We start from the raw sequence: 227,627 nt of genomic DNA, 5'->3' as shown, positions 1-227,627 counted from the left end.
CCGCGCGCCGGAAGGGGAGCAGCTTTGGCTGCGCGCGCTCTACCCTTGGATTTTCGCCCCCGGTTTCTTCACCGATCCTGACAATACAGAGGCCGCCCTCGCCGCAGCACTGGCCTATCCCCATGCGCAGAGCGCGGATGCCATGGCCCATCAACTCGAAGCGCTGCGCGGTTTCCGCCCCACGGTACGGCCTTCTGATCTGACCTGCCCGACCCAAGTGCTCCACGGGGCCGAAGACCTGCTGATCCCCCGCGCCGCCGCCGAAGAGGCCTTCGCGCAAATCCCGAATGTGACGCAGACCACCCTGCCCGATGCGGGCCATTCGATCCATTGGGACGCCGCCCCTGCCGTTGCCCAACACCTGCGCCAATTCCACGCCACTGCCGGAGACCCGAGATGACACAAGACCTTTACGGATTGGAAACCTCTACTGACCGCCCGGAAACCTTGCAGGCGATCAATGACTTCATCCACGGCTTCCTGTCTTACCAACCCAAGGCCGCGGGCATCATCGCCGCCGCCGATGCCGACCTCGACGGCCCGCTGGTCAATGCCTATGCGGCGCTCTTGTGGATGTTCCTCGAACACCCCATCGCCCCTGAGAAGGCCCGCCCCTATCTGGACCGCGCCAAGGCAGCCCCCGGCGCCAATGCTCGCGAACAAGAAGTGATCCGCGCCGTTGGGCATTGGATCGACGGCGATGTGCCCGCCCTTGTCGCCGCCTGTGATGCCATCACCGATAAATGGCCGCGCGATCTGGCGATGCTGAAACTGGCGCAATACCACCTGTTCAACACCGGCGATGCCGCAGGCATGTTGCGCCTAGCGTTGAAATCCCTGCCCGAGGCCGAAAACATCGCCTATACCCACGGCATGATCGCCTTTGGTTATGAGCAATGCCATCTGCTCGACCGGGCCGAAGCTGCTGCCCGCCGGGCGATGGAATTGCGCCATGATGAGCCTTGGGCGCATCACGCGCTGGCCCATGTGATGCTAACGCAAGGCCGCGTCACCGAAGGGGCGCGTTTCATGGAAAGCGTGGCCGAGACGTGGAGCGATCTGAACTCCTTCATGCGGAGCCACAATTGGTGGCATCTGGCGCTGTTCTACCTCTCGCAGGGCCGTCACAACGATGTGCGCGCCGCCTATGACCAGCATATCTGGGGGCTGGAGAAGGACTATTCCCAAGACCAAGTCGGCGCCGTGTCCCTGCTGGCGCGGATGGAATTCGCGGGCGTCGATGTGGGCGACCGTTGGGGCGATGTGGCCGACCATGTGGCGGCGCGGGGGGCGGATACCGTGAGCCCCTTCCTGACGCTGCAATACCTCTATGCCCTTTGCCGCACCGGGCGGCCCGAGGCGGCAGAGATGCTCAGCGCGATCAACGCACGCGCAAGTGAGACTGCCGCCCATGACCACGCCGCATGGGCCGAGGTCGCGCTGCCCGCCGCCCGTGGCATCGCCGCCCATGCCAAGGGGGAGTGGGCCACGGCGATCCGCGAGCTTGGCATGGCCCTGCCCCGCATGGCCGAATGCGGCGGCAGCCATGCGCAACGTGACCTGTTCGAGCAAATCCACCTCGACGCGCTGGTGCGCGATGGCCGGGCCTCTGCCGCGCAGCAGGTGCTTGAGATGCGCCGGACCTACGACCCCGATGGCGTGCCGCTGAACCTGATGCTGGGCGAGGTCTATGAAAAGACCGGCCTGCCCGATCTGGCGGCCCAAGCCCGCGCGCGGGCAGAGCGCACGCTGGCCGGGGCCTAGACCGAACCGCGCGCTTTAGGCGCGGGGGCCGACGGTGACCTCGAATTCGGAGATGCCGTCGACCCCCCCGGTGATCACATCGCCGGGCTGCACCGCCGCGACACCGGCAGGCGTGCCGGTCATGATGATGTCACCCGGCGCCAAGGTCACGGCCTGCGACAGGGTGGCGGTATGCTCCCGCACCGACCAGATCATCTGCGACAGATCGGCCTCCTGCTTCATCTCGCCATTCACCGCGAGCCAAAGGCGGCCCTTCTCGACCGAGGGGACATCGGCCATGGGCAGGATCGGCGCGATGGGCGCGGAGTTGTCAAAGGCCTTGGACCAGTCCCACGGGCGGCCCATCTTCTTGGCCTGCGCCTGGAGATCGCGGCGGGTGAAATCAATGCCCACCGAGGCGCCCCAAATGTGATCCATCACATCCGCTTCCGCGATATTCGCGCCGCCCTTGCCGATGGCGATGACAAGCTCCGCCTCGAAATGGAAATCCTCCGTCAGCGGCGGATAGGGCACGGTGCAGGGTGTATCGAGCGTGGCATCGGCGGGTTTGGTGAAAAAGAACGGCGGGTCGCGCATGTCATTGCCCATCTCAAGCACATGCGCCTCATAGTTGCGGCCCACGCAAAAGACACGGCGCACCGGGAAACGGTCGCTGGTGCCTTGAACGGCAAGGCTGCTTTGCTTGGGGGGATCAATCACATACATCACGGGTGTTCCTTTTGGCATAATGCCGCCAAGGAACACCCGCGCTTTGTAACAGTCAATGACCCCTCGCGCTTATAAGCCTTTGAGCGGCCACTCTTTCACAGTTCGGCGCCTTTGCGGATGGCCTCTTGCACCTCGGCGATCTCCTCGGCGCTCAGCCCATAATCCGCCGCCGCCACCTCGGCGCTGATGTAGCCGCGCAGAAGGTCGCGTTTGACCTGCGCCTTGGGGCGTTCCTCGGCGGGGCCGTAGCCGGCGCCGCCCGGGAAGGCCATCATCACCTTCGCCCCATGTGGCACGAACTGTTTGCCCTTGCCGCGCATCGGCGTGCCGTCGTCGCGGGCGATGGTGGTGGGCGCGCCGGGCTTGCCGCCCTGCCGCCCGCGTGCGGGGTGATCGACGCGGTCAAACATGGCCTGCATGTCGAACTCATGCCCCTCGCGCGCGCTGACCTCCATAAATTGCCCCAGCCCACCGCGCTGGCGGCCCGCGCCGCCGCTGTCGGGGCGCAGCTCCTTGCGCCAGATCACCACGGGGCCGGCATGTTCCGTGGCCTCTACCGGCATGGTCATCACCCCCGAGGGGAAGGCCGTGGCATTGAGCCCGTCGTGTTCGGGTCGCGCGCCCGAGCCGCCGGAGTTGAAGGTCAGCACCTCAGCCCGGCGCGCGCCTGCGGGCGCTTGCGCATCGGTGCGGGGGCGCAGGCTGATCTGGAAGTTGCACAGACACCCCGCCCCTTCGGCTGGGACGAGGTTCGGCAGGATCTGATCCAGTGCCGCATAGACCGTATCGGGCACGAAGTGACCCACGATATGCCGCAGCGCCACCGGTGCGGGGTGTACGGCGTTGACGATGGTATCCTCGGGCGCGGTGATCCGGAACGGCTCAAGCGAGGCGGCGTTGTTCGGGATCTCCGGCGCGATGGCGCATTTCAAGGCGTAGCAGGCATAGGCCTTGGTATAGACCAGCGGGCAGTTGATGCCCTTCTTGTCGATCCCGCTGGTGCCCTTGAAATCCGACAGGATGTGATCCTCTTCGATGCTCACCGTTACCTTCAGCGTGATCAGCGTGTCGAAGCCGTCGATCGTCATCTCGCCAGTCGCCTGCTGCCGTGGCAGCGCCGCGATCCGCTCCAAGGTGGCACGGCGGGAATTGTCGAGGATGAAGGCGGCGATGCCGGTGAGATCGTCGAGGTCGAATTCCTCCATCATGTCGATGAGGCGGCGGTGGCCGATCTCGTTGCAGGTGGTCAACGCGTAGATATCGCCAATCAGCTGATCCGGCTCGCGCACGTTGCCACGGATGATCCGCACCAGCGTCTCGTCGACCTTGCCCGCATCGGCGAACTTCATGATCGGCAGGTAAAGACCTTCCTCGTAGACGCTCGCCGCATCCGCGCCGAACCCGCGCCCGCCGATGTCGACGATATGCGCGGTGCAAGCGAAGAACCCCACCAGCTTACCGTGATGGAACGACGGCGTGACCATGGTGATGTCATGCAGATGGCCCGTCCCCTCCCAAGGGTCGTTGGTGATATAGACATCGCCTTCGAGGATGTTCTCCCGCCCGATCCGGCGGATGAAATGCGCCACCGCGTCGGCCATGGCGTTGACGTGGCCCGGCGTGCCGGTGACCGCCTGCGCCAGCATCTGACCGTCGGTGTCATAGACGCCCGCGGAAAGGTCCCCCGCCTCGCGCACCGAGGTCGAGAAGGCAGTGCGCACCAGTGCCTGCGCCTGTTCCTCGACCACCGAGATGAGGCGGTTCCACATGACCTGATAGGCGACGTTGGAATGTGTCTGTGCCATGGGCTTACCCTTTCACGGTGATGTCGATGCAGCCGTCGGGCTGGCAGATCGCCCGCCGCGAGGCGGGCAGGATGATCGTTGTCTCATCCTCGGTGATGGCGGCGGGGCCTTGGGCGGTCCGGCCCGGGGCCATCTGACCGCGCAACACGACGTCGGCTTCGCAGTATTCAGAAAGCGCCGGGTCGAAAATGCGCCGTGTTAGAGCCACATTCGCCGCCGCACCCGGGCTCTGTTCCGCAGTGCGCGCGACCTCTTCGGGCGGAGTGGTGGCATTGACCGACCAGACCGTGATCTCGATGTCCAAGCCTTCGACGGTGCGACCGAATAGCTTGGCGTAATCGGCCTCGAACAAGGCCTCGAAACGCGCGGCATCGGGGTACAGCGCGTCCGCCTCGTCCAGCACGATTGGGATCTCCCAGCCCTGTCCGCTGTAGCGCATGTAGACCTTGTATTCCGACAGGATCTCGGCCCCGGCATCGCAATTGCGGACAAAGCCCGTGGCCTCATCCCTCAGTTCAGCCAACAGCGTCTTAATGCGGCCAGCGTCGAAATCCGACAGCTTCATGTAGACCGAGCGGTTGGCCTCGAAGCTGAAGGGCGCGCGCAGGAAACCGATGGCCGAGCCAACCCCGGCACCGGGCGGCACCAGCAGGCGCTCGACCCCGAGCTTCTCGCAGAGCCGCCCTGCGTGCAGCGGGGCCGCTCCGCCGAAGGCGATCATCGTGTAGTCGCTGAGGTCTTCGCCGTTCTCCACCGCATGGACGCGGGCGGCATTGGCCATGTTCTCGTCCACCACCTCGGCCAGACCGAAGGCGGCGGTGGCGGCGTCCATGTCCAACTCCTGCCCAATGACATTTTGCAGCGCCCCTTCGGAGCCTGCGGTGTCGAGTTGGATTGAGCCGCCCGCGAAATTCTCGGGATCGAGCTTGCCCAGCACCAAGTCGGCATCGGTCACGGCGGGTTTCGCGCCCCCCCGGCCATAACAGGCTGGCCCCGGCTCAGAGCCTGCGCTTTCCGGCCCCACCCGGATCTGCCGCATCGCATCCACATGGGCCAGCGAGCCACCGCCCGCACCAATCTCGACCATGTCGATCACCGGAATCGAGATCGGCATGCCGGAGCCTTTCTTGAAGCGATAGGTCCGCGCCACCTCGAAGACCCGGCTGGTCTTGGGCGTCTGGTTCTTGATCAGACAAATCTTGGCCGTGGTCCCGCCCATGTCGAAGCTCAGCACCTTGTCGAGCCCGTAGCGCGCGGCGATATTGGCGGCAAAGACCGCTCCGCCTGCCGGGCCGGATTCAACCAGCCGCACCGGGAATTCGGCGGCGCTTTCGATCGAGATGATGCCGCCGCCCGAATGCATCAGGAAGATGTTGCAGGAGACGCCCTCCTCCTGCAGGCGCCCTTCGAGCCGTCCGAGGTAACTCTTCATCAGCGGCTTGATATAGGCATTGGCCACCACGGTGTTGAAGCGCTCATATTCGCGCATCTGCGGCGAGACCTCGGAGGAGATCGAGACCATGACGCCCGGCAGCTTCTCTTCCAACACCTCGCGGACCATGCGCTCATGTGCGTCGTTCAGATAGCTATGGATCAGCCCGACCGCGACGCTTTCATAACCCGCCTCGGCAATGCGGTCCGCCAGCGCCTCGACCTCGGCCCGGTCGAGCGGGTGCAGAACCGCCCCGGTGGCATCGACACGCTCTGCCACCGTGTAGCGCATCTGGCGCGGCAGCAGCGGTTCGGGGAGGTTGAGGTTGAGATCATACTGCTCAAACCGGCTTTCGGTGCGCATTTCGATCACGTCACGGAAGCCCTGGGTGGTGATCAGCGCGGTCTTTGCCCCGCGCCGTTCGATCAGCGCGTTGGTCGCCAGCGTGGTGCCGTGGATGATCTGCGTGAGGTCGGCGGGCGTGATCCCGGCCTTGGTGCAGACCTGATGCATCCCGTCGATGATCGCGTTCTCGGGCGCGGCATAGGTGGTCAGCACCTTGGTCGAGAAACTCTCGCCGCCCTTTTCCAGCACCACGTCGGTGAAGGTGCCGCCGATGTCTACGCCCAGTCGGATGGTTGATGCCATGTCTCACTCCTGTTTGGACGCAGGATAGGGGTGGGCACAGCATCGGTGCAAATTATTATATTCTATGGGTGTGAAAGGTTTTTTCGATCCTCAACATCGAAGCTTCGGGCGCAGTCGCGGGCCAGTTCAGCGGCGCGGGCGACATAGGCGGGGGTGCGATCCGCGTGATAACGCGCGGCGACTTGCAGCGGGCGCGGGTGCCACGCGGCGGGCAGAATCCGCAGCGCCCCATCGGCCAGCGCGCCTGCCACCATCACACGCGGCATCACCGCCACGCCCATCCCGTCGAGCACCATGTTCATCGCCGCCGACAGGCTGCTGGAGGGCACCAAACGGGCCTTGGGGGCGGTCGTGCCGTCGAAATGGCCGATGAGATCGGAATGGGCCTGCGTATGCCGCGCATGGCCTAGCACCGGATGGCGCAGCATGGCGGAAAAATCGGGTGCGGGACCGATCTGGGCGGCCAATTCCGGCGCGGCGACCCAGATGTAGTCATAGGTCGCAAGGTCCAGCTGCCCGCTTGCCGGGGTCGAGAAGGGGGCGGTTTGCAGGGTCAGGTCGAGCGCATGAGCGGCAAGCTCCTGATCCAGATCGCGGGACAGATCGACGGTAAGCTCGACAGTCAGATTGGGATAGACCTCGGCCAGCGCGCGCAGAAAGGGGCGCAGCCATGTGCTGGCAACCACTTCGGTCACGCCAAGGCGGAGGCTGTCGTCGATCAGGTCGGGCCGCGCGGCGGTCTCGACCAGCGCTTCGGCCTCGCGCAACACGCGGCGGGCTTGGGCCAGCAGTGCGGTGCCTTTTTCGGTGAGCCGGATCGACCCGGCATCGCGCTGCATCAGGGTGACGCCCAAGGTTGCCTCTAGCCCGGAAATCCGGGCCGAGATATTGGGCTGTGTCGTGTTCAGATACGCAGCGGCGCGGCGGAAACTGCCAAGGTCTGCGACCCAGATCAGCGCTTCAAGCTGTTTCAGCGTGAAGAGATTGCCGATCATTCGCGCCAGTCAAAGAAACCCGGTCCGGCCTCGGCCAGAAGCTTGCGGGCCATCGCCTCGCCCGCCGCGGCGCCATCGGAAATGGCGCAGGTCACGTCATCGCCGATGGCATCAGACCCGTCGGGGCGCAGCACCTGACCGCGCAGGCGCATCTCGCTGCCGTTGAGTTCGGCCAGACCGGCGATGGGCGTCTCGCAAGAGCCATCGAGGGTGGCGAGGAACGCGCGTTCGGCAGCAAGCTGTTCGCCAGTCTTGCGGTCATGGATCGCCGAGAGCATCTCGGCGGCGCGGCTGTCGTCCTCGCGCCGCTCAACCCCGATGGCGCCCTGCGCGATGGCGGGCAGCATGTCGTCGGGGTGCACGGCGGCCTGCGGCACGTCGTCCATTTCCAAGCGGTTCAGCCCGGCCATGGCGAGGAAGGTCGCCTCCGCCACACCGTCATCCAGCTTCTTCAACCGGGTTTGAAGATTGCCGCGGAACTCGACCACTTCAAGATCGGGACGGCGCAGCTTCACCTGCGCGCGGCGGCGCAGGCTGGAGGTGCCGACGACCGCGCCTTCGGGCAACTCGGCGATGGATTTCAGATGCGGTGAGATGAAAGCGTCGCGGCAGTCCTCGCGCGGCAGATAGGTGTCGATCAACAGCCCCTCGGGTTGCAGCGTCGGCATGTCCTTCATCGAATGCACCGCGATGTCGATGGAGCCGTCGAGCAGCGCGGCCTCGATCTCGCGGGTGAACAGCCCCTTGCCGCCGATCTCTTTCAGCGGGCGGTCGATGATCTTGTCTCCCGTGGTCTTGATCACCACGATGGTGAACGCCTCAAACGGCAGGTCGAAGGCGGCGGCGAGCCGGTCGCGCACCTCATTCGCTTGCGCGAGCGCGAGAAGCGATCCGCGTGTGCCGATGTTGAGGGGCCGGGCCGGGGAGGGAAGCTGATACGTCATGACGCATCCCTACCCCCGTCGACATGAACTGACAACTGCTGTACCTGCGCTACCTACGGGTTTGCCACAAATAGGAACGCCATAATGACTGCGAACAAGACCATCCTGCGCGCCCTTGCGGGCGAAACCCTGCCGACGCCGCCGATCTGGATGATGCGGCAAGCCGGGCGCTACCTGCCCGAGTATCGCGCGACACGGGCCGAGGCGGGGGATTTCCTGTCGCTGTGCTACAACCCGGAGCTTGCCGCCGAGGTGACGTTGCAACCGATCCGCCGCTATGGTTTCGACGCTTCGATCCTTTTCGCCGACATCCTGCTGGTGCCGCAGGCGCTTGGCGCCGATCTGTGGTTCGTCACCGGAGAGGGGCCGCGACTGTCGACGATCACCACCAAGGCTGAGATGGAAGCGCTGAAACCGGCGGACGCCATTCACGACCACCTCGCCCCGATTTACGAGACCGTGCGCATCCTGTCGCGCGAACTGCCCGAAGAGACGACACTCATCGGTTTTGCGGGCGCGCCTTGGACGGTGGCGACCTATATGATCGCGGGCAAGGGCGCGCCGGATCAGGGGCCCGCCCATGCGCTGAAGGACGAGAACCCCGAGGTGTTCGATGCGCTGATGGAGCGGATCACGCTGGCGACGATCGAATACCTCGACATGCAGATCAAGGCGGGGGCCGAGGTGGTAAAGCTCTTCGACAGTTGGGCCGGATCGCTGGAAGGCACGGATTTCGACCGCTATTCGACAGAGCCGCTGCGCCAGATCATCAGCGCGCTAAAGGCGCGTCATCCGGGCGTGCCCGTGATCGCCTTCCCGCGTGGAGCCGGGGCGCGTTTCGCCAATTTGCATGCCGCCACCGGGGCCGATTGCATCGCCGTCGATGACGGCGTTAGTGCAGAGTGGGTGGCCGAACATGTGCAGCCGCATGGCTGTGTGCAGGGCAACCTGAAGTCCTCGCATATGGTGACGGGCGGGGATGCGCTGGTGCAGGAGACCCGGGCGATTTGCGATGCGTTGTCGAAGGGGCCGCATATCTTCAATCTGGGGCATGGGATCACGCCGGATGCGGATCCGGAGAATGTGCAGTTGATGATTGATACGGTGCGCGGGACGCGGGGGTAACAAGCCAACGCCCAAAGTTTAGATCGAGGGCCATCGCCTGCCCGCGGGTGGGCGATCTGACGGCTGTTATAGCCACTTTATCTATCAGCCTTGATGTGCGCCCTCGAGGTCACGCCAAGCCATACCAAATCGCCTACCCGGTGGGGCGGGCAGGCGATGGCCCGGCGCCTGCGGCTTGATTCCGGGCCGGGGTGGTTAGCTCAAACCCACTTCGCCATAGGCGGCAGGCTCATCAGCACTGCATCCGGATCATGCCCCGTCTCCAGACCAAACTTCGTCCCCCGGTCATAGACAAGGTTATACTCAGCATAGATCCCCCGGTGGCGCAGCTGCACGTCCTTGTCGTCCATGTCCCACGGCATCTCGCGCCGTTTGTCGACCACGGGCACATAGGCGGGCAGGAACGCGCGGCCCACATCCTGTGTCAGCGCAAAATCCGCCTCCCAGTCGCCGCTGTTGCGGTCATCGTAAAAGATGCCACCCACACCCCGCGCGCGTTTGCGATGGGGGATGTAGAAATACTCATCCGCCCAAGCCTTCAACTCATCATAGAGCGTGGCCCCATGCGGGTCGCAGGCGGCCTTCATCTCGGCATGGAAATGGTCGGTGTCCTCGTCATACTCGATACAAGGGTTCAGATCCGCGCCGCCGCCGAACCACCATGCATGGGGGGTCCAGAACATGCGGGTGTTCATATGCACCGCTGGCACATGTGGGTTTTGCATATGTGCCACCAGACTGATGCCCGAGGCCCAGAAACGCGGGTCTTCGGCCATGCCGGGCAGCCCCTTGCGCGCGGCCATGGCGGCCTGCGCCCGCTCGCCCAACTCGCCATAGACGGTGGAGATATTCACACCCACCTTCTCGAACACACGGCCCCCGCGCATGACGGACATCTCACCGCCACCGGCGTCCGATCCATCGGGGGCAGTGCGGGTGGTGTTGCTGACCACGAAACGCCCGGCCTCTTCCTCGCCCACATGACGCTCTTCAATGTCGTGGAACGCCTGAACGATGTCATCGCGAAGCTTGCGGAACCAATCCGCCGCGCGTGTCTTTTGGTCTTGCATGTCGTCGGTCATCTCTGGCCCGCCTTTTCTGTTATTCCATCGCCCCGCCGCCGAGGATCAGACCTTCGTGTTCGGCCATGTAGATCCGCAGCCAAGGCGTATAGTCTTCGGGGTTCTGCGCGAGGTTGGTGTGCAGATCGCCAAGGGTGATCCAGCGGGTCGCCATCACCTCCTCAGGGTTTTCCGTGATCGTCAGATCCGGCGCGGCATGGGCGAGATAGACCTCGACCACCTCATGTTCGATCAGCCCGCCGCCGACATCGGCGCGGTATTCGACCCGGCCCCGGTGCTGCAAGGCCAGCCCGGTGATCCCCAACTCTTCGTCCAAACGCCGCGCGGCGCAGTCCTCGGGCGGTTCATCCCAATGCGGATGCGTGCAGCAGGTGTTCGCCCATAGACCGGGGGTGTGATATTTGCCAAGCGCGCGCTGCTGCATCAGCAGCTTGCCGTCGGAGATGACAAAGACCGAAACCGCCATATGCCGCAAACCGCGTTCATGCGCAGCGAGCTTTTCGACCGGTTGCAGGATGCCGTCGACCCAGGCGGGGACCATGATCTCCATCAGATGCGGCTTACCGTTGTGTTCATCTCACCCTCGGCGCAGAAGAAATTCACCGGCAATTATCGAGGGATTTCCCCCTAGTCTCAACCGCTAACCGGCCCGCCCTGCGCCCGTGCTACCTTTTGGCGCAGTGAACATCCTTTACCCCTTCGCCCCAAACGCTAGTTTCAAGTCAGACTGACAAAGGAACTCACAATGAACATGCGTATCGCGTCGATCTTCGCCATCTGCCTTGGGGCCACGCCCCTTTGGGCGGAAAGCCATGCCTCCGGTGACGCCGAAGCCGGGGAAAAGGTCTTTCGTAAATGCAAAAGCTGCCACATGATCTCGGATGATGAGGGCAACGATATCCAAAAAGGGGGCCGTACGGGGCCGAACCTTTATGGGATCTACAACCGTGTGGCGGGTTCCGTCGAAGACTACCGCTATGGCGATTCCATCGTGGCTGCGGGCGAAGCCGGGCTGACATGGGACGAAGAGAGTTTCATAGGCTACGTCGCCGACCCCAAGGGGTTTTTGGCCGAGTATCTTGATACGAAACGGGCCAAGTCGAAAATGTCTTACCGTCTGAGAGACGAAGAAGACGCGAAAGACGTTTGGGCCTATCTGGTCTCCGTCGGGCCGGAAGTGACCGAGACTGAAGAAGCGGCAGAGGCGACCGAGTAATTCGCGCATTCAGCGCAATGCGAAAGGGGGGCCATTTGGTCCCCCTTTTTGTTTTGGATCAGAAGCAGTCGTGCAGCAGCTGCGTGACATTCTCTTTGGTCAGTTCAATCGGGTTGCCGCCACAGCTTGGGTCTTGCAAGGCCGAGGCGACCAGCGCGTCGATATCCGGTTCGGTCACGCCAAGGGCGGTCAGATTAGCGGGGATATTCAACTCCGCATTCAACTTGCCGACGAAATCATAGAAGCCATCAAAGCCACCGACGATATTGAGATAGGCCGCCGCTTTGGCCAGACGGTCCTCAATCGCAGGGCGGTTCATGCGCAGAACCGGCTGCATGACCACGGCGTTGGTGGTGCCGTGATGCGTGTGATGCACCGCGCCGATCGGGTGGCTGATGGCATGGATCGCGCCCAGACCCTTTTGGAACGCTGTGGCGCCCATGGCAGCGGCAGACATCATATGGCCGCGCGCCTCAAGATCACTGCCGTCGGCATAGGCGCGGGGCAGGTATTCCTTGACCAGACGCATCCCTTCCAGTGCCATGCCTTGGCTCATCGGGTGGTAATGCGGCGAGCAGAAGGCTTCCAGACAATGGGCGAACGCGTCCATCCCCGTGCCTGCAGTGATCATCGGCGGCATGCCGACGGTCAGTTCCGGGTCGCAGATCACGACGGCGGGGAGCATCTTGGGGTGGAAGATGATCTTTTTCTCATGGGTTTGGGAGTTGGTGATGACGCTGGCGCGCCCCACTTCCGAGCCTGTGCCGGCGGTCGTCGGCACGGCCACGATGGGCGCGATGCCATCCGCGTCGGCGCGGGTCCACCAATCGCCGATATCCTCGAAATCCCACAGGGGGCGGGTTTGGCCCGCCATGAAGGCGATGACCTTGCCCAGATCGAGACCGGAGCCACCGCCAAAGGCGATCACGCCGTCATGGCCGCCGTCGCGGTAGACCTTGATGCCCGCCTCGGCGTTCATCTCGGTCGGGTTCGGGTCAACGTCCGAGAACATCGCGCGGCCCAGACCTTCGGCCTCCATCAGGTCCAGCGTGGACTGGGTGATGGGCAGATAGGCCAGCCCCTTGTCGGTGACCAACAGCGGCTTCTTGATGCCCGCAGCGGCGCAGGCCTCAGCAATCTCTTTAATCCGGCCCGCGCCGAAGCGGATGGCGGTGGGGTAAGACCAATTGGCAGTCAGGGACATGTCTCAGGCTTTCTTGAGGTGGTAGGATTTGGGGCGTGTCAGCGCGTGATAGCCCAGTTCAGACAGGCCCGCGCCGCGCCCGGTTTGCTTGCAGCCGGTCCAGCACAGCGCCGGGTCCAGATAGTCGGCACGGTTCATGAAGACGGTGCCGGTTTCCAACCGCTGGCCGATGGCCTCGGCGGCATCGGCATCGGCGGTAAAGATCGCGGCGGTCAGACCGAATTGGCTGTCGTTCATCAGCGCAATGGCTTCTTCATCGTCCTTCACCGGCATGATGCCGACCACGGGGCCAAAGCTTTCGTCACGCATGACGCGCATCTCATGGGTCACATCGGTCAGCACCTGCGGCGTCAGATAGGCACCGCCATCGTCGGCGGGCATTCTATCGATGTGCGCCTTGGCACCTGCCGCCACGGCCTCATCAATCTGCGCGCGAACCTCATTGGCGAAACGTACATTGGCCATCGGCCCAAGCGTCGTGGCCTGATCCAGCGGATTGCCGAGGTTGAGGTTATTCACCCATGCCACGGCCTTCTCAACGAAGGCGTCATAGAGGCTTTCGTGCACATAGATCCGCTCGATCCCGCAGCAGCACTGGCCCGCGTTGAACATCGCCCCGTCCATCACGCCATCAACCGCCGCGTCGAGGTTGGCATCGGCCCGGACATAGGCGGGGTCTTTGCCGCCCAATTCGGTCGCCACGCCTGTAAAGGTGCCCGCCGCGGCGCGTTCCATCGCCTGACCGCCGCCGACAGAGCCGGTGAAGTTGACAAAATCAAAGGCGTTGTCGGCGATCAACGCCGAGGTGGTGTCATGGCTCAGCACGACGTTCTGGAACACATCCTCGGGCACGCCAGCGGCGCGGTAGGCATCGGCGAGGTGTTCACCGACCAGAATGGTCTGCGAGGCATGCTTCAGGATCACCGAATTGCCCGCGATCAGCGCAGGCGCGATGGTGTTGTTCGCGGTCATATAGGGGTAGTTCCACGGCGCGACGACGAAAACCACGCCATGCGGCTCACGCATGATCTTGCGCGAAAAGGCGGCGCTGTCTTCGATCACCGTAGGTGCCAGCGCATCGGGGGCGATCTTGGCCATGTGGCTGGTGCGCTCCTGCAAGCCACCAAACTCACCGCCATAGCGCACCGGGCGGCCCATCTGCTGGGCCAGCTCCTCGGTCATCCGGTCGGTGGAATTCTCGATCTCTTTCAGCGCGCCCATCACCAGATCGACACGCTCTTGCAAGGGGCGCGCAGCCCATGCCTTTTGCGCCTTGCGGGCGCGGGCAACAGCCTCAAGCGCCGCATCGTTGCTTAGGGTTTCGCGCTCCGCATAGACCGAACCGTCAATCGGAGAGATACATTTTACCGTCGTCATTCTCAGGCCCTTTCAAAGCCGCGGGCGATTTCCCAATCGGTCACCACCCGGTCATATTCTTCCTGCTCCCATTCCGCCGCGCGGGTGTAATGGGTCACTACATCGTCGCCCAGCACCTCGCGCAAGAACGTCGAGCCGCGCAGGGTCTCGGTTGCTGCCCGCAGGGTCTGGGGGATATCGACAGCGTCGGACTCGCCATAAGCATCGCCGCGTGTGGGCGGGGCAAGCTCCATCTTGTCTTCGATCCCTTTGATTCCGGCAGCCAGCATGACCGTCTGCGCCAGATAAGGGTTTAGGTCCGATCCGCCAATACGGCATTCGACCCGCACGCCCTTTGTCCCTGCCCCGCAGAGGCGGAACCCCGCGGTGCGGTTGTCGACGGACCAGACGGTCTTGGTCGGGGCGAAGGTGCCTTTGGCGAAGCGCTTGTAGCTGTTCACATAGGGGGCGAGGAAATAGGTATATTCCGGCGCATAGGCGATCAGACCGGCCATATAGTGGCGCATCAGATCGGACATGCCCAACTCGCCCTCGCTGTCAAAGAAAGCCGCTTCGCCGTCTTTCCACAGTGACTGGTGGACGTGGCTGGAAGAGCCGACGCGGTCCTTGTGCCACTTGGGCAGGAAGCTTGCCGCATGACCCTGCTGCCAAGCGATCTCCTTGACCGCATGCTTGGCAATCGTGTGATAATCGGCGCAGTCGAGGGCTTGGGAATAGCGGATGTTGAGCTCTTCCTGACCGGCTTCGGCCTCGCCCTTGGAGTTCTCAATCGGCAGACCAGCGGCGAAGAGATGGTTGCGCAGCGGGCGCATGACGTTCTCTTCCTTGGTGGTCTGGAGGATATTGTAATCCTCATTATAGCCGCTGATCGGCGTGAGGTCGCGGTAGCCGCCCTTGCGGATCGCGTCAAAGCTTTGCTCGAAAAGGAAGAACTCCAGCTCGGTCGCCATCATCGCGTCGAAACCCAGTTCCTTCAGCCGCGCGATCTGTTTCTTCAGCATGGCGCGCGGGGAATGCGGCACCGGCTGGTGCGTGTCGTGATCCAGCACGTCGCAGAGCACCATCACCGTTCCCTCCAGCCACGGCACCGGGCGGATCGTGTCGAGGTCGGGCTGCATCACATAGTCGCCGTAACCCGTCTCCCACGAGGTGGAGGCAAAGCCTTCGGGCGTGGCCATCTCAAGGTCGGTGGCCAGCAGGTAGTTGCAGCAATGGGTTTCTTTATAAGAGGTCTCGACGAAGTTGACGGCATGGAAACGCTTGCCCATCAACCGGCCTTGCATATCCACAAGGCACGCAAGAACCGTATCGACGGATCCTTCTTTGACCAGTTTTTTCAGCGCGTCGAATGTCAGTGTGCCGGGCATGTTCTGTCCACTTCAGGGGGTAAGGCGGGGGCGCAGGCAGCGCGCCCCCGGTTGTCGGTTTAGCCGTTGGTGTAGGGCGGACCGGCTTTGTTGATGACTTCGTTATAGTCACGGAAGATCTGCACGATCTTGGCGTGCACTTCGCCTTCTTCGGCGATCTCTGTCCAGAAGTCCTTGGCCGCGTTTTCAACCTCGGCCCATTCGTCGGCAGGCACGGTGCTGAGCTTAAGCTTGTCGCCCTGCGCCCGCAGACGCGCCTCGCCGCCCCAGTACCACTGGTTGCGGTAGGTGTGGCCTGCTTCGATCCCCGCCATGACCAACTGCTTGAGGTGATCCGGCAGATCGGCCCACTGCTGCTGGTTGACGAAGAACGACCCGATCCAAGCACCCGAGATGTTGTTGGTCAGGAAGTAGTCGGTCACATCGGCCCAGCCGACGGTGTAGTCTTCGGTGATGCCGGACCACGCCATGCCGTCGAGCTCGCCGGTCTGCACGGCGACCTCGGCGTCTTCGTAAGGAATGTTCACCGGCACCACACCGAACTTCGACAGGAAGCGGCCCGCGGTGGGGAAGGTGTAGAGCTTCAGACCGTCCAGATCGGCGACCGATTTGATCTCTTTGGTGGTGTTGAAGTTACAGGGGTCTTGGCCCGCCGCCGACAGCCATTCAACACCGACCTTGGCGTATTCCTCTTTCCAGATTTCGGCCAAACCGTACTGGTTGAACAGCACCGGCACGTCGAGAATGTGCTTGGTGGCGAAGGGGAAGTAGCCGCCGAATTGTTGCAGCGGCGTGGGCGAGGCCATGGAGTCGTCATCGGAATGCACCATGTCGATGGTGCCGCGCTGCATCGCTTGGAACAGCTCACCGGTGGGCACGATCTGGTCGGCGTAGAACAGTTCAATCTCCATCTCGCCATTGGCGGCGGCGTTGATGTAATCGACCGCCGGTTTGGTCACCTGCTCACCCAGAGCGGCGCCAGCATAAGTCTGCATACGCCATTTGATCGGCGCTTGGGCATGCACGATGGAGGGCGCGGCGAGGGCCGCAGGGGCGGCGACGGCGGCCCCGGATAGAAACTTTCTGCGAGTGGTCATACGTCTCTCCTTTGTTGAAATGTCAGGCCGTCTTTGCGCGGCTCTCATTGTTATTTGTCGTAGATGTAATCGGGCAGCCATGTCGCGATCTCCGGGAAGACCATGACGAGTATCAACGCCAAGACCATCACCAGCACGAAGGGCGTGATCGACGCATAGATGTCGCGCAGGGTAATCTCCGGCGGGGCCATGGCGCGCATCAGGAACAGGTTATAGCCGAAGGGCGGCGTCATATAGGCGATCTGCGTGGTGATCGTGTAAAGGATACCATACCAGATCAGATCAAAGCCCAGCGCACCGACCAAGGGCACATAGAGCGGCGCCACGATGACCAGCATCGCCGTATCATCAAGGAAGGTGCCCATGATGATGAAGCTAAGCTGCATCATGATCAGGATCATCCAGGGGCTGAGGTTCATCTTCTCGGTGAACAGGCTTTCAATCGCTTTCACCGCGCCGAGCCCATCAAAGACCGCGCCAAAGGCGAGGGCGGCGAGGATGATCCACATGAACATGCAGGTGATGCCCAGGGTGTTGCGCACGGAGTTCTCGAAAACCTCGCGGGTCATGCGGCCCTTGAGCACCGCTGCAAAAAATGCCGCCGCAGCCCCGATGGCCGAGCTTTCGACCAAGCTGGTCCAACCGTTGACGAAAGGCACCATCATCACCGCAAAGATCACCAGCGGCAGGATGCCCGCCCGCAGAAGGCGCAGTTTCTCGGCACGGGGAATGTCGCGATCCTCGGCTGAGAGTATGGGACCAAGTTCGGGATTCATCCGGCAGCGGATGACGATATAGGCGATGAACATCGCTGCCATCATCAACCCCGGGATGACCCCTGCAAGCCACAACTGCCCCACCGGCTGCCGCGCGATCATGGCGTAAAGCACCAGCACCACCGAAGGCGGCACGAGGATGCCAAGGCTGGACCCCGCCTGGATCACCCCCGTCACCATCCTTTTGTCATAGCCGCGTTTCAGCAGTTCCGGCAGCGCGATGGTCGACCCAATCGCCATACCCGCCACGCTGAGCCCATTCATCGCCGAGATCAGCACCATCAGGCCAATCGTGCCAATCGCCAGCCCGCCGCGCACCCCGCCCATCCAGACGTGGAACATGCGGTAGAGGTCATCGGCGATGCGGCTCTCGCTGAGGACATAGCCCATGAAGATGAACATCGGCAGCGTCAGCAGCGGATACCATTTCATCAGCTTCATCGCGGCGGCGAAACCGATGTCATAGCCGCCTTTGTCACCCCAGAGCAGCAGCGCCGAGACCACGGCGATAAAGCCGATGGCGCCAAACACCCGCTGGCCGGTCAGTAGCATCAGCATCATTGACGAGAACATCAATGTCGCAATCATTTCATAGGACATCAGATGGCCTCACCCTTGAGCCGCAGCACGTCTTTCGCGAGCTCGGACAGACATTGCAGCAGCATCAGAAAGATGCCGACGATCATCACGACCTTGATCGGCCAGAGATACGGACGCCATGCGGAACTGGATTGCTCCATATGGCCAACCTCTTCACTGCCGGTGATCAAGCCGCCGAAAAAGCTGAACGGCTCGGTCCCCCAGTAGCCCAGCGAATAGGCCGTAGAGCTTACCGCGCCATAGAGCAGCACGCAGAGATAGAAGATCAGGAAGAAGACGGTAAAGAGGTCAAACCACGCTTTGCGGCGCAGCGACCAATCGCCATAGAGCAGGTCCATCCGCACGTTCGACCCCAGTTGGATCGAATAGGGACCGCCCAAGATGTAATAGCCCACCATGACGAACTGCGCCATTTCCAACGTCCAAAGCGAGGGGACGAAGAAGGCTTTGCTGACGGTGGACCACAACAGCACCCCCATCAGGACAAAGATGCCATACATCATGATCCGCCCGATCCGCCGGTTCATCGCGTCGATGCCCCGGATATAGCCCCGGATGAACCTCATGGTTTGACCTCCTTCATCTCGGGCCGAGCCATGGCGGCGCGGAGCCATTTGCTGATCATCTCGGCCATCTGCCGCTGTTCGGCTTCGGTCTTAATGAGGTCATTACGGATCTCTAGCATGACATGGGGATGACCATGGGCCAGCCCATGCTCCTTCAGCGTATGGGTCACCCCGTCCTGCGGGCCGTAGGGCTCATTTCGTTCGACATTCAGATCCGTGAACTCGGACGCCACCGCGAGCATCGCATCGGCAAGGCGCGTATCGCTGTCGTGTAGGATCCCGATCTCTACGCTGCGCGGTTTGCCGTGGTAGATGGGCGTGAAACTATGCACCGTGACGATCGCAGGCGCCTCGACCCGCTTGATCGTCGCGGCCAAAGTCTTGCGGAAAGGCTCGTAATAGCGCGTCACCCGCTCGGCCCGGCCTGCGTCATCAAGCGTGGCATTGCCGGGGATCGCGAAAATCTCGCTCTGCGCTGGCATCGCGCCCGGGGCTTCGGGCGGGCGGTTGCAATCGTAGACCAGACGCGAGACGCGCCCCGCCACCAGCACCGCATCCAGATCCTGCGCCATGGCCCGGGCCACGCCCAAGGCACCGGGATCCCAAGCCACATGGCTTTCGCGGGCCGCGGCATCCAGCCCCAGACCGTCGTAGCAGGCCGGTATCTCACGCGCCGCATGTTCGCAGACCAACACCAGCGGGGCCTTGGCCCCGGCATTGATCACCTCGACGGCTTCATTCGAAAGATCTGACTGTTCTGACACCCTGTCCCCCTCAGTTAGTTCAAACCTCATTCGGGCGGGGGGCTTCTGTCAACAGAATAATGTCAAATTTATTACAACGCGGTTCAGTTTGTGTTATTACTCGTCAAAAGAGGGGCATCCATGGCTGAACCGACACTGACCATTTCCGACCGTATCCAGCAGGAGCTGGACCGGCTGACCCGTGCGGAACGGCAACTCGCCCATTCGATTCTGGAAAATTACCCCGCCTCCGGCCTCGGCCCGCTGACGGCGCTGGCGAAGGATGCCAATGTCTCGACCCCCACCGTGGCGCGGATGGTGCAAAAGCTCGGGTTCAAGGGCTACCCCGAGTTCCAGAACGAGCTGCGCGAAGAGTTGAAGGCCAAGGCCAAGAACCCCATCGCCAAACATGACAACTGGACCGAAGGCGCGCCCTCGGGCCATGTGTTGAACCGGTTCACCGATGCGGTGATCGACAACATCCGCCACACGTTGGGCCAGATCGAACCGGCCACCTTTGACCGTGCCTGCGCGATGATCGCCGACACCGCGCATCCGCTCTATATCGTGGGCGGGCGCATCACCCATGTGATGGCCGAGTATCTGTTCCTCCACGCCCAGATCATCCGCCCGCGGGTGACACATATCCAATCCACATCAAACGCTTGGCCGCATTACCTGCTGGACGTGGGCGAAGGCGATGTCTTTGTTATCTTTGACGTGCGCCGATATGAGAACAACACCCTGAAACTGGCCGAAATGGCCCATGCGCGGGGGGCCAAGATCATCCTCTTCACCGACCAATGGCGCTCTCCGGTGCATAGCCTTGCCGATATCTGTTTCTCCAGCCGGATCGTCGCGCCCTCGGCTTGGGACAGCGCGGCGGCCACGCTGCTGCTGGTGGAAAGCGTGATCTCGGCCATGCAGGACATCAACTGGGAGGATACAAAGGACCGCGCCGAACGGCTGGAAGACATGTTCGACCAGACCCGTTTGTTCCGCAAATTCACCTAACACCCCCGGGCGGCCAGCGCCTTGCCCTAAAGGGTATTGGCTTGCCCAAACCCCGCCAGTCGTCTATGGCCAGCACGCCGGGTGTGGTGTCCAGCGCGGTGCCGTGACACGCGCCAAGGCCGGAGGGGGACCGACCATGCGTGATGAAATCTTTTCGCCCAGCGAACTTGAGCGCCATTATGACCTCGCGCCATCGCCAGCGCTGGCGGCTGAAATGGCCGATATCTACGCCAAGATGGACCGTGTCGTCTCGCCCCCCGATTGGGCCATTCATGCGCCCTATGTCGCCGCGATCAACAAGCTCAAGAAAGAGCGCAACGCGGTCATCCTTGCGCATAATTACATGACGCCCGACATCTACCATGGCATCGCGGATTTCGTCGGCGACAGCCTGCAACTCGCCATCAAGGCGACCGAGGTTGAGGCCGATGTCATCGTGCAATGCGGCGTGCATTTCATGGCCGAAACCTCGAAAATCCTGAACCCGGCCAAGACCGTGCTGATCCCCGACATGGAAGCGGGTTGTTCACTGGCCGAAAGCATCACCGCCGAGGGCGTCGCACAGATGCGCGCGCAATATCCCGGCGCGCCGGTTGTCACTTACGTCAACACCACGGCAGAGGTGAAGGCGGCGTCGGACATCTGCTGCACCTCGTCGAACGCGGCGCAGATCGTGGCTGCGCTTGAGGCCGACACGATCATCATGACGCCGGACAAATATCTGGCGCAGAACATCGCCAAACAGGTGCCGCAAAAGCGCATCGTCTGGTGGGACGGCGCCTGCATCGTGCACGAACGCTACACCGCAAAAGATATCGCCGACTACCGCGAGTGGAACCCCGACACCCGCATCATCGCGCATCCCGAATGCCCGCCCGACGTGGTGGCGGAGGCGGATTTCTCCGGCTCGACCAGCGGAATCCTCGACTATGTGCACCGCGAAAAACCGGCCAAGGCGATGCTGGTCACCGAATGCTCCATGGCGTCGAACATCGCCGATGAATTGCCCGAGGTCGATTTCGTCGGCCCCTGCAACATGTGCCCCTACATGAAGAAGATCACGCTTGAGAAGGTTCTCTGGTCGCTTCACACGATGTCCGGCGCCGTCGAAGTGGAGGCCGAGGTTGCCAGCAAGGCGCGGGTGGCCGTGCAACGGATGATCAACCTCTCCCGCGAACTCGGCCTCTGAAGGGCGCGCGCGTGGAGCAGATCACAACCGGCAGGATCATCATCGTTGGGGCCGGTCTGGGCGCGCTCTATGCCGCGCTTTGTCTTGCGCCGCGCCCGGTTTTGCTAATCTCGCCCGATCCTTTGGGGTCTGGGGCCAGTTCCGCTTGGGCGCAGGGCGGCGTGGCCGCCGCGATGGCGCAGGCCGACAGCCCCGAGGCCCATGCGCTCGACACCATCAAAGCCGGGGCGGGTACGGTCGAGCCGCGCGTCGCCGCCACTGTAACGGATGAGGCCCGCGCCCATATCCTCGCCCTGACCGATTTCGGCACCGCCTTCGACCGCAGCGCCGATGGCGGCTATGTCATGTCGCGCGAGGCCGCGCATAGCTTTGCCCGCGTCGTGCGCGTGCAGGGCGATCAAGCGGGGGCCGAGATCATGCGCGCGCTGATCGAAAAGGTGCGCGAAACACCGTCGATCCAAGTGCTCGAAGGGGTGCTCGCCTGCGGTTTGGAAAGTGACGGTACCAAGGTCACCGGGGTCGAGGTTGAACTGGCACGGCCCGAAGGCTCCGCCCCCGTGATGCTGCGCGGCTCAGGGGTCTTGCTGGCGGGCGGCGGGTCTGGCGGGCTTTATGCGCTGACCACCAACCCGGCCCGCATTCGCGGGCAGGTGATCGGCATGGCCGCCCGGGCGGGCGCGCTCATTGCCGATGCGGAATTCGTGCAATTTCACCCCACCGCCATCGACTGCGGCGAAGACCCCGCGCCCTTGGCGACCGAAGCACTGCGCGGGGCCGGGGCGCATCTGATCAACCGCGAAGGCGCGCGCTTTATGGAGGCGGTCCACCCCCTTGCCGAGCTTGCCCCGCGCGATGTCGTGGCCCGCGCCATCTTTGCCCAGACCCAAGCGGGGCTGCGCCCCATGCTCGACACCCGCGCGGCCTTGGGTGCGGCGGTGCTGACCGGCTACCCCGCCGTCGCAGCCGCCTGCGCGCGCAATGGCATCGACCCGGTGGCCCAGCCCATCCCCGTGGCTGCCGCGGCGCATTACCATATGGGCGGTGTCGCGACGGATGCGCATGGCCGCTCAAGCCTCGCCGGGCTCTGGGTCTGCGGAGAGGCGTCTTCGACCGGGCTGCACGGCGCGAACCGTCTGGCATCAAACGGGCTGCTTGAAGCGCTGGTCTTTGCCCGCCGGGCGGCGCAGGACATGCTTGGGGAATGCGAGGCGGGCGGTGATGACGCCATACAGCTGCCGGAATTGTCTGCTGGCGAGACACCGAACGAGACCCTCGTCACCCGCCTGCGCCAAACCATGACCGCAGAGGTCGGCGTGCTGCGGGATGCGGCGGGCTTGCACCGCGCCTTGACGGCCATCGCCGAGATCGAAGCGGCGCAACCCGATTGTGCCCAGTTGCAAAACATGACCGCCACCGCCACGCTCATCGCCGCCGCCGCCCTCGCCCGCCGCGAAAGCCGGGGCGCGCATTGCCGCACGGACTATCCCAAAACGCTCCCCGAAGCCGCCCGCAGCTTCATGACATTGGCCGAGGCCACGGCCCGCCGCTCCAACCCCGAGGACGCCTGAAGATGACCACCGCCCTGCCCGACCTGATCCTTGAGCCGTTGGTCCGTGCCGCTTTGATGGAAGACCTCGGCACCTATGGCGATGTCACGACCCGCAGCGTGATCCCCGAGGGCACGACCTATACCGCCCGGCTGCGCGCCCGCGCCGAGGGGGTCGTCTCTGGTATGCAAATCGCGCGGCTGGCCTTCCACCTTGTCGACCCCACGCTTGAGGTGCGCACGCTGAAAGAAGACGGCAGCAGGATCGCCAAAGGTGACACGCTGATGGAGATCGAAGGCTCCGCCGCCGCGATCCTCTCGGCGGAACGCGTGGCGCTGAACTTTGCCGGGCGGCTCTCGGGCATCGCCACCCTGACAGCGTCCTGCGTGGCCGAAACGAAGGGCACCGAGACCCGGATCACCTGCACCCGCAAAACCACGCCGGGGCTGCGCATGGTCGAGAAACAGGCGGTGCTGCATGGCGGCGGGTTCAACCACCGCTTCTCCCTCTCTGACGCGATCCTGATCAAGGACAACCACATCGCTGCCGCCGGGGGCATCCGGCCTGTGTTGCAGGCGGTCAAGGCCAATGCCTCGCATATGATCCGGGTCGAAATCGAGGTCGACACGCTGGCGCAGCTTCAAGAGGTCTTGGACGAAGGCGGCGCGGATGTGGTGCTGTTGGATAATATGGACACGCCAACGCTCTCGCAAGCGGTCGAAATGGCGCAGGGGCGCATCGTTCTGGAGGCTTCGGGCAATATGACCCTGCCGCGTATTGCCGAGGTCGCGGCGACGGGGGTGAACTATATCTCCATGGGCGCGCTCACACATTCTGCGACAACGCTGGACCTTGGGCTGGATTTCTGAACCAACTGGGGCAAAGATCGCGCAGCCAGCGAAGGGAGCCCGCCATGTCCGACCTTACCATCCGAACCGTGAGAGACCATGACCGCGCCGATTGGGAGCGGCTTTATCAAGGCTATGCCGAATTCTATAAAGTCGAGCAGACGCCGGAGATGCGCGCGCGGGTTTGGTCTTGGCTGCATGATCCGCTGACCGAGGTCGAAGGGCTGGTCTGTGAAGATACCGAAGGACGGGTGATCGGACTGACCCATTTTCGGCATTTCGCCCGCCCGCTCGCTGCGGCGACGGGCTGTTTCCTCGACGATCTTTTCGTGGCCCCCGAAGCCCGCGGCAGCGGCGCTGCCGACGCGCTGATCGGCGAGGTCAAAAAGATCGCCCAGAAACGCGGCTGGAGCCTTGTGCGCTGGATCACGGCCGAGGATAACTACCGCGGCCGTGGTGTTTATGACAAGCTGGCCACCCGGACCAATTGGGTCACCTACGACATCAAGCTGTAGGGTCCGGGGCTTTCCTGGGCGTCTCGGGACGGGTCGGCTTTTCTGGCTCCGTCACCAGTTCCGCGTCTTCGATATCCTCCGTCCGCGTGCTCAGCGCCCCTTCCGTCGGGGTCGTTTCCGGCGCGCCGACGATCAGCGGCAGCATCTGAACACCGCTCGGCATGGCCACTTCCGACAGCGGCGGTGTCTTCCATTCCAGCGTGTCGAAGCTCTTGCAGTTTTCGCAGATCGGCACCCATTCGGCATGGATGTGATGGCAGTTCTCGCAAATCCACTGCGGCCCGCGTGAGACGTTCAGCGCGCGTGTCAGCCAGCCTTTGACCACGGTGTCCGGCGCGCCCTCGCCCCGCTCGATCGCCGCCATCAGGGTGACGGACCGGGCCGAGGGATCAGTCTCGACCAGATTGCCAAGCGCCCGGCGCGCTTCGGGGAAGTCTTCGTTGGCGATGTGCAATTCGGCTAGCAGCATCTTGGTCTCGGGATGGTCGGGCTGAGATTTGGTCAGGGCGCGGAACCGTTTGATCCGCTGGGGCGGTGTCTCATCCGGCTGAATCTCGGCAAAGGCGGCGGCAAGATCGGGGTGCGGCTGCACGCTCCACGCTTTTTGCAGCACTTTGGAAGCATTGCGGGGCTTGTCCTGCGCGATATAGCTGCGCGCGGCCATCACGGCGGCGGGCACCAGATCGGGCGACAGGCGGTTGGCTTCAATCGCGGCCTCGCGGGCTTCGACACTGTTGCCCTCGTCGATGACCTCGCGCGCCTCGGAGAGCGCCAGAACCGCGTCGCGGCGTTTGTGCACATCGCGCGGCAGATGGCCGTATTTATACTTGGCCTGCAGAGTGCCACGCGCACCGGTCCAATCATGTTTCTCGGCCTGCAACTTCAGGAGCGTGTCGCCGGTTTCCTCATGTTTGGGCTTCAGCGCGAAGGCTTTCTCGGCCAGTTTCAGCGCCGTTTCGGTATCTCCATCGGCCAGCTTCTGCTTCATGATGCCGCGCACACCGACGAAACGCGTCTTTTCGTCTTCGACCAGCTTGCGATAGGTCCGTTCGGCCTTGCGACGGTCCCCCGCCAGCTCCGCCGCCTGCGCGGTCAGCAGATTGGTCAGTGCCGGGCGTTTGAGATAGCGGTCGGCCTTGGCCGCCTTGGCCATCGCGACCTGTCCCTCGCCGCTGGCCAGCGCCATCAACCCGTCCGACAGCGCCTCATAGCCCTTACGCTCGCGGTTGCGGTCAAAGTAGCGCGACAGCGCCGTCTCATCGCCATTCAGGAAATGCCAGACTGCCGAGAGCAGCGACACGATCTTGAGCAACACCCAAACCGCAAGCATCAGCAGCAAAACGGCGATCACCGATTGCAGCGGCCCAAGGGTATATTCCGTGCCCGCCACGGTCAGCTGAATGCCACCTTCGCTTTCCAACAGGAAGCCTGCACCCCAAGCCAGAGCGGCGACCAGCACGACAAAAAGAACGATTTTAATAAGAGACCAGAGCATTTTTCGTTCCTCAGTTGGCCGTCAGGCGTTGGGAGAGTTCATTGGCGGCGGTTTCAGCCGCCTGACGCCCGCGGGCATCAGCCAGCCATTCCGCCATTGCTTCCTGCGCGGGGGCTGGCAGCGTGTCGATCTCAGCTAGTGCATCGGTCAAACGGCCATCGCGCACCGCTGCTTCGGCGCGAGACAGGACAGCATCGGCATCCGCCCCTTCGCGCGGCGCAACCGAGCGGGCACCGAGTTGGCGTTTCAGGAAGTTGCCAAAGCCGCCTTCGCCCTCTTCCGGCACGGCGGCACGGGCGGTGGCCAGCGCTTCACGCGCGGCATCGGGATAGCGCGCTTGGAGATTGGCGAGGGTGACGACACCGCCCGCGGCGCTTTCACGCAGGGTTTCGGGTATGTCCTCGACCCCGGCCTGCTGCAACTCGGCCAACGGCGCTTCGAAGGGGCGACCGGCGCTGATTGCAGCGTTCATCTGGGTCATCGCAGTCTGGGCACGGGCCGCTTCCGCCGCGGCGGCTGTTGCCTCTTCGGCGGTCTGGGCGTTTTCCAGCAGGCTCTCGATCTCGCTGCGCTGTTCGGCGACAGAGGCGCGCAGAGCTTCCATCTCACGCTCAAAAGCCGCGACCGCGACTTGGTTGTCACCGCCGGTGGCGGGTTGCTTTTCAACAGTGGTGAGGCGGCTATCGATCTCGGCCAATTGGCTTTGCAGCGCCGAGAGGGCCTCGCGGCTGCCGGTCAGTTCCTCGCGCAGCGCATCGACCTGCGGCAGGCTTTCCGGCAGGGTGGCAGGCTCTTCGACGCGGGCTTCCAGTTCCGCGATGCGGGCCTGCTGCGCTTCCATCGCGCTCTGCAATTCTGCCGCGCTTTGTGCCCGGGTGCCCAAGACGTCATACTCCGATGCGGCAAAGCCAAGGCCCGCAGCGATGGCACCGCCAAGCAGCATGGGGAAGAACACGCTGCGCTTGCGCTCTTTCGGGGCAGGCTCAGGCGCCGGGGTCGAGGCGGGTGGGGACATCGGTTTGGACGTGGCAGCGCTTGGCTTTTCAGCCTTTTCCGGCGCGGGTTTGGATGAGCCACCACTCGGCTTAGACGCAGCCGCCGAGGCGCGTGAAGGCGCGGGATCAGCGGCCGGTTTGTCTTTGGGCACCGGTTTGTCCTTGGGTGCAGCGCTGGTGGCGCTTGTCTTGGGATCGTCCTTGGGCGAAGCCGTCTGGGGCTTCGTCTCTTTAGCCGGTGTGGCACTCTCGGGCTTGTCTTTAGCCTGCGTAGTGCTTTCGGGCTTGGCCGGGGCTTTGTCGTCCGGCTTGGCCGCAGCGGTGGGCTTCGCTGTCGTTTTATCCGTTGTGGGCGTGGTGCTGGGTGTTTTTGATGGGTCGGCCTTGCCCGTTTCGGTTTTCGCCGCGTCGGCCTTGGCATCCTCGGTTTTCGGCGTGTCGGGTTTTGCCGTCTCCACCCCATTACCATCGGTCTGGCTGGGTTTCGCGGCCTCGGCCTTCTCTGCCGTGGTTGCCTTATCCGCCGCGGGAGGCGTCTGATCGGCTGTGGTCTTGTCCGCTTCGCTTTTGCTGACCGTCTTCTTGGGTTTTGCCACGCCTCACGCCTTTCGATTCTGAACCTGTCATTCACTCGCAATGGCGAGCTTACCCGGCATACCTATGCCCCTCAAGGCAAGGTGGTGCAGCGGAATAGTTTTTCAACGGCCTCTGCCATGGCCTCGCCGGTGGGTTCTGCGGCGACATCATGCGCATAGAGCGGCAGAGCTTCAAGCGCCTGAGCGACGACGCGGCTGATCGACAGGGCGATGACCCGTTCCGTCGAGCTTGCTTCGCGGGCGAAATGCTGCGCGCTGCGCGGAGAAAACAGCGGCACGATAACGGGGTCAGGGCCGCTTAGAAGGGTCTGCGCGGCGGTAGAGAGCGGCAGAAGGGTCTGGTCATAGACCGTGGCGGTTTCCACCCTTTGACCCGAAGCGCTTAAAATTCCGGCAATATCTGCCCGCCGGTGCCGCCCGGCAAGGTGCAAGAGCGGGCCGAGCTGGGGGCGTTCCGCAAAGGTCGCGATCAGCGCCTCGGCATCCAGCCCGACCATCTGCGCCTGCCAGCCCGCTTTGCCCGCCGCCGCCGTGGTCTGCGGGCCGACACAATAGGCAGGCCGCCCCTCCCCCAAAGGCGCATGGGCCACGGCATTGGCCGAGGTAAAGATCACCCCGGCATAAGGCGAAAGATCGACAGGCTCACCCGTCGCGGTAATCTCGATCAGCGGAGAGATCACGGCCCCGTCGCGCAGCGCAGGCGAAAGCCGATCCAGAAACTGCGCAGCACCGGGCTGGGGACGTGTCAGAAGCAATCTTGGCTGCGGCATCGCAAGGCTCCGGCATTGTTTGCGCGTGAGAGCGGTGTTACCTGCGGTACAGGTGCCTTGCAACGGAAAGCCCCCATGCCCTCTACCCAGTCTCAGACCCGCTTGATCCTTGGTTTGGAAAGCAGTTGCGACGATACCGCCGCCGCCGTGGTGCGCATGGAGGAGGACGGGCGCGGCAAGGTGCTGGCCTCGGTCGTGGCGGGCCAGACCGAGCTGCACGCCGACTTTGGCGGCGTTGTTCCTGAAATCGCCGCCCGCGCCCATGCCGAGAAATTGGACCACTGTGTCGAGGATGCCTTGGCCGAAGCCGGGATCGGCCTGCCGCAGATCGACGCCATCGCGGTGACCGCCGGGCCGGGGCTGATCGGCGGCGTGGTGTCGGGCGTGATGTGCGCCAAGGGGCTTTCGGCGGCGACGGGCAAACCGCTTTACGGGGTGAACCATTTGGCAGGTCACGCGCTGACCCCGCGGCTGACCGATGATGTGCCCTATCCCTATCTGATGTTGCTGGTCTCGGGCGGGCATTGTCAGTTTCTGCTGGTGCGCGGGCCGGAAAGGTTCGACCGTCTCGGCGGTACGATCGACGATGCCCCGGGGGAGGCCTTTGACAAGGTCGCGCGGCTGTTGGGCCTGCCCCAGCCAGGCGGACCGTCGATCGAAAAATGCGCCCAAGAGGGCGATGCGAAACGCTTTACTCTGCCGCGCCCCCTGCTGGATCGCGAGGGCTGCGACATGTCCTTCTCGGGCCTGAAAACCGCTGTGCTGCGCGCACGCGACAAATGCGTGGCAGAGCGTGGCGGGCTAACGCGACAGGATCAAGCGGACCTCGCCGCGGGGTTCCAAGCTGCCGTGGTCGATGTGCTGGCCCATAAAACGCGCCGCGCCTTTGCAGAGTACCCGGCACAGGGCGCGCGGAGCCTTTGCGTGGCGGGGGGCGTGGCGGCAAACAAGTCCATCCGTGCCGCGTTAGAGACAGTTGCGGCAGCGCAAGAGGCCGCCTTCGTGGCGCCGCCCTTGGCGCTTTGCACTGACAACGCCGCGATGATCGCCTTCGCGGCGGGAGAGCAGGCCGCCCTGCGGGATGCCGATGACCTGACCCTCGCCGCGCGGCCCCGCTGGCCGCTGGATACCGCGCGCCCGTCGATGTTGGGCAGCGGCAAGAAGGGGGCCAAGGCATGAGCGTTTCCGTCCTCGGCGCAGGGGCATTCGGCACGGCGCTGGCCATTTCGCTTGCGGGCAAAGGGCCGGTAACACTCTGGGCGCGTGACGCGGGGGATATGGCCGCGCGGCGCGAGAACGCCAAACGCCTGCCCGACTGCCCTTTCCCCGATAGGCTCAGCGTGACCGAAAGCCTTGTCCAAGCGGCTGAAGCCGAGACCCTTTTGCTGGCCGTGCCGATGCAAAAGCTGCGCAGCGTGTTGGAGGAACATCGCGCAGCGCTTCACGGGAAACATTTGGTCGCCTGCTGCAAAGGCATCGAACTCAGCAGCGGCGTGGGGCCGGTCAGCGTGATCGAAGAAACCATTCCCCAAGCCACCGCTGCGATCCTGACGGGGCCGAGCTTTGCTGCCGATATCGCACGGGGCCTGCCCACCGCGCTGACCTTGGCCTGTGCAGACCCTGCGGCGGGCGAACAGCTGCAAGCGGAACTCACCACGGCGAACCTGCGGCTTTACCGCACCACGGATACCACCGGCGCGGAATTGGGCGGGGCGCTGAAAAATGTCATCGCCATCGCCAGCGGGGCCGCGATAGGGGCCGGATTGGGCGAAAGCGCCCGCGCCGCGCTGATGACCCGCGGCTATGCGGAAATGCAACGCCTTGCCGCCCATCTGAAGGCTGAGCCGACAACGCTGGCCGGGCTTTCGGGCTTTGGTGATCTCACGCTGACCTGCACCTCCGAGCAATCGCGCAACTACCGTTTGGGGCAATCGCTGGGCCAAGGCACCCCCTTTGACCCATCGACCACGGTCGAAGGGGCCGCGACCGCCCGCGCCGTCGATGCGCTGGCGCGCGAAGCGGCGCTTGATATGCCGATCACCCGCGCGGTTGCCGGATTGCTCGACAACCAGTTAGATGTGGCTGATGCCATGAAATCTTTGCTGACCCGCCCCCTAAAGGAAGAATGATATGTTTGTTGCCCTGATCGCCCATGACAAAGCCGATGGCCTACCGATCCGTCAGGAAAACCGGCCCGACCACTTGGCCTATCTAAAGTCCAGCGATGCCGTGGCACAGGCTGGGCCACTTTTGGATGCCGAAGGCGGCATGATCGGTTCGCTCATCATTCTGGACGTGCCCGATATGGCCGCGGCCGAGGATTGGGCCGCGAATGACCCCTACGCCAAGGCCGGCTTGTTCCAAAGCGTGACCCTGACCCATTGGAACCGGGTGATCGGCTGATGGCCTGTTGGTTGTTCAAATCCGAACCCGCAACTTGGAGCTGGGCCGATCAGAAGGCCAAGGGCGACGCGGGCGAGGAATGGGACGGCGTGCGCAACTATCAGGCGCGCAATTTCATGCGTGAGATGAAGGTCGGCGACCTCGGGTTCTTTTACCACTCGCAGAAAGATCGTGAGATTGTCGGCATCGTCGAAGTCTGCGCCGAGGCTCATCCCGACAGCAGCACCGATGACCCACGTTGGGAATGTGTGGACATCAAAGCGGTGCGGTCGTTCGCCCAGCCAGTCAGTTTGGATACGATCAAAGCGGACCCAAGGCTGGAGGACATGGTTCTGGTGAAGAATTCGCGCCTATCCGTGCAGCCCGTGACCGAAGCGGAATGGCAGCTTATCTGCGCCTTGGGCAAGACCGCGCCCTAATACCGGCGCGGCCATCGGAAAAGCGAAAAAGGGTTCCGGCACCCCGCCAGAACCCTTCTCACCCCATGTGCTCCCATAACCACCACACATGTTCGTAACTCTTACCAGCCGCTCTGGCCGATATAAGAGAGATAGCAGAAACCGGTGATTTACTCAACTTTCGACTGTGTCAAAGCCCGCGCAAAAACGAAACGCGCGCTTAACCAAGCGCGCGTCTGAGGTAAGGTTTTGGTAGGGTTTCCCACCGCCCTTCAGGCGTAGACGGACTCTTTGCCGAAGTGTTTGACCAGCATGTAATAGACCACCGCGCGGTACTTGTTCCGCTCGGACCGGCCATAGGTCTCGACCACTTTTTGAATGCCGCCCATAAGATGCTCATCATCCGGCAGGCCGAGTTTCTTGATCAGGAAGTTGTCCTTTACGGTGTTCAACTCAGCCGTATCGCTGGAAGACACCGTTTGCGCGTCGGCGTTATAGATCGACGGACCACAGCCGATGGTCACCTTGGTCAAAAGGTCCATATCCGGCTCCATGCCGCATTTGTTCTTCAGGTCTTCGGCGTATTTGGCGATCCATTCGTCACGCTTGCCCATAAAATCTCTCCCAATAGTGTCTTCGGCCCGTCAGGGGTTCCTGAAACCGGAGCCTAAGGCCATATCCCTGTATTGCAAAAGATTTATTTCGGGCGCGGCGGGCTGACCCCGGAGCCGCCAGAAAAAGAGGCACCCGAATTGGGCGCCTCTCAGTCAGGATATCGGCTGTCGCTTAGGAGGCGTCGTCAAGGCGGACGTCGTCTTCCAGACCTTCGATGTTGTCTTCATCGACTTCCGGCTGGGCTTCCAGCTCGGCTTTGGTCCAGGAGCTCAGCTTCAGGTCGTTCTCGGCTGCCATGGAGATTTCCTCAAGCGGTACGGCGACGGTGTGTTCGCCAAGGCCGAGGAAGCCGCCCACGCCAACAACGGCGGCATAGCCATCGTCGGTCTTGATGACATAGTCGACGTCACCAATGCTGTCGCCATCGGCTTCGACGACGGTCAGGCCGACCAGATCACCCACGACCATGCCGGAGAATGCGTTGCTCATGCCGGTGTCGGTGCGTGTCACATCTGTTTCCATGTCCGCTTCGGTGTTGGAAGCGACATTCTCATCCAGATCGGTTTCGGCTTCGCCTTCGATCTCGGCTGTGGTTTCATTGTCGAAATCGGCATCTTCGTCGGCTGCCAGTTCGGTGTCAGTCTCGGTGGTGACGGTGCCGCTGGTGTCGGTGCTCAGGGTCGAATTCGATTCTGAATCGGCGTTTCCGGCCAGATCCGCTTCGGCATCGGTTGTCGGCGTCACGCCATCGGTCTCGGCGGTCAGTTCCGCTTCGTTGTCGACTTCGGTATCACCTTCGAACTCTGCGCCCTGTGTCGGAGCGGTCAGGATTTCATCGGTGGTGTTGGGGTCGTTGGTCCCCTCGTAGTCGTCGGAATTTTCGCGCGACATCTCAGCGGTTCGCTCGGCCTGCTGCTCAACAGTGGCGGTCAGATCGTTGGCCGTGTTGGTGACGCTCTCGCCCGAGATGGTGGTCTCGGCTTCCGCGGCGGCACCGGCATCGGTGTCGGCGGTCTGAGCGAATGCGGTGCCCGCGGTCAGAGCGAGGGCGGCGACGGTGGACTTCAGGAATGTACGTTTCATCTTCGATACTCCTTTTGAATGGTCTGGGGATGAAACACCGCCCGATTGACTATGTTCCACCTGCCCTCCGCCGCTGGCAGATATGTGCTTGAATCCGCCGATTGATATGATTTTAATATATATTTCAGTCACTTAAAATAAAGACGCCGCCCCGATGATCTTCGGGACGGCGTTGAAAATTGCTGAAAGAGGGAACTCTTCGCGGCTTAGTAGCGGTAATGCTCGGGCTTGAACGGCCCCTCGGGCGTCACGCCGATATAGGCAGCCTGCTCCGGGTTCAGCTTCGATAGCTTTACGCCGATCCGGTCGAGGTGCAGACGGGCCACTTTCTCATCCAGATGTTTGGGCAGGATGTAGACGTCATTCTTGTATTTGTCGGTGTTTTCCCACAGTTCGATCTGCGCCAGCACTTGGTTGGTAAACGATGCAGACATCACGAAAGACGGGTGCCCAGTGGCGTTGCCGAGGTTCAGCAGACGGCCTTCGGACAGCAGGATCAGACGATTGCCATTCGGCATCTCGATCATGTCCACCTGCTCTTTGATGTTGGTCCACTTGTGGTTCTTCAGCGCGGCGACTTGGATTTCATTGTCGAAGTGGCCGATGTTGCCGACGATCGCCATGTCCTTCATCTCGCGCATGTGCTCGATGCGGATCACGTCTTTGTTGCCGGTGGTCGTGATGAAGATATCGGCGGTGCCGACCACGTCTTCCAGCAGCACGACCTCGAAACCGTCCATCGCGGCTTGCAGCGCGCAGATCGGGTCGACTTCGGTGACCTTCACGCGGGCACCCGCACCCCGCAGAGACGCGGCGGAGCCTTTGCCCACGTCGCCATAGCCCATGACAACGGCGACCTTGCCCGCCATCATCGTATCGGTGGCGCGGCGGATTCCGTCGACGAGGCTCTCTTTACAGCCGTATTTATTGTCGAACTTCGACTTGGTGACAGAGTCGTTCACATTGATCGCGGGGAAGGGCAGCTGGCCCTGTTTCACGAGGTCATAGAGACGATGCACGCCGGTGGTGGTTTCTTCAGACACGCCCTTGATCTGGTCGCGCATCTTGGTGAACCAACCGGGGCTTTCGGCCATGCGCTTCTTGATCTGGGCGAAGATCGCCTCTTCTTCTTCGGACTTCGGCACGGCGATCAGCTCGTCTTCGCCATTTTCCACCCGCGCGCCGAGAAGGATGTAGAGCGTCGCATCGCCGCCATCGTCGAGGATCAGGTTCGGGCCTTCGGGGAACATGAAGGATTTGTCGAGGTAATCCCAATGCTCGACCAGCGACTGGCCTTTAATCGCGAAAACCGGGACGCCTGCTTCGGCAATGGCCGCCGCTGCGTGGTCTTGGGTCGAGAAGATGTTGCAAGACGCCCAACGCACATCGGCGCCAAGGGCAACCAGCGTTTCGATCAGAACGGCGGTCTGGATGGTCATATGCAAAGAGCCGACGATCCGGGCACCTTTCAGCGGCTTGCTGTCACCGTATTCATCGCGCAGGGCCATCAGGCCCGGCATTTCGGTCTCGGCAATGTCCAGCTCTTTACGCCCGTAGGCCGCCAGATTGATATCCTTAACAATATAGTCGTGGGCCATGCGGCGCTCCTGTTTGAAGTGTTGCAGGGCGGTTAGCACCTTCGCCGCGAATTCTCAACGTGAATGGGGAAAGGCCGCGCCGGATCAGTCCAGAAGAGCGGCCAGTTGCTTATCGCCCGAAAGACCCGCCATCCAATCATCGCCTTGGGCCAGCACGCAGGCATTGCCATCGGCCAAAGTCCTGACCAAGGTCCATGTCCCCGACTGATCCGATGCCCAGAGCTGGCTGTTGTCTTCACGCTGACCCGGCACCGGCTCTTCGCCGTACCAATCGATCAGGGCAGACTTCATTTCCTTGGCGGGCATGCAGACTTCTTCTGCCTGTGCAGCACCGGCGAGGGTGGCCAAGGTAACTGCAACTATCGTACCGGAAAAAACGGGTTTCATGATCATCTCCTTCGTGGGATGAACAGGTTTGACAGGGATTTGTTCCCAAGGCTCACGAGGTAAGGACCCCCGCGAATGGCGCAGAAACCACGCGCATGGCAAAGGATGCTGTCAGGTCGACGGCTTGATCTGCTCGACCCTACCCCGGTGGATGTCGAGATCGAAGACATCGCCCATGGTCTGGCCTTTGTCGCACGCTGGAACGGGCAGACACGGGGCGACTATGCCTATTCGGTGGCCGAGCATTCGCTGCTGGTGGAAACTATTTTCGCCCGCATCGCCCCCCGCGCGCCTGCGAAATGGCGCCTCGCCGCGTTGCTGCATGATGCGCCGGAATATGTGATCGGCGACATGATCTCACCCGTGAAGGCCGCCGTCGGGCCGGATTATCGCGCTTTGGATGAGCGTTTGACCACCGCGGTGCATGTCCGCTTCGGCCTTCCTGCCAGCTTACCAGTGCGGGTCAAGCAGCAGATCAAGAAAGCCGACCGCGTCAGCGCTTGGATGGAGGCCAGCCAGATCGCAGGCTTTTCCGAGGCCGAGGCGACCCGCTTCTTTGGCCGCCCCGATGCGGCGCTGATGGAGGGGCTGAGCATCCTGCTGCGCCCGCCGGTCGAGGTACGGGCCGAGTTCACCGAACGCCACGCGGCGCTGCTGCGCGAAATGGCGTGATCCACATCCGCCGCGCGGGGGCGCTCGATACCCGCGCCTTGGCCGAATTGCTGAACGCGATCATCGCCAAGGGCGGCACCACCGCCATGGTCAGCCCCGTCACCCCGCGCGAGTTGCAAGGTTGGATGGCCGCGCCCGACGGCGCGTGGCATCTGGCAGAAGATGAAAGCGGTGAAATCAAAGGCTTTCAGTACATCGAACCCCACCCCGACCTGCCCGAAGGCGGTGTGGATGTCGCAACTTTCGTACGGTTGGGAGAGACGGGGTTTGGCATCGGCTCGGCGCTGTTCGAACAGACCAAACAGGCCGCGCGTGACTTGGGCTATGCCCATATCCACGCCATCATCCGCGCCGACAATCAGGGCGGGCTGGCCTATTATCAAAGCCGCGGGTTCGAGGATTTCAGACGGCTGCCAAACTGCGCATTGGCCGATGGTACCCGCGTTGATAAAATCTGGAAACGGTTCGAGCTTTAGCGCGGCGAGCGTTTTGCCAAGATGCGCTGCAAGGTCCGCCGGTGCATGTTCAGCCGCCGCGCGGTTTCCGAGACGTTGCGATCACAGAGTTCATAGACCCGCTGGATATGCTCCCACCGCACCCGGTCCGCGCTCATCGGGTTCTCCGGCGGTTCGGGCAGGTCCCCTCCGGTGGCCAAAAGCGCGTTGACGATGTCATTGGCGTCAGCGGGTTTCGAAAGGTAATCCGTGGCCCCGGATTTCACCGCCGCCACTGCCGTGGCAATCGCACCATAGCCCGTCAGCACGACGACTCGCGCATCGGCGCGTTTGTCGCGCAGCACTTCGACCACGTCGAGCCCATTGCCATCCTGAAGCCGCAGATCGACCACGGCAAAGGCCGGGGGGCGCGCGGTGGCGATGGCTTTGCCCGCCGCGACGGACCCTGCGGTTTCCACCTCAAAGCCGCGTTTCTCCATCGCCTTGGCCAAGCGGCGCAGAAACGGCTCATCGTCATCGACCAAAAGCAAGCTGCGGTCCGCGCCTAAGTCAGAAATATCCTGCATCAACATCCCCTCTCAAAGGCTAATATGGGGCGGCCAAGGCGGCGGGTCAATTTCAGCGTTGATCTAGAAAACAACCGATGCTGTCGGCCATCTCTTCGGGGCGTACTTCGCGGCGGAAAAAGTCGACAACGCCTTCTTCGGGCATAACCAGATAGCTGAAGGTCGAGTGATCGACGAGGTATTCGCCATTCTCATCCGCCGGGTTCACTTTGTAATAGGTGCGGTAGGCTTGGCTAGCGGCTTTGATTTGCTCGGGCGAGCCGGTCAGCCCGACCATGCGCGGGTGCATCACCTCGGCAAAATCACCGACCACTTCTGGCGTGTCGCGCGCAGGGTCAACGGTGATGAAGACCGGCGTGATGCTCTGGCCGCGCTCATCGAGTATCTCGGTTGCCGCCGCATTGCGGTCCACGTCGAGCGGGCAGACATCGGGGCAGGAAGTATAGCCGAAATAAAGCAAGGCTGGCTCTTTGATGACATCGGCATCGGTCACGGTTTCGCCCGCGCTGTTGACCAGTTCGAACGGCCCGCCAATATCGCCGCCCGCCACTTGGCTCGACCGGCAGGTGGCATAGGGATCGTCCTCACCCCGCAGCACCATGAAAGCCGTCCCGGCCAGAAATACCGCCGCAACCCCAGCTGCGCCAAATGCAATCATTCGTTTCATGTCAGTCCTCCGCCGTGCTGGCCGGTCTTGATCGTGTTTCGCCGCAGACCTACGCTAGATGGCAGGTGATGCAAGACGCAATAAAGTGATGGGGCTAAGATGACGCAGGCAAATATCCGGCCCCTCGATGGGCGCACCCGTGCCAGTTGGATCCGCCTGCGCACGATGATCCTGCTGCGCTGGTTCGCCATCGCCGGACAGTTGACCGCCGTCACCGTGGCGCAATGGGCGCTTGGGCTGCAACTGGCCTTTGGCCTATGTTACCTGACGATCGGGGCCTCGGTGGTGGGCAACCTTGTCGCGGCCTTCGTCTTTCCGCAGAACAAACGCCTGTCGGAGCGTGAGAACCTCGCCATGGTGCTCTTCGATCTGCTGCAACTGACCGCGCTTTTGGCGCTGACCGGCGGGTTGCACAATCCCTTTGCACTTCTGCTGCTGGCCCCGGTGACGATCTCGGCCACCGCGCTCAGCTTGCGCTCGACACTGGTTCTGGGCGGCACCGCGATTATCGCGGCCTCGGTGCTGGCGCTGTGGCATCTGCCGTTGGTGACCCAATCGGGCGATGTGCTGCGCCAGCCCGGCATCTTCGTCTTTGGCCATTGGGCGGCGCTGCTGATCGCCATCGTCTTTACCAGTGCCTATTCCCGGCGCGTTACGACCGAGGTCCACTCCATGGCCGACGCGCTCTCGGCCACGCAGATGGTGCTGGCACGAGAGCAGAAACTCTCGGACCTCAGCGGCGTCGTTGCCGCCGCCGCACATGAATTGGGAACGCCGCTTGCCACGATCAAACTGGCCAGCACCGAACTGCTGGGCGATCTGGAAGACCGCCCTGATCTGGCCGAAGACGCCGCGCTGATCCGCGATCAGGCCGACCGCTGCCGGGATATCCTGCGCGACATGGGCCGCATCGGGAAAGACGATCTGCACATGCAGCGCGCGCAACTGACCGCCGTGGTGAAAGAGGCCGCCGAGCCGCATCTGGAGCGCGGCAAGACGGTGATGTTTTCCGACAACCCGATGGCCCGAGACCCGGCCCGCGCCCCGACGATCCCGCGCAAGCCCGAGATCATCCACGGGCTGCGCAATCTGGTGCAGAACGCCGTGGATTTTGCCGAAACCACGGTTTGGATCGAAACCGAATGGTCCGCCGAGGATATCTCGGTGCGGATCATCGACAACGGGCCGGGCTTCCCGCCGCAGCATCTGGGCCGCATCGGCGACCCGTTTTTGCGCCGCCGAGGAGGTGCATCGAACGAGACGGCGCGGCCTGAATATGAGGGCATGGGGCTGGGGCTGTTCATCGCCAAGACCTTCCTCGAACGCTCGGGCGCGCGGCTGCGCTTTGCCAATGGGTCCGACAGCGGTTGGCTGCGCGGGCTGCCCCCCGCTGGCAGCGGCGCTGTGGTCGAAGTCGTCTGGCCACGCCGCCTGCTGGACCTTGGCCCCGATGACAGCGTGATGGGCGAGAACCAGCGTCTGACGGCCTGACGGCGGGATTGGCATTTTTGTTAACCCAGCGTTAACCATTGGGGCTCAAAATAGGGCGTCGCATTTGCCGAAAGGGGTCTCCGTCATGGCATTGCCGGATGTCATCATCGTGCTTGCCGCCGCCTCCGTCACCGCGCTGGCCGCTCTTTGGTGGCTCGGCGCGGCTGCGGGGCGACCGGCGGCGGCACCCCCCGGCATCGATGATATGAGCCTGCTGTTCGAAGAGGGGCAGTTGGTCCATGGCTCCGACAATGCGCTGACCCGCTTTGCCCTCGCCCCCGGCTACCACCAGTGGGAGGATATTCGCGATGCGCTGCTGTCGCGATTTCCCGAATTCCCCCGCACGCCCCGGCATGGGGCCACCGGCAAGTTGACCCTCAGGGCAGAGGATGGCGACAGCCCGTCGGAGCTGCGCATCACATGGCGCGACGCGCTCTGTTGGTTGCACCTGCCCCAGACCCGCGCGACCGAAGAGATCACGGAAGAGACGTTTCAGAAACTCGCCGCCCTGCGCCGGGCCAGCGAAACCAGCCCGAACCCCGCGTGGCAGACCGATGCCGCAGGCCGCATCATCTGGCACAACCGGGCCTACGGGGCCCTGAAACGCAAGGCTCCGGCCGATCCTGAATGCGGCGGCGCCGCATTGTTCAGCACGCCCTCGCCCGAACATCCCAACCGCGTATGCCTGCGCTGCGGCGACGGGGACAAACCAGATTGGTACGCGCTGACCACCACGACGGAGGACAATGTGCAGGTCTACCACGCCACCTGCATCAACGCCGTGGTCGCCGCCGAAGAGGCGCAGCGCAACTTCGTTCAAACCCTTGCCAAGACCTTTGCCCATCTGTCCATCGGACTGGCGATTTTTGACCGCAACGGGCAGTTGGCCCTGTTCAACCCTGCCCTGGTTGACCTGACCGATCTGCCTGCCCCCTTTCTCAGCGCCCGGCCTACGATGGTCTCTTTCTTTGACCAATTGCGCGAAAGCCGCCGCATGCCGGAGCCGAAGAATTACAAGAATTGGCGTCACGAAATCGCCGAAGTTATCGCCGCCGCAACCGATGGCCGCTATCAAGAGACTTGGTCGCTGGAGAACGGCCAGACCTACAGCATCCGGGGCCGGCCCCACCCCGATGGCGCCACCGCTTTCCTGATCGAAGACATCACCGCCGAGGTGACCCTGACCCGCAATTTTCGGGCCGAACTTGAACAAAGCCAAAGCCTACTCGACACGCTCGAAGATGGTTTCGCCGTTTTCTCTGCCTCCGGCGTGCTGACCTTTTGCAACGCCGCCTATCGGGACCGGTGGAAACAAGACCCGGACAAAAGCTTTGCCGAGATCACCATCAACGATGCGATCCGGGTCTGGCAGGAAATGTCAGCGCCCAATCCGCTCTGGCCCGATGTTGTGGAATTCGTCATGGGCAGGGGCGACCGCGCGGGCTGGAACATGCCCATCTACCCGCATCAGGGCGCGCCGCTTTCTTGCGAGGTCTCGGCCATCGCATCGGGTGCCACGCTCATACGCTTTCGTCCGATCCCCGTCGGCGCGGACCGTTCGGAGCCTTCCAACGCTCCTTCGGCGGCCGACCGGCGGCAACCCTCCAACTAGGTCACTCCCAGCCGCTTTAATCTTGCGGCTGCGCGTCGGGACGCTAAGCATGGGGCATGTCCGACGATACCCTTTCCCTCCTGCTCAGCGGCCCCGATGACACCGCTGGGCGCGCCCGGCAACTGGCCCGCCGCCTGTCTCCCGGCGATGTCATCCTGCTTAGCGGCGATGTCGGCGCGGGCAAGACCCATTTCGCCCGCGCGCTGATCACCGAATTGCTCGACCACCCCGAGGATATCCCCTCGCCCACCTTCACCTTGGTGCAGACCTATGACACGGCAAGCAGCGCGATCTGGCACGCCGATCTCTACCGGCTGACCTCCACTCATGAGATTGAGGAGCTCGGGCTGATCGACGCCTTTCACGATGCGATCTGTCTGGTGGAATGGCCGGATCGGCTGGGCCCGCTCGCGCCCGCCGCTGCGTTACAGATCAGCCTCAGCCCCGGCACCGAAGAAGACAGCCGCAGGCTGACCGCAGAATGGTCCGGCGGCGGTTGGGCCGAGAAGCTGGCGGCGTGGCGCAAATGACCGAACGCGCCGCATTGATCGAAAGTTTTTTGCAAACCGCGGGCTGGGGCGAAGCCTCCCGCAAGCTGCTGGCGGGCGATGCCTCCAACCGGCGGTATGACCGGTTGCGCAAAGCGAATGGAGCGCAGGCCATTCTGATGGACGCCCCACCGGAACGCGGCGAAGACGTGCGACCCTTCCGTCATGTCGCGGCGCATCTGACAAGCTGTGGCCTCAGCGCGCCCGAGATTTACCATGCGGACAATGACAACGGTCTGCTGCTGATCGAAGACCTCGGCGATGACCTCTTTGCGCGGCTCATGGCCGCGGATCCGGCTCGGGAACTCCCCCTCTACCGCGCCGCCGCCGACGTGCTGGTGAAACTGCACGCCGCCCCCCTGCCGGAACTGCCGATTTGCGATGCCGATTGGCTGACCGATATGGCCTCCCCCGCCTTCGACTACTACGCACCCACGGGTGGACGAGAGGCAAACGCCGCTTTTGCTGAGGCTTTCCACCCCCTCGCCGCTGCGCTGGATGACAGCCCAAAGGTCGTGATCCTGCGCGATTACCATGCCGAGAACCTGCTCTGGCTGCCGCAGCGCGAAGGGGCGGCGCGGGTAGGTTTGCTGGATTTTCAAGACGCGCTGCTCGGCCACCCGGCCTATGATCTTGTCTCGATCCTGCAAGACGCCCGCCGCGATGTGCCCCGCGCAGTGGAGGCGCAGATCATCGACGATTACCTTGCCCAAACCGGACAGGCGGAAACCCCCTTCCGCCGCGCCTATGCACTGCTTGGCGCCCAGCGCAATCTGCGCATCTTGGGCATCTTTGCGCGCCTCTGTCTGCGCGACGGCAAACCGCATTACGTCGATCTGATCCCCCGCGTCTGGCAGCATCTGCAACATAACCTGCGCCATCCCGCGCTTGACGATGTGGCGGAGACAATCGCAGACGTGCTGCCCCCGCCGACCCCCGAATTTCTGGAGCAACTGAAAAGCCAATGCGCGACAATCCCGACGCCATCATGATGTTCGCGGCCGGGTTCGGCACGCGTATGAAACATCTCACCCAGAACCAACCCAAGCCCATGGTGCCGGTCGCGGGCCGCCCCTTGATTGACCATACGCTCGATCTTGCCCGCGGGATATCCCCTGCGCGGATCGTGGCGAACCTGCACTACCTCCCCGACCAGTTGGAGGCACATCTGAAAGCGCAGGATGTGCAAACGGTGATCGAAGCGCCCCAGATCCTCGACACCGGCGGCGGGCTGCGCAACGCGCTGCCGCTGCTGGGGTCGGGACCGGTTTTCACCATGAACAGTGACGCGATTTGGACCGGGGCGAACCCGCTCGAGATGCTCCGCGACGCATGGGATCCGGCACGGATGGACGCGCTTTTGATGACCGTGCCGTTGGAGAACACCCTTGGCCATGGCGGCACGGGCGACTTTACCCGCGCCGCGGATGGCCGCCTGCAACGGGGGCCTGGCGAGGTCTATGGCGGGGTGCAGATCATCAAGACCGATCTGCTGGCCGATATCGAAGCCAAGGCATTCTCGCTCAACCTGTTGTGGGACATGATGCTGGCACGCGGGACGCTGTTTGGCCTGCCCTATAGCGGGCGCTGGTGCGACGTGGGGCACCCCGGCGGCATTCCCCTTGCCGAAAGCCTCTTGGCAGGTGCCGATGTTTGAGCCGCAGGACAGCCCCCGGGTCTTTGGCCTTGCCCCCGGCGTAGATTTCCCGCGCGGATTGGTGCGCGGGCTGTGCGACCGGTTGGAGAATGGCCCGCCCGAGGCTATGGCCCGTGTCGAGTTGCTGGTCAACACCAACCGCATGGCGCGTCGGCTGCGCCATGATTTCGACGCGGGTCCGGCAGGATTTCTGCCGCGCATTCGGCTGATCACCGACCTTGATGCATTGGCCCCCGGCATCGCGCTGCCCGCCCCGACACCGCCGCTGCAACGGCGGCTGGAACTCATTCAACTGGTGTCGCGCCTGCTGGATGCCGCACCCGATCTCGCGCCGCGCGCCTCGCTTTATGCGCTGTCGGACAGTCTTGCGGGGCTGATCGACGAAATGCAGGGCGAAGGCGTCTCGCCCGAGACGGTGGCCGGGCTGGACGTCGGCAACCTCTCTGCCCATTGGGAGCGGGCACAGCGGTTCCTCGCCATCGCGCATGACTATCTGGGCCAAACCACCACCCGCCCGGATGCCGAAGCACGGCGGCGGCAGCTGGTCGCCCGGATCATCGCCCGCTGGCAGGACAGCCCGCCGCAGCATCCTGTGATCCTTGCTGGCTCCACCGGGTCGCGCGGGACCACGGCGCTGCTGATGGAGGCCGTGGCCCGCCTGCCGCAAGGCGCGATCATCCTGCCGGGGTTCGATTTCGAGATGCCGACCGCCGTTTGGAACGAGTTGGATCAGGCGCTGCTGGCCGAGGATCACCCGCAATACCGGTTCCGCAAGTTGATGAACATGCTCGGCGTTGCACGCGGCGCAGTTGAGCCTTGGTGCGAGATGCCTCCGGTCTCCACCGCGCGTAACAAGCTGGTCTCGCTATCCCTCCGGCCCGCGCCCGTCACCCATGCCTGGCTGAACGAAGGGCCGAAGCTGGAAGACCTGCAAGGTGCCACCGCCGACATTACCCTGATCGAAGCGCCCACCCCCCGGGTCGAGGCTTTGGCCATCGCGCTGCGCCTGCGCCAAGCTGCCGAGGATGGTGTGAAGGCCGCCTTGATCACCCCCGACCGGATGCTCACCCGGCAGGTCACCGCAGCGCTCGACCGGTGGGGCATTCTGCCCGATGACAGCGCCGGGATGCCGCTGCAACTCTCCCCGCCGGGGCGGTTCTTGCGCCATGTGGCGGCGCTGTTCGTCCGAAAATTGGATGCCGAAGCGCTGTTGACCCTGTTGAAACACCCGCTGACCCACAGCGGCGCGGGGCGGAATTTCCACCAGCTCTATACCCAGCGCTTGGAGGCTGAGATCCGCCGCCATGGGCTGCCCTACCCCGACGCCGAAGGCTTGGCCGAGATTGCAGAGCGCGCCGCGAAACGGATGGAAGACCCCAGCGGGTTCCGCGATTGGGTCGCTTGGCTGGGCGAAGTTTTCCCCGGCCATGCCACCCCCGGAGAGCGGCCCCTGCCCGAATGCGTCGCCGCGCATCTGGCGCTGGCCGAACGGATCGCCGCCGGGCAACCCGCCGATCCCGACCACCTGCTTTGGCAGCAGGGCGCGGGCATCGCGGCTGAGGCGGTGATGGCGAACCTCACGGAACATGCAGCCCACGGCGGGGCGATGAACGCCGCCGATTATGCCGATCTCTTGGGCGCGCTCTTGGCCCAAGAAGAGGTGCGCGAGGCCGATACCCCCCATCCCGACATCATGATCTGGGGCACGATGGAGGCGCGGGTGCAGGGGGCTGAGCTGGTCATCCTCGGCGGTTTGAACGAAGGCACATGGCCCGAAGCCCCGCCGCCCGATCCATGGCTCAACCGTCAGATGCGCGAGAAGGCCGGGCTGCTGCTGCCCGAACGGCGTATCGGCCTGTCGGCGCATGACTATCAACAGGCCATCGCCAGCCCCGAGGTTTGGATCACCCGCGCGATCCGCTCGGACGAGGCCGAGATGGTGCCGTCGCGCTGGCTGAACCGCTTGGGCAACCTGCTGGGCGGCCTGGACGACACCGGCGGGCCGGAGGCGTGGAAGGCCATGCAGCAGCGCGGCAACCGCTGGCTGGATCAGGTGCGTGCCTTGGAAGCGGTGGAGCGCACCGCCCCGGCCACGCGCCCCTCGCCCCGCCCGCCGCGCGCGGCGCGCCCCCGCAAGCTGTCAGTGACCGAGATCAAGACGCTGATCCGCGATCCCTATGCGATTTACGCCAAACACAGCCTGAAACTGCGCCCGATCAACCCGTTGGTGCAATCGCCGGATGCGCCGGTGCGCGGCATCGTCCTGCACCGCATCATGGAAGATTTCGTCAAACTGGTGGCCCGCGATCCTGCGCGGCTGACCCGCGACACGCTGATGCAAGTGGCCGCCGAGGTGCTGGAGGAAGAAGCCCCCTGGCCCGCCGCCCGCGCCATGTGGCTGGCCCGTATCGACCGGATTGCGGATTGGTTCATCGCCCGCGAAAGCCAACGCGCCGAATTCTCCAGCCCCGTCGCTTTTGAACAGGGCGCGCGGGGCAGCTACACCTTTGCCGACCTCGGCTTTACCCTCAGCGGCTTTGCCGACCGGATCGACCAGACCGATGACGGCGATGTGCTGATCTACGACTACAAAACCGGCACGCCGCCCGGCAAAAAAGAGCAGCGACTGTTCGACAAGCAACTCTTGATCGAAGCGGCGATGGTCGAACGGGGTGGTTTTCCCGAGGTGGGCGTGGCCCATGTGGCCCATGCCGCCTTTATCGGTCTTGGGTCGAAACCCGTCGAAGTCCCCGCCCCGCTTGAAGAGGAGAACCCACAAGAGGTGCTGGCCGGTCTGCACGCGCTGCTCTCGCGCTACCTCGATGAGGGGCAGGGCTTTACCGCGCGGCGGATGGTACAAAGCGATGCCTTTGCCGGAAACTTTGACCAACTGGCGCGGTTCGGGGAATGGGATGGCACCAGCCCCGCCCGACCGGAGGATCTGGAATGATGCGTGATTTCAACGATGCCACCCGCGCCCAGATCGAAGCGGCGCGGCCCGATGCCTCCACTTGGCTGACGGCCAACGCAGGCTCTGGCAAGACCCGCGTGCTGACCGACCGCGTGGCCCGGCTGCTGCTCGACGACGTGGAGCCGCAGCACATCCTCTGCTTGACCTATACCAAGGCGGCGGCCTCGGAGATGCAGAACCGCCTGTTCAAACGCTTGGGCGAATGGGCGATGCTGAAAGACGCGGCACTGCGCAGCGCCTTGGCCGATCTTGGCGTTCAGGGCGAATTGACGCCTGAGCAACTGCGCAATGCCCGCACCCTTTTTGCCCGCGCGATTGAAACGCCCGGCGGGCTGAAGATTCAGACCATCCACTCTTTCTGCGCGGCCCTTCTGCGCCGCTTCCCGTTGGAGGCGCAGGTCAGCCCGCAGTTCACCGAGATTGAAGACCGCGCCGCCGATCTGCTGCGGGCCGAGATCGTCGATGAGATGGCCGAAAGCGAAGACGCCCCGCTGGTCGCCGAGATCGCGCGGCACTACACGGGCGAAGATTTCGCCAGCCTCACCCGCAGCATTGTGGGCCAACGCGATGCCTTCAGCACGCCCCGCTCTTGGGCCGAGATCCTAGCGCTTTTCGCCCAGCCCGAAGACCTGACCGAAGACAAGATCGCGGCTTCGGTCTTCCTTGGCAGCGAAGCCGCGATGATGGCCGAGATCATCCCCCATCTGCTGGCGAAAGGCGGCAATGACGGCAAGGCGGGCGCGGCGCTGCAAGAGATTGACCGCTATGATCTGTCCGCCCTGCCCCAGCTTGAAAACATCCTTCTGACCGGCAGCGGCGCCAAATCGCCCTTCACCGCCAAAATCGGCAGTTTCCCGACCAAGCCCACGCAAAAGGTCATCGCCGAACAGATGCCGCAGCTTGAGCAGTTGATGCAACGCGTCGAAGACGCCCGCGAAGCGCGGCTGGCGCTGAAGGCGGCGCGCAAATCCTATGTGCTCCACCGTTTCGCGGCCCGCTTTCTGGAACGCTACGCGGATGAGAAACAAAAACGCGGCTGGCTCGACTTTGACGATCTGATCCTCAAAGCCCGCGCCTTGCTGACCGACAAGGCCGTGGCCGCTTGGGTGTTGTTCCGCATCGACGGCGGCATCGACCACATCCTTGTGGACGAGGCGCAGGACACCTCGCCCCGGCAATGGGACGTGATTGAACGTCTGACGGATGAATTTTATTCAGGCGCCGGGGCACGGAATGAGGTGGATCGCACGCTCTTCGTCGTGGGCGACAAAAAGCAATCAATCTACTCTTTCCAAGGCGCCGACCCCGAAGAGCTGGACCGCAAAGGCGCAACGTTCGAACAAAAGATCGGTGAGGCAGGGCAGTTTTTCCAGCGCCGCAGCCTCGCCTATTCCTTCCGCTCCTCCTCGGCGATTTTGCAGGCGGTCGATGGGGTGTTCGACCCCGCGATCCAGACCGGTTTCACCAATGACGGACATATGGCTTTCAAGGATCGCCTGCCCGGTCGCGTCGATCTTTGGCCCTTCATCGAAAAGGCTGGCCCTGACGAGGAGGGCGATTGGACCGATCCCGTCGACCGCCGCAGCGCGCGGCATCACACGGTGCAACTGGCCGAACGCATCGCGCGGCGCATCAAGGAGCTGACGACCGAGGAGCATTACCTCCCCGATGACAGCAAGGGCGGCTTAGCGCGGCGGCGTATCCAACCGGGGGATTTCCTGATCCTCGTGCAGCGCCGCTCGGCCCTGTTTTCCGAGATAATCCGCGCCTGCAAAGCAGCGGAATTGCCTATCGCGGGGGCGGACCGGCTCAAGGTTGGGGCCGAACTGGCGGTGCGCGATCTGGCAGCGATCCTGTCGTTCCTTGCCACGCCGGACGACGATCTATCGCTTGCCACCGCGCTGAAATCGCCGCTTTTCGGCTGGTCGGAACAAGAGCTTTTCACCCTCGCCCATTACCGCAAAGAGGATCACCTCTGGCAAGCCTTGCGCAACCAGACCGAGGCCCACGCCGCCACCCTCGCCGTGCTGCGCGACCTGCGCGGGCAGGTCGATTACCTGCGCCCCTACGATCTGATCGAACGTATTCTCACCCGCCACGATGGGCGCCGCAAGCTGCTCGCGCGGCTGGGGCCAGAGGCTGAGGATGGGATCAACGCGATGCTGAGCCAAGCGCTGTCTTACGAGCGCGGCACGGTGCCTAGCCTGACCGGGTTCCTGCAATGGATGCAGACCGATGATCTGGAAATCAAACGTCAGATCGACAGCGCGTCGAATCAGATCCGGGTGATGACGGTGCATGGGGCCAAGGGTCTGGAAGCGCCAATCGTGATCCTGCCCGACACCGGGCGGCGCGATGTGACGATCAAGGATGAGATCATCACCGTTGACGGCACCCCCGTCTGGAAAGCCCCGGCGGATGACATGCCCCAGCCCATGCGCGCCCGGCTAGACGAGATGAAAGAGGCCGCGCTGCAAGAGCGGCTTCGCCTGTTCTATGTCGCCATGACGCGGGCCGAGAAATGGCTGATCGTGGCCGCGGCGGGGGAATTGTCGAAAGATGAATCCTCTTGGTATCAGATCACCGCAGCCGCTCTGGCCCGGCTCCGGGCCGAGCCTTTGGGCGACGATGGCACGCTGCGCTATCAACAGGGCGATTGGGATGCGCTCGACATCATTGAGACACCTGAGAAAACCGTCACAACGCCTACGTTAGACCCTGTATTCGCCCGCTCCGCCCCCTCCCCCAAGGGAGAGGACAAGACCCTGTCGCCCTCGGATCTCGGCGGAGCCAAGGCGCTTGCTGGTGAGGCCGGGCTCGATATGGACGCTGCGTTGAGCTATGGCACGCTGGTTCATGAGTTGCTGGAACATCTGCCACTGATGGGCGCGGATGCCCGGGAAGTCTTTCTAGAGCGGTTGGCCCGCACACACCCCGCCGAGATGATCGCCCGCGCGGAAGATGAGGCGGAAGCGGTGCTGAACACCCCTGCCCTCGCCCCGCTGTTCGCTGAGACAACCCTCGCCGAAGTGCCCGTGACCGGCAGCCTTGGAGACCAGCGCCTGCATGGCACGATCGACCGTTTGGTGATCGCCGAGGATCGCATCCTTGCTGTCGATTTCAAGACGAACCGCGTGGTCCCCGGCACGGCTGACGCCTGCCCCGACGGGCTGCTGCGCCAGATGGGGGCCTATGCTCATATGCTGCGCCAAATCTACCCGGATCGGCAGATCGAGACGGCCATTCTATGGACCGCGACCCCCGCGCTTATGGTGTTACCCAACGATATCGTGACAAATGCCCTGCGCGCCCTGCCATATCTTGACGCCACTGCCGCGCATTCATAGGTTCAGGCCTCAACCCATTCCTGTCAGGAGAGCATCATGGCAACCGTCGCAGTCACCGACGACACTTTCGACGCCGAAGTCAAAAATTCGGACATTCCGGTTCTGGTCGATTTCTGGGCCGAATGGTGCGGCCCGTGCAAACAGATCGGCCCTTCGCTGGAAGAGCTGTCGGATGAAATGAACGGTCGCGTGAAGATCGTCAAAGTCAACGTCGACGAAAACCCGAACTCGCCCGCCCAAGTCGGCGTGCGCGGCATCCCGGCGCTGTTCATCTTCAAGGACGGGCAGGTCGTGTCCAACCTCGCCGGCGCGCGCCCCAAGGCGGCCCTGCAAAGCTGGATCGAAGAATCCATCTAAGGTTAACGCCTTAGGCATTGAGTTACGAAAACGGGCGTCCTTCGGGGCGCCCTTTTCATTGGGGCAAAGCCTCTGGCCACTGCACCGCAAGCGTGCCCCCGCATCACGAGCGGCAGCCCTGCCCCACGCGCAACCGGCGCTGCCCTTGTCCTGCCCTGCCACGGGGGCCATATAGAACGCCAAGCGACAGGAGGCCCCATGGCACAGAACGACGATTTCCCCGGTTGGCACGGGACCACGATCATTGGCGTCAAAAAAGGCGGCGAAGTGGTGATTGCCGGTGACGGACAGGTCAGCCTTGGCCAGACCGTGATCAAAGGCACCGCGCGCAAGGTGCGCAAGCTCAGCCCCGGCGGCTATGACGTGGTCGCGGGGTTTGCGGGCTCCACCGCGGATGCCTTTACCCTGCTGGAACGGCTGGAGGCCAAACTGGAAGCGACACCGGGTCAATTGGCCCGTGCCAGTGTCGAATTGGCCAAGGACTGGCGCACCGATAAATACCTGCAAAAGCTCGAAGCGATGCTGATTGTGACTGACGGGAAAGACCTGCTGGTCATCACCGGCGCGGGCGATGTGCTGGAGCCGGAGCATGAGGTCGCGGCCATCGGATCGGGCGGGAACTATGCCCTCGCCGCCGCGCGCGGCATGATGGACAGCGACCGGGACGCCGAAACCATTGCCCGTGATGCCATGGCGATCGCCGCCGACATCTGCGTCTACACCAACGGCAAACTCACCGTGGAGAAAATCACCGCATGACCGACCTGACCCCCCGCGAGATCGTATCCGAACTGGACCGCTATATCATCGGCCAGAACGACGCCAAACGCGCCGTGGCCGTGGCCCTGCGAAACCGCTGGCGCCGCAAACAGCTGAGCGATGACCTGCGCGATGAAGTCTACCCGAAGAACATCCTGATGATCGGCCCCACCGGCGTCGGCAAGACCGAGATCAGCCGCCGCTTGGCGAAGCTCGCCCGCGCGCCCTTCATTAAAATTGAGGCGACGAAGTTCACCGAAGTTGGCTATGTCGGCCGTGATGTGGAACAGATCATCCGCGATCTGGTGGACAGCTCTATCGCCATGACCCGCGAGTTCATGCGCGAAGACGTTAAAGCCAAGGCCGAACAGGCCGCCGAGGACCGTGTCATCGACGCCATCGCCGGCACCGATGCCCGCGACGGCACGCGCGAGATGTTCCGCAAGAAGCTCCGCGCAGGCGAACTCGATGACACGATGATCGAGCTTGAGGTCGCCGATACCTCCAGCCCCTTCCCGATGATGGACATTCCCGGCCAGCAAGGCATGGGGATGATGAACCTCGGCGATATTTTCGGCAAAGCCATGGGCGGCCGCACCACCAAGAAACGCATGGCCGTGGCCGATAGCTATGACGTGCTGGTGGGCGAAGAGGCCGACAAGCTGCTCGACGACGAAGCCGTGAACCGCGCCGCCATTGAAGCGGTGGAGCAAAACGGCATCGTTTTCCTTGATGAGATCGACAAAGTCTGCGCCCGTTCTGACGCGCGCGGTGGCGATGTTTCCCGCGAAGGGGTTCAGCGCGACCTGCTGCCGCTGATCGAAGGCACTGTGGTCTCAACGAAATACGGACCGGTAAAGACCGACCACATCCTCTTCATCGCCTCGGGCGCGTTCCATATCGCCAAGCCTTCGGACCTTTTGCCCGAGTTGCAGGGCCGTCTGCCGATCCGCGTCGAACTGCGGGCGCTGACCGAGGATGATTTCGTCCGCATCCTGACCGAGACCGACAATGCGCTGACGCGGCAGTACACCGCCCTGATGGGGACCGAGGAACTGACCGTGACCTTCACCGAAGAGGGCATCGCGGCGCTGGCCAAGATCGCGGCAGAGGTTAACACCTCGGTCGAGAACATCGGCGCACGGCGGCTTTATACGGTGATGGAACGGGTCTTCGAAGAAGTCTCCTTCGACGCGCCCGACCGCTCGGGGCAAGAGATCAACGTCGATGCCGATTTCGTTGAAAAGAACCTTGGCGAATTGACCCGCTCAACCGATCTCAGCCGCTACGTTCTTTAGGGCTTTCCTTTCCTCCATGCCCCGGCGATGAAAGGGGCATGGAATACCTCTCATTTCTGCGGCGCAACTGGCTGTTTCTACTGGCCGGTTTCCTGCTGACCTTCACCTCGTCCTATGGGCAAACCTATTTCATCTCGCTCTTTGCGGGGGCGGTGAAGGGCGACTTTGGCCTGAGTGACGGCCAATGGGGCGGCATCTATACCATCGGCACGACGTTGTCGGCCATCACCATGGTCTGGGCCGGGGTGCTGACGGACCACTTTCGCGTACGGGTGCTGGCCCTTGGCGTAATGCTGGCGCTGGCGGGGGCCTGTCTGGCGATGGCGGCGGTACCGAATTGGATTGCGCTGATCTTTGTCATCTACGCCTTGCGGCTGACCGGGCAGGGCATGATGTCTCAGCTTGGGCAGGTCGCCATGGTGCGCTGGTTTGAGGCCTCGCGCGGCAAGGCGCTTTCGCTATCCTCGATGGGTTTTGCTGCCGGTCAGGCATTTCTGCCGGTGATCTTCGTGGCGCTTTTCGCCAGCTTCCACTGGCGCAGCCTTTGGGTGCTGGCCGCGGTGCTGGTGGTGCTGACGATCCCGGTGATCCTGTTGCTGCTGCGGCAAGAGCGCACCCCGCAAAGCATGGCCGATCAGGCGCAGCGCGCGGGTATGAGAGGGCGGCATTGGACCCGGGCTGAGATGTTCCGCTCGGGCCTGTTCTGGATGATCATCCCGCTGGCCATCGGCCCCGCCGCATGGGGCACGGCCCTGTTCTTTCAGCAGGTGCATCTGACCCAAGTGAAGGGATGGGCCTTGGTTGAGTTCGTGGCTTTGATGCCGGTCTATACGATCTCGGCGGTGGCTTCGACCTTCCTCTCGGGCTGGGCAATCGACCGTTTCGGCGTCAGCCGCGTTGTGCCGGTGATGATGCTGCCCTTTGCCCTGTCATTCGCGGTGCTGGCCTATGCCGACACGCTCTGGATGGCCGGGATCGGCTTGCTGATTTTCGGCATGGGGCAGGGCATGCAATCCACCGCCCCGGCAGCCTTTTGGGCCGAGTATTTCGGCACCCGCCATGTCGGATCGATCAAGGCGGTGGCGGCGGCGCTGATGGTCTTTGGTTCGGCCATCGGGCCGGGGGTGACGGGGCTGTTCATCGACCTCGGCGTCGATTTCCCGCAGCAGATGCTGCCCATCGCGCTTTACTATCTGATTGCCGCAGGCTTGGCCGCATGGGCGATTGCGCGCTACAAACCGCTGCTGCGCGGTTAACGGTTGCGCCGCAGGTAGACGTAATAGGCCCCGCCGCCGCCGTGGCTGACATGGGCCTGCGCGACCTGTAGCACGAGACCGCTGAGCGGTGGCATCGACAGCCACTGGGGCACCTGATGGCGCAGCACCCCATCGCGCACGGGGATCGGGCCACCGTCGTCGCGCTGCTTGCCCTTGCCGGTGATCACCAGCACCAGCCGTTTGCCCCGGGCATGGGCATCCATGATGAAACCATTGAGCGCCGGATGCGCCCGGTCAAGGGTCATGCCATGCAGGTCGATCCGGCCCTCAGGCCGCAGCTTGCCGCGTTTGAGCTTGCCGTAAGCCTTGTGGTCCATCTGAACCGGCGCGGCTTTCATCTGCTCGGCCAATGTGGGGCGCAGGTCGTTGCTGCGCTTTTTCATGTTGGGCTGCGGCTTGTTGCCTTGCAGGGCGATCTTGGCGCGCCGAACCTGCGGCGGGGCAGGGGCGGGGGCGTCGATCTCAGGCGTGAAAAGCTTATTCAGCTCCAGCTTCTCGGTCCGTTCGGTCACCCGGCGCCAAAGTTCGAGATCATCTTCGTTCAAGCGGCGCCGTTTCATATCGCGCTCTCCGGCAGGAAAGCATAGGCGCGTTGAATGGGCATCAAGACCATCATCCGCCCCGGATCACGCAGACGGCCCGCTGCGCGGCCCGCTTTGTCACCGGTGCCAAAGAACACATCCGCCCGTTGCGCCCCTTTGATGGCCGAGCCTGTATCCTGCGCGACCATCAGACGGCGCAGAGGCTCCTTCCCGTCCTTCTCGATCCAGACCGGCGCGCCGAGCGGCACATGCGACGGGTCAACCGCGATGCTGCGCATGGCGGTGATGGACCGGTTCATCGCGCCCAGCGGCCCCTTATCGGCGGGCACGCGGCTGACTTCGCGGAAAAAGACGTAAGACGGATTGTGATAGAGCAATTCGCGGCCATCCTCGGGATTGCGGCGCACCCAGTTCTTGATGACATCGGCGCTGACCTGATGCGCCTCATAGACCCCCCGCCGCACCAGTTCGACCCCGACCGAGCGGTAATCATGGCCATTCGCGCCGCGGTAACCGACCCGCAGATAGCTGCTATCGGGCAGGCGAATGCGGCCAGAGCCCTGAATTTGCAGAAAGAACAGCTCAACCGGGTCATCGACCCAAGCGATCTCAAGCCCGCGGTCGCGCATCACGTCGCCATCTAGGATCTCGCGTCTGGTGAGCCAGGGGCGGATCTGCTCGGCCTCGGGGGGCATGGCGTAGATGGGATATTGAAACCGGGCAGAGGGGTAGAGATCGCCGTCCAATTCAGGCTCGAAATACCCGGTGAAAAGCGCGTCTTTGCCGTCTTCCATCAGAACGGGCCGAAAGAACAATTCGAAAAACTGTCGCGGGTCGGGGCCATCCTTTGCCAGCTTGCAGAGCGCGCGCCAATCGACGTCTTTCATGTCGCCGCAGGTGCTGGTGAAAACCTCGAAGGCGGCGGCGTGGTCATCTTCGGCCCAGCCGTCGAGCTGGTCGAAATCCATGACGGTATAATGCACCTCCGCTGCGGACGGCGTGTTCATCGACACACCGCCCAACAGCGCCAGTGCGCCAAGCGCACGCGCTACCCGTCTGTGGAAACCAACAGCCAATTCGGATCGTCCGAGCCCATGACACGGGCGAAGACCCATGTATCTTTTTGGCGTTTGATTTCGGTGCTGCTGCCCTCGACAATCTCGCCCTCGCGGTTGCGAACCTCCGAGGTCAGCTCGCCGACGAAGCGGATGGTGAGTTCGGCTTCTTTCGTGGTCTCGTCCATCTTGGCGTCGATCAGTTCCATCTCGCGCACGCCGATGAAAGTCGCCTCAATCGTCAAACCTTGGTCCTCCCGCGCGGCGACGCCGTCAACAAAGCTTTCATAGACGTCATCGGCCAGAAACGGCTGAATTTCGGCCAAATCGCCCCGCTCATAGCCCATGACGATCATCTCGTAAGCGCCGCGCGCGCCTTGCAGGAAATCGCTGACACCAAAGGACGGCTCGACCCGCTTCATCTCGGCCAAGGCCTTGCCCGAGGGGCTGTCTTCGGGAACGTGGTCGGTGATATCGAGATCCGGACCACCTTCGATCACTTCGAACGCGGGGCCGCTGCGGGCGGTTGGCGTTTGATCGGTGACCGGGGGCTTTTCAAAACCCTCACGCGTGCCAAGCACGTTTTTCAGCCGCAGGATCAGGAATACGGCGATACCGGCAAGCACCAGAAGCTGTATCAGGGGAGAATTCATCGAAACCTCATTCAGGGGTGGCATGGAAACATGCGAGTTAAGCTCTTATGTAGGTGTTCGACCGGGGCAAGTCCACTCTGCCCCCAGCGAAAGGACTCCGCCGCATGTGGCTATTGATCGCATTTATCGCCGTGCCTCTGATCGAGATCACGCTTTTCATCCAAGTCGGTGGCGCCATCGGCCTTGGCTGGACGCTGGCCGTGGTGGTTTTGACCGCCATTTTGGGCACATGGTTGGTGCGGTCTCAGGGCGCGCTGGCGCTTGGGCAGTTGCGCAGTTCCTTCAATGACTTGCGCGACCCGACCGAGCCTTTGGTGCATGGCGCAATGATCCTGTTTTCCGGCGCGCTGCTGCTGACGCCGGGGTTCTTCACCGATGCTGTTGGCTTTGCCTTTCTGGTGCCGCGCTTTCGCACCGCCGCCTATCGCGCGATCCGCGATCGGGTGAAGGTCCAAAGCTTTGGCACCCCCGGGGGCATGGGACCGCGGCCCGGTCCGCAACGCCGCGGCGATCCGCGCGGTGATGTGATCGACGGGGATTTTCACGAAATTCCCGAACAGCCGCGCCAGACCAAGGGCCCCTCGGGCTGGACTAAGGATTGAGCGGCCCGTGCCGACCTGTTAAGTCCGGGTAGATTTAAGAAATTCACCACAACAGGACACAGAAAATGGCAGAAAACGAAACCGCACAACCCAAGCAACCGCAGATGCGCGTGCTGGGCCAGTTCATCCGCGACATGTCGTTCGAAAACATCATGGCGCAGAAGGGTGCCCCGGCGGATGTGCAGCCCGACGTGCAGGTTCAGGTCAACCTCGACGCGAAGAAGCGTTCGGGCGAGAACCAGTATGAAACCGCGATCAAGCTGAACATCACCTCCAAAGCGAAAGACGGCGACGCGACGCTTTTCGTGCTGGAAATCGACTATGTCGGTATCTTCCAAGTCGAAAACGTGCCGGAAGAGCAGATGCACCCCTATCTGCTGATCGAATGCCCGCGCATGATCTTCCCCTTCCTGCGCCGCATTGTCAGCGACGTGACCCGTGACGGTGGCTTCCCGCCGCTGAACCTTGAGAACATCGACTTCCTATCGCTTTACCGCAACGAAGTGGCACGCCGTCAGGCCGAAAACCCGCCAAAAGCCGACGCCTAAGCGTCAGCCAAGCTGTTTCCACAGCGCGTCGTCGCCCAGTTTGCCGACAAATTCGGCATGGGCGGCGGCTTCGGCCTCTGTCAGACGCGAGGGCAGGGGCGTGGGCCGCGGTTTCGGGGTCCAGCGCGTCTCCGGCTCGCCCGTCTTGCGCTCCGGCGTCGAGGACAGCGCAAAGTCGGGCTGCCGCCCCCCGATCAGTTCCAAATAGACTTCGGCCAAGATCTCACTGTCGAGCAAGGCGCCGTGCAGCGTCCGCGAGGTGTTATCAATGCCAAAGCGGCGACAGAGCGCATCAAGCGAAGCGGGTGAGCCCGGAAAGCGTTTGCGCGCGATCTCGAGCGTGTCGAGCGCCTGTTCCCACGGGATCTGCGGCAGGCCCATCCAGCGCAGCTCAGCGTTCAGGAATTTGATGTCGAAGGCGGCGTTGTGGATGATCAGCTTTGAATCGCCGATAAAGTCGAGAAACTGCCGCCCGATCTGCGCGAACTTGGGCTTGTCGCGCAAAAAGTCATCGCCCAGCCCATGCACCTGAAAGGCTTCCTCGGGCATCGAGCGTTCGGGGTTGATATACTGGTGATAGGTCTCGCCCGTGGCCATGTGGTTCATCAGCTCGACCGCGCCGATCTCGACGATGCGGTCGCCGCTTTCGGGGTCAAAGCCGGTGGTTTCGGTATCGAGCACGATTTCACGCATGGCGCAGTCTTTCCCTGATGTCGCGGATCACCGCCCGCACCTGCGCGCGGGCATGGTCGAGCGTGTCGGTCACTATCACATAGTCCGAGCGGGCGCACTTCTCTTCGGCGGGCATTTGCTTAGCGCGGATGGCGTCGAATTGCGCCTCTGTCATCGTGCCGCGCGCCAGTACCCGGTCGCGCTGGACCTCTGCGGGGATCGACACGCAGGCCACCGCGTCCATCGCAGCCTCGCCGCCGGTCTCGAACAGCAGCGGAATGTCCAGAACGGCGATGTCGCTATCCGCCTGCGCCAGAAACGTCGCCCGGTCTTCGGCCACCAGTGGATGCACGATGGCCTCAATCCGGGGCAGGGCGGTCGGATCGGCGGCGATGATCTCTTTCAGCGCGGTGCGAGAGACGCCGCCGCCCTCAATGGCTTCCGGGAAAGCCGCCTGCATCAGCGCCACGGCAGCCCCGCCCGGGGCATAAAGCCGGTGCACCGCCGCGTCGGCGTCCCAAACGGCGCAGCCTTCCTCGGCAAACATCTTTGCCGTGGTCGATTTGCCCATGCCGATGGAGCCGGTGAGCCCGAGGTGAAACATCAGCGCAGCACCGCCGTTCGCGTGGCGCGGTCGACCTCGGGCCGCTGGCCGAACCAACGCTCGAACGCCGGGACCGCCTGATGCAACAACATGCCCAGCCCGTCGACCGTGACGCAGCCCATATCCTCAGCCTTCTCAAGCAGATGGGTCCGCAGCGGAGCGTAAACGAGATCCGTCACCACGGTGCCGTGGCGCAGCCCATCCAGCGGCACCCGCAAGGCGCCTTTGCCTATCATGCCAAGCGATGTGGTGTTCACCAACAAACTGGCGTGATCGATCATATTGCCCGCCTGCACCCAATCGACGACTTTGACGCGGCCGCCAAAATCGCGCTGCAACTGCTCCGCCCGGACGCGGGTGCGGTTTGACAGGCAGATCTCAGGCACGCCAGCATCCAAAAGCGAGGAGACAACCGCCCGCGCCGCGCCCCCCGCGCCCAAGACCGCCGCCGGTCCGGCCTTCGGATCCCAATCCGGCGCACCGGCCTTGAGATTCTCGATGAAGCCGTAGCCATCCGTATTATCCGCATGAATCTTGCCATCGGCGCGAAAGATCAACGTATTGGCCGCGCCGATCAGAGTGGCCCGGTCGGTGATAAGATCCGCGATCTCCATCACCGCTTCTTTATGGGGGATCGTCAGGTTCACCCCGACGAAGCCCATCTTGGGCAGCGTTCTCAGCACCTCTTCCAGATCATCGGGGGCGACATCAAGCGGCACATAATGCCCGGCGATGCCATAGGTCTCCAGCCAATGGCGATGCAACTGCGGGGATTTGGAATGCGCGATGGGCGATCCGATCACACCGGCGAGGGGGATTTTGGGCAGGCTCATGTCGTGAGGTCTCCGCGCAGCGTCAGGTAATTCAGCAGTTCAAGAAATGGCATACCGAGGACGTGAAAGTAATCCCCCTCAATCTGAAGGAAGAGCCGCACGCCTTCCTCTTCCAGCTTGTAGCAGCCCACGGCGTGGCGAATGCTTTCCCAGTTTCGAGCGACGTAGTCTTCTATATACGCGTCGCTGACCTCGCGCATGCGCAGCCGCACTTGGCCGATGTGCCGCCAAAGCGGTTCACCGTTTTCATAAAGCACTGCGGCGGAAAGCAACGAGTGCCGATCCCCGCGCAGCCGGTGAAGCTGAGCAATCGCCTCGTCCCGATCATGCGGCTTGTGCAGCATCTCTCCGCGATGCTCCAACACCTGATCGCAGCCCAGAACCAGCGCGCCGGGGTGCCGCTCGCTCACTTTGCGGGCTTTCATCTCGGCCAAGGTATCGGCGATGTCGCGCGGCTTGGCCTCTTCGGCCCGCAGCGCGGCGGTTATCATCTCTTCGTCGATCTTGGCCGGGGTCACCTCATGCGGGATCGCGGCCTGCGCCAAGAGCTGCGCCCGGATCTCCGAGCCGGAGGCGAGGATGATTTTCTGCGGCATGTGGATAACCCTGTGATGATCTGGCGCAAATCTTGAGGATTTGTTCTGCGAGATAAAAGTTGACGGCACAAGCCCGCAGATCTCGCCCCGAGTCGCGGTTTTTGTCGCCGATTCCCACCCCGATGAATAGGGATAAGCCGCTTGTGCGTATAACCACGGGACTTCACCGGTTATCCCCGCGTTGATACATTTTGTCCCCCGGAAAATACGCCAGCAAGACCCTGAGAAAATTCAACATTCGCGAATCGGGTCCGGCTTATCCACAGGGGGCCGCGAAGTTTATTCACCTGTTGATAAGCGGCGGTATAAATCATTAATCCACAGGATTCAGGCGCCCTACAATCAACTACATCTTTTCTCTTTTCTTATTTATTAAGAAAGAAGCACGCACACCGGAGCCTTCCCCATGTTCGATCTTCTCAGCCTCGCTTATCCATGGATCAAAGCGCTCCATATCGTGTCGGTCATCAGTTGGATGGCGGCGCTCTTCTACCTGCCGCGCCTCTTCGTGCATCATGTCGAACAGGCGGGCTCCGCCGGGCGGATGCACGAGACTTTCGCGATGATGGAATTCAAGCTCGCTCAGTTCATCATGCGGCCCGCGATGATGGCGACATGGCTATTCGGCCTCGCCCTCGTTCTGACGCCCGGAATCGTGGATTGGACGATGATCTGGCCATGGACCAAGGGGGCCAGTGTCATCGCCATGACGGTTTTCCATGTTTGGCTGAAAAAACAGGTCAAATCCGTCGAAAGCGGTGACAGTACCGTCACGGGCCGTCAGTTCCGGCTTTTGAACGAAGTGCCGACACTGCTGATGATCGTGATCGTCTTCTCCGTGGTCGTGAAATTCTGAGGCAATTGACTCAAGCGTTGCGGCCGCCTATATCTGCGCCACTGTCCCGTCCGGGGCGGTTTCTGCTTGCCACATTCAAATGATCGACCAGCCCGCATTCTGCTGCGGCTGAACAGGATGCTCCATGACAACCGAAACGCTGAACCTCGCTGATCTCAAGGCGCAGACGCCGAAAAACCTGCTCGCCATGGCCGAAGAGCTGGAGATCGAAAACGCCTCGACCATGCGTAAAGGCGAGATGATGTTCCAGATTCTCCGCGAGCGCGCGGATGACGGTTGGGAGATTTCGGGCGACGGGGTGTTGGAAGTGCTGCAGGACGGGTTCGGTTTCCTGCGCTCTCCCGAAGCGAACTACCTGCCGGGCCCCGATGACATCTACGTCTCGCCCGACATGATCCGCAAATGGTCGCTGCGCACCGGGGACACCATTGAGGGGCTGATCAAGGCGCCCGATGACACCGAACGCTATTTCGCGCTGACCGAGGTCACCAAGATCAACTTCGAGGCGCCCGAGAAGGCGCGCCACAAGGTTGCCTTCGAGAACCTCACGCCGCTTTACCCCGACGAGCGTCTGACGATGGAGGTCGACGACCCCACGATCAAGGACCGCTCCGCGCGGATCATTGATCTGGTCTCGCCCATCGGTAAGGGCCAGCGCTCGCTGATCGTGGCCCCGCCGCGCACTGGTAAGACCGTGCTGCTGCAGAACATCGCCAACAGCATCGAGAAGAACCACCCTGAGTGTTATCTCATCGTGCTTCTGATCGACGAACGCCCCGAGGAAGTCACCGACATGCAGCGTTCGGTGAAGGGGGAGGTCGTCTCTTCCACCTTCGACGAGCCGGCAACGCGTCACGTCGCCGTTTCCGAGATGGTCATCGAAAAGGCCAAGCGCCTTGTCGAGCACAAGCGCGACGTCGTCATCCTGCTCGATTCGATTACCCGTCTGGGCCGCGCCTTCAACACCGTGGTGCCGTCATCGGGCAAGGTTCTGACCGGCGGTGTCGACGCCAACGCCCTGCAGCGCCCCAAGCGTTTCTTCGGTGCCGCGCGGAACATCGAAGAGGGCGGCTCGCTCACCATTATCGCCACCGCGCTGATCGACACCGGCAGCCGCATGGACGAGGTGATCTTTGAAGAGTTCAAAGGCACCGGCAACTCCGAGATCGTGCTGGACCGCAAGATCGCCGACAAACGCGTCTTCCCGGCGATCGACATCCTCAAGTCCGGCACCCGGAAAGAGGACCTTCTGGTCGACAAAGTGGACCTGCAGAAAACCTTTGTGCTGCGCCGCATCCTCAACCCGATGGGCACCACTGACGCCATCGAGTTCCTGCTCGGCAAGCTAAAGCAAACCAAGTCGAATTCTGACTTCTTCGACTCCATGAACACCTGAGTTATTTCGTAATAACAATAGGTTAGTGAAATATGGACACGATATTCGCCCAAGCGTCAGCGCCGGGCCGTGCCGGGGTTGCGGTGATCCGCATTTCCGGCCCACAGTCCTTCGCGATCGCGCAGGAGATTTCCGGCAAACGTCCTGAAGGACGCGAAAGCGTGTTGCGAAACCTCCGCGGCACGGGCGGAGAGGTTATCGACCAAGCTCTGGTCCTGAGCTTCCCCGGGCCAAATTCCTTCACCGGCGAAGATGTGATCGAATTTCAACTGCATGGCTCCATCGCCGTGGTCCGGGCGATGCTTTCCCTGCTGTCGACCTTCCCCGAAACTCGGATGGCCGAAGCGGGGGAATTTACCCGCCGTGCGCTAGAGAATGAAAAGCTGGACCTGGCCCAGGTCGAAGGGCTGGCGGATCTCATCGAAGCTGAAACGGAAGCGCAGCGAAAGCAAGCGCTTCGCGTTTTGTCGGGCCACCTCGGCGCGCGCGTCGAAGATTGGCGAAAAGACTTGATCCGCGCCGCAGCGCTTCTGGAGGCCACGATTGATTTCGCGGACGAAGAGGTGCCCGTCGATGTCACCCCCGAGGTGGAGGCGCTGCTCTCGAAAGTCGGCAAGGAACTGCAGGCCGAAGCGGAAGGCACCTATGTCGCTGAACGAGTTCGAAACGGCTTCGAAGTCGCGATCATCGGTGCGCCAAATGCGGGTAAGTCCACGCTCTTGAATGCGCTAGCCGGACGTGACGCTGCGATCACCTCGGAAATCGCAGGCACTACCCGCGATGTAATTGAAGTTCGAATGGACCTCGGCGGGCTACCGGTCACCCTTTTGGATACGGCGGGTCTCCGCGAGAGCGAAGACAAGGTTGAAGCCATCGGGATCGAGCGCGCAATCGAACGCGCCGGGGCGGCGGATCTGCGGGTATTTCTCGCGGCGCCGGGTGAGGCCTTGGCCCTTACACCAGAGGAAGAGGATATTGTTCTCCACCCCAAGGCAGATCTCGTTGGTATTGAAGCGAACGGTATCTCAGGGAAGACGGGGCAGGGCGTGTCAGAACTTATCGACCGCATTCAATCTACACTCTCAGAGCGCAGTTCAAGCATCGGGCTTGCAACTCATGAGCGGCATCGCGTCGCTCTACAGCAAGCCGTCTCGTGTTTGGTTGAAGTAGATGTTATCCTGACTCGCGGACCTGATTTCTATGATTTGGCTGCTGCGGAACTTCGGTTCGCGATCCGCGCGCTGGAAACCCTAGTGGGCCGCATAGACGTCGAGAACCTGCTGGATGAGATTTTCACCAGCTTTTGCGTAGGTAAATGATGGAGTGTTTCACGTGAAACATTTTGATGTGATCGTGATCGGTGGGGGCCACGCGGGCGCGGAAGCAGCGCACGCTTCGGCACGGCTCGGCGCACACACAGCGCTCGTCACGATGAGCCGCGATGGGATCGGCGTCATGTCCTGCAATCCGGCCATCGGCGGACTGGGGAAGGGCCATCTGGTACGAGAGATTGACGCGATGGATGGCGTCATGGGCCGCGTTGCTGATAAGGCCGGCATTCAATTCCGTCTGCTAAACCGCCGGAAAGGCCCCGCGGTTCAGGGCCCCCGTGCGCAGGCTGATCGGAAAATCTACCGGACAGAGATGCTCCGCGAAATCGACGCGCAAGCGAACCTCGACATCATTGAAGGAGAGGTTACCGACTTCGTGATGGATGGCGAAGTCGTTGCCGGCGTAGTTTTGGCTGACGGAACGACCATCAAAGCAACGTCCGTGGTTCTTACGACGGGGACCTTCCTCCGGGGTCTCATTCATATCGGAGATGTATCGCACGAAGGCGGCCGCATGGGGGACAAAGCGTCGGTCAAACTGGCCGAACGGATTGATTCCTTTAATCTCACGATGGGCCGGCTAAAGACGGGTACACCGCCCCGACTGGATGGCCGTACGATCAACTGGGCTATTTTGGAAGCCCAACCCGGGGACGATGCCCCCGTTCTGTTTTCCTTTCTCTCCAACACGGTTACAGCCCCCCAGGTCGCATGCGGTATTACCCATACGAACGCTAAAACTCATCAGATCATCAGAGAGAATCTCGATAGGTCCGCAATGTATGGCGGGCATATCGATGGCGTAGGTCCGCGCTATTGCCCTTCGATCGAAGATAAGGTCGTCCGTTTTGCCGAGAAAGACTCGCATCAGGTCTTTCTAGAGCCCGAAGGTGCGGATGATCATACCGTCTATCCAAACGGCATTTCGACCTCCCTCCCGGCAGATGTTCAGGAAGCCTATGTCCGGAGCATGGTTGGTCTCGAAAACTCAACTATTCTGCAACCCGGTTATGCCATCGAGTACGACTACGTCGATCCGCGCGCTCTTTCATCAACGCTTGCGGTCCGTACCGTACCCGGCCTCTATCTCGCCGGACAGATCAATGGTACGACGGGCTATGAGGAAGCGGCAGCGCAGGGACTGGTAGCAGGCTTGAATGCCGCTCTGCGTGCCCAAGGCCGGGATGCGGTTACATTTACCCGTTCCGAAAGCTATATTGGGGTTATGGTCGATGATCTGACGACCCGGGGCGTTACGGAACCCTACCGGATGTTCACTTCTCGGGCCGAGTTCCGCCTGTCGCTACGAGCGGACAATGCGGATCAGCGGCTAACTCCTTTGGCTATTCAATTAGGATGTATTTCTGACGCGCGCCGAGATAGCTTCGAGAAGAAGGTTTCCTCCTTAGAGGAGACTAAAGCGATGCTAGAAGGTACGGAGTATACGCCGAAAGAGCTTGCGAGCGCCGGTATTAAGGTCAACCAAGATGGTGCTAAGCGTAGCGGCTATCAGGTTCTCGCGTTTCCCGATGTGGAGTTTGAAGACTTGCTGCCACTTGATCCCAGCCTGGAAGAAACTCCACTCGAAATACGTCGACAGATTGAGCGGGACGCGCTCTACGCAACCTACATCGCTCGACAACAGAAAGAGATCGATGTGCTGAAGAAAGACGAGAACGTTCGTATACCGTCTGATTTTTCCTTTGATGATCTTGCGGGCCTTTCTAACGAGCTGAAGTCGAAGGTATCTTCCGCGCGTCCGGAAACAATGGCACAGGCGGCCCGCATTGATGGAATGACACCAGCCGCGCTGACTTTGATACTTGCTCGTGTGAAGCGCGGGGCCGGAAAGAAGTCGGCATGAGCACTGAAAATGAACTCGATGTTTCACGTGAAACATTTGAAAAGCTAAAAGCCTTTGCCGAACTGGTGAGGAAATGGAATCCGAAGATTAATTTGGTTTCTAAAAGCAGCTTGGACGACCTTTGGTCCCGCCATATTCTGGATTCCGTCCAAATCTTTGAACCTGCTACGTCTAAGGGCAAATGGGTAGACTTCGGTAGCGGCGGAGGTTTCCCGGGCATTGTTGTTTCAATCCTCAATCAAGAAGAGCAAAGATTCGATGTGGTTATGGTTGAAAGTGATCAGAGGAAATCCGCGTTCCTGCGGACGGCTATTCGAGAACTTGATCTTGCGGCAAAGGTGAAAACCGAGAGAATCGAAGAACTCGAATGTCTCGAAGCAGACGTGCTATCTGCCCGCGCTTTAGCCGATCTGACGAAGCTGTTAGGGTTCGCCGAGTTGCATCTTAAACCCGGAGGCATTGCACTTTTCCCTAAAGGTCAAAGCTGGCAGCGTGAAGACCTAGAGGCGCGGCGGGATTGGACTTACGACCTAGAGACGGTAACCAGCAAGACCAATTCGAACGCTGCCATTCTAAAGATTAAGGATATCGCCCGTGTCTGACCTTTCTCGTTCAGCTGGACCGAAAATCATTGCCATTGCAAACCAGAAGGGCGGCGTTGGAAAAACGACGACGACGATCAATCTTGCCGCTGCGCTTGCGGAAGCTGGGAAGCGTATTCTAGTGGTTGATCTGGATCCGCAAGGCAATGCTTCTACGGGTCTTGGCATCGAAGTCGAAGATCGCGATTTTACGACATATGATCTCTTGCTGGACGATAGCCTGCCGCAGGATGTTATCCAGCACACCGAAACGAATGGGTTGCTCATCGTTCCGGCGACGGTTGACCTCAGCTCTGCGGACATTGAACTCTTTTCGAATGAGAAGAGAAGTTTTCTTTTGCACGACGCGCTGCGGCAGACGCAGATGGATCAGTTCAAGTTCGACTATATCTTGATCGATTGCCCGCCTTCACTCAACCTATTGACGGTGAATGCGATGATCGCGGCGCATTCGGTCCTGGTGCCTTTGCAGAGCGAATTTTTTGCGTTGGAAGGGCTTTCCCAGCTTATGCTGACGATAAGAGAGGTCCGGCAAAGCGGGAATAAGGACCTGCGGATTGAGGGCGTTCTACTGACCATGTATGATCGCCGCAATAATCTGTCGCAACAGGTTGAGAATGACGCGCGGGCGAACCTTGGTGAACTGGTGTTCCAAACCGTGATTCCGCGCAATGTTCGGGTGAGCGAGGCGCCGAGCTTTGCAATGCCCGTTTTGAGTTATGATCCCACATCGAAAGGGGCTCAAGCCTACCGCGATCTAGCGGCGGAGCTGACAAGAAACAATGGTTAATAAGGTGGCAGTATGGCAGACAAACAAGAGCGCAAGCGGGGCCTTGGCCGGGGGCTTTCGGCACTGATGGCGGATGTAGCGGAGACTGAGAGCGTGGCCGCCAAGGGGGCCGCGGCGGCGGAGCAGTTCGTTCCGATCGAGCGGATCAAACCGAACCCGGATCAGCCACGTAAGCGTTTTGAGCAAGAGCATCTTGATGATCTCGCGGCCTCAATCAAAGAAAAGGGGGTCATTCAGCCCCTGATCGTCCGCGCTTTGGCCGATGGCAATTTCGAGATCGTCGCGGGTGAACGGCGTTGGCGCGCCTCGCAGATCGCAAAGGTCCATAGCCTTCCGGTGATCGTCCGCGAGTTCACCGATGTCGAAGTGCTTGAAGTCGCGATCATCGAGAACATTCAGCGGGCGGATCTGAACTCGGTCGAAGAGGCGGCGGGCTATCGTCAGTTGATGGATAAGTTCGGCCACACGCAAGAGAAAATGGCGGAGGCGCTTGGTAAAAGCCGGAGCCACATCGCGAATCTTTTGCGACTGTTGAACCTGCCGGATCCGGTACAGGAAATGGTGCGCCAGAATGAATTGAGCGCGGGCCATGCACGGGCGCTGATTCCTGCGGAGGATCCGCTGAAACTGGCGCAGCAGGTCATCAAAGGTGGCCTTTCCGTCCGCGCGACCGAGGCTTTGGTCAAGAAAGATCAGGCCGGTGAGCGCGGTAATATGGTAAATAAAGAGCGTCTCTCGCAGCGCCCAGAGAAGGATGCCGATACACAGGCGCTTGAAGGCGATCTGTCAGCCAACCTCGGTATGAAGGTTAGTTTGGACCATAAACCGGGTCAGGAAGCGGGTAAGGTGACGTTGCACTATACCACGCTTGACCAGTTGGATGAGATCTGCCGCCTCTTGGGCGGCTCTTAAGGCAGAAGCGTTTCGATCACGGCGTTTAGGACGATAACGCCCTGATCTGAAACGATTAACCTGTCTTTCTTACGCGTGGCCATGCCGATGTCTTGCAGGTAATTGACGGCTTTGTCGTCGATCTCATGCCCGGCAATCTCGGCGTAACGGCTAAGGTCAACGCCTTCTTTCAGGCGCAGGCCCATCAGGAGAAACTCAGTCGCCTGTTCGCTTCGGCTCAGGGCGGTCCGGGGTTTCTCCGCTTCGCCCTTTGCGACACCGTCGAGCCACCGCTGTGGATTGCTATAAGCAACTGTCGCGAATTTCTCTCCGTCCAGCGTCAACCGCCCATGAGCGCCGGGGCCGATGCCGATATAGTCCCCATAGCGCCAATAGATCAGGTTGTGACGCGATTGGGCGCCATCCCGGGCGTGGTTTGACACCTCGTAAGCAGGCATGCCCATGTCATTGCAGATGTCTTGGGTCAGGGTGAACATATCCGCGCCGAGATCTTCGCCGGGCAGGCCGCGAAGTTTTCCGCGGGCGTAACGGTCGCCAAAGGCGGTGCCTTGTTCGATCGTGAGCTGATAGAGCGAAATATGGTCTATCGCGAGGGATAGAGCCTGTTTCAACTCGGCTTCCCATTCCGTGGCGGATTGGTCTTGCCGGCCATAGATTAGATCGAAGCTCACACGGTCAAAAGTATTGCGGGCGATGTCGAAGGCGGTCATCGCTTCTTTTGCCGTATGCAGACGGCCTAAACGTTTGAGATCCGGATCGTTCAGCGCCTGAATGCCCATGGAAACGCGCGACACCCCGGCCTGTCGATAGGCGGCGAAGCGGCCTGCTTCGACCGAGCCGGGATTGGCTTCGAGGGTGATTTCCAGATCGTTGGCCGTGGGCCAGTGGCCCCGAATGGCGCTGATGATGTCTGCGACGACATCGGGGTCCATCAAACTGGGCGTGCCGCCGCCGAAAAAGACCGCATTGAGCACGCGCCCCGGTGTCTCATCCGCAGCGCGCTGAAGCTCGGCGAGATAGGCATGCCGCCAAGCGGCTTGGTCGATCCGGCGGCTAACGTGGCTGTTAAAGTCGCAATAGGGACATTTCGCCTCGCAAAATGGCCAATGGATATAGAGGCCGAAGCCGCCCTGTTGCCAATCTTCAGCCAAAACAGCCCGCAATCAGTTTCGCAAAGGCATCCGCGCGGTGGCTGATGCTGTTTTTCTGCTCGGCGTCCATTTCGGCAAAGGTGACCTCATGGCCGTCAGGTTGGAACATCGGGTCATAGCCGTGACCCTCTTCGCCGCGCATCGGCCAAACCAGCGTGCCGTTTACCTTGCCCGCGAAAACCTCATCATGGCCGTCGGGCCATGCCAGCACAAGCGTCGCGCAGAAACGGGCGCGGCGGGGGTGAGGGGCGTTCTTCTCTTCCAGCAGATTGCGCGTCTTGGCCATGGCCATTACGAAGTCGCGGCCATTCTCCGTTTCGGCCCAATCCGCGGTATAGACGCCGGGTGCATTGTCGAGCGCTTCGACTTCGATGCCGGAATCGTCGGCCAATGCGGGCAAGCCGGTCGCTTTGGCGGCGGCATGCGCCTTGATCCGGGCGTTGCCGACGAAGGTCGTCTCGGTCTCTTCCGGCTCGGGCAGGTTCACCTCTGCCGCGCCGACCACCTCGACCCCGTGGGGGGCGAAGAGCTGGCGCATCTCTGCGAGTTTGCCGGCGTTATGGGTGGCGATCAGAATGCGATTTTCGGTGAACTTGCGGGTCATGCGGTAACCGATTTTTGGATGGTGGCCAGTTCGCCGACGCCCTTCTCGGCCAGGTCCATTAGCTGGTTCATCTGGTCGCGGGTATAGGTCGAGCCTTCGGCGCTCATCTGCACTTCGATCAGCTTGCCGGATCCGGTCATGATGAAGTTGCCATCGACGCCCGCCTCGGAATCCTCGGGGTAGTCGAGATCGAGCACCGGCTGGCCTGCGTAGATGCCGCAGCTTACCGCCGCGACCGGATCGACCAGCGGGTCAGAGACGACATCGCCCGCTTTCATCAGCTTGTTCACAGCCAGACGCAGCGCGATCCAACCGCCGGTGATCGACGCGCAGCGGGTGCCGCCATCGGCTTGCAGCACGTCACAATCGACGGTGATCTGACGCTCGCCCAAGGCGGAGCGGTCGACCCCGGCGCGCAGGGCGCGGCCGATCAGGCGCTGGATCTCGACCGTGCGACCCCCTTGTTTGCCGGAGGCGGCTTCGCGACGCATCCGTGTGTTGGTGGCGCGGGGCAACATGCCGTATTCGGCAGTGACCCAGCCCAGACCGGAGCCTTTGATGAAGGGCGGCACGCGATCTTCGATCGTTGCGGTGCAGAGCACATGGGTATCGCCCATCTTGATCAGGGCCGACCCTTCGGCATGTTTGGTGAAACCTGTCTCGATCGAGACGGCGCGCATTTCATCGAGTTTCCGGCCAGAGGGACGCATGACATATCCTTTTTGATGTTGCCCGGGGATACCGCCCCACAAGGCTTTGATGCAACCCCGATTGACGTTTGCCCGGCTTGTACCTTTATTAGACAAGAGAGCGAGCACCGATGAAAAACACGCCTGAATTGCTGAAAGACATGAACGACCGATCCCGCGAAGTATTTCGCCGGGTGGTTGAGGGCTATCTGGAAAGTGGCGATCCGGTGGGGTCCCGCACGCTGACGCGCGACTTCAGCGAAAAGGTCTCGGCGGCGACGATCCGCAATGTGATGCAGGATCTCGAGTATATGGGTCTGCTGGACAGCCCGCATGTCTCAGCCGGGCGCATTCCGACGCAATTGGGGCTGAGGATGTTCGTCGATGGGATGATCGAGATTGGCGATCCGACGGAGCTTGACCGGGAGAAGATCGACGCGACACTGGGGAATAATTCCTCTGATGTCGGCGGGCTGTTGGACCGGATCGGCTCGGCCCTGTCGGGCGTCACGCATGGTGCATCGCTTGTGTTGACGCCGAAGCATGAAGCGCCGATCAAACATATCGAATTCGTCTCTCTCTCACCTGATAGAGCCTTGGTTGTGCTTGTTTTCTCCGATGGCCATGTTGAGAACCGGCTGTTCACGCCGCCCCCGGGACAAACCCCCAGTTCGATGCGCGAGGCGGCAAATTTCCTGAATGCTTTCGTCGAAGGCAAAACCCTCAGCGAGTTGCAGCGCAGCATCAAGCAAGAGATCGCCAAACGCCGTCAGGAGATCGACGTGCTGGCGCAGCAGCTTGTCGAGAGCGGTGCGGTGCTGTGGGACGCGGAAGGGGAGCATTCCGAGCGTTTGATCGTACGCGGCCGGTCGAATCTGCTGGGCGGAGAGGCGGAGGCCGAAGACCTTGACCGTATCCGTAGCCTTTTCGATGATCTTGAGCGCAAGCGAGACATTGCCGAATTCCTCGAACTGGCCGAAGATGGGGACGGTGTGCGCATTTTTATCGGCTCGGAAAACAAACTTTTCTCACTTTCGGGTTCCTCTCTGGTCGTTTCCCCTTATATGAACGCTGATCGTAAGGTGATCGGCGCCGTGGGTGTCATTGGCCCGACACGCTTAAATTATGGACGTATCGTGCCGATTGTGAACTACACGGCACAACTGGTGGGAAAGCTGATTTCCGACCGGAACTAGAGGTGGAACATGGCAGAGCCGAAAGAAAACGACTTTTTGGACGAGATCGACAGCGCCGAAGCTGAAGAATACGCCGAAGACATGGCCGAGATCGACGAAGAAGCCCTTGCGGTTGAGGAACTGCGCGCCGAGCGTGACCAGTACCGCGACCGTTTCATGCGCGCGCTCGCCGATGCCGAGAATGCGCGCAAACGCTCCGACAAGGACCGTCGCGAGGCCGAGAACTATGGCGGCTCCAAGCTGGCCCGTGACATGCTGCCCGTTTATGACAACATGAAACGTGCGCTGGAAACCACCACCGATGAGCAGAAAGAGGCCTTTGGCCCGCTGCTGGAAGGTGTGGAACTGACGATGCGCGAGCTTCTGAACGTCTTCAAAAAGCACGGCATCGAAGTGATCGCGCCCGAGGTGGGTGACAAGTTCGACCCCAAGCATCACGAAGCGATGTTCGAGGCCCCGGTGCCCGGCACCGTAGCGGGCGAGATCATTCAGGTCGCCGCCGAAGGCTTCATGCTGCACGACCGTCTGCTTCGCCCGGCGCAGGTTGGGGTGTCTTCGACCCCCGCGAGCTAAGCGCGCAATCAGTCACTTTCGAAGGAGGCGGTCAGGATTTGGCCGCCTCTTTCAGTTTGTAGATCAGCTCAAGCGCTTCACGTGGGGAGAGTTCATCGGGGATGATCTCTGCCAACTTCTCTTCAACCGCCGAGGTTTTTGCAGGGGCCGGTTGAGGGGGCGGGCTGGCCGCGAAGAGCGGCAGATCGTCGATCAGCGTCTTTTGTGTCGCCCCGCCTTCGCGTTCGCCTTTCTCCAATGCCTCCAGCACCACGCGGGCGCGGGCGATCACCGGGGCGGGCAGGCCCGCCAGTTGCGCCACCTGCACGCCATAAGAGCGGTCCGCAGCGCCCTTGCGCACTTCGTGCAGGAAGACGACCTCACCCTCCCATTCTTTGACCGCCACCGTGGCATTGTCGACCCCCGGCAGTTTGCCGGCCAGTGCCGTCATCTCGTGGTAATGGGTGGCGAAAAGTGCCCGGGTCTGGTTCACGTCGTGCAGATGTTCCAGCGTGGCCCAAGCGATCGAGAGGCCGTCGTAGGTGGCAGTGCCGCGCCCGATCTCGTCGAGGATCACGAGCGCGCGGTCATCGGCTTGGTTCAAGATCGCGGCGGTTTCGACCATTTCGACCATGAAGGTCGAGCGGCCCCGCGCCAGATCGTCCGAGGCACCGACGCGGCTGAAGAGCTGGCTGACAACGCCAATATGCGCCGAACTCGCGGGTACGAAACTGCCCATCTGCGCCATCAGGGCGATCAACGCGTTCTGGCGCAGGAAGGTCGATTTACCCGCCATGTTCGGGCCGGTGAGGAGCCAGATGTTGGCGGCCTCGCCTTCGGCACTCAAGTCGCAGTCATTGGCAATGAAAGGCTCGCCCGATTGCTGGGTCAGAGCGCGTTCCACGACCGGATGCCGCCCGCCTTGGATGTCGAAGGCGCGGGACATATCCACGCGCGGGCGGGTCCAATTCTCACTCCGGGCGAGGTCGGCCAGACCCGTGGCTAGATCGACCTCGGCCAGACCGGCAGAGGCTTGTCCGATCTCTGCGGCATGTTCTAGAATAGCACTCCGAAGGCTTTCGTAGAGCCGCTTTTCGATCTCCTGTGCGTGGTTGCCTGCATTGAGGATTTTCGTCTCCAACTCGGACAGTTCGACAGTGGTGAAGCGCACTTGGTTCGCCGTGGTCTGCCGGTGGATAAAGGTCTCTGACAGCGGCGGGTTCAGCATCTTCTCGGCATGGGTCGCGGTGCATTCGACGAAGTATCCCAGCACGTTGTTGTGCTTGATTTTTAGCGACGAAATCCCCGTATCAGAGACGAATTGCTGCTGCATGCCCGCGATTACGCTGCGGCCTTCGTCGCGCAGCTCGCGCGCGGCGTCCAGGTCGGCGTCATGGCCGGGGGCGATGAAACCGCCGTCGCGCACCATCAGCGGGGGCTCGGCCACCAGCGCGTGATCCAACAGGTCGATAAGCTCCCCATGGCCCTGCAACCCTTCGGCAGCTTCGCGAAGCAGGTCGGGGAGGTCCTGTTGTGTCAGGCTCTGGTGCAAAGCCTCGGCTTCGATCAACCCATTGCGGATCGCGGCAAGGTCGCGCGGACCGCCCCGGTCGAGCGAGAGGCGTGACAGCGCCCGGTCGAGGTCCGGCACATTGCGCAGACGTTGGCGAATATCTTCGGCAACGCGGGTATTGTCATAGGCAAAGCTGACCGCATCGGCGCGGGAGGTCACCACGTCGACGACGCGCGAGGGGCTTGAAATCCGCCGCTCCAGCAAGCGCGCGCCCCCGGCGGTGACGGTATTGTCCATGATCGACAGCAGAGACCCGGCGCGGCCACCATTTAGGGAGTGGGTGAGTTCCAGATTGCGCCGGGTTGCCGCGTCGATCTGAACGGTGCGGGCCTCGGCCTCTTTCTGGGGCGGGCGGAGCAGGGGCAGCTTGCCGCGTTGGGTGATTGTGAGGTATTCTATTACCGCTCCCATGGCGGAGACTTCGGCGCGGGTGAAGCTGCCGAAAGCCTCTAGCGTGGCGATATCAAACAGGTCGCAGACCCGCTTCTCCGCACTGGTGCTGTCAAAGGCCGAACGGGCCAGACCCGTCAGTGCAATCCCGAAATCAGAGACGACCTCGTACAATTCCGTCTCTTTCGCCTCCGAGACGATCAGTTCCGAAGGCGATAGCCGCGCCAGTTCCGGCCCCAACCGGACTTGGGCCAGCGGCATCACGTGAAACGCACCGGTCGAGATATCGACCCAAGCCATCGCGCAGGCATCGCGCACCTCGGCAAAGGCAGCGAGGTAGTTGTGGCGCCGCGCTTCCAGCAGGCTTTCCTCGGTCAGCGTGCCGGGGGTGACCAGCCGCACCACGTCGCGTTTCACCACCGCTTTGTAGCCGCGTTTCTTGGCCTCCGCGGGGCTCTCCATCTGCTCGCAGACCGCCACGCGAAACCCCTTGCGGATCAGCGTCAGCAGGTAACCTTCGGCGGCATGCACCGGCACGCCGCACATGGCAATATCCTTGCCCTGATGCTTGCCGCGTTTGGTGAGCGCGATGTCCAACGCCTCTGCCGCCGCGATGGCATCGTCAAAGAACATCTCGTAAAAATCGCCCATGCGGTAGAACAGCAACGCGTCCTGATGGTCCGCTTTAAGCTCGAGATATTGCGCCATCATTGGCGTTACTTTTTCTGTCTGCACGGCTGCCCCCTGTTGCCGCGCGGACCCTACAAAACCCCCCGGCGCAGCGAAAGGGGGTGCGGGGCCTTGGGCGGTCTTTGTCATGCGATTTGCACTGACGTGGGGCTTGCGTTGTGCTGAACTCGGATCGTGGCTAAGAAGATCCCAAAGCAGAAGAAGGGTAATGTCGTGACGAGAAAGAACCGTATCACCTCTGAAGAGGCGCTTGCCTTTCACCTCGAACCGACCCCCGGCAAGTTCGAGATCTCGGCCACCGTGCCGATGACCACACAGCGCGACCTGAGCCTTGCCTATTCCCCCGGTGTGGCCGTCCCTTGCGAGGCCATCGCCGAGAGCCCCGAGACAGCCTATGACTACACCAACAAGGGCAATCTGGTCGCCGTGATCTCGAACGGGACGGCGGTGTTGGGGCTTGGCAATCTCGGCGCGCTGGCCTCCAAACCGGTGATGGAAGGTAAGGCGGTTCTGTTCAAGCGCTTCGCGGATGTGAACTCCATCGATATCGAGCTTGATACCGAGGACACCGAGGCTTTCATCAACGCCTGCAAGCTGATGGGGCCGACCTTCGGCGGCATCAACCTCGAAGACATCAAGGCGCCCGAGTGTTTCATCATCGAGCAGCGCTTGAAGGAAGAGATGGACATCCCCGTCTTCCACGACGACCAGCACGGCACGGCGGTGATCTGTGCCGCGGGGCTGATCAACGCGCTGCATCTTTCGGGCAAAAAGATTGAGGACGTGCGCATCGTGCTAAATGGCGCGGGGGCGGCGGGGATTGCTTGTCTGGAACTGCTCAAGGCAATGGGCGCGCGCCATGACAACTGCATCATGTGCGACACCAAGGGTGTAATCTACCAAGGCCGCACCGAGGGCATGAACCAGTGGAAATCGGCCCATGCCGCCAATACCGAGCTGCGCACGCTCGAAGAGGCGATGCAGGGCGCGGATGTCTTCCTTGGCGTGTCGGTCAATGGGGCGGTGACGCCTGCGATGGTGGCCTCCATGGCCGACAACCCGGTGATCTTCGCCATGGCCAACCCGGACCCGGAGATCACGCCCGAAGAGGCGCATGAGGTCCGCATGGACGCTATCGTCGCCACCGGGCGCAGCGATTACCCGAACCAAGTCAACAACGTGCTGGGCTTTCCCTATTTATTCCGCGGCGCGCTCGACATCCATGCGCGGGCCATCAACGACGAGATGAAGATCGCCTGCGCCCATGCGCTGGCGCAACTGGCGCGCGAGGATGTGCCAGACGAGGTGGCGCTGGCCTATGGCCGCACGCTGAGCTTTGGCCGCGACTACATCATTCCCACGCCTTTCGACCCACGCCTCATCCACCGCATTCCGCCCGCCGTGGCCAAGGCGGGCATGGACACCGGGGCCGCGCGGCGCCCGATCATCGACATGGACGCCTATGAGGTCGGGCTGAAGTCGCGGATGGACCCGACGGCGAGCATCCTGCGCGGCATCAACGCCCGCGCCCGGGCCAATCAGGCCCGGATGATCTTTGCCGAGGGCGACGATCCCAAGGTGCTGCGCGCGGCGGTCATGTACCAGCGCGCGGGCTTGGGCAAGGCGCTGGTCGTGGGCCGCGAGGACGACGTGCGCGCCAAGCTCGAAGAGGCGGGCATGGCCGACGCGGTGCGCGAGTTGGAGGTGGTGAACGCCGCCAACACCCAGCATCTGGCGACCTATAAAGACTTTCTTTACGGCCGGTTGCAGCGCAAGGGGTTCGACCGCAAGGACATCCACCGCCTCGCCTCGCGCGACCGCCATGTCTTTGCCGCACTGATGCTGGCGCATGGTCATGGCGACGGTCTGGTGACCGGGGCCACCCGCAAGTCGGCGCATGTCTTGGAGCGGCTCAACCACGTTTTTGATGCCAATGCCGAGGCCGGGGCCGCGGGCATCACGGCCCTGCTGCACAAGGGGCGCATCGTCTTTATCGCCGACACCTTGGTCCATGAATGGCCCGATGAGAACGATCTGGCGAATATCGCCGAAAGCGGCGCGCGCGTGGCGCGGCACCTGGGGCTTGAGCCTCGGGTCGCCTTCGTCAGCTTCTCGACCTTCGGCTATCCCGTCTCGGAACGGGCTGAGAAGATGCACCTCGCGCCAGAGGTGTTGGATCAGCGCGGGGTGGATTTCGAATATGAGGGCGAGATGACCGTCGACGTGGCGCTGAACGCGGCCAGTCAGGCGAATTACCCGTTCTCGCGGCTGACGGGGCCTGCGAACATCCTTGTGGTGCCAGCGCGGCATTCGGCCAGCATCTCGGTAAAGCTGATGCAGGAGATGGGGGGGGCGACGGTGATCGGGCCGATCCTTACGGGCCTCGATAAGTCGATTCAGATCTGCTCTTCCACCTCCACGGCGAATGACATCCTTAACATGGCCATTCTCGCGGCCTGTAAGGTAGGCTGATGATCTGGAACCTCGGCTCTATCAACGCGGATAACTTCTATCTGCTGGCCCATCTGCCGGGACCGGGAGAGACTATTTCAGCCCGGAATTTCCGGCAGGGGCTGGGCGGGAAGGGGGCCAATATGTCGGTCGCCGCCGCCCGGGCCGGGACGCGGGTGATGCATGTCGGCGCATTGGGCGCCGATGGCGGTTGGGCGCTGGAACGGCTTTTGGAATATGGGGTCGAAACGGCGCATATCACCTTGATGGAGGGCGTGACCGGTCACGCCAATATCGCCGTCGATCTGGAAGGGGAGAACAATATCGTCATCTTCCCCGGCACCAATCACGAGATCACCGATGAGATGATCGGTGCCGCGCTGAGCGAGGCTTCCTCGGGCGATTGGCTTTTGATGCAGAACGAAACCAACGGGCAGCGGTTCGCGGCGCGAACGGCGAAAACTCTAGGCCTGCGACTGGCCTATGCCGCAGCCCCTTTCGATGCGGATGCGGTGACGGCGATCCTCGAACAGATCGACCTATTGGTGCTGAACGAGGTCGAGGCGGCGCAGCTACGGGCCGCGACGGGGGGCGAGCTGCGGCAGCTGCCGATCGACGACATCGTGGTGACGCTGGGGGCGGGGGGCTGTGAATGGGTCTCTAACAAGGCACATCTGGTCGAAAGCTTCCCCGCCTATCAAGTCGATGCGGTGGATACGACCGGCGCGGGCGATACTTTCACCGGCTATCTGCTGGCCGGGTTGGACCGGGGGATGACCATGCCGCAGGCGATTGATCTGGCCATGCGCGCCGGGGCCTTGATGGTCACGCGTCATGGCACGGCGGATGTGATCCCCGATCTGAAAGAGATCCGGGATCACGATTTTCGCAGCTAATCTACCGGGGCGCGGTTACTTCACGAAGGGGGCCGCACTGCCCCAAAGCTGTTTCACGCGGGCGTCACGGCCACAGCCCTTGCGGTAGCGTTTGTAAGCGACCGATTTTTTCACGGCCACGCCGACACTGCTGAACGCGAGCCGATCGCTGCTTTTGTAGTAGTCCTGGTGGTAATCATCGGCCGGATAAAAGGGCGCATCGCCGAGGATCGGCGTCACGACCTTGGTCTCAAGGGCGGCCTGCGCTTCGGCCTTGGCAGCCTCTGCCGCGCTTTTCTGGGCGGGGCTGCCCGCGAAGATCGCCGTGCGGTAGCTTTCCCCCCGATCACAGAATTGCCCGCCTGCATCTGTTGGGTCAATCGAGCGGAAGAAGAGATCAAGCAGTGTCTTGCGGCTGACCACATCCGGGTCGAATTGGATCTGCACCGCTTCGTAATGGCCTGTGTTGCCGCCGGTGACTTCTTTGTAGGTCGGGTTCTTGGTGCGGCCCCCGGCAAAGCCCGAGATGGCCTCTTTCACGCCTTTGACGGATTCGAAATCGGCTTCGACGCACCAGAAGCAGCCGCCCGCTACGGTCAGCACCTCGGTCTCCCCCGCCGCCGCAGGTCGGTTCTGCGCGGCGAGGCCCAGAGTGATCGCAAGGGTCAGAATGGCGGGTTTGAACATTGATTTTTGGAACATATCGGTCCTCCTCAGGCCTAGGGTTGCCGCTGGGGCGGAGATAGCGCAAGGCCGGGGCGGGGAAAGTCACGCTCTGGTGAAGGCAATTTACCACTTGGCGCACGGGCGCGTTCTTTCTAGCGTTCCGGGTTCAACGGCAATGGAGAAGCCTTTCATGCGAATTGCGATGTGGTCAGGGCCGCGCAATCTCAGCACTGCGATGATGTATAGTTTCGGAGCGCGTGCGGATTTCACCGCGATGGATGAGCCATTTTACGCGGCCTACCTCAAGGCGACGGGGCTGGATCATCCGATGCGCGACGCGGTACTGGCGGCGCAGGAGCAAGACCCCGCGCGGGTGCCTCTTGGCTTTGTCCAACACGGCGGGCGGCATCTTTATATGAAACATATGGCGCAGCATATGATCGACGGGTTTCCGCTTGATTGGGCCGAGGACTGCGTGAACATCCACCTGATCCGCCATCCGGCCCGGGTGATCGCGAGCTATGCGGAAAAGCGCGAAGCACCCCGCCTGGCGGATATCGGGTTTGACCGGCAACTCATGCTGTTCGAGCGGTTGGGCGGACTTGTCATCGACAGCGGTGATATCCGCGCGGATCCGGAGGGGATGCTGCGCAGGCTTTGCGCCGCCATCGATCTGCCCTTTGATCCTGCGATGCTGCATTGGCCCGCCGGGCCGCGGGCCGAGGATGGGGTTTGGGCGCCGCATTGGTATGGGGCGATCCATCGCAGCACCGGTTTCGCGGGGCCGGAGGGGGAACTGCCCGAGCTTAAAGGAGCAGAGGCGGAAGTTCTGGAGGCCGCCATGCCCTACTATGAGCGGCTGTTTGCGGAACGTCTAAAAAATTCCTGAAGACCGCGAAACTATTTCGCGGGGCTGTCGTGACTACGGTGCTATTTCAAACGGAGGGAAAACCAGATGAAAAAATTTGCAAGCACCGCAATCGCCCTGTCCATGATCGCCGGTGGCGCATGGGCGGATGCCCATGCCATGGCCATGGTCGAAGCCTCGGGTCAGGATGTATCGAATGGCGTCGTCACTGCCGATAAGGTGATGGCGGGCGAGAATGGCTGGCTGGTCGTGCACCGGACCGACGCCGACATGAAGCCCGGCCCCGTAGTCGGCTACGCCCCGCTGCGCGCGGGCGAGAACATGGATGTGGTCGCGATCCTGCAAGAGGACGTGGCTTCGGGCGATATGCTGATGTTGATGGTTCATTCCGAAGATGGTGGCATGAAAACCGGCGTGTTCGAATATACGTTGGGCGCCAAGGAAGACGGGCCGATCAAACCGAATGGGGAGCTGGTGATGACGGTCGTCACCGCCGATTGACCCAGTAGGTGGCTCAGAGAAAGGCCCGGGCGGGAGCGTCCGGGCCTTTTGCGTTTTTATCTGGGGCTGGCCGCTGGGGGCGCTGCCCCCGGACCCCCGTGGTATTTAAGAAAGGATGAAGGGGGATTGGGGTCCCGTGCTTCAGCCTTTGCTGCGCTTGTCGCGGGCGGCGAGGAGTTTGAGGCGCAGAGCGTTTAGTTGGATGAAGCCTGCGGCGTCTTTCTGGTCGTAGGCGCCGGCATCGTCTTCGAAGGTCACATGGGCCTCGGAGTAGAGACTGTGATCGGACCAGCGGCCGACGGTGCGGACATGGCCTTTGTAGAGCTTGAGGCGCACGGTGCCGGTGACATGAGTTTGGCTCGCGTCGATGGCGGCTTGCAGCATGGTGCGTTCGGGGCTGTACCAGAAGCCGTTGTAGATGAGCTCGGCATATTTCGGCATCAGCTCGTCCTTGAGGTGCATGGCGCCGCGGTCGAGGGTGATGGATTCGATGCCGCGGTGCGCTTCCAAGAGCAAAGTGCCGCCCGGGGTCTCGTAGATGCCGCGGGACTTCATGCCGACGAAACGGCCTTCGACCAGATCGAGGCGGCCGCAGCCGTGTTTGCCGCCGAGCTCGTTCAGTTTGGTGAGGATCGTGGCGGGAGACATGGCTTCGCCGTTGATGCTGACCGCATCGCCGCGTTCGAAGCCGATTTCGACGTATTCGGGCGTGTCGGGGGCGTCTTCCGGGTTCACGGTGCGCTGGTAGACGTAGTCGGGCGCGTCGACCGCCGGATCTTCGAGCACTTTGCCTTCGGATGAGGTGTGCAGCAAGTTGGCGTCGACCGAGAAGGGCGCTTCGCCGCGCTTGTCTTTGGCGATTGGGATCTGGTTCTGCTCGGCGAAGGCCAGAAGTTTGGTGCGGCTCGACAGGTCCCATTCGCGCCAGGGGGCGATGACCTTGATGTCGGGGTTCAGGGCGTAGGCGGCGAGCTCAAACCGGACCTGATCGTTGCCCTTGCCGGTGGCGCCGTGGGCGACGGCATCGGCGCCGGTTTCTTCGGCGATCTCGACCAGACGCTTAGAGATCAGCGGGCGGGCGATAGAGGTGCCAAGGAGGTAGAGACCTTCATAGACCGCGTTGGCGCGGAACATTGGGAAGACGAAGTCGAGGACGAATTCCTCGCGCACGTCTTCGATGTAGATGTTCTCAGGCGCGATGCCCATCATCTCAGCCTTTTTGCGGGCCGGTTCCAGCTCTTCGCCTTGGCCGAGATCGGCGGTGAAGGTCACCACCTCGCAGCCATATTCGGTTTGCAGCCATTTGAGGATGATCGAGGTATCGAGGCCGCCGGAATAGGCAAGCACGACTTTCTTGGGCGCGGACATGACGGGTTTCCTTTCAAGTTCGCCCTGCGAGGTAGCGGTTTTCGCGGGCGCGGGCAAGATTGAAGCCCGCGTTGACCTATGCTGGCTGCGCGCCTATCGACGAATGGCAGCAAGGAGAGCACAGATGGCGGATGAATTTGCACGAAAAGCACAGGCGGCGGCAGAAGCGCTGCGGGCATTGTTCCCGGCGACACCGCTTTTGCGCAATGAGCATCTGTCGGAGCGGTTCGGCGCGGATATCTGGCTGAAACGCGAGGATCTGAGCCCGGTGCGCTCCTACAAGCTGCGCGGGGCCTTCAATGCGATGCGCAAGGTGATCCCGGGGCAGGGGGTTTTCGTCTGTGCCTCTGCTGGGAACCATGCGCAGGGGGTGGCTTTTGCCTGTAGCCATTTCGGGGTGCGCGGCGTGATTTTCATGCCGGTGACGACACCGCAGCAGAAAGTGCAGAAGACCCGGATGTTTGGCGGTGAGAATGTCGAGATCCGGCTGGTGGGGGATTATTTCGATGCCACACTGGCCGCAGCGCAGAGTTTCTGCCGGGACGAAGGGGCGCATTTTCTGTCGCCTTTCGATGATGATGACGTGATCGAGGGGCAGGCGTCGGTCGCTGTGGAGATTGCCGCGCAGTTGGGCCGGGTGCCGGATCGGGTGATCTTGCCCGTGGGCGGCGGCGGGCTGTCTTCGGGCGTGGTCAGCTATTTCGGGGATGCCTGCGACTATACATTCGTCGAACCTTCCGGGGCGCCAAGCTTTGCGCGGGCGTTGGAAGTTGGGGCGCCGGTGGATGTCTCGCCGATCGATAACTTCGTCGACGGTGCTGCGGTGGCCAAGATCGGTGCGCGGACCTTTGAACGTTTGCGCGGGGTGGACCCGGCGGATGTGGTGCACCTGCCCGAGGATCGGATCTGCGTGACGATCAACGAGATGCTGAATGTCGAGGGCATCGTGTTGGAACCGGCGGGCGCGCTGTCGATCGATGCGCTGGGTGAGGTGGCGGATCAGATTGCCGGTAAGACGGTGGTCTGTGTTGCCTCGGGTGGCAATTTTGATTTCGAGCGTTTGCCTGAGGTCAAAGAGCGGGCGCAACGCTATTCGGGCGTGAAGAAGTATTTCATCCTGCGCATGCCGCAGCGGCCCGGGGCCTTGAAGGAATTCCTGATGCTGCTGGGGCCGGAGGATGACATCTGCCGTTTCGAGTATTTGAAAAAATCGGCGCGGAACTTTGGTTCGGTTCTAATCGGGATCGAGACGCGGCGGCCGGAGAATTTCAAACCGTTTCTCGAGCAGTTGGGGCAATCGGGCTTTACCTATACGGATATCACCAACGACGAAACCTTGGCGCAGTTCGTTCTGTAAGGGCGGAAGACCGGAAGGATTCACCTTCTGGTAAGGCTTGGTGGGTTAACTCGATAGGGTCTGTCAGGATCGTGTCGCATGAAATTGGATATCCCCAGCCTTTCCGAAGCGGTGTCGACACCTGCTGTGGCGTCTTTGGTTTTGCTGGTCGAGGGGGATGAGACCCGGCGGGCCTGTCTTTCGGCCGCATTGAAGGGATGGGGATATGAGGTGGCTTCTGCCGCCTCGGAAGCCGAGGCGCTGGCCCTTTGCACGCAGCGGTGGCCTGATATCGTGCTTTGTAGTGGGGCGATATCGGGACTCGATTTTTGCAGGGCTTTTCGCGAGCTTTCACAAGGGCGCGGCAGTTATGTCATTCTGTTGGCCGACAGTCATGAGCGGGCTGTGGACTGCGCCCTTGATGCGGGGGCTGATGATGTTCTCATACGGCCCGCCGGTCTGCCGGAGCTACGCGCGCGTCTTATGGCGGGGGCGCGTTTTCTGGCCATGCAGCGGGAGTTGGCGCAGAAAAACCAGCTGATCACCGAGACTTTGGATATTCTGCGGCAGGTGCATGCGCGGATCGACAAGGATTTGGTCGAGGCCAAGAAATTTCAGCAATCGCTGCTTCGCGAGCGTTATCGCGCCATGGAGGGGGGCAATCTGTCGATGATGCTGCGCTCTGCCGGGCATGTTGGCGGGGATTTGGTGGGGTATTTCCCGGTGCGGCCGGGTGTCGTGGGGCTATTTGGCTTGGATGTGTCTGGGCATGGGATCAGTTCGGCCCTGATGACGGCGCGGCTGGCGGGGTATCTGTCGGCGGCCACGCCGGATCAGAACCTTGCGCTCACGCTTTTGCCCGGGGGGACCTACGCGGCGCGGCCTCCGGGTGAAGTGATCGCGGAACTGAATGACCTCGTTCTTCATGAGATGGAGACGGAGCATTATTTCACCCTGATGCTCGCGATTGCGGACCTTATGACCGGGGAGGTCACTGTCGCCCAGGCGGGGCATCCGCATCCTGCCTTGCTGCGCTCGGATGGGCGGGTCGAACAATCGGGCACCGGGGGTTTTCCTGTCGGGCTGCTCTCTGGGGTGGGGTTCGAGGACTATAAACTTCAGATGGCGCCGGGGGATCGTTTGTTGATCCTATCCGATGGGGTGACGGAATGCCCCGATCCGGGGGGGGAGATGTTGGGCGAAGAGGGTTTGGCCCGCATGTTGGGCGAATTGCGCCGGTTCAGCGGCCCGGCGCTGCTGAGTGCGCTGGTTTGGAAGTTGTCGGAATTCGCTGGTAGCCGCGATTTCCCCGATGATGTCTCGGGGATATTGCTTGAGTATCACGGCGAGGGTTAGCGCAGGTGGCGTTGCAGGAACAGACGATCGCCTTCATTGGCGAGGGTTGCCAGCGCCTCGCTGGCCGATAGCACCAGCGTGGCGTGATGCGGCTCTGTCGGGGCGGCGATTTGGCGCACGGGATGGGCGACATAGACGTGGCAGATCTTCTGCGCCCAGAGGTCGTAATCCTTCATATAGGTAAAGCGGCGGAAGGCGCCCAACCGGCGCGGGCGGGCGATGCGCCAGCCGGTTTCCTCCAGCACCTCGCGGTGCAGCGCTCGAAGCGGAGATTCCCCCGCCTCGATACCGCCGCCGGGGAGTTGCACCTCGGTCTCCTCCGCCATTTCCAGCGTCATCAGAAAGCGGCGTTGCAGCGGCAGAATAGCATAGACGCCGGGGCGTGGCGTGTAGCGTTGGCCGGGCTCTGGTGTCTCACCTGTACGTCGGATCATGTGCTGCCCCTTTTTCCATGGGTTGCTGCGCCTATATAGACGCGGTATGCCAAGCGGCCCCCGATAAGGAAACCCGATGACCCAAGGAACTAAAATCGCGTGGGACGATACCGTTCTGCCCTTTCAGCTTGATGATGTCGACATGCGCGGCCGCGTGGCGCGGCTTGATGGCGTGTTGGAAGGCATCCTGAAACAGCACGACTATCCGCCGCAGGTCGAAGCGCTGGTGGCCGAGATGGCGTTGCTGACCGCATTGATCGGCCAGACGATCAAACTGCGTTGGAAGCTGTCGCTGCAGGTGCAGTCCAAAGGTGCCGTTCGGATGATCGCGACGGATTACTACGGCCCCGAGAAGGAAGGCGAGCCTGCGCGCATCCGCGCCTATGCCAGCTATGATGCGGAGCGGCTGACCGACGATGCCCCGTTCGAGCAGGTCGGCGAAGGCTATTTCGCGATCATGATCGACCAAGGCCAAGGCATGACCCCCTATCAGGGCATCACGCCGCTGGCCGGTGGGTCTCTGGCCGCCTGTGCCGAAGCCTATTTCGCCCAGTCCGAACAGTTGCCGACCCGCTTTTCCCTGAGCTTTGGCAAATCGTCCGGCCCGGATGAGCCGGAGCATTGGCGCGCCGGTGGCATCATGTTGCAGCATATGCCCAAAGCCTCGCCGTTGGCGGCCTCGGGGGAGGGGAGCGGTGACATCCTCAAGGCCGATGACTTGGTCGAGGGCGATGAGGCCGAGGATTGGAACCGCGTGAACATCCTGCTCGGCACCGTTGAGGATTTGGAACTGATCGGCCCAAGCGTTCCGCCGACCGATCTGCTGCTGCGATTGTTTCACGAGGAACAACCGCGGGTCTATGACCCCCAGCCGGTGCGTTTCGGCTGCACCTGTTCCGAAGACCGCGTGCGGCAAAGCCTGTCGATCTACTCGGCCCGCGATATCGAAAAGATGACCACGGACGAAGGTCGGGTCACCGCCGATTGCCAGTTCTGCGGCGCGCATTACGACCTTGATCCGGCCACGGTCGGTTTCGACGCCAAGGCCTAAGGTGAGCGACCGGTTCCAGTCCTTTCGCGAGGCGCTTGCCCAAACCGGGGTGGAATCCTCTGATTTCGATCTGAACCCAGAGGTGACCCTCCCCGAGGGGCGCGCCCTGCGGCCTGCGGGTGTGCTCGCCCCGGTGGTGGATACCGGTGCGCGGCTGGAACTGATCCTGACCAAGCGGTCATCGGCGCTGAAACATCACCCCGGGCAGATTGCCTTTCCGGGGGGCAAGCAAGACGGCGGCGATGCGGATGTCATCGCCGCCGCCCTGCGTGAAGCGCGCGAAGAGATTGGCCTGCCGAGCGATATCGTGGATGTATTGGGCGTGCTCCCGGCTCATGAGACGGTCACCGGCTTTAGCGTGACGCCCGTGATCGGCCATGTGACGCGCGATTTTACCGTGGTGCCCGAGCCCGGTGAGGTCGAAGAGGTGTTTCGCGTGCCGCTGGACCATGTGCTCGACCCCAGCAACTACCTTGTGCATTCCCGGCGTTGGCGCGGCCAGCGGCGGTATTATTACGCCGTTCCCTACGGCCCCTATTACATCTGGGGCGCGACCGCGCGTATGTTGCGGGCATGGGCGACACGAATGAACCAATGATTCCGACCGGCACGCGCTGGCTACATGACGAAGACGCACAGCGGGTTTGCCGCGTGGTGCAGGATGGCGGGCATCCTATCTATTTCGTCGGCGGCTGCGTGCGCGATGCGCTGCTTGGCTTGCCGGATAGCGACGTCGATCTCTCCACCGAGGCGACGCCTGAAACGGTAATGGCGCTGGCAAAGGCCGCCGGGGTCAAGGCCGTGCCGACAGGGATCGACCATGGCACGGTGACACTGGTCTCGGGTGGCAAACCCTTTGAGATCACCACCTTTCGCCGCGATGTAGAGACCGATGGCCGCCGGGCTGTCGTCGCCTTTTCCACCGATATCGCTGATGACGCCCGCCGCCGGGATTTCACGATGAACGCGCTCTATGCCACGCCCGAGGGCCGTGTGATCGACCCCTTGGGCGGGCTGCCCGACCTGCGCGCGCGCCGGTTGCGTTTCATCGAGGACGCAGGTCAGCGTATCCGCGAAGATTACCTGCGCACCCTGCGCTATTTCCGCTTCATGGCGTGGTATGGTGACGCTGAAGTGGGGCCAGAGCCGGAGGCACTGGATGCCATCGCGTCGAATTTGGATGGGCTTGGGACGCTCTCGGCGGAACGTGTGGGGCAGGAGTTCAAAAAACTCCTCCGCGCGCCTGATCCTGCCCCCGCACTGGCTCTGATGCGGCAAACCGGTGCTTTGCCCGTGCTTTTGCCGGGGAGTGATGACCGGTGGATCTCCATGCTGGTCCATTTCGAACAGGGGCTTGGCCTTGGCCCCGATTGGCTGGTGCGTCTGGCCGCGCTGGGCGGGGAGGGTTTGACCGACCGTCTGCGGTTGAGCAAAGCAGAGGCCAAACATCTCACCCTGCTGCAAGAGCAGGGCTTCGCAGGGCCACCATTGCCTGAGCTTGCCTATCGTCATGGGGCGGATGTGGCCATTGGCGCGGCTTTGCTGCGGGGCTGTATGGCGGAACAGATGCCCGAAACCGCCATGTTAGAGACAATAAAAACCGCCGCGGCGGCTCGGTTTCCAGTAACGGCCAAAGACCTGATGCCCGCGTTCAAAGGCCCGGCCTTGGGCCAAGAGCTTGCCCGGCTCGAGCAGCTTTGGGTCAACTCCGGCTTCACCTTGACCCGGGCGGACCTACTGGCCCGGCGCAGCTAGGTCGACATCGTGGGGAAATTCGTCTATCCAAAGCGCATTACAAGGGAGATGGGCGAAATGTACCGCGGGATCTGGTTCAGCTAAGCTGGCATAACCATTGCCCCTTTGCGGCTCTGCTCTTGGGCGGTGCCGAACATTTTGCACGTCTATATTCAAGGTCTCCCCATGTTTCGCTTTTTCGAGAATCTCGTCGATCCCTATGTCTCCTATCGCGAGAAGGATGTGCCGCCCCAAGGGCTCTGGCCCTTTCTGCGGGACTATGCGCAGCCTTTCAAAAAGGTATTTGCCCTCGCCGGACTGATGGCGATCCTCGTCGCCGCGATCGAGGTTGGCCTGATCTACTACATGGGCCGCATCGTCGATCTGCTGGGCAGCGATCCCGCGCAGATGTGGGCGGAACATGGGACCGAGCTGATCCTCGTAGCGCTGGCCGTGCTGTTGCTGCGGCCCATGGTGCAGGCGGTCGATGTGATGCTTTTGAACAATGCGATCTTGCCGAACTTCGGCACGTTGATCCGTTGGCGGGCGCATCGCCATGTCTTGCGGCAATCCGTGGGCTGGTTCGAGAATGACTTTGCCGGGCGTATTGCCAACCGGATCATGCAAACGCCACCGGCAGCGGGGGAGGTCGTCTTTCAGGTCTTTGATGCGATCTCTTACTCGCTGGCCTATATGATCGGCGCGGCGATCCTGCTCTCTACCTCGGATATCCGTTTATTAGTGCCGCTTTTGGGGTGGTTCATCCTCTATGGCGGCTTGGTGGCTTGGACGATCAAACGGGTTGGCCCTGCGTCCAAAGCCGCGTCGGACGCGCGGTCGCAGGTGACCGGGCGCGTGGTGGATGCCTATACCAATATCCATTCGGTCAAGATGTTCGCGCATCATGATCTGGAGGTCGATTTCGCGGGCGAGGCCATCGAAGAGGCGCGGCGCACGTTTCAAGGTGAGATGCGTATCTTCACCATCATGGATGTGGTGCTCACCCTTCTCAACGGCATGTTGATCGTGGGCGTCGTCGGCTGGGCCTTGGTGTTGTGGATGGGCGCGGAGGCAAGCGTCGGTGTCGTCGCCGCTGCCGCCGCGCTGGCGCTGCGGCTTAACTCCATGACCGGCTGGATCATGTGGGCGCTGTCGAGCTTTTTTCGCGAATTGGGTGTCGTCGCCGAAGGGATGGAGACCATTGCCCAGCCCCTCGCCCTCACCGACCGCCGCGATGCGCCGCCGCTAAAGCTGACCGAAGGGCGGATTGAAATGGCGGGGCTGAGCCACCACTACGGGCGCGACAGCGGCGGAGTTCAGGACATCAATATCACCGTGCAGCCGGGCGAGAGGATTGGCCTTGTGGGCCGCTCGGGCGCGGGAAAATCGACCCTCGTGAAGCTGATACTGCGGTTCTACGACGCCGAAACCGGCGAAATCCGGATCGACGGGCAGGACATCGCACAGGTCCGGCAAGACAGTTTGCGGCGGCATATCGGTGTGGTGCAGCAGGATTCCTCGCTGCTGCATCGCTCGGTGCGCGAGAACATCCTCTATGGCCGTCCCGACGCTAGCGAGGCCGAGATGATCGCGGCGGCGAAACAGGCGCAGGCGCATGATTTCATCCTTAATCTGACCGATCCTGAGGGGCGCTCGGGCTATGACGCGCGTGTGGGTGAGCGGGGCGTGAAGCTGTCCGGCGGGCAACGGCAGCGCATCACGCTGGCGCGGGTGATCCTCAAGGACGCGCCGATCTTGTTGCTGGATGAGGCGACAAGCGCGCTCGACAGTGAGGTGGAGGCGGTCATTCAGGAAACACTCTATGGCATGATGGCGGGCAAGACCGTCATCGCCATCGCGCACAGGCTGTCGACGATTGCCGAGATGGACCGAATTCTGGTTCTGGATCAAGGTCGTATCGTCGAAGAGGGCAGCCATGACGCGCTTTTGCAAAAAGCTGGCCTATATGCAGCTTTCTGGCACCGTCAGTCGGGCGGTTTTCTCGCATTGGATGACAAGACGTGAGCATTTCGAACTGGATCAACCCGTTTCGCCCCGCCGAGGGGCCGCCACCGCAGACCCTCTGGGCCTTCATCCGCTGGTGCCTTGCAGGCGCTTGGCCGGTGCTCTGGCTCGCCGCCTTTCTATCTGCCGCCGCGGGCGCGATGGAGGCGGGCACGGCGTGGATTTTGGGCAAGGTGATCGATGCCACGGTCAGCGCGGGGCCGGAGCGGTTTTTTGAGGGCAGCAGTCTGGTTCTGGTCTTGGGCGCGATTGCGTTTTTCCTTGTGGCGCGTCCTGTGCTGTTTGGCCTCTCCTCGGCCTCTAACGCGATCATGGTGCAGCCCAATGTGAACCCGCTGGTGCTGTCGCGGCTGCACCGTTGGACATTGGGGCAGAACGTCAATTTTTTTGACGAAGACTTCGCCGGGCGCATTGCGCAAAAGCAGATGCAGGCCGCGCGGGCGGTGACGGATGTGGCTGCCGAGGTGATCAATGTGGTGGCCTTTGCGCTCGCCTCTCTCGTGGGGTCGGTGGCCTTGCTTTTGGCGATCGACTGGCGTGTGGCGGTTGGGTTTTCCGTCTGGCTGGTGATGTATCTGGCGCTGATCAACTGGTTCTTGCCGCGCGTGCGCAAACGGGCCGCGGGACGGGCCGGGGCGCGGGCGATGGTTTCAGGGCAGGTGGTTGATACGATCACCAACATCAAGACGGTGAAGCTTTTCGCCCATGCCGATCACGAAGACCGCGCGGCACTTTCCGCGATGCAGAGCTTCCGTGCCCGGGCCTTGGAGTTCGGCTATCTCGCCGCCGGGTTCCGTCTGGCGCTGATGAGCCTTGCGGGGCTTTTGCCGGTTCTGTTGCTGGGCGGGACGATCCTGCTGTGGCAGCGCGGATTGGCGAGCGAGGGCGATATCGTCGCCTCCGGCGCCATCGCGATCCGTATCGCGCAGATGACGGGCTGGGTCTCATTCACGCTGATGGCGATCTATTCGAATATTGGGGAGGTCGAAGACGGCATGCGCACCCTGACGCCGCGCGTGCGGCTGGATGATGAGCCTGATGCGCAGGAACTGGTCGTCGAGGCCGGAGAGATCGAGTTGCGCGATCTGGGCTTTGCCTATGGCCGTCAGACTGGCGGCATCGACCGCATCTCGCTGACCATCCAACCGGGTGAGAAGCTGGGCATCGTCGGTGCTTCGGGGGCGGGGAAATCGACCCTCGTGGCGCTGCTGTTGCGGCTCTATGAACCGGAGCAGGGCAAAATATTGATCGACGGGGTGGATACTACGACGGTGACCCAAGAGAGTCTGCGGCGCAATATCGGCATGGTCACGCAGGAGACGGCGATGTTCAACCGCTCCGCGCGGGACAACATCCTGTATGGCCGCCCCGACGCGACTGAGGCCGAGGTCATCGCCGCCGCCGAACGGGCCGAGGCGCATGAGTTTATTCAGCAACTCGAAGATCACAAAGGTCGCCGCGGCTATGACGCGCATCTGGGCGAGCGTGGGGTGAAGCTTTCGGGCGGCCAGCGCCAGCGCATCGCCTTGGCCCGCGCGATCCTGAAAGACGCGCCGATACTGGTGCTGGACGAGGCGACGAGCGCCCTTGATAGCGAGGTGGAGGCCGCCATTCAGCAAACCCTAGACCGTGTGATGGAGGGCAAAACCGTGCTGGCCATCGCCCACCGCCTGTCGACCCTGACCGAGATGGACCGCATCATGGTGCTGGACGCAGGTCGCATTGCAGAGATTGGCAGCCATGCCGATTTGCTTGCCCAAGACGGGCTTTATGCGCGCTATTGGCATCGGCAGTCGGGCGGGTTTCTGGATGTGAAGGCGGCGGAATAGGCTTTCCCAGTCGCCTTTGCCGCGCTATGGGCAGGCTATGACTGAACATGAAATCTTGCGTCTCGGCCACCACGGCGATGGCATCGCCGAAGGTCCGATCTTTGCCCCGATGACCCTGCCGGGGGAAACCGTCACCGGCGTTGTCGATGGGCAGCAGCTTCGCGATGTGCGGATTGTCACCCCCTCCGACCAGCGGGTCGCACCGCCCTGTCGCCATTTCAAATCCTGCGGCGGGTGCCAACTGCAACATGCCACGGATGATTTCGTGGCGGCTTGGAAGGTCGATGTGGTGCGCAATGCGCTTTCGGCTCATTGGTTAGAGACAGAATTTCGCCCCATCCAAACCTCCCCCGCGCAATCGCGCCGCAGGGCGACCTTTGCCGCGCGGCGGACGAAAAAGGGCGCTATGGCGGGTTTTCATGGCCGCGCCTCTGACGTGCTGATCGAGGTGCCAGGCTGTCAGTTGGTCGATCCCGCCTTGCTGCCGGGGCTGAAGGTCGCCGAAGAACTGGCGCTGATCGGCACCAGCCGAAAGGCCGAATTGGCCGTCACGGTCACCCTGTCGGAAGAGGGGCTGGACGTCTCTGTCGCCAATGGCAAACCGCTCGACGGGCCGCTGCGCCAGCAATTGGCACAGGCTTGTGAGGCTCAATCTCTGGCTCGGCTGACATGGGATGGCGAGGTAATTGCGATGCGCGCGCCGCCCGTACAGCGCTTTGGCGATGCGCCGGTCACGCCTCCGCCAGGCGCCTTCTTGCAGGCGACCCGTCATGGTGAAGCAGCTTTGCTGGAGGCGGTCAGGGACGCCGTGGGCGAGGCGGAGGTCGTGGCCGATCTTTTCGCGGGCTGCGGCACCTTTGCCTTGCCCTTGGCGCAGCAGGCGCGGGTGCACGCGGTGGAAGGCGATGCCGAGATGATCGCCGCGCTGGAAGGAGGCTGGCGTCGGGCCAAGGGGGCAAAACCGCTCACCGCCGAGACGCGCGATCTGTTTCGCCGACCGCTCCTTCCGGATGAACTGGACAGGATCGATGCCGTGGTGCTCGACCCGCCCCGCGCAGGGGCTGAGTCGCAGGTGGCCGAGATCATCCGCGCCGCGGTGCCGCGCGTGGCCTATGTCTCCTGCAATCCGGTGAGCTTCGCCCGCGATGTGCAGAACATGGTCGCGGCAGGCTATCGGCTGGACTGGGTGCAGGTGGTGGACCAGTTCCGCTGGTCGTCCCATGTGGAACTCGCCGCCTGTCTGACCCTGCCTGAAAGCTAATCCACGGCCCCATATGACGCCGCGGATCACCGCTTTTTGAGTGAAATTAATCCCTCTCTATGGTAACGCGGATAAAAAGGCCGGAATGGCCGGGGCGTTGAGGGCACAGTGATGAAACGCAGGACGATGATACTTGGCGGCACCGCTATGGTGGCGCTTGGCGCGTGCAGTAGCAGTAAGTTCAAACGCTACAACGGTCCTGAAGTGACCTATGTGGTTGTGAACAAAAGCCAACGCCGCATGATGCTGTTGCACCATAACCGCGTGCTCGAAGATTACCGGATCAAACTGGGCTTCGCTCCGGTGGGCCACAAAGCCTTTGAGGGGGATGGCCGCACGCCCGAAGGGCTGTACCGAATCGACCGTCGCAACCCGAACAGCCGTTTCCACCTTTCCGTCGGGATCGATTACCCGAATGCGCGCGATATCGAAAACGCCCGCGCCATGGGCAAAAGCCCGGGCGGCGATATCTTTATCCACGGGCAGAAAGACCCGCGGAAGAAGGAAAAGCACGATTGGACTTGGGGCTGTATCGCGGTCACCAACAAGGAAATCGAAGATGTCTACGCGATGGTGCGTGACGGCACGCCGATCCTGATTACGCCCTAAGGGCCGCTTGATACGACACCGGCCCCCGCAGGGGCCGGATCGGCTTTTTGATTAGGCAAAAATCAGTTGCCGACGACCAGCGTCCACCAGATCTTGCCACCGTTTTCCTGATGCCATGCGAAACCCATCTGGCGGCCATCGGGGGCCATCAAGATGCGGCGCGTGTCGGGTTGCTCCATCCATGCGGCGAGGGTCTCAAGCTCGGTCTCATAGGTTTCCGAGATTACCTCGCCGACCAGACCGCCGGTATAGCCCACGCGCTGAATGCGATCGATGGGCGAGGACCCGTCAGAGCCGAAATGCCAGGGGCGGTTTTGCACCGCCATATCGCGCGAATGGGTGGCGGCAGCGGCGTTCAGCTTGGCATCCAGCGCGAGCGGCGTCACCCCGGCAGAGCTGCGCAGCGCATTGACGGAGTCGAGCATGCGGAATTGGATCGTACCCGCGTCGGAGCGGCTGATGCGGTAGGTGCCGCCGGCTTTGCCGCCGGTCGTGCTGGACGGGGTACAGGCAGATAGCGCAACCGTCAGCGCCAGTAGAATGGACAGGATACGGATCATATGAGCGCTCCACGCAATGAAGTTTTTTCTGCCTTACATCGGGGCGCGTTGCAGTTCAAACGCACATAGGCATGACTCTGCCGTGCGGGCCCGGTTTCAATTGAAACTGCGTCTTTCGAGCCATATAACTGGCAATAATTAGCATAATTTCAGTTTCGGAGACGCTCCATGTCCGCTCACCGTTTTTCGATCAAGAGCCGCCGTGGCTTCCTTGCTGGCAGCGCCGCGATGCTTGCCACACCCGCTCTGGCGCAAAGCACCTCTTCCTTCAACTCCACCGCCACGACCGAGACAGAGCGTGACCTGACCGAAGCGGTCAAACGCAATGTCTCGAGTTTCCGGATGCTGGATTGGCGCCCCTATTTCAGCAACACGCGCAACGGCGCGGTGCTGGTCGATATCGACAGCCGGGCGGTGCACTACTGGTCCGAGGACCAGAGCGTTTACAAGCTCTACCCCTCATCGGTTCCGCTGACCGAAGACCTCACACGCCGTGGCCGGACCCGTGTCATCAAAAAGGTCGAGGGGCCAAGCTGGCGTCCCACGCCTTCGATGCTCAAGCGCAATCCCGAATGGCCGCCCTACGTCGGCCCCGGTCCGGACAACCCACTGGGCACCCATGCGCTGTACCTCAGCTGGACCTACTATCGTATCCACGGAACCCACGACACACGAAAAATTGGACGTAAGTCTTCCAATGGTTGCATCGGGCTCTATAACGAACATATCGCCGAACTTTTTGCCCTGACAAAGGTTGGCACGCAGGTGTTGCTTATTTGACGACATCCCCCTGATTCCTTGATGCAATAGCTGATTCCGGGTTTGCAAACTTTTGCCGATACTGTTTAGAACAGGATTACGAGGTAAGTCTTGGGTGCGTGTATGTATATGATACAGCACGCCTATTCTGGAGGTTATGTTATGAAGAAACTCGTTCTCGCCGCTGCTCTGTCCGCTGCTGCATCGACTGCTTTTGCTGGTTCGCTGGCCGAGCCGATCGTAGAAGCACCGGTCATCGTGGAAGAAACAACAGGTTCGTCCTCGGGCATCCTGGTTCCCCTGATCCTGCTGGCTCTGGTTGCCGCAGCTGTTGCTTCCGACTAATCGGAACTGACGATCAAACGGAAAAGGCGGTGCAATGCACCGCCTTTTTTGTTTTCTGCGCAAAGTTCTGAAAAAGGGGCCGCCGCAGCGACCCCAAGGCGGGGGCTTAGTCCAGCCAGCCGCCCAAGTTCTCGGTAATGATTGTGGTCAGCGTTTCGATATGCGCCGCATCGTCGTTCAGGCAGGGAATATAGGTGAAATCCTCGCCGCCTGCTTCTTCAAAGCTTTCCTTGATCTCTTCGTTGATCTCTTCCAGCGTTTCGATGCAATCGGCTGAGAATGCAGGCGCGCAGACGGCGATGCTTTTCTTGCCTGCCTTGGCCTGACGCGCGACCTCTTCAACCGTATAGGGCTGCAGCCATTCCTCGGGGCCGAACTGTGACTGGAAGGTCGTGATGATCTCGCTGTCCTGCCAGCCCAGACGTTCCTTCAGCAGGCGCGTCGTTTTCTGACATTGGCAGTGGTAGGGGTCGCCCTCCATCAGATAGCGCTGCGGCAGACCGTGGTAGGAGCAGACCAGCAGATCGGGCTTTTTGTCCTTCGCGGCATAGGCACGCTCAACCGATTGGGCCAGCGCTTCGATATAGTCGGGGCGGTCGAAATAGGGGGCCACGGTGCGCGAGGCAGGTTGCCATTTCTCTTTGGCCAGCGCGGCAAAGAAAGCGTCATTCGCGGTTGCGGTCGTGGCCCCGGCATATTGCGGATAAAGCGGGAAGAACAGTATCTTCTGGCATCCGGCGGCGACCATCGCCTCGACTTTGGAGCGGGTCGACGGGTTGCCATAGCGCATGGCGTAATCGACCATCACGTCGGCCCCGTATCGTGCTTTGAGCGCGGCTTTGATTTTGGCGGTTTGCGATTTGGTGATCGTCGCCAGTGGGCTCTCGTTCTCGGCCTCATTCCAGATGGATTTATAGGCCGCGCCGCTGGCAAAGGGGCGTTTGGTCAGGATCACCGTCTGCAACAGCGGTTGCCATTTCCACGGGCTGTAGTCGATCACCCGGCGGTCTGAGAGGAACTCGCTCAGGTAACGGCGCATCGACCAATAGTCATAGCCATCCGGCGTGCCAAGGTTGGCGAGCAGAACACCAACTTTGGGACGCGGGACTTTGGGGTGATCGCCGGGGCCGTGTTCGGGTTGGGTGGCGTCGGCTTGGGCGGATTGGGGCTGGGCTGCCTGCATGGGGGTTTCCTCGCATATCATCCGCGCAGAGATAGCCGCTTTGCCGATTGGGTCAATCGGGGAGGGGTTCCTCGCGACTATTCAACGCATCTGCGAGCCGTTGCTGCGCCGATCCGGGGCGGAGCGGCTTTTGCTGGCTTTCATCTGGTGCCCAACCGGCGAGAAAGATCATGTCGAAGGTCGCCGTGATCCGGCCCGAAGCGGCGGTGAAATGCGTGGCGTAAAGCTCGGTCGCGCGGGTCAGCACGGCGCGGCCCGTGGGGCGACGCAGGCGGGCTTGAAGGGCGTTGGTCTCTCCCATTTCGCGCAGGTCGCGCATCAGGGCCCATGCGTTTTGGTATTCAACGGTCAGCGGTTGGCTATCCGCCACTGGCAGGGCCAGTCCGGCGCGTTGCAAGAGCGCGCCGAGATCGCGCAGCTCTCCCATCGGGGCGATGCGGGGCGACAGGCCGCCGGTGATTTCGGATTCGGCCTGACCAAGGCAGGCGCGCAGCTCATGCAGGGTTTGCCCGCCAAGCGCCACGGCTTGTAACAGCCCGTCGGGGCGCAGCGCGCGGCGGCATTGGATCAACTGGCCGATGGGGTCATTCGCCCAATGCAGCCCCATGGCGTGGATCACTAGATCATGCGCCTGCGGTTCCAGCGCCAGCACCTCTGCTTCTGCCACGATCTCGGCCTTCGGAAAAGCCTCTGCCCAGACCTGCGGGAAGGCGGTCACGATGGCCGGATCGGTAAACGTTTTCTTAACCATGCTCAGACGATCCTGAACCTCTTCGGCGGCTGCCTGTTGCAGGAACATGCCCCGTGTCGTCGCGCGGGCGCGGTGCTGGGCGAGGGCCTTGGGGTCGGTCAGGTTGGGCTGTGCTGTCATGGGGAACACATAGAATGCCGCCACGGGGACTTCAAACAGCAGTGTCGCTTATCTACCCGCCGCGTTGTCTGGGCTGCGGGGGGCTTGTCGATGCGGATTTCGGCCTGTGCGGCGCCTGCTGGCGCGACACGGCTTTCATCGGGGGAACGGTCTGCGATGCCTGCGGGCTGCCCCTGCCGGGCGGCGGGGATGTGGGCTCACCCCATTGTGATGCCTGTCTCGCGATGCCGCGCCCATGGGCGCAGGGACGCACGGCACTGCTCTACCGCGATATGGGGCGCAGGCTGATTCTGGCGCTCAAGCATGGCGACCGGCAAGAGATCGCCCGCCCCGCGGCCCGCTGGATGGCGCAGGCGGCCCAAGGCATCCTGCCGCAAGAGGCGCTGATTGCGCCGGTGCCGCTGCATTGGCTGCGCTTGCTGAAACGGCGTTACAATCAATCGGCTCTACTGGCGAAGGCGCTGTCGGCGGAAACCGGGCACCGCTGGTGTCCCGATCTGTTGCAGCGGGTCCGGCATACGCCCTCGTTGGAGGGTTTGGGCCGTGCAGCCCGGTATCGGGTGTTGGAACAGGCGATCCGCGTGCATCCGCGACGGCGGCTCCGTATCATCATGCGACCGGTGATCTTGGTGGACGATGTCTTTACCTCCGGCGCCACATTGACCGCCTGCACGCAGGCCTGTCTGGCCGCCGGGTCCGGCCCCGTTTTCGTGCTGGCACTGGCGCGCGTGGCCAAAGAGACCTAGATCACTGTGCAACGTTAACTGTTCAAAGGGTGATCCTATGCAACCTGTCGAAATCTACACGTCGCCGCTCTGCGGTTTTTGCCATTCCGCCAAACGCCTGCTGACCCAAAAGGGCGCAGCCTTTGACGAAGTCGATGTGCTGTCGGAGCCAGAGCGCAAGAAAGAGATGATCCAGCGCGCCGGCGGTGCCCGCACCGTGCCGCAGATCTTTATCGGCGACGTGCATGTGGGCGGCTGTGATGAGCTTTATGCGCTGGACCGTGCCGGCAAACTCGACGCGCTGCTGCAAGACAGATGAAAATCGCGCTGCTGCAACTCAACGTCTCGGACGACCCCGCCGCCAATCTGATCGAGACCCGCGCCCTGCTGCGCGAGGCGGTGGCGGGCGGGGCCGAGTTTGTCCTGACCCCCGAGGTGACGAATTGCGTCAGCACCAGCCGCAGCCACCAGCAAGCGGTGCTTGCCTATGAGGAAGACGACACCACCCTTGCCGCCCTGCGCGAAGAGGCGGCGAAGGCGGGCATCTGGCTGCTGATCGGCTCGCTCGGTCTGAAAACGCGCGAGGGGGACGGGCGCTTTGCCAACCGGTCTTTCCTGATTTCTCCGCAGGGGGAGATCGTCGCGCGCTACGACAAAATCCATATGTTTGATGTGGATATCAACGAGACCGAAAGCTACCGCGAGTCCGCGGGCTATCGCCCCGGCGACAAAGCCGTGGTGGCCGAGACGCCTTTTGGCAAGATCGGCATGTCGATCTGCTATGACATGCGTTTTCCGGCGCTCTATCAGGCGTTGGCCGAGGCCGGTGCGCGTATCTTGACCATGCCAGCGGCCTTCTCTCCGGTCACCGGGGCCGCGCATTGGCACAGTCTGCTGCGGGCGCGGGCGATCGAGAATGGCTGTTATGTGCTGGCCCCGGCCCAGACGGGCACCCATGCCAGCGCCGCGCATAAGACCCGCGACACCTATGGGCATTCACTGGTCGTGGCCCCTTGGGGGGAGGTGGTGTTGGATGCCGGGACAGCCCCCGGCGTTTACTTTTGTGACATGGACATGGAAGAATGTGACAAGGCCCGCGCCAAAGTGCCCAGCCTTGCCAACCGCCGCCCCTTTGCCGCGCCCTGACCGGACCGAAAATGACCGACGATAAAAACACCCTTGCGATCATGTTGTTCGGAGAATTGCTGGCCGCCGACCAATCGGTGCGCAGTCGCCTGACACGGGTACTGCCGCGGGGGATGGAGATCTCGCATTTCTCGGTGCTGAACTCGCTTTCATGGCACGGCGGCGAACGCTCGCCCGCGCAACTGGCCGAGACCTTCAACGTCACGCGCGGGGCGATGACCAACACGCTGAGCAAGCTCGAATGGGCCGGTTACGTCCATATCCGCCCCGATTGGGACGACGCGCGGCGCAAGATGGTCGCGATCAGCCCCGCAGGGCGGCAGGCGCGGGATGCGGCGGTGAATGCGATCACGCCGATGATCTCCAACGTGGTGGGGGAGCTTGGCGAAGAACAGGTCCGCGCCACGCTCCCGATCCTGCGCGCGCTCAGACGTCAGTTGAGCCAGGGTTGAGGCCCGGATTAAGGCTGGCGGTGACGTAGTTCACGCTTAGATCCCGATCCGACAGCCGCCACGACCATGCGACGGGGTTAAAGACGAAACCCTTGCGATCCACCGGCTCCAGCCCGGCGCGGCTCAGCAGGTCGAAAAGCTCATCTGGGGTGATGAACTTGTTCCAGTCATGGGTGCCCTTGGGCAGCCAGCGCATCACATGCTCGGCCCCGACAATCGCCATCATAAAGGACTTTGGATTGCGGTTCAGAGTCGAACAGATGTGCAGCCCGCCGGGTTTCAGCAGGCGGCGGCAGGCGACCAGATAGTCGATGGGGGAGGCGACATGTTCGACCACCTCCATGTTCAGCACCACGTCGAATTTCTCACCGGCATCGGCCATGTCTTCGGCGGTGGTGTGGCGGTAGTCGATCTCTAGCCCCGATTGCTGCGCGTGGATCTGCGCCACGGGGATGTTGCCCGCCGCCGCATCCGCGCCCACCACTTCGGCCCCAAGCCGCGCCATCGGTTCGGACAGCAACCCGCCGCCGCAGCCGATGTCAAGGATCCGCAGCCCCGCGAAGGGGGCAGGGGCCGTCAGGTCGCGGTCGAACTCCCCCGCGATCTGGCTGGTGATATAGTCCAACCGGCAGGGGTTCAGCATGTGCAGCGGCTTGAACTTGCCGTTCAGATCCCACCATTCGGCGGCCATGGCTTCGAATTTGGCGATCTCGGCGGGGTCGATGGTTGATTGATCCGCTTGCATTCTGATCTCCCTGTGCTCTTTTGGGTTCAATGACTATATAGGGCGGCAATGGACAAGTATCCCGACCAAAAACGCGGCGCGCCGCATCTTTATCCGCCGGTTGAGCCTTTCGACCAGCGGATGCTGTCCGTAGGGCAAGGGCATCAGGTCTATGTCGAGCAATGTGGCAACCCCGATGGCATCCCCGTTGTCGTGCTGCATGGCGGCCCCGGCGGTGGTTGCAGCCCGGCGATGCGGCGGTATTTCGACCCCAAGGTCTACCGTGTGGTGCTGTTCGATCAGCGCGGATGCGGGCGCTCCACCCCGCATGCCTCGGTCACGGACAACACGACGTGGCATCTGGTTGCGGATATCGAGCTGATTCGCACCACGCTTGGCATCGACAAATGGATGGTTTTCGGCGGCTCTTGGGGCGCGACGCTTTCGCTGATCTATGCCCAAGCACACCCCGAAGCGGTGCGCCATCTGATCCTGCGCGGCGTCTTTCTGATGACGCAGGCCGAGCTTGATTGGTTTTACGGCGGCGGGGCCGGGCGGTTCTGGCCTGAGCTTTGGGCGCGTTTCGTGAACCTGATCCCCGAAGATGAGCGTGACGATCTGATTGCGGCCTATCACCGGCGGCTGTTCTCGGGCGATCTGCGGGTCGAGCAGGACTATGGCCGCGCATGGGCGGCTTGGGAGAACGCGCTGGCCTCGGTACATTCCGATGGGGTGTCGCATGGCGGGCCATCGGCCTATGCGCGGGCCTTTTCGCGGCTGGAGAACCATTATTTTACCAACAATGGTTTTTTGGAGTTCGACGGTCAGATCCTCGAACATATGGGGCGGATCGCGCATATCCCGGGGGTCATCGTGCAGGGGCGCTATGACATGATCTGCCCGCCTGCGGGCGCCTATGCGCTGGCCGAACGCTGGCCCAATGCCGACCTGCGGATGATCCGGGATGCGGGCCACGCCCTGTCGGAGCCGGGGATCAGTGCCGAATTGGTGCGCACGATGGATAGGATCGGACAGCGATGAGCGGGCGCAACTCTCTGCTGGATCGCCGGGCGCTTTTCACCACCGGTGCGGCGGCGGCCCTGTTGGCCGCGACAGGTGCCAGCGCGGGGGAGCCGCCCCGGCGCGGGGGCCGTCTGCGGCTGGCGCTTTCGGGTGCCACGCGTGACGACACTTGGGTCAAAGGCGACGGGCTGTTCATGCAGGTCGCGCGGCAGGGGATGATCTTTGACACGCTGACCGAAGTCACCGGCAATGGCATCCTCAAGGGTGAGTTGGCGACCGGTTGGCAGGCCAGCGATGGTGCCCGGCAGTGGCAGTTCGATCTGCGCCCCGATGTGCGTTTTCACGACGGCAGCCCCCTGACGGCCCGCGATGTGGTGGCCAGTCTGCGCGGTCTTCTGGCCGGGGCCGAGGTCGCCGTTCAGGACGATCTGCAAGTGCAGGTCACATTGGCGGCGGCGAATCCTGACCTGCCGCTCCTGCTGGCGCAATCGCGCTATGTGATCCGCCCCGCCCATGCGCCCGAGGCCGGGATTGGCACCGGGCTTTACCGTCTGCGGCGCTTTTCCGCCGCACGTCAGGTTTTGGCCGAACGGGTAGAGACGCATTACAAGGACGGCACCGCCGGGTGGTTCGATACGGTCGAACTGGTGTCGCTCCCCGCCCGTGAGGTGCGGGCGCAGGCGCTGAGCGAAGGGCTTGTTGATGCAGCGGATTTGCCCGCGCGGCCCCGTTACCGCGACCGGGGGGATGTGACCCTTCAGGCCGATAGTGCAGGCGGGGTCAGCGCATTGTCGGGCGATCTGCGCCAGCCGCCGAACCCCGGACGCCAAGCGCCGATGGACAACCTGCGCGCGCCCGAGCGGTGGTGGTTCGGCTGAGAGGGGTTGCAGTTTCGCCGCATTCGGCCTATATCCCCTTCAACAGCGGCGCTTTCGGGTCCACACCGAAGGCTCCACCGAATTCGTGAACGGGCCGCGCGCCCGTTTTTTTGTGCCCAGTGAAAATGGATGTCTCATGTCGAATGACCTGATCGCCAAAGCCGCCATCGACCGCCGCCTGGCCGAGATCATCACCCCGGTGATCGAGGATATGGGTTTTGAACTGGTGCGCGTGCGCCTGATGTCGGGCAAGTCCACCACCCTGCAAGTCATGGCCGACCGGCCCGAGGGCGGGATCGAAGTGGATGAATGCGCCAAGATCTCGCAGGCCATCGGCGCCGTGCTGGATGTCGAAGATCCGATCTTGGATGAGTATTCGCTCGAGGTCTCCAGCCCCGGCATCGACCGACCGCTGACGCGGCTCAAGGATTTCGACGCTTTCGAGGGCTATGAAGCCAAGATCGAAACAACCGAACTGATTGATGGCCGCCGCCGCTTTAAGGGTGAGCTGGCAGGCGTCGAGGCTGGCGAAGTGCTGATCAACGTCGAAGAAGGCACCATTGGGTTGCAATTCGACTGGCTCAGCGATGCCAAACTGGTTCTGACCGACGACCTGATCAAGGAAATGCTCCGCCAGCGCAAAGCGTCTGGTGCGATCGACGAAACCGATTTTGATGATATCGAGACTGAAGAGTCTGCTGAGGGAGACACCTAATGGCCATTACATCTGCAAACCAGCTTGAGCTGTTGCAAACCGCCGAGGCGGTGGCGCGCGAGAAGATGATCGACCCCGGTCTGGTCGTCGAAGCGATGGAGGAATCCCTCGCCCGTGCCGCCAAGTCCCGCTATGGCGCCGAGATGGACATCCGGGTCGACATCGACCGCAAGACCGGCAAGGCCACCTTCACCCGCGTCCGCACCGTGGTCGAGGATGATGAGCTTGAGAACTATCAGGCTGAGTTCACCGTAGAGCAGGCCAAGCAGTACATGGCCGACCCCAAGGTTGGCGACACTTTCGTTGAGGAAGTGCCTCCGGTTGAAATGGGCCGCATCGCGGCGCAGTCGGCCAAGCAGGTGATCTTGCAAAAGGTCCGCGAAGCTGAGCGTGACCGCCAGTACGAAGAATTCAAAGACCGCGCCGGGACCATCATCAACGGTCTGGTCAAGCGCGAGGAATATGGCAATGTCATCGTCGACGTGGGCGCGGGCGAAGCGATCCTGCGCCGGAACGAGAAGATTGGCCGCGAAAGCTATCGCCCGAACGACCGCATCCGCGTCTACATCAAAGACGTGCGCCGCGAACAGCGCGGCCCGCAGATTTTCCTGAGCCGCACCGCGCCTGAATTCATGGCCGAGTTGTTCAAGATGGAAGTGCCCGAAATCTACGACGGCATCATCGAGATCAAAGCGGTCGCCCGCGACCCCGGTTCGCGTGCCAAGATCGCCGTGATCTCGCATGACGGTTCCATCGACCCCGTCGGTGCTTGTGTTGGTATGCGTGGTTCGCGCGTGCAGGCCGTTGTGAACGAGCTTCAGGGCGAGAAGATCGACATTATTCCGTGGAACGAAGACCAGCCTACCTTCCTTGTGAACGCGCTGCAGCCTGCGGAAGTGTCGAAAGTGGTTCTGGACGAAGAAGCCGGTAAGATCGAAGTCGTCGTGCCCGAAGAGCAACTGTCGCTCGCCATTGGTCGCCGTGGTCAGAACGTGCGTCTTGCCAGCCAGTTGACCGGTCTCGACATCGACATCATGACCGAAGAGCAGGAAAGCCAGCGCCGTCAGGCCGAGTTCGAACTGCGCACCAAGCTGTTCATGGACAACCTTGATCTCGACGAATTCTTCGCCCAGCTTCTGGTTTCCGAAGGTTTCACCAACCTCGAAGAAGTGGCCTATGTCGAAGTCGACGAGCTGCTGGTCATCGACGGTGTGGACGAAGACACCGCAGGTGAGTTGCAGGCCCGGGCCCGCGATGTGCTCGAAGCGCAGAACAAAGCGGCGCTTGATAACGCCCGCGCGCTCGGTGTCGAAGACAGCCTGGTTGAATTTGAGGGTCTGACCCCCCAAATGATAGAGGCGCTGGCCAAGGACGACGTCAAAACGCTGGAAGATTTCGCCACCTGTGCCGATTGGGAACTGGCTGGCGGCTGGACCACGGTCAATGGCGAGCGTGTCAAAGACGACGGCGCGCTTGAGCCCTTCGATGTTAGCCTCGAAGATGCGCAAGCCATGATCATGACCGCCCGCGTCATGCTGGGCTGGGTCGACCCGGCCGAGCTTGAGGACGACGCGGAAGAAGACGACGTAGAAACAGACGGCGAAACCGCCGAGGAGGCCGAGGCCTAAGCGGGCCTCGGGGGTTGCACATGGGACGCGGTGGCGCCTCGAATGACCGCTTAGACGGTGCGGAACGCAAGTGCATCGCCACGGGCGAGGTGCAGCCGAAACACGGGTTGATCCGTTTCGTGGTCGGCCCGGACAATCAGGTTTACCCGGATATTCTGGGTAAACTGCCGGGCCGGGGCATCTATGTCGCGGCGGATCGTGCGGCGCTGGAATTGGCCATCAAGAAAAAGGCTTTTTCCCGCTCGGCGAAACAGCCGGTCACCCTGCCCGACGGGCTGGTCGACGAGGTCGAACAGCAGTTGGCGCGCCGGGTGGTCGAGCTGATCTCGCTCCAGCGCAAAGCGGGCAAGGCGGTCGCCGGTTACGAAAAGGTCAAGGGTTGGTTGCAAACCGAAGAGGCCGAAGTATTGATACAGGCCGTAGATGGGTCAGGGCGCGGCAAGTCCAAGCTGAGCACCCCACACTATGGTCATTACATCGGTTGGTTGACAGCCGATGAATTGGGTTTGGCATTCGGTCGCCAAACTGTGATACATGGGGCGCTCGCCTCTGGTGGACTCACGCAACGTGTTGTAGAGGAAGCCGGTAGACTTAAAGGCGTGCGCGTAAACGAGGGTGGCAACGGCCATCCGAAAGGATAGACGAGCTTCATGAGCGATAGTGACGGCAAGAAAACATTGGGTCTGCGCGGTGGCGCACGTCCGGGGAACGTAAAGCAAAGCTTTAGCCACGGGCGTACCAAAAACGTTGTGGTCGAAACCAAGCGCAAGCGTGTTGTGGTGCCCAAACCGGGTGGCCAGAAATCAACAGGTCCGGGCGCCGGGCCGATTGGCGATCCCAAGAAGCGCCCCGCAGGCATCACCGATGCCGAGATGGAGCGCCGTCTGAAGGCCGTTCAGGCCGCCAAGGCCCGTGAGGCCGAGGAAGCCGCGCAGCGTGAAGCCGAGGAAAAAGCCCGCGCCAAAGAGCGTGAGCGCCGCCGGGCCGAGATTGAGGCCAAGGAACGCGAAGAGCGTGAGCGCGAAGAAAGCCTTAAAGCCAAGGCCGAGGAAGACGCGCGCCGCAAGGCAGAGGCCGAAGCGGCCGCTGCTGCGCCCACGCCCGAACCCGCCGCTGCACGCGAGCCGGGCAACAAACCTGCGCCCGCCGCTACGCCGCGCAAAACCACCGACCGTGACCGCGACGACAGCAAGAAGCGCAGCAAAGGTGGCGACAGCCGCCGCGCGGGCAAGCTGACCGTCAATCAGGCGCTTGCCGGTGGCGAAGGTGGCCGTCAGCGTTCCATGGCGCAGATGAAACGCAAGCAGGAACGTGCCCGTCAAAAGGCAATGGGTGGTCAGGTCGAGCGTGAGAAGATCGTGCGCGACGTGCAGCTGCCGCCCGCCATCGTGGTCTCTGAACTCGCCAACCGTATGGCCGAGAAGACCGGCGCGGTGGTCAAGGCGCTGATGCAAAACGGCCTGATGGTGACCCAGAACGAAACCATCGATGCCGATACAGCCGAGCTGATCATTGAAGAATTCGGCCACAAAGTGGTCCGCGTTTCCGACGCCGACGTCGAAGATGTCATCAAAGAGGTCGAGGACGATCCGAAGGATCTGCAATCGCGTCCGCCGGTCATCACGATCATGGGCCACGTCGACCACGGCAAAACCTCGCTTCTGGACGCGATCCGCAACGCCAAGGTCGTGGCCGGCGAAGCCGGTGGCATCACCCAGCACATCGGCGCCTATCAGGTGAAAACCGACAACGGCACCGTGCTGTCCTTCCTCGACACGCCGGGCCACGCTGCCTTCACCTCCATGCGCTCGCGCGGGGCTCAGGTCACGGATATCGTGGTTCTGGTGGTTGCGGCGGATGATGCCGTGATGCCGCAGACGATCGAAGCGATTGCCCATGCGAAGGCGGCCAAGGTGCCGATGATCGTGGCGATCAACAAGATCGACAAACCCGCCGCCAATGCCGACAAGGTCCGTACCGATCTGCTTCAGCACGAAGTCATCGTCGAGAAGATGTCAGGCGATGTGCAAGACGTCGAAGTATCAGCAGCGACAGGCCAAGGTCTGGACGATCTGCTCGAAGCCATCGCGCTGCAGTCGGAAATCCTCGAACTCAAGGCGAACCCGAACCGGGCCGCCGTGGGTGCGGTGATCGAAGCGCAGCTTGACGTGGGTCGCGGCCCCGTCGCGACTGTGCTGGTTCAGAACGGCACGCTGCGTCAGGGCGATATCTTCGTCGTGGGTGAGCAGTACGGTAAGGTTCGCGCGCTGATTAACGACCAAGGCGAGCGCGTCAAAGAAGCCGGGCCTTCGGTGCCGGTTGAGGTGCTGGGCATCAACGGCACGCCCGAGGCCGGTGACGTGCTGAACGTGACCGAGACCGAAGCGCAGGCCCGTGAGATTGCCGAGTATCGTGCACAGGCCGCCAAGGACAAGCGCGCCGCTGCCGGTGCCGCCACAACGCTGGAACAGCTGATGGCCAACGCCAAGGCGGACGAGAACGTCAGCGAGCTGCCGATCTTGGTCAAAGCCGACGTGCAAGGTTCTGCCGAAGCGATCGTTCAGGCGATGGAGAAAATCGGCAACGACGAAGTCCGCGTTCGGGTTCTGCACTCCGGTGTGGGCGCGATTACCGAGACGGATGTCGGCCTTGCCGAAGCCTCCGGCGCGCCGATCATGGGCTTCAACGTGCGTGCCAATGCCTCGGCCCGGAACACGGCGAACCAGAAGGGTGTCGAAATCCGCTACTACTCGGTCATCTATGACCTTGTGGATGACGTGAAAGCGGCCGCAAGCGGTTTGCTGAGCGCCGAGATCAAAGAGAACTTCATTGGCTACGCCAATATCAAAGAAGTCTTCAAGGTCACCGGTGTGGGCAAAGTCGCAGGCTGTCTGGTCACCGAGGGCGTCGCCCGCCGCAGCGCCGGTGTGCGTCTGCTGCGCGACAACGTCGTGATCCACGAAGGCACGCTGAAAACGCTTAAGCGCTTCAAAGACGAAGTGCCCGAGGTTCAGTCCGGTCAGGAATGCGGCATGGCATTCGAGAACTACGAAGACATCCGCCCCGGCGATGTGATCGAGATTTTCGAGCGCGAAGAAGTGACCCGCACTTTGGCCTAAGCCAAGCGCTTACAAGATGAATTCCCCAGAGGCCCGGTCGAATTGCCGGGCCTCTGCTTTTGTGAAGGCCTTCTTACTGTCATCGAAACTGATCCGCGCCAGATTGACGTGCAAGGGCGAGATATCGATCAGGTTGAAATCATTCGGCTCCCCCCGCTGGCGCGAAGACAGGCTGGTGCCCGCGTGCAGTTGGATCGCCAGATGACCGTCATGCTCCGGCGCGGGATGAGCAAAGGTGCCCGCGTGCCAGATGTGCAGATGCCCCGAGAGGATCAGGTCGGCGCCGCAGTCCAAAAGCCGCCTCAGCGCGCGTTTCGCGCCCGGAATGGGCTTCTTGTGGGTCTCATTGGGGTGATCCAGCGGATGGTGGCAAACGGCGATACGCAAGGTCTTTTCCCCCCCGCACGACAAGGCGCGGCAGGCGCGGCCCAAACGGCGCAGGCCCAGTTTGCCGGTCTGCCATTTGAACCGATCGACAGTGTTGATCCCCACGGCGACAAAATCCGCTCCCTCATGCACCGGCGTAAGGTCGTGATCGATCCAACGCCGGTAATAGCGCCACGGGGCGAAAAACCGGGTAAAGGGGCGGTGCAGTGGAATATCGTGATTGCCCGGCACGCTCAGCACCGGTGCGTTGATCCGGTCGATAAAGGCCCGCGCGGCGCGATATTCCTTTTCCCGCGCCCGTTGAGTCAGGTCGCCCGAGATGATCACGAGATCGGGGTCATATCCATTCACCGCCTCTAGGAGGGGCACCAGAAGGTCGGGGCGGTCCTTGCCGAAGTGTAGGTCGGATAGGTGAATCAAACGGCTCATCGCACGGTCTTCCCAGTCGTGGAGGGCACAAAGATATGAATGGGCGAACTGGCACGGGTGAGCCGATACGGGCCGCGCATTACCGCAATCTCTCCGTCCCGCGCGACATAGCGTTTGCGCTGCTTCATGCGTATCTCAATCTCGGACCCGCAGAGCATTTCATAGTCCGTGTGGTGTTTCGCGCGACCTGTTGCCAACGCCACCGCATGGCGCAGCAGGCCGAAACGATAGGTGTCAGGGGCGACCAGCAGCACCATATCGCCGCGCGCGATGCAGTCCTGCCCATCAAGCCCCATTTGGTCCAGTTGAAAGGCGTTGTTCACCGCGAAAACGAGCGGGGTGCGCAACTGGCTCTCTTTCCCGTCGACCACGATAGTCAGTTTGAGCGAGGTGCGGAAATCCATCAAGGCTTTGATCACCGACCAATAGGCGGCGATCCGGCTGCGTCCCCAACGGCGGTAGATGCCTTCGCGCGTTTTGAGGATGGCGGGATAGGCCCCGATGCTGGCGTTGTTCAAGAAGGTCTCACCATTGATCGTCGCCACATGCACCGGGCGGCTGTCGCCAGCGGCGATGACGTCGACGGCTTCTTCAAGGTTCTCTGGAATGCCCATCGACCGCGCGAAATAGTTGAAGGTGCCTTGCGGGATGATGCCGAGCGGACGGTCGTGGTCTACCATGGCCGAGGACACGCCCGAGATCGTGCCATCCCCGCCCGCGACGGCAATGATCCCTTCGCCCCGAGACAGCGCCTCGCGCGCGGCGCTGGCAGGGTCGTTGCGTTTGTCGATATGAATGAATTCCGCCGTGATCCCATGCCGCGCAAAGGCGGAGCGGATCGTGTTTTCGGCTTGGTCACCGTCTTGACGGCCTGAACCGCGATTCAGAATGACGATAGCGCGCTTCGATGACATAAGTTCCCCTGCCAAATGCTCGGGGAAAACGCGGTGGAACGCCTATTTGTTCACCTCAATAGGCGTTCCGATGAGATTTTTCAGACAGGCTTGCCTTCGAAAATCTTCCCGTCGACTTGAACGGCCATGCGACCGCCCGCCAACATTTTTACAAAGATACCCTGAACGTAAATGGAACTTCCGATTGCGATGGTTCTCAACATGTCGGCACCCTTTCATACAGATGTTACAACTCTGCCTCAGGATGGTGCGCATTCGGTTAAAAAATCCGCAACATGCTGAGCGATTGGCGATCACTAGTGCAATTCTGCCACTCTACGCTAGAGCCAATCACGCAATATTGATATGAGCGGCACGTCTGCCTCGGGCATCGGATAGGCGCGCATTTCGTTCGGGCGCACCCATTTCAGGGTCTGCCCCTCGCGCGAAACTGGCGTGCCGCCCCATTTGCGACAGGCGAACAGCGGCATCAGAAGGTGGAAATCACTGTAGCTGTGGCTGGCAAAGGTCAGCGGGGCAAGACAGGATTCCCATGTCTCGATCCCCAGTTCCTCATGCAACTCGCGGATCAGCGCCGCTTCTGGCGTCTCTCCGGGTTCGATCTTGCCGCCCGGAAACTCCCAAAGGCCCGCCATCGGCTTGCCTTCGGGGCGTTGGGTCAAAAGCACGCGGCCATCAATGTCGATCAAGGCCGCGGCGGAAACCAGCATTGTCTTCATCTGGTCAGGACCGGTAATCGGCGTTGATGTCGATATAGCCGTGGGTCAGGTCACAGGTCCAAACGGTGCACTGCCCCTCGCCAAGGCCCAGATCGACGCCGATGGTGATGTTCTGACCCTTCATATGCGCGGCGGCATCCTCTTCAGAGTAGTCGGGGCTGCGCCATCCATCGCGCGCGACTTCGATATCGCCGAAACGGATCGACAGACGGTCACGGTCCGCTGCGGCCCCGGATTTCCCGATGGCCATGACGACGCGGCCCCAGTTGGGGTCTTCGCCCGCAATTGCGGTTTTGATCAGGGGGGAGTTGGCGATGGCCATGGCGTGGATTTTGGCTTCGTCATCGTTGGAGGCACCGGTTACGGCCACCTCGACGAATTTCTGCGCGCCTTCGCCGTCTTTGACGACCTGATGCGCGAGGTCCATCATCACGTCCCGCAGCGCCGCGTCGAAGGCTTCATTGCCCGATACATCGACACCGGAGGCGCCTGTTGCGGCCATGATCAGCGCGTCGGAGGTGGAGGTGTCACTGTCGACAGTGATGCAGTTGAACGTTGTTTCGGTATGGGTCGAAAGGCGCTGTTGCAGCTCGTCCGTCGCCAGCACCGCATCGGTAAAGATATAGACCAGCATGGTCGCCATATCGGGCGCGATCATGCCCGACCCTTTGGCGATCCCCGCGATAGAGACCGTTTTGCCGTCGATCTCGACCGTCGCGCTGCCGCCTTTAGGGAAGGTGTCCGTCGTCATGATGGCCCGGGCGGCGTCTTCGATGCCCGCGGGGTCAAGCTGGTCGTGCAGATCACCGAGCACAGCGGTAATGCGTTCATGCGGTAGGGGTTCGCCGATGACACCGGTGGAGGAGGTGAAGACCCGCGCCTGCGGCACGCCGCAGGCCTCGGCAGCGGCGGCGGTGATCGCTTCGACCGCGTCGGTGCCGCCCCGCCCGGTAAAGGCATTGGCGTTGCCCGAGTTCACGACAATGGCGGCGCCTTCGTCCGAGGCGCCGCCGATCTTGGCCTGGCAATCCAGCACCGGGGCCGCGCGGGTGGCGGAACGTGTGAACGCCCCCGCCACGGCGCTGCCCGGCGCCAGTTTCGCCAACATCACATCGGTGCGCCCTTGATAGCGCACGCCTGCGGCGATGGTGGCGAAAGTCACGCCGTCGATAACCGGCAGGTCGGGAAAACGGGCCGGGGCGAGCGGCGAGACAGCCAGGGATTTAGCCATGAGTTAGTTCAGCCATTCGATGTTGTTGAGAACGGAAGGGTCGATGCCTTCGGCCGCGCTGCGGTCAACCTCGGCGGAGTTGGTCAGGCTTTCGATCGCCTCTTGCACGTTGGTCTGGCGGATTTGGGTTTCCAGCTCTTCGCGCACGTCTTCCAGTGCGGGGGCTTCGGCGGTGCGTGTCTCGTTCAGTTTGATGACATGCCAGCCGAACTGGGTTTCCACCGGTTCCGACACGCTGCCGGCTTCCATGCCAGCGACGGCCTCTTCAAAGGCAGGCACCATCATGCCGGGGCCGAACCACCCCAAGGAGCCGCCACCGGGGCCGGAGGGGCCGGTCGATTTCTCTTTGGCAAGCTCGGCAAAGTCCGCGCCACCGTCGAGTTCTGCCTTGATCGCGTCGGCTTCTTCCTTGGTTTCGACAAGGATATGCGAGGCGTTGAACTCGGGCTCAGGCTCTGCGTCGCTGTATTGCGCGTCATAGGCCGCTTGCAGCTCTTCGTCGCTGACCGGCTCGGCCATGACGCCTTCGATCGCCTCACCGGCGGTGAGCGAGCGGGTCTCATTCTCGAGCGACAGGGTCACGCGCGGCGGCAATTCGCCGGTAAAACTGTCGGCGAGGGCCGTCTGTTGCACAAGCTGGTCCAGCAGGCCTTTGAACAGCACATCCTCGGGCAGTTGTTGATACTGCTGCGGCAGGCTTGCGCGGGCGACGATCATATGCCCGAGCGTGATTTCAGTGTCGTTGACGGTGGCAACAACCGTGTCGAGACCCGGTTCGTCCTGGGCGGCTACAGGCAGCGCCACAGCGGCGGCAAGCGCCAAAGACGACAGAAATGTGAGGGGTTTTTGCATGGTTGGGTCCAATCGCTTCCTTCGTAGCAGGGCTGCTACATTGACAGTGTATGGCACGCCCCTTACATCGCCTTATGGCGCTGAGAGGCGCGGGCTCATCCACTATCTATGGGCTGCCATGGCGCTCGGCAACCAGATCGGCGCAAGACATCATAACTTCGGCGGGAGATTACATGCTGGGTATCGGAACAATCGCCAAAAAGGTCTTTGGCACGCCAAACGACCGGAAGATCAAGGCGACCCGGCCGCTTGTGGCTCGGATCAACGCGCTGGAGCCTGAGTTCGAAAAGCTGAGCGACGAAGAGATCAAAGCGCGCACCGCGGAATTGGCCAAACGGGCCGACGGGGGCGAAAGCCTTGACGATCTGCTGCCCGAAGCCTTTGCCAACTGCCGCGAAGCCGCCCGCCGCACCCTCGGCCTGCGGGCCTTCGACACGCAGCTTCTGGGCGGCATCTTCCTGCATCAGGGCAATATCGCCGAGCAGAAGACCGGTGAGGGCAAGACCCTGACAGCCACCTTCGCGGCCTATCTGAACGGTCTCACGCATAAGGGCGTGCATGTGGTGACCGTGAACGAATATCTCGCCAAGCGCGACGCCGAATGGATGGGCAAGGTTTTCGGCGCGCTCGGTCTGACCACGGGTGTCGCCTATTCCGGCATGCCGGAGGATCAGAAACGCGCGGCCTACGCCTGCGACATCACCTATGCCACCAACAACGAGTTGGGCTTCGACTACCTGCGCGACAATATGAAGTCGAACCTGTCGGACATGCTGCAACGCGGGCATAACTTTGCCATCGTGGACGAAGTCGACAGCATTCTGATCGACGAAGCGCGGACACCCCTGATCATTTCCGGCCCGTCGCAGGACCGTTCTGAGATGTATCAGATCATCGACGCGCTGATCCCCTCGCTCACCGATGAGCATTACGAGCTGGACGAGAAAACCCGCAACGTCACCTTCACCGACGAGGGCAATGAGTTCCTCGAAGAGCAGCTGCGCGCGCGGGAATTGATCGAAGAGGGGATGACCCTTTACGATCCCGAAAGCACGACCATCGTGCACCACGTCAACCAAGGTCTGCGCGCGCATAAGCTGTTCCAGCGCGACAAGGACTACATCGTGCGTGATGGCGCGGTGACGTTGATCGACGAATTTACGGGCCGCATGATGCCGGGCCGCCGTCTCTCGGACGGTCTGCACCAGGCGATCGAAGCCAAAGAAGGCGTCGACATCCAGCCCGAGAACGTGACCCTCGCAAGCGTCACCTTCCAGAACTACTTCCGCCTATACGACAAACTCGGCGGCATGACCGGCACGGCTCTGACCGAAGCCGAAGAATTCGCCGAGATCTACGGCCTCGGCGTGGTCGAAGTGCCGACCAACGTGCCAATCGCCCGTGTGGACGAAGACGACGCCGTTTATCGCACCGCGCGTGAGAAGTATGAGGCGATGATCGAGCGGGTCAAAGAGGCCCACGCCAAGGGGCAGCCCTGCCTTGTCGGCACCACCTCGATCGAAAAGTCCGAACAGCTCAGCGCCATGCTGACCGCCGCCGGGATCGAGCACAATGTGCTCAACGCCCGCCAGCACGAGCAAGAGGCGCAGATCATCGCCGAAGCGGGCAAGCTGGGCGCGGTGACCATCGCCACCAACATGGCGGGCCGCGGCACCGATATTCAGTTGGGCGGCAACGTCGAGTTGAAAGTGCTCGACGCGCTAGATGCCGATCCTGAGGCCGACCCGGCCAACATCCGTGCGCAGATCGAAGCGCAGCACGCCGAAGAAAAGCAGAAGGTGCTGGAGGCCGGTGGTCTCTACGTTCTGGCTTCCGAGCGTCACGAGAGCCGCCGCATCGACAACCAGTTGCGCGGCCGTTCGGGCCGTCAGGGTGATCCGGGCCGCACCTCCTTCTTCCTGTCGCTCGAAGATGACTTGATGCGCATCTTCGGCTCAGAACGGCTTGAAAAAGTGCTGACGACACTGGGTCTGAAAGATGGAGAAGCCATCGTGCACCCATGGGTCAACAAATCGCTGGAGCGCGCGCAGGCCAAGGTCGAGGGCCGCAACTTCGACATTCGTAAGCAGCTGTTGAAGTTCGACGACGTGATGAACGAGCAGCGCAAGGTGATCTTTGGCCAACGCCGCGAGATCATGGAAGCCGACAACCTCAATGAGATCGTCATCGACATGCGCGAGCAGGTGATCGACGATCTGATCGACACCTATATGCCGCCCAAGACTTATGCCGATCAGTGGGACACCCAAGGTTTCTATGCCGCGGTGATCGAACAGTTGAACGTCGACGTGCCGATCATTGCATGGTGCGAAGAGGACGGCGTGGATGACGAGGTGATCCGCGAACGTCTAATGAAAGCCACGGATGAGCTAATGGCCAAGAAGGCCGAGGCCTTTGGCGAAGAGAACATGCGCAACATCGAGAAACAGTTGTTGTTGCAAGCCATCGACACCAAATGGCGCGATCACCTGCTGACGCTCGAACATCTGCGTTCGGTCGTGGGCTTCCGCAGCTACGCGCAGCGCGATCCGCTGAACGAGTATAAGAACGAAGCCTTCCAATTGTTCGAGACGATGCTCGACAGTCTGCGGCAGGACGTGACCCAAAAGCTGGGCCAGATCCAACCGATGAGCGAAGAGCAGCGCCGCGAGATGATGCAGGAAATGGCCGCCCGTCAGGCTGCCATGCAAGCTGCGGCGAGCGAGGCGGCGGATGAGGCCTCTGAACACGCCGAGGCCGCAGCCCCCGGCTTTGACGAGAACGATCCGTCCACATGGGGCAACCCGGGCCGGAACGATCCCTGCCCCTGTGGCTCCGGCAAGAAGTTCAAACACTGCCACGGCCAGATCACCTGAGCGGCGTCACCTTTTCGCCCATAACTTGGCGTTTCAGGGCCATACCCCGGCCCTGATCCGCGCCCATAAAGTCTCTAACGAATCCGTTGAAGGAGACTTGTCATGTGGCGCACGAAAGAAATTTTGACAGCTGTCGGCACTCTGGCCTGTGCGGTGGGCATTGGCTATGTCATGCAAAGCTCCGACACCGCGCAGCAGCGCTATGGCGCGGCTGAGGCGCAGCGCCCGGTGGCCGACAATGGCGCGTTGCTTGAGGTTGAAGGCATCACCCTGACCTCTGCCGCGCTCGACAGCCCCATCGCGCTGCCGACATTGGATGACCGCGTGATCAAGGCCGCAGCGCCCCAAAGCCTGCCGCCCGCCCCGGAAAGCCACGGCGCCGCGATCCCCGCGACCTGCGATATCATTGCCGAAGCGGATGCCGTTGCCGCCGCGATGGCGAAACTCACCCTCGATGCCGCCTGCCTGCCGAATGAGCGGCTGACCGTGCACCACAACGGGATGATCTTTACCGAAGTGACCGATGACCAAGGGCAGTTGTCCGTCACCGTCCCGGCCTTGGCGGAAGAGGCTGTTTTTATCCTCGCCTTCGGCAACGGTGATGGCGCGGTGGCGCAGACTTCGGTCCCTGAACTCTCTGATTTCAACCGCGTCGTGCTGCAATGGAAAGGCACGGCGGGGTTTGAGCTTCACGCCCGCGAGTTCGGCGCGGATTACGGCGAGGCGGGCCATGTCTGGTCTGGTGCGCCGCGCGATATGACTGCCGCCGTACTGGGCGAAGGGGGCTTCATGACCCGCAATGGCGACATTGAGGCTTCTGAGCCGCTGATGGCCGAAGTTTATAGCTTCCCGGTCGCCAAAGCGGCGCAGGAGGGCGATGTCGCGCTCAGCGTGGAGGCTGAGGTGAGCGAGGCGAACTGCGGGCTTGAGATTGAAGCACAGGCGCTGGAACTGCGCGGCGATGATCCGGTGAAAACCCAAAACCTGACCCTCGCCGTGCCGGACTGTGACGCGGTCGGCAACTTTCTGGTGTTGAATAATTTGCTCCAAGACCTGAAAGTCGCGCAGAACTGACGCAACCGGGTAGGTCTAGATGAACGGGTTGAAACGTGCGGCGATCAGCGCCGCACTTTTGCTTTTTACGACGGGCGCATCCGCAGCGCAGGACATCGCACTGACCTCGCGCGATGGCAGTGTCGAACTCAGCGGCACCCTGCTGGGGTTCGACGGCGAATTCTACCGCGTCGAGACGGACTATGGCGAGTTGACCGTCGACAGCAGCGGTGTGTCCTGCGCCGGGCCGGGTTGCCCCAACCTTGCGGATTTCGTGGCCGAGGTGCGCTTCTCGGGCTCCGCCACCATGGGGGCGGTGCTGATGCCCGCGCTGATCGAAGCCTTTGCCGCGCGGCAGGGCTATACCGTCAGCCGTGAAGAGGGGGACAGCGGGCGCTTCGCGCTGCTGCTCTCGCGTGAGGATGACGGCAAGCTTGCCGCGCGGTTCGATTTCCGGGCGAGCAATACCAACGAAGGCTTTGCCGATCTGCTGGCGGATGAGGCCGATGTCGTTATGGCCTTGCGCGAGGTGCGCCGCGAAGAGCGGATCAATGCCCGCGAGGCGGGCTTGGGTGATCTGACCGGTGCCAATCGCAGCCGGGTTCTGGCGCTTGATGCGGTGGTGCCGGTGGTCGCCCCGTCCAACCCGGTGAAACAAATCTCGCCGCTGACATTGGCGCGGGTGTTCTCAGGCGAGATCAAGAATTGGCAGCGCCTCGGCGGGCCGGACGCACCGATTGAGTTGCATCTGCCCACCGCCGACAGCGGGTTGAGCCAAGCCATCGTGGATCAGGTGCTCACCCCCGCCGGGCTGGAACTGAGCGCCGATGTCACCCGTCATGCCATGCCCGATGCGCTGGCCGAAGCGGTCGCGCGGGATGTTTTTGCCCTTGGCATCACTAGCTATGCCGAACAGGGGGAGACCGAGGTGCTGACCCTTGGCGGCAACTGCGGTTTTGCGCTGGATGCCGCACGGCGCACGATCAAAACCGAAGACTACCCGCTGACCGCGCCGATGTTCCTGTATTTCCCCGCCCGACGCTTGCCGCTGATCACGCGCGAGTTTCTGGCCTTCACCCGTGGCCCTTCGGCCCAGATCGTGATCCGCCGGGCCGGTTTCGTGGATCAAACGCCCGAGGAAATCCCGGTTGAGGAGCAGGGCAACCGCTTTGTCAATGCGATCATCACGGCGGGCGCGGAAACGCCGCTGGAAGAGTTGCAGCGTATGACAGCGACGCTGGTGCCGATGGCGCGGCTCACCACCTCTTTCCGCTTCGAGGCCGGGTCGATCCGGCTTGATGCGCAGTCGCGGTCCAACGTGCAGCAATTGGCGCGGGCCTTGGAGCAGGGGCAGTATGATGCGCGGCGGCTGATGTTCGTGGGCTTCAGCGATGGCGAGGGGGCCGCGCGGGCCAATCGCGAAATCGCCCTGCGCCGGGCCGAAGCGGTGCAGCGCGCGGTCAGCGCGGCTGCGGTCACGGCCAATCTGTTGCGCATCGATCTGCGGGTCGATGCCTTTGGGGAGGCGATGCCGATTGCCTGTGACGACAGCGAATGGGGCCGTCAAGCAAACCGGCGAGTGGAGGTTTGGGTGCGCTAGGCACACCCCGCTATAGATGCCCCTCACTGCGAAAGCTGAGCTCGCGCGATTTTCCGATGATCAGGTGGTCATGCAGGGTTAGTCCCAAGGCGTCACAGGCGGCGGCGACCTGCCGGGTCATGTCAATGTCTGCGCGTGACGGGCTGGGATCGCCCGAGGGGTGGTTATGCACGAGGATAATCGCGCTGGCGTTCAACTCAAGCGCGCGTTTGGCAACCTCACGCGGATAGACAGGGACATGGTCAACCGTACCCTTCGCCTGTTCTTCGTCCGCGATGAGGATGTTCTTCCGGTCGAGGTAAAGGACGCGAAACTGCTCCATCTCCAGATGGGCCATGGTGGTGTGGCAATAGTCCAGCAGCGCATCCCAAGAGGACACGACATGGCGCTGTAGGACCTTCGCCCGAGCCAGTCGCTGGGCCGCAGCTTCGACGATCTTAAGCTCGACAATCACCGCTTCGCCGACGCCTTTGACATCGCGCAGACGGGCGGCGGGGGCGGTGATGACGCGGTTGAAGTCGCCGAACCGGTCCAGCAGTTCGCGGGCCAGCGGTTTCACATCCCGGCGCGGGATGGCACGGAAGAGGACAAGCTCCAACATCTCGTAATCCGGCATGGCCGCCGCGCCGCCGTCGATGAAACGGCTGCGGAGGCGTTGGCGGTGATCCGCGATATAAGAAGGTTGCTTGCCCGTATTGGACGGCGGGCTGTGCGCTTCGTCCAGCAGATAGGGGAGGGGCTGATCAGCCAATGTTCTCGGGGCACGGGTCATGCCCGGAGTGTCGCGCCAAAGTGGTTATTATTCGGTTAACGGACGGTTAAAACTTCGTTCGCCACGCTGCCGAAAAAGGGGAGCCGCATCCACGGCTCCCCCCGATGGTTAACCCTTCATCGAATCCCAGAAGGATTTGACGGAGGAGAAGAAGTTGCTGCTTTCGGGGTTGTTGTTCTGGGCCTCGCCCTCGAACTCGCGCAGCAGTTCTTTCTGCCGGTTGGTCAGGTTCACCGGGGTCTCGACCGCCAGTTCGATGATCATGTCACCCACGCCACCGCCACGCAGCGGCGGCATGCCCTTGCCGCGCAGACGCATCTGACGGCCCGATTGGCTGCCCGCGGGGATCTGCACGCGGCCACGGCCCCCGTCGATGGTGGGCACTTCGATATTTCCACCCAAAGCGGCAGCGCTCATCGACACCGGAACACGACAGAAGAGGTTCGGCCCGTCGCGTTCGAACAACTCGTGATCGGCCACCTCAATAAAGATGTAGAGATCACCGGACGGCCCGCCACGCATGCCCGCTTCGCCTTCGCCAGCGAGACGGATGCGGGTGCCGGTTTCGACGCCCGCGGGGATGTTGACCGAGAGCGTGCGCTCTTTCTCAACCCGGCCCGCGCCGCGGCATTTCTTGCAAGGATTCTTAACGATCTGCCCCATGCCGGAACAGGTCGGGCAGGTCCGCTCGACGGTAAAGAAACCTTGCTGCGCGCGCACCTTGCCCATGCCCGAACAGGTGGGGCAGGTCGAAGGTTCCGCGCCGCCTTCGGCACCGCTGCCGTCACAGGCGTCACATTGGACGGAGGCCGGGACGGTGATCGACTTTTGCATGCCCGAAAAGGCATCTTCGAGCGAGATGCGCAGGTTGTAGCGCAAATCAGCCCCGCGTGCGGCACGTCGTCCTCCGCCACCGCCACGTTGGCCCATGAAGTCACCGAAAAGATCGTCGAAGACGTCGGAAAAGGCCGAAGAGAAATCGCCCTGACCGCCGCCCATGCCGCCGCCGGGACGCCCGCCGCCCATGCCACCTTCAAAGGCGGCGTGGCCATAGCGATCATAGGCGGCTTTCTTGTCACCGTCTTTGAGCACATCATAAGCCTCGCCCACTTCTTTGAACTGGGCTTCGGCTTGGGGGTTGTCTTTGTTGCGGTCGGGGTGGAGGTCCTTCACCTTGCGGCGATAGGCTTTCTTGATCTCGTCGGCAGAGGCCCCTTTGGCAACGCCAAGCACCTCGTAGTAGTCACGTTTTGCCATGGGTTATCATGCTCCTGCGCTGGAACGTGATAGGCCGGCCCGTCTGACGGACCGGCCCTTTCACAGGTTCCGTTTCACACGCTTACGCGCGCTTGTCGTCGTCCAGATCTTCGAACTCGGCATCAAGGATGTCGTCATCGCCACCTTGGGCTTGCTGAGCATTCGAAGGCTGCGCCGTGTCTTCGCTGCCGCCCTCTTCCTGAGCGGCCTTATAGATGGCTTCGCCCAGTTTCATGGCGGATTCGGTGACGTTCTGGATGCCGTTCTTGATCTTGTCGGCGTTGTCTGTTTCCAGCTCGTCTTTCAGCGCGGCAATGGCCAGTTCGATCGCTTCGACGGTGGTCGGGTCGACCTTGTCGGAATGCTCTTCCAGTGACTTCTCGGTCGAGTGGATCAGCGATTCCGCCTGGTTCTTCGCTTCGATCAGCTCGCGACGGGACTTGTCCGCCTCGGCATTCTCTTCCGCGTCTTTGACCATCTGTTCGATGTCCGCATCCGACAGACCGCCCGAAGCTTGGATCGTGATCTTCTGCTCCTTACCGGTGCCTTTGTCGAGCGCGCCGACCGACACGATGCCGTTGGCGTCAATGTCGAAAGTCACTTCGATCTGCGGCATGCCGCGCGGGGCAGGCGGGATGTTCTCAAGGTTGAAGGCACCGAGCATCTTGTTGTCGGCAGCCATCTCACGCTCACCTTGGAAGACCCGGATGGTCACGGCGTTCTGGTTGTCTTCGGCGGTCGAGAAGACCTGAGACTTCTTCGTCGGGATCGTGGTGTTACGGTCGATCAGACGGGTGAAGACACCACCGAGCGTCTCAATACCGAGGGACAGCGGAGTCACGTCGAGCAGGACCACGTCCTTCACGTCGCCTTGCAGAACACCGGCCTGAATGGCGGCACCAAGGGCCACGACTTCGTCCGGGTTCACACCCTTGTGCGGCTCCTTGCCGAAGAATTTGGAGACCTCTTCGGCCACCTTCGGCATACGGGTCATACCACCCACGAGCACGACTTCGTCGATGTCGGACGCGGACAGGCCGGCATCCTTCAGCGCGGCGGCGCAGGGCTTCATCGAGGCTTTGATCAGGTCACCAACGAGGCTTTCCAGCTTGGCACGGGTCAGCTTCATGACCATGTGCAGCGGCGAGCCATCCTTGCCCATCGAGATGAAGGGCTGGTTGATCTCGGTCTGGCTGGAGGAGGACAGTTCGATCTTGGCCTTCTCTGCCGCTTCCTTCAGACGCTGCAGCGCCATCTTGTCTTGCGTCAGGTCAACGCCGTTGGCCTTTTTGAACTCTTCCGCAAGGTAGTTCACGATGCGCATGTCAAAGTCTTCACCACCAAGGAAGGTGTCGCCGTTGGTGGATTTCACTTCGAACAGGCCGTCGTCGATCTCAAGAATGGTCACGTCGAATGTACCGCCGCCAAGGTCATAGACCGCGATGGTTTGCGTGTTCTCTTTGTCGAGGCCGTAGGCCAGCGCGGCAGCTGTCGGCTCGTTGATGATGCGCAGCACTTCGAGACCGGCGATCTTGCCGGCGTCTTTGGTGGCCTGACGCTGGGCGTCGTTAAAGTAGGCAGGCACGGTGATAACCGCCTGAGAGACTTCCTCACCCAGATAGCTTTCTGCGGTTTCTTTCATCTTGCCGAGGATAAAGGCCGAGATTTGGCTTGGGGAGTATTTCTCACCCTTGGCTTCGACCCATGCGTCGCCGTTGCCGCCGTCGATGACGTTGAACGGCATGTTCTTTTTATCTTTGGCCAGATCCGCATCGTCGTTGCGGCGGCCGATCAGGCGCTTGACGCCAAAGACTGTGTTTTCGGGGTTGGTGACCGCCTGGCGTTTCGCCGGCTGGCCGACAAGGCGTTCATCGTCGGTGAAGGCGACGATCGACGGCGTGGTGCGCGCGCCTTCGGCGTTTTCGATCACACGCGGCTGGCTGCCATCCATGATGGCGATACAGCTGTTGGTGGTGCCAAGGTCAATACCGATTACTTTGGACATGTTTCGATCCCTCTTTGAATCTAAGGCGATGACACGAGGCGCGGACCCGTTTTGGCATCCTGCCCCGATCTGTTGACATCGAAGACCACGTGCCTTCGACGGTTCGGAGCGTATATAGGGAGGGTATTTGCACCCTGCAACCATTGGCTGGTCTGGATGGTCGCGATTCCGTGATGTTTTTGCTAAACGAGTGAGGAAGAACGAAAAATGACTGCTTTGCGCCTCCGGGGCTTTGATATTCACAAGGAATTTCTGGGCAGAGCGGCCCAGCAAGAGGTGCTGGAGGCGGTGCGCGGCGTGGTGCGTCAGGCGCCGTTCTTTCGCCCCGAAGTGCCGCGCGGCGGGCGTATGTCGGTCCGGATGAGCGCGGCAGGGCGCTATGGCTGGTTTTCGGATCGGCGCGGGTATCGTTACGTCACCGAACATCCCGACGGCCAGCCTTGGCCCGAGATCCCGGCGCCGATTATGGCGATTTGGGATCAGTTGACCGGGTTGGAGCGCCGCCCGGAATGCTGCCTGATCAACTACTACGATGCCGATGCGCGTATGGGGCTGCATCAAGACCGGGACGAGGCGGATTTTCAGTGGCCTGTGGTCTCAGTCTCTCTGGAGGATGATGGGTTGTTTCGGATCGGCAACCTGACCCGAGGGGGCAAGACAGAATCGATTTGGCTGCAATCGGGTGATGTGGTGGTGATGGGCGGTGATGCGCGGCTGACCTATCACGGCGTGGACCGGATCAAACCCGGCACCTCGACATTGCTGCCCAAAGGCGGGCGGATCAACTTGACGCTGCGCGTGGTGGAGTGACGTTTTCTTTGTAAGAAAACGGAGACGGACTTTTTCAAAAAGTCCGTCGCTTCAGTGGCTAAGCGAACAACACCCTGTCTGATGTTGCCAGCCATCATTTCCCTGCAAAAGGAAGTCGACCGTCAGCCCATAGGCGCGATCCGACATGCCATCGCTACAGGCGCGCGCCGTGAGCGTAGCGATGGCCGCGCCCTGCGGCCCCTCGGCGATCATGTGAAAACTGTCGCGCCGCCCCTGCGCCGGGCCAGACTGCGTAATGCGGTAAGCGTGCGGGCTGTCCGCCATGGCGGCATAGCTCAACGTCTCGCCGGTCACCTCAAAAGACCAAAACGGCTCCGTCCCGCCGCAATGGGCCACGGGTGGCATCGCACCGGCCCATTGGCCCGCTTGCCGGGTGAGGAAACGCAGAGAGACCCAGCCGCTCCCTTCGCCCGTGTTGACCAAGCCCCAGCCGTGATGGTCATCGGGGTGGATCACTTCGATGTTCCGGGTGTCAGGCTCAAAGCTGCCGATGATCGGGGCATTGGCACTCGGGGCTTGGCGAATGTTCAACACGTCATCCGCCGCGACACCGCTGACGTCATGCAGGGCGGGCCATGCATCCTGCGTCGCCCAGACAGGCAATGCCCAAAGGCAGAGGAAGAGCGCCAGAAGTCTCATCGCCGGGCGTTCCAACTGATCGACGCATGGCGGCGGGTATAGAATTCGCCCATCAGCCCAATCATCAAAAGCACCAGACCCACCCAAAGCGGATATTCCCAACTGGTGTAGCGCGGGTTGTAATTGATGAAGGCAAAGCCGCGCGCTTGGTCGATGCTGTGAAACAGCGGGTTCCAGTCAAACATCGCCAGCATATAGCCGGGCAGGGAGTTGGCGAGGAACATCTTCCCCGAGGCGATCATATTGGCGCGTTGATAGACGGTTGAGAAAATCGTCACGAAGGACGGAAACCACGGTTTGATCGCCAGCATCACCAGCCCAAGCGCGCAGCCGGTAAACCACGCAGTCAGCATCATGCCAAAAGCGGCAAAAGGCTGATCTATGGTGATCGGGGTGACCGCCACATGATAGATGAACAAGATCACGAAGAGCGACAGAACTTGGATATAGAGCGATCCCACCGCCGCTGACGCGATGGCGATGATCGTGTTCATCGGGGCGTGCTGCATCATCGGGCTTGCCGGTCCCTCAGACCCCGCGACCGCGCCCAAAGCTTTCACATGGGTGAGGTAGAGGAAAATCCCGGACATCAGATAGATGAGGAAGTCACCCCGCACGGCGGAGCCGCGCATCCCGAGGATTGAAAACATCACATAGAAGGCCACTACGAACATCACCGTTTGCAGCATGTTCATCGCGATGGCGATAAAGGCATTGTTGTGCTGTTTGCGCACGTTGCGCACCACGGAATGGTAGACCAGTTCCGCGATGGCGAGGGCAGAACCGATGCCGGATTTCGGCTTTCTGGAAGACTGGAACATGCGCGCGTCCTTGACGAAGCCCTAGCGTGGCACGGAATTCTTGCTGTTCCGTTAGCTCCGCAGCATAAGGGAAACAGTGAATTGAAGCAACGACAGCCCGCAGGGCCGGAGGCAAAATGGATTACGAGAAACTGGTCGCGGAAATGCGGCGGCTGGCATTGGAAGCCGGGGACAAGATCATGGAGATCTACGGTCAGGACGATTTCGAGGTGAAATCGAAATCCGACGACAGCCCCGTCACCGCCGCCGACGAAGCCGCCGATGCGATCATTTCCGACGGGCTCCGCGCCGCTTTCCCCGATGTGATGTTGGTGACCGAAGAGCAGGCTGCGACCCATTCCGCCAAGGGCGATACCTTTCTCATCGTCGATCCGCTGGATGGCACCAAAGAGTTCGTCCACCGCCGCGGGGATTTCACGGTGAACATCGCGCTGGTCGAAGGCGGCGTGCCGACGCGCGGCGTGGTCTATGCCCCCGCCAAAGCCCGGATGTTCTTTACCCAAGCCGACGGCCAGTCGGTCGAAGAGTCCGGCGCATTCGACAAAGGGCAGGTGGGCGAAACCAAAGCGATTTCAGTCTCTAACCCCGACAATGCGGCCCTGATGGTCGTCGCCTCCAAATCCCACCGCGATCAGGCGACCGATGATTACATCGGTAAATACACTGTGCGGGACATGACTTCGGCGGGGTCGTCGTTGAAATTCTGTCTCGTCGCGACGGGAGAGGCCGATCTCTACCCGCGTTTGGGCCGCACGATGGAGTGGGACACCGCCGCGGGCCATGCGGTGCTGAACGGGGCAGGCGGCGCGGTGGTGCGCTTTGACGACCTCTCGCCCCTGACCTACGGCAAGGAAGACTTCGCCAACCCTTTCTTCATCGCCCATGCCCCGGGCCTTGAGTTGAAGGCGGGTTGATGTCTGTCCTGATCGTCATCCCCGCCCGCTATGCCTCCACCCGCTATCCCGGCAAGCCGCTGGTGGCGCTCACCGGGGCATCGGGCGAGAAACAGACCCTGATCGAACGCAGTTGGCGGGCCGCCAGCGCGGTGTCGGGCGTCGACCGCGTGGTGGTGGCCACCGACGATGACCGCATTCGGGAGGCCGCCGAAGGCTTCGGCGCCGAGGTCGTGATGACCTCGGAAAGCTGCGCCAACGGCACCGAACGCTGTGCCGAGGCCCATGCCGCATTGGGTGGGGGCTATGACATCGTGGTCAACCTGCAAGGTGACGCCCCGCTGACGCCGCATTGGTTTGTCGAAGGGCTGGTGCAGGGGTTGAAAGACAACCCCGAGGCTGAGATCGCCACCCCGGTTCTGCGCTGCGACGGGGCCACGTTGAACAGTCTTCTGGCTGACCGCAAAGCGGGCCGCGTGGGCGGCACCACGGCGGTTTTCGGCGCCGACAATCAAGCGCTCTACTTCTCGAAAGAGGTCGTTCCCTACACCGGAAAGCCCTATGCAGAGACGGATATGACCCCGGTCTTCCACCACGTCGGCGTCTATGCCTACCGCCCCGCCGCGCTGGCCCAATACCCAAGCTGGCCGGTCGGCCCCTTGGAGCAGTTGGAGGGGCTGGAGCAGTTGCGTTTCCTCGAAAACGGCCGCGCCGTGCTTTGTGCGGAGGTCGAGGCTAAGGGCCGCGAATTCTGGGAGTTGAACAACCCCGAAGACGTGCCAAAGCTCGAAGCCATGATGGCGAAAATGGGTCTGGAATGACCCCCACCCCCGTCAGTGCCACGCTGGAAAGCGGCGTGCCTGTCAGCATCGTGATCGTCAGCCGGAACCGGCCCGAAGCATTGCGGCGCTGCCTGACGGGGGTGGAACAGCTTCAATATGCCCCTTTCGAGGTCATCATCGTGGCTGATCCCGCCGGGATCGCCGTGGCCCGCGCCAAGCATTTCGCCGGGGCGTTGAAACTGGTCCCTTTCGACAGGCCGAACATCTCTGCCGCGCGCAACCTTGGGATCGCCGAGGCCGCGGGGGAGGTCGTGGCCTTTATCGACGATGACGCGGTGCCCGAGCCGCAATGGCTGCGCCACCTGCTGGCACCTGCCCAACAGCCCGAAGTCGCGGCAATGACCGGTTTCGTCCGAGGGCGCAACGGCATCTCGTTCCAATATCGCGCGCGCCGGCTAAACGGTTTCGGAGAGCCGGAAGACCTTGATGCCGATCCTCTATCCCCCAGCATTCTGCGCCCTCCGCCGGGTGGGGCGATCAAGACCGAAGGCACCAATATGGCTTTTCGGCGCGAGGTTTTGGTTGAGATCGACGGCTTCGACCCGGCCTTTCGCTATTATCTAGACGAGACCGACCTGAACATGCGGCTGGCGCGGGCGGGCCATGCCACTGCGATCGTGCCACTGGCGGAGGTTCATCACGGATACGCCGCTAACGCGATGCGCAGCGCCAACCGCGTGCCGCGCGATCTTTTCGATATCGGGGCCAGTTGGGCCGTATTCCACCGCAAACATTTGCCCGCGCAGGATCGTGCCGCCCATTGGGCGCATCTTCGCGCAGCAGAGCGCCGCCGTATGCTGCGCCATCTTGTAACCGGCGGGCTGGAACCGCGTGATGTCACAAAGCTGCTGCGCCGGTTGGACGAAGGCCATGCCGAAGGGGTGAAGCGCCCCATCGCCAGCGCCACCCTGCCGCGCGATCCCAACAGCGCTTTCCGCCCTTTCCCCGCCCGCGCACGGCGCAGCGTCGCCATGTTCACCCGGCCCATAAAACTGGCACAAGACCGGGCAAAGGCCGCAAAACGGGCGCTAGCTGGGGAGATCGTGACCCTGATCAACCTTTCGCCGACCGCGCTTTATCATCGCGTTGCCTTTGATCCGACCTACGCTATTTGGCTGCAAACAGGTGGAATATACGGAAAGTCCACACGGGATGACGCGGTTTTCCGCTTAGCTCGGCGCCTCGACAGGCTGCAAAGGGAAGTTAAGCGAGTTGCCAGACAGCGCGGTTTCGGCGATGATCATCGCCGGTAGGAAGACGCAGGTAAATTGACCGGGGCGTTCTGTATATTTCGAATAAGTTGTAAGGATTAAAATGCGCAAGAAGGTTACAAAAGCGATTTTCCCGGTTGCAGGCATGGGGACACGCTTTCTGCCCGCCACCAAATCGGTGCCGAAAGAGATTATGACTCTCGTTGACCGGCCTTTGGTTCAATATGCAATCGATGAGGCGCGCGCCGCTGGGATCAAAGAGTTCATCTTCGTAACCTCACGCGGCAAAGGCGCGCTGGAGGATTACTTCGATCACGCCCCGCAGCTTGAGCAGGAGTTGCGCAAAAAGGGCAAGACCGAGCTTCTGGAGACACTGCAAAGCACGAATATGGACAGTGGCGCAATCGCCTATATCCGCCAGCACAAGGCGCTGGGCTTGGGCCATGCGGTCTGGTGCGCGCGCCGTTTGATCGGCAATGAGCCCTTTGCAGTGATGCTGCCGGATGACGTGATCGCGGCGGAGAAACCTTGTCTTCAACAGATGGTCGAGGCCTATGAAGAAACCGGCGGCAGCATGGTCGCCGCGATGGAGGTGGAGCCTTCCCGCACGTCCTCTTACGGCATTCTCGATACCAGCGAAGAACGCGGTGATCGTGTGAAGGTCAATGGCATGGTTGAAAAGCCTGCCGTCGACGAAGCACCATCGAACCTCGCGGTGATCGGGCGCTATATTCTGGCGCCGACCGTTTTGAAGAACCTGAACAAGCTGAAATCCGGTTCGGGCGGTGAAATTCAATTGACCGATGCGATCGCGCAAGAGATTGAGCAAGACCGCGATGTCTATGGCTTCCGTTTCCGCGGGCAGCGGTTCGATTGCGGCTCTAAAGCGGGCTTTCTGCAAGCGACCGTGGCCTTCGGCCTCGCCCGTGAAGAATTGCGCGACGATCTTTCGGCCTATCTGCAAAGCATCTCGCAAGTCGACCGCGCGGCGCAGTAAGGGCGCAAAGCGGACCTTTGCAAAAGCCTCAGTCTCCCCCCGCGCGGCTGTTGGACCTGACGCGCAGTTTGCGTCGGGCCGGGCGGGGCGCGACGGGGGTGGATCGGGTCGAACTGGCCTATCTCTCACATCTTTTGACAGAGGACGCGCCGCTTTTTGGAGTGGCGCGTACCGCTTTGGGCTATGTCCTGCTGGACCGCGATGGGATGCGGAGCTTTCAGGATCGGCTTGCCGGCCGCGTTTCTTGGGGGCGGGCGGATCTGCTTTCGCGTCTGCCGCGGGGGCGTACTGTGGCGCTCAGCCGGGCGGAAAGCGACTTGCGGCGTTTGGCCGTCGCGCGCTGCGTTCCGGCCCGGTTGCCCGCGACGCTCTCCCGGCATTTGCCGCCGGGTTTTGCCTATCTGAATGTCGGGCACAGCAATCTGACGGACCGGGTTCTGGGCGCCGTGAAACAGGGGCGGGGGCGAAGTGCCGTTCTGATCCATGACGTGATCCCATTGGAATATCCCGCCTACCAACGCCCCGGCTCCGTTGCGCCGTTTCGGGCCAAGATCGACCGGGTGAGCGCGCAGGCCGATCTGGTGATTTATAACTCGCAAGACACGCGTCAGCGCAGCGAGGCGCAGATGCGCGGGCGGGTTCCGCCTGCCGTCGTCGCGCATCTTGGCGTCGATCTGCCCGCGCCCGATGCTGGCGAGCTGCCTGCAGGGCTTCCGCCAGAGCGTCCCTATTTCGTCGTTGTCGGTACGATCGAGCCGCGCAAGAACCACGGGTTTTTGCTGGACCTGTGGCAAAAGATGGGGCCCGATGCGCCGCTTTTGCTGATCTGCGGGGCGCGGGGGTGGAACAACAGCGCGGTTTTCGACCGGCTCGACCATCTGCCAGAAAACGGCCCTGTGCAGGAGCTGGCGAACCTTAGTGACACAGGATTGGCGGCCTTGGTGCAGGGGGCGGCGGGGATGCTCTTCCCCAGCCATGCAGAGGGGTTTGGCCTGCCCCCGGCAGAGGCGCTGAGCCTTGGAACGCGTGTTTTATGCAACGATTTGCCGGTCTTGCATGAGGTCTTGGGCGACAAAGCCGTTTACGCGCCCCTGAGCGAACCCTATTCATGGATCAGAACAATCGAAGAATGGGCCGCATCTGTGCCAGACCCGCGCCCTGCGACGACTTTTATCGCGCCAACATGGGCCGAACACTTCAAGACCGTGTTAAAGTCGACGTGATAGCGCGGTAGAGGGGCGGTCAGACGCGATAGGTAAGGGGCGGTTTGGGCTTAATTCAGTCATATCGGTTGCGGCTGCAACGCAAGCGCTGGCGCATCCGCGCCTTCCGCAAGCGGCGCGAGTTGACCTCTGTGGCGAACCGGACCGCGCAGATCACGGCTGACGATATTCTGCTGTTCTGCACGCAGCGTAACGAAGCGATCCGGCTGCCCTATTTCCTGAAATACTACCGCGAGATGGGCGTCGGGCATTTCTTCTTTGTCGATAATGACAGCGACGATGGTGCGCTCGACTATCTGGCCAAGCAACCTGATGTCTCGGTCTGGAGCGCCAAGGCCAGTTACAAACGCGCGCGCTTTGGGGTGGATTGGCTGAATTGGTTGCAGATGAAATACGCCCACGGCCATTGGGCGCTGACGGTCGATCCGGATGAGTTTTTGGTCTACCCCTTTTGTGACACGCGCCCCCTGCGGGCGCTGACCGATTGGCTCGATGCCTCTTCGATCAAGAGCTTTTCGGCGATGCTGCTGGATATGTATCCCAAGGGGCGGCTTGACGAGGAACCCTATCAGGCGGGGCAGAACCCGATTGAGATCGCCGCATGGTTCGACAGTGGCAATTACACCATTTCGCGCAATCGGCGGTTTGGGAATCTCTGGATACAGGGCGGACCACGGGCGCGGGTGTTCTTCCCTGACGCGCCTGCCAAGGCGCCCGCGCTGAACAAGGTGCCGCTGGTCAAATGGGATCGGCGCTATGCCTATGTCAGCTCGACCCATATGCTGCTGCCGCGCGGGCTTAATCAGGTCTATGACGAATGGGGCGGAGAGAAAGCCTCGGGCGTCCTCTTGCACGCCAAATTCCTCGACACCTTCGGGGCCAAAGCGGCGGAGGAGTTGCAGCGTAGCGAGCATTACGCGGCTTCTGTCGAATACAAAGCCTATGCCGAACAGCTGAAAGACGACCCGCAGCTTTGGTGCAAATGGTCGGAACGCTACATCAATTGGCGACAGCTTGAGATCCTGGGCCTCATGTCCAAGGGGAACTGGGCATGAGCGTCGGGATCGTCATGTTGGTGCACAACGCTTTTGACCGGGCCGAGCAGGTCGCGCGGCATTGGGCGGCGGCGGGCTGTCCGGTGGTGATCCATATCGACAAGGCGGTGCCCCGGCGGGCGCATGATGCCTTTGTAGCGGCGCTGTCGGATCTCAAGGATGTCTGCTTTAGCCCGCGCAAGCGCTGCGAATGGGGCACTTGGGGGATCGTTGCCGCCTCTCAGGGGGCGGCGGAGATGATGCTCTCGCGCTTTCCCAAGGTGCGCCATGTCTATCTGGCCTCCGGCTCTTGCCTGCCGCTGCGCCCGGTGCAGGAGTTGATCGACTATCTTGAGGACCGTCCCCAGACCGATTTTATCGAAAGCGCCACCACGGCGGATGTGCCTTGGACTGTGGGCGGGCTGGATGCAGAGCGGTTTACCTTGCGCTTCCCCTTTTCATGGCGGCGCAACCGCTATCTGTTCGACCGCGCGGTCGAGGTGCAGCGCCTGCTGCGGTTGAAACGTCGGATGCCGCGCGGGATCGTGCCGCATATGGGCTCGCAATGGTGGTGCCTGACCCGGCGCACCCTATCGGCGATCCTGCAAGACCCCGACCGGCCCACCTATGACAAGTTCTTTCGCCATGTTTGGATCCCGGACGAAAGCTATTTTCAGACCCTTGCACGGCTCTATTCCAGCAAGATCGAAAGCCGGTCGCTGACCCTGTCGAAGTTCGATTTTCAGGGCAAGCCGCATATCTTTTACGACGATCACCTCCAGCTTTTGCGCCGCTCGGATTGTTTCGTGGCACGCAAGATTTGGCCTCATGCGGACAGGCTCTATGATGCCTTTCTAACCGACCCTGCCGGTGCGATGAAAAAGACCGAGCCGAACCCCGGCAAGATCGACCGCATTTTTGCCAAGGCGGTGGAGCGGCGCACCCGGGGCCGTGCGGGGCTTTATATGCAAAGTCGTTTTCCAAACGAGGATTGGGAGAATGGCGTCACCGCCGCGCCCTATTCGATGTTTCAGGGCTTTACCGAGATTTTCGAGGATTTCGAACATTGGCTCAGCCGGGCCAGCGGGGCGCGCGTGCATGGGCATCTCTTTGCCCCCGACCGGGTGCATTTCGCGGGCGGAGAAACCGCGCTAAATGGTGCCTTGTCGGATAACCCGGTGCTGCGCGATCACAATGCCAGTGCGTTCTTGACCAATCTGATTTGGAACACCCGGGGCGAGCGTCAGTGCTTTCAGTTCGGCCCGATGGACAATCAAGACATCAACTGGCGTGTGGCCAAGGACCCGAACGCGCATATTTCGGTCATCACCGGCGCTTGGGCGGTGCCGCTGTTCCGCTCGAACCTTGATTTCGCCGATATCCGCCGTCTGGCTGCCAAGCTGCAAAAGACGGAAAGCACGCATTTGGATGTGCTGGATTCGCCCTATACCAAGGCGCGTGTGCGGGTCTGGACCATGGCCGATTTCATCGAAGCGCCGATGGAGCCTTTGCAAGATATCCTTGACGAAATTGGGCGCCCCCGTCTGCGCCGCCTGTCAGAGGCGCCGCGCATGGTTGATCTGAACGGCTTCGGCCAGTTCCTCCAGAACCTCAAGAACCAAGGCATGCACCCCTATCTGGTCGGCGATTTCTCGGTGGCCCAAGGGGGCAGCGCCGATGCCAAACCTTCCCCCAAACCCTATCTGGTGAAATAACCCATGCGCGACAAATTCGACAGTTTCGTGGTCTTCGCCGAGATGCGGACCGGGTCCAACTTCCTAGAGGCGAACTTGAACGCCTTTGCCGGGATCGCCTGTCATGGGGAGGCGTTTAATCCTTTCTTCATGGGCTATCCCAAAAGCGAGCCCATCCTTGGCATTGATCAGGCCACGCGGGACGAAAACCCCAAAAAGCTGCTGGCGGCGATCCGGGGGCAGCAGGATGCTTTGGGCGGTTTCCGCTATTTCCACGACCACGATCCGCGTGTCTTTGATGAGATCGTCGAGGATCAGCGCTGCGCCAAGATCGTGCTCACGCGCAACCCGGTCGAAAGCTATGTCAGTTGGAAGATCGCGCAGGCCACGGGGCAGTGGAAACTGACCGATATGAAGGCGCAGAAGGTGGCGCAGGCCGTCTTCGATGCAGATGAGTTCAGCGCCCATTTGGATGCCCTTCAGCAGTTCCAGATCACGCTGCTGAACCGTTTGCAGACCTCCGGCCAAACGGCATTTTACGTGGCTTACGAAGACCTGCAAAGCGTTGAGGTGATGAACGGGCTTGCGCGCTATCTTGGCGTGGATGAGCAGTTGGAGGGGCTGGACAAGAACCTCAAGAAACAGAACCCCAGCCCGATCTCGGCCAAGGTCAGCAACTATGACGAGATGCTGGAGGCGCTGGCGCGGCTCGATCGTTTCGATCTGACCCGCACCCCCAATTTTGAGCCACGGCGCGGGCCGAATGTGCCCTCCTATGTGGCGGCGGCGACCAGCGGCTTGATCTATCTGCCGATCAAATCCGGCCCGCAGGATCAGGTGCTGGACTGGCTCGCCGCCCTCGATGGCGTCCCGCGTGAGGCACTGCGCGATAAGATGTCGCAAAAAGAGCTGCGGCAGTGGAAACGCAAAACGCACGGGCATCGCGGCTTTACCGTACTGCGCCATCCCGCCCTGCGCGCGCATGATGCCTTTTGCCGCCATATCCTGACCACGGGGGAGGGCAGTTACCGCCAGCTGCGCAACACGCTGATGCGCCGCTACAAGGTGCCGCTGCCAAAGGATGGCCCCGACGCCGAATATGATCGAGACGCGCATCGCGCAGCCTTTGTTGCCTTCCTCAAGTTTCTCAAAGGCAATCTGGCCGGGCAAACTTCGATCCGGGTGGATGCTGCATGGTGTTCTCAGGCCCAAGCCATTGCGGGGTTCGGGGCGTTCTGCCTGCCCGACCGCATCCTCCGCGAAGAGGAATTGGCCAGCGAACTCCCCGCTCTGGCTGCGGGGCAGGGCCATGCCACCGTCCCCGCCGTGCCCCAGATGGTGGAACCCGGCCCCTTCACGCTCGGCGATATCTATGACGATGAGATCGAGGTCCTGACGGCGGAAGCCTATCAGAAGGATTATATGACCTTCGGCTTTTCGCGCTGGCGGTGAGGGGCGCAGGCTAGATTGACCTTGCCGGTTCTGACGTAAACTGGAACAACAGGGCATCTTGAGCATCCCGCCAAAGGTCGCGCCGTGAGTTTCCTGTCTGTCACCTCTGTTCCCCGGCTGCGGTGGAGTTCGCCTAAAGCCTTCACGCTCAGGCCGCCATTGGCCTCGATGGTGTTTCTGGTGCTGGGATTGGTGATGTTTGGCTTGGGCGAGGCGCTTTTGGTCACCGCGGGCGTCGGCGTCAGCCCTTGGACCGTCTTCGCCGAAGGGGTGACCCGCATCACGGGGTGGAGCCTTGGCTTTGCGACCTTCCTGATCAGCGCCGTGGTTCTTTTGCTCTGGATCCCGCTGATGCAGACGCCCGGTATCGGCACCATTCTGAACGCGGTGATCGTGGCGCTGGTGCTGGAATATGCGCTGCCGATCCTGCCCCACTTCGACAGCTATCTGGCGAATGCCATGCTGGCGCTGACCGGCGTCTTCGTGACTGGCTTTGGCGGTGCGATCTATCTTGTGGCAAACCTTGGCCCCGGGCCGCGGGACGGGTTGATGACGGGGCTGCAACGGGTCACCGGCAAACCCATCGCGCTGGTCCGCATGAGCATCGAATTGTCCGTCGTTGCCATCGGCTGGGCCTTGGGCGGCACCCTGGGCCTCGGCACGCTGCTTTTCGCGGTGGGGATCGGCCCGGCCATGGCGATTGGGATGCAGATTCTGCAACTGCGCAGCGTGGCCCGCTAGGCGGCAGCGCGCGGGCTGCGCTAGGTGGCCCGTGCAAAAGGCTGAAATCCGCTTTTTCCTGAAACGACCCCACCGCATACTGCGGTATACCGTCGACCTTCGCCGCCTCTTCCGCTATCAGGGCAGCAAATGCAGCAATTTGGAGCAATCATGTCCGATATCATCTACACCAAAGTTGACGAAGCGCCGGAGCTGGCCTCTGCCTCGCTGTTGCCGATCATCAAGAAGTTCGCCGAAGCCGCCGGTGTGAGCGTCGGCACGAAAGACATCAGCCTCGCGGGCCGTATCCTCGCGACTTTCCCTGAGCATCTGAGCGAAGAACAGCGCCAGTCGGACGATCTGGCGGAACTGGGCCGTCTGGTGAAGACGCCCGAGGCCAACGTCATCAAGCTGCCGAACATCTCTGCTTCCGTGCCGCAGCTGGTCGCCGCGATCAAAGAGCTTCAGGCCCAAGGCTACGCGCTGCCCGACTACCCCGAAGAGCCGAGCACAGACGAAGAAAAAGCCGTGCGCGCCAAATATGACGGCATCAAAGGCTCCGCCGTGAACCCGGTCCTGCGCGAAGGCAACTCCGACCGCCGCGCGGCCAAAGCTGTGAAGAGCTTTGCCCAGTCCAACCCGCACCGCATGGGGGACTGGACCGCCGACAGCAAGACGCATGTGTCGTCCATGTCGGGCAATGATTTCTTCTCTAACGAAGTTTCGGCCACGCTCGACGCCGCGACTGGCGCCAAGATCGTGTTGGAAACCGCGGACGGGGAAAAAGTGCTGAAAGAGGGGCTTGAGTATCCCGCCGGCACCGTGGTCGACGCGACCTTCATGAGCGCGGCCGCGCTGAAGGACTTCCTCAACACCCAGATCGAGAAGACCAAAGAAGACGGCATTCTCTTCTCGCTGCACCTCAAGGCCACGATGATGAAGGTCTCCGACCCGATCCTCTTTGGTCACGCGGTCAAAGCCTACCTTGCGCCGGTTTTCGAAAAGCATGGCACAAAGCTCAAAGATCTGGGCGTGAACCCCAACTCCGGTCTCGGCGATCTGCTGGAGCGCGTGAAGGGCGAGAGCGAGATCATGGCCGACATCGACGCCTGTATGGAAGAACGACCGCCGATGTATATGGTCGATTCCGACAAGGGGATCACCAACTTGCATGTCTCTTCCGATGTGATCATCGACGCCTCCATGCCCGCGCTCATCCGCGCTGGCGGCAAAGGCTGGGGCCCCGACGGCAAAGAGCATGACGCCAACTGCGTGATCCCCGACAGTTCCTATGCGCCGGTCTATGACGAGGCAATCAACTTCTTCAAAGAGAACGGCAAGCTCGACCCCGCGACCGCTGGCACGGTGCAGAACATCGGCCTGATGGCGCAGAAGGCCGAGGAATACGGCTCGCATCCGACCACCTTTGAACTGGCCGAGGCGGGCACCGTCAAAATGATCCTCGACGACGGCACCGTGCTGCACCAACATAAGGTTGAGGCCGGTGACATCTGGCGCTCCTCCTCTGCGCGAAAGGCGCCGATCGAGGATTGGGTCAACCTCGCCATCTCGCGTCAAAAGGCTGAAGGCTGCCGCGCGATCTTCTGGCTGGACGCAAACCGCGCCCATGACGCCGAGCTGATCTCTTACGTGAAGCCCATCCTCGAGGCCCAAGGCGTTGCCGACAAGTTCGAGATCATGGCCCCCCGCGAAGCCACCCGCGCCTCGCTGGAGACCATCACCAAGGGCGAGAACACCATCGCCATCACCGGCAACGTGCTGCGCGACTATCTGACTGACCTCTTCCCGATCTTGGAACTGGCGACCTCGGCCAAGATGCTGTCCATCGTGAAGCTGATGAACGGCGGCGGCTTGTTCGAGACTGGCGCGGGCGGCTCTGCCCCCAAGCACGTTCAGCAGTTGATGGAGCAGAACCACCTGCGGTGGGACAGCCTTGGCGAATTCTGCGCCCTTGGCGAAAGCCTGAAGTTCCTCGCCGATGCCCGCGGCAACGACAAGGCGCGCGTCCTGGGCGATGCCGTGGAAACCGCGACGCAGGGCATCCTCGACCACGGTCGTTCCCCTTCGCGCAAGGTGGGTGAGCCCGACAACCGCGACAGCCACTATTGGTTCGCGCGCTACTGGGCCGAAGCTGTCGCCGCGCAGAGCGATGACGCGGACCTCGCCGCAGAGTTCGCGCCCGTCGCCAAGGAACTGGCCGCCAAGGAAGCCGACATCCTGTCCGAGCTTGCCGCGGCCCAAGGCACGGCTGTCGATCTGGGCGGCTACTACCACACCGACGCGGAGAAAACTGCCCGCGTGATGCGCCCCTCCGAGACGCTGAACGGCATCATCGGGTAACAAGCCTGATACTAAAAAATCCGCCGCGTCGCTGGTTAAGCGGCGCGGCGGATTGTCGTTCTAAGACCTGGCAGCGGGGCAGAGGCTATACGCCCGCCTACACCCCCTCAAAAATCCAAATTCTCCACGCTCAGCGCGTTCTGCTGGATGAACTCGCGGCGCGGCTCGACCACGTCGCCCATCAGCTTGGTGAAGAGATCGTCGGCCTCGGCCATGTCCTCCACGCGGACCTGCAGCAGCGTGCGGGCGTCTGGGTCTAGGGTGGTTTCCCACAGCTGATCGGGGTTCATCTCGCCCAGACCCTTGTAGCGTTGCAGCGACAGGCCTTTCTCGCCCTCGGCAAGGATCGCGTTGAGCAGGTCCATGGGGCCATAGATCATCTGGCTGCGGTCCTTGCGGATCAGCTTGGCGGGTTGGTCGTAGACCTCCTGCAGGTGCTGCGTGAAGCTCCCGGATTTCTTCGCCTCGCCTGAGCGCAGCATGCGGCCGTCGAGGGTGCGCACCTCCTCCACGCCGCGCAAGATGCGGGCGAGGCGGATGCCGTGGTCTTGGGTGATGCGCCCCTGCCAGCCGCGCTCATATTCCAGCGCGATCAGGTTCAGACGGTCGGCGACCTTGTCGGCCACGCCTTGCAGGTCGCTGTCCACAGCGCCATCGACGAAAGCACCGGCAATGGCGGCCTGTTCGAGGATGTGGCGCGGGTAATGGGTGGGGAAGGCCTCCAGCACGCGGCGCAATTGGCGGGCCATGTCGACCACGCGGGTGAGGTCCTGACCGGTGATCTCTTCGCCATTGCCCTGACGCAGCATGGCGCCGTCAACGCCCTGTTGGATCAGGTATTCCTCCATCGCGGCCTCGTCCTTGAGGTAGACCTCGGATTTGCCGCGCGACACTTTGTAAAGCGGCGGCTGCGCGATGTAGAGATGGCCGTTCTCGATAAGCTCGGGCATCTGCCGGTAGAAGAAGGTCAGCAGGAGCGTGCGGATATGCGCGCCGTCAACGTCGGCGTCGGTCATGATGACGATCTTGTGGTAGCGCAGCTTGTCGATATTGAACTCGTCGCGCCCGATCCCGGTGCCGAGCGCCATGACGAGGTTGCCGATCTCCTGAGAGCCCAGCATCCGGTCGAAACGCGCGCGCTCCACGTTGAGGATCTTACCTTTCAGCGGCAGGATCGCCTGCGTCTGTCGGTCGCGCCCGGTCTGGGCCGAGCCGCCCGCGCTGTCCCCCTCGACGAGGAAGACTTCGGTCTTGGCCGGGTCTTTTTCCGAGCAATCCTTGAGCTTGCCGGCGAGGAAGTTGACGTCCATCGCCGTCTTGCGCCGGGTCAACTCGCGCGCCTTGCGGGCCGCCTCGCGGGCCTGTGCGGCCTCCACGATCTTGCCGACGATCTGCTTGGCCTCGTTCGGGTTCTCTTCGAACCATTCGGCGAGGCGTTCGTTCATCAGACCCTCGACAGCCGGGCGCACCTCGGAGGAAACCAGCTTGTCCTTGGTCTGTGACGAGAACTTCGGGTCGGGCACTTTGACCGACAGCACGCAGGTCAGACCCTCGCGGGCGTCGTCGCCGGTGAAGGAGATCTTCTCCTTCTTGGCGATGCCGCTGGTCTGGGCATAGGCGTTGATCGTGCGCGTCAGCGCGCCGCGGAACCCCGCCATATGGGTGCCGCCGTCGCGCTGCGGGATGTTGTTGGTGAAGGGCAGCACGTTCTCGTGATAGCTGTCGTTCCACCACATGGCGACCTCGATGCCGATGTCGTCCCGCTCCCCGGTGATGAAGATCGGCTCGTCCATGACCGCATGCTTGTGCCGGTCGAGGTATTTGACGAATTCCTTCACGCCGCCTTCGTAGTAGAGCTCGGTTTGCAGCGGCTCGACGGGGCGTTCGTCCTTCAGGATGATGCGCACGCCGGAGTTCAGGAAGGCCAGTTCGCGCAGGCGCTTTTCCAGCGTCTCAAAGCTGTAGTCGATGTTCGAGAAGGTCTCGGTCGAGGCCATGAAGCGCACTTCGGTGCCGGTGCGGTCGGTCTCGCCCACGACTTCGAGATGCTTGGTGGTGAAGCCGCCTTCGAAGCGCGCGACATGTTCCTTGCCCTCGCGCCAGATGCGCAGTTCCAGCCAGTCCGAGAGCGCGTTCACGACCGAGACGCCGACGCCGTGCAGACCGCCGGAGACCTTGTAGGAATTACTGTCGAACTTCCCGCCCGCGTGCAGCTGGGTCATGATGACCTCGGCCGCCGAGACGCCTTCTTCCTCGTGGATGCCCACGGGGATGCCGCGCCCGTTGTCGCTGACCGATACGCTGGAATCCGCGTGGATCGTGACCGTCACCGCGTCGGCGTGACCAGCCAGCGCCTCGTCGATGCCGTTGTCCACGACCTCATAGACCATATGGTGCAGGCCCGAGCCATCATCGGTGTCCCCGATATACATGCCGGGGCGTTTGCGAACGGCCTCCAACCCTTTGAGAACCTTGATGGAATCGGCACCGTATTCCTGTGGTGTCTGCGCGGTATCGGACATGCGGAAAAAACCCTTATCGTTTGCCCGATTTATAGTGTTTTCACCGGGGATTGTCACGCGAATGACACAAGATTTTGTGTCAGGCGAAGGGGATGATCAGGCCCACGAAAACCAGCATGGCGCCGGAGATTAGATTGATCCGTCGCAGGGTGCGTGGGGCGGTCAGAAAGCCGCGCAGATGGCCCACCAGCAGCGCGATCACGAGGTTGCCGACAAGCGGCACGATGACCGAGGCGGCGAGGATCAGCCCGATGTCGGGGGCGGTGACCGCGCGCAGGTCGAAGAAGCCGGGCAGCACGCCCATGTAGAAGAGCACCGCTTTGGGATTGCCGAGGATCGCCACCAGTCCCGCGATGAACCCGGGCCACATGCCGGGGCGGGTAAGGCGGCTGTCGGTGTCGATCTTCGCACCCGCCTGTCGGATCAGCCCGACCCCCATGGCGATGAAGACCAGTGCCGCGGTCCAGCGCAGCACTTCCATCAGCGTGTCGAAGGCCGAGACGATCCAAGTGATCCCCAAGATCGCCACCAACGGCCAGAGCATGTCGCCGATCGCGACGCCAAGCGCCAGGGGCCACGCCGCCTGAAAACCGCCCGAGAGCGCCCGGGCCATCATCGCCAACCAGACCGGGCCGGGGGTGAGGAAGAGGATCAGCAGAGCGCCGCAGTAAAGCAGCAGGTCGGTGGGCGAGAGGGTCATGGCTGCCGCACCACATTCGAGAGGCCCTCATCCTCGGTCACTTCCACATATTGCGCGCGGTCCCCAAGGCTGTCGAACAGTTCCGGCCCCGTGCCAGTCATCCAGGCCTGCGCACCAAGCGCCGTGATCTCGTCGTAAAGCGCCGCGCGGCGGCCCGCGTCGAGATGCGCGGCCACCTCGTCCAGCAGCAGGATCGGCGGCGCGCCGAAATCGGCGGCGATGGCGCGGGCATTGGCGAGGATGAGCGAGACCAGCAGCGCCTTCTGCTCCCCGGTGGAGCAATCTCGTGCGGCGGTGCCCTTGGCGGCATAGGTGCCTTCCAGATCGGCGCGGTGCGGGCCGATCAGCGTGCGGCCGGCGGCGACATCGCGCATCCGGTTGTCCGACAGCGCCCGGCGCAGTCCCTCGGCGCTGTCGGGCATGTCGTTTTGCAGCGCGAGCGTGGCGATGGGGAAGGCGGTCTGCGCCTCCTCCTGCGCGCTAGCGAGGGCCGTGAGGGCCTGTTGCCGATTGGCGTGAATCTGCGCCCCGGTCTCGGCCATGCGGTCTTCGAGGGCGGCGTACCACGCAGGCTCGCGCACCATGTCCTTTAGCAGGCGGTTGCGCTCGCGCATGGCCTTTTCAAAGCTCAGCGACAGTTCGGCGTGATCGGGCAGCATCGACAGCGTCACCCGGTCGAGAAACCGCCGTCGCCCCTCGGCGCCTTCGATCCAAAGCCGGTCCATCGCGGGGATGAGCCAGAGCACGCGGGCTATGCGGCCAAGCGCTGTCTGGGCCGCGGCCTTGCCGTCGATCTTGGTCTGCCGGGCGGCGCCGCCTTCGGACCAGATCTCGACCTCGTGGAGTACGCTTGGCCCGTGCAAGACCCCGGTGATTTTCCATCCCAGAGCCTCGGGACGGCGGGTCATGTCTTGCGCGCTGCTGCGCCGCAGCCCGCGTCCGGGCGACAGGAGCGAGATCGCCTCGATCACATTGGTCTTGCCCGCGCCGTTGGGGCCGTAGAGCGCCACGGGACGCGCGTCGACGTCGATCACCGCGCGTTTGTGCGAGCGGAAATGCGAGAGGCCGAGATCGGAGAGATACAGCTGCGCCATTCAGACCCCGTTTTCATCAACAGAAAACGGCGCGCAAATTTTGAAAATTTCCGCCAGCGTCACACGCGCATCGGCATGACGACATAGACCGCAGAGGTATCGGTGCCTTCGCGCATCAGGGTCGGATCGCCCGAGGAGTTGAACAGGAAGACGGCGTTTTCGCGGTCCACCTGGCTCGCGATCTCCAGCAGGTATTTCGCGTTGAATCCGATCTCGAGCCGCTCGTCGCCGTAGGCCACGGCCAGCTCTTCCTCCGCCGCACCGCTGTCCGGCGCGTTGACCGACAGCACCAGCCGGTCTTCGTCGAGTTGCAGTTTCACGGCGCGGGAGCGCTCGGAGGAGACGGTCGCCACGCGGTCCACCGCGCGGGCAAAATCGGCGGCGTCGACTTCCATCTTTCGGGTGTTCCCCTGCGGGATCACGCGGGTGTAGTCGGGGAAGGTGCCGTCGATGACCTTGGAGGTCAGCGTGATGGCGGGGGTCGCGAAACGGATCTTGGTCTCGGACACGGACACCGCGATTTCCATCTCATCATCGTCGAGCAGTTTGCGCAGCTCGCCCACGGTCTTGCGCGGCACGATCACGCCGGGCATCTCCGCCGCACCTTCGGGCATCTCGGCGTCGATCCGGGCCAGACGGTGACCATCGGTCGCCACGCAGCGCAGCGCCTTGCCGCCCTCGGCATCCGCCACGTGCAGGTAGACCCCGTTGAGGTAATAGCGCGTCTCCTCGGTGGAGATGGCGAATTTCGACTTGTCGAACAGGCGGCGCAGCACCGGAGCCGGGGCCGAGAAGTTCGAGGCGTACTCGGAGGACGCCATGACCGGAAAGTCCTCGCGCGGCAGCGTGGCAAGCGAGAAGTTTGAGCGGCCCGCTTCGACCGTCAGGCGGCCAGCGGCGGTGTCGGCGGTGAGGCTGATCAGCGCGCCGTCGGGCAGTTTGCGCACGATTTCATGCAGCAGCGTGGCCGAAACGGTGGTGGCGCCAGCGCGCTCAACCTGCGCGGCGACCTTGTCGACCACTTCGATATCCAGATCGGTGGCGCGGAAGGAAACATCGCTGCCCTCGGCCTCGATCAGCACGTTGGCGAGGATCGGAATGGTATTGCGGCGCTCGACCACGGATTGGGCTTGCGAAACGGCCTTGAGCAGTGCCGCGCGTTCGATGCTGAATTTCATATGCCTTCTCCCATACCGACTGCCGGGAGAGGCAAACTACCCGGTTCCCACGCTTACACAAGAACTTTTGTGGCTTTGTTGAAGTGAATGCAAGAGGGGCGCAAGCTGCGCCCCCGATCACTGTTTGACCGTGTCCTGAGGACAACCCTCAGGCCGCTATGCTTAGGATTCGAGCGCCCGGCGCAGCAGTTCCAGATCCTCGGCGATCTGACCGTCCGAGACCTTGAGTTCTTCGATCCGGCGCACCCCGTGCATGACGGTGGTGTGGTCGCGCCCGCCAAAGCGGCGGCCGATCTCGGGCAGAGAACGGCTGGTCATCTGTTTGCACAGATACATCGCCACCTGACGCGGGCGCGCGTAGCTGCGCAGGCGCTTGGGGCCGATCATGTCGCTCAGGCGGATGTTGTAGTGGTCGGAAACCTTGCGCTGGATTTCCTCGACCGAGATCTTGCGCTCCGAGGCGCGCAGCACGTCGGCCAGACAATCCTGCGTCAGCCCCATGTCGATCTCACGGCCCACCAGCGAGGCGAAGGCGAAGAGACGGGTCAGCGCACCTTCGAGCACGCGGACGTTCGAGGTGATCCGATGCGCGAGGAATTCCAACACGCCGTCGGCGACTTCAAGGTCGGGATAGGTCTTGCGCTGCACGTCGACCTTGCTTTGCAGAATGCCGAGGCGCAACTCGTAGTCCGTGGGGTGCAGATCGACGATCAACCCGCATTGCAGGCGCGATTTCACGCGGTCTTCGAGGTCTTTGATCTCACCCGGGGCGCGGTCGGCGGAGATGATGATCTGCTTATGCTGGTCCACAAGCGCGTTGAACGTGTGGAAGAACTCTTCTTGCGTTGAATCCTTGCCCGCGATGAACTGCACGTCATCAACCATCAGCACGTCGACGGAGCGGAAGATTTCCTTGAAATCCATCATCTTGCGGTCGCGCAGGGCCTGCACGAAACGGTACATGAACTGCTCAGCCGAGAGGTAGAGCACGTTCATCTCGGGCTTGCGCTCATGCAGCTCGCGGGCAATCGCGTGCATCAGGTGGGTCTTGCCAAGGCCGACGCCCCCATAAAGGAACAGCGGGTTGAAGGTCACGGGGCCGCCTTCGGCGACACGGCGGGCGGCGGCATGGGCCAGTTCGTTGGGCTTGCCGACGACGAAATTGTCAAAGCTGAAGCGCGGGTCGAGCGGGGCGGTGCTGAGCTGCGAATTGGCGGCAGGTTTCGCGGCGGCCGAGGTCTGACGCGCAGCCGGGGCGGGCTTTTCGGCGGCAGGGGTAGGCTGCTGATTCAGAGCAAAGTTCAGGCGCGTGGCATCGGTGCCGGTCGCGTTGATCTCATGCAGAATCAGGTCCGAGAAGTTCTGGCTGACGTAGTTGCCGAAGAAATTCGTCGGCACCTTGAGTGTCACGATTCCGTCTTCGACGGCGCCGGGCACAAGCGGTTCAATCCAGGTTGTGTAGTTGTTCTGCCCCACGGTCTTTAGAAGCCGCTCTTTGATCTCGCCCCAGTGATCTAATGTCATCGTGCCTTACGTCCCGCTTTGCTCTTCGCACAGAGGCCGAGTGGATCCCGGCCCTTAATATTGTTTCACCCGGCAACAGGTCATCCACCCGGTCCCACGCGGATGACCGACCTGTGTCCTTCGGACTTTTAAAGAATGGCCTGCCCATGAGCCTACTGTGCCGTAAACCGGCGCAAGAGGCGCTGAACGAACCGTTCGTGTTCTCATCGACAGGGTAAACGTGCTGGCAGCAGCATTCACGATGGTGCGCGGAACCGTCTGTGAACGGTCACTTGCACCCCCCTGAATTTGGCATTCTGCCAGTTGGCTGACGCCGTGTTCAGGGCCTGTCCCCCCAAGCGAAATGAATCGCTGGACCTTTGGTAGCAAGTGTTTCCGGTTCGCTTCAACATATCTTCCATCTTGACTCAGAGATTGCCGGAAAAGAATCTCTGGCGTGTTTTTTTCGCTGCACCCGCACGAAAAAAGGCGCCGCAATGCGGCGCCTCTTGTGTTTCTAAGGGCTTGGCTATGAAGCCAAATTAGCCCAGTGCTTTGACCCGCGCGGACAGGCGCGACATTTTGCGCGACGCGGTATTCTTGTGGAAAACGCCTTTGGTGACGCCGCGCATCAGCTCGGGCTGGGCGGCTTTCAGAGCGGCGGTTGCGGCTTCTTTATCACCGGAGGTGATCGCCTCTTCGACCTTGCGCAGGTAGGTGCGGATGCGCGAACGGCGTGCTTTGTTGATCGCAAAACGCTTTTCGTTTTGACGGGCGCGCTTTGCGGATTGACGGGTGTTTGCCATGAGTATCAGCCTTCGGGTTCATATGTTGCGTAGCAATGCGTGACGCCAACCCGACCGGAAATCCGGACCCCCTTGGGGTAGGTGATTCTAGCCAGAGCGGGCTGCACGCGCATGTATTGGTGCCGCCTATAAGGCAGCGGGCGCGGCAATGCAAGCCGCGCCGGAAGAGGCGCTTATTTGTCGCGGAATTGCGCTTCGCGCTTTTCGAGGAAGGCGGACATGCCTTCTTTCTGGTCTTCGGTGTTGAACAGCGAATGGAACATGCGGCGTTCGAACAGCAAGCCCTCGCTCAGCGGCACCTCATAGGCGCGGTTCACGCATTCCTTGACCACGGTGGCCGAGATCATGGATTTCTCGGCGATCTTGGCTGCGGCGCCCATCGCCTCTTCCATCAGCTTTTTCACCGGCACCACGCGGGATACGAGGCCCGAGCGTTCGGCTTCTTCGGCATCCATGAAGCGGCCCGTGAGGTTCATGTCCATCGCTTTGGACTTGCCTACCAGACGGGTCAGACGCTGGGTGCCGCCGATACCCGCCACGACGCCGAGGTTGATCTCGGGCTGGCCGAACTTGGCGCTTTCAGAGCAGATGATGAAGTCGCACATCATCGCCAACTCGCAGCCCCCGCCGAGGGCATAGCCCGACACAGCGGCGATGATCGGCTTGCGCACGCGCAGAATCTGATCGGTTTCGGGCGTGAAAAGATCCCCCATGAAGACGTCGACAAAGCTTTTCTCGCGCATCATCGCGATGTCGGCCCCGGCGGCGAATGCCTTTTCCGAGCCGGTGATGACGATGCAGCGGACCTTGTCGTTTTCCTGCGCGCTTTTCAGCGCCTTGGCGAGTTCACCCAGCAGCGCCTCGTTGAGCGCGTTCAGCGCATCCGGGCGGTTCAGGGTGATCAGGGCCACATGGTTGTCCACGTCCACGGTGATCGTTTCGTAAGCCATCAAGAATGCTCTTTGTTGTTGCGCTCAGGGGAATGTGCATACCACGGCACCCCCATGTTTCAAGTTATCTTTGGCAACGCGGACAATAGAAGGAAGAGCGTCCGCTTTGCACGATGCGCGCGATTGCCCCGTCGCAACCCGGTCTGCGGCAGGCTTGGCCCTCGCGGCCATAGACGTCGAAACTGTGCTGGAAATAGCCCAATTCGCCATCCGCCTGCCGAAAATCCTTGAGCGACGATCCCCCCGCCGTGATCGCATCGGCCAGCACTTGGCGGATGATCGGCACCAGCCCGGCGACCCGCGTGGCCGAGATGCGCCCGGCCTTGCGGGCCGGGTGAATCCCCGCGCGGTAAAGCGCTTCGCAGACATAGATATTGCCCAAGCCCGCCACGATCCGCTGATCCAGCAGCGCCGATTTGATCGGCGTGTTGCGGCCTTTCAGCGCGGCGACCAGATGCGCTTCGTGAAAGTCGTTGCCCAAGGGTTCCGGCCCGAGCGAGGCTAGAAGCTTATGCGTCTCGGCCCCGGCGGTGGGCATCAGATCCATCGCGCCGAAACGGCGCGGATCGTTAAAGGTGATCCGCGCACCGTTACCCATATGCAACACGACATGGTCATGTTTTTCGGGCGCGGGGTGGTTGTGCTGAAATTGCCCCAGGGGGTCGCCCGAAACCAGCATTCGCCCGGACATGCCCAGATGCACCAAGAGCGATTCCCCGCTCGCCAGATCGGCGAGGATGTATTTCGACCGCCGCCGCAGCAGGCCGACGCGCTGCCCGGTCAGCCGCTCCGCCATCCGCTCGGGGAAGGGCCAGCGCAGGTCGGGGCGGTTCACCTCGGCGCGGGCGATCACTTGCCCCTCCATCGCGGGGGCCAGCCCACGGCGGACGGTTTCGACCTCTGGCAGTTCCGGCATCTCGGTTTCCCCTCTGGCTTGCCTGTGACAAAAGGCACGCATTGTCCCTGCCCCCCGGCACCCTATAACAAGGGACAGAACCAGAGGATCGCAAGAGCAGATGACCCAGGACGCTGACAAAACAACCCATTTCGGTTTCGAGACTGTGCCCGAACATGAAAAGGCCGGGCGCGTGCAGGGTGTGTTCAACTCCGTCGCCAGCAAATACGACATCATGAACGATGTGATGAGTATGGGGATCCACCGCGTCTGGAAGGAAGCGATGATGGACTGGCTCGCCCCGCGCCCCGGTCAGAAACTGCTCGATGTGGCGGGGGGCACTGGCGATGTGTCTTTCAAATTCCTCAAACGTGCCGGTCACGGCCATGCCACGGTGCTCGACCTGACCGAGCCGATGCTGGTCGAAGGCCGCCAGCGGGCCGAGGCGGACAGGCTGACCGGCAGCCTCGATTGGGTCGTGGGCGACGCCATGGCGCTGCCGTTTCCCGACAACACCTTCGACGTTTACACGATCAGCTTCGGCATCCGAAACGTGACCCGCCCCCAAGAGGCGCTGAACGAGGCGTACCGCGTGCTGCGCCCCGGCGGGCGGCTGATGGTGCTGGAGTTCAGCCAACTGCCCAACCCGGCGATGCAAAAAGCCTATGACCTCTACAGCTTCAACGTGATCCCGCGCATGGGCCAAGCCATCGCGGGCGACCGCGACAGCTATCAATATCTGGTCGAATCGATCCGCAATTTCCCCGATCAAGAGACCTTCCTGTCGATGGTGCGCGCGGCGGGCTTTGGGCAGGCTAAGTATCGCAACCTGTCGATGGGGATCGCGGCGCTGCATTCGGGTTGGAAGCTCTGATGCGCGGTCCGCACAATATCTGGCGGTTGATCCGCACGGGCGCGACCTTGGAACGCGCCGGGGCAATGAATGTGGTGCTGGATGCTTTCGATGCCTCCCCGCCGCTGCGTTTCGTGGCCCGCGCGCTTGGCCTTCCGTTCAAATGGCTGGGCTACAAGGGCGACCCGACGATGCCGCCCGCCACCCGCGCGCTCACGGCGCTTGGCCCGGCCTACATCAAATTCGGTCAGGTGCTGTCGACCCGCCCCGACGTGGTGGGCGACGATCTGGCGGTGCAATTGCGCGTGCTGCAAGACAAGTTGCCGCCCTTTGACATGGCGCTGGCCCGCAGCGCAGTCGAGCAGGAGTTGGGCGAGCCGGTCAGCACGATCTTTTCGGAGTTCAGCGAACCCGTCGCCGCGGCCTCCATCGCGCAGGTGCATCACGCGCGGCTGGCCGAGACCGGCGAAGAGGTGGCTGTCAAAGTCCTGCGCCCCGGCATCGAAAAAGCCTTCCGCAAGGACATTGACGCCTTCTACCTCGCCGCCCGCATGGCCGAGATTTTCTCGCCCGGGTCGCGCCGCCTGCGCCCGATGGAGGTGATCGAACATTTCGATGGCGTCGTGCGGGGGGAGCTGGACCTGCGGCTCGAAAGTTCCGCCGCGTCGGAGTTCGCCGCCAACACCAAAGACGACGCCGGGTTTCAACTGCCCGAGATCAAATGGAATTATTCGGGCCGCCGCGTGATGACGCTGGGCTGGGCTGACGGGCTGCCGCTGGGCGACAATGCCGCGCTGGATGCGGCGGGGCACGACCGGGTGGCGCTGTCGGAACGGGTGTTGCAACTCTTCCTTCAGCACGCCCTGCGCGACGGTTATTTCCACGCCGACATGCACCAAGGTAACCTCAAGGTCGCGGCCAATGGCGATATCATAGCCTATGACTTCGGCATCATGGGCCATATCGACAGCTACACCCGCCGGGTCTATGCCGAGATTCTCTATGGCTTCATTCGCCGCGATTACCAGCGCGTCGCCAAGGTGCATTTCGAGGCCGGATATGTCCCCGCCGACAAGGACGTCGATGAATTCGCCCGCGCCCTGCGTGCGGTGGGCGAGCCGATTTTCGGCATGGACGCCACCCGCATTTCCATGGCGCGGCTGCTGACCTATCTGTTTGAGGTGACCGAGCGTTTCGGCATGGAAACCCGGACCGAGCTGATCTTGCTGCAACGCACCATGGTCGTGGTCGAGGGCGTGGCCCGCTCGCTCAACCCGCATATCAACATCTGGGAAGTCGCCAGCCCCATCGTGACCGACTATATCACCAAGTCGCTCGGTCCGCGGGCCATCGTCTCTGATCTGCGCGACACGGCGATGGTCATGGCCCGCTTTGGTCCGCGTCTGCCGGGACTGGTCGAACAGGCGTTGAACCGTCAGGCCGAAGAGCAGCCCGAGCGTCGCCCGCGTTTCTGGCGCTATATCGCGGCGACTGCGGTGATGTCCGGTGTGGCCGGGGCCACCACAATCGCCCTGATTGACGCACTGCTTTAGGGCAGGGGGCCGCGCGGCCCCCCGGCCTTCAGGCGATACGTTCGATGGCCATGGCGATGCCTTGCCCGCCGCCGATGCACATGGTGATCAACGCGCGTTTGCCGCCAATCCGCTCCAATTCGTAGAGCGCTTTCACCGTGATGATCGCCCCCGTCGCGCCGACCGGGTGGCCAAGCGCAATGGCCCCGCCGTTGGGGTTCACCTTTGCCGGGTCGAAGCCCAGTTCCTTGCTCACAGCCAGCGCTTGGCTCGCGAAAGCCTCGTTGCTTTCGATCACGTCGAAGTCATCGGCCTTCAGCCCGGTGCGTTCCAGCAGGCGGCGCACGGCAGGGACCGGGCCGATGCCCATGACCTCGGGGCGCACGCCGGCATGAGCGTAGCCGAGGATGCGGGCGCGGGGCGTCAGCCCTGCGGATTTCGCGGCCTCCGCGCGGGCCAGCACCAGCGCCGCCGCGCCGTCGTTGATGCCGCTGGCGTTGCCCGCCGTGACGCGGCCGTCTTTCTGAAACACGGGGCGCAGGCCAGCCAACGCCTCTGCCGTGGTCGCCTTGGGGTGTTCGTCGGTGTCGAAGGGCACCATGTCGCGCTTCACCTTCACCTCGACCGGCACGATCTGATCCTTGAAATGCCCTGCCGCGATGGCCGCCGCCGCGCGTTCTTGGCTTTGCAGGGCGAAAGCGTCCATCTCTTCGCGGGTGATCGTGTGTTCATCCGCCACGTTCTCTGCCGTCACGCCCATATGCCCGGTGCCGAAGGGGCAGTTCAGCGTGCCCAGCAGCATGTCGAGGCTGCGTGCATCGCCCATCTTCTGGCCCCAGCGGGCGTCGGGCAGCACATAGGGCGCGCGCGACATGCTCTCTGCGCCACCCGCGAGGGCGAAGTCCGCATCGCCCAGCATCAGGCTCTGGGTGGCCGAGACCAGTGCCTGAACGCCTGAGCCGCAGAGCCGGTTCACGTTCATCGCTGGCACCTCGTCGGGCACGCCCGCGTCGCGCGCGGCGACGCGGCTGAGGTACATGTCGCGCGGCTCGGTGTTGATGACGTTGCCAAAGACGACGTGGCCGATCTGTTCGGGGCTAACGCCCGCGCGCTCCATTGCTGCCGCCGCGACGGTGCTGCCGAGTTTGGTGGGCGGGGTGGCAGCAAGACTGCCGCCGAAGGTGCCGATGGCGGTGCGTGCGCCGCTCAGGATGACGATATCGTCTGACATGAAACTCTCCTCTAATCGTTGGCGGCACTATGGGGGGCGGGCGCGGCAAAGTCAGGAGAAACGTCCCGTCATGCGACAGCTTGACAGGGGCGGGGCGCCGCGCGACATATCCGCCATGACGGACAACACCGACAAGATCCTGACACAGCTGCCCGCCCGCCTGAAAGAGGCGCGGCAGGGGCAGGGGTTATCGCTCGACGCCGTGGCGAAGCTCTCAGGCGTGTCGCGCTCCATGGTCAGCCAGATCGAGCGCGGCGAATCGAGCCCCACCATCGCGACGCTGTGGAATCTCACCCGCGCGCTTCAGGTGGATTTTGCCGGTCTTCTCGACGCCGCCCCCGGCGAGCCGCAGATCGAGGTGCTGCGCAGTGCCGCCGTGCCGACGATCAGCAATCTGGGCGACGGTTGCCGCATTCGCATCCTGTCCCCGCCTGAGGAAGCCGGGCATCACGAAGTCTACGAGCTGCTCATCGCCGAGGGCGGCGTGCTCGACAGTGCGCCCCACACCCGCGGCGCGCGCGAGCATCTCACTGTCTTCGAGGGCGCGGTGGAGGTCACCAGCGGCACCGGGACCGAGCGGCTGCAGGCCGGCGACACCGCGCGCTATGCCGCCGACGTGCCCCATGCGATCCGCGCGACAGAGGGGCCGGTCCGCGCCTTTCTGGTGGTTCAAGACGCCTAGTTTCCGCGATACCGGAAAAAATCCGCCATTCCGGAAATCCTCTATTTCGGAATCGCCTCCGCTATGGTAGAAGTCTCCTGAAAAGGAGAGCCTCATGACCCAAGCATTTCTGTCCCATGTCACCGACACCCTGTCCGAGATCGACGCCGAGGGCATGATGAAGAGCGAGCGGCTCATCACTACCCCGCAGGGCGGCGAGATCGCGGTGGGCGACCGCGAAGTCATCAACCTTTGCGCCAACAACTACCTTGGCCTCGCTGATCACCCCGAGCTGATCGCAGCGGCCAAGGAAGCGATGGACGAGAAGGGCTTCGGCATGGCCTCCGTCCGCTTCATCTGCGGCACACAGGACATCCACCGCGAGTTGGAGCAGAAGCTGGCCAATTTCCTCGGTCACGACGATTCGATCCTCTTCGCCGCCTGTTTCGATGCTAACGGGGGGCTGTTCGAGCCGCTGCTGGAGCCGGAGGATGCGGTCATTTCGGACGCGCTGAACCATGCCTCGATCATCGACGGCATCCGTCTGTGCAAGGCCAAGCGCTACCGCTACGCCAACAGCGACATGGAAGATCTCGAGGCCAAGCTGAAACAGGCCCGCGAGGACGGTGCGCGCTTCATCATGATCGCCACCGACGGGGTCTTCTCGATGGACGGCTATCTGGCAAAACTGCCCGAGATCACCGCGCTGGCCGAAAAATACGAGGCGCTGGTGATGGTCGACGATTGCCATTCCACCGGCTTCATGGGGCCAAAGGGCGCGGGCACCCCGGCGCATCACGGGGTCAAGGTGGACATCGTGACCGGCACGCTGGGCAAGGCGCTCGGCGGCGCCATCGGCGGCTATATCGCCGGGCCGCAGCCGGTGATCGACCTGCTGCGCCAGCGCGCGCGGCCCTATCTGTTCTCGAACTCGCTGCCCTCGTCGATCGTGCGCGCCGGTATCCGCGCGCTGGAATTGGTGGAAGAGGGCGACGATCTGCGCGCGCGTCTTTTCGAGAACACCGAATACTGGCGCGCGGGGCTGGAGAAACTGGGTTTCGACCTGCTGCCCGGCGAACATCCGATCGTGCCGGTCATGCTGGGCGAGGCGCAACTGGCGCAGGACATGGCGGCGAAGCTTTTCGAGGAAGGCGTCTATGTCTCGGGCTTCTTCTTCCCGGTGGTGCCGCGCGGTCAGGCGCGCATCCGCACCCAGATGAACGCGGCGCTGACCCGCGACCAATTGGACCGCGCGCTGAAAGCCTTCGAGACGGCCGGCAAGGCCTGCGGGGTGATCTGATGGCGACCAACGAAATGAAAGCGCTGGCCAAGCTGCACCCCCGCGAGGGGCTGTGGATGACCCATGCGCCGGTGCCCGAGATCGGCCCCGAGGACGTGCTGATCAAGATCAACAAGACCGGCATCTGCGGCACCGACATCCATATCTGGAACTGGGACGACTGGGCCGCCGGGACGGTGCCGGTGGGGCTGATCACCGGCCATGAGTTCGCGGGGGAGATCGTCGAGCTTGGCCGCAATGTCGAGGGGCTGGAGATCGGCCAGCGCTGCTCGGGCGAGGGGCATCTGATCGGCAAGCAGTCGCGGCAGAGCCGGGCGGGCAAGTTCCACCTCGATCCCGCGACGCGGGGCATTGGGGTGAACGAGCAGGGGGCCTTTGCGCAATACCTCAAGCTGCCCGCCTTCAACGTGGTGCCGCTGCCGGACGAGATTTCCGACGACATCGGCGCGATCCTCGATCCTCTGGGCAATGCGGTGCACACGGCGCTGAGCTTTGATCTGGTGGGCGAGGACGTGCTGATCACCGGCGCGGGGCCGATCGGCATCATGGCCGCCGCGGTGGCGCGGCACGTCGGCGCGCGGCATGTGGTGATCACGGATGTGAACCCCGACCGTCTGGCGCTGGCGGAAAAGGTCGCCGACGTGGTGCCGGTGAACGTGGCCAAGGAGGACTTGGCCGATGTGATCCCGCGGCTGAAGATGAAGCAGGGTTTTGACGTCGGGCTCGAGATGTCGGGCAACCAGCAGGCGCTGGATCAGATGGTCGAGGCCATGACCATGGGCGGGCGCATCGCCATGCTGGGCATCCCGCCGGGCAAGTCGCCGGTGGATTGGAGCCGCATCGTCTTCAAGGCGATCACCATCAAGGGCGTCTATGGCCGCGAGATTTTCGAGACCTGGTACAAGATGATCGCCATGTTGGAGAACGGGCTGGATGTCTCCGCCATCATCACCCACCGCTTCGGGGTGGATGACTTCGAGCAGGGGTTCGCTGCGATGAAATCGGGGCGGTCGGGCAAGGTGGTGCTGGACTGGACCTGAACCGCTCAGGGGCGCAGGCGATTGCGCCCCTGTTGCGTGAGGACGCAAACGTCCTCCCCTTCGAACACCGCCGCGCAGAGCGGTTTGCCATAGCCCGCCCCGGTGTCGAGGTTCACCCGGTTGCCATAGTGCATGGCGCTGTCGACCGGCGTGTGGCCGTGGACGATCAGCTTGGGATGGGGCGCGGTGTATTGGTGAAACTCCTTGCGGATCCACAACAGATCATTCTCGCGCTGATCGTCCAGCGGCACCTCGGGGCGGATGCCCGCATGGGCAAAGAACAGGTCGGGCGTTTGATGTGATAGGGCGAGGGTCTTGAGGAAATCCACATGGCTCTGCGGCACCGCTGCGCGGGCTTTCTCATGCACCTCTGACATCCGGTCGCGCCCGCTGACCGATACGCCGTAGGACCCCAGTGTCGTGTCGCCGCCCAAACGCGGGTTCAGCCAGTTAAGCTCAACCAGCAGCAGCGGATCGTGGCGGGGGAAATCCTCCATGAACCAGCTGAACATGCGGTCGTGATTGCCCATTAGGAAGGTCCAGTTGCGGCCCTCGGCCTTGCCTTGGGCCAGCCGCTCGATCACCGCTTTACTGTCGGGGCCGCGGTCGGTGTAATCGCCCAGAAAGACAATCTGGGCCTCCGGCCCGCCGTCTTCTTCGATCAGGGTCAAAACGCGCTCAAGCTCGGCGGCGTAACCGTGGATGTCTCCGATGGCATAGATGGGGCTGGGCATGATCGTTCCTGTCCTTCTGCACCCCCTCGTGATGCCGCAAAGCGGCGGGGAAGGGAAGGCTTAGGCCCGACAATGCCCCCAAAAGAAAAAGCGCCCCGCGAGGGGGCGCTTCCAGATTGTGCAGGTCGTGCTGGCCTTAGGCCACGTCGAATTGCAGCGGCTTGATTTGCCGGAACATGCCGGTGTCGCGCAGCTTGCCGATCACCGTCTCGGGCACCTGATCGTCGACATAGAGCAGGGCAATCGCCTCGCCCTTGGCGGTGTGGCGGCCAAGAGTAAAGTTGGCGATGTTCACGCCGTTCTCGCCCATGGTCTGGCCCAATGTGCCGATGATGCCCGGCACGTCTTCGTTGGTGGTGTAGAGCATGTGCTCCCCGATCTCGGCGTCGATGGTGATGCCCTTGATCTGGATGAAGCGCGGCTTGCCGTCCGAGAAGACGGTGCCCGCGATGGAGCGCTCGCGCTTCTCGGTCACCACGGTCACCTTGACATAGCCGTCGAAAACGCCGGACTTGTCCTGGTTGGTGGTGCTGATCTGGATGCCTTTCTCACGCGCGACCACGGGGGCGGAGACCATGTTCACGTCCGGGTTGGCGCGCTTCATGATGCCCGCCACGACGCCGCAGTTCAGTGCCTTGAGGTTCATCTTGGCGACCGAGCCGTCGTAGAGGATGTTGATCGCCTTGATTGGCTCGTCCGTCATCTGGCCGATGAAGGCCCCGAGGTGGCCGGCGAGCTTGACCCATGGGCCCATGACCTTGGCTTCTTCGGCGGTGACCGAGGGCATGTTGAGCGCGTTGGTCACGGCGCCGGTCAGCAGGTAGTCGGACATCTGCTCGGCCACTTGCAGGGCCACGTTCTCCTGTGCTTCGGTGGTCGCGGCGCCGAGGTGCGGGGTACAGACCACGTTGGGCAGATTGAAGAGCGGGTTTTCCTTGGCCGGTTCCTCGGCGAAGACATCGAAGCCCGCGCCCGCCACATGGCCCGACTTCAGCAGGTCGGCCAGCGCTTCCTCGTCCACCAGACCGCCGCGGGCGCAGTTGATGATGCGCACGCCGGGCTTGGTTTTTTCAAGGTTCTCGCGGCTGAGGATATTGGCGGTCTGCTCGGTGAAGGGCACGTGCAGCGTGATGAAGTCAGCGCGGGAGAGCAGCTCGTCCAACTCGACCTTCTCGACGCCCATCTTCTCGGCCTTCTCCTCGCCCAAGAAGGGGTCATAGGCCACGACCTTCATCTTCAGCCCGCGCGCGCGGTCGCAGACGATGCCGCCGATGTTGCCCGCGCCGATCACGCCAAGGGTCTTGCCGGTCAGCTCGACGCCCATGAACTTGGACTTTTCCCACTTGCCCGCATGGGTGGAGGCGCTCGCCTCGGGGATCTGCCGCGCCACGGCGAACATCATCGCGATGGCATGTTCGGCGGTGGTGATCATGTTACCGAAGGGCGTGTTCATCACGATCACACCCTGTTTCGAGGCGGCTTCCTTGTCGATGTTGTCGGTGCCGATGCCCGCGCGGCCGATCACCTTAAGGTTCGGCGCGTTGGCGAGGATCTTTTCCGTCACCTTGGTGGCCGAGCGGATGGCGAGGCCGTCATAGTTGCCGATGATCTCGGCCAGTTTGTCTTTGTCCTTGCCCAGATCGGGCTGAAAATCCACGTCGATGCCGCGGTCGCGGAAGATCTGAACGGCAGCTTCGGAGAGTTTGTCGGAAATGAGTACTTTGGGGGCCATTTGTCTGGTCCTTCATAAACGGGGTCAGCGGTGCGCAGAGACGCGCAGCCGACGAGAGGGGGGAGTAGGGTGCGCGATCCTCGCGCACAATCGCGTCACGCGTTGATTTCGGCTTCAAAAGCCCATGCGAGCCAAGGCAACATCGCTTCGATGTCCGCCGCCTCGACCGTGCCACCGCACCAGATGCGCAGGCCCGGAGGGGCATCGCGGTAGGCGCCGATGTCGAGCGCTGCGCCCTCATCCGCCAGCCGCTTGGCCACGGCCTTGGCAAAGGCGGCGCCGTCCGCGATGCGGTCATCGGTGAACTTCAGGCAGACCGATGTGTTGGAGCGTGTCGCGGGATCGGTGGCGAGGAAGTCGATCCAGTCATGCGCCTCGACGAAATCGGCCACGGCCTTTGTGTTTGCGTCTGCACGCGCGATTAGGCCTTTCAGGCCGCCCACGGATTTGGCCCAGTCCAGCGCCAGCAGGTAATCCTCGACGCAGAGCATCGACGGCGTGTTGATCGTCTCGCCGCGGAAAATGCCCTCGTTCAATTTGCCGCCCTTGGTCAGGCGGAAGATCTTGGGCAGCGGCCATGCGGGGGTGTAGCTTTCCAGCCGCTCGACAGCACGCGGGCTGAGGATCAGCATGCCATGCGCCGCTTCGCCGCCCAGCACTTTCTGCCAAGAGAAGGTCGTCACATCGAGCTTGTCCCACGGCAGGTCCTGCGCGAAGGCGGCGGAGGTCGCGTCGCAGAGCGTGAGCCCCGCGCGGTCCGCCGGGATCACGTCGCCCGTGGGTACGCGCACGCCAGAGGTCGTGCCGTTCCAGGTAAAGCAGACGTCGTTGTCATAATTCAGCGCGGCCATGTCGACGATCTCGCCATACTCAGCGGTGTGGACCTGCGCTTCGATCTTCAACTGTTTCACCACATCGGTGACCCAGCCTGCGCCGAAGCTTTCCCATGCGACCATCTCAACGGGCCGTTCGCCCAGAAGCGACCACATTGCCATCTCGAAAGCGCCGGTGTCGGAGGCGGGCACGATGCCGATGCGGTAGTCGGCGGGCACGCCGAGCACTTCGCGGGTGGTTTCGATCGCCTCAGCAAGCTTGGCCTTGCCGGGCGCGGCACGGTGGCTGCGGCCCAGCGGAGCATCGCCAAGCTTGGTCAGATCGAATGTGGGGATTTTGGCGCAGGGGCCGGAGGAGAAACGCGGGTTTGCCGGTACGGCAACAGGTTTCGCTTCCGGGCGCGGTGCCGGTTGGTTCATAGCCATTGATGCTACCCTCTCAGATATTCGCCCTTCGTTGGGGAAGGGTGTCCCACTTGCCGGGATACGCGGGGAGGCCGGGCTGGCGCAAGTCGCAAAATGACGCTAGGACGCCGGTCATGTCGCTTTGCGCGGCGCGAATGATGCGGATCGGAAACTTATGTTCACGGCAATCTTGTTGACCTCCCCCACCAACCCCAGCCTCGACCCCGCGCTGGTGGAAAGCCTGCGCAACGCTTGGGGCGGGGGTGACGCGCTTTGGCTGGCCCCGGATGAGGCGGCGGAGTTTTCGTTGACCCAGATGCCGGAAAACCGTTGGGATGTCTGGGAAAGCTGCCAGTCCATGGGGGTCGATCTGGTGATCGTGCCGACAGAGGGCCGCCGCAAGAAGATGCTGCTGGCCGATATGGACAGCACGATGATCCAGCAAGAATGTATCGACGAATTGGCCGATGAAGCAGGCGTCGGGGAGCGCGTGAAAGAGATCACGGCGCGGGCGATGAATGGCGAATTGGATTTCGACGGCGCCCTGCGCGAACGGGTCGGCCTGCTAAAAGGTCTGGAAGCCAGCGTGATCGACAAGGTCTTGGCCGAGCGGATCACCCTGATGCCCGGCGGCGGGGCGCTGGTGGGCACAATGAAGGCCAACGGCGGCTATGCCGCTCTGGTCTCGGGCGGGTTCACCGCCTTCACAGCCAAAGTGGCCGAGATGTTGGGCTTTGATGAGAATCGCGCCAATACGCTGCTGGTTGAACAGGCCGCGCTGACGGGAGATGTGGGGCTGCCGATCCTCGGGCGTGAGGCCAAGGTCACCGCGCTGGAAGAGATCACGGCAAAGCTGGGCATCACCGAGGATCAGGTCATCGCCGTGGGTGATGGGGCCAATGATCTGGGGATGTTGGGGCGCGCGGGCATGGGCGTGGCGCTACATGCAAAGCCTTCTGTCGCGGCGGAATGTGACATCCGCATCAACTTTGGCGATCTGACCGCGCTGCTGTTCGTGCAGGGCTATGCGCGTAGCGAATTTGCGGGCTGAGCCTGCCCGCGTGGGACTGCCGCTTCGTTTCATCCAAGCGGCAGCGCGAGTGGCTTAAAGCAGCCCCGCCGCTGGTTTCAGCATCCCGGTTTCAAGCCCGCGCCAGTTCTTGATCGGCGCGTTCATCCGCTTGAGCGCGGCGGGGTGGTTGGCGTCCAGCGCCCCCAGTTTGACCATCAACGCGGTGATCGCACATTCGGCGGCGCGGGTGGTGCCGCAGGCGGCTTTCAGTGCGATGCCCAGTTTGCGCTCGGGCCAGATGGCGATGAAGAAACCTTCGGCCCCGGTCTTCAAGGCGACCTTGCCGTCCATCGCCCGCATCAGTTCCGTGCAGGCGCGACCTTCGCCCGCGACAAGTTCGGGGTGCAGGCGCATAGCTTCGTGCAGGCGCGCCTCGGCAGAGCCTTCGGGGGCGGCGGCGAAATGGGCCATGGCGCGGGCCATGCCATGCAGGGTGCAAGCGTAGTTCGGGGCCGAGCAGCCGTCGATCCCATAGCCGGGGGAGGTTTCTTGCGTGACCGTCTCGAAAGCCTCAAGGCAGGCTTTTTGCACCGCGTGCTCTGGCTTTTCGTAATCTGCGCCGCCGCCCAGATGTTGGTTCAGCGTCAGGAAGCCTGCGTGTTTGCCCGAGCAGTTGTTGTGGATCTGGCAGGGTTTCTCATGGGCGCGGATCAGCCCCTCCATCGCGTCGCGGTCGGCGGGCTCCTGCGGGCCGCAGCGAAAGGCGTCGTCGTCCAGACCCAGCGTTTCGAGCCAGACGCCCACCCGGTCGGTGTGGATGGCGGCCCCTTGGTGCGAGGCGCAGGCCAGCGCCAGTTGCTCGGTGCTTAGCCCCGCCTTGTCCGCCGCGCCGGAATTGATCAGCGGCAGCGCTTGGATCATCTTGGAAGACGAGCGCGGCAGAATGACCTTTTCCGGGTCGCCCCAAGCCTCGACGATCTGGCCGCTGGCGTCGCAGATCACGGCGTGACCGGAATGCACGCTTTCCAGAAAGGGTCCGCGCCAGATTTCCGCAAAGGGGGCTGCTTTGGTCATGAGGTTCATCCTGTTTCTGGGCGAAAACCTGCCAATCAGGGTTTCGTCGGTCGCGCGTTTGCCGTTATTGTGGTTGGTGTCGAACAGATAACAGACACCCGCAAGAGAGCAACCCGCCCGAGGTTGCCCGGTTGGGGTCTGTGGACGTGTTGAGGTCAAGGACGGCTGGAGGCTGGACAGATGGGAATGATGAAGACATGTGGTCTTGCACTTGGGGCGCTCGCCCTTGTGGCGAGCGGCGCAGTGGCGCAGGAGCAGAGCACCAACCGGGTGGCGGCCAAGACCGACTGGAGCGTCTTTGTAGAAGATAACCCGACGGAATGCTGGGGCGTCTCGACGCCCAAGGAAGTCGTGAACACACGCGATGGGCGTGTGGTGGCGGTGAACCGGGGCCAGACATTGCTGATGGTATTCTATCGTCCTTCGGCAGAGGCCAAGGGTCAGGTTGCTTTCACCGGCGGCTATCCTTTCGCCTCGGGCTCGACTGTGACGATGAGCATTTCGGGCAATACCTATGAGCTGTTCACCGAAGGCGAATGGGCATGGCCCGCGACAACGGCGGATGACGCCAAGATCATCGCCGCGATGAAACGCGGTGCGGATGCCACGCTGGTCGGCAAGTCTTCGCGCGGGACGCAGACCAAGGACACCTTCTCGCTTCTGGGCTTCACCGCTGCGGTTGAAGATGCGGAGAAGCGCTGCGGGGGGTGAGCCTCTGAGATTTGAGAGTTTGGGACGGCCTCGCGATTGCGGGGCCGTTTTTGTTTGGGGCGAACGTGCCACCCGGGCCCGAGACAAGCCGTAGGCGCCGGGCCATCGCCTGCCCGCCCGTCACGCCAGAGGCGTGCCAGACCATGCTGGGCGCACCTTCGGTGCGACCGGGTAGGCGATTTGGTGAGGCTGTGCGTGACTTCGCGGGCTCACATCATGGTTGAGGCATAAAGCGGTATCAAAGATATGTCGGTTCGCCGACACGCGGGCAGGCGATGGCCCTCGCACGAAAAAGCCGCGGCTTCCTTTCGGGAGCCGCGGCTAAGAATACGTCGTATATTCCGATGTCAGGCCGCGCGCGACAACGGCGCCGCCACTTCTTCCTCGATAAACGCACCATGCAGCGCCTTGATCACCGGTTGCAGGCTCTCCCGCTCGACGATGAACTGCACATCCACGTTGCGCGGCCCTTGGCTCGCGCCGATGGCTGTCTCGCCAGCCTCTGCGATGGCCACGAGGCCCCGTTGCAACACCGACAAGCCATTCAGATCGCGCCCGATGACCGAGGCCATGGACAGCGTGCGGGTGGTGATCTCGGCGGTGGGGTAAATCTCGGCCAGATCCTTTTCCACCCGGCGCATCGTTTTCAGCGAAGCGTCCAGATAATGCGTGATCGTATTGGCGTTCGACACCTTCGAAACGATCCGCACGTTGTGCCGCGTCAGCACATCGAGGATCGCGGTGTCATAGCCCTTTACGCCGACCATATCCTGCTCGAACAGCTCCAGCGTGACGATATCCAGACCGGTCACGATCTCCACCGCGGGCGCTTCGGCCTGACGGTCGTCGATCAGCGTGCCGGGGTCTTCGGGCTCGAAGGCGTTGGTCACGCGCAGCGGCACGTCGGCTTGGCGCAGGGTCTTGGCCGCCTTGGGGTGGATCGCCTCCATCCCCATGTTCGACAGCTGGTCCGCCACGTCGTAGTTGGTGCGGCCGATCTTTTTGACGGCATGTTCGCCCACCAGTTTCGGGTCGCAGGACGACAGGTGAAATTCCTTGTGAATGATCGCCTCCCGCGCGCCGGTGAGGGCGGCGAGCTTGGAGAAGGTCACCTCGGAATAGCCGCGGTCGAACTCGCGCATCAGGCCCTCGGCGCATTGCGCATAGCCTGTCACGATGGGCATTTCCGTATGAGGGTCGATGCCCTCCATCGCCTGCGCGATGCGCTCGTCGAGGGTCACGTTGCCCTCGTCACGCCACCCCGAGAGGTCGACGAAACGGGCGTTCACGCCAGCGCGTTGCAGCAGGATTGTGGTGACGAATGCGGAATGCGCCTCGCCCAGACCGGACAGTAGCTCGCGTATTTGCAGCATATGCTCCGACAGGCGGAAGTGGCCATAGGCGCAAAGGCGTTGCAGGTCGATCAGGCAGTTGCGGGCACCATGGGTGCGCTCGGACACAAAGGCGTCGGCCTGTTCGATGTCACCGGGATGCTCCAGCACCTCGCGGTGCACGCGCTGCATCTCGGCCGAGACGCGGGTCAGCGCCTCGTGCCAGCCGTGATCGTTGCTGGCATTGGCCAAATGGGCGTAAACGCCCGGCTCGCCGGATTTCTTATGCTCCAGCAACAGGTTCGTGATCCCGCCAAAGGCGGAGACCACGAAGACGCGCCCATAGATGTCTGCGCCCTTACGGTCACCGACAAAGAGCGTATCTTTGAGTTGGTTCACGCGGGACATGGACGTCCCGCCGATTTTTTCGACAGTGTGGGACGGTTGAGTCATAAAACTTAAGCGACCTCCTCGGCAGGCGCATAGGAACCATCTTCGCGGTGCACTTCCTTGCCGGTGACCGGCGGGTTAAAGCAGCACGCCATGTGAAGCTCTTCCTCTGCGCGCAGGGTGTGTTTGTCGTTCAGGTTCAGGGCGTACATTACGCCGGGGGTGATCTCATGCGTCTCCCCGGTGGCGAGATCGGTGATCGACCCCTTGCCCTTCATGCAATAGACGCTCTCGAAGTGGTGCTTGTAGTGGAACGTGTGTTCAGACCCGGCCTCAAGAACGGTGATGTGGAAGGAAAAACCCATCCCGTCGTCGGCCAGAAGCAAGCGTGTCGAGGTCCATTGCGCATCGCCAACGTGACGGTCTGTGACCTGAAGTTTGTTAAAATCGCGTACAATCATCGGTATTACTCCGCTGCCAGTTTCATATTGCCCGTCACATCGCGGGTCGCTTGAAGGAGGATATCAAACCCTTCGCGCATAACCTTCTCCGGCGTGGTGAGCGGGGCAAGATATTTAACAATTTCATCATGTGCGCCCGATGTTTCGATCACGAGGCCCAATTCATAGGCACGCGCGCAGATCGCACCGGCCAACTCGCCCGAGCCTACGTCGACACCCTGCATCAAGCCGCGGCCTTTCAGCGTGGCACCGTCGACCAGATCGGCCACATCCTTGAGCGCGGTGGTTAGCACCACGGCTTTCTCGGCCAGCGACTTTTCGAACGTGTCGTCGGACCAGAATTTCTCGATCGCAACGCGGGCGGTGACGAAGGCATGGGTGTTGCCGCGGAAGGTGCCGTTGTGCTCGGCGGGCTTCCAGATGTCATGCTCCGGCGCGATCAGCAGGGCCGCGAAGGGCAGGCCAAAGCCGGAAAGCGATTTCGCTTGGGTGATCATGTCAGGCTTGATGCCGGAAGCCTCAAAGGAGAAGAAGCTCCCCGAACGGCCACAGCCCGCCTGAATGTCGTCAACGATCAGCAGCGCGCCATGCTTGCGGGCGATCTTTTCAATGCCCCGCATCCATGCGTCGGAGGCCGCGTTCAACCCGCCTTCGCCTTGGATCGGCTCAAAGATAAAGGCCGCGGGCGCGTCGATGCCCGACGACGGGTTCGACAGCATCGCGTCGATCATCTCAAGCGTGTCCACGTTCTCGCCCAATGCGCCTTCGAAGGGCATGTGGGTGACATCGGCCAGCGAGCCGCCGCCCGCGCCGCCGCGTTTGCCTTTGTTGCCAGTGAGAGCAAGCGCGCCCATGGTCATGCCGTGGAAACCGTTGGTGAAAGAGATCACGTTCGTGCGGCCCGTCACCTTGCGCGCCAGCTTGATCGCGGCTTCGACGGCGTTGGTGCCGGTCGGGCCGGTCATCATGACCTTATAGTCCATGCCGCGCGGCTTGAGGATTTTCTCCTCATAGGCGTTCAGGAATGCCGCTTTGGTGTCGCTGTGGAAGTCGAGACCATGGGCGATGCCATCATTGGTGATGTGCTCCACCAGCGCGGCCTTCATGTCAGGGTCGTTGTGGCCGTAGTTCAGCGAGGAGCAACCGGCGAGGAAGTCGATGTAGCGATTCCCGTCCGCGTCGAACATCTCGGACCCGCTGGCGCGGGTGAAAACAGCGTTCATGCCGCGGCAATAGGAGCGCGCTTCGCTCTCGCGGCGGGTAAAGATCGTTGTGTTCTGTGCCATGTCTTTAGGCATAGGAATTCCTTTCTCTTCTAGAGAGTCTGTCGTGTGAATTGTCAGCTGCGGTTTACGCGGCGCGTTTCAGCGCGGCGGCCTCGGGCAGCGTGATCGTCACCATATGTTCGGTGTCATGCGCGCCCTCGAAATGGGCGTCTTTGGTAAAGTGGGGCGCATCGGAAAGATCGCCGCCGATGTGGTTCGCAAAGCTGCGGAACAGCCCCCAAGAGGCGTCGTTGTCGCGGGTGATCGTGGTTTTGAGGGTCTTGGCATCCTCGGTTTCATCCCGGTTCACCAGTTCCATCAGCATGGTCTTGCCCAGACCAAGGCCACGGGCTTTGGGGCTGACGGCGACCTGCCAGACAAAGAAAGCATCTTGGGCAGGGATCATATGGCCGGAGATCCAGCCCACGATATCCCCGTCCAACTCGGCCACCACGCAGGTGTCGCGGAAGTGGTCGGCTTGGATCAGGTTCGCATAAAGCGAGTTCTCGTCGAGCGGCTTACAGTCGCGAATCAACCGCCAGATGGCGGCTCCGTCCTCGGCATTGGGCTTGCGCAGCTTGGGTGTGCGGGCTTTTTTCATGTCGAGTTCATTCTGCATCCGTTCGGGGCTCCCTGATTGTTTCGATAGGCTAAGTAAGCCATGCGCGATGATACTTCAACAATCAAAGTAAATTACCTCAATATACGCTCATAGCGTTGTTTCAGCGCCATAGAACTGTGCATATTTGTTTCGTTTTCCGAACGAAATTAGGCAGCTTCGCTTAGCTATACTAAGCGATCGGGTAGGTTTTGAGCGATTGCTGAGAATGCCGCCAATGTGCAATGATGCACCATGACGCAGAAACATCCCGACCGGGTCGACGAAAGTCTGATCGCTTTGCGCCGCATTTTGCGGGCCACCGAACTCTATGCGCGCGATCTGGCGCAGGCCGCGGGGGTGACCCCTGCGCAGCTGCGCGTTTTGCAGATCGTGGGAGAGAAGAAAGACCCGACGGCCAAGACCCTCGCCAATCAGATGGGGGTGAGCCAAGCCACCGTGACCGCCTTGGTCGACAAGCTGGTGGCGCGCAGCTTGGTCTCGCGCCAGCCCTCGGCGCAGGACCGTCGGCAGACCAACATCACGCTGACCACACAGGGCGAGGATGTGTTGGAGGAAGCCCCCGATGCGCTGCAACAGCGCTACGTTCGCGCCTTTGCAGACCTCGCCGATTGGGAGCAGGCGCAGCTAGTGTCGTCGTTGGAGCGTGTGGCGGCGATGTTGAACGTGGACAGTCTGGATGCCGCGCCGGTTCTGGCGACCGGGGAATTGCGGACAAGCAAGAAGACCTATTGAGCGCGGGTTCAGGGCCTCGGCGGCCAAACCCTTTTGCAAATCGCGCCTTTTCTTATATAGAGACCCATCCCTAGCCAGTGAGTCTTTGAAATGTCCGCTTCCGCGCCCATCACCCAAGACGTGATGACCCTTCCCCGTAAGCTGCCCGACGGGCCGATCAACCTTGTCGGCTTGACCCGCGACGCCATGCGCGACGCGCTGATCGCCCATGGCACGCCCGAGAAACAAGCGAAGATGCGTGTGGGGCAGATTTGGCAGTGGATCTACCAGTGGGGCGTGCGGGATTTCGACGCGATGACCAACCTCGCCAAGGGCTACCGCGCTCAATTGGCTGAGAAATTCGTGATCGAAGTGCCCGAGGTGGTGACCCGTGCGGTCAGCGAGGATGGCACCCGCAAATACCTCGTGCGGATCGCGGGCGGTCATGAGGTCGAGGTGGTTTATATCCCCGAAGAGGGGCGCGGCACGCTTTGTGTCTCTAGCCAAGTGGGCTGCACGCTGACCTGTTCTTTCTGCCATACCGGCACGCAGAAGCTGGTCCGCAACCTCACGGCAGGCGAGATCATCGGTCAGGTCATGGTGGCGCGTGACGATCTGGGTGAATGGCCTGAAATCGGTGCGCCGAAGGATGAAACCCGGCTTTTGAGCAATATTGTGCTTATGGGCATGGGTGAGCCGCTGTATAATTTCGAGAACGTGCGCGACGCGATGAAGATCGCGATGGACCCCGAAGGCATCCAGCTGTCGCGCCGCCGCATCACGCTGTCGACTTCCGGCGTCGTCCCCGAGATTCACCGCACCGCCGCTGAGATCGGCTGCCAGTTGGCCGTGTCCTTCCACGCCACCACCGACGAGGTGCGCAACAAGCTGGTGCCGATCAACAAGCGTTGGAACATTGAGGCGCTACTGGAGGCGCTCAAAGCCTATCCCAAGGTCAGCAATTCCGAACGGATCACTTTTGAGTACGTGATGCTGAAGGACGTGAACGACAGCGACGAAGACGCGCATCGTCTGGTCAAGCTGATCGAGGGCATTCCGGCCAAGATCAACCTCATTCCCTTCAACGAATGGCCCGGCTCGCCCTATGAGCGGTCGTCGAATAACCGCATCCGGGCTTTCGCCAACATCATCTATCAGGCCGGCTATGCCTCACCGATCCGCACCCCGCGGGGCGAAGACATCATGGCCGCCTGCGGTCAGCTTAAGTCAGCGACCGAGCGCGCGCGCAAGTCGCGCAAACAGATCGAAGCGGACGCGGGTCTGAGCGGTTAAACCAGCCCCGCACGGTCCCGCGAAAGCGCTTCTTCAGTAACACCCTCGGCGGTGATGTCGCCGGGGATTTCCGCGCCTCGCACCATTGCCGCCGCGGCCCGCGCCAGCGCCGGGGCGGTCTGGATGCCATAGCCACCTTGACCGGCGAGCCAAAAGAAACCCTCTCCTTCGGGATCAAACCCCGCCACCGGATTGCCGTCGGGCAGGAAGCTGCGCAGCCCGGCCCAGCGGCTTTCGATGCGCGGACGTTCAAGGTCGAAAGCAGTTTCGATCCGGTCGATGCAGATCGCGATATCCAGTTCCTCGGGCTGCGCGTCGCAGGGGGGCGAGGGCGTGGCATCGGCGGGCGAAATCAGCAGCTTGCCCGCATCGGCCTTGAGGTAGAACTGCTCGTCGATATCCACCACCATCGGCCAACGGTCTGGCACCATGCCCTCGGGCGGGGCCACCGTCAGCGCCGTGCGGCGTTTTGGGGTGAGGCCCGCAGGTTTCAACCCGGCCAGCGTGGCGATCTCATCCGCCCAAGCCCCTGCGGCATTGACGATCACCGGCGCGTGGAAGGTGCCTTGGTTCGTGTCGACCTGCCAGTCACCCTCTTTGCGAAGCGCCTGCACCTCGGCCTTGGTTTGCAAAACGCCGCCCGCCGCGCGGTAGGTCTTGAGGTAATGTTGATGCAGCCCGTTCACGTCGATATCCGCCGCCGAAGTGTCCTGCAGCCCGCCGCTGGCATAGCCTTTGCGCAGCAGCGGCACGCGCGTCTCGACCTCGGTCCCGCTCAGCGGGGTGACATGGGGCCCCAACTCCTCAGCCGTGCGGGCGAGCGATGCTTGCTGGTCCTGCCGCGCGACGAAGACCGCCCCGCGGGGTTCCAGCAGCGGGTGATCCAGATGCGGGCTGACAGGGTCGTGAAAGAAGGCGGCAGAAGCGCGGGAGAGGGCGCGGATCACTTCAGGCCCATAGGTCACCGTAAACAGCGCGGCAGAGCGGCCCGTGGTGTGATAGCCCGGCTGGCTTTCGCGCTCCAGCAGCAGCACCCGACGGTCGCTGGACAGTTCAGCAGCGACAGAAGCGCCCGCAATGCCCGCACCGATCACGATGCAATCGAAACCTGTTGTTAAATTGTTCATACTCTGCCCTCTCTGCGCAGAGGCTAGCACCGCCTGCGGCGGGGCAAAAGGGCCGAAGCGCGGTCCGCCTCTGCCCCTGCGGGCAATCGGATAAATCCGCCATATTGTTGCAATTGCATGAAATTTTCGCCCGGCGCGGCAAAGCCGTTGACCGAACGCCCCCGCCCGGCGCAGTCTGTCACAAAGGGCGCATGCGGTGATGCCGAACGCGCCCCGACCCACAGGAGTGCTGCCCCATGTCCGAACTGACCCCTTTCAGAACCCTTCCCGCGCTGACGCTGGCCTTTGGCCTGATGGCCTCGGCTTCCGCCGCGGCCGAGCTTGTCATCGGCATGCAGCAGGAGCCCACGTCGCTCGATCCCACGGCGGATGCCACCGCCTCCATCGACAGCATGATGACGCAGAACGTCTTCGAATCGCTGACCATTGTGGCCGAGAACGGGGAAGTGCAACCCAATCTCGCGACGTCTTGGGAGGTGTCGGAAGACGGGCTGACCTATACCTTCACACTGGCCGAAGGCGTGACCTTCCACGACGGCAGCACGCTCGACGCCGACGATGTCGTCTATTCCTTCGACCGCGCCATGGGTGAAGACAGCGTGAACCCGTCGAAGGACATTTTCGAGCCGATCGAAAGCGTCAAGGCCGTGGATCCCCAAACGGTCGAGATCACGCTCACGAACAAGGATGCCTTCTTCCTGTTCAACATGGGGCAGGGCGACAGCGCCATCGTGGCCGCCGAGAGCGTGGAGACCAACAACGCCAATCCGGTGGGCTCCGGCCCCTTCAAGTTCGACAGTTGGACTCGCGGCGACCGGCTGACGCTGGTCAAGAACCCCGATCACCGCGATGCGGCCGAGGTGGCGCTCGACAAGGTGGTGTTCCGCTTCATCTCCGACCCGGCCGCCGCAACCGCGGCGATGATGGCCGAAGAGCTCGACGCTTTCCCCGGCTTCCCCGCGCCGGAACTGCTGCCGCAGTTCGAGGCCGACCCGCGCTTCCGCGTCAACGTCGGCTCGACTGAGGGCGAGGTGATCCTTGCCATGAACAACGCCAAGCCGCCTTTCGACAATGTGGAGGTGCGCCGCGCCGTGGCCACCGCCATCGACCGGGACGAGATCATCGAGGGCGCCATGTACGGCCAAGCCGTGCCGATCGGCAGCTTCTACCCGCCGCATGGCACCGCCTATGTCGACCTGACGGACGCCTATCCGCATGACAGCGCCAAGGCCGAAGAAATGTTCGAGGCGGCGGGGCTTGCGGGGGCCACCATGACCCTGCGCGTGCCGCCGTTCCCTTACGCCACACGCTCGGCCGAGATCATCCAGAACCAGCTGTCGGAGGCCGGGATCGACGCCAAGGTCGAGAATGTCGAATGGGGCTTCTGGATCGATGAGGTCTACAAGAAGAAGAACTACGACATGACCATCATCGCCCACACCAGCCCCAACGACATGGGCAATTTCGCCCGCGGCCCGGATTATTTCTACGGCTACGACAATGCCGAGATGACCGCGCTTTGGGAGAAGATCCAAACTGAGGTCGACGCCGAGGCGCGCAATGAACTGCTCAAGCAGGGCCAGCAGATGCTGTCCTACCAGTCGGTGCATGGCTTCCTGTTCCAGCTGCCTCTCTTGGGCGTCTTCCGCCAGGAGGTCGAAGGCTACTGGTCCTCCTCGCCCGTGCTCTACATGCCGCTGAAGAACGTGCGCATCGCCGACTGACCTGAAACGGCCGCGGCGCCCCCGGTGGCGCGGCTTTTGGACCTGACTTCGTGGCCTATTTCCTCTTCCGCCGCACGCTCGGTTTCGTGCTGACCCTGCTCGCCGTCTCGCTCGTCGTCTTTGCCGTGATGAACGTGCTGCCGGGCGATCCGGCGCTGACCATCCTTGGCATGGACGCCAGCGAGGATGCCATCGCGGCGCTGCGCGAACAGCTGGGGCTGAACGAGCCGCTGGTGACCCGCTATGTTTCGTGGGTCTGGAACGCGGTGCAGGGGGACTTCGGCCTCAGCCATTCGTTTCGCGTGCCTGTTTCGGAACTCATCGCCGAACGCCTGCCGATGACGATATCGCTCGCCGTGGCGGGGATGCTGGTGACGCTGGTGCTGGCGCTGGGCCTTGGCATCACGGCGGCGGCGCAGCATGGGCGTGCGGGGGATTGGGGGGTGATGTTTCTGAGCCAACTCGGCATCGCGGTGCCCGCCTTCTGGCTGTCGATCCTGCTCGTGATGCTTTTTGCCGTGAAGCTGCGCTGGTTGCCGCCGGGGGGCTTTGCGGGCTGGGACGATCCGGGGGCGGCGCTGCGGTCGCTTATCCTGCCCACGGTGGCGCTGGCGCTGGTGCAATCGGCGGTACTGGCGCGGGTCACGCGGTCCTCGGCGCTGGAGGTCATGCGGCAGGATTTCGTGCGCACCGCCCGCGCCAGCGGCCTCTCGCGGCGGCGGGTGCTCTGGCGGCATGTGCTGCCCAATGCGCTGGTGCCGATCGTGACCATCGTCGGCATGCAGTTCGCCGCGCTCGTGACCGGGACCATCGTGATCGAGAATGTCTTCTACCTGCCCGGTCTGGGACGTCTGATCTTCCAGTCCATCGCCAACCGTGACCTGCCCACGGTGCAGGCGCTGGTGATGCTGTTCGCCGCCATCGTGGTGACGGCGAATTTCGTGGTCGATCTGCTCTACGTCGTGATCGACCCCCGGCTGAAGGCGCGGGCATGAAGCGGCTTCCGGCGAATTTTCTGCTGGGGGCGGTGCTGGTCAGCCTCGTGGTCGGGGTGGCGGCGCTGTCGCTCGTCTGGACCCCGCATGACCCGCAGGCGATGTCGATCTCCACCAAGTTCGCGACTCCCTCTACGGAGCATTGGCTGGGCACCGATCAATTGGGCCGCGACGTGGTGGCGCAATTGATGGCGGCGGCGCGCAACTCGATGACCGTGGCGCTGGTGGCGGTGCTCTTGGGCGGCAGCATCGGCGTGGGGCTGGGGCTTCTGGCCTCGGCGCTTGGCGGCTGGGTCGAGGATGCGGTGATGCGGCTCGCCGACTTGGGCTTTGCCTTTCCAGCGCTGTTGTTCGCGATCATGCTGGCGGCGGTCTTCGGGCCGTCGCTGACCAACGCGGTGCTGGCGATCTCCTTCATCAACATACCCATCTTCGCCCGCGTCACCCGCGCCTCTGCCAACCAGATATGGACGCGCGACTACGTCGCCGCCGCGCGGGCCGCCGGGCGCGGGCGCTTCGCGATCAGCCGCGATCACATCCTGCCCAACATCGCCGCGGCGGTGATCGTGCAGGCGACCATCGAGTTCGCGGTGGCGATCCTCGCCGAAGCGGCGCTGAGCTATCTCGGCCTCGGCGCGCAGCCGCCCGCCTCGAGCTGGGGGCGGATGCTGTCGGAGGCGCAGACGCTGATGTATCTCGCCCCGCAACTGGCGATCTATCCGGGGCTGTGCATCGTCGTGGCCGTGCTGGGCTTTGGCCTGCTGGGCGACGGGCTGCGCGACATCACCGATCCCCGACTGGTGCGCGCGCGATGATTGAGCTTAGCAATCTTTCGATCCATTTCGGCACTGCCGTCGCCCTGCGCGACGCCAATCTGGTGATCGAGCGCGGCGACCGTTTGGGGGTCGTCGGCGAAAGCGGTTCGGGCAAGACGCTGCTGGCGCTTTGTCTGATGGGCATGGCCCCCGAAAGCGCGCGGTTGACCGGGCAGCTGCGGATTGACGGGCAGGACATGGCCGACGCATCTGAGCGTGATTGGCAGAGGCTGCGCAGCCGCCGCGTGGCGATGGTGTTTCAGGAACCGATGGCGGCGCTCAACCCGTTGCGTCGGGTGGGCGACACAGTGATGGAGCCGATGGTGCTGCATGACGGGCTGACACGCAGTGCCGCCCGTGCCCGCGCCCTGAGCCTGTTCGAAGAGGTTGGCATTCCCGATCCCGACCGTCGCCTGCGCCAGTTCCCGCATGAGATGTCGGGCGGCCAGCGCCAGCGGGTGTTGATTGCGCTGGCGCTGGCCTGCAACCCGATGCTGCTGATCGCCGATGAGCCGACAACCGCGCTCGACGCCAATGTGGCGCTGCGGATCACCGACCTGCTGCAACGGCTCGCGCGGGAGCGGCAGATGGCGCTGGTTTTCATCAGCCATGACCTCGCCGCTGTGGCGCGGGCGACCGAAGACATCGTGGTGATGTATGCGGGCGATATGGTCGAGCGGGGCCGCACGGCAGAGGTGCTGGGCAGGCCTGCGCATCCCTATACCAAAGGGCTCTTGGGCGCGCGGCCCGATCTAGGCGTGGCGGGGCGGGATGCCCAAGGAAAACGGCGCAGGTTGCCGACCATTCCGGGCGCGGTCCCGCCGCTGCAGGGGCTGCCGCAGGGCTGCCGCTTTGCGGGGCGCTGCCCGGTGGAGCTGCCTCATTGCGCCGCGCAGCGCCTGGCCTTCGTGCAGACCGACGCGGGGCGCGCTGCCGCCTGTCACTTGCTGACGGAGGGGCGCTATGACTGACGCGCCGCTTTTAGAGGTCCGCAACCTGACCCGCCGCTACAAACTGCCGCGCCAAAGTCTGCTGCGTGCCCCGCCAGTGCTGACGGCTTTGGAAAACGCCTCCTTTTCGCTGCACGCAGGCAAGACCTTGGGCGTGGTCGGGGAAAGTGGCTCGGGCAAATCCACTCTGGCGCGGCTGATCATGGCGTTTGAGCGTCCGGACGCGGGCGCGGTGCTGTTTAGGGGGCGCGATCTGCATGGGCTCGGGGGGCAAGAACTACGCAGCCTGCGGCGCGATTTTCAGATGGTGTTCCAAGACCCTTTCGGCTCGCTCAACCCGCGCCGCCGTGTCGGCTGGTCCATCGCCGAGCCGCTGCGCGCCAATGGTGAGACCGAGGATATCCCTCGCCGCATCGCCGAAGCCTTGGAGCAGGTCGGGCTGCATGCCGCCGATGCGGGCAAATATCCGCATGAGTTCTCGGGCGGGCAGCGCCAGCGCATCGCCATCGCGCGGGCCATCGTCACCCGCCCCGCGCTTCTGGTCGCGGATGAGGCGGTCTCGGCCCTTGATGTCTCGGTTCAGGCGCAAATTCTCAACCTTCTGATGGACCTGCAGGATGATCTGGGCCTCGGCATGGTCTTTATCAGCCACGACCTTGCGGTGGTCGGATCGATCTGCGACCGGGTGCTGGTGCTGCAGCATGGCAAGACCTTGGAAAGCGGTGCGGCGGCAGATGTGTTGCGCAGCCCAGAGCACCCTTATACGAAAACCCTGCTGACAGCCGCAGGAGTACGCCCATGACCCGTTTCGTCCACCTGACCGACCTGCATATCTCGCATCCCGATCTGAACGACCCGCATCTGCACAGCGACACGCCCGCCACCCTGCGCCGCGCGGTGGATGTGATCAACGCGATGGAACCTCAGCCCGATTTCGTGGTGGCCAGTGGCGATCTGACCAACCATGGCGACCAGCAAAGCTATGAGCTTGTGCGCGAGATCATGGAACCGCTGAAAGCGCCGCTGGTCATGGCCCTCGGCAACCATGACAAACGCGATGGGTTCAACGCGGTCTTTGCGCCGGGGCTGGCCGATGCGCCCTATTTCCACGACGCGCCGCAGGGCGATCTGCATGTCATCACGTTGGACAGCAGCGTGCCGGGCAAGGTGGCCGGGGCGCTGGACGACGCGCAGTTCGAGTTTCTGGAAGCCGCGCTTGAGCGTCATGGCGATCTGGCGAAACTCTTGGTGATCCACCACCCGCCGCGCATTGATCCCGCGGCCCTCGCATGGGGCAGTCTGGACGCAGCGAGCAGTGCGCGTTTGGCCGAGGTGTTGAAGGGGCAGCGCGTGGCGGGCATCCTCTCGGGCCATGTGCATGTGAACCGGGTGAGCCATTGGCACGGCATTCCGGTGGTGATTTCCAACGGGCTGCACTCCACTGTCGATCTGACCGAAACCCGCGATCTGCGTATCATGGAGGGAACCGGATTCGGCATTTGCGAATGGCATCCCAGCGGGCTGAGTGTTTCCTTTGCCCCGCTTGACCCGACGGCGTCTGAACTGGCGCGGATCGACCGCGCGCAGCTAAAATCCTTTGAGTAGAATGACATCCACCCCCGCTGGCCGCAGCCTCGCGCCCTGCGCCGCGGTGCAGTAAAAAAATTATTGTTGACCCTCAACCTTTTTAATTTCACACAGCGAGACATGAAAAGGCTATACCCGGCATGAGATCGGGCCGCTGTTCACGGGGAGGGTGAATTTGCTGACTGCCAATGGCGACAGTGTATCGACGCTTGGCGCGCGTATGCGCAAGCAACGTCATCGTTTGTCCCTGACTTTACAGCAGTTGGGCGAAGCCTCTGGCGTGTCGGTCGGGTATCTGAGCCAGGTGGAGCGGGGCCGGGCCACGCCTTCGCTGGGCACCCTGTCGCAGATCGCGGTGGCGCTTCAGGTCGATGTCAGTTTTTTCATCCATACGCCCAAGACCCAAGACAGCCTGACCCGCGCGGCTGAGCGTCCGCGCTTTGCCGTTTCGGGCTCATCCATCGAATATGAAAAGATCGGTGCGGATTTCCCGGGCCATGAGCTGTCCTCCTACATCATGAACGTGCCGCCGGGCTATGCCTCGGAAGAGGTCGTACATGAGGGCGAAGAGGTGATCTATATCCTTGAGGGAGAGATCGCGCAGGTCGTCGATGGGGGGGAGCATATTATGCGGCCCGGCGACAGCCTGCATTACCTCGGCAGCAGCCCGCATTCGTGGTCCAACAAGACCGACAAGCCCGCCCGCGTGCTTTGGGTCGGGCGGATGCAATATGAACAGGCTGCTGGCGCCAATAGAATACGTCCGAATGAAGGGGCAGTCGCCACCGCATTCGCGTCGTCTCGCCCGTAAGGGCGTATCACCTGCGGCGGATACCCCGTTGCCAAGAAACAAACCAACCAGGAGAGAGAATATTATGTCTTTTACAACGAAATTGGCCACCGGTGCCATGCTGGCGGCCCTTGGAGCCTCGGCGGTATCGGCCCAATCGCTGGTCTATTGCTCCGAAGGCTCGCCCGAGGGTTTTGACCCCGCGCTGTACACAGCCGGCACCACATTCGACGCCTCCAGCCACCCGATCTACAACCGTCTGGCTGAGTTCAAAGTCGGCACGACCGAAGTCGTGCCCGCGCTGGCCGAAAGCTGGGAAGTTAGCGAAGACGGCATGACCGTGACCTTCAAGCTGCGCAAAGGTGTGAAATTCCACTCCAACGACCAGTTCACGCCGACACGCGATTTCAACGCCGACGACGTGATCTTCAGCTTTGACCGTCAGGGCAACGAAGAAAACCCCTATCACACCGTCTCGGGCGGCACATGGGAATACTACGGCGGCATGTCCATGCCCGATCTGATCGAAAGCATCGAGAAGGTCGACGACTACACCGTGGCCTTCAACCTGACCCGTCCCGAAGCGCCCTTCATCGCGAATATGGCGATGGACTTCGCTTCGATCGTGTCCAAGGAATATGCTGACGCGATGATGGAAGCGGGCACACCTGAAATGGTGAACCAAGCGCCCATCGGCACTGGCCCGTTCAAATTCCAAGCTTATCAGAAAGACGCGGTCATCCGTTACCTGCGTAACGACGACTACTGGGGCGATGCGGCCAAGGTTGAAAGCCTGATCTTCGCGATCACGCCTGACGCCTCCGTGCGCTACCAGAAGGTGCAGGCGGGTGAGTGCCACGTGATGGCATATCCGAACCCGGCTGATGTTCAGGCGATGAAAGACGCCGAAGACATCGTCGTGATGGAGCAAGAAGGTCTGAACGTGGGCTATCTGGCCTATAACACGCAGGTCGCGCCCTTCGACAACGCCAAGGTCCGCAAGGCCCTGAACATGGCGATCGACAAGCAGGCGATCATCGACGTGGTGTTCCAAGGCTCCGGCGAAATCGCCAAGAACCCGCTGCCGCCGACCATGTGGTCCTACAACGACGCCATCGAAGACGACAACTATGACCCCGAGGCCGCCAAGGCGATGCTCGAGGAAGAGGGCGTCAGCGATCTGTCAATGAAGATCTGGGCGATGCCGGTTCAGCGTCCCTACAACCCCAATGCCCGCCGTATGGCCGAGTTGATGCAGGAAGACTTCTCCAAGGTTGGCGTCGATGTCGAAATCGTCTCCTACGAATGGGGTGAGTATCTTGAGCGCTCCAAGTCCAAGGACCGTGACGGTGCCGTGCTGCTGGGTTGGACCGGCGACAACGGCGACCCAGACAACTTCCTCGCGGTTCTGCTGGGCTGTGACGGTGTCGAGAAATCCAACCGCGCCCAGTGGTGCAACGAGGAATTCGACGCGCTGATCCAGAAAGCCAAGGTTCTGCCGACCCAAGAAGAGCGTGCGCCGCTTTACGAAGAAGCGCAGGAAATCTTCAAGGACCAAGCGCCTTGGGCCACCATCGCGCATTCGGTCGTCTACATGACCATGCGCCCCGAAGTTGAAAACTATGTTGTGCACCCACTGGGTGGTCACATCTTCAACCAAGTTGGCCTGAAGCAGTAACACTGCCGCTTTGACCAAAGGGGGCGGCATCCTGTGCCGTCCCCATTTTATTAACCTCGCCAGCCCGAAAGCCAGCCCATGTCCCCTTCGCTGAATGATCGCCTGTCGGCCTATGCCGATATCGCCGCCGACCTATCGGTAGATGCCGTGGCGCTGGTGCCCGGCCCGAATTTCACCCGCGCCGTCGACCATGCCTTCATGAGCCACGAACGCCCCTTCGTTCTGGTGATCCCCGCCCGCGGCCCCGCCGCCGCCTTGGTGCCGAACCTTGAACTGGGCAGTTGGGAGTTGGTCGGTTTCGACGGGGCCGTTTTCGATTGGCGCGACCAGACGGGCTATGACGATGCCTTCGCCGCGCTGATGCAACATTTGAACATCACCTCGCTTGCCGTTGAAGGCCAAGTGATGCGCGTCTTCGTGCATCACGCGCTGAAGAAAGCGCAGCCCGATCTGCGGATCATCGACGCCGAGCGCGAGATCTCCGCCCCCCGCATGATCAAGACCGAGGCCGAGGTCGCAGCCCTGCAAAAAGCCATCGACATTTCCGAACGCGCCCTGCGCGCCACGCTGAATAGCGTGAAGCTCGGCCAGACCGAGAAAGAGATCGAGCAGAAGCTGGTGCAGATGGTCTTTGCCGAAGGGGCCGACGATCTGTCCTTCGCCCCCATCGTCGCCGCCGGTGACGGCTCGGCCCGCCCGCATGCCAAGGCGCGTGAGGATTACCGCGTCAAAGCAGGCGATGCGCTGCTGATCGACTTCGGCGCGCGGAAGGACGGCTTTGCCGCCGACATCACCCGCACCGTTTTCCTTACCCATGTCAGCGACGAGGGGCGCGCCGTGTACGACACCGTGCTGCGCGCCAACCTTGCCGGGTTGGAGGCCACCCGCGCAGGCGTCACCGCGCATGAGATCGACGATGTGGTGACCGGCGTGCTCGAAGCCTCTCCTTTTGCCGACCGCATCCGCACCAAGACCGGCCACGGTCTGGGCCGCGATGTGCATGAAGCGCCCTATATCATGCGCGGCAACCACATGACTTTACCCGCCGGAACGGTGTACACCAACGAACCCGGTCTCTATGAGATCGGCAACTTTGGGGTGCGCATCGAAGATGACGTGCTGATTACCGAAGATGGCTACAAATCCCTGACCAACTTTCCGAAGGAACTGATGGTGCTCCCGTGCTGAAATATGTCTTGTCGCGCCTTGCGACCTTCATCCCCACCTTTATCGGCGTCACGCTGATATCATTCGCCTTCATCCGCTTGCTGCCCGGCGACCCGATCGTCGTCATGGCCGGTGAGCGCGGCATTTCCGAAGAACGCTATCTCGAACTGCAACAGCAGTTTGGCTTTGACCGGCCGATCTATGTGCAGTTCTGGGATTACTTCACCGGCGTGATACAGGGGGATTTGGGCACGTCCTTCGTGACCAAACGCCCGGTCTGGGATGAGTTCTTCTCGCTCTTCCCCGCCACGCTGGAGCTGTCGCTCTGCGCGATGATCTTTGCGGTGGCCTTGGGACTGCCCGCAGGCGTGATCGCGGCGGTGAACCGGGGCAAGTTCTTTGACCGGGCGCTGATGTCCACCGCGCTCGTGGGTTATTCGATGCCGATCTTCTGGTGGGCCTTGCTGCTGATCATCGTCTTTTCCGGCAACTTGGGCTGGACCCCGGTCTCGGGCCGGATCGACCTTCTTTACTATTTCCCCAATGCCACCGGCTTCATGTTGATCGACAGCATCGTCTCGGGGCAGGACGGGGCGTTCCTCTCGGCGCTGCGGCACCTTCTGCTGCCGACCATCGTGCTGGGGACGATCCCGCTGGCGGTGATCGCGCGGCAGACCCGTTCGGCGATGCTTGAGGTTTTGGGCGAGGATTACATCCGCACCGCCCGCGCCAAGGGCATGTCGACGGGCCGGATCAACGGCATCCACGCCCTGCGCAACGCGCTGATCCCCGTCATCACCGTGATCGGCCTGTCGGTCGGCACGCTGCTGGCGGGCGCTATCCTGACCGAGACCATCTTTAGCTGGCCGGGCATCGGCAAGTGGATGGTCGACAGCATCTTCCGCCGTGACTACCCGGTGGTTCAGGGTGGCCTTCTGCTCATCGCCGTCATGGTCATGGTCGTGAACCTCACCGTCGACATGCTCTACGGCATCATCAACCCGAAAATCAGGAAACGCTAATGGACGACGCACTCTCTGCCGAAGCCGAAATGGTGCACGACCGCCCCGGCCGCTTGCGCGAATTCTGGTTCTATTTCCGTGAGAACCGCGGGGCCGTGATCGGCCTGTGGATTTTTGCCATCTTCGCCGTGCTGGCGCTGTTCGGCCCATGGATCGCCCCGCATGACGCGACCGAGCAGTTCCGCTCGGCCACCCTGCAACCGCCCGCGTGGCAAGAGGGGGGGACGTGGAACCACATCCTCGGGACCGATCCTCTGGGCCGGGACATGCTCTCGCGGCTGATCGTCGGCGCGCGCTATTCCTTCTTCGTGGGCATCGTGGTGGTGACCATCGCCGCCTCGGGTGGGATCATCATCGGCCTCATCTCGGGCTTCGCGCCCAAGTGGGTCGATACGATCATCATGCGGATCATGGACATCATCCTCGCCTTCCCGTCGCTTTTGCTGGCGCTGGTGCTGGTGGCGATCCTCGGACCGTCCCTCACCAATGCGATGATCGCCATCGCCATCGTGCTACAGCCGCATTACGTGCGCCTGACCCGCGCCAGCGTGATCTCCGAGCGGCAGAAGGACTATGTCACCTCGGCCCGCGTCGTCGGCGCTAGCACGCTGCGGCTGATGGTCGTGACCGTGCTGCCCAACTGCCTCGCGCCGATCATCGTGCAGGCCGCGCTGTCCTTCTCGACCGCGATCCTCGACGCCGCCGCCTTGGGTTTCCTCGGCATGGGCGCACAGCCGCCCACCCCCGAATGGGGCACCATGCTGGCCGAAGCGCGCGAGTTCATCCTGCGCGCATGGTGGGTCGTGACTTTCCCGGGCCTTGCGATCCTCGTCACCGTGCTGGCGATCAACCTCATGGGCGACGGTCTGCGCGACGCCCTCGATCCGAAACTGAAGCGGAGCTGATTGATGTCTCTATTGCGTATCCGCAACCTCTCGGTCGATTTCGCCACCGCCTCGGGCAAGTTCCGCGCCGTGGACAGCGTCGACCAGGATGTCGACACCGGTGAGATCCTCGCCATCGTCGGTGAAAGCGGCTCGGGCAAGTCGGTCTCGATGCTGGCGCTGATGGGGCTTCTGCCCTGGACCGCCACGGTGACCGCCGATGAGCTGACCTTCGACGGCCACGACCTGCTGACCATGGACAAACGCGCCCGGCGCAAGATCGTCGGCAATGATCTGGCGATGATCTTTCAAGAGCCGATGTCCTCGCTCAATCCCTGTTTCCCGGTAGGCTGGCAGATCAAGGAATCCCTGCGCGTGCATCTGGGCCTGAACCGGGCCGAGCGGCACAAGCGAGCGATTGAACTCTTCGAGCAGGTCGGCATTCCGGACCCGGAAAAGCGCCTGTCGGTCTTCCCGCACCAGATGTCGGGCGGGATGAACCAGCGCGTGATGATCGCCATGGCAATCGCGTGCAAGCCGAAGCTCTTGATCGCGGATGAGCCGACCACCGCGCTCGACGTGACCATTCAGGCGCAGATCCTCGACCTGCTGACCTCGCTGCGCGACGAGACGGGCATGGGGCTGGTGCTGATCACCCATGACATGGGTGTGGTGGCCGAAACCGCCGAGCGCGTCAGCGTGCAATATGCCGGTCAAAAGATCGAGGAGCAGCAGGTGCTGCCGCTCTTCCGCGAACCGCACCATCCCTATACGGCGGCGCTGCTAGACGCGCTGCCCGAGCGCGCGACCGAAAAGCGCCTGCCGACGATCCCCGGCGTGGTGCCCGGCCAGTTCGACCGGCCCGCGGGGTGCCTCTTCTCGCCGCGCTGCAAGTTCGCCAACGACAAATGCCGCGCCGAGAACCCGCCGCCCCTGGGCGAAGACCTCGGCAAGGCGCGCTGTTTCTATCCTCTCAACACCGATGAAAGGGTCGCGTCATGACTTCCCCCGTAATGACCGCCGACGCGCTGCAGCGTCACTATCAGGTTGGTGGCGGCTTCCTGCGCAAGACCCAGACGCTCAAGGCCGTCGCCGGTCTTGATTTCCAACTGCATCCCGGCAAGACGCTGGCGGTGGTGGGTGAAAGCGGCTGTGGCAAATCCACGCTGGCGCGCATGGTCACGATGATCGAAGAGCCGACCGCCGGGTCGCTGACGCTCGACGGCAAGCCGGTGCGCCCCGAGGATTGGGCGGACCTGCGCCAGCATGTGCAGATCGTGTTCCAAGACCCCTATGGCTCGCTCAACCCGCGCCAGCAGATCGGCACGATCCTGCAGGAGCCGCTGGTCATCAACCGCAAGGACATGTCCAAGAAGGAGCGCGAAGAGAAGGCGCGCGAGATGCTGCGCCTCGTGGGCCTGCGACCCGAGCATTACGACCGCTACCCGCATATGTTCTCGGGCGGGCAACGCCAGCGCATCGCGGTGGCCCGGGCGCTGATGCTCGACCCCAAGGTGCTGGTGCTGGACGAGCCTGTCTCCGCGCTCGACCTGTCGATCCAATCGGCGATCCTGAACCTGCTGGTGGACCTGCAGGAGAAGATGGATCTGGCCTATCTCTTCATCAGCCACGACCTGTCGGTCGTGCGCCACGTGGCCGATGACGTGATCGTCATGTATCTCGGCCGCGCGGTGGAAAAGGGGCCGAAGGACGAGGTTTTCGACAATCCGCGCCATCCCTATACGGCGGCCCTTCTGTCGGCCACGCCGCGGGCCGACCCCGAGGGCGGTAAGGAGCGGATCAAGTTGCAGGGCGAGCTGCCCTCCCCACTGGCGATCCCCGAGGGCTGCCCCTTTGCGCCGCGCTGCTGGAAGGTGCAGGACGTCTGCCGGAAAGAGCGCCCCCCGTTGGAGGGCGCACCGCATCCGGCGGCTTGCTACTTCCCCGTCGACGAATGAGGCGGGCGCGGGTGGCTCAGACCACCTGCGCCACCACCCCGATGCAATCGCCCATCTTGACCAGCCCCGGCACATGCCGGGCGGTCAGGATGCCGCTAAGCTGCGCGTGGGCGAGGATCGCTGGCTGACCGCTTCGGTCACTGGGCCAGAGCCGGGCGATGGGCTGGCCCTCGGTCACCGCATCGCCCAGATCGACCAGCGGCTCCAACAGGGCCATGGTCTCACTAAAGGTGAAGCAGCGCCCATCAGGCATGTCGAGCATCACGCTTTCGGCCACCTCCGGCTCCCCTTTCAGAATGCCCGCATGGATCAGCAGGTTGCGCGCACCCTTGCGGGCGACGGCGATGCTCTTGGCCGTCGATGTGCCCGCGCCCCCCAATTCGGTGGTGACAAAAACCTTGCCCTGCTCCTCGACCTCGGTGTCGAACATGCCGCGGTTGTCGATCTCTAGCATTTTCATGGAGTAGGGCGCGTTGAACGCCTCCATCGCGGCCATGCAAGCGGCTTCCTGCCGCTTGTCGGGCAGGATATGGGCGGCGGCGAAGGGCAGGAAATCCAGCGTGCGCCCGCCAGAGTGGTAATCAAGCACGATATCGGCCAGCGGCACCAGTTCGGTGGCGATGTAATGCGCGATCTTCTGGGTCACCGTGCCGCCCGGGCTGCCCGGAAAGCTGCGGTTCATATTGCCGCCGTCGATGGGCGAGCAGCGGCGGCCTGCGGCGAAGGCGGGTTGGTTCATCATCGGCAGGATGATGACGCGACCGGTGACCTGCGCCGGGTCCAGTGTGGCGGCCAGTTCCTGCAAGGCAATCGGGCCTTCGTATTCATCGCCGTGGTTGCCGCCGGTGAGCAGCGCCGTGGGGCCGTCGCCGCCATTGATGACGGTGATGGGGATCATCACGGACCCCCAAGCGCTGTCGTCGCGGCTGTAGGGCAGGCGCAGGAAACCGTGATGCGCGCCGGGTGGGTCAAGTGGGATGGTCGGGGTGATGGGATTGCTGGTCATGCGGAAACAAACAACTTTCGCGGTGTGGTGCAGAAACATTCATGGCCGGTCTCGGTGATGCGGATCGGCTCGGTGATTTCAAGCCCGCCGTCGTCGAGCCAAAGCGCGGGCATGAAATGGAAGGTCATGCCGGGCTCTAGGATCGTCTTGTCGCCACGGCGGAAAGAGATGGTGCGCTCCCCCCAGTCGGGCGGGTAGCTGATGCCGATGGCATAGCCGCAGCGGCTGTCCTTCTCGAATCCTGCCTTGTTCAGCGTGGCGTTGAAGGCATTGGCGATATCCTCGGCCCGGTTGCCGGGCTTGGCCTGTTCGAGACCTGCGTCAATCGCATCCAGCACGGCGCTTTCTGCGTCGCGGTATTTCTGCGGCACATCGCCAAAGAACAGCGTGCGCGACTGGGGGCATTGGTAGCGCCGATGCGCGCCAGCGATCTCAAAGAAGGTCGCCTCATTGGGCTGCATGGGCCGGTCGTCCCATGTCAGATGCGGGGCAGTGGCGTCCATGCCCGAGGGGGCCATTGGCACGATGGCCGGGTAATCGCCCCAGAACCCCTGCGCGCCGCGAATGCCGGTGGCATAGATCTCGGCCACCAGATCGTTCTTGCGCATGCCGGGCACGGCGACTTCGAGGATGCGAACGTGCATTTCCTCGACGATCCGCGCAGCGCGTTCCATATATTCGATCTCGCGCTCGGATTTCACCGCGCGTTCCCAGTTCACCAACGCCGTGGCATCCATGAAGGTCGCCTTGGGCAGTTTGGTCTTGAGCGTGTCATGTGCGCGGGCGGAGTAATAGTAGTTATCCATCTCGACGCCGATGCGCGCCTGCTCCAACCCCATCTCGCTCAAGAGGGCTGAGAGGTCTTCCATCGGGTGTTTTTCGGGGTTCTGGACGTAGGTATCGTCATAGCCGCGAATGCAGTCGTCCTCCATGAAGACCGTTCGTCGCGCGCCAAGCGCATCCATGCCGCGGCCCCACCAGACTGGCTCCCCCTCATGGGTCAGGATCACTGCTTGGTAAACATAGAAGGACCACCCGTCATAGCCCGAGAGCCAAGACATGTTCGACGGATCGCTGACCACGATGGCATCGAGATTGCGCGCGGCCATGGTCTTGCGCGTTCGGTCGACCCGGCGCTGGTACTCGCTGTTTGTAAAATTCGCCTCATAAGTGGTCATAGGCCAGCCCCTTTCATGTCTGGTTACCCGAATAATGCGATCCGGCCAGAGGGGCCGGGATCACGGAATGATGCCTTGTGCATGGGCGCTTGGCATGTCGCAGTCGAACAGACGGCCATAGCCATCGGGGCGGCCCGAAAGCCCGCCCATCCGTTGCAACGCCCAGCACAGCGCTTGGTTAGAGGTCACGACGGGCTTGCCCAGCCGTGCTTCGATCCGGTCGATCACGTCGACGCCGCGCAGGGAGGTGCAGGAGAGGAAAAATGCCTCTACTTCCGCGCCATCCAGCGCAGCGGCGCCGTTTATGATGCTTTCGTCGTCGATCCGCGCCATGTCGCGGTCGTCTTCCAATGCGAAGGCCCCGTTGCGCATGACCTCTAGCCCCTGATCGTTGAAATAGGTGGCCAGCGGCGCGGCGGTTTCCGGCAGATAGGGGGTCAGCATCGCCACCCGCGTCACGCCAAGCGCGGCAAAGCCTGCGATGGCGGCAGAGGCGGGGGTGATGACGGGCACGCCGGGCAGCCCCTCGCCAATCGCCTCGCGCACTGCCGGGTTGCCGATGGCGACCGAGGCCGAGGTGCAGCAAAAGGCGATGGCCGACAGCTGGATGCCCGGCACCAAAAGCGCCGCCGTGCGCGCCATATCGGGGGTCATGGCGCGCAGCCGTTCGGGGGTGGTGGGGTTCTCAAAGGCGATCCGCGCCACATGCAGCGCCGCCTGCGCCGGGTCGATCAGCCGCGCGGCGTCGCGTTCAAAGGTCATGTCGGTCGACAGCAGCATCGCCCCCAACCGCACGAGATCATCTTCACGCAAACGGCAACCAAGCGTCTCGCTTTGCACAGGGGGTGTCACCTGAATATTCCTTTGACCTAGACGACAAGCACGGGGCATTTCGCGAGCCCCGTAACCTTGTGAGAAACCGAGCCCAAGAGATAGCTGTCGCCCGTGGCCCCAAGGCCGCGCGAGCCAATGACGATCAGGTCAACCTCATGTTTCTTGGCAAATTCCGTTACCGCCCGCGCGGGGCGGCCAGAGCGGACGAAGGCGCGGACATTCTCGACGCCCGCGTCTTTCATTAATTGCTTGCCGTGGGTGATGATCTCTGTCGCATGGGCCTGCATCGCGTCGTCGATATTGCCCGGATCGTTCACCCGCACCATCGACAGCGACGCCTCAAGCATCGAATGATGCCGGTAGATCGTCAAAAGCGTCACTTTCGCCCCGGTCAGCTTGGCCATCTCTGCCGCCTTCATTAGTGCGCGGTCGGCATTCACCGAGCCGTCATAGGGGGCGAGGATATGGGTGAACATGACGCTCTCCTCTTATTTCGCAAAGGCCAGATCGCGCAGGAACAGGGCGATCTGCGGGAAGAAGATCAGGGCAACCGAGACGCTCAGCAGCATGATGATGAAGGGCGGGGTGCCGCGGATGACCTCCATATAGGGCCGTTTGAAGACCGCGATGGCGGTGAAAATGTCACAGCCGAAGGGCGGCGTGGCCGAGCCGATGGCGACTTGCAACGTGATGACGGTGCCGACCAGCACCGGGTCGAGGCCGACCGAGTCCACGACCGGGGCGAAGATCGGCACGAAGACGAGGATCACGACGATGGGGTCCACGAACATACAGCCGATGAAGAAGGCCGCCGAGATCACGAAGAGCACGCCAATCGGCCCCATGCTGTCGATCCCGATGCCGGTCAGCACCGCTTGCGGAATTTGCGCGAAGGAGATCACCCAAGAGAATGCCGCACCCGCGGCGACGAGGATGAAGACCACAGCGGTAATCAGCCCGGTCGATTTCGCGGTCTCATAGATGCCGGCAAAGTCGATTTCCCGAAAGACGATCATCTCAAGGAAAATGGCATAGAGCACGCAGGCCGCTGCCGCTTCGGTTGGGGAGAAGACACCGCCGTAGATGCCGCCGATGATGATCGCCGGGAAGCCCAGGGGCCAGAGCGCTTGACGCACCGCGCGGAAACGCTCGCCCCATGTCGCTTTCTCTTCGGTGGGGACGTTGTGGCGGTAGGCGTAGATCACGGAATAGACCGAGAAGAGCGCGAGGATCAGCAGACCCGGCCCGATGCCTGCGATGAACAGCTCGGCAATCGAGGTGTTAGAGACGACGCCGTAGATGATCATCCCGATGGACGGCGGGATCAGGAAGGCGATGTCGGAGGAGTTCACGATCAGCGCCAGCACGAAACTGTCTTTGTAGCCCGCCTTGAGCATCCGGGGCCGCAGCGGGGAGCCAACGGCGACGACCGTTGCCTGTGTGGAGCCCGAGACCGCGCCGAACATGGTGCAGGCCGCAGCGGTGGCGACGGCAAGACCGCCCTTCATATGGCCGACGAAGGACATCACCATATCGATCAGCCGCCCGGCGGATTGGCCCCGTGTCATGATGTCGGCGGCAAAGATGAACATCGGCACGGCGATCAGCGAGGCGGGTCTGACCCCCGCCATCATCTGCTGCACCATCGTCTCAAGCTGGCCGAAACCGCCGAAGAGCGAATAGAAACCGACGAAAGCCCCCACGATCAGGGGGATCATCATGGGAAAGCCGAGCAGCAGCAGAACGACCATGACAGAGAAAATGGTGACGGCCATGGCTCAGACCTCCCGCTCGTTGTCGTCGTAGCCTTCGAGAACGCTGGTCGACAGGTAAATATCTGGTTCGATGATGTTTTTGATCGCGGTTAGCAGGTATTGCAGCCCGGTCATGAAAAAGCCGAAAGGCACCCAGACCAGCGTCCACCAGACCGGCACTTGCAGCGCGGGCAGCAGGCGGCCCCGCCCGGCTTGGGTCATGATGTATTGCAGGGCGTACCAGGCGAGGCCGAACATGAAGACGGCGGTGACGAAGGCGATGAAGATCATCAGCACTTTGCGCGGGCGCGGTGGCAGGGCGTCGAAAATCGCCGACATGCGGATATGCCGCCCATGCCGCGCGGCATAGGAGATGCCCGCAAAGGTGATGAGAATGATCAGGACGCTGTTCAGCTCTTCGGAAAAGAAGATCGAGCTTTGAAAGACGAAACGGCCCACCACATTGGCGATTGTATTCGCGGCCATCAGCAATACCCCAGCGGCGAGCATCACGGACTCAAGCCAGCTGATCGCGTTGTCGATCGTGCCCAGAGGGCCGGGGAGGGTGGATTTATAGGTGCCCACGGGGGCGTCATCGGTGCCGGTGGTATCTGTCTGAGATTGCAGTTGCGAACTGTGGTTGTCTTCCGTCACCGGCGTCATCCCGTAGATGGTTCAAATGGATCGCGTCAAAATAAGGTCACCCCCCGGCGATGCCGGAGGGTGAGAAAGGTATTTACTTGACGGCTTCAAGGTCTGCCTTGAATTGCTCAAGGATTTCCTTGCCGCTGTCGCCTGTCATTTCGATGAAGGCTTCTTCGACCGATGCGGCCTTGTCTTTGAAGGGCTGACGCTCTTCTTCGGACAGGATGTTGATCTGCATGTCGGGCTTCGCCTTGGCGATGTTGTCCAGCGATTTCTGCTGCAGGCCGGACTGGTATTCGAGGATATAATCGAATGCCGCGTCAGAGGCGTTCTGAACCACCTCTTTGTCCGCGTCGGACAGGCCGTCGTAGAAATCCTTGTTGGCCATCACAGCGGTGGTGAAGTTGTTGTGGCCGATGCAGGTGATGACCTCGGTCACCTCATACATCTTGGTGGATTCCAGATAGAAGCCGGGGTTTTCCTGACCTTGGATGATGCCGGTCTGCATCGCGCCATAGACTTCGCCCCATGGCAGCGGTGTCGGCGTGGCACCAAAGGCTTTGTAGCTTTCGACCAAGAGCGGGTTGGTCATGACGCGGAACTTGACCTCGTTAAGGTCTTCGGGCGTTTTGACCGGCTCTTGCGTGGTCATGCAAACGTCACCCTCGGGGAACATCTTGAGCAGTTCCAGACCCTGCTCTGCATAAAGCTCGGGGAACATTTCGTTGATGGCCTTGGAGGTGCGGAAGAACTCGAACAGTTCCTCGTCGTCCTGCGGCAGCAGGTAGGGCACGAAGAAGACCTGCGCCTCGGGGATCAGCGCGCCGGTGAAGCCGGGGGATTGGTCCACGAACTGAAGGATGCCGGCCTGCGCCTGTTCCATCGTGTCAACGGATTCACCCAATGTGCCATAGGGGAAAAGCTGCACTTCGTGGTCGGAGTTCGCTTCGACCTCTTCCTTGAATTTCTGGGCGTATTTGCCCTGCACCTCGTCCAGTGCCTCTTCAAATGCATAGCGCCACGTGTCGGCGGAGGCCGCGCCTGCGACGCTTGTCACGGCTGCGAGGATACCCCCGGTGATAACGGTCTTGAAATTAGCCATCTGTCTCCCTTTCATTTATTGCCCGCGCAGCACAAAGGCCGCAGCGAAACTAATGTCCTGACTGGTAGATCATTTAAACCGATCCCAATCATGTCAATGTGAATATTGATCCATGACAATTTGAGACGCTCTCACAGTCATTCCGCCCCACCCCTGTTGCGTAATCTTGCATCGATCATGCGAATCCCCCGGGCGAATTCGGGAAAGGATTGCCCCCCGATCGAGACGCGAAGCCCCGGGTGGCGGTCTGGTGGGCCGATGGCGAAACTGGCCCCATTGGCCACGGCGACCCCGCTTTCGCGGATGGATTTGACCAGTTCGGCCTCTTCGTAAATATTATGACAAGGCAGCCAGAGGTGCAGCCCGTTCGAACTGGTCCGCATGTCGAGGCCGCGAAACACATTGGCGGCGAAATCGGCGCGGTCGCGCAGGGCCAATTGCTGACGGTTGAGCAGGGTTTCGGCAGTGCCTTCTTCGATCCAGCGGCCGGCGATCTCGGTCATCATATTGGTGGCCATCCAACTGGTCACCATATGCCGGTTGGCCGCCGAGGCGCAGAGGTGATCCGGCACCACAAGATAGCCGACCCGTAGCCCCGGCAGCAGGCATTTGGTGAGGCTGGTGAAATAGAGCACCCGTTCCGGGGCCATTGCGGCCATTGGCGGCGGCGGCGCGTCTTGCAGCGGCCCCCATGATTGGTTCTCGATGATCAGCAGGTCATGGCGTCTTGCCACCTCGATCACCGCGGCGCGGCGGCTTTCGGTCATGGTAAAGGCCAGCGGATTGGCGCCATTGGGGATCAGGTAGACGGCCTTCACCGGCTCTTTCGCGCAGATCCGCTCCAGCGCTTCGGGGCAGATGCCGCCCGCGTCGACGGTCACCCCTTGCAGGCGGATGCCCAAAAAACGGGCGAGGGGGCGCAGGGTGTGATGGCCGATGTCTTCGCTGACGACCAGATCGCCCGGTTGCGCCGCTGTCATCATTGCCACGGTCATCGCGCTGGTGCTGCCGTTGGTGGGGATCACCGCCATCCCCTCCAGATCTAGCCCGCAGAGCGAGAGCCAGCGCCGCACTGCGCTGCTACTGTCCCCGGCGCGGAGGTCTTGGCGAAACCCGCCCATCATCGCGCGGGGCAGGGAGCGGGCCATGGCGCGGAGCGTCTTTTGCATCGCCTCTTCATGGGCGTGATCCAGCACAGGTTTCAGGATCGACATATCCAACAGCCGCCCGGCGGCCTTGCGGCTGACGAAGGGCATGGAGATCTCATCGCTCGCCGCGCGCACGAAAGTGCCGCGCCCGACCTCACCGACGATCTTGCCCGCCTCGACCAGCTTATCATAGGCGCGGCTGACGGTCTGCACGCTCAGCGACAGGTCAAAGGCCATCTGGCGCTGCGTCGGCAGGCGGTCTCCGGGTTTGAGCACGCCGTTCTGTATTGCCGTTTCAATCGCCTGAACGAGTGAACGATAGGCAGGGCGGGTCAGGGATCCGGGGTCTGGGCGCCATTTTGTCATGATCTGGATGATCACCACAATCATGACAATTGACAAGTCCGGCATGCGCTCGCATGAAGCGGATATGAGCTTTGTCAAACTCGATAAGCGCGATATCGCGGTGCTGTCGATCCTCTCTCGCGAGGGGCGCATCGCTAAATCCGCGCTTGCCGACAAGGTTAATCTTAGTCCCACCGCCTGCGGCGAACGGCTGGCGCGGTTGGAGTCTGCGGGCATCATCACCGGCTATCAGGCCCATGTCGCCCTGCGCCGCATCGCGCCGCATGTCACCGTCTTTGTGCAGGCCGAATTGGGCAATCACCGGGCCGAGGCATTCCAGCGGTTCGAGGCCGTGATCGCGCAGCATGATGAGATCGTGCAGTGCTGGGCCTTGGGCGGCGGCTTTGACTATCTGCTACAGGTCGTCACCCGCGATATCGACAGCTATCAACGTCTGATGGACGCGCTGTTGGATCAGCAGGCCGGGCTGAGCCGCTACTTTACCTATGTCGTCACCAAATCGGTTAAATCGGCACCGTTGCCGCTGTCGCTGCTGCTGCCCGAGGGCGAAAGCTGAGCCGCCGTAGTTTTTCCGGCGGGCCGGGGGCTGCGCCGCAAAACCTCCTGCCGATCGGCTGATATTCGGACAAACCCGCGCCGCATCCTGCCTTACCTTCGGGGCAATTCATCCCAAGGAGGTGCCCAATGACCAAGATGATCCCAACCCCCGCCGATGGTCTGCCCGCGTTGACGCGGGGCGCGCTGGCCCGCCACTTTGCCTATGTCGATGGCGCATGGGTCGCGGGGGCGCAGAGCGATGATTTCAACGTGACCGATCCGGCCAGCGGCGCAGTGCTGGGCGCGGTGGCCAAGCTTAGCGCCGAGGACAGCCGCGGCGCGGTGGATGCCGCCCATGCTGCCTTTCCCCATTGGTCGGGCCTTCTGCCGCAAGAGCGCGGCGCGATCCTGCGGCGCTGGCGCGACCTGATGCTGGAGAACCGCGAGGATCTGGCGCGGATCATGACCGCCGAACAGGGCAAACCCATCTCGGAATCGCGCGGCGAGATCGACTATGCGGCCTCCTTCTTTGAGTTCTATTCCGAAGAGGCCCGCCGCCCGAATATCGAAGGCGTCACCTCGCATCTGCCAGATGCCGAGGTGGAAATCTGGCGCGAGCCGGTGGGCGTGGCCGCGCTGATCACGCCGTGGAACTTCCCCTCTGCCATGCTGACCCGCAAGGCGGGGGCGGCGCTGGCGGCGGGCTGCACCGTGGTGGCGCATCCTTCGGCAGAAACGCCCTTCTCAGCGCTGGCGCTGGCCGAATTGGGCGAACAGGCAGGGCTGCCCAAAGGGGTGTTCAACGTCGTCACCGGCGAGGCGCCCGAGATCGTGAAACCGTGGATGGAGGACACCCGCGTGCGGGCCATCTCTTTCACCGGGTCCACAGAGATTGGCAAGCTACTGTACCGTCAGGCATCGGACAGCGTGAAACGTCTGGTGCTGGAGCTCGGCGGCCATGCACCTTTCATCATGTTCGATGATGCCGATATGGACCGCGCCGTCGAAGAGGCGATCAAGGCCAAGTTCGCCACCTCCGGTCAGGACTGCCTCGGCGCGAACCGCTTCTTCATTGCCCGCGACAGCTATGCCACCTTCTGCGCGCGGTTCACCGCCGCGACCGAAGCGCTCACCGTCGGCATCGGCGCGGATGACCCCGACATCGGCCCGTTGATGAACGAAAAGGCCGTGGCCAAACAAGAGGAACACGTCAAAGATGCGCTTGACCGTGGGGCGCGGCTGCTTTGTGGTGGCAAACGTCATGCGGCGGGGCCGCTGTTCTTTGAACCAACGGTGCTGGCGGATGTGCCTGCGGATGCACTGATCATGCGCGAAGAGACTTTTGGCCCTGTGGCCGCCATCGCGGCCTTCGACAGCGAGGATGAGGCGATCCAGCGGGCCAATGACACGGAGTATGGTTTGGTGGCCTATGTCCACAGCCAAGACCCGCGCCGCATCTACCGTGCCAGCCGGGCGCTCAGTTTCGGCATGGTGGCGGTGAACCGCACCAAGGTGACCGGCGCGCCGATCCCCTTTGGCGGCACGAAACAATCGGGGATCGGGCGCGAGGGATCGCGGCTGGGGCTCGAAGCCTTTACGGAAGTCAAATACGTCTGCCGTGACTGGGCCTAAGATTTAAAAGATACGGCGCAAAGCCGCGCCGGAAGAAAGGAAAGACCAATGCTGAAGAACGATATGCTCGAACAATGGGACCGTGAGAATTTCTTTCACCCCTCCACCCATCTGGCGCAGCACGCCCGCGGCGAAAGCCCGACCCGTGTGATCAAGACCGCCAAAGGCAGCCATATCACCGACCGTGACGGCAACGAATTGCTCGACGCTTTCGCGGGCCTCTACTGCGTGAACGTCGGCTATGGCCGCACCGAGATTGCCGAGGCGATTGCCGAGCAGGCGCATGAACTGGCCTATTATCACTCCTACGTCGGCCATGGCACTGAGGCGAGCATCACCCTGTCCAAGATGATTCTCGACCGCGCGCCCGAAGGCATGAGCAAGGTTTATTTCGGCCTTGGTGGCTCGGACGCGAATGAGACCAACGTCAAGCTGATCTGGTACTACAACAACATCCTTGGCCGCCCCGAGAAGAAAAAGATCATCTCGCGCTGGCGTGGCTATCACGGCTCGGGTCTGGTGACCGGCTCGCTGACCGGGTTGGAGCTGTTTCACAAGAAATTCGACCTGCCGCTGGCACAGGTGGTCCACACCGACGCGCCCTATTACTACCGCCGCCCTGACGCCAATATGAGCGAAGCGGAGTTCACCGCCCATCTGGTGGGCGAGTTGGAAGCGCTGATCGAACGCGAAGGGGCCGACACCATCGCCGCCTTCATCGGGGAGCCGGTTCTGGGTACCGGGGGCATCGTGCCCCCGCCCGAGGGCTATTGGGCCGCCGTGCAAGAGGTGCTGAACAAGCATGACATCCTGCTGGTCGCGGATGAGGTCGTCACCGGCTTTGGCCGTCTGGGGTCGATGTTCGGCTCGGATCACTACGGGATGAAGCCTGACCTGATCACCATCGCCAAGGGGCTGACCTCGGCCTATGCGCCGCTGTCGGGCTCCATCGTGGGCGACAAGATGTGGAAGGTGCTGGAGCAGGGCACCGATGAAAACGGCCCCATCGGGCACGGCTGGACATATTCGGCCCATCCCATCGGCGCGGCTGCGGGGATCGCGAACCTCAAGCTGATCGACGATCTGAAGCTGATCGAGAATGCCTCGGACGTGGGCGGCTATCTGAATGCCCAGATGAAGGCGGCATTGGGCGATCACCCCAAGGTGGGCGACATCCGGGGCGAAGGCATGCTCTGCGCCGTGGAGCTGGTCGAAGACCGCGATGGCCGCACGCCCTTTGATCCGGCGCGCAAAGTGGTGCCGACCATCGTCGGCGATATGGTCAAGGCCGGTGTCATCGCCCGCGCCATGCCCCAAGGCGACATCATCGGTTTCGCGCCGCCCTTCTGCCTGACCCGCGAAGAAGCGGACAAGGTCGTGGGGGTCACCGCCGACGCGATCAAGGCGACCTTAGGCTAAGGCTCAAATCTGCGAGACACTTGAGCGGCCCGGCGGAAACGTCGGGCCGTTTGCATTGGAGGGAATCACACTCCGCGAGAGGTGCTGCAGCTAGACCGATCAGAAATGAAAAAACGGTAAACAGGGCCGTTCATCGGGCCAAATTCCCCCGATATGGAAACAGTGCCCCGGTTTGTCGCCTATTTACTAAGAATTCGCCAAAATTAGGCCACAGTTCCCAGAGAAATTAGGAGAAAGCAGCGGTCCGTCCAGTTTGGGGCCCAAAGTTTTTTATCTGTGGAGAGATGTAATGAGAATTCTGGCGGTGGATGACGATCCGATTATCCTCGAATTGCTTGGGCAATTTGTAGAGATCATCGGCGCGCATGACCTGACGACCGCCCCATCGGCTCTGCATGCGGTTGATATGTTGGGCGATCCCAATCTCGGGCCGATTGATTGCTTCATGCTTGATATTCAGATGCCGGGCATGGATGGGATCGAACTGGCGCAGCACATCCGCAATTCGGCGCGCCATGCCGATACGCCGATCTTGATGCTCACCGCGATGTCCGACAAACGCTATATCGACGCCGCCTTTGCCGCCGGGGCGACCGACTATGTGACCAAGCCTTTCGAGATTGCCGAACTGAAAGCCCGCATCGGGCTGGTCGAAGGCATGGTGAAAGAGCGTCAGCAGCGGACCAAGAAGATTTTCGCCGCCAAGACCATCGCCGATCAGGCGACGCATATGGAGCTGTTCGAGCCGGTCCCGATCTATGACGTGGACAATGTGATCGACTATACCGCGATGGAGAACTACGTCGCCCAACTGTCGCGCAGCGCGCTTTTCGGCTCCACCGCCTTCGCCTTCACCATCCGCGAGGTCGATGCGTTCCACGCGACGATGACCTCTTTCGAGTTCTATAGCCTTGTCTCAGATGTGGCCGAAATCCTGTCCGATACGCTCGTCGATCATCAGGTGCTGATGTCCTACGCGGGCAATGGCACTTTCGTATGCGTTACGGAGAGCGGCTGGCGCCCGAATATGGGCGGTTTGATGGATGCGGTTAACTTTGAGTTGTCTCAAACCGAATTGTTCGACAATAATGGCGAGCGTGTTCACCCGCGTGTCAGCGCGGGAGAGGCCGTGCGGCTGATCTGGAAGAGCGGCAATTCCGTCATGGATGCGCTGGCGCAGGCCCATGCGAGTGCAGAAGCCGCCAGTGAGGCGCATACGAGATCGCTCAATGATTTTTGGCAGAATGATCAACAAGCATGACTAAAATGTTAGCGGAACTTCCCGGCATAGAGCGCATCAGACAGCGCTTTGTCGAAATGCTGGACGAGCGTCAGACGCTGATCGCAACCCATGGTCTGGCCGCCTGGGACGGGACCACCGTGGACGAGATCAAAGGCAATCTTGCCAGCGCGCAGGCCATTCTGCACCAGATCGCGGGCAGCGCCGGGTCGCTCGGCTTCGAAGAGTTGGGCCGTCTGGCACGCAAATGCGAAACGCAGATTGTCGAGCATCTGGCCGGGCCGCGCGCCAATCACGCGGATTGCCCGATCGAGATCATCTCGGAACTGGATGGGTTCGTCGCCCATTGCCGTCAGGAAATCGACGCCAACGCCTAAGGGCGCGGCGACCGGTATTGAGCCGGACCAAACTTACTGACAATTTATCGAAAACCCGCCCGCAAGGGCAGGCCAAAGGCAAGTCGGCTTAGCCTGCCTGCATTGCCGCCTTGACCTGATCCGCCAGCGAGATCGGATCGAAGGGTTTGCTGATCACGTCAGCCGCCCCCAGATCACGAAGCTCTTCGATCTCATTATGCTGGGCGCGGGCGGTCATGAAGATCGCGGGCACGTCGCGCAGGCTTTCCATCTCGCGCATCTTCTCAAGCGTCTGGCGACCGGTCATGCCGGGCATCATCATATCGAGCAGGATCACATCGGGCGTGTAGGACTGAACCTGATTCAGCGCCGCTTCCCCGGTCTCGCATTGGACGACGTCGAAATCGCCGCTTAGCTCAAGCGCCATCAGCGCGATTTCACGAATATCGGCGTCATCCTCGACGTGCAGCAGTTTGATCATTCCATACTCTCTCTAGGAGGCTTCGCGCAGCAACGCGGCCGGTTCCTCTGCCGCTACCTGAGAATTTTTCTTCGGCAGGGTAAAGTAAAATGTCGTACCAAATCCCTCACGGCTGTCAAAACCTATTTTACCGCCGAGATTCTCGACGATGGCTTTGCAAACGCTAAGGCCCAGCCCGGTGCCGCCTTTGTCGGCCCGGTTGGAATTGGACAGATCGGCAAACCGCTGGAACACCTTGTGCTGCTCGGAAGCCGGAATGCCGGGGCCACGGTCCGCCACGGAGATGCGCAATTCGTCGTCATTCTCTTCGGCGCGGATGGTCACACGCTCCCCAGGTTTGGAGAATTTGGCCGCGTTCGACAGGAAGTTCGTCAGCACTTGAATGACCCGGTTCGGATCCGTGGTCACTGTCTGCAGGTCGTCGGTGCCTTCGACCTGAATGCGCACGCCGTGGCGCTGCTCAAGCGAGGCGTTGGCGGCGCTGGTCTCATGAAGCAGCTCGGCGATGTCGACTTCCTCAAGATTGAATTCCAGCCGCCCGTTGGCGATTTTCTCAAGATCGAGGATGTCGTTGATGATCAGCACAAGCCGGTCGGCGTTCCGGTGAGAGATCTCCAGCAAGGCACGCGCCTTGCTGGGCAATTCGCCCGCCGCCCGCGACAAGAGCAGCCCCATGGAGCCTTTGATCGAAGTCAGGGGCGAACGTAGCTCGTGACTGACCATTGAGATGAACTCCGACTTCATCCGCTCTTCATTGATGATATCCGAAATGTCATGCAGCATGATCAGGAACCGCCCCGCCGCCCCGCCGGTGGGCAGTAGCTTGATCGTAACTTGGAAATGGTTGCCAAACAGTTGCGTGTCGAACTGCGTCATCGCTTTGCCCGACTTTTTCAGCGCGCGGCAGGCGTCCAGCAGGGCCGGGTTGTCGCTTTCCTCGGTCAGGGTTTCGAGCGTTTGCGTGCGGTAGCTGTCCTTGCTCCAGCCGGTGCGGCTCATGGCGACGCGGTTCATATAGCTGAACCGCTCTGTCTCGGCGTCGACGATCCAGATGTCATCGCGCAACTCATAGAGCGTTTCCGCCGTGTCGCGTTCGGCCAAAAGTTCGTTGGCATGGGTCACATCGGTACGGGCCGAGATCGACCCGGCCCAAGCGCCCTTTTTGTCGAAAAGTGGCATCACAGTGCACTGCGTCTGGATCACCCGGCCATCGGCGCAACGCAGCGGGGTTTCGCCCTGCCACGTCTTGCCAGCCATCAGGGTGGCACGGATCTCTTCGGCAAGTTCGCGAAACTCTTCTTGGTAAAGCATCGACACAGGCTGGCCGATCAATTGATCGCGGGTGTAGCCTGTCAGTTCGATGAAACGGTCGTTGACCTGTTCCAGCATCCCGCCCGTATCAACGATATTCACAATGGCATGGCTGTCGAACGCCTTAAGCCTTTGTTCCATATCTGAATTATCGGCAGGAGACTGCGGGTTTGCTTGCAATGCGGTCGCGGCAAAGGGCGTGAGACCCGCCAGAATGATCGCACCGACGACGGGGATAACCTCCCCCATTTGGCCCGCGAAAATTGCGGATGTTGCGGTGTACCAGCTGCCGGAAATGGCAGTGCCCAGAAAAAATGTGGCGGCGGTACGCTTGGTAAATGGCTTTGACGACACTTGGAATTCCTCGCCCCGAAGCGGACATGCTTAAAACTATAGCATGACTTGTGCATTGTAATTTAATCAAAATGCCAGAGCATATTGGCAATAATATGGCATGTCGCACTTTAGCGTCACTCCGCTGAAATGCCACGGTTTATAATGCGCCGGTTAAGAGGCGCGGGCGGTTGTCCCCGTAATTGAGTTGACCACCGAGCTGATCCCGCTCCGTGATTTGACAAGGTTGATCCCCACGCGGGGGTCGGGTTCGCGGTTGTTGTCCGCGGAAAGGCTGATGATCTTGGCCGCGGGATGCAGGCGGGTGATATCTTCCAACAAAGAGCGTGCATCGCCGTCGGGCAGGGACCAATCAAGGATCACGACGTCGAGTTCATCCTGGCCGATCAACTTCCGCGCTTGGGCAAGGTTGGTGACATTAGTCACCTCCGCCACGCTGTCCAACCCGGTGCGGATCACCTCGGCAAAGTCGATGTCGTCTTCGATATGCAGCACGCGCAGCTTGGTGTCCCGCTCCTCTGCTTCCACGTCGGGGCTGGCGGGCGTTTGCGCGGTCTGCGCCTCGGCGATGGGGCAGGTGAACCAAAAGACGGTGACGCCGTTGGGGATGCTTTCAAATCCGATGGTGCCGCCTTGGCGCTTGATGATCTGCCGCGTGATGTTGAGCCCCAGCCCGGTGCCGCCCTTGGCTCGGGTGTCGGAGCCATCAGCCTGCGAGAAAGCCTGAAAGATGCGCGGGCGGAAGTTTTCCGGTACGCCGGGGCCGGTGTTCTGGATAAAGACGATGGCCCGGTCCCCCAGCCGCTCGGCGCGGATTTGCACCTCGCTCTCGGCATCGGAGTATTTGCAGGCGTTCGAGATTAGATTGGCCAGCACCTGCCGGGTGCGGCTTTCATCCACCCGAACCGTCAGCGGCTTGTCGGGCAGTTGCAGGCCCAAGGTGTTGTTATGGGTGATCGCAAAGGGCGACATTTCGTTGACCGAGTCGGTGATCACCTTGTTCAGATCGACATCATGGAAGTCGAACTGCACTTCGCCCGATGAAATCTTCTCAAGGTCAAGAATGTCGTTCACGATATGCGACAGGCGGTCGGCATTGCTGCGGGCGATGTCGATCAGCCGGATATGCGCGGGGAGAAATCGGTTGTTGTCCGTGGTGTCGATCAGCCCCAAAGCGCCTTTGATCGAGGTCAGCGGCGTGCGCAGCTCATGGCTGACGGTCGAGACGAACTCGCTCTTGATCTGTTCCAGCTTCTTTTGGTCGGTGATGTCGTTGATTTGAACGATAAAGACATAGCCGCGGGCGTTCTTGTCATAGGTCCAAGAGACGTTGAACAGGCCCCAGCGTTCATAGCCCAGCTTGTGGGTGATGCGGTATTCGGCCTGATAGGTCTGCGAACTGCGGGAATCGACCAGCCCGCGCACCTCACCGTAGAGCTTTTGCAGATCGCCCTCGGGCATCAGATCGCCCAGTTTGGTGTTCGACAAAAGCTCTTCTTCGCTATAGCCGCAAAGGGTGCAAAGCGCGCTGTTGACGCTGTTGAACACGCCGCCTTCGCCCAAGATCGCCATGCCCACCGGGGCCGCGGCCAGCACTTGGCGAAACCGCCGCTCGCTGGTTTCAAGCGCGTTGCGGGCGTGGACGATGTCGGTCACATCGGTCTGGGTGCCGACCATCCGTAGGGCGGTGCCGTTCTCATCGCGTTCGGTCACCACCGCGTCAGAGCGCATCCAGCGCCACTCACCGGTGCCGATCTTCAGCCGGTACTCGGTAACGGAACGTTGTTGCTGCCCCGAGATACAGGCCTGATCGGTCTGGGTCAGCAGAGGCAGGTCATCGGGGTGAACGCGTTTGAGGAATTCCCCCTGCGGGTCGGGCAGCCGCTCGAAATCCGCCATCCCCAGAATGCGCCGCCATGTGTCGGACACCTCGGATTTGCCGGTGCGCAGGTCGATGTCGAAAACCCCGATCTGCGCGCCTTCGAGGGCGAGGTCATAGAGCGCCTTGTTCCGCGCCAGCTCATCCTGCACCGCCAGTTCCGAGGTCAGGTCACGCACGATTGCGGTCACCCGCCGTTCGCCGGTGTGGGTGGTCCAATTGTTGCGTTGCAGATTAAGCTTGAGGTCTTGGCCAAAGCAGGTCTTGCCCGCCGCGTTGACCTGTTCGTGGTCGTGATCCTCAACCAGATCGGTGACGAGTTCGCCAAACTCCATCCCCTTGAGCGCCTCATGCCCATAGCCAAAGCAGACCAGCGCCGCTTGGTTGGCAAAGAGCACCCGGTCATTGCTGTCGAGCAAGAAGATGGGCGTCACCGCGTTTTCGATAACGGCGCGGTTTTCCTCTTCATGGGCGTCGATCTGGCGTTCGCGCAGCACGGCAAGCTCGCTCAGTGCGGCGCTGCGCTGGCGCAGGCTGCGGAAGGCCACGAAGAACAGGATCGCCAGCAGGATGCCGGAAACCAGCAGGATTTCCGGCACGGCACTATGGGTGGCGCGGTCAAAGCTGGCGGTGCTGACATGGACAACGGTCCAGGGGCGGCCAAAGCGTTCGATGGTCTGGGTGATGCTGTGGTGGCCGGTGGCGATGCCTTCGGGCGTGCTGTCGAAAATCCGGTTTTCGGGGGCCGTGGTCAGCCCATCGTAGACTTGAATGTCATAGGACTCTCCCTGAGCTGGGGTCAGCCCGGACAGCAGGTTGGCCCCGACAAAGGGCGCATAGACCCAACCGATGAAACCGGCGGTCTCCTGCGCCGGGCTGTTGTCGGCGGCAAAGACCGGGCGCAGCAGCAGGAAGCCGGGCTGGCGCGTCTTGTCCTGCACCAGCAGGATGCGCGGGGTGAGCTTCGGCTCTCGCGTCTCGCGGGCGCGCAGGGCGGCGCGGCGGCGGTCTTCGTTAAAGCTGATATCAAGGCCCACGGCCTCTGCATTCGGCCCTTGGGGGTAGATATACTGGATCACCATCTTCTCGGCATTGCCGGTGTCGGGGTGAATCCGGAAATCCTCGATCCCGAGGGCGGTGACCTTTTCGATGAACGCCTCTTCGGTGCCTCTGGCGACGGGGGCAACAAAACCGATGCCGTTGATGCCGGGCAGGAAGCTGTCGATCTCCAGCGTATCGACATAATGCGCGAAATCGCTGGCCGTCACCTCGTCAGAGGCGTTCATGAAGGCGGCGATGCCATTGAGGCTTTGCAGATAGGTATGCATTCGCGCATCAAGGCTTTTCAGGCTTTCCTCGGCGATGCGATCAAAGGCCCGGTCGGCGGCGGCATCATTGCTGCGACTGCTGTAGAGGAACACCCCAAAGGTGATGGCAAGGCATCCGAGAAAGAGTATGAATTCGGGTCGCCGCACCAGTTCAAGCCTTTGTTTCTGGCCACCAAATGGCGGCAAAATTTTTCCCCGAAATGAACGTCGCGCATCGCGGGGGGGGGTATGTCCAATCCGGTCATATTCACCCATGGGTCGAAAAAATCAACAAACGGATTCGCCGCGCATGCAAAGCGCGGTGAATGTGGCTTTGCGGCAAAGGCCGCGGGAGGCCGCGCGATTTACGACAGGGATTGTGACCCGTCACCGCGCGCTCTACCAATGACGGGCCGGGGAGGCGGGACAGAATATCGGGAGAGAGCAGCATGAACGATGAGACGCAGCTAGAGGGCCGCTATGACTATATCATTGTCGGTGCGGGCACCGCGGGCTGTGTCTTGGCCAACCGTCTCAGCGCCGATCGGGCCAATCGGGTTCTGCTGCTCGAAGCCGGGGGGGATGACAACTATCACTGGGTAAAGGTTCCGGTGGGGTATCTTTACTGTATCGGCAATCCGCGCACGGATTGGATGATGAAAACCGCGCCTGAGGCGGGGTTGAACGGGCGCTCTTTGGCCTATCCGCGGGGCAAGGTGCTGGGCGGCTGCTCTTCGGTGAACGGCATGATTTACATGCGCGGGCAGGCGGCGGACTATGACCATTGGCGGCAACTGGGCAATGCCGGGTGGAGCTGGGACGACGTGCTGCCCTATTTCCTGAAATCCGAGGATCACCATGCGGGCGGCAGCGACATGCACCGCGCGGGGGGCGAGTGGAAGGTCAGCAAGCAGCGCCTGCGGTGGGATATTCTGGAGGCCGTGCAAGACGGCGCGCGGGAGTTCGGGATCGAGCCGCGGGCCGATTTCAACGATGGCAACAATGAAGGTTCGGGCTTTTTCGAGGTGAACCAGAAGGGCGGGGTGCGCTGGAACACGGCGCGCGGTTTCCTGCGCCCGGCGATGAAGCGCCCCAACCTGCGGGTGATCACCCATGCGCATACCGATGGGTTGGTCTTGGACGGCAAGCGTGTGACCGGCGTGCGTTTCACCCATAAGGGCCGCGCGATGCGCGCCGAGGTCGAGGGCGAAGTGTTGCTTTCAGCGGGGGCGATCAATTCGCCCAAGATCCTTGAGCTGTCGGGGATCGGGCAAGGTGTCCTTTTGAGCGGCATGGGGATCAACACGCTGCACGATCTGCCCGGCGTTGGGGAGAACCTTCAGGATCATTTGCAAATCCGCACTGTCTACAAGGTGCAGAACACCAAAACGCTCAACACGATGACCCATTCGATTTGGGGGAAGGGCCGGATGGGGCTGGAATACCTCCTGCGCCGCAGCGGTCCCTTGGCGATGGCGCCCAGCCAGTTCGGCATGTTCACCAAGTCCGACCCCGCGCTTGAGACGCCGGATCTGGAGTATCACGTGCAACCCCTGTCGACCGACAAGCTGGGGGATCCGCTGCACCCTTTCCCCGCGATCACCGTCTCGGTCTGTAACCTGCGGCCCGAAAGCATCGGCAGTTGCCATCTGACCAGCCGCGACAGCGCGGTGCAGCCCGATATCCGGCTGAACTATCTTTCTGCCGAGAATGACAAACGCGTGGCGGTCACGGCGATGAAACAGGCGCGTCACATCATGACGGCCAGGGCGCTGAACCCCTATGCGCCCGAGGAAATCCTGCCCGGCCCCGCCGTGCAGAGCGACGAAGACCTGCTCGACAAGGCGCGCGACATCGCCACGACGATTTTCCACCCCGTCGGCACCTGCAAGATGGGAAGCGATCCGATGGCGGTGGTCGATAGCGATCTGCGGGTGCATGGCTTAGGCGGTCTGCGCGTGGTGGACGCGTCGATCATGCCCAAGATCGTCTCGGGCAACACGGCGTCGCCGACGGTGATGATCGCCGAAAAGGCCGCTGATGCCATTCTGGCGGGGCGGTAGGCGATGCTGATCACGCGGCTGACCAAACGGCTGGGGATCGACCACCCGATTATCCAAGCGCCGATGGCCTTCGCCGCAGGCGGGCGGCTCGCGGCGGCGGTCTCAGGCGCGGGTGGTTTGGGGATGATCGGCGGGGCTTATGATGCCGGCGATTGGATCGCCGAGCAGATGGATGTGGCGGGTAACCAATCGGTCGGCTGCGGTTTCATCACTTGGAAACTGCGCGAGCATCCGCAGGCGCTGGAACAAGCGCTCGACCGTGATCCCTCGGCGATCTTTCTTTCCTTCGGCGACCCGGCAGAGTTCCTCCCCGCGATCCGCGCGGCAAAGGTGCCGTTGATCTGTCAGGTGCAAACCCTGCGCGATGCCGCCCATGCGATTGATCTGGGGGCCGAGATCATCGTCGCCCAAGGGGCCGAGGCTGGCGGCCACGGCGAGAAACGCGCGACCTTTACCCTCGTGCCCGAAGTCGCGGATCACATCGCCCGCCATGCGCCCGAGGTGCTGCTCTGCGCCGCAGGCGGCGTCGCGGATGGGCGCGGGTTGGCGGCGGCGCTGATGCTGGGGGCCGACGGTGTGGTCGTCGGCTCGCGCTTCTGGGCCTCGGAAGAGGCGCTGGTGCATCCCGCGATGCGAGAGGCCGCGCTCAAGGCCAGCGGCGACGACACGCTGCGGAGCACCGTGACGGACATCATGCGCGGCTATGATTGGCCCAAACGCTATACGGGCCGTGTCTTGCGCAACGATTTCACCGACCGCTGGCATGACGACCCCGACGGGTTGCGCGCCGCGCTGGCGGAAGAGTTGCCGCACTGGCAGGCGGCGGTGGCCGCGGGGGATGCTCGCACTGCCAACGCCTTTGTCGGAGAGGTGGCGGGGCTGATCGGTACGGTCAGTCCCGCCGCCGATATCCTGCGCGATATCGTCCAAGGGGCCGAAACGGCCTTGGGCCAGACCTTTACCCGGTGACGGGTCTGGGGGCGGGTCAAGGCGGCTTAGCCGTGATCTTCGACCTCTTCGCGGCCCGGCACATGTTCGCGGGCGGGGGCGGTCTCCCAATTCTCGATCACCTCCATCGCCTCATCCGCGCTTTCGACAAAGCGGAACAGGTCGAGGTCTTCGGCTGAGATCGTGCCCGCATCGGCCAGCGCGTCCCAGTTGATGATCTTTTCCCAGAACTCACGGCCAAACAGCAAGAAGGGCACCCGGTTCATGCGGCCCGTTTGGATCAGCGTCAGCGCCTCAAAGAGTTCGTCCATCGTGCCGAAACCGCCGGGGAAGACGCAGATCGCGCGGGCGCGCATCAGGAAGTGCATCTTGCGGATCGCGAAATAGTGGAAGTTAAAGCAAAGCTCCGGCGTGACATATTCGTTAGGCGCCTGCTCGAACGGCAGTACGATGTTGAGGCCGATGGAATGGCCGCCCGCGTCCAGTGCGCCGCGGTTGCCCGCCTCCATCACACCCGGCCCGCCGCCGGTGACGATGACATTCTCGGTGCCGCCGCTTTCCATCGACTTTTCGGTCATCAGCCGGGCAAAGGTGCGCGTCTCGTCATAAAAACGCGACAGGTCGGCCAGCGTTTTGGTCCGGGCGGTGTGTTTCTCGGCCGGTTCGGGAATGCGCGCCCCGCCAAAGAGCACGATGGTCGATTGGATGCCATGGGTGTCCAGCAGCAGTTCGGGTTTGAGAAGCTCCAGTTGCAGGCGCACCGGGCGCAGCTCATCGCGGCACATGAAGTCATCGTCGGTAAAGGCCAGACGATAGGCAGGCGCGCGGGTTTGCGGCGTGTCGGGGGCGTCTTGGGCTTTGGCGCGGTCCACATTGGCACGGCGCAGGGGGTGGCGGTGTTCGTCGGTCATCCTCGGGTCTTTCCTTGGTCTGGGGCTTGGCTCAGGTGGCGCGATGGCCGCTTAGGTCAAGATGCCCTGTTGTTCGGCGAATGACCACGCCCCTCATCGCCCGGCAATTGCACCCTAGGCAGTGCAAGGCTATAGCCCTCAAAAGGCCTTTTCATCATTCGGAGACTTGCCCCATGTCCAACGCCCAACTTGAAACCGCCATCGAAGCCGCTTGGGATACCCGCGATCAGATCACATCCGCCACCACTGGCGAAGTGCGCGACGCCATCGAAGAGACGCTGAACGCGCTCGACAGCGGCAAGCTGCGCGTGGCGGAAAAGCAGGACGACGGTCAGTGGCACGTCAATCAGTGGGCCAAGAAGGCCGTGCTGCTGGGCTTCCGCATCAAGGACATGGAACATCAAGAAGGCGGCCCACAGGGTGCCGGCTGGTGGGACAAGGTCGACAGCAAGTTCAAAGGCTGGGGCGATGCCGAGTGGAAAGAGGCCGGTTTCCGCGCCGTGCCGAACTGCGTCGTGCGCCGCTCGGCCTATATCGCGCCGGGCGTGGTGCTGATGCCGTCTTTCGTGAACATCGGCGCCTATGTCGACTCTGGCACCATGGTTGACACATGGGCCACCGTCGGTTCCTGCGCGCAGATCGGTAAGAACGTGCACCTTTCCGGCGGCGTCGGCATCGGCGGCGTGTTGGAGCCGATGCAGGCGGGCCCCACCATCATCGAAGACAATTGCTTCATCGGCGCACGGTCGGAAGTCGTCGAAGGCTGCATCGTGCGCGAAGGCTCGGTGCTGGGCATGGGCGTCTTCATCGGCCAGTCGACCAAGATCGTCGACCGCGAGACCGGCGAGATCATGTATGGCGAAGTGCCCGCAGGTTCGGTCGTCGTGGCGGGCACCATGCCGTCGAAGAACAACGTGAACCTCTACTGCGCCGTGATCGTGAAACGGGTGGACGCCAAGACCCGCTCCAAAACCTCGATCAACGAGCTGCTGCGCGACTGATCGGAACCAAATACCCCGTCACGGCGTTGAGACCTGAATTTGAAGGAGATTGACGACATGACGGGTATCGGTTGGTTTGCCGCAATCATCGTGGGTGGCCTTGCGGGCTGGATCGCGGAAAAGATCATGAAATCGGACATGGGTCTGATCATGAACATCATCCTCGGCATTCTGGGTGCCTTGGTCGCGAACTGGCTCTTGATGCTGATCGTCGGCAGCACGCTGGGCGGTTGGTTCGGTCAGTTGGTGGTGGGTGTCATCGGTGCCTGCCTGCTGATCTGGGTCACACGGATGGTCCGCGGCAAGACTTAAGGGCAGGGGCGCGGCCCCTTTTCAAATCCAAGTGAAAAGGTTAGGGCTGCCGAAAGCAATCGGCGGCCCTTATCATGTCTGAACCCAAGAAAACCAAGAAACCTTCGCGCCAGCAGGTCTTTACCCTTTTGGTTCAGATCGGCCGCAAGGACGGTGACGGTCTGCCCGACAAGGCCACCGGTGCTGCGCTGATGTGTTTCGCCTCCGGCATTGATGAGGCCGAAGCCGTGCGCGAGACGGTGGCGATCCTCAAACAGGCCGATACCAACCCGCTTGATGTGACGGGTTACGGCACGCTGGAAGAGCGCGAAGCCGAGGGTCAGGAGATCGACGCCGAGGAGCGCGCCCTGATGCAGCGCGCGCTCGAGGAAAACTCGGTCATCGTCGCGCAAATGACCCCGTTTTACGACTGACCCGCGCCCCACACGGGGAATTGCAATGCGCCCCCTTGGCATTGGCGCGATTTGCCCACACAAGTTACCGGACAAGCGATAACCCCTGAAAAGGAGCCGATATGTCCGGTCTCGACCCTGTTGATCTCACCGCGAAACTGGTGCGCTGCGCCTCTGTCACCCCCGCGAACGATGGGGCGCTGGAAGTGCTCGAAGAGGTGTTGGGCGCGGCGGGTTTCGACTGTACGCGCGTCGACCGGGGCGGCATCTGCAACCTCTTTGCCCGCTGGGGCAACAAGGGCAACACCAAGTCCTTTGGCTTCAACGGTCATACCGATGTCGTGCCCATCGGGGATGAGGCGGATTGGTCGATGCCCCCCTTCGGGGCCGAGATCAAGGACGGCATCATGTATGGCCGCGGTACCACGGATATGAAATCGGGCGTGGCGGCTTTCGTCGCAGCGGCGGTGGATTTCGTGAAGGACACGCCGCCCGACGGCTCCATCGTGCTGGCGATCACCGGGGATGAAGAGGGCGATGCCCTCGACGGGACCACGGCGCTCTTGGACTACATGACGGAGAACGGCGAGCGGATGGATGTCTGCCTTGTGGGGGAGCCGACTTGCCCCGAGACCATGGGCGATATGATCAAGATCGGGCGGCGCGGCTCGATGAACGCGCATTTCAAGGTGACGGGCAAACAGGGCCATGCGGCCTATCCGCACCGCGCGAACAACCCGCTGCCCGCGATGGTGCGGCTGATGGATCGTCTGGCCAGCCATGAGTTGGATCAGGGCAGCGATCACTTCGACCCTTCGACGCTGGCCGTGGTCACCGTGGATACTGGCAACAAGGCAACCAATGTGATCCCGGCGCAATGCCGCGGCGCGGTCAACATCCGGTTTAATGACCACCATTCGGGCGCGAGCCTCAGCGACTGGCTGCGGGGCGAGGCGGATAAGATCGCCGAGGAATTCGGCCTGCAAGTGGATGTAGAGATCAAGATCTCCGGCGAGAGTTTCATCACCCCGCCGGGCGCCCTGTCCGATCTGGTCGCGGGCGCGGTTGAGGCTGAGACGGGCGTGCAGCCCGAGCTTTCCACCACCGGCGGCACTTCGGACGCGCGTTTCGTCAAGGCGCATTGCCCGGTGGTGGAGTTCGGTCTGGTGGGCCAGTCCATGCACCAAGTTGATGAGCATGTCCGGGTCGAACATATCGAACAGCTCAAATCCATCTACGGGCGCGTGCTGCGGAATTATTTCACGTGAAACCAACGCTTATCGTCATGGTGAAAGAGCCGCGTCCCGGTCGGGTGAAAACCCGTCTGGGCCGCGACATGGGCATGGTCGGCGCGGCTTGGTGGTTTCGCCATCAGACCCGCCGCCTGTTGCGTCGGATCGAAGACCCGCGCTGGCAGGTGGTGCTGGCCGTGGCCCCGGACGTGGAAGGGCTGCAAAGCCGTATCTGGCCCGCGCATCTGCCGCGCTGGCCGCAGGGCAGGGGCAATCTGGGCGACCGGATGGCGCGGATGTTGCGCAGCGCGCCGGGGCCTGCTTGTGTGATCGGGGCGGACATTCCGGGCATCAACCGCAAGGAACTGGCGCGGGCATTCGATGCGCTTGGCAACCATGACGCGGTGTTTGGCCCGGCGCCAGATGGCGGCTATTGGCTCGTGGGGCTAAAACATCCCCGCCGCGCGCCGCCCAGCCTGTTTGACGGGGTGCGCTGGTCCGGCCCGCATGCGCTGGCTGACAGCCGCGCGACCCTGCCGGGCTACCGCATCGCCGAAGTCTCTACCCTGCGCGACGTGGACGAAATTCACGATTTGCCATGACGACAGGGGGGCTGCGTGCTACCTGCTGAGGTATGAGCAAGATACCCAGCAAATCCGAGATCCTCGACTGGATCGAACAGAACCCCACGCTGACCGCCAAGCGCGACATCGCCAAAGCCTTTGGCATCAAAGGCGCGGCGCGGATCGACCTGAAGCGCGTGCTGAAAGAGCTGGAGGCCGAGGGCCATCTGGAAAAGCGCAAGCGCAGCTATCAGGATCCCGACCGCCTGCCGCCGGTCTCGGTCTTGCTGGTCACGGGGCCGGACAGCGATGGCGATTTGTTTGCCAAGCCGATGGAGTGGCATGGCGAGGGGAAAGAACCCATCGTGCTGCTGATCCCGCGCGAGAGTGACCCGGCGCTTGGCGAAGGTGACCGCATTCTGGCGCGGCTGACGCTGGTGAAAGGCGAAGATCACCACTATGAGGCCCGGCTCATTCGTCGCATCGGCTCCAACCCGCGCAAGGTGCTGGGCATCTTCCGCAAAGCGGCCGAAGGCGGGCGGATCGTCCCGATCGACAAGGGCACGGACCGCGAATGGCGCGTCGGTGCCGACCATACCCATGGCGCGAAAGACGGGGAGCTGGTTGAGGCCGAACAGGCCGGGCCGAAGGCGCGCATGGGCTCCCCCCGCGCACGCATCGTCGAACGGTTGGGCGACCCGTCCGAGCCGCGCGCCGTCTCGCTCATCGCGATCCACCAGCATGGCATCCCCGACGACTTCCCCGACGATGTGATCGCACAGGCCGATGCCGCCAAGCCGCAGGGGCTGAAGGGCCGCGAAGACCTGCGCGACCTGCCGCTGGTCACCATCGATCCGTCCGATGCGCGCGACCATGACGACGCCTGCTATGCCCATGCCGACGATGACCCGAAGAACGAGGGTGGCCATGTGCTCTGGGTCGCCATCGCCGACGTCGCCGCCTATGTGACCCCCGGTTCCGCGCTGGACCGCGAGGCGCGCAAGCGCGGCAACTCGACCTATTTCCCTGACCGCGTGGTGCCGATGCTGCCGGATCGGCTCTCGGGTGATCTGTGCTCATTGCACGAGGGCGTGCCGCGCGCCTGTATCGCCGTGCGCATGGTGCTGGACGCCAAGGGCAACAAGATCGGCCATACGTTCCACCGTGGCCTCATGCGCTCGCCCGCGTCGTTGCATTACGAAGAGGTGCAGGACGCCATCGACGGCAATCCGAACGACCGCACCGGCCCGCTGTTGGAGCCGGTGTTGAAGCCGCTTTACGCCGCCTATGACGCGCTGAAGACCGCCCGCGCCGAGCGGCAGCCGCTGGAGTTGGACCTGCCCGAGCGCCGCATCGAATTGGGCGAGGATGGCAAGGTAAAGTCGGTAAACTTCCGCGAAAGGCTCGACGCGCATAAGCTGATCGAAGAGTTCATGGTCTTGGCCAATGTCGCCGCGGCCGAGACGCTGATCAAAAAGAAAACCCCGCTGCTGTTCCGCATCCACGAGGAACCCTCGCCGGAGAAGCTCGAGTCCCTGCGTGAAACCGCACAGGCGGCGGGTTTCACGCTGGCCAAGGGGCAGGTGCTGCAGACCGCGCACCTCAACCGCCTGCTGGATCAGGCGGCGGGGACCAATGACGCGGAGCTGATCAATCTCAGCACCCTACGCTCGATGACGCAGGCCTATTATGGCCCGGCGCATATCGGGCACTTCGGCCTCGCGCTGCGCTCCTACGCGCATTTCACCTCGCCCATTCGCCGCTATGCCGACCTTATCGTGCACCGCGCGCTGATCACGGCGCATGGCTGGGGCAAGGATGGGCTAACGCCCGAAGAGATCGAGGGGCTGGAGCAGACCGGCGCGCATATCTCCGACACCGAGCGCCGCTCGATGGTGGCCGAGCGTGACACGACCGACCGCTACCTCGCGGCTTTCCTGTCGGAGCGTGTCGGCAATGAGTTCACCGGGCGCATCAGCGGCATTGCGCGTTTTGGTGCTTTCGTGAAGCTGGACGAGACCGGCGCGGATGGACTGGTGCCGATGCGCTCGCTCGGGCGGGAGTATTTCCATCACGACGCCGAGGCGCAGACGCTGATGGGCTCGGACACCGGCATTACAATCGGCCTTGGCCAGCGTGTCACTGTGCGGCTGGCAGAGGCGGTCCCCGTGACCGGGGGCATTGCGCTGGAATTGCTTGAGATCGAAGACCAAAAGGTCAAACAGGGCGGGGGTGGTGGCCGCCGCAGCCCGGCGGGCCGTAGCAAGCCGCGCGGCAAGGCCGTGAAGGCCAAGCGCAAGAAGGACAAAATCAAACGCAAAGTGACCCGCACCCGCCGCTGAGGCGGCAAACCGGCGGAGCTTCGCGGATGGCCGCCCCCCTCCCTTTCCACCGGGGCGGGGCGGGCATAGGATTTGCCGTAACTCTATGAGGTGAGGCGATTATGATCCGGCACTACGCGATGATTTCAGGCATTCTAGCGACCGCTGGCATGGGGGCTCCGGCCTTTGCGTCGGGTCCGGCTGAATCCTTGCGCCCCGCGCCGCGCGCGCCGCAGGCCGTGCTGGCTGCCGTGGGGCCAGTAGCGCAGGAACCCGCGGCAGAGGCCAGCGGCGACGATGCCGGGCTGCGCGCTTGGGTGAAAGAATTCCGCCCGCGCGCCCTGCAACAGGGCATCGACCCGGATGTCTTTGACCGGGCATTGGATACGGTCAGCTATGATCCGGAGGTGATCCGCCGCGACCGCAACCAATCAGAATTCACCAAAACGATCTGGGATTACCTCGACACCGCCACCTCGGATCTGCGGGTGCAGAACGGGCAGAAGGCGCTCGCCCAATGGCAGCGCACGCTGGAAGAGATCGAAGCGAAGTACGGCGTCGAGAAAGAGATCGTCACCGCGATCTGGGGGCTTGAGAGCGCCTATGGCAGCTTCCGGGGCGGGGATCGGGTGTTGGATTCACTGGCCACCCTTGCCTATGACGCGCGGCGGGCGGAATTTTTCGAAGGCGAATTGATTGACGCCCTGCGCATCCTTCAGGCGGGCGATACCGATGCCGATCAATTGCGCGGCTCTTGGGCGGGCGCGATGGGGCATACGCAGTTCATGCCTTCGTCCTTCCACGCCCATGCGGTCGATTGGGATGGCGACGGGCGGCGCGACATCTGGGGCGATGACCCCAGCGATGCGCTGGCCTCTACCGCCGCCTATCTCAAGCATTTTGGCTGGACCGAAGGGCAGCCCTGGGGGGTCGAAGTGGCTCTGCCGGAGGGGTTCGACTATCTGCTGGCCGACCGTGCGGTGACCAAGACCCCGGCGGAATGGGCCGATCTTGGCGTCACCGCGCTCGATGGCGGGGCGGTGGCGGATCATGGGCCCGCGTCGATCTTGCTGCCTGCGGGCGCCGAGGGTGCCGCCTTCATGATCTTCCCCAATTTCGCGGTGATCGAGCGCTATAACACGGCGGATGCCTATGTCATCGGTGTGGGCCATCTGGCCGACCGCATCGGCGGCGCGGGCGAGATACAGCAGGACTGGCCCCGCGAAGACCGCGCGCTGAGCTTTGATGAGCGGATCGAATTGCAGACCCTGCTGACCGAAGCGGGCTTTGACACGCAAAAGATCGACGCCAAGATCGGGCCGCTGACCGTCAATGCCGTGCGCAGCTATCAAAAGGCCGAGGGAATCGCGCCCGATGGCTATGCCTCCCCCCGGCTGCTGGCCCGACTGCGCGCAGAGTGAGGGGCCGCCCCCAATTGGGGGCAGCCCGATGTTTTAGGACGCGGCTTTGAGCATGTCCTTGTCTTTCAGATCGGCATAGGTCGCATCCAGTGCCTTGGTCGCCCGTTCGGCGAAGATCTTGATCTCTTCCGGGGTAATGATCAGCGGCGGAGAGATGATCATCCGGTCGCCGACATGGCGCATCACCAGATTGTTGGCAAAGCAATGTTCGCGGCAAATGTACCCGGCGGTGCCGCTATCGGCGAATTTCGCGCGGCTTTCCTTATGCGGCGTCAACGGGAGGGAGGCCATCAGGCCCGATACGTTCACCCCGCCCACCAGCGGATGCTCTCCCAGCTTGTCCAACGCCTCTTTCAGCGCGGGGGCGGCGACGTTTTGCACATGGGCGACGATGTTCTCTTCCTGCATGATCCGCAGGTTTTCTAGCGCCACGGCAGCGCAAACCGGATGGCCGGAGTAGGTGTAGCCGTGGTTGAACTCACAGGCGTTGATGACCTCGGCGACCTCGTCACAAACGATTGACCCGCCGATGGGCGCGTAGCCCGAGCTCAGCCCCTTGGCGATGGTCATGATATGCGGCTTGATGCCCATGGTTTGCGAGCCGAACCAATTGCCCGTCCGACCAAAGCCGCAGATCACCTCGTCGGCGATCAGCAGAATGTCATGCTTTTCGCAGATGCGCTGAATCTCGGGCCAATAGGTGCTGGGCGGCACGACGACCCCGCCCGCGCCCTGAACGGGTTCGGCGATGAAGGCCGCGACCTTGTCCGCGCCCAGCTCGACAATCTTCGCTTCCAACTCCTGCGCGCGTTTCAGACCGAAGTCTTCGGGCGACATATCCCCGCCTTCGGCATACCAATCGGGCTGGCCGATGTGGTGGATGCCGGGGATCGGCAGCCCGCCTTGCTCATGCATATAGGTCATGCCGCCAAGACTGGCGGAGCCCACGGAAGAGCCGTGATAGGCGTTCTTGCGGCTGATGATATGGCTTTTCTCGGGTTTGCCCTTTTGCGCCCAATAGGTGCGGACCATGCGCAGATTGGTGTCATTCGCCTCTGACCCCGACCCGGCGAAGAAGACGTGGTTCAGATCACCGGGGGCCAGATCGGCCAGCTCCTTGGCCAGCGCGATGGCGGGCACATGGGTCGTTTGGAAGAAGGTGTTGTAATAGGGCAGTTCGTTCATCTGCCGCGCGGCGACCTTGCCCATCTCTTCGCGGCCATAGCCAAGGTTCACGCACCAAAGCCCGGCCATCGCGTCGAGAATCTCATTCCCCTCGCTATCGGTTAGATAGATGCCCTTGGCCCTTGTGATGATGCGCGCGCCCTTGTCGCCCAGCTCATCATTGGTGGTGAAAGGATGCATGTGATGCGCCGCATCCAGCGCCTGAAGGTCCGCGGTTGGGAGGTGATTCGTGATGGGCGGCATGGGGATGCACCTTCTATTTGCATGAAAAATAAGCTTAGCCGCAGAATATGATCAAATTATAGCATGTCAATCGAATCAACGCGGAACGGGCAGACCATCGAGGGCTGCGCGGATTTGGGTCATTCCTTGGGCAACATCGCCCGCCATGACCTCTCCCGCCAAAGCGGCGTTGCCCTCGGCAAAGGCTGCCAAAAGCTCGGCATGTTTATCGGGCAGATTGCTGGTGCCATAGCGCCCGCAAACCACCCGAAGCGAGGGGCCGAAACGCAGCCAAAGACGGTCCACCGTCGCGGCCATGATCGGCGCTTCGGCAAGGTCGTAAATCATCCGGTGAAAGCTGTAGTTCTGCATCAAATAGCCGCCGACATCGCCCCGGTCGATGGCATGGTTCAGCGCGTTGTCACAGGCTTTCAAAGCGTTCAAACGCTCATCCGTCATGCGGTTTGCGGCGCGTTTGGTCAGTTCCGGCTCTAGCGTTTCCCGCATGAATCCCAGCTCTTCCAGCCCCGCATGGGTCAGTTCCGGCACGGTGACCCGGCGGTTGCCCAAATGGGTCAGCGCCCCTTCCGAGATCAGGCGGCGGATGGCCTCGCGCACCGGCGTCATGCCCGCATCCAAAGCGGCGGTCAGACCTTGGATCGTGACCCCCTGTCCGGGAGCCAAATCGCCGAAGAGAATCATCTTGCGCAGGCGTTCGTAAACGTGCTGATGGATCGGTGTCTTGACCGCCGCATCGGCGGCGGGAAGCAATCTCGGATCGGTTTTTTCTGAACCCATAGGAGCGGTCTTTCCGTCTTGTTTCGCCGTGTCTTGCAGCATTTCATTCTGCATGAAAGCATAAACCATCTTGCCCGAAGAGGCAAAACTTGATCAAATTGACGAAAGGTGGGGATCAACCCGACCTGTCTAACGGGAGTATGAAATGAAACATGTGCTACTAAGCAGCGTCGCCGTCGCCACCTTGATGGCAGGTGCCGCCACTGCCGAAACGGTCCGGGTCTACAACTGGTCCGACTATATCGACGAATCCCTGCTGGATAAATTCGAAGAAGAAACCGGCATCGAATTGGTCTATGACGTGTTCGACAGCAACGAAGTGCTGGAGACCAAAATGCTCGCCGGTGGGTCGGGCTATGACGTGGTCGTCCCCTCGGGCACCTTCTTGCAGCGCCAGATCACGGCAGGGGCATTCCAGCCGCTGGACACCTCAAAGCTGCCCAACCTCGAGAACATGTGGGACGTGGTCTCTTCGCGGACCGAACAATATGATCCCGATAACGCCCATTCGATCAACTATATGTGGGGCACCACCGGCATCGGCGTGAATGTCGGCAAGGTGAAAGAGATCCTAGGCGACGATGCTCCGATCGACTCCTGGGACCTGGTTTTCGACCCGGCCAATATGGAAAAACTGGCCGACTGCGGCGTGCATTTCCTCGACGCCCCGGCAGAGATGATCCCCGCCGCGCTGAACTACATCGGCGAAGACCCCAACAGCCATGACCCCGATGTGATCGCCAAGGCCGAAGAGGTCTTCATGCCGGTCCGCCCCTACATCCAGAAGTTCCACTCTTCGGAATATATCAATGCCTTGGCCAACGGTGACGTCTGCGTCGCGGTGGGCTGGTCGGGCGATATCCTGCAGGCGCGTGACCGCGCGGATGAAGCCGACAACGGTGTCGAAATCGCCTATAACGCCCCCTCCGAAGGCGCGCAGATGTGGTTTGACCAGATGGCTATTCCGGTCGACGCGCCGAACCCTGATGGCGCGCATAAGTTTCTGAACTTCATCATGGATGCCGAGAATATGGCCGCCGCGTCGAACTATGTGTACTATGCGAACGGCAACGAAGCCTCGCAGGAGCATCTGATCGAGGATGTGATCGGCGATCCGGCGATCTACCCCTCTGAGGCGGCGCTGAACAACCTGTTCACCACCACACCTTACCCGCCGAAAGTACAGCGCGTGGTGACCCGGCTCTGGACCAAGATCAAGTCCGGTACCTGATCTGTGACAGGGGGTGCGGCCAGTCTGGTCACGCCCCTTTTTCTTGCCCCGCGACCCCGATCAAAGCCTGAGCAAAGCCCGATCAAAGGATCTCTCAACCGTGAGCCCAACCGTCTTCGCCCCCTGGAACGACCCTGACGAAAAGCCGCTCATTCGCTTTAAGAATGTGACCAAGAAATTCGGCGAATTCATCGCCATCGACGATCTGTCTTTGGATATCTACGCGCAGGAATTCTTTGCCCTGCTTGGGCCTTCGGGCTGTGGCAAGACGACGATGATGCGCATGTTGGCGGGGTTCGAAAGCCCGACCACCGGGCGCATTGAATTGGCGGGGCAGGACATCGCCCCGGTGCCCCCGAACAAACGCGCGGTGAACATGATGTTCCAATCCTACGCGCTGTTTCCGCATCTCAGCATCTGGGACAACATCGCCTTCGGCCTGCGCCGCGACAAGATGGAGAAGGACGCCATCGCCGCCCGCGTGGCCGAGATGCTGAAGCTTACCCGGCTAGAGAAATTCGCCCGCCGCAAACCGCATCAGATTTCCGGCGGTCAACGGCAGCGCGTGGCGCTGGCACGGTCTCTGGCAAAAGCGCCGAAGCTTTTGCTGCTCGATGAACCCTTGGGCGCGCTAGATAAGAAGCTGCGGCAAGACACCCAGTTCGAGCTGATGGACATTCAAGAATCCACCGGCACCACCTTTGTCATCGTGACCCACGACCAAGAAGAGGCGATGACCGTCGCCTCCCGCGTGGCGGTGATGGACGAGGGGCGCGTGATTCAAGTGGCCACCCCGGCCGAGATCTATGAAGCGCCGAATTCCGTCTATGTCGCTGACTTCATCGGTGACGTGAACATCATCGAAGCCAGCACCAAGGCCATTGGCCAAGATCAATACAATTTGAACTGGATCGACGGGCAGCCGCCGCTGACCGCCACCTCTGCCGCGCCGTTCAGCGAAGGGCAGCAAGCCCATCTTGCGATCCGGCCTGAGAAAATCCGCATTTCGACCGAGAGGCCCGAGGATGCGCCCAATGCGCTACAGGGCAAAGTGCTCGACATCGCGTATCTGGGGAACCTCTCTACCTATCACGTCGAACTGCCCGGCGGGCAGGTGATCAAGGCGCAGACGGCCAACACTCGCCGCATCGCACGGCGTGACATCACATGGGAAGACCCGGTCTGGATTTCATGGAGCGCCACCGCAGGCGTTTTGTTGGCGCAATGAACATGCGTCGTTTCGCCCTGATCGCGGTCCCGTACCTCTGGCTGTTGGCGCTGTTTCTGGTGCCTTTCCTGATCGTTTTCAAAATCTCCCTCTCCGATACGGCGCTGGCGATCCCGCCCTATACGCCGACGATAAAAGACGGCATCAGCGCCCTGATCGCCCAGTTGGATTTCGAGAATTTTACCTTCCTCGCCTCTGACGATCTTTATTGGAAAGCCTACCTTAGCTCCCTGCGCATCGCCGTTGTATCGACCGCGCTGACGCTCTTGGTCGGCTATCCCATCGCCTACGGCATGGCCCGCGCCCCCGAAGAGTGGCGCGCCACTTTGATGATGTTGGTGATCCTGCCGTTCTGGACCTCCTTCCTGATCCGCGTCTATGCGTGGATGGGCATTCTCAGCAACGAAGGGCTGCTGAACCAACTTTTGATGGGGTTGGGTCTAACGGCAGAGCCTTTACAGATCCTTAATACCAACACGGCAGTCTACATCGGCATCGTCTATACCTACCTGCCGTTCATGATCCTGCCCATCTACGCCGCGCTGGACCGCTTGGATGAATCCCTGAACGAGGCGGCGGAGGATCTCGGCTGCTCGCGTTTGCAAGCCTTCTGGCTGGTGACGATCCCGCTGTCGCGCAACGGCATTGTGGCGGGCAGCTTCCTTGTCTTCATCCCCGCTTTGGGCGAATTCGTGATCCCCTCGCTCTTGGGCGGGTCGGGCACGCTGATGATCGGCAAGGTGCTTTGGGAGGAGTTCTTCAACAACCGCGACTGGCCGGTGGCGAGCGCGGTGGCGGTGATCCTGCTGCTGATCCTGATCATTCCGATCATCCTCTTCCAACGCAACCAGCAGAAACAGGCGGAGGCCGAACAATGAAGCGGATGACATGGTTCAACGTGACCTCGCTGACGCTGGGGTTCGCCTTTCTCTACCTGCCGATGATCATTCTGGTGATCTACAGTTTCAACGCCTCGAAACTGGTGACGGTCTGGGCCGGATTCTCGACCCGCTGGTATGGCGAGCTGTTGCAGAACGAAGCCTTCCTGAATGCGGCTTGGGTCACGCTGAAGGTCGCCGTGATCTCATCCTCCATCGCCACGGTGCTGGGCACGATGGCGGCCTATGTGCTGGTGCGCGGCGGGCGGTTCATGGGGCGGACATTGTTCTCCGGCATGATCTACGCGCCGCTGGTGATGCCCGAGGTGATCACCGGCCTGTCGCTCCTGTTGCTTTTCATCGGCATCGGTCTCGACCGGGGCGTGCTGACCATCGTGCTGGCGCATACGACCTTTTCGATGTGCTATGTCTCGGTCGTCGTCTCCTCCCGGCTGGTGTCCTTCGACCGTTCGTTGGAGGAGGCCGCGCTCGACCTCGGTTCTTCCCCATGGGAGGCCTTCCGCCTCGTGACCCTGCCGATCATCGCGCCCGCGGTGATCTCGGGCTGGCTTCTGGCCTTCACGCTCAGCCTTGATGATCTGGTCATCGCCTCCTTCACCGCGGGGCCATCGGCGACGACGCTGCCGATCAAGATCTTCAGCGCCGTGCGTTTGGGCGTCTCGCCCGAGATCAACGCGCTTTCGACAATCATGATCGCCATCGTGACCGTGGGTGTCATCACCGCATCGCTGGTCAGCAAACGTTCAAGCCTACGCGCGCAGGAGGATGTCCGCGCGGCGGAACGGCCCGCCGCATGAAGCGCATCTACGCAGATTTCGCTTATTCAGAAGCGCCGCGTGCGGGCTGCTGGTGGGATCAGACCCATGGCGCGGCGGAGCGTCCGGCGCTGCAAGGCGACGCGCAGGCCGATGTGGTGATCATCGGCGGCGGTTTTACCGGCCTTAACGCCGCGCTGCATCTGGCGCGGGCCGGGGTCGGGGCTACGGTGCTGGAGGCCGAGCGGGTGGGCTTTGGCGCTTCGGGCCGCAACGGGGGCTTTTGCTGCTTGGGCGGCGGGATGCTGGATGACGCGGCGCTCGACCGGAAATTCGGGCGGGCAGAGCGGCTTGGCTGGCGGCAGGCCGAGGTGGCAGCGATCCGACAGGTGGAGGATTTCATCGCCGCCCGCGGCATCAATGTCGACCGGCATTCCCAAGGGGAGACCCAGCTGGCCCACCGCCCGCGTGATTTCGAAGAGATGCGCGGCAGGCTCGATTACTACGCAGAGAATTACGGCGTCACGGCCCGGCTGACCGAAAAGGCCGATCTGGCCGCCGAGGGGCTGAACGCAGGCTTCGAGGGCGCGATCACCGTGCCGATTGGCTTTGGAATAAACCCCCGCAAATATGTGACCGCCCTCGCGCAGGCCGCGGAAGAGGCGGGGGCCGCGATCTATCACAACAGCCCGGCCACCGGGGTGACAGGGCACGAGGGCGCGTTCGAGGTTACGACCCCGCAGGGCCGCATCCGGGCCGAGCGGGTGATCATAGCCACCAATGGCTATTCCTCCGAAGACCTGCCGCCATGGCTGGCCGCGCGTTACATGCCGACGCAATCCAGCGTGATCGTGACCCGCCCGATGACCGAGGCAGAGCTTTCCGCCCAAGGTTGGACCAGCCAACAGGCCTGCTATGACAGCCGCCATCTGCTGCATTACTTCCGGCTGATGCCCGACAATCGCATGTTGTTCGGCGTGCGCGGCGGGCTGATGTCCAACCCCAATTCCGAGCGGCGCGCGCTGGCCCGGGCCCGGGCGGATTTCGAGGCGATGTTCCCCGCGTGGCGCCATGTCGAAACGCCGCATGGCTGGTCGGGCATGGTCTGTATCGCGCGCAATCGCATGCCTTTCGTGGGGCAGGTGCCGGATCAGCCGGGGATCTTCGCAGGGCTGTGCTACCACGGCAATGGGGTGGCGATGGGCAGCTATTCCGGTGCGCTCTTGGCCGATCTGGTCCGCGGCATTACGCCCGAGCGGCCCTATCCCGCCCCCATGCGCGCCCCGCTTGCGCGGTTCGAACTGGGCCGTTTTCGCCGGGCGGTCATGCCCTTTGCCTATGCGGGCTTCGCGCTGTCGGATCGCTGAGGCGGGCGGTCAGCCCTCTTCCCGCGCCGCGCGTTCCTTGGCCAGCGTGATCTGGCGCTGGCGTTCGCGGAACCGTTCCTTATCCTCTGCCGAGGTCTCATCCACACATTGATGACAGGACACCCCGGCCTCATAGGCAGGGTGCTGAGTGTCCTCGGGCAGGATCGGGCGGCGGCAGCCGTGGCAAAGCATATGCGGCCCCTCGCGCAGCCCATGGCCGACGCTGACGCGGTTGTCGAAGACGAAACAGTCGCCTTCCCATGTGCTTTCCTGTTCGGGCACCTCTTCGAGGTATTTCAGGATGCCGCCTTTGAGGTGGAAGACATCCTCGACCCCCTGACCGATCAGGTAGTTGGTCGATTTCTCGCAACGGATGCCGCCGGTGCAGAACATCGCGATCTTCTTGTTGTGGAAGCGGTCTTTGTTCGCCTCCCACCACGCGGGGAATTCACCGAAGCTCTCGGTCTCGGGGTCGACCGCGCCTTCGAAGGTGCCAATCGCCACTTCGTAGCTGTTGCGCGTGTCGATCACCGCCACATCGGGGGAGCGGATCAATTCGTTCCAGTCTTTGGGGTCGACGTAATGGCCCACCTTGGCGCGGGGATCGACATCGGGCTGGCCCATCGTCACGATCTCGCGCTTGATGCGCACCTTCATCTTGCCGAAGGGCGGCTTGTCGCTGGTGGCCTCTTTCCACTCCAGATCCGCGCAGCCGGGCAGGGCGCGCAGATGGGCGATCACCGCGTCGATCCCGGCGCGCGGCCCGGCGATGGTGCCGTTCACCCCTTCGGGGGCCAGCAGCAGCGTGCCCATGACAGATTGCGCCTCGCAAAGCGCCAAAAGCGCGGGTTTGAGCGCGGCGGGATCGTCGAAGCGGGTGAAGTGATATAGGGCGGCGATGGTATACATGAGCGTCAAATAAGCGCTTCGGCGGCAAAGCTCAATCCGGCGCGTGCCATTGACCTACCCCATCCGCAGCCCTACCCCTTTTGGTAAGGAGAATGCCCATGACCCATGCCCTGATCGTGATCGACGTTCAAAATGATTTCTGCCCCGGCGGCGCGCTGGAAGTGCCACAGGGCGATGAGATTCTGCGCGGCATCAACGCGCTGATGCCCGAGTTTGACGCCGTGGTCCTGACGCAGGACTGGCACCCGGCGGGGCATTCGTCTTTTGCCTCATCGCATAAGAACAACGGGCCTTACGAGGTCATCACCATGCCCTACGGCCCGCAGGTGCTTTGGCCCGATCACTGCATCCAGGGCAGCATTGGCGCGCAGTTCCACCCCGAGTTGCAAACCGACCGCGCCGATCTGATCATTCGCAAGGGCTACAACCCCGACATCGACAGCTATTCAGCGTTTTTCGAGAATGACCACCGCACGCCCACGGGGCTCGAAGGCTACCTGCGCACGCGCGGGATCGAGCGGCTGACCATGGTGGGGCTGGCGCTAGATTTCTGCGTGAACTTCTCGGCTGTGGACGCGGCGAAGCTGGGGTTCAAGGTCGATGTGCGCGAAGATCTCTGCCGCGCGATTGATCTGGACGGATCGCTTGCCAAAGCCCGCGAAGGCATGCGCGCGGCGGGGGTGACGCTGGCCTGATCCGCCGCTTTCCCCTTGCCCATCTGTCCGCCCCCTTGGCATGAAGGGGCACGCAATAAGGAACCTCCCATGGTCGACATCGCCACCCGCGTCTATAACCACAAGTGGAAGATCGACCCCATCGTGCGGTCGCTGATCGACACGGATTTCTACAAGCTCTTGATGTGCCAATCGGTGTTTCGCAACAAGCCGGACACGCAGGTCACCTTTAGCCTGATCAACCGCTCCACCCATATCCCGCTGGCCAAGCTGATCGATGAGGGGGAGTTGCGCGAGCAACTCGATCACATCCGCTCGCTCAGCCTCAGCCGGGGGGAGAGCACATGGCTGCGCGGCAATACCTTCTACGGCAAACGCCAGATGTTCCGCCCCGATTTCATGGAGTGGTTCGAAGGCATGCGCCTGCCGCCCTATCATCTGGAGCGGAAGGGCGATCAATATGAGCTGACCTTCGAGGGCAAGTGGCATGAGGTCATGCTTTGGGAGATTCCCGCGCTGGCGGTGCTGATGGAGCTGCGCAGCCGCGCCGCGCTCGACCCGATGGGCAAGTTCGAGCTTCAGGTGCTTTACGCCCGTGCCATGACCCGCGTCTGGGAAAAGATCGAAGCGCTGCGCGAGGTCGACAACCTTTCAATCGCGGATTTTGGCACCCGGCGGCGGCATTCCTACCTCTGGCAGGATTGGTGCGTGCAGGCGATGCATGAGGGGCTGGGCGATGCCTTTACCGGCACCTCCAACTGTCGCATCGCCATGATGCGCGAGCTTGAGGCGATTGGCACCAATGCCCATGAGTTGCCCATGGTCTATGCCGCTTTGGCCGAGGATGACGCCGCCCTTGCCCGCGCGCCCTATGACGTGCTGTCGGATTGGCATGATGAGCATGAGGGCAATCTGCGGATCATCCTGCCCGATACCTACGGCACCAAGGGGTTTCTCGATCACGCGCCGGATTGGTTGGCAGGCTGGACCGGCATCCGCGTCGACAGCGGCGATCCGGCCACGGCGGCGCAGACGGCCATTGACTGGTGGCGCGCCCGCGGCGAGGACCCGACGACCAAGCGGGTGATCTTCAGCGATGGGCTGGATGTGGACAAGATCAAGGAGTTGCACGCGCAGTTTGCGGGCAAGGCCAAGGTCTCTTTCGGTTGGGGGACGTTGCTGACCAATGACTTCCGCGGGCTGGTGCCGAATGATGCGCTGGCGCCCTTTAGTTTGGTCTGCAAAGCGGTCAGCGCCAATGGGCGGCCCACGGTCAAACTCTCAGATAACCCCAACAAGGCGATGGGTCCGGTGGATGAGATCGCGCGTTACAAGCGTGTTTTCGGGGTCGGAGAGCAGGCCGCGCAGCAGGTGATCGTCTGACGGTCAGCCTTCGCCAAGGGCGGCCACGGGGAACTCCGCCGTGGCAATCAACCCTTCGGGCTGCCAATCGTAGTGCAGGGTGCCACCGACCGCGCGGGTCAAGGACTGGATGATCCGCGAGCCGCTGTTGCGCGGAGACTTGATGACCTCCGGCCCGCCTGTTTCGCGCCAGACAAACCGCAGGCGGGCAGGCTCCTGAAGGATGGTGATATCGAGCGATACCCGCCCGGTATCGGAACTGAGCGAGCCGTGTTTCACCGCATTCGTCGCCAGCTCGTGCAAGGCCAGCGTCAGGGGGGAAACGAGGCGGTGCGAGATCAGCGGATTCGCCCCGGTGAGGTTGATCTGATCCTCGGTGGCCGAGGTGTAGGCCCGCATGATCGGCCCCATCAGCGTCTCGAAATCCACCTCATGCTGGTCGCTGCGGCCAATCGTGTCGAAATGCGCCGCGCCCAAGGCGGCCAGCCGCTCGATCACCTTGTCGGCAAAGGCCGCCGGGGTCGGCTCCTCACGGGCGGTCAGGCGGACCATCGCAGTCATAACGTTGACGATATTGCGCAGCCGGTGCAGCAATTCGTCATCGGCCAGTTGCCGGTGCTCCCGCTCCACCCGGCGGCGTTCGGAAACGTCGAGTTGCGAGCCGAAGAAGTAGATCAGATTGCCGTCTTCGTCATTGATCGGCCCCAGTTGCAGGGCGTTCAGGAAGCGGCTGCCATCCTTGCGGTAGTTCACGATCTCCACCGTATCGACCCGGCGCGCCAGTAGGGTTTCGCGCACCGCATCGACGCTTTCGCGCGTGGTTTCCGGACCTTGCAGGAAACGGCAGTTCTGGCCCACGATCTCATCCAAACCATAGCCGGTGAGATCGGTGAAAGCGTCATTCACATAGACGATGGGATTGTCCGGCAGGGTCGGGTCGGTGATGCACAGCGGCAGGCGGGCATAGCGCACGACCTTGCCTAGAACGTCTTCGGCCAGGGTCTGCCGAGCGGCGGAGACCGTGTTGTCGTTCATGAATTCCCGCCCCTTGATCGAAACTGGCCGTCAATGTGCCCTGCACGTGGCTTTTGGGTCAACCCGCATACCGGGGGTTGAGCCATATTTATCTACTAAATGCTGTATGCGCCATACGGTTCCGCGAGGTTCGATAAATGCGGCTTGTCAGGAAGGGCCGAAAATGCGTAATTGAAGGTGCTTGGTGTCCCGAAAAGCGCCTTTGGGTGTGGGACCGAAAAGGGAATTCAGTAAGGGGTCGCCAGACCCTGAAGCCGAAGCCGCCCCCGCGACTGTAAGCGGTAAGCCAATGCCCCTCGTGCCACTTGTCCTTTCGGACGGGGAAGGCGGGCAAAGGCCACGACCCGCGAGCCAGGAGACCTGCCAGGCAAATGAAACGCTAGATGCCGTCGGGTGTGACGGTAAGGAGATTGTAGATGACGACGATGATTAAGACCGCCGGTGCCACGCGCAGCAAACTCGTACCGGCGCTGTTTGCCGCCGTATTGGGTGTGGCTCTGATGGCGCTGACCGGCCATGTGCAGGCCGCAGCACTGCATGATGCCGCCCATGACGTGCGCCACGCGACGGGCTTTCCCTGCCACTAAGCGCCGCGTTCGGTATCACTGGGGTCCGGGCTGCCATGCCGCAGTCCGGCTGTCTGTGATTCTGGCTTTCTTTCCATGCCCGCCTCTTGCCGTTTTGCCTGCCTCCGCCCTTGACCGTGTGGGCAGGGCTTTGGCGCATCTTGAGGCTGGCTGATGGCTTGGCCCGCGTTTCGCGCGGCGCTGAGTATCATTTCGCATCTAAGGATCATTGCGATGTTTTCACGTTTTCTGACTTCCGCCCTGTTTGCCGGGGCCTCTGCAGGCCTGTTGACCGGCCTGCTGCAACTCTATTTCGTGCAGCCCGTGCTGCTTCACGCCGAGCTTTATGAGACCGGCGCGCTGGTGCATTTCGGGGCCGACCCCGTCAGCGCGCATCCCGATTTGCCCGGTTTCGATGCCGTCCGCGATGGGTTGAGCCTGATCTTCACCATGCTGACCTATACTGCCTATGCGCTGATCCTTCTGGCCGCGATGAGCCTTGGCGAAGAGCGCGGTGCGGTGATTGATGGCCGCTGGGGCATCCTTTGGGGTGTCGCCGGTTTCGTGGCCTTCCACCTCGCGCCGGGGTTCAGCCTTGCGCCCGAAGTGCCCGGCGTCGCCGCCGCAGACATCACTGCGCGGCAGATCTGGTGGTTCGCCACCGCCGGGGCGGCGCTGGTGGCGCTTTGGCTGCTGGCCTTTGGCAAGGGTTGGGGCGCGTGGATCGGGGCGGCGGTTCTGCTGATGGCCCCGCATGTCATCGGCGCTCCCGAGCCCGAGAGCTTCAGCGGCCCGGTGCCGACCGAGATCGGCGCGCTTTTCGCCGCGCGTGCGCTTGGCATCGGCTTGGCCGCATGGGTGTTGCTGGGCAGTTTCGCCGGGTTCTTTTGGCAACGTGAAGGCGCGCAGAGCGCCTGAGGGAGGTCGAAATGGACAGATCACTGGCGCTTTTCGCCATTGGATTGGTCTTTGGCGGTGGCATCGGTTTTGCCATCGCCGCAAGCAACGGTGTGACCTTCGACGGCCATGACCACGGCGACCCTGCCGCCCATGGCGGCGGCGGGCATACGGCCATGGATCACGGTGGCGCGGATCACGCGCGGATGCACGGCCAGCCCATCGCGCTGGCCGCCGAAGAGGCCCCCAGCCTTGCAATCCGCGTGACCCCCGACCCGATGTCAGGCCACAACCTTTTTGTTGAGACCGAAGGCTTCGCCTTTGCCCCGCAGAATGCCAGCGGCGAAAATCAACCGGGCGAGGGCCATGCCCATGTCTATGTCAACGGTGCCAAGATCGGGCGGCTTTACGGCCCATGGCTGCATCTGGCCGATCTGCCCAAGGGCGAGGTCACGGTAGAGGTCACGCTTAATGCCAATGACCACCGCCCCTTGGCGGTGAACGGTGCGCCGATTACGGCCCGCGAGGTGCTGACGGTTGAATAATCGCACCGCCTCCCCTTTTCATGGCGGGCCGGAGCGCATACCCGGCACGCATAACCCGATGGGACAAGATCAATGAGCGCAACCCTACATGTCTGCATGACCTGCCGCGCCGGTGAGGTGCTGGAGGAAGACGCCCCGCGCCCCGGCGCGCAGCTTCATGCCGCCCTCGACGCCGCAGGCGCGCCAGAGGGCGTGACCATCGTGCCAGTGCAATGTCTTTCCGCCTGTTCGCAAGGGGCCGCCGTGGCGCTGTCTGCGCCGGGCAAATGGTCCTATGTCTATGGCCGCTTGACCAAGGAAGACGCCGCCGACATCCTTGCCGGAGCCGCCGCCTATGCCGCCACCCAAGACGGGCTGGTGCCATGGCGCGAACGCCCGGTCATCTTTCGCAAGCAAAGCCTTGCGCGTATCCCCCCTTTGACCCTGCCGCAGGAGCCTACCGCATGAGCGATCTCGCCAAAATTCCCGTTACCGTCATCACCGGCTTTCTCGGCGCGGGCAAGACCACGTTGATCCGCCACCTGATGACCAATGCAGGCGGGCGTCGCCTTGCCGTTCTGGTCAATGAATTCGGCACCGTGGGGGTGGATGGGGACATCCTGAAATCCTGCGCCATCGACGACTGCCCGGCGGAGAATATCGTCGAGCTGGCCAATGGCTGCATCTGTTGCACCGTGGCGGATGACTTCATTCCCACCATCGAAGCGTTGATGGCCCTGCCCACGCGCCCCGATCACATCCTGATTGAAACCTCTGGGCTGGCCCTGCCAAAACCGCTCTTGAAAGCCTTCGACTGGCCCGCGATCCGGTCCAAGATCACCGTCGACGGCGTCATCGCGCTGGCCGATGCCGAGGCCGTGGCGGCGGGCACTTTCGCCGCCGATGTCGCCGCCGTGGACGCGCAGCGTCTGGCCGACGACAGCCTCGACCACGAAACGCCGCTCTCCGAAGTGTTCGAAGATCAGATTTCCTGCGCCGATATCGTGCTGATGTCCAAAGCCGATCTCGCCGGTCCCGATGGCCTCGCCAAAGCCCGCAAGGTGATCGAAGAGGAAAGCCCGCGTGAAATTCCGATCCTTGAGATGACCGAAGGGGTGATCGACCCCAAGGTGGTGCTCGGCCTCAACGCCGCCGCCGAAGACGACCTCGCCGCGCGCCCCTCGCATCATGACGGTCATGACGATCACGAGCATGACGATTTCGAAACCGTGGTGATCCCGATGCCGGAAGTATCGGATGTCGATGCGCTGGTGGCCTCGATCGAACGGCTCGCGCGTGAGCAGAACATCCTGCGCGTGAAGGGCTATGTCGCGGTCGAGGGCAAGCCGATGCGCCTGTTGGTGCAGGCCGTGGGCGCGCGGGTGCGTCAGCAGTTCGACCGTCCTTGGGGCAGCGACACGCGCGCCGGGCATCTGGTGGTGATCGCCGAGCATGACGACATCGACCTCGCCAAAATCCGCGAGACTTTGGGAGCCTGATCGCCCATGCATGTCGTCTTTCGCGAAAGCCACGGGTTGGAGGATACCGACACCCCCTATGATCCGGGGCAAACCCCCGCCGATCTGGTGGTGCTGTCGTTTTCGGACAGTGACCTCGGCGCTTTCGCGGCAGGCTGGCATCGCGGCGGCGGCAAGGAGGGCAAGCTGCCCTCGCTGCGGCTGTGCAACCTGGTGGCGCTGCGGCACCCTGCGTCGGTCGACAACTACATCGAACAGACGCTGACCGGGGCCAAGGGCATTCTGATCCGCCTCATTGGGGGGGAGAATTACTGGCCCTACGGCATCTTGCAGGTCCAAGACTTCGCCCGCCGCCATGACATCGCGCTGGCCATCTTGCCCGCCGATGGGCGCGAGGATCCGGGGCTCGACGCGCATTCGACTTTGCCGGTTTCCACGCTGCGCCGTCTTGCGCATCTTTGTGATGCGGGCGGGCCGGTGGCGGCGCAGGCCGCGCTGGCGCAGATGGCGCTGGCGGCGGGCTTTTACGCCGGGCCGGTCATGGGCACGAAAACGGTGCCCGATTGCGGCTATTACGACCCCGATCAAGGGGTGCTCCCCCTCGCCGACGCGGCGGGGGAGACTGTCGCGGTTACCTTTTACCGCAGCTATCTTCTGGCCGCCGATACCGCGCCTGTCGATGCGCTGATCCGGGCGTTGCGGGCGGCGGGGCTGAACGCGATCGGGCTTTTCGTGCCCTCGCTCAAATCCGATCCCGCGCGGGGCTTTCTGGACGATGCCTTGGCGGCGATGAAACCCGTGGCCATCGTCAACGCCACCGCCTTTTCGGGGCGCGGGGATGATGGCAGCTCCCCGCTCGACGCGCCGGGCTGCCCGGTGTTTCAGGTGGCCCTCTCCACCGCGCGGCGGCGCGATTGGGACGAGAGCGAGCGCGGCCTTTCCCCCGCCGATCTGGCGATGCATGTGGTCTTGCCCGAGGTCGATGGCCGCATCTTCGGTGGCGTCGTCAGTTTCAAGAGCCCCGGAAAGCGCGACCCCGATCTGCAATACTCCCGCTTTGCCCACCGCGCCGAAGAGGCGCGGATCGAGGCTGTCGTCGCCCGTGTGCTGGGCTGGCATCGGCTGGCGCAGACCCCGGCGGCCACACGCAAGCTGGCACTGGTGCTCTCGACCTATCCGGGGCGGGACGATCAGCTGGCCCATGCGGTCGGCCTTGATGCGCTGGCCAGCGTCGAAGACATGTTGATGCGGCTGGCGGGCGAGGGCTATAGCGTCACGCCGCAGATCGGCTTTGGCCGCAGCCTGACCGAGCAGCGCATCACTTGGCCGTTGGCTGACTACCGTGCCGCTCTGGCCAGCCTGTCGCAGGCGCTGCGCGATGACCTCGCGCAGGCATGGGGGCAGGCTGAGGATGACCCGCTGGCTCAGGACGGCGCCTTTCACTTCGCGGCCCAAACCTGCGGCAACGCGCTGGTCGCGCTGCAACCCGAACGCGGCGATCTGACGGACCGCGAAGAGAGCTATCACGACCTCGCCCGCACCCCGCGGCATTCCTATGTGGCGTTTTACCTCTGGCTGCGCGCTCAGGGGCATCACGCGCTGGTGCACATCGGCGCGCATGGCACGCTGGAATGGCTGCCGGGCAAGGCCGTGGCTCTGTCGGACGACTGTTGGCCCGAGGCGCTGACCGGTGATCTACCGGTGATCTATCCGTTTATCGTCAACGATCCCGGCGAAGCGGCACAGGCCAAGCGGCGCATCGGAGCGGTGACGCTCGGCCATCTGCCGCCCCCGCTGAAAGACAGTGAAACACCCGATGGGCTGTTGCGGCTGGAACGGCTGCTGGACGAATATTCCACCGCCGACGGGCTCGACCCCGCGCGCCGCGACCGGCTGGTCGACACGATCCGCGCCGAGGCGCAGGCGGCGGGGGTGGAAGATGATCTTGGCCTCGACGCCGCCAGTTCCTCGGCCGAGGCGCTGACCCGGATCGACGCCTTTGTTTGCGACATCAAGGAAAGCCAATACGGCGATGGTCTGCACGTCTTTGGCGCGGGGGCGGGCGAATGGGACGGGCTGCTGACCGCGCTGGCGGGACGGCGCGTCACCTCCGGGCCTTCCGGCTCGCCCTATCGCGGGCGGTCTGATGTGCTGCCGACGGGGCGCAACCTCTATGCCGTCGATCCGCGCGGGGTGCCCAGCCGGGCCGCCCATGCGCAGGGGGTGAAACTGGCCGAGGAACTGCTCAGGCGGCATCTGCAAGACAATGGCGACTGGCCGCGCGGGCTGGTGATCGACCTTTGGGGCTCGGCCACCATGCGCACGGCGGGCGAAGAGGTCGCCATGGCGATGCATCTCGCCGGGATCGCGCCGAAATGGGATGAGGGCAGTGAGCGGGTTTCGGGCTTTGAGGTGATCCCGCTGACCCTGCTGGACCGTCCGCGCATCGACGTGACCCTGCGCATCTCGGGCCTGTTCCGCGATGTCTTTCCCGGCCTCGCGCAGCTTTTCGAAGCGGGGGCGGCGGCATTGGCCGAACGCGAAGAAGCGCCGGATATGAACCCCTATCTCACCCGCACCCCCCGTGTCTTTGGCCCCAAGCCGGGCCTTTACGGCGTGAATATGGAAGCGGCCTTGCAAGACTATTCCGACGCCGGTCGCGCCGCGGCGGGCGAGGCGTGGCTCGCGGGGTCGGAATGGGCGATCAACGCCCAAGGCGAGGCGCATCAGGACCGCGCCGCGCTGGAGGCGCAGTTGCAGCGCGCCGATGGGTTTGCTCATGTGCAGGACTTGGCCGAAAGCGATATCCTGCTCGCCTCGGACTATGCCAGCCACGAAGGCGGCTTTGCCGCCGCGATGGCGCATCTGGGTGCGCAGAAACCGGCGATGTACCACCTCGACCACACCCGCGCAGGCAGCCCGCGCGCGCGCTCTATGCCCGAAGAAATCGCCCGCGTCGTCCGCGCCCGTGCGGCCAATCCCGGCTGGGCCAGCGGCATGATGCGCCATGGTTTCCGCGGCGCGGCAGAGGTGGCAGCGACACTCGACAACCTTGCTGCCTTTGCGCATCTGACGCGCGAGGTGCCTGCGCATCTCTTCGACCTTTATTTCGATGCCACGCTCGGGCGCGATGATCTCGTTGCCTTTATGGAGGCCGAGAACCCCGCGGCCTTGCAAGCCATGCGCGACCGTTTTGCGGCGCTGCGCGAGTCCGGCCTCTGGCTGACCCGCCGCAACTCGATCTCGGCCACGTTGGACGGGGTGACGTGAGCGCGGCCCCGGCGATCAAGGGCTGGTGCCCCGGTGCGTTGCGCCCGATGCTCTCGGGCGATGGGCTGGTGGTGCGTCTGCGGGTGCCGCAGGGGCGCTTGACCCCGGCCCAAGCCCGCGGCGTGGCAGGGCTGGCCGCGCGCTATGGCAATGGCATGCTCGACCTGTCGAACCGGGGCAATCTGCAACTGCGCGGCGTCGATCCCGCGCGGCACGAAGGTCTGATCGACGCGCTGCGCGCGCTGGCGCTGATCGACGTGGATGAGCGGACGGAGCGGCGGCGCAACATCATGGTCAGCCCCTTTTGGCAGGCGGGCGATGATACGGATTTCCTTTGCCAAGCCCTCTCTGCCGCCGCGCAGGCCCATGCGCTGCCGGATGTCTCCGCCAAATTCGGTTATGCGGTGGACGCGGGGCCGCAGCCGGTGTTGCAGGCCGATCCCGCCGACATCCGGTTCGAGCGGTCGGCGGAGGGGCAACTGCTACTCTGCATCGAAGGGGCGCCGCGGGGCAAACCCGTAACCCGCGCGACTGCGGTGGCCGAGGCCATCGCGCTGGCCGAATGGGTGCGCGCGCAGGGGGTGACCCGTGCCGCGCGCGCCATGGCCACGGGGGCACCGCTTCCCGCAGGTTTTGATTGCCCACGGCAGATAGGGCAGGGCGCACCTGCCCCCGGCCTCTACCCAGCCGGGGCGCTTGTCGCCTGTGCTTTCGGGCAGATGGAGGCCGAGACGCTTGCGGCGCTCGCCGAGCTTGGCCCGCTCCGCCTGACCCCGTGGCGGCGGCTGCTGATCGAAGGTGCCCCGCGGTTGCCTGATCTGTCCGGTCTCATCACCGCCGCCGATGACCCGCTGTTGCGCGTCGTTGCCTGTATCGGCGCGCCGGGCTGTGCACAGGGCCGGGGTGAGACGCGCGGGCTGGCCCGGCGCCTTGCCGCCGTGGTGCCGAAGGGGCAACGCCTGCATGTCTCCGGCTGCGCCAAGGGCTGCGCCGCGCCGCGCGCTACCGACCTCACCCTGACCGCCACCGCGCCAGAGCGCTATGACCTCATCCACGATGGCCGCGCCGATGCCATCCCTGATCTGCGCGGGCTGACCCCCGCCGACATCGCCTCTCACCTTAGAAAGTCCGCCGATGCCCCATAGCTATATCACCGACGGTGCCGAGATTTACCGCCAGTCCTTTGCCACCATCCGCGCCGAAGCGGCGCTGGCGCGGTTCACCCCCGAGGAAGAGATCGTCGCCGTGCGCATGATCCACGCCGCGGGCATGGTGGGACTGGAGGAACACATCCGCTTTTCCGAAGGCATGGCCGTGGCCGCGCGGGCGGCGCTGGAAGACGGTGCGCCGATCCTCTGCGACGCCTATATGGTCAGCGAAGGCATCACCCGCA

General features: G+C 62.5%; 213 protein-coding genes and 1 riboswitch (2 of these 214 cut by a window edge). Of the genes, 128 read left to right on the top strand and 85 right to left on the bottom strand.

Features of this window, described 5'->3' with window-relative positions:
* Positions 1-400, top strand: the end of a protein-coding gene (locus ACGYLI_RS08885) for an alpha/beta fold hydrolase (protein ID WP_394418886.1). It extends 410 nt beyond the left edge of the window; the window shows 400 of its 810 coding nt (coding positions 411-810); its start codon lies off the left edge, out of view; its stop codon occupies positions 398-400.
* Positions 397-1,764: a tetratricopeptide repeat protein gene (locus ACGYLI_RS08880; protein WP_394418884.1), complete on the top strand. Its 1,368-nt coding sequence runs from the start codon at positions 397-399 to the stop codon at positions 1,762-1,764. The genes ACGYLI_RS08885 and ACGYLI_RS08880 overlap by 4 nt, the downstream gene beginning before the upstream one ends.
* A gap of 15 nt (positions 1,765-1,779) precedes the next feature.
* On the opposite strand, the gene ACGYLI_RS08875 is transcribed toward ACGYLI_RS08880, so the two are convergent.
* From ACGYLI_RS08875 to hemC, 5 genes are all read right to left on the bottom strand, one after another.
* Complete coding sequence (locus tag ACGYLI_RS08875; RefSeq protein WP_067262780.1) at positions 1,780-2,469, bottom strand: fumarylacetoacetate hydrolase family protein; 690 nt, start codon at positions 2,467-2,469, stop codon at positions 1,780-1,782.
* Positions 2,470-2,567: 98 nt separating this feature from the next.
* On the bottom strand, positions 2,568-4,277 hold the full coding sequence (locus tag ACGYLI_RS08870; protein WP_394418882.1) for a hydantoinase B/oxoprolinase family protein: 1,710 nt from the start codon (positions 4,275-4,277) through the stop codon (positions 2,568-2,570).
* Between the two features lie 4 nt (positions 4,278-4,281).
* Complete coding sequence (locus tag ACGYLI_RS08865) at positions 4,282-6,357, bottom strand: hydantoinase/oxoprolinase family protein (protein ID WP_394418880.1); 2,076 nt, start codon at positions 6,355-6,357, stop codon at positions 4,282-4,284.
* Positions 6,358-6,419: 62 nt separating this feature from the next.
* Positions 6,420-7,352: a LysR family transcriptional regulator gene (locus ACGYLI_RS08860; protein WP_394418878.1), complete on the bottom strand. Its 933-nt coding sequence runs from the start codon at positions 7,350-7,352 to the stop codon at positions 6,420-6,422.
* On the bottom strand, positions 7,349-8,296 hold the full coding sequence (hemC, locus tag ACGYLI_RS08855; RefSeq protein ID WP_394418876.1) for a hydroxymethylbilane synthase: 948 nt from the start codon (positions 8,294-8,296) through the stop codon (positions 7,349-7,351). Before hemC ends, ACGYLI_RS08860 begins: the two co-directional genes overlap by 4 nt.
* Positions 8,297-8,380: 84 nt before the next feature.
* Here hemC and hemE point away from each other — a divergent pair, with 84 nt between their 5' ends.
* On the top strand, positions 8,381-9,421 hold the full coding sequence (gene hemE, locus ACGYLI_RS08850; protein ID WP_394418874.1) for a uroporphyrinogen decarboxylase: 1,041 nt from the start codon (positions 8,381-8,383) through the stop codon (positions 9,419-9,421).
* 200 nt (positions 9,422-9,621) lie between these two features.
* Here the strand turns inward: hemE and hemF are convergent, their stop codons facing one another.
* Both hemF and idi read right to left on the bottom strand, forming a co-directional pair.
* Complete coding sequence (hemF, locus tag ACGYLI_RS08845) at positions 9,622-10,503, bottom strand: oxygen-dependent coproporphyrinogen oxidase (RefSeq protein ID WP_394418872.1); 882 nt, start codon at positions 10,501-10,503, stop codon at positions 9,622-9,624.
* A gap of 19 nt (positions 10,504-10,522) precedes the next feature.
* A complete protein-coding gene (gene idi / locus ACGYLI_RS08840) occupies positions 10,523-11,053 on the bottom strand; it encodes an isopentenyl-diphosphate Delta-isomerase (RefSeq protein ID WP_394418870.1) in 531 nt (176 codons plus the stop codon).
* A gap of 195 nt (positions 11,054-11,248) precedes the next feature.
* Here idi and ACGYLI_RS08835 point away from each other — a divergent pair, with 195 nt between their 5' ends.
* The gene (locus ACGYLI_RS08835) at positions 11,249-11,719 is read left to right on the top strand and encodes a c-type cytochrome (protein ID WP_394418868.1); all 471 of its coding nucleotides are present in this window, start codon (positions 11,249-11,251) and stop codon (positions 11,717-11,719) included.
* Between the two features lie 58 nt (positions 11,720-11,777).
* Here ACGYLI_RS08835 and ACGYLI_RS08830 read toward each other — a convergent pair whose 3' ends face one another.
* The 7 genes from ACGYLI_RS08830 to ACGYLI_RS08800 are packed head-to-tail and all read right to left on the bottom strand — an operon-like array spanning position 11,778 to position 19,470.
* Positions 11,778-12,923 carry an iron-containing alcohol dehydrogenase gene (locus tag ACGYLI_RS08830; protein WP_394418866.1) on the bottom strand — a complete coding sequence of 382 codons (1,146 nt, stop codon included), beginning with the start codon at positions 12,921-12,923 and terminating at the stop codon, positions 11,778-11,780.
* Between the two features lie 3 nt (positions 12,924-12,926).
* The gene (locus ACGYLI_RS08825; protein ID WP_394418864.1) at positions 12,927-14,300 is read right to left on the bottom strand and encodes an aldehyde dehydrogenase family protein; all 1,374 of its coding nucleotides are present in this window, start codon (positions 14,298-14,300) and stop codon (positions 12,927-12,929) included.
* A gap of 2 nt (positions 14,301-14,302) precedes the next feature.
* On the bottom strand, positions 14,303-15,667 hold the full coding sequence (locus ACGYLI_RS08820; RefSeq protein WP_394418862.1) for a glutamine synthetase family protein: 1,365 nt from the start codon (positions 15,665-15,667) through the stop codon (positions 14,303-14,305).
* A 59-nt stretch (positions 15,668-15,726) separates the two neighbouring features.
* Entirely contained in the window at positions 15,727-16,764 is a 1,038-nt protein-coding gene (locus ACGYLI_RS08815; RefSeq protein ID WP_136720278.1) for a TRAP transporter substrate-binding protein, read from the bottom strand.
* Between the two features lie 50 nt (positions 16,765-16,814).
* Complete coding sequence (locus ACGYLI_RS08810) at positions 16,815-18,140, bottom strand: TRAP transporter large permease subunit (protein ID WP_067268276.1); 1,326 nt, start codon at positions 18,138-18,140, stop codon at positions 16,815-16,817.
* Entirely contained in the window at positions 18,140-18,706 is a 567-nt protein-coding gene (locus ACGYLI_RS08805; protein ID WP_067268278.1) for a TRAP transporter small permease subunit, read from the bottom strand. The genes ACGYLI_RS08810 and ACGYLI_RS08805 overlap by 1 nt, the downstream gene beginning before the upstream one ends.
* Positions 18,703-19,470 (bottom strand): N-formylglutamate amidohydrolase, encoded by a 768-nt coding sequence (locus ACGYLI_RS08800; RefSeq protein ID WP_394418859.1) that lies wholly within the window; start codon positions 19,468-19,470, stop codon positions 18,703-18,705. The genes ACGYLI_RS08805 and ACGYLI_RS08800 overlap by 4 nt, the downstream gene beginning before the upstream one ends.
* A 120-nt stretch (positions 19,471-19,590) precedes the next feature.
* On the opposite strand from ACGYLI_RS08800, the gene ACGYLI_RS08795 reads away from it, so the two are divergent.
* From ACGYLI_RS08795 to ACGYLI_RS08775, 5 genes are all read left to right on the top strand, one after another.
* Entirely contained in the window at positions 19,591-20,463 is an 873-nt protein-coding gene (locus ACGYLI_RS08795; RefSeq protein WP_271692706.1) for a MurR/RpiR family transcriptional regulator, read from the top strand.
* 136 nt (positions 20,464-20,599) lie between these two features.
* Positions 20,600-21,652, top strand: coding sequence for a quinolinate synthase NadA (gene nadA / locus ACGYLI_RS08790; protein WP_394409265.1), 1,053 nt, complete (start codon positions 20,600-20,602; stop codon positions 21,650-21,652).
* Positions 21,653-21,663: 11 nt separating this feature from the next.
* Positions 21,664-23,220, top strand: coding sequence for an L-aspartate oxidase (locus ACGYLI_RS08785; RefSeq protein ID WP_394418857.1), 1,557 nt, complete (start codon positions 21,664-21,666; stop codon positions 23,218-23,220).
* 2 nt (positions 23,221-23,222) lie between these two features.
* Positions 23,223-24,068 (top strand): carboxylating nicotinate-nucleotide diphosphorylase, encoded by an 846-nt coding sequence (nadC, locus tag ACGYLI_RS08780; RefSeq protein ID WP_394418855.1) that lies wholly within the window; start codon positions 23,223-23,225, stop codon positions 24,066-24,068.
* A 44-nt stretch (positions 24,069-24,112) separates the two neighbouring features.
* Positions 24,113-24,562 (top strand): GNAT family N-acetyltransferase, encoded by a 450-nt coding sequence (locus tag ACGYLI_RS08775; protein ID WP_394418853.1) that lies wholly within the window; start codon positions 24,113-24,115, stop codon positions 24,560-24,562.
* Here ACGYLI_RS08775 and ACGYLI_RS08770 read toward each other — a convergent pair.
* The 3 genes from ACGYLI_RS08770 to ACGYLI_RS08760 form a co-directional block, all read right to left on the bottom strand.
* Positions 24,552-26,057 carry a heme biosynthesis protein HemY gene (locus ACGYLI_RS08770; protein WP_394418851.1) on the bottom strand — a complete coding sequence of 502 codons (1,506 nt, stop codon included), beginning with the start codon at positions 26,055-26,057 and terminating at the stop codon, positions 24,552-24,554. The two genes, ACGYLI_RS08775 and ACGYLI_RS08770, sit on opposite strands and share 11 nt — an antisense overlap.
* A 10-nt stretch (positions 26,058-26,067) precedes the next feature.
* Positions 26,068-27,648: a hypothetical protein gene (locus tag ACGYLI_RS08765; protein WP_394418849.1), complete on the bottom strand. Its 1,581-nt coding sequence runs from the start codon at positions 27,646-27,648 to the stop codon at positions 26,068-26,070.
* Positions 27,649-27,719: 71 nt separating this feature from the next.
* Positions 27,720-28,418: a uroporphyrinogen-III synthase gene (locus ACGYLI_RS08760; protein ID WP_394418848.1), complete on the bottom strand. Its 699-nt coding sequence runs from the start codon at positions 28,416-28,418 to the stop codon at positions 27,720-27,722.
* A 75-nt stretch (positions 28,419-28,493) separates the two neighbouring features.
* On the opposite strand from ACGYLI_RS08760, the gene tsaD reads away from it, so the two are divergent.
* From tsaD to ACGYLI_RS08740, 4 genes are read left to right on the top strand one after another with little or no spacing between them, the layout of a single operon-like run.
* Positions 28,494-29,597 (top strand): tRNA (adenosine(37)-N6)-threonylcarbamoyltransferase complex transferase subunit TsaD, encoded by a 1,104-nt coding sequence (gene tsaD / locus ACGYLI_RS08755; RefSeq protein WP_394418846.1) that lies wholly within the window; start codon positions 28,494-28,496, stop codon positions 29,595-29,597.
* Positions 29,594-30,547 carry an NAD(P)H-dependent glycerol-3-phosphate dehydrogenase gene (locus ACGYLI_RS08750; protein WP_394418844.1) on the top strand — a complete coding sequence of 318 codons (954 nt, stop codon included), beginning with the start codon at positions 29,594-29,596 and terminating at the stop codon, positions 30,545-30,547. Before tsaD ends, ACGYLI_RS08750 begins: the two co-directional genes overlap by 4 nt.
* Before the next feature lies 1 nt (position 30,548).
* Complete coding sequence (locus ACGYLI_RS08745; protein ID WP_067268301.1) at positions 30,549-30,821, top strand: YciI family protein; 273 nt, start codon at positions 30,549-30,551, stop codon at positions 30,819-30,821.
* Positions 30,821-31,240 (top strand): EVE domain-containing protein, encoded by a 420-nt coding sequence (locus ACGYLI_RS08740; protein WP_394418842.1) that lies wholly within the window; start codon positions 30,821-30,823, stop codon positions 31,238-31,240. Before ACGYLI_RS08745 ends, ACGYLI_RS08740 begins: the two co-directional genes overlap by 1 nt.
* A gap of 251 nt (positions 31,241-31,491) precedes the next feature.
* Here the strand turns inward: ACGYLI_RS08740 and ACGYLI_RS08735 are convergent, their stop codons facing one another.
* The 4 genes from ACGYLI_RS08735 to ACGYLI_RS08720 all read right to left on the bottom strand — a co-directional run bounded on the left by ACGYLI_RS08735 (position 31,492) and on the right by ACGYLI_RS08720 (position 34,902).
* Positions 31,492-31,833, bottom strand: a complete 342-nt coding sequence (locus ACGYLI_RS08735) for a DUF2853 family protein (RefSeq protein WP_271692695.1) — start codon at positions 31,831-31,833, stop codon at positions 31,492-31,494.
* Between the two features lie 172 nt (positions 31,834-32,005).
* Positions 32,006-32,917: a PRC-barrel domain-containing protein gene (locus ACGYLI_RS08730; protein ID WP_394418840.1), complete on the bottom strand. Its 912-nt coding sequence runs from the start codon at positions 32,915-32,917 to the stop codon at positions 32,006-32,008.
* A gap of 206 nt (positions 32,918-33,123) precedes the next feature.
* Positions 33,124-34,515: an adenosylhomocysteinase gene (gene ahcY, locus ACGYLI_RS08725; protein WP_394418838.1), complete on the bottom strand. Its 1,392-nt coding sequence runs from the start codon at positions 34,513-34,515 to the stop codon at positions 33,124-33,126.
* 84 nt (positions 34,516-34,599) lie between these two features.
* The gene (locus ACGYLI_RS08720) at positions 34,600-34,902 is read right to left on the bottom strand and encodes an S-adenosyl-L-homocysteine hydrolase (RefSeq protein ID WP_394418836.1); all 303 of its coding nucleotides are present in this window, start codon (positions 34,900-34,902) and stop codon (positions 34,600-34,602) included.
* Positions 34,903-34,977: 75 nt separating this feature from the next.
* Here ACGYLI_RS08720 and ACGYLI_RS08715 point away from each other — a divergent pair, with 75 nt between their 5' ends.
* Positions 34,978-35,574, top strand: coding sequence for an HD family hydrolase (locus ACGYLI_RS08715; RefSeq protein WP_067268313.1), 597 nt, complete (start codon positions 34,978-34,980; stop codon positions 35,572-35,574).
* Positions 35,571-36,050 carry a GNAT family N-acetyltransferase gene (locus ACGYLI_RS08710; RefSeq protein WP_394418834.1) on the top strand — a complete coding sequence of 160 codons (480 nt, stop codon included), beginning with the start codon at positions 35,571-35,573 and terminating at the stop codon, positions 36,048-36,050. The genes ACGYLI_RS08715 and ACGYLI_RS08710 overlap by 4 nt, the downstream gene beginning before the upstream one ends.
* Here the strand turns inward: ACGYLI_RS08710 and ACGYLI_RS08705 are convergent.
* A complete protein-coding gene (locus ACGYLI_RS08705; RefSeq protein ID WP_067268317.1) occupies positions 36,047-36,601 on the bottom strand; it encodes an ActR/PrrA/RegA family redox response regulator transcription factor in 555 nt (184 codons plus the stop codon). The genes ACGYLI_RS08710 and ACGYLI_RS08705 overlap by 4 nt on opposite strands.
* Before the next feature lie 46 nt (positions 36,602-36,647).
* Complete coding sequence (locus ACGYLI_RS08700; RefSeq protein WP_394418831.1) at positions 36,648-37,262, bottom strand: SCO family protein; 615 nt, start codon at positions 37,260-37,262, stop codon at positions 36,648-36,650.
* Between the two features lie 99 nt (positions 37,263-37,361).
* Here ACGYLI_RS08700 and regB point away from each other — a divergent pair, with 99 nt between their 5' ends.
* The 11 genes from regB (at position 37,362) to ACGYLI_RS08645 (ending at position 52,558) form a co-directional block, all read left to right on the top strand.
* Positions 37,362-38,753, top strand: coding sequence for a sensor histidine kinase RegB (gene regB, locus ACGYLI_RS08695; protein WP_209216922.1), 1,392 nt, complete (start codon positions 37,362-37,364; stop codon positions 38,751-38,753).
* An 85-nt stretch (positions 38,754-38,838) separates the two neighbouring features.
* Positions 38,839-40,365, top strand: coding sequence for a PAS-domain containing protein (locus ACGYLI_RS08690; RefSeq protein ID WP_394418829.1), 1,527 nt, complete (start codon positions 38,839-38,841; stop codon positions 40,363-40,365).
* A gap of 56 nt (positions 40,366-40,421) precedes the next feature.
* A complete protein-coding gene (gene tsaE, locus ACGYLI_RS08685) occupies positions 40,422-40,895 on the top strand; it encodes a tRNA (adenosine(37)-N6)-threonylcarbamoyltransferase complex ATPase subunit type 1 TsaE (protein ID WP_394418827.1) in 474 nt (157 codons plus the stop codon).
* Positions 40,892-41,905 carry an aminoglycoside phosphotransferase family protein gene (locus ACGYLI_RS08680; RefSeq protein ID WP_394418825.1) on the top strand — a complete coding sequence of 338 codons (1,014 nt, stop codon included), beginning with the start codon at positions 40,892-40,894 and terminating at the stop codon, positions 41,903-41,905. Before tsaE ends, ACGYLI_RS08680 begins: the two co-directional genes overlap by 4 nt.
* A complete protein-coding gene (locus ACGYLI_RS08675; RefSeq protein ID WP_394418823.1) occupies positions 41,878-42,570 on the top strand; it encodes a nucleotidyltransferase family protein in 693 nt (230 codons plus the stop codon). The genes ACGYLI_RS08680 and ACGYLI_RS08675 overlap by 28 nt, the downstream gene beginning before the upstream one ends.
* Positions 42,563-45,520, top strand: a complete 2,958-nt coding sequence (addB, locus tag ACGYLI_RS08670) for a double-strand break repair protein AddB (RefSeq protein WP_394418910.1) — start codon at positions 42,563-42,565, stop codon at positions 45,518-45,520. The genes ACGYLI_RS08675 and addB overlap by 8 nt, the downstream gene beginning before the upstream one ends.
* Positions 45,517-48,888 carry a double-strand break repair helicase AddA gene (gene addA, locus ACGYLI_RS08665; RefSeq protein ID WP_394418821.1) on the top strand — a complete coding sequence of 1,124 codons (3,372 nt, stop codon included), beginning with the start codon at positions 45,517-45,519 and terminating at the stop codon, positions 48,886-48,888. The genes addB and addA overlap by 4 nt, the downstream gene beginning before the upstream one ends.
* Positions 48,889-48,924: 36 nt before the next feature.
* Positions 48,925-49,245, top strand: a complete 321-nt coding sequence (gene trxA / locus ACGYLI_RS08660) for a thioredoxin (RefSeq protein WP_007118424.1) — start codon at positions 48,925-48,927, stop codon at positions 49,243-49,245.
* A 198-nt stretch (positions 49,246-49,443) separates the two neighbouring features.
* Entirely contained in the window at positions 49,444-50,004 is a 561-nt protein-coding gene (hslV, locus tag ACGYLI_RS08655) for an ATP-dependent protease subunit HslV (RefSeq protein WP_067623712.1), read from the top strand.
* Positions 50,001-51,302, top strand: coding sequence for an ATP-dependent protease ATPase subunit HslU (hslU, locus tag ACGYLI_RS08650; protein ID WP_394418819.1), 1,302 nt, complete (start codon positions 50,001-50,003; stop codon positions 51,300-51,302). The genes hslV and hslU overlap by 4 nt, the downstream gene beginning before the upstream one ends.
* 38 nt (positions 51,303-51,340) lie before the next feature.
* The gene (locus tag ACGYLI_RS08645) at positions 51,341-52,558 is read left to right on the top strand and encodes an MFS transporter (protein WP_394418817.1); all 1,218 of its coding nucleotides are present in this window, start codon (positions 51,341-51,343) and stop codon (positions 52,556-52,558) included.
* On the opposite strand, the gene ACGYLI_RS08640 is transcribed toward ACGYLI_RS08645, so the two are convergent.
* The 3 genes from ACGYLI_RS08640 to ACGYLI_RS08630 are packed head-to-tail and all read right to left on the bottom strand — an operon-like array spanning position 52,555 to position 54,829.
* Positions 52,555-53,139, bottom strand: a complete 585-nt coding sequence (locus ACGYLI_RS08640) for a Smr/MutS family protein (RefSeq protein WP_394418815.1) — start codon at positions 53,137-53,139, stop codon at positions 52,555-52,557. The two genes, ACGYLI_RS08645 and ACGYLI_RS08640, sit on opposite strands and share 4 nt — an antisense overlap.
* A complete protein-coding gene (locus ACGYLI_RS08635) occupies positions 53,136-54,128 on the bottom strand; it encodes a murein transglycosylase A (protein ID WP_394418813.1) in 993 nt (330 codons plus the stop codon). Before ACGYLI_RS08635 ends, ACGYLI_RS08640 begins: the two co-directional genes overlap by 4 nt.
* Positions 54,129-54,169: 41 nt before the next feature.
* Positions 54,170-54,829, bottom strand: a complete 660-nt coding sequence (locus ACGYLI_RS08630) for a Tim44/TimA family putative adaptor protein (protein ID WP_209216912.1) — start codon at positions 54,827-54,829, stop codon at positions 54,170-54,172.
* A 104-nt stretch (positions 54,830-54,933) separates the two neighbouring features.
* On the opposite strand from ACGYLI_RS08630, the gene ACGYLI_RS08625 reads away from it, so the two are divergent.
* Together ACGYLI_RS08625 and secB are read left to right on the top strand one after the other, a co-directional pair.
* A complete protein-coding gene (locus ACGYLI_RS08625) occupies positions 54,934-55,431 on the top strand; it encodes an FxsA family protein (RefSeq protein ID WP_394418811.1) in 498 nt (165 codons plus the stop codon).
* Between the two features lie 65 nt (positions 55,432-55,496).
* Positions 55,497-55,979, top strand: a complete 483-nt coding sequence (gene secB / locus ACGYLI_RS08620) for a protein-export chaperone SecB (RefSeq protein WP_067267736.1) — start codon at positions 55,497-55,499, stop codon at positions 55,977-55,979.
* 3 nt (positions 55,980-55,982) lie between these two features.
* Here secB and dnaQ read toward each other — a convergent pair whose 3' ends face one another.
* The 4 genes from dnaQ to ACGYLI_RS08600 are packed head-to-tail and all read right to left on the bottom strand — an operon-like array spanning position 55,983 to position 58,684.
* Positions 55,983-56,672, bottom strand: a complete 690-nt coding sequence (gene dnaQ, locus ACGYLI_RS08615; RefSeq protein WP_394418809.1) for a DNA polymerase III subunit epsilon — start codon at positions 56,670-56,672, stop codon at positions 55,983-55,985.
* The gene (gene coaE / locus ACGYLI_RS08610) at positions 56,665-57,255 is read right to left on the bottom strand and encodes a dephospho-CoA kinase (RefSeq protein ID WP_394418807.1); all 591 of its coding nucleotides are present in this window, start codon (positions 57,253-57,255) and stop codon (positions 56,665-56,667) included. The genes dnaQ and coaE overlap by 8 nt, the downstream gene beginning before the upstream one ends.
* Positions 57,255-58,088 (bottom strand): shikimate dehydrogenase, encoded by an 834-nt coding sequence (locus ACGYLI_RS08605; protein ID WP_394418805.1) that lies wholly within the window; start codon positions 58,086-58,088, stop codon positions 57,255-57,257. The genes coaE and ACGYLI_RS08605 overlap by 1 nt, the downstream gene beginning before the upstream one ends.
* Positions 58,085-58,684, bottom strand: coding sequence for a Maf family protein (locus ACGYLI_RS08600; RefSeq protein WP_394418804.1), 600 nt, complete (start codon positions 58,682-58,684; stop codon positions 58,085-58,087). The genes ACGYLI_RS08605 and ACGYLI_RS08600 overlap by 4 nt, the downstream gene beginning before the upstream one ends.
* A 406-nt stretch (positions 58,685-59,090) precedes the next feature.
* Between ACGYLI_RS08600 and ACGYLI_RS08595 the strand changes: the two genes are divergently transcribed.
* From ACGYLI_RS08595 to ACGYLI_RS08565, 7 genes are all read left to right on the top strand, one after another.
* Positions 59,091-59,540, top strand: a complete 450-nt coding sequence (locus ACGYLI_RS08595) for a CopD family protein (RefSeq protein ID WP_394418803.1) — start codon at positions 59,091-59,093, stop codon at positions 59,538-59,540.
* A 124-nt stretch (positions 59,541-59,664) separates the two neighbouring features.
* Positions 59,665-60,936 carry a transcription termination factor Rho gene (rho, locus tag ACGYLI_RS08590; protein ID WP_067267859.1) on the top strand — a complete coding sequence of 424 codons (1,272 nt, stop codon included), beginning with the start codon at positions 59,665-59,667 and terminating at the stop codon, positions 60,934-60,936.
* A gap of 32 nt (positions 60,937-60,968) precedes the next feature.
* On the top strand, positions 60,969-62,255 hold the full coding sequence (gene mnmE / locus ACGYLI_RS08585; protein ID WP_394418801.1) for a tRNA uridine-5-carboxymethylaminomethyl(34) synthesis GTPase MnmE: 1,287 nt from the start codon (positions 60,969-60,971) through the stop codon (positions 62,253-62,255).
* Between the two features lie 13 nt (positions 62,256-62,268).
* Positions 62,269-64,131, top strand: a complete 1,863-nt coding sequence (gene mnmG / locus ACGYLI_RS08580) for a tRNA uridine-5-carboxymethylaminomethyl(34) synthesis enzyme MnmG (RefSeq protein WP_394418800.1) — start codon at positions 62,269-62,271, stop codon at positions 64,129-64,131.
* Positions 64,128-64,733 carry a 16S rRNA (guanine(527)-N(7))-methyltransferase RsmG gene (gene rsmG / locus ACGYLI_RS08575; protein WP_394418798.1) on the top strand — a complete coding sequence of 202 codons (606 nt, stop codon included), beginning with the start codon at positions 64,128-64,130 and terminating at the stop codon, positions 64,731-64,733. Before mnmG ends, rsmG begins: the two co-directional genes overlap by 4 nt.
* A complete protein-coding gene (locus ACGYLI_RS08570; protein ID WP_394418796.1) occupies positions 64,726-65,523 on the top strand; it encodes a ParA family protein in 798 nt (265 codons plus the stop codon). The genes rsmG and ACGYLI_RS08570 overlap by 8 nt, the downstream gene beginning before the upstream one ends.
* A gap of 12 nt (positions 65,524-65,535) precedes the next feature.
* Complete coding sequence (locus ACGYLI_RS08565; RefSeq protein WP_394418795.1) at positions 65,536-66,435, top strand: ParB/RepB/Spo0J family partition protein; 900 nt, start codon at positions 65,536-65,538, stop codon at positions 66,433-66,435.
* Here ACGYLI_RS08565 and hemW read toward each other — a convergent pair.
* The 3 genes from hemW to rph are packed head-to-tail and all read right to left on the bottom strand — an operon-like array spanning position 66,432 to position 68,900.
* On the bottom strand, positions 66,432-67,586 hold the full coding sequence (gene hemW, locus ACGYLI_RS08560; protein ID WP_394418794.1) for a radical SAM family heme chaperone HemW: 1,155 nt from the start codon (positions 67,584-67,586) through the stop codon (positions 66,432-66,434). The two genes, ACGYLI_RS08565 and hemW, sit on opposite strands and share 4 nt — an antisense overlap.
* Positions 67,579-68,190: an RdgB/HAM1 family non-canonical purine NTP pyrophosphatase gene (rdgB, locus tag ACGYLI_RS08555; protein ID WP_394418792.1), complete on the bottom strand. Its 612-nt coding sequence runs from the start codon at positions 68,188-68,190 to the stop codon at positions 67,579-67,581. Before rdgB ends, hemW begins: the two co-directional genes overlap by 8 nt.
* The gene (rph, locus tag ACGYLI_RS08550) at positions 68,187-68,900 is read right to left on the bottom strand and encodes a ribonuclease PH (RefSeq protein ID WP_271688630.1); all 714 of its coding nucleotides are present in this window, start codon (positions 68,898-68,900) and stop codon (positions 68,187-68,189) included. The genes rdgB and rph overlap by 4 nt, the downstream gene beginning before the upstream one ends.
* Positions 68,901-69,010: 110 nt before the next feature.
* On the opposite strand from rph, the gene hrcA reads away from it, so the two are divergent.
* Positions 69,011-70,075 (top strand): heat-inducible transcriptional repressor HrcA, encoded by a 1,065-nt coding sequence (gene hrcA / locus ACGYLI_RS08545; protein WP_271688629.1) that lies wholly within the window; start codon positions 69,011-69,013, stop codon positions 70,073-70,075.
* A gap of 9 nt (positions 70,076-70,084) precedes the next feature.
* Positions 70,085-70,648 (top strand): nucleotide exchange factor GrpE, encoded by a 564-nt coding sequence (locus ACGYLI_RS08540; protein ID WP_067267873.1) that lies wholly within the window; start codon positions 70,085-70,087, stop codon positions 70,646-70,648.
* 31 nt (positions 70,649-70,679) lie between these two features.
* Here ACGYLI_RS08540 and mutS read toward each other — a convergent pair whose 3' ends face one another.
* Positions 70,680-73,301, bottom strand: coding sequence for a DNA mismatch repair protein MutS (gene mutS, locus ACGYLI_RS08535; protein ID WP_394418909.1), 2,622 nt, complete (start codon positions 73,299-73,301; stop codon positions 70,680-70,682).
* A gap of 192 nt (positions 73,302-73,493) precedes the next feature.
* Between mutS and ACGYLI_RS08530 the strand changes: the two genes are divergently transcribed.
* A complete protein-coding gene (locus ACGYLI_RS08530; protein WP_394418790.1) occupies positions 73,494-75,752 on the top strand; it encodes an NADP-dependent malic enzyme in 2,259 nt (752 codons plus the stop codon).
* Positions 75,752-76,627 carry a ribokinase gene (locus ACGYLI_RS08525; RefSeq protein WP_394409140.1) on the top strand — a complete coding sequence of 292 codons (876 nt, stop codon included), beginning with the start codon at positions 75,752-75,754 and terminating at the stop codon, positions 76,625-76,627. Before ACGYLI_RS08530 ends, ACGYLI_RS08525 begins: the two co-directional genes overlap by 1 nt.
* 15 nt (positions 76,628-76,642) lie before the next feature.
* Here the strand turns inward: ACGYLI_RS08525 and msrA are convergent, their stop codons facing one another.
* Positions 76,643-77,308, bottom strand: a complete 666-nt coding sequence (gene msrA, locus ACGYLI_RS08520; protein ID WP_394418788.1) for a peptide-methionine (S)-S-oxide reductase MsrA — start codon at positions 77,306-77,308, stop codon at positions 76,643-76,645.
* Positions 77,309-77,462: 154 nt separating this feature from the next.
* Here msrA and ACGYLI_RS08515 point away from each other — a divergent pair, with 154 nt between their 5' ends.
* On the top strand, positions 77,463-78,161 hold the full coding sequence (locus ACGYLI_RS08515; RefSeq protein ID WP_271692664.1) for an HAD family hydrolase: 699 nt from the start codon (positions 77,463-77,465) through the stop codon (positions 78,159-78,161).
* A gap of 66 nt (positions 78,162-78,227) precedes the next feature.
* The gene (locus ACGYLI_RS08510; protein ID WP_067267884.1) at positions 78,228-78,641 is read left to right on the top strand and encodes a hypothetical protein; all 414 of its coding nucleotides are present in this window, start codon (positions 78,228-78,230) and stop codon (positions 78,639-78,641) included.
* A gap of 141 nt (positions 78,642-78,782) precedes the next feature.
* Here the strand turns inward: ACGYLI_RS08510 and ACGYLI_RS08505 are convergent, their stop codons facing one another.
* A complete protein-coding gene (locus ACGYLI_RS08505) occupies positions 78,783-80,009 on the bottom strand; it encodes an argininosuccinate synthase (protein ID WP_394418786.1) in 1,227 nt (408 codons plus the stop codon).
* 124 nt (positions 80,010-80,133) lie between these two features.
* On the opposite strand from ACGYLI_RS08505, the gene ilvA reads away from it, so the two are divergent.
* Both ilvA and ACGYLI_RS08495 read left to right on the top strand, forming a co-directional pair.
* Positions 80,134-81,366, top strand: a complete 1,233-nt coding sequence (gene ilvA / locus ACGYLI_RS08500) for a threonine ammonia-lyase IlvA (protein ID WP_394418784.1) — start codon at positions 80,134-80,136, stop codon at positions 81,364-81,366.
* Between the two features lie 78 nt (positions 81,367-81,444).
* Positions 81,445-82,701 (top strand): SpoIIE family protein phosphatase, encoded by a 1,257-nt coding sequence (locus ACGYLI_RS08495; protein ID WP_394418782.1) that lies wholly within the window; start codon positions 81,445-81,447, stop codon positions 82,699-82,701.
* Here ACGYLI_RS08495 and ACGYLI_RS08490 read toward each other — a convergent pair.
* Positions 82,698-83,135 (bottom strand): NUDIX domain-containing protein, encoded by a 438-nt coding sequence (locus ACGYLI_RS08490; protein ID WP_394418780.1) that lies wholly within the window; start codon positions 83,133-83,135, stop codon positions 82,698-82,700. The genes ACGYLI_RS08495 and ACGYLI_RS08490 overlap by 4 nt on opposite strands.
* Before the next feature lie 76 nt (positions 83,136-83,211).
* Here ACGYLI_RS08490 and ACGYLI_RS08485 point away from each other — a divergent pair, with 76 nt between their 5' ends.
* From ACGYLI_RS08485 to ACGYLI_RS08455, 7 genes are all read left to right on the top strand, one after another.
* Positions 83,212-84,186 (top strand): Hsp33 family molecular chaperone HslO, encoded by a 975-nt coding sequence (locus ACGYLI_RS08485; RefSeq protein WP_394418778.1) that lies wholly within the window; start codon positions 83,212-83,214, stop codon positions 84,184-84,186.
* A 1-nt stretch (position 84,187) separates the two neighbouring features.
* Complete coding sequence (locus ACGYLI_RS08480) at positions 84,188-84,784, top strand: CoA pyrophosphatase (RefSeq protein ID WP_394418776.1); 597 nt, start codon at positions 84,188-84,190, stop codon at positions 84,782-84,784.
* Positions 84,781-85,941, top strand: coding sequence for a CCA tRNA nucleotidyltransferase (locus ACGYLI_RS08475; RefSeq protein ID WP_394418907.1), 1,161 nt, complete (start codon positions 84,781-84,783; stop codon positions 85,939-85,941). The genes ACGYLI_RS08480 and ACGYLI_RS08475 overlap by 4 nt, the downstream gene beginning before the upstream one ends.
* A gap of 165 nt (positions 85,942-86,106) precedes the next feature.
* Positions 86,107-87,945, top strand: a complete 1,839-nt coding sequence (locus tag ACGYLI_RS08470) for an ABC transporter ATP-binding protein (RefSeq protein WP_394418774.1) — start codon at positions 86,107-86,109, stop codon at positions 87,943-87,945.
* Entirely contained in the window at positions 87,942-89,774 is a 1,833-nt protein-coding gene (locus tag ACGYLI_RS08465) for an ABC transporter ATP-binding protein (protein ID WP_394418772.1), read from the top strand. The genes ACGYLI_RS08470 and ACGYLI_RS08465 overlap by 4 nt, the downstream gene beginning before the upstream one ends.
* Positions 89,775-89,811: 37 nt before the next feature.
* Complete coding sequence (locus ACGYLI_RS08460) at positions 89,812-91,035, top strand: class I SAM-dependent RNA methyltransferase (protein ID WP_394418771.1); 1,224 nt, start codon at positions 89,812-89,814, stop codon at positions 91,033-91,035.
* A 111-nt stretch (positions 91,036-91,146) separates the two neighbouring features.
* The gene (locus tag ACGYLI_RS08455) at positions 91,147-91,644 is read left to right on the top strand and encodes a murein L,D-transpeptidase family protein (RefSeq protein WP_067261130.1); all 498 of its coding nucleotides are present in this window, start codon (positions 91,147-91,149) and stop codon (positions 91,642-91,644) included.
* Between the two features lie 62 nt (positions 91,645-91,706).
* On the opposite strand, the gene ACGYLI_RS08450 is transcribed toward ACGYLI_RS08455, so the two are convergent.
* A complete protein-coding gene (locus ACGYLI_RS08450; protein ID WP_168612925.1) occupies positions 91,707-92,204 on the bottom strand; it encodes a CAP domain-containing protein in 498 nt (165 codons plus the stop codon).
* Between the two features lie 168 nt (positions 92,205-92,372).
* On the opposite strand from ACGYLI_RS08450, the gene ACGYLI_RS08445 reads away from it, so the two are divergent.
* Both ACGYLI_RS08445 and ACGYLI_RS08440 read left to right on the top strand, forming a co-directional pair.
* A complete protein-coding gene (locus ACGYLI_RS08445) occupies positions 92,373-92,984 on the top strand; it encodes a L,D-transpeptidase (RefSeq protein WP_271692654.1) in 612 nt (203 codons plus the stop codon).
* 141 nt (positions 92,985-93,125) lie between these two features.
* Positions 93,126-93,308, top strand: a complete 183-nt coding sequence (locus ACGYLI_RS08440) for a hypothetical protein (RefSeq protein WP_067261136.1) — start codon at positions 93,126-93,128, stop codon at positions 93,306-93,308.
* A gap of 106 nt (positions 93,309-93,414) precedes the next feature.
* Here ACGYLI_RS08440 and hemH read toward each other — a convergent pair whose 3' ends face one another.
* Positions 93,415-94,491, bottom strand: a complete 1,077-nt coding sequence (hemH, locus tag ACGYLI_RS08435; RefSeq protein ID WP_394418768.1) for a ferrochelatase — start codon at positions 94,489-94,491, stop codon at positions 93,415-93,417.
* Positions 94,492-94,543: 52 nt separating this feature from the next.
* Positions 94,544-95,362 (bottom strand): methyltransferase domain-containing protein, encoded by an 819-nt coding sequence (locus tag ACGYLI_RS08430; RefSeq protein ID WP_394418766.1) that lies wholly within the window; start codon positions 95,360-95,362, stop codon positions 94,544-94,546.
* Between the two features lie 14 nt (positions 95,363-95,376).
* Between ACGYLI_RS08430 and ACGYLI_RS08425 the strand changes: the two genes are divergently transcribed.
* From ACGYLI_RS08425 to ACGYLI_RS08410, 4 genes are read left to right on the top strand one after another with little or no spacing between them, the layout of a single operon-like run.
* Entirely contained in the window at positions 95,377-96,108 is a 732-nt protein-coding gene (locus tag ACGYLI_RS08425) for a ComF family protein (RefSeq protein WP_394418764.1), read from the top strand.
* 37 nt (positions 96,109-96,145) lie between these two features.
* Complete coding sequence (gene grxC / locus ACGYLI_RS08420) at positions 96,146-96,406, top strand: glutaredoxin 3 (RefSeq protein ID WP_067941907.1); 261 nt, start codon at positions 96,146-96,148, stop codon at positions 96,404-96,406.
* Entirely contained in the window at positions 96,403-97,233 is an 831-nt protein-coding gene (locus ACGYLI_RS08415) for a carbon-nitrogen hydrolase family protein (protein WP_394418762.1), read from the top strand. Before grxC ends, ACGYLI_RS08415 begins: the two co-directional genes overlap by 4 nt.
* Positions 97,234-97,244: 11 nt before the next feature.
* On the top strand, positions 97,245-97,685 hold the full coding sequence (locus ACGYLI_RS08410; RefSeq protein WP_067265366.1) for a MarR family winged helix-turn-helix transcriptional regulator: 441 nt from the start codon (positions 97,245-97,247) through the stop codon (positions 97,683-97,685).
* On the opposite strand, the gene ubiG is transcribed toward ACGYLI_RS08410, so the two are convergent.
* A complete protein-coding gene (gene ubiG / locus ACGYLI_RS08405; protein WP_394418760.1) occupies positions 97,660-98,430 on the bottom strand; it encodes a bifunctional 2-polyprenyl-6-hydroxyphenol methylase/3-demethylubiquinol 3-O-methyltransferase UbiG in 771 nt (256 codons plus the stop codon). The genes ACGYLI_RS08410 and ubiG overlap by 26 nt on opposite strands.
* Before the next feature lie 48 nt (positions 98,431-98,478).
* On the opposite strand from ubiG, the gene pip reads away from it, so the two are divergent.
* The 6 genes from pip (at position 98,479) to infB (ending at position 105,772) form a co-directional block, all read left to right on the top strand.
* Positions 98,479-99,450 (top strand): prolyl aminopeptidase, encoded by a 972-nt coding sequence (pip, locus tag ACGYLI_RS08400; RefSeq protein WP_271688608.1) that lies wholly within the window; start codon positions 98,479-98,481, stop codon positions 99,448-99,450.
* Positions 99,447-100,310, top strand: coding sequence for an ABC transporter substrate-binding protein (locus ACGYLI_RS08395; protein ID WP_394418758.1), 864 nt, complete (start codon positions 99,447-99,449; stop codon positions 100,308-100,310). Before pip ends, ACGYLI_RS08395 begins: the two co-directional genes overlap by 4 nt.
* A gap of 136 nt (positions 100,311-100,446) precedes the next feature.
* Positions 100,447-101,025 (top strand): ribosome maturation factor RimP, encoded by a 579-nt coding sequence (gene rimP, locus ACGYLI_RS08390; protein ID WP_271688606.1) that lies wholly within the window; start codon positions 100,447-100,449, stop codon positions 101,023-101,025.
* The gene (gene nusA, locus ACGYLI_RS08385) at positions 101,025-102,653 is read left to right on the top strand and encodes a transcription termination factor NusA (protein WP_394418756.1); all 1,629 of its coding nucleotides are present in this window, start codon (positions 101,025-101,027) and stop codon (positions 102,651-102,653) included. The genes rimP and nusA overlap by 1 nt, the downstream gene beginning before the upstream one ends.
* A 20-nt stretch (positions 102,654-102,673) precedes the next feature.
* Positions 102,674-103,294 (top strand): RNA-binding protein, encoded by a 621-nt coding sequence (locus tag ACGYLI_RS08380; RefSeq protein ID WP_394418754.1) that lies wholly within the window; start codon positions 102,674-102,676, stop codon positions 103,292-103,294.
* A gap of 9 nt (positions 103,295-103,303) precedes the next feature.
* Positions 103,304-105,772 (top strand): translation initiation factor IF-2, encoded by a 2,469-nt coding sequence (infB, locus tag ACGYLI_RS08375; protein ID WP_394418752.1) that lies wholly within the window; start codon positions 103,304-103,306, stop codon positions 105,770-105,772.
* 9 nt (positions 105,773-105,781) lie between these two features.
* On the opposite strand, the gene ACGYLI_RS08370 is transcribed toward infB, so the two are convergent.
* From ACGYLI_RS08370 to ACGYLI_RS08350, 5 genes are all read right to left on the bottom strand, one after another.
* Positions 105,782-106,588 (bottom strand): metallophosphoesterase family protein, encoded by an 807-nt coding sequence (locus tag ACGYLI_RS08370; protein ID WP_394418749.1) that lies wholly within the window; start codon positions 106,586-106,588, stop codon positions 105,782-105,784.
* Entirely contained in the window at positions 106,585-107,502 is a 918-nt protein-coding gene (locus ACGYLI_RS08365; RefSeq protein ID WP_394418747.1) for a diacylglycerol/lipid kinase family protein, read from the bottom strand. Before ACGYLI_RS08365 ends, ACGYLI_RS08370 begins: the two co-directional genes overlap by 4 nt.
* A 320-nt stretch (positions 107,503-107,822) precedes the next feature.
* A complete protein-coding gene (mutT, locus tag ACGYLI_RS08360; RefSeq protein ID WP_394418745.1) occupies positions 107,823-108,221 on the bottom strand; it encodes an 8-oxo-dGTP diphosphatase MutT in 399 nt (132 codons plus the stop codon).
* A 4-nt stretch (positions 108,222-108,225) separates the two neighbouring features.
* Positions 108,226-109,452 carry a bifunctional glutamate N-acetyltransferase/amino-acid acetyltransferase ArgJ gene (argJ, locus tag ACGYLI_RS08355; RefSeq protein WP_394418743.1) on the bottom strand — a complete coding sequence of 409 codons (1,227 nt, stop codon included), beginning with the start codon at positions 109,450-109,452 and terminating at the stop codon, positions 108,226-108,228.
* 3 nt (positions 109,453-109,455) lie between these two features.
* Positions 109,456-110,304 (bottom strand): peptidylprolyl isomerase, encoded by an 849-nt coding sequence (locus tag ACGYLI_RS08350; protein WP_394418741.1) that lies wholly within the window; start codon positions 110,302-110,304, stop codon positions 109,456-109,458.
* A gap of 173 nt (positions 110,305-110,477) precedes the next feature.
* Between ACGYLI_RS08350 and secA the strand changes: the two genes are divergently transcribed.
* The 3 genes from secA to ACGYLI_RS08335 all read left to right on the top strand — a co-directional run bounded on the left by secA (position 110,478) and on the right by ACGYLI_RS08335 (position 115,833).
* Positions 110,478-113,180: a preprotein translocase subunit SecA gene (gene secA / locus ACGYLI_RS08345; RefSeq protein WP_394418739.1), complete on the top strand. Its 2,703-nt coding sequence runs from the start codon at positions 110,478-110,480 to the stop codon at positions 113,178-113,180.
* A gap of 102 nt (positions 113,181-113,282) precedes the next feature.
* Positions 113,283-114,254 carry a hypothetical protein gene (locus ACGYLI_RS08340; RefSeq protein WP_394418737.1) on the top strand — a complete coding sequence of 324 codons (972 nt, stop codon included), beginning with the start codon at positions 113,283-113,285 and terminating at the stop codon, positions 114,252-114,254.
* A gap of 19 nt (positions 114,255-114,273) precedes the next feature.
* Positions 114,274-115,833, top strand: a complete 1,560-nt coding sequence (locus ACGYLI_RS08335; RefSeq protein ID WP_394418735.1) for a phosphate ABC transporter substrate-binding/OmpA family protein — start codon at positions 114,274-114,276, stop codon at positions 115,831-115,833.
* Between the two features lie 10 nt (positions 115,834-115,843).
* Here ACGYLI_RS08335 and radC read toward each other — a convergent pair whose 3' ends face one another.
* The 3 genes from radC to dnaK all read right to left on the bottom strand — a co-directional run bounded on the left by radC (position 115,844) and on the right by dnaK (position 119,867).
* Positions 115,844-116,605: a DNA repair protein RadC gene (radC, locus tag ACGYLI_RS08330; RefSeq protein WP_394418733.1), complete on the bottom strand. Its 762-nt coding sequence runs from the start codon at positions 116,603-116,605 to the stop codon at positions 115,844-115,846.
* A 108-nt stretch (positions 116,606-116,713) separates the two neighbouring features.
* On the bottom strand, positions 116,714-117,862 hold the full coding sequence (gene dnaJ / locus ACGYLI_RS08325) for a molecular chaperone DnaJ (RefSeq protein WP_394418731.1): 1,149 nt from the start codon (positions 117,860-117,862) through the stop codon (positions 116,714-116,716).
* An 82-nt stretch (positions 117,863-117,944) separates the two neighbouring features.
* Positions 117,945-119,867: a molecular chaperone DnaK gene (gene dnaK, locus ACGYLI_RS08320; protein ID WP_394418729.1), complete on the bottom strand. Its 1,923-nt coding sequence runs from the start codon at positions 119,865-119,867 to the stop codon at positions 117,945-117,947.
* Between the two features lie 207 nt (positions 119,868-120,074).
* Here dnaK and ACGYLI_RS08315 point away from each other — a divergent pair, with 207 nt between their 5' ends.
* A complete protein-coding gene (locus ACGYLI_RS08315) occupies positions 120,075-120,677 on the top strand; it encodes an alpha-ketoglutarate-dependent dioxygenase AlkB family protein (protein WP_394418727.1) in 603 nt (200 codons plus the stop codon).
* Positions 120,678-120,728: 51 nt separating this feature from the next.
* On the opposite strand, the gene ACGYLI_RS08310 is transcribed toward ACGYLI_RS08315, so the two are convergent.
* Positions 120,729-121,337: a COG3650 family protein gene (locus ACGYLI_RS08310; RefSeq protein WP_394418725.1), complete on the bottom strand. Its 609-nt coding sequence runs from the start codon at positions 121,335-121,337 to the stop codon at positions 120,729-120,731.
* Positions 121,334-122,158 carry an ABC transporter permease gene (locus tag ACGYLI_RS08305; RefSeq protein WP_394418723.1) on the bottom strand — a complete coding sequence of 275 codons (825 nt, stop codon included), beginning with the start codon at positions 122,156-122,158 and terminating at the stop codon, positions 121,334-121,336. Before ACGYLI_RS08305 ends, ACGYLI_RS08310 begins: the two co-directional genes overlap by 4 nt.
* A 116-nt stretch (positions 122,159-122,274) precedes the next feature.
* Between ACGYLI_RS08305 and cysQ the strand changes: the two genes are divergently transcribed.
* The 10 genes from cysQ (at position 122,275) to ACGYLI_RS08255 (ending at position 134,585) form a co-directional block, all read left to right on the top strand.
* Positions 122,275-123,072, top strand: coding sequence for a 3'(2'),5'-bisphosphate nucleotidase CysQ (gene cysQ / locus ACGYLI_RS08300; protein ID WP_394418721.1), 798 nt, complete (start codon positions 122,275-122,277; stop codon positions 123,070-123,072).
* Positions 123,072-123,872 carry a 3-deoxy-manno-octulosonate cytidylyltransferase gene (locus tag ACGYLI_RS08295; RefSeq protein ID WP_394418719.1) on the top strand — a complete coding sequence of 267 codons (801 nt, stop codon included), beginning with the start codon at positions 123,072-123,074 and terminating at the stop codon, positions 123,870-123,872. The genes cysQ and ACGYLI_RS08295 overlap by 1 nt, the downstream gene beginning before the upstream one ends.
* On the top strand, positions 123,869-125,146 hold the full coding sequence (locus tag ACGYLI_RS08290) for a glycosyltransferase family 2 protein (protein ID WP_394418717.1): 1,278 nt from the start codon (positions 123,869-123,871) through the stop codon (positions 125,144-125,146). The genes ACGYLI_RS08295 and ACGYLI_RS08290 overlap by 4 nt, the downstream gene beginning before the upstream one ends.
* Positions 125,147-125,207: 61 nt before the next feature.
* Positions 125,208-126,101 (top strand): UTP--glucose-1-phosphate uridylyltransferase GalU, encoded by an 894-nt coding sequence (galU, locus tag ACGYLI_RS08285; protein WP_209216861.1) that lies wholly within the window; start codon positions 125,208-125,210, stop codon positions 126,099-126,101.
* A gap of 50 nt (positions 126,102-126,151) precedes the next feature.
* Positions 126,152-127,324 carry a glycosyltransferase family 4 protein gene (locus ACGYLI_RS08280; RefSeq protein WP_394418716.1) on the top strand — a complete coding sequence of 391 codons (1,173 nt, stop codon included), beginning with the start codon at positions 126,152-126,154 and terminating at the stop codon, positions 127,322-127,324.
* Between the two features lie 68 nt (positions 127,325-127,392).
* Entirely contained in the window at positions 127,393-128,379 is a 987-nt protein-coding gene (locus ACGYLI_RS08275; protein WP_394418714.1) for a glycosyltransferase family 2 protein, read from the top strand.
* Positions 128,376-130,073 carry a beta-1,6-N-acetylglucosaminyltransferase gene (locus ACGYLI_RS08270; protein WP_394418713.1) on the top strand — a complete coding sequence of 566 codons (1,698 nt, stop codon included), beginning with the start codon at positions 128,376-128,378 and terminating at the stop codon, positions 130,071-130,073. The genes ACGYLI_RS08275 and ACGYLI_RS08270 overlap by 4 nt, the downstream gene beginning before the upstream one ends.
* A 3-nt stretch (positions 130,074-130,076) precedes the next feature.
* Positions 130,077-131,504: a nodulation protein NodH gene (locus ACGYLI_RS08265; RefSeq protein WP_394418711.1), complete on the top strand. Its 1,428-nt coding sequence runs from the start codon at positions 130,077-130,079 to the stop codon at positions 131,502-131,504.
* Between the two features lie 84 nt (positions 131,505-131,588).
* Positions 131,589-132,245 (top strand): YitT family protein, encoded by a 657-nt coding sequence (locus ACGYLI_RS08260; protein WP_394418710.1) that lies wholly within the window; start codon positions 131,589-131,591, stop codon positions 132,243-132,245.
* Between the two features lie 150 nt (positions 132,246-132,395).
* On the top strand, positions 132,396-134,585 hold the full coding sequence (locus tag ACGYLI_RS08255; protein WP_394418708.1) for an NADP-dependent isocitrate dehydrogenase: 2,190 nt from the start codon (positions 132,396-132,398) through the stop codon (positions 134,583-134,585).
* Between the two features lie 107 nt (positions 134,586-134,692).
* On the opposite strand, the gene gyrB is transcribed toward ACGYLI_RS08255, so the two are convergent.
* The 8 genes from gyrB to mutM form a co-directional block, all read right to left on the bottom strand.
* On the bottom strand, positions 134,693-137,107 hold the full coding sequence (gene gyrB, locus ACGYLI_RS08250; RefSeq protein WP_394418706.1) for a DNA topoisomerase (ATP-hydrolyzing) subunit B: 2,415 nt from the start codon (positions 137,105-137,107) through the stop codon (positions 134,693-134,695).
* A 79-nt stretch (positions 137,108-137,186) separates the two neighbouring features.
* Entirely contained in the window at positions 137,187-137,807 is a 621-nt protein-coding gene (locus ACGYLI_RS08245; RefSeq protein WP_394418704.1) for a LysE family translocator, read from the bottom strand.
* Positions 137,804-138,901 (bottom strand): DNA replication/repair protein RecF, encoded by a 1,098-nt coding sequence (recF, locus tag ACGYLI_RS08240; RefSeq protein ID WP_394418702.1) that lies wholly within the window; start codon positions 138,899-138,901, stop codon positions 137,804-137,806. Before recF ends, ACGYLI_RS08245 begins: the two co-directional genes overlap by 4 nt.
* Positions 138,902-138,960: 59 nt before the next feature.
* The gene (gene dnaN / locus ACGYLI_RS08235) at positions 138,961-140,079 is read right to left on the bottom strand and encodes a DNA polymerase III subunit beta (RefSeq protein WP_394418699.1); all 1,119 of its coding nucleotides are present in this window, start codon (positions 140,077-140,079) and stop codon (positions 138,961-138,963) included.
* Between the two features lie 162 nt (positions 140,080-140,241).
* Entirely contained in the window at positions 140,242-141,603 is a 1,362-nt protein-coding gene (gene dnaA, locus ACGYLI_RS08230) for a chromosomal replication initiator protein DnaA (RefSeq protein WP_136720544.1), read from the bottom strand.
* A gap of 521 nt (positions 141,604-142,124) precedes the next feature.
* Complete coding sequence (gene rpsT, locus ACGYLI_RS08225) at positions 142,125-142,388, bottom strand: 30S ribosomal protein S20 (protein ID WP_067261164.1); 264 nt, start codon at positions 142,386-142,388, stop codon at positions 142,125-142,127.
* A gap of 173 nt (positions 142,389-142,561) precedes the next feature.
* Positions 142,562-143,338 carry an enoyl-CoA hydratase gene (locus tag ACGYLI_RS08220; RefSeq protein WP_067261165.1) on the bottom strand — a complete coding sequence of 259 codons (777 nt, stop codon included), beginning with the start codon at positions 143,336-143,338 and terminating at the stop codon, positions 142,562-142,564.
* 64 nt (positions 143,339-143,402) lie between these two features.
* Positions 143,403-144,254: a bifunctional DNA-formamidopyrimidine glycosylase/DNA-(apurinic or apyrimidinic site) lyase gene (gene mutM / locus ACGYLI_RS08215; protein WP_209216843.1), complete on the bottom strand. Its 852-nt coding sequence runs from the start codon at positions 144,252-144,254 to the stop codon at positions 143,403-143,405.
* 100 nt (positions 144,255-144,354) lie between these two features.
* Here mutM and ubiE point away from each other — a divergent pair, with 100 nt between their 5' ends.
* Positions 144,355-145,107 (top strand): bifunctional demethylmenaquinone methyltransferase/2-methoxy-6-polyprenyl-1,4-benzoquinol methylase UbiE, encoded by a 753-nt coding sequence (gene ubiE / locus ACGYLI_RS08210; RefSeq protein ID WP_067261168.1) that lies wholly within the window; start codon positions 144,355-144,357, stop codon positions 145,105-145,107.
* Positions 145,107-146,639: a 2-polyprenylphenol 6-hydroxylase gene (gene ubiB, locus ACGYLI_RS08205; protein ID WP_394418696.1), complete on the top strand. Its 1,533-nt coding sequence runs from the start codon at positions 145,107-145,109 to the stop codon at positions 146,637-146,639. The genes ubiE and ubiB overlap by 1 nt, the downstream gene beginning before the upstream one ends.
* Before the next feature lie 28 nt (positions 146,640-146,667).
* Here ubiB and ACGYLI_RS08200 read toward each other — a convergent pair whose 3' ends face one another.
* A complete protein-coding gene (locus ACGYLI_RS08200; RefSeq protein ID WP_394418694.1) occupies positions 146,668-147,849 on the bottom strand; it encodes an acetyl-CoA C-acyltransferase family protein in 1,182 nt (393 codons plus the stop codon).
* 115 nt (positions 147,850-147,964) lie between these two features.
* Here ACGYLI_RS08200 and ACGYLI_RS08195 point away from each other — a divergent pair, with 115 nt between their 5' ends.
* The 3 genes from ACGYLI_RS08195 (at position 147,965) to tdh (ending at position 150,850) form a co-directional block, all read left to right on the top strand.
* Positions 147,965-148,531: a helix-turn-helix domain-containing protein gene (locus ACGYLI_RS08195; protein WP_394418692.1), complete on the top strand. Its 567-nt coding sequence runs from the start codon at positions 147,965-147,967 to the stop codon at positions 148,529-148,531.
* A gap of 94 nt (positions 148,532-148,625) precedes the next feature.
* Complete coding sequence (locus ACGYLI_RS08190) at positions 148,626-149,810, top strand: glycine C-acetyltransferase (RefSeq protein WP_394418690.1); 1,185 nt, start codon at positions 148,626-148,628, stop codon at positions 149,808-149,810.
* A complete protein-coding gene (gene tdh / locus ACGYLI_RS08185) occupies positions 149,810-150,850 on the top strand; it encodes an L-threonine 3-dehydrogenase (protein ID WP_394418688.1) in 1,041 nt (346 codons plus the stop codon). Before ACGYLI_RS08190 ends, tdh begins: the two co-directional genes overlap by 1 nt.
* Positions 150,851-150,855: 5 nt before the next feature.
* Here the strand turns inward: tdh and ACGYLI_RS08180 are convergent, their stop codons facing one another.
* The 3 genes from ACGYLI_RS08180 to ACGYLI_RS08170 form a co-directional block, all read right to left on the bottom strand.
* Positions 150,856-151,584 carry a metallophosphoesterase family protein gene (locus tag ACGYLI_RS08180; RefSeq protein ID WP_394418686.1) on the bottom strand — a complete coding sequence of 243 codons (729 nt, stop codon included), beginning with the start codon at positions 151,582-151,584 and terminating at the stop codon, positions 150,856-150,858.
* A gap of 136 nt (positions 151,585-151,720) precedes the next feature.
* Positions 151,721-153,316, bottom strand: a complete 1,596-nt coding sequence (gene serA / locus ACGYLI_RS08175; protein ID WP_394418684.1) for a phosphoglycerate dehydrogenase — start codon at positions 153,314-153,316, stop codon at positions 151,721-151,723.
* Positions 153,317-153,411: 95 nt separating this feature from the next.
* Positions 153,412-154,575, bottom strand: a complete 1,164-nt coding sequence (locus ACGYLI_RS08170; RefSeq protein ID WP_394418682.1) for a phosphoserine transaminase — start codon at positions 154,573-154,575, stop codon at positions 153,412-153,414.
* 154 nt (positions 154,576-154,729) lie between these two features.
* On the opposite strand from ACGYLI_RS08170, the gene serB reads away from it, so the two are divergent.
* A complete protein-coding gene (gene serB / locus ACGYLI_RS08165; protein WP_394418680.1) occupies positions 154,730-155,605 on the top strand; it encodes a phosphoserine phosphatase SerB in 876 nt (291 codons plus the stop codon).
* Positions 155,606-155,659: 54 nt separating this feature from the next.
* Here the strand turns inward: serB and ACGYLI_RS08160 are convergent, their stop codons facing one another.
* On the bottom strand, positions 155,660-156,640 hold the full coding sequence (locus ACGYLI_RS08160) for an asparaginase (protein ID WP_394418678.1): 981 nt from the start codon (positions 156,638-156,640) through the stop codon (positions 155,660-155,662).
* Between the two features lie 186 nt (positions 156,641-156,826).
* Between ACGYLI_RS08160 and ACGYLI_RS08155 the strand changes: the two genes are divergently transcribed.
* Complete coding sequence (locus ACGYLI_RS08155) at positions 156,827-157,351, top strand: invasion associated locus B family protein (RefSeq protein ID WP_082851954.1); 525 nt, start codon at positions 156,827-156,829, stop codon at positions 157,349-157,351.
* 347 nt (positions 157,352-157,698) lie between these two features.
* Here ACGYLI_RS08155 and ACGYLI_RS08150 read toward each other — a convergent pair whose 3' ends face one another.
* Genes ACGYLI_RS08150 through ectA form a run of 4 tightly spaced genes read right to left on the bottom strand, consistent with a single transcriptional unit; the run spans position 157,699 to position 161,417 of the window.
* Positions 157,699-159,135 carry an aspartate kinase gene (locus ACGYLI_RS08150; protein ID WP_067261587.1) on the bottom strand — a complete coding sequence of 479 codons (1,437 nt, stop codon included), beginning with the start codon at positions 159,133-159,135 and terminating at the stop codon, positions 157,699-157,701.
* Positions 159,136-159,140: 5 nt separating this feature from the next.
* Positions 159,141-159,533: an ectoine synthase gene (locus tag ACGYLI_RS08145; protein ID WP_394418676.1), complete on the bottom strand. Its 393-nt coding sequence runs from the start codon at positions 159,531-159,533 to the stop codon at positions 159,141-159,143.
* A gap of 5 nt (positions 159,534-159,538) precedes the next feature.
* Complete coding sequence (ectB, locus tag ACGYLI_RS08140) at positions 159,539-160,831, bottom strand: diaminobutyrate--2-oxoglutarate transaminase (RefSeq protein WP_394418674.1); 1,293 nt, start codon at positions 160,829-160,831, stop codon at positions 159,539-159,541.
* A gap of 52 nt (positions 160,832-160,883) precedes the next feature.
* On the bottom strand, positions 160,884-161,417 hold the full coding sequence (gene ectA, locus ACGYLI_RS08135) for a diaminobutyrate acetyltransferase (protein ID WP_394418672.1): 534 nt from the start codon (positions 161,415-161,417) through the stop codon (positions 160,884-160,886).
* Positions 161,418-161,651: 234 nt separating this feature from the next.
* On the opposite strand from ectA, the gene ACGYLI_RS08130 reads away from it, so the two are divergent.
* Positions 161,652-162,152: a MarR family winged helix-turn-helix transcriptional regulator gene (locus ACGYLI_RS08130; RefSeq protein ID WP_271688566.1), complete on the top strand. Its 501-nt coding sequence runs from the start codon at positions 161,652-161,654 to the stop codon at positions 162,150-162,152.
* 90 nt (positions 162,153-162,242) lie between these two features.
* Positions 162,243-163,424: a 23S rRNA (adenine(2503)-C(2))-methyltransferase RlmN gene (rlmN, locus tag ACGYLI_RS08125; RefSeq protein ID WP_394418670.1), complete on the top strand. Its 1,182-nt coding sequence runs from the start codon at positions 162,243-162,245 to the stop codon at positions 163,422-163,424.
* Here the strand turns inward: rlmN and ACGYLI_RS08120 are convergent.
* Positions 163,421-164,551, bottom strand: a complete 1,131-nt coding sequence (locus ACGYLI_RS08120) for an NAD(P)/FAD-dependent oxidoreductase (RefSeq protein WP_394418668.1) — start codon at positions 164,549-164,551, stop codon at positions 163,421-163,423. The two genes, rlmN and ACGYLI_RS08120, sit on opposite strands and share 4 nt — an antisense overlap.
* A gap of 236 nt (positions 164,552-164,787) precedes the next feature.
* Here ACGYLI_RS08120 and ACGYLI_RS08115 point away from each other — a divergent pair, with 236 nt between their 5' ends.
* The 13 genes from ACGYLI_RS08115 to ACGYLI_RS08055 all read left to right on the top strand — a co-directional run bounded on the left by ACGYLI_RS08115 (position 164,788) and on the right by ACGYLI_RS08055 (position 178,121).
* On the top strand, positions 164,788-166,275 hold the full coding sequence (locus ACGYLI_RS08115) for an ABC transporter substrate-binding protein (RefSeq protein WP_394418666.1): 1,488 nt from the start codon (positions 164,788-164,790) through the stop codon (positions 166,273-166,275).
* 50 nt (positions 166,276-166,325) lie between these two features.
* A complete protein-coding gene (locus ACGYLI_RS08110; protein ID WP_271692601.1) occupies positions 166,326-167,270 on the top strand; it encodes an ABC transporter permease in 945 nt (314 codons plus the stop codon).
* A complete protein-coding gene (locus tag ACGYLI_RS08105) occupies positions 167,267-168,085 on the top strand; it encodes an ABC transporter permease (RefSeq protein WP_394418662.1) in 819 nt (272 codons plus the stop codon). The genes ACGYLI_RS08110 and ACGYLI_RS08105 overlap by 4 nt, the downstream gene beginning before the upstream one ends.
* On the top strand, positions 168,082-169,056 hold the full coding sequence (locus ACGYLI_RS08100) for an ABC transporter ATP-binding protein (protein WP_394418660.1): 975 nt from the start codon (positions 168,082-168,084) through the stop codon (positions 169,054-169,056). The genes ACGYLI_RS08105 and ACGYLI_RS08100 overlap by 4 nt, the downstream gene beginning before the upstream one ends.
* A complete protein-coding gene (locus ACGYLI_RS08095; RefSeq protein ID WP_394418657.1) occupies positions 169,049-169,837 on the top strand; it encodes an ATP-binding cassette domain-containing protein in 789 nt (262 codons plus the stop codon). Before ACGYLI_RS08100 ends, ACGYLI_RS08095 begins: the two co-directional genes overlap by 8 nt.
* The gene (locus ACGYLI_RS08090; RefSeq protein WP_271692597.1) at positions 169,834-170,640 is read left to right on the top strand and encodes a metallophosphoesterase; all 807 of its coding nucleotides are present in this window, start codon (positions 169,834-169,836) and stop codon (positions 170,638-170,640) included. Before ACGYLI_RS08095 ends, ACGYLI_RS08090 begins: the two co-directional genes overlap by 4 nt.
* 202 nt (positions 170,641-170,842) lie before the next feature.
* Positions 170,843-171,433, top strand: a complete 591-nt coding sequence (locus ACGYLI_RS08085) for a helix-turn-helix domain-containing protein (protein WP_394402040.1) — start codon at positions 170,843-170,845, stop codon at positions 171,431-171,433.
* Positions 171,434-171,497: 64 nt separating this feature from the next.
* Positions 171,498-173,090 carry an ABC transporter substrate-binding protein gene (locus ACGYLI_RS08080; RefSeq protein WP_067262570.1) on the top strand — a complete coding sequence of 531 codons (1,593 nt, stop codon included), beginning with the start codon at positions 171,498-171,500 and terminating at the stop codon, positions 173,088-173,090.
* 78 nt (positions 173,091-173,168) lie between these two features.
* Positions 173,169-174,278 (top strand): M24 family metallopeptidase, encoded by a 1,110-nt coding sequence (locus tag ACGYLI_RS08075; RefSeq protein ID WP_394418654.1) that lies wholly within the window; start codon positions 173,169-173,171, stop codon positions 174,276-174,278.
* Positions 174,272-175,279: an ABC transporter permease subunit gene (locus ACGYLI_RS08070; protein WP_168612859.1), complete on the top strand. Its 1,008-nt coding sequence runs from the start codon at positions 174,272-174,274 to the stop codon at positions 175,277-175,279. The genes ACGYLI_RS08075 and ACGYLI_RS08070 overlap by 7 nt, the downstream gene beginning before the upstream one ends.
* The gene (locus tag ACGYLI_RS08065) at positions 175,279-176,184 is read left to right on the top strand and encodes an ABC transporter permease subunit (protein WP_394418652.1); all 906 of its coding nucleotides are present in this window, start codon (positions 175,279-175,281) and stop codon (positions 176,182-176,184) included. The genes ACGYLI_RS08070 and ACGYLI_RS08065 overlap by 1 nt, the downstream gene beginning before the upstream one ends.
* A 3-nt stretch (positions 176,185-176,187) precedes the next feature.
* Complete coding sequence (locus ACGYLI_RS08060; protein WP_394418650.1) at positions 176,188-177,165, top strand: ABC transporter ATP-binding protein; 978 nt, start codon at positions 176,188-176,190, stop codon at positions 177,163-177,165.
* A complete protein-coding gene (locus tag ACGYLI_RS08055; RefSeq protein ID WP_394418648.1) occupies positions 177,162-178,121 on the top strand; it encodes an ABC transporter ATP-binding protein in 960 nt (319 codons plus the stop codon). Before ACGYLI_RS08060 ends, ACGYLI_RS08055 begins: the two co-directional genes overlap by 4 nt.
* Before the next feature lie 16 nt (positions 178,122-178,137).
* Here the strand turns inward: ACGYLI_RS08055 and doeB are convergent, their stop codons facing one another.
* The 8 genes from doeB to ACGYLI_RS08015 all read right to left on the bottom strand — a co-directional run bounded on the left by doeB (position 178,138) and on the right by ACGYLI_RS08015 (position 186,154).
* Complete coding sequence (gene doeB / locus ACGYLI_RS08050) at positions 178,138-179,127, bottom strand: N(2)-acetyl-L-2,4-diaminobutanoate deacetylase DoeB (RefSeq protein WP_394418646.1); 990 nt, start codon at positions 179,125-179,127, stop codon at positions 178,138-178,140.
* Positions 179,124-180,305, bottom strand: a complete 1,182-nt coding sequence (gene doeA, locus ACGYLI_RS08045; RefSeq protein ID WP_394401580.1) for an ectoine hydrolase DoeA — start codon at positions 180,303-180,305, stop codon at positions 179,124-179,126. Before doeA ends, doeB begins: the two co-directional genes overlap by 4 nt.
* A gap of 60 nt (positions 180,306-180,365) precedes the next feature.
* Positions 180,366-181,157 carry an ectoine utilization protein EutA gene (locus ACGYLI_RS08040; protein WP_394418644.1) on the bottom strand — a complete coding sequence of 264 codons (792 nt, stop codon included), beginning with the start codon at positions 181,155-181,157 and terminating at the stop codon, positions 180,366-180,368.
* 17 nt (positions 181,158-181,174) lie between these two features.
* Positions 181,175-181,615, bottom strand: a complete 441-nt coding sequence (locus ACGYLI_RS08035; RefSeq protein ID WP_067262549.1) for a universal stress protein — start codon at positions 181,613-181,615, stop codon at positions 181,175-181,177.
* Positions 181,616-181,627: 12 nt separating this feature from the next.
* Entirely contained in the window at positions 181,628-182,914 is a 1,287-nt protein-coding gene (locus tag ACGYLI_RS08030; protein ID WP_067262546.1) for a TRAP transporter large permease, read from the bottom strand.
* Positions 182,915-182,917: 3 nt separating this feature from the next.
* Positions 182,918-183,556 carry a TRAP transporter small permease gene (locus ACGYLI_RS08025; RefSeq protein ID WP_197470835.1) on the bottom strand — a complete coding sequence of 213 codons (639 nt, stop codon included), beginning with the start codon at positions 183,554-183,556 and terminating at the stop codon, positions 182,918-182,920.
* A 73-nt stretch (positions 183,557-183,629) separates the two neighbouring features.
* Positions 183,630-184,640 (bottom strand): TRAP transporter substrate-binding protein DctP, encoded by a 1,011-nt coding sequence (dctP, locus tag ACGYLI_RS08020; RefSeq protein ID WP_394418642.1) that lies wholly within the window; start codon positions 184,638-184,640, stop codon positions 183,630-183,632.
* 137 nt (positions 184,641-184,777) lie between these two features.
* Positions 184,778-186,154 carry a PLP-dependent aminotransferase family protein gene (locus tag ACGYLI_RS08015; RefSeq protein ID WP_394418640.1) on the bottom strand — a complete coding sequence of 459 codons (1,377 nt, stop codon included), beginning with the start codon at positions 186,152-186,154 and terminating at the stop codon, positions 184,778-184,780.
* A gap of 22 nt (positions 186,155-186,176) precedes the next feature.
* On the opposite strand from ACGYLI_RS08015, the gene ACGYLI_RS08010 reads away from it, so the two are divergent.
* The 5 genes from ACGYLI_RS08010 to ACGYLI_RS07990 all read left to right on the top strand — a co-directional run bounded on the left by ACGYLI_RS08010 (position 186,177) and on the right by ACGYLI_RS07990 (position 191,359).
* Positions 186,177-186,710, top strand: coding sequence for an Lrp/AsnC family transcriptional regulator (locus tag ACGYLI_RS08010; RefSeq protein WP_394418638.1), 534 nt, complete (start codon positions 186,177-186,179; stop codon positions 186,708-186,710).
* 128 nt (positions 186,711-186,838) lie between these two features.
* Complete coding sequence (locus tag ACGYLI_RS08005) at positions 186,839-188,323, top strand: NAD-dependent succinate-semialdehyde dehydrogenase (RefSeq protein WP_394418636.1); 1,485 nt, start codon at positions 186,839-186,841, stop codon at positions 188,321-188,323.
* A gap of 48 nt (positions 188,324-188,371) precedes the next feature.
* Positions 188,372-189,742, top strand: coding sequence for an aspartate aminotransferase family protein (locus ACGYLI_RS08000; RefSeq protein WP_271692586.1), 1,371 nt, complete (start codon positions 188,372-188,374; stop codon positions 189,740-189,742).
* Between the two features lie 289 nt (positions 189,743-190,031).
* Positions 190,032-191,003, top strand: a complete 972-nt coding sequence (locus ACGYLI_RS07995; protein WP_168612990.1) for a PleD family two-component system response regulator — start codon at positions 190,032-190,034, stop codon at positions 191,001-191,003.
* On the top strand, positions 191,000-191,359 hold the full coding sequence (locus tag ACGYLI_RS07990; RefSeq protein ID WP_394418634.1) for an Hpt domain-containing protein: 360 nt from the start codon (positions 191,000-191,002) through the stop codon (positions 191,357-191,359). The genes ACGYLI_RS07995 and ACGYLI_RS07990 overlap by 4 nt, the downstream gene beginning before the upstream one ends.
* Positions 191,360-191,447: 88 nt before the next feature.
* On the opposite strand, the gene ACGYLI_RS07985 is transcribed toward ACGYLI_RS07990, so the two are convergent.
* The 3 genes from ACGYLI_RS07985 to ACGYLI_RS07975 all read right to left on the bottom strand — a co-directional run bounded on the left by ACGYLI_RS07985 (position 191,448) and on the right by ACGYLI_RS07975 (position 196,691).
* Positions 191,448-191,819, bottom strand: coding sequence for a response regulator (locus ACGYLI_RS07985; RefSeq protein WP_067261066.1), 372 nt, complete (start codon positions 191,817-191,819; stop codon positions 191,448-191,450).
* A gap of 12 nt (positions 191,820-191,831) precedes the next feature.
* Complete coding sequence (locus ACGYLI_RS07980; RefSeq protein WP_394418632.1) at positions 191,832-193,271, bottom strand: ATP-binding protein; 1,440 nt, start codon at positions 193,269-193,271, stop codon at positions 191,832-191,834.
* Between the two features lie 366 nt (positions 193,272-193,637).
* Entirely contained in the window at positions 193,638-196,691 is a 3,054-nt protein-coding gene (locus tag ACGYLI_RS07975) for a CHASE domain-containing protein (protein WP_394418630.1), read from the bottom strand.
* Here ACGYLI_RS07975 and ACGYLI_RS07970 point away from each other — a divergent pair.
* From ACGYLI_RS07970 to ACGYLI_RS07960, 3 genes are all read left to right on the top strand, one after another.
* On the top strand, positions 196,686-196,895 hold the full coding sequence (locus ACGYLI_RS07970) for a hypothetical protein (RefSeq protein WP_394418628.1): 210 nt from the start codon (positions 196,686-196,688) through the stop codon (positions 196,893-196,895). The genes ACGYLI_RS07975 and ACGYLI_RS07970 overlap by 6 nt on opposite strands.
* 224 nt (positions 196,896-197,119) lie before the next feature.
* On the top strand, positions 197,120-198,733 hold the full coding sequence (locus ACGYLI_RS07965; protein ID WP_394418626.1) for a GMC family oxidoreductase: 1,614 nt from the start codon (positions 197,120-197,122) through the stop codon (positions 198,731-198,733).
* Positions 198,734-198,736: 3 nt separating this feature from the next.
* Positions 198,737-199,702: an NAD(P)H-dependent flavin oxidoreductase gene (locus ACGYLI_RS07960; RefSeq protein WP_394418624.1), complete on the top strand. Its 966-nt coding sequence runs from the start codon at positions 198,737-198,739 to the stop codon at positions 199,700-199,702.
* A gap of 26 nt (positions 199,703-199,728) precedes the next feature.
* On the opposite strand, the gene ACGYLI_RS07955 is transcribed toward ACGYLI_RS07960, so the two are convergent.
* On the bottom strand, positions 199,729-200,592 hold the full coding sequence (locus tag ACGYLI_RS07955) for an LOG family protein (RefSeq protein ID WP_394418622.1): 864 nt from the start codon (positions 200,590-200,592) through the stop codon (positions 199,729-199,731).
* Between the two features lie 173 nt (positions 200,593-200,765).
* Here ACGYLI_RS07955 and dapD point away from each other — a divergent pair, with 173 nt between their 5' ends.
* From dapD to ACGYLI_RS07920, 7 genes are all read left to right on the top strand, one after another.
* Complete coding sequence (gene dapD, locus ACGYLI_RS07950) at positions 200,766-201,593, top strand: 2,3,4,5-tetrahydropyridine-2,6-dicarboxylate N-succinyltransferase (protein ID WP_067261075.1); 828 nt, start codon at positions 200,766-200,768, stop codon at positions 201,591-201,593.
* Between the two features lie 57 nt (positions 201,594-201,650).
* The gene (locus tag ACGYLI_RS07945) at positions 201,651-201,905 is read left to right on the top strand and encodes a GlsB/YeaQ/YmgE family stress response membrane protein (protein WP_067261077.1); all 255 of its coding nucleotides are present in this window, start codon (positions 201,651-201,653) and stop codon (positions 201,903-201,905) included.
* 74 nt (positions 201,906-201,979) lie between these two features.
* Positions 201,980-202,318, top strand: coding sequence for a hypothetical protein (locus ACGYLI_RS07940; protein WP_067261079.1), 339 nt, complete (start codon positions 201,980-201,982; stop codon positions 202,316-202,318).
* Positions 202,319-202,419: 101 nt separating this feature from the next.
* The gene (dapE, locus tag ACGYLI_RS07935) at positions 202,420-203,565 is read left to right on the top strand and encodes a succinyl-diaminopimelate desuccinylase (RefSeq protein WP_394418620.1); all 1,146 of its coding nucleotides are present in this window, start codon (positions 202,420-202,422) and stop codon (positions 203,563-203,565) included.
* Complete coding sequence (locus ACGYLI_RS07930) at positions 203,562-204,131, top strand: TIGR04282 family arsenosugar biosynthesis glycosyltransferase (protein ID WP_394418618.1); 570 nt, start codon at positions 203,562-203,564, stop codon at positions 204,129-204,131. The genes dapE and ACGYLI_RS07930 overlap by 4 nt, the downstream gene beginning before the upstream one ends.
* Positions 204,132-204,163: 32 nt before the next feature.
* On the top strand, positions 204,164-206,434 hold the full coding sequence (gene rnr, locus ACGYLI_RS07925) for a ribonuclease R (protein WP_394418616.1): 2,271 nt from the start codon (positions 204,164-204,166) through the stop codon (positions 206,432-206,434).
* A 101-nt stretch (positions 206,435-206,535) separates the two neighbouring features.
* Positions 206,536-207,834, top strand: a complete 1,299-nt coding sequence (locus tag ACGYLI_RS07920; RefSeq protein ID WP_394418614.1) for a lytic murein transglycosylase — start codon at positions 206,536-206,538, stop codon at positions 207,832-207,834.
* A gap of 33 nt (positions 207,835-207,867) precedes the next feature.
* Here the strand turns inward: ACGYLI_RS07920 and ACGYLI_RS07915 are convergent, their stop codons facing one another.
* Complete coding sequence (locus ACGYLI_RS07915; RefSeq protein ID WP_394418612.1) at positions 207,868-209,262, bottom strand: aspartate aminotransferase family protein; 1,395 nt, start codon at positions 209,260-209,262, stop codon at positions 207,868-207,870.
* A gap of 75 nt (positions 209,263-209,337) precedes the next feature.
* Positions 209,338-210,039, bottom strand: coding sequence for a GntR family transcriptional regulator (locus ACGYLI_RS07910; protein ID WP_209216764.1), 702 nt, complete (start codon positions 210,037-210,039; stop codon positions 209,338-209,340).
* 145 nt (positions 210,040-210,184) lie between these two features.
* Between ACGYLI_RS07910 and ACGYLI_RS07905 the strand changes: the two genes are divergently transcribed.
* The 5 genes from ACGYLI_RS07905 to ACGYLI_RS07885 all read left to right on the top strand — a co-directional run bounded on the left by ACGYLI_RS07905 (position 210,185) and on the right by ACGYLI_RS07885 (position 215,519).
* A complete protein-coding gene (locus ACGYLI_RS07905; protein ID WP_394418609.1) occupies positions 210,185-211,270 on the top strand; it encodes a polyamine ABC transporter substrate-binding protein in 1,086 nt (361 codons plus the stop codon).
* Positions 211,271-211,370: 100 nt separating this feature from the next.
* Complete coding sequence (locus ACGYLI_RS07900) at positions 211,371-212,498, top strand: ABC transporter ATP-binding protein (protein ID WP_394418607.1); 1,128 nt, start codon at positions 211,371-211,373, stop codon at positions 212,496-212,498.
* Between the two features lie 2 nt (positions 212,499-212,500).
* Positions 212,501-213,376: an ABC transporter permease subunit gene (locus tag ACGYLI_RS07895; protein ID WP_067265718.1), complete on the top strand. Its 876-nt coding sequence runs from the start codon at positions 212,501-212,503 to the stop codon at positions 213,374-213,376.
* Positions 213,373-214,194 carry an ABC transporter permease gene (locus tag ACGYLI_RS07890; RefSeq protein WP_394418605.1) on the top strand — a complete coding sequence of 274 codons (822 nt, stop codon included), beginning with the start codon at positions 213,373-213,375 and terminating at the stop codon, positions 214,192-214,194. The genes ACGYLI_RS07895 and ACGYLI_RS07890 overlap by 4 nt, the downstream gene beginning before the upstream one ends.
* Positions 214,191-215,519 carry an NAD(P)/FAD-dependent oxidoreductase gene (locus ACGYLI_RS07885; protein ID WP_394418603.1) on the top strand — a complete coding sequence of 443 codons (1,329 nt, stop codon included), beginning with the start codon at positions 214,191-214,193 and terminating at the stop codon, positions 215,517-215,519. Before ACGYLI_RS07890 ends, ACGYLI_RS07885 begins: the two co-directional genes overlap by 4 nt.
* Positions 215,520-215,528: 9 nt before the next feature.
* Here the strand turns inward: ACGYLI_RS07885 and ACGYLI_RS07880 are convergent, their stop codons facing one another.
* Entirely contained in the window at positions 215,529-216,428 is a 900-nt protein-coding gene (locus ACGYLI_RS07880; RefSeq protein ID WP_271690010.1) for a rhodanese-related sulfurtransferase, read from the bottom strand.
* Between the two features lie 98 nt (positions 216,429-216,526).
* Here ACGYLI_RS07880 and pncA point away from each other — a divergent pair, with 98 nt between their 5' ends.
* Both pncA and pncB read left to right on the top strand, forming a co-directional pair.
* Complete coding sequence (pncA, locus tag ACGYLI_RS07875; protein ID WP_394418602.1) at positions 216,527-217,123, top strand: bifunctional nicotinamidase/pyrazinamidase; 597 nt, start codon at positions 216,527-216,529, stop codon at positions 217,121-217,123.
* A gap of 69 nt (positions 217,124-217,192) precedes the next feature.
* Positions 217,193-218,485: a nicotinate phosphoribosyltransferase gene (gene pncB / locus ACGYLI_RS07870; protein WP_394410894.1), complete on the top strand. Its 1,293-nt coding sequence runs from the start codon at positions 217,193-217,195 to the stop codon at positions 218,483-218,485.
* 3 nt (positions 218,486-218,488) lie between these two features.
* On the opposite strand, the gene ACGYLI_RS07865 is transcribed toward pncB, so the two are convergent.
* Positions 218,489-219,499, bottom strand: a complete 1,011-nt coding sequence (locus ACGYLI_RS07865; protein WP_394418600.1) for a PAS domain-containing protein — start codon at positions 219,497-219,499, stop codon at positions 218,489-218,491.
* 165 nt (positions 219,500-219,664) lie between these two features.
* Positions 219,665-219,882, top strand: a riboswitch (cobalamin riboswitch).
* A 33-nt stretch (positions 219,883-219,915) separates the two neighbouring features.
* Between ACGYLI_RS07865 and ACGYLI_RS07860 the strand changes: the two genes are divergently transcribed.
* From ACGYLI_RS07860 to ACGYLI_RS07825, 8 genes are all read left to right on the top strand, one after another.
* Entirely contained in the window at positions 219,916-220,086 is a 171-nt protein-coding gene (locus ACGYLI_RS07860; protein WP_082849519.1) for a CbtB-domain containing protein, read from the top strand.
* Between the two features lie 213 nt (positions 220,087-220,299).
* Entirely contained in the window at positions 220,300-220,983 is a 684-nt protein-coding gene (locus tag ACGYLI_RS07855) for a CbtA family protein (protein WP_394418598.1), read from the top strand.
* Between the two features lie 11 nt (positions 220,984-220,994).
* Positions 220,995-221,507 (top strand): hypothetical protein, encoded by a 513-nt coding sequence (locus ACGYLI_RS07850; protein WP_394418596.1) that lies wholly within the window; start codon positions 220,995-220,997, stop codon positions 221,505-221,507.
* Positions 221,508-221,579: 72 nt separating this feature from the next.
* Positions 221,580-221,954, top strand: coding sequence for a DUF1636 domain-containing protein (locus tag ACGYLI_RS07845; protein ID WP_067265698.1), 375 nt, complete (start codon positions 221,580-221,582; stop codon positions 221,952-221,954).
* A complete protein-coding gene (gene cobW, locus ACGYLI_RS07840; protein WP_271688495.1) occupies positions 221,951-222,985 on the top strand; it encodes a cobalamin biosynthesis protein CobW in 1,035 nt (344 codons plus the stop codon). Before ACGYLI_RS07845 ends, cobW begins: the two co-directional genes overlap by 4 nt.
* 6 nt (positions 222,986-222,991) lie before the next feature.
* Positions 222,992-226,234: a cobaltochelatase subunit CobN gene (gene cobN / locus ACGYLI_RS07835; protein ID WP_394418594.1), complete on the top strand. Its 3,243-nt coding sequence runs from the start codon at positions 222,992-222,994 to the stop codon at positions 226,232-226,234.
* Positions 226,231-227,379, top strand: coding sequence for a precorrin-3B synthase (gene cobG / locus ACGYLI_RS07830; protein ID WP_394418592.1), 1,149 nt, complete (start codon positions 226,231-226,233; stop codon positions 227,377-227,379). Before cobN ends, cobG begins: the two co-directional genes overlap by 4 nt.
* A protein-coding gene (locus tag ACGYLI_RS07825) for a precorrin-8X methylmutase (protein WP_271688492.1) crosses the window boundary here: on the top strand, positions 227,369-227,627 show its start. It continues 371 nt past the right edge of the window; 259 of the gene's 630 nt are visible here — the first part of the coding sequence; the start codon lies at positions 227,369-227,371; the stop codon falls past the right edge of the window. The genes cobG and ACGYLI_RS07825 overlap by 11 nt, the downstream gene beginning before the upstream one ends.

Source organism: Sulfitobacter sp. 1A13421 (genome assembly GCF_043557285.1).
Lineage (GTDB): Bacteria > Pseudomonadota > Alphaproteobacteria > Rhodobacterales > Rhodobacteraceae > Sulfitobacter > Sulfitobacter faviae.
This window is presented reverse-complemented; position numbering and strand designations above follow the sequence as displayed.

Coding starts and splice junctions, on each gene's coding strand:
- ACGYLI_RS08880 (WP_394418884.1), top strand. CDS start 397: ATGACACAAGACCTTTACGGATTGGAAACCTCTACTGACCGCCCGGAA.
- ACGYLI_RS08875 (WP_067262780.1), bottom strand. CDS start 2,469: ATGTATGTGATTGATCCCCCCAAGCAAAGCAGCCTTGCCGTTCAAGGC.
- ACGYLI_RS08870 (WP_394418882.1), bottom strand. CDS start 4,277: ATGGCACAGACACATTCCAACGTCGCCTATCAGGTCATGTGGAACCGC.
- ACGYLI_RS08865 (WP_394418880.1), bottom strand. CDS start 6,357: ATGGCATCAACCATCCGACTGGGCGTAGACATCGGCGGCACCTTCACC.
- ACGYLI_RS08860 (WP_394418878.1), bottom strand. CDS start 7,352: ATGATCGGCAATCTCTTCACGCTGAAACAGCTTGAAGCGCTGATCTGG.
- hemC (WP_394418876.1), bottom strand. CDS start 8,296: ATGACGTATCAGCTTCCCTCCCCGGCCCGGCCCCTCAACATCGGCACA.
- hemE (WP_394418874.1), top strand. CDS start 8,381: ATGACTGCGAACAAGACCATCCTGCGCGCCCTTGCGGGCGAAACCCTG.
- hemF (WP_394418872.1), bottom strand. CDS start 10,503: ATGACCGACGACATGCAAGACCAAAAGACACGCGCGGCGGATTGGTTC.
- idi (WP_394418870.1), bottom strand. CDS start 11,053: ATGGAGATCATGGTCCCCGCCTGGGTCGACGGCATCCTGCAACCGGTC.
- ACGYLI_RS08835 (WP_394418868.1), top strand. CDS start 11,249: ATGAACATGCGTATCGCGTCGATCTTCGCCATCTGCCTTGGGGCCACG.
- ACGYLI_RS08830 (WP_394418866.1), bottom strand. CDS start 12,923: ATGTCCCTGACTGCCAATTGGTCTTACCCCACCGCCATCCGCTTCGGC.
- ACGYLI_RS08825 (WP_394418864.1), bottom strand. CDS start 14,300: ATGACGACGGTAAAATGTATCTCTCCGATTGACGGTTCGGTCTATGCG.
- ACGYLI_RS08820 (WP_394418862.1), bottom strand. CDS start 15,667: ATGCCCGGCACACTGACATTCGACGCGCTGAAAAAACTGGTCAAAGAA.
- ACGYLI_RS08815 (WP_136720278.1), bottom strand. CDS start 16,764: ATGACCACTCGCAGAAAGTTTCTATCCGGGGCCGCCGTCGCCGCCCCT.
- ACGYLI_RS08810 (WP_067268276.1), bottom strand. CDS start 18,140: ATGTCCTATGAAATGATTGCGACATTGATGTTCTCGTCAATGATGCTG.
- ACGYLI_RS08805 (WP_067268278.1), bottom strand. CDS start 18,706: ATGAGGTTCATCCGGGGCTATATCCGGGGCATCGACGCGATGAACCGG.
- ACGYLI_RS08795 (WP_271692706.1), top strand. CDS start 19,591: ATGGCTGAACCGACACTGACCATTTCCGACCGTATCCAGCAGGAGCTG.
- nadA (WP_394409265.1), top strand. CDS start 20,600: ATGCGTGATGAAATCTTTTCGCCCAGCGAACTTGAGCGCCATTATGAC.
- nadC (WP_394418855.1), top strand. CDS start 23,223: ATGACCACCGCCCTGCCCGACCTGATCCTTGAGCCGTTGGTCCGTGCC.
- ACGYLI_RS08775 (WP_394418853.1), top strand. CDS start 24,113: ATGTCCGACCTTACCATCCGAACCGTGAGAGACCATGACCGCGCCGAT.
- ACGYLI_RS08770 (WP_394418851.1), bottom strand. CDS start 26,057: ATGCTCTGGTCTCTTATTAAAATCGTTCTTTTTGTCGTGCTGGTCGCC.
- ACGYLI_RS08760 (WP_394418848.1), bottom strand. CDS start 28,418: ATGCCGCAGCCAAGATTGCTTCTGACACGTCCCCAGCCCGGTGCTGCG.
- tsaD (WP_394418846.1), top strand. CDS start 28,494: ATGCCCTCTACCCAGTCTCAGACCCGCTTGATCCTTGGTTTGGAAAGC.
- ACGYLI_RS08750 (WP_394418844.1), top strand. CDS start 29,594: ATGAGCGTTTCCGTCCTCGGCGCAGGGGCATTCGGCACGGCGCTGGCC.
- ACGYLI_RS08745 (WP_067268301.1), top strand. CDS start 30,549: ATGTTTGTTGCCCTGATCGCCCATGACAAAGCCGATGGCCTACCGATC.
- ACGYLI_RS08740 (WP_394418842.1), top strand. CDS start 30,821: ATGGCCTGTTGGTTGTTCAAATCCGAACCCGCAACTTGGAGCTGGGCC.
- ACGYLI_RS08735 (WP_271692695.1), bottom strand. CDS start 31,833: ATGGGCAAGCGTGACGAATGGATCGCCAAATACGCCGAAGACCTGAAG.
- ACGYLI_RS08730 (WP_394418840.1), bottom strand. CDS start 32,917: ATGAAACGTACATTCCTGAAGTCCACCGTCGCCGCCCTCGCTCTGACC.
- ahcY (WP_394418838.1), bottom strand. CDS start 34,515: ATGGCCCACGACTATATTGTTAAGGATATCAATCTGGCGGCCTACGGG.
- ACGYLI_RS08720 (WP_394418836.1), bottom strand. CDS start 34,902: ATGAAACCCGTTTTTTCCGGTACGATAGTTGCAGTTACCTTGGCCACC.
- ACGYLI_RS08715 (WP_067268313.1), top strand. CDS start 34,978: ATGGCGCAGAAACCACGCGCATGGCAAAGGATGCTGTCAGGTCGACGG.
- ACGYLI_RS08705 (WP_067268317.1), bottom strand. CDS start 36,601: ATGTTGATGCAGGATATTTCTGACTTAGGCGCGGACCGCAGCTTGCTT.
- ACGYLI_RS08700 (WP_394418831.1), bottom strand. CDS start 37,262: ATGAAACGAATGATTGCATTTGGCGCAGCTGGGGTTGCGGCGGTATTT.
- regB (WP_209216922.1), top strand. CDS start 37,362: ATGACGCAGGCAAATATCCGGCCCCTCGATGGGCGCACCCGTGCCAGT.
- ACGYLI_RS08690 (WP_394418829.1), top strand. CDS start 38,839: ATGGCATTGCCGGATGTCATCATCGTGCTTGCCGCCGCCTCCGTCACC.
- tsaE (WP_394418827.1), top strand. CDS start 40,422: ATGTCCGACGATACCCTTTCCCTCCTGCTCAGCGGCCCCGATGACACC.
- ACGYLI_RS08680 (WP_394418825.1), top strand. CDS start 40,892: ATGACCGAACGCGCCGCATTGATCGAAAGTTTTTTGCAAACCGCGGGC.
- ACGYLI_RS08675 (WP_394418823.1), top strand. CDS start 41,878: ATGCGCGACAATCCCGACGCCATCATGATGTTCGCGGCCGGGTTCGGC.
- addB (WP_394418910.1), top strand. CDS start 42,563: ATGTTTGAGCCGCAGGACAGCCCCCGGGTCTTTGGCCTTGCCCCCGGC.
- addA (WP_394418821.1), top strand. CDS start 45,517: ATGATGCGTGATTTCAACGATGCCACCCGCGCCCAGATCGAAGCGGCG.
- trxA (WP_007118424.1), top strand. CDS start 48,925: ATGGCAACCGTCGCAGTCACCGACGACACTTTCGACGCCGAAGTCAAA.
- hslV (WP_067623712.1), top strand. CDS start 49,444: ATGGCACAGAACGACGATTTCCCCGGTTGGCACGGGACCACGATCATT.
- hslU (WP_394418819.1), top strand. CDS start 50,001: ATGACCGACCTGACCCCCCGCGAGATCGTATCCGAACTGGACCGCTAT.
- ACGYLI_RS08645 (WP_394418817.1), top strand. CDS start 51,341: ATGGAATACCTCTCATTTCTGCGGCGCAACTGGCTGTTTCTACTGGCC.
- ACGYLI_RS08640 (WP_394418815.1), bottom strand. CDS start 53,139: ATGAAACGGCGCCGCTTGAACGAAGATGATCTCGAACTTTGGCGCCGG.
- ACGYLI_RS08635 (WP_394418813.1), bottom strand. CDS start 54,128: ATGAACACGCCGTCCGCAGCGGAGGTGCATTATACCGTCATGGATTTC.
- ACGYLI_RS08630 (WP_209216912.1), bottom strand. CDS start 54,829: ATGAATTCTCCCCTGATACAGCTTCTGGTGCTTGCCGGTATCGCCGTA.
- ACGYLI_RS08625 (WP_394418811.1), top strand. CDS start 54,934: ATGTGGCTATTGATCGCATTTATCGCCGTGCCTCTGATCGAGATCACG.
- secB (WP_067267736.1), top strand. CDS start 55,497: ATGGCAGAAAACGAAACCGCACAACCCAAGCAACCGCAGATGCGCGTG.
- dnaQ (WP_394418809.1), bottom strand. CDS start 56,672: ATGCGTGAAATCGTGCTCGATACCGAAACCACCGGCTTTGACCCCGAA.
- coaE (WP_394418807.1), bottom strand. CDS start 57,255: ATGTTTCACCTCGGGCTCACCGGCTCCATCGGCATGGGCAAATCGACC.
- ACGYLI_RS08605 (WP_394418805.1), bottom strand. CDS start 58,088: ATGAGCCTGCCCAAAATCCCCCTCGCCGGTGTGATCGGATCGCCCATC.
- ACGYLI_RS08600 (WP_394418804.1), bottom strand. CDS start 58,684: ATGCCGCAGAAAATCATCCTCGCCTCCGGCTCGGAGATCCGGGCGCAG.
- ACGYLI_RS08595 (WP_394418803.1), top strand. CDS start 59,091: ATGTTCGATCTTCTCAGCCTCGCTTATCCATGGATCAAAGCGCTCCAT.
- rho (WP_067267859.1), top strand. CDS start 59,665: ATGACAACCGAAACGCTGAACCTCGCTGATCTCAAGGCGCAGACGCCG.
- mnmE (WP_394418801.1), top strand. CDS start 60,969: ATGGACACGATATTCGCCCAAGCGTCAGCGCCGGGCCGTGCCGGGGTT.
- rsmG (WP_394418798.1), top strand. CDS start 64,128: ATGAGCACTGAAAATGAACTCGATGTTTCACGTGAAACATTTGAAAAG.
- ACGYLI_RS08565 (WP_394418795.1), top strand. CDS start 65,536: ATGGCAGACAAACAAGAGCGCAAGCGGGGCCTTGGCCGGGGGCTTTCG.
- rdgB (WP_394418792.1), bottom strand. CDS start 68,190: ATGACCCGCAAGTTCACCGAAAATCGCATTCTGATCGCCACCCATAAC.
- rph (WP_271688630.1), bottom strand. CDS start 68,900: ATGCGTCCCTCTGGCCGGAAACTCGATGAAATGCGCGCCGTCTCGATC.
- hrcA (WP_271688629.1), top strand. CDS start 69,011: ATGAAAAACACGCCTGAATTGCTGAAAGACATGAACGACCGATCCCGC.
- ACGYLI_RS08540 (WP_067267873.1), top strand. CDS start 70,085: ATGGCAGAGCCGAAAGAAAACGACTTTTTGGACGAGATCGACAGCGCC.
- mutS (WP_394418909.1), bottom strand. CDS start 73,301: ATGATGGCGCAATATCTCGAGCTTAAAGCGGACCATCAGGACGCGTTG.
- ACGYLI_RS08525 (WP_394409140.1), top strand. CDS start 75,752: ATGATCTGGAACCTCGGCTCTATCAACGCGGATAACTTCTATCTGCTG.
- msrA (WP_394418788.1), bottom strand. CDS start 77,308: ATGTTCCAAAAATCAATGTTCAAACCCGCCATTCTGACCCTTGCGATC.
- ACGYLI_RS08515 (WP_271692664.1), top strand. CDS start 77,463: ATGCGAATTGCGATGTGGTCAGGGCCGCGCAATCTCAGCACTGCGATG.
- ACGYLI_RS08510 (WP_067267884.1), top strand. CDS start 78,228: ATGAAAAAATTTGCAAGCACCGCAATCGCCCTGTCCATGATCGCCGGT.
- ACGYLI_RS08505 (WP_394418786.1), bottom strand. CDS start 80,009: ATGTCCGCGCCCAAGAAAGTCGTGCTTGCCTATTCCGGCGGCCTCGAT.
- ilvA (WP_394418784.1), top strand. CDS start 80,134: ATGGCGGATGAATTTGCACGAAAAGCACAGGCGGCGGCAGAAGCGCTG.
- ACGYLI_RS08495 (WP_394418782.1), top strand. CDS start 81,445: ATGAAATTGGATATCCCCAGCCTTTCCGAAGCGGTGTCGACACCTGCT.
- ACGYLI_RS08490 (WP_394418780.1), bottom strand. CDS start 83,135: ATGATCCGACGTACAGGTGAGACACCAGAGCCCGGCCAACGCTACACG.
- ACGYLI_RS08485 (WP_394418778.1), top strand. CDS start 83,212: ATGACCCAAGGAACTAAAATCGCGTGGGACGATACCGTTCTGCCCTTT.
- ACGYLI_RS08475 (WP_394418907.1), top strand. CDS start 84,781: ATGATTCCGACCGGCACGCGCTGGCTACATGACGAAGACGCACAGCGG.
- ACGYLI_RS08470 (WP_394418774.1), top strand. CDS start 86,107: ATGTTTCGCTTTTTCGAGAATCTCGTCGATCCCTATGTCTCCTATCGC.
- ACGYLI_RS08460 (WP_394418771.1), top strand. CDS start 89,812: ATGACTGAACATGAAATCTTGCGTCTCGGCCACCACGGCGATGGCATC.
- ACGYLI_RS08455 (WP_067261130.1), top strand. CDS start 91,147: ATGAAACGCAGGACGATGATACTTGGCGGCACCGCTATGGTGGCGCTT.
- ACGYLI_RS08450 (WP_168612925.1), bottom strand. CDS start 92,204: ATGATCCGTATCCTGTCCATTCTACTGGCGCTGACGGTTGCGCTATCT.
- ACGYLI_RS08445 (WP_271692654.1), top strand. CDS start 92,373: ATGTCCGCTCACCGTTTTTCGATCAAGAGCCGCCGTGGCTTCCTTGCT.
- ACGYLI_RS08440 (WP_067261136.1), top strand. CDS start 93,126: ATGAAGAAACTCGTTCTCGCCGCTGCTCTGTCCGCTGCTGCATCGACT.
- hemH (WP_394418768.1), bottom strand. CDS start 94,491: ATGCAGGCAGCCCAGCCCCAATCCGCCCAAGCCGACGCCACCCAACCC.
- ACGYLI_RS08430 (WP_394418766.1), bottom strand. CDS start 95,362: ATGACAGCACAGCCCAACCTGACCGACCCCAAGGCCCTCGCCCAGCAC.
- ACGYLI_RS08425 (WP_394418764.1), top strand. CDS start 95,377: ATGCCGCCACGGGGACTTCAAACAGCAGTGTCGCTTATCTACCCGCCG.
- grxC (WP_067941907.1), top strand. CDS start 96,146: ATGCAACCTGTCGAAATCTACACGTCGCCGCTCTGCGGTTTTTGCCAT.
- ACGYLI_RS08415 (WP_394418762.1), top strand. CDS start 96,403: ATGAAAATCGCGCTGCTGCAACTCAACGTCTCGGACGACCCCGCCGCC.
- ACGYLI_RS08410 (WP_067265366.1), top strand. CDS start 97,245: ATGACCGACGATAAAAACACCCTTGCGATCATGTTGTTCGGAGAATTG.
- ubiG (WP_394418760.1), bottom strand. CDS start 98,430: ATGCAAGCGGATCAATCAACCATCGACCCCGCCGAGATCGCCAAATTC.
- pip (WP_271688608.1), top strand. CDS start 98,479: ATGGACAAGTATCCCGACCAAAAACGCGGCGCGCCGCATCTTTATCCG.
- ACGYLI_RS08395 (WP_394418758.1), top strand. CDS start 99,447: ATGAGCGGGCGCAACTCTCTGCTGGATCGCCGGGCGCTTTTCACCACC.
- rimP (WP_271688606.1), top strand. CDS start 100,447: ATGTCGAATGACCTGATCGCCAAAGCCGCCATCGACCGCCGCCTGGCC.
- nusA (WP_394418756.1), top strand. CDS start 101,025: ATGGCCATTACATCTGCAAACCAGCTTGAGCTGTTGCAAACCGCCGAG.
- ACGYLI_RS08380 (WP_394418754.1), top strand. CDS start 102,674: ATGGGACGCGGTGGCGCCTCGAATGACCGCTTAGACGGTGCGGAACGC.
- infB (WP_394418752.1), top strand. CDS start 103,304: ATGAGCGATAGTGACGGCAAGAAAACATTGGGTCTGCGCGGTGGCGCA.
- ACGYLI_RS08370 (WP_394418749.1), bottom strand. CDS start 106,588: ATGAGCCGTTTGATTCACCTATCCGACCTACACTTCGGCAAGGACCGC.
- ACGYLI_RS08365 (WP_394418747.1), bottom strand. CDS start 107,502: ATGTCATCGAAGCGCGCTATCGTCATTCTGAATCGCGGTTCAGGCCGT.
- mutT (WP_394418745.1), bottom strand. CDS start 108,221: ATGAAGACAATGCTGGTTTCCGCCGCGGCCTTGATCGACATTGATGGC.
- argJ (WP_394418743.1), bottom strand. CDS start 109,452: ATGGCTAAATCCCTGGCTGTCTCGCCGCTCGCCCCGGCCCGTTTTCCC.
- ACGYLI_RS08350 (WP_394418741.1), bottom strand. CDS start 110,304: ATGCAAAAACCCCTCACATTTCTGTCGTCTTTGGCGCTTGCCGCCGCT.
- secA (WP_394418739.1), top strand. CDS start 110,478: ATGCTGGGTATCGGAACAATCGCCAAAAAGGTCTTTGGCACGCCAAAC.
- ACGYLI_RS08340 (WP_394418737.1), top strand. CDS start 113,283: ATGTGGCGCACGAAAGAAATTTTGACAGCTGTCGGCACTCTGGCCTGT.
- ACGYLI_RS08335 (WP_394418735.1), top strand. CDS start 114,274: ATGAACGGGTTGAAACGTGCGGCGATCAGCGCCGCACTTTTGCTTTTT.
- radC (WP_394418733.1), bottom strand. CDS start 116,605: ATGACCCGTGCCCCGAGAACATTGGCTGATCAGCCCCTCCCCTATCTG.
- dnaJ (WP_394418731.1), bottom strand. CDS start 117,862: ATGGCAAAACGTGACTACTACGAGGTGCTTGGCGTTGCCAAAGGGGCC.
- dnaK (WP_394418729.1), bottom strand. CDS start 119,867: ATGTCCAAAGTAATCGGTATTGACCTTGGCACCACCAACAGCTGTATC.
- ACGYLI_RS08315 (WP_394418727.1), top strand. CDS start 120,075: ATGACTGCTTTGCGCCTCCGGGGCTTTGATATTCACAAGGAATTTCTG.
- ACGYLI_RS08310 (WP_394418725.1), bottom strand. CDS start 121,337: ATGAGACTTCTGGCGCTCTTCCTCTGCCTTTGGGCATTGCCTGTCTGG.
- ACGYLI_RS08305 (WP_394418723.1), bottom strand. CDS start 122,158: ATGTTCCAGTCTTCCAGAAAGCCGAAATCCGGCATCGGTTCTGCCCTC.
- cysQ (WP_394418721.1), top strand. CDS start 122,275: ATGGATTACGAGAAACTGGTCGCGGAAATGCGGCGGCTGGCATTGGAA.
- ACGYLI_RS08295 (WP_394418719.1), top strand. CDS start 123,072: ATGTCTGTCCTGATCGTCATCCCCGCCCGCTATGCCTCCACCCGCTAT.
- ACGYLI_RS08290 (WP_394418717.1), top strand. CDS start 123,869: ATGACCCCCACCCCCGTCAGTGCCACGCTGGAAAGCGGCGTGCCTGTC.
- galU (WP_209216861.1), top strand. CDS start 125,208: ATGCGCAAGAAGGTTACAAAAGCGATTTTCCCGGTTGCAGGCATGGGG.
- ACGYLI_RS08270 (WP_394418713.1), top strand. CDS start 128,376: ATGAGCGTCGGGATCGTCATGTTGGTGCACAACGCTTTTGACCGGGCC.
- ACGYLI_RS08265 (WP_394418711.1), top strand. CDS start 130,077: ATGCGCGACAAATTCGACAGTTTCGTGGTCTTCGCCGAGATGCGGACC.
- ACGYLI_RS08255 (WP_394418708.1), top strand. CDS start 132,396: ATGTCCGATATCATCTACACCAAAGTTGACGAAGCGCCGGAGCTGGCC.
- gyrB (WP_394418706.1), bottom strand. CDS start 137,107: ATGTCCGATACCGCGCAGACACCACAGGAATACGGTGCCGATTCCATC.
- ACGYLI_RS08245 (WP_394418704.1), bottom strand. CDS start 137,807: ATGACCCTCTCGCCCACCGACCTGCTGCTTTACTGCGGCGCTCTGCTG.
- recF (WP_394418702.1), bottom strand. CDS start 138,901: ATGGCGCAGCTGTATCTCTCCGATCTCGGCCTCTCGCATTTCCGCTCG.
- dnaN (WP_394418699.1), bottom strand. CDS start 140,079: ATGAAATTCAGCATCGAACGCGCGGCACTGCTCAAGGCCGTTTCGCAA.
- dnaA (WP_136720544.1), bottom strand. CDS start 141,603: ATGACATTAGATCACTGGGGCGAGATCAAAGAGCGGCTTCTAAAGACC.
- rpsT (WP_067261164.1), bottom strand. CDS start 142,388: ATGGCAAACACCCGTCAATCCGCAAAGCGCGCCCGTCAAAACGAAAAG.
- ACGYLI_RS08220 (WP_067261165.1), bottom strand. CDS start 143,338: ATGGCTTACGAAACGATCACCGTGGACGTGGACAACCATGTGGCCCTG.
- mutM (WP_209216843.1), bottom strand. CDS start 144,254: ATGCCGGAACTGCCAGAGGTCGAAACCGTCCGCCGTGGGCTGGCCCCC.
- ubiE (WP_067261168.1), top strand. CDS start 144,355: ATGACCCAGGACGCTGACAAAACAACCCATTTCGGTTTCGAGACTGTG.
- ubiB (WP_394418696.1), top strand. CDS start 145,107: ATGCGCGGTCCGCACAATATCTGGCGGTTGATCCGCACGGGCGCGACC.
- ACGYLI_RS08200 (WP_394418694.1), bottom strand. CDS start 147,849: ATGTCAGACGATATCGTCATCCTGAGCGGCGCACGCACCGCCATCGGC.
- ACGYLI_RS08195 (WP_394418692.1), top strand. CDS start 147,965: ATGACGGACAACACCGACAAGATCCTGACACAGCTGCCCGCCCGCCTG.
- ACGYLI_RS08190 (WP_394418690.1), top strand. CDS start 148,626: ATGACCCAAGCATTTCTGTCCCATGTCACCGACACCCTGTCCGAGATC.
- tdh (WP_394418688.1), top strand. CDS start 149,810: ATGGCGACCAACGAAATGAAAGCGCTGGCCAAGCTGCACCCCCGCGAG.
- ACGYLI_RS08180 (WP_394418686.1), bottom strand. CDS start 151,584: ATGCCCAGCCCCATCTATGCCATCGGAGACATCCACGGTTACGCCGCC.
- serA (WP_394418684.1), bottom strand. CDS start 153,316: ATGGCCCCCAAAGTACTCATTTCCGACAAACTCTCCGAAGCTGCCGTT.
- ACGYLI_RS08170 (WP_394418682.1), bottom strand. CDS start 154,575: ATGGCTATGAACCAACCGGCACCGCGCCCGGAAGCGAAACCTGTTGCC.
- serB (WP_394418680.1), top strand. CDS start 154,730: ATGTTCACGGCAATCTTGTTGACCTCCCCCACCAACCCCAGCCTCGAC.
- ACGYLI_RS08160 (WP_394418678.1), bottom strand. CDS start 156,640: ATGACCAAAGCAGCCCCCTTTGCGGAAATCTGGCGCGGACCCTTTCTG.
- ACGYLI_RS08155 (WP_082851954.1), top strand. CDS start 156,827: ATGATGAAGACATGTGGTCTTGCACTTGGGGCGCTCGCCCTTGTGGCG.
- ACGYLI_RS08150 (WP_067261587.1), bottom strand. CDS start 159,135: ATGACTCAACCGTCCCACACTGTCGAAAAAATCGGCGGGACGTCCATG.
- ACGYLI_RS08145 (WP_394418676.1), bottom strand. CDS start 159,533: ATGATTGTACGCGATTTTAACAAACTTCAGGTCACAGACCGTCACGTT.
- ectB (WP_394418674.1), bottom strand. CDS start 160,831: ATGCCTAAAGACATGGCACAGAACACAACGATCTTTACCCGCCGCGAG.
- ectA (WP_394418672.1), bottom strand. CDS start 161,417: ATGCAGAATGAACTCGACATGAAAAAAGCCCGCACACCCAAGCTGCGC.
- ACGYLI_RS08130 (WP_271688566.1), top strand. CDS start 161,652: ATGACGCAGAAACATCCCGACCGGGTCGACGAAAGTCTGATCGCTTTG.
- rlmN (WP_394418670.1), top strand. CDS start 162,243: ATGTCCGCTTCCGCGCCCATCACCCAAGACGTGATGACCCTTCCCCGT.
- ACGYLI_RS08120 (WP_394418668.1), bottom strand. CDS start 164,551: ATGAACAATTTAACAACAGGTTTCGATTGCATCGTGATCGGTGCGGGC.
- ACGYLI_RS08115 (WP_394418666.1), top strand. CDS start 164,788: ATGTCCGAACTGACCCCTTTCAGAACCCTTCCCGCGCTGACGCTGGCC.
- ACGYLI_RS08105 (WP_394418662.1), top strand. CDS start 167,267: ATGAAGCGGCTTCCGGCGAATTTTCTGCTGGGGGCGGTGCTGGTCAGC.
- ACGYLI_RS08100 (WP_394418660.1), top strand. CDS start 168,082: ATGATTGAGCTTAGCAATCTTTCGATCCATTTCGGCACTGCCGTCGCC.
- ACGYLI_RS08095 (WP_394418657.1), top strand. CDS start 169,049: ATGACTGACGCGCCGCTTTTAGAGGTCCGCAACCTGACCCGCCGCTAC.
- ACGYLI_RS08090 (WP_271692597.1), top strand. CDS start 169,834: ATGACCCGTTTCGTCCACCTGACCGACCTGCATATCTCGCATCCCGAT.
- ACGYLI_RS08085 (WP_394402040.1), top strand. CDS start 170,843: ATGCGCAAGCAACGTCATCGTTTGTCCCTGACTTTACAGCAGTTGGGC.
- ACGYLI_RS08080 (WP_067262570.1), top strand. CDS start 171,498: ATGTCTTTTACAACGAAATTGGCCACCGGTGCCATGCTGGCGGCCCTT.
- ACGYLI_RS08075 (WP_394418654.1), top strand. CDS start 173,169: ATGTCCCCTTCGCTGAATGATCGCCTGTCGGCCTATGCCGATATCGCC.
- ACGYLI_RS08065 (WP_394418652.1), top strand. CDS start 175,279: ATGGACGACGCACTCTCTGCCGAAGCCGAAATGGTGCACGACCGCCCC.
- ACGYLI_RS08060 (WP_394418650.1), top strand. CDS start 176,188: ATGTCTCTATTGCGTATCCGCAACCTCTCGGTCGATTTCGCCACCGCC.
- ACGYLI_RS08055 (WP_394418648.1), top strand. CDS start 177,162: ATGACTTCCCCCGTAATGACCGCCGACGCGCTGCAGCGTCACTATCAG.
- doeB (WP_394418646.1), bottom strand. CDS start 179,127: ATGACCAGCAATCCCATCACCCCGACCATCCCACTTGACCCACCCGGC.
- doeA (WP_394401580.1), bottom strand. CDS start 180,305: ATGACCACTTATGAGGCGAATTTTACAAACAGCGAGTACCAGCGCCGG.
- ACGYLI_RS08035 (WP_067262549.1), bottom strand. CDS start 181,615: ATGTTCACCCATATCCTCGCCCCCTATGACGGCTCGGTGAATGCCGAC.
- ACGYLI_RS08030 (WP_067262546.1), bottom strand. CDS start 182,914: ATGGCCGTCACCATTTTCTCTGTCATGGTCGTTCTGCTGCTGCTCGGC.
- ACGYLI_RS08025 (WP_197470835.1), bottom strand. CDS start 183,556: ATGACGCCGGTGACGGAAGACAACCACAGTTCGCAACTGCAATCTCAG.
- dctP (WP_394418642.1), bottom strand. CDS start 184,640: ATGGCTAATTTCAAGACCGTTATCACCGGGGGTATCCTCGCAGCCGTG.
- ACGYLI_RS08015 (WP_394418640.1), bottom strand. CDS start 186,154: ATGACAAAATGGCGCCCAGACCCCGGATCCCTGACCCGCCCTGCCTAT.
- ACGYLI_RS08010 (WP_394418638.1), top strand. CDS start 186,177: ATGACAATTGACAAGTCCGGCATGCGCTCGCATGAAGCGGATATGAGC.
- ACGYLI_RS08005 (WP_394418636.1), top strand. CDS start 186,839: ATGACCAAGATGATCCCAACCCCCGCCGATGGTCTGCCCGCGTTGACG.
- ACGYLI_RS08000 (WP_271692586.1), top strand. CDS start 188,372: ATGCTGAAGAACGATATGCTCGAACAATGGGACCGTGAGAATTTCTTT.
- ACGYLI_RS07995 (WP_168612990.1), top strand. CDS start 190,032: ATGAGAATTCTGGCGGTGGATGACGATCCGATTATCCTCGAATTGCTT.
- ACGYLI_RS07990 (WP_394418634.1), top strand. CDS start 191,000: ATGACTAAAATGTTAGCGGAACTTCCCGGCATAGAGCGCATCAGACAG.
- ACGYLI_RS07985 (WP_067261066.1), bottom strand. CDS start 191,819: ATGATCAAACTGCTGCACGTCGAGGATGACGCCGATATTCGTGAAATC.
- ACGYLI_RS07980 (WP_394418632.1), bottom strand. CDS start 193,271: ATGGAACAAAGGCTTAAGGCGTTCGACAGCCATGCCATTGTGAATATC.
- ACGYLI_RS07970 (WP_394418628.1), top strand. CDS start 196,686: ATGCATTCGCGCATCAAGGCTTTTCAGGCTTTCCTCGGCGATGCGATC.
- ACGYLI_RS07975 (WP_394418630.1), bottom strand. CDS start 196,691: ATGCATACCTATCTGCAAAGCCTCAATGGCATCGCCGCCTTCATGAAC.
- ACGYLI_RS07965 (WP_394418626.1), top strand. CDS start 197,120: ATGAACGATGAGACGCAGCTAGAGGGCCGCTATGACTATATCATTGTC.
- ACGYLI_RS07960 (WP_394418624.1), top strand. CDS start 198,737: ATGCTGATCACGCGGCTGACCAAACGGCTGGGGATCGACCACCCGATT.
- ACGYLI_RS07955 (WP_394418622.1), bottom strand. CDS start 200,592: ATGACCGACGAACACCGCCACCCCCTGCGCCGTGCCAATGTGGACCGC.
- dapD (WP_067261075.1), top strand. CDS start 200,766: ATGTCCAACGCCCAACTTGAAACCGCCATCGAAGCCGCTTGGGATACC.
- ACGYLI_RS07945 (WP_067261077.1), top strand. CDS start 201,651: ATGACGGGTATCGGTTGGTTTGCCGCAATCATCGTGGGTGGCCTTGCG.
- ACGYLI_RS07940 (WP_067261079.1), top strand. CDS start 201,980: ATGTCTGAACCCAAGAAAACCAAGAAACCTTCGCGCCAGCAGGTCTTT.
- dapE (WP_394418620.1), top strand. CDS start 202,420: ATGTCCGGTCTCGACCCTGTTGATCTCACCGCGAAACTGGTGCGCTGC.
- rnr (WP_394418616.1), top strand. CDS start 204,164: ATGAGCAAGATACCCAGCAAATCCGAGATCCTCGACTGGATCGAACAG.
- ACGYLI_RS07920 (WP_394418614.1), top strand. CDS start 206,536: ATGATCCGGCACTACGCGATGATTTCAGGCATTCTAGCGACCGCTGGC.
- ACGYLI_RS07915 (WP_394418612.1), bottom strand. CDS start 209,262: ATGCCGCCCATCACGAATCACCTCCCAACCGCGGACCTTCAGGCGCTG.
- ACGYLI_RS07910 (WP_209216764.1), bottom strand. CDS start 210,039: ATGGGTTCAGAAAAAACCGATCCGAGATTGCTTCCCGCCGCCGATGCG.
- ACGYLI_RS07905 (WP_394418609.1), top strand. CDS start 210,185: ATGAAACATGTGCTACTAAGCAGCGTCGCCGTCGCCACCTTGATGGCA.
- ACGYLI_RS07895 (WP_067265718.1), top strand. CDS start 212,501: ATGCGTCGTTTCGCCCTGATCGCGGTCCCGTACCTCTGGCTGTTGGCG.
- ACGYLI_RS07890 (WP_394418605.1), top strand. CDS start 213,373: ATGAAGCGGATGACATGGTTCAACGTGACCTCGCTGACGCTGGGGTTC.
- ACGYLI_RS07885 (WP_394418603.1), top strand. CDS start 214,191: ATGAAGCGCATCTACGCAGATTTCGCTTATTCAGAAGCGCCGCGTGCG.
- ACGYLI_RS07880 (WP_271690010.1), bottom strand. CDS start 216,428: ATGTATACCATCGCCGCCCTATATCACTTCACCCGCTTCGACGATCCC.
- pncA (WP_394418602.1), top strand. CDS start 216,527: ATGACCCATGCCCTGATCGTGATCGACGTTCAAAATGATTTCTGCCCC.
- pncB (WP_394410894.1), top strand. CDS start 217,193: ATGGTCGACATCGCCACCCGCGTCTATAACCACAAGTGGAAGATCGAC.
- ACGYLI_RS07865 (WP_394418600.1), bottom strand. CDS start 219,499: ATGAACGACAACACGGTCTCCGCCGCTCGGCAGACCCTGGCCGAAGAC.
- ACGYLI_RS07860 (WP_082849519.1), top strand. CDS start 219,916: ATGACGACGATGATTAAGACCGCCGGTGCCACGCGCAGCAAACTCGTA.
- ACGYLI_RS07855 (WP_394418598.1), top strand. CDS start 220,300: ATGTTTTCACGTTTTCTGACTTCCGCCCTGTTTGCCGGGGCCTCTGCA.
- ACGYLI_RS07850 (WP_394418596.1), top strand. CDS start 220,995: ATGGACAGATCACTGGCGCTTTTCGCCATTGGATTGGTCTTTGGCGGT.
- ACGYLI_RS07845 (WP_067265698.1), top strand. CDS start 221,580: ATGAGCGCAACCCTACATGTCTGCATGACCTGCCGCGCCGGTGAGGTG.
- cobW (WP_271688495.1), top strand. CDS start 221,951: ATGAGCGATCTCGCCAAAATTCCCGTTACCGTCATCACCGGCTTTCTC.
- cobN (WP_394418594.1), top strand. CDS start 222,992: ATGCATGTCGTCTTTCGCGAAAGCCACGGGTTGGAGGATACCGACACC.